This window comes from Brevibacillus sp. BD137 (genome assembly GCF_041644655.1).
Classification (GTDB): domain Bacteria; phylum Bacillota; class Bacilli; order Brevibacillales; family Brevibacillaceae; genus Brevibacillus; species Brevibacillus brevis_D.
Map to the genome: position 1 here is coordinate 57,672 of NZ_JAOTNO010000003.1, position 230,686 is coordinate 288,357.

At 46.4% G+C, this 230,686-nt stretch carries 209 protein-coding genes and 3 riboswitches (2 of these 212 only partly in view); of the genes, 27 read left to right on the forward strand and 182 right to left on the reverse strand.

Going from position 1 to position 230,686, the window contains the following annotated elements; all coding sequences use genetic code 11:
* Positions 1 to 495: the 3' end of a flagellin lysine-N-methylase gene (fliB, locus tag ODZ53_RS06975; RefSeq protein ID WP_372676453.1), read on the forward strand. Its footprint begins 747 nt before the window's first position; only the last 495 of its 1,242 coding nucleotides appear in the window; its start codon lies beyond the left edge, outside the window; it ends in the stop codon at positions 493 to 495.
* A gap of 154 nt (positions 496 to 649) precedes the next feature.
* Here fliB and ODZ53_RS06980 read toward each other — a convergent pair whose 3' ends face one another.
* The 43 genes from ODZ53_RS06980 to ODZ53_RS07190 all read right to left on the reverse strand — a co-directional run bounded on the left by ODZ53_RS06980 (position 650) and on the right by ODZ53_RS07190 (position 52,701).
* Positions 650 to 1,477 carry a flagellin N-terminal helical domain-containing protein gene (locus ODZ53_RS06980; protein ID WP_372676454.1) on the reverse strand — a complete coding sequence of 276 codons (828 nt, stop codon included), beginning with the start codon at positions 1,475 to 1,477 and terminating at the stop codon, positions 650 to 652.
* A gap of 72 nt (positions 1,478 to 1,549) precedes the next feature.
* The gene (locus ODZ53_RS06985; protein WP_372676455.1) at positions 1,550 to 2,368 is read right to left on the reverse strand and encodes a flagellin N-terminal helical domain-containing protein; all 819 of its coding nucleotides are present in this window, start codon (positions 2,366 to 2,368) and stop codon (positions 1,550 to 1,552) included.
* Between the two features lie 91 nt (positions 2,369 to 2,459).
* Positions 2,460 to 3,287 (reverse strand): flagellin N-terminal helical domain-containing protein, encoded by an 828-nt coding sequence (locus ODZ53_RS06990; protein ID WP_372676456.1) that lies wholly within the window; start codon positions 3,285 to 3,287, stop codon positions 2,460 to 2,462.
* A 173-nt stretch (positions 3,288 to 3,460) separates the two neighbouring features.
* Positions 3,461 to 3,709 (reverse strand): carbon storage regulator CsrA, encoded by a 249-nt coding sequence (gene csrA, locus ODZ53_RS06995; RefSeq protein WP_372676457.1) that lies wholly within the window; start codon positions 3,707 to 3,709, stop codon positions 3,461 to 3,463.
* An 11-nt stretch (positions 3,710 to 3,720) separates the two neighbouring features.
* A complete protein-coding gene (gene fliW / locus ODZ53_RS07000) occupies positions 3,721 to 4,137 on the reverse strand; it encodes a flagellar assembly protein FliW (RefSeq protein ID WP_372676458.1) in 417 nt (138 codons plus the stop codon).
* 14 nt (positions 4,138 to 4,151) lie between these two features.
* Positions 4,152 to 4,730: a DUF6470 family protein gene (locus tag ODZ53_RS07005; protein WP_372676459.1), complete on the reverse strand. Its 579-nt coding sequence runs from the start codon at positions 4,728 to 4,730 to the stop codon at positions 4,152 to 4,154.
* Positions 4,731 to 4,752: 22 nt separating this feature from the next.
* A complete protein-coding gene (gene flgL / locus ODZ53_RS07010) occupies positions 4,753 to 5,655 on the reverse strand; it encodes a flagellar hook-associated protein FlgL (RefSeq protein WP_372676460.1) in 903 nt (300 codons plus the stop codon).
* 16 nt (positions 5,656 to 5,671) lie between these two features.
* Positions 5,672 to 7,159 carry a flagellar hook-associated protein FlgK gene (gene flgK, locus ODZ53_RS07015; RefSeq protein ID WP_372676461.1) on the reverse strand — a complete coding sequence of 496 codons (1,488 nt, stop codon included), beginning with the start codon at positions 7,157 to 7,159 and terminating at the stop codon, positions 5,672 to 5,674.
* 12 nt (positions 7,160 to 7,171) lie between these two features.
* On the reverse strand, positions 7,172 to 7,663 hold the full coding sequence (locus ODZ53_RS07020; protein ID WP_087341954.1) for a flagellar protein FlgN: 492 nt from the start codon (positions 7,661 to 7,663) through the stop codon (positions 7,172 to 7,174).
* Positions 7,664 to 7,735: 72 nt separating this feature from the next.
* On the reverse strand, positions 7,736 to 8,011 hold the full coding sequence (gene flgM / locus ODZ53_RS07025) for a flagellar biosynthesis anti-sigma factor FlgM (protein ID WP_016742371.1): 276 nt from the start codon (positions 8,009 to 8,011) through the stop codon (positions 7,736 to 7,738).
* Between the two features lie 110 nt (positions 8,012 to 8,121).
* Positions 8,122 to 8,550: a TIGR03826 family flagellar region protein gene (locus ODZ53_RS07030; protein ID WP_015893569.1), complete on the reverse strand. Its 429-nt coding sequence runs from the start codon at positions 8,548 to 8,550 to the stop codon at positions 8,122 to 8,124.
* Positions 8,551 to 8,637: 87 nt separating this feature from the next.
* A complete protein-coding gene (locus tag ODZ53_RS07035; RefSeq protein ID WP_372676462.1) occupies positions 8,638 to 9,417 on the reverse strand; it encodes a ComF family protein in 780 nt (259 codons plus the stop codon).
* Entirely contained in the window at positions 9,414 to 11,396 is a 1,983-nt protein-coding gene (locus tag ODZ53_RS07040; RefSeq protein ID WP_372676463.1) for an ATP-dependent helicase ComFA, read from the reverse strand. The genes ODZ53_RS07035 and ODZ53_RS07040 overlap by 4 nt, the downstream gene beginning before the upstream one ends.
* A 149-nt stretch (positions 11,397 to 11,545) precedes the next feature.
* Positions 11,546 to 11,920 (reverse strand): glycosyltransferase family A protein, encoded by a 375-nt coding sequence (locus ODZ53_RS07045; RefSeq protein WP_372676464.1) that lies wholly within the window; start codon positions 11,918 to 11,920, stop codon positions 11,546 to 11,548.
* Between the two features lie 61 nt (positions 11,921 to 11,981).
* Complete coding sequence (locus ODZ53_RS07050; RefSeq protein WP_015893575.1) at positions 11,982 to 12,689, reverse strand: response regulator; 708 nt, start codon at positions 12,687 to 12,689, stop codon at positions 11,982 to 11,984.
* Positions 12,690 to 12,722: 33 nt separating this feature from the next.
* The gene (locus tag ODZ53_RS07055) at positions 12,723 to 13,865 is read right to left on the reverse strand and encodes a sensor histidine kinase (protein ID WP_015893576.1); all 1,143 of its coding nucleotides are present in this window, start codon (positions 13,863 to 13,865) and stop codon (positions 12,723 to 12,725) included.
* Positions 13,862 to 14,878 carry a polysaccharide deacetylase family protein gene (locus ODZ53_RS07060; protein WP_372676465.1) on the reverse strand — a complete coding sequence of 339 codons (1,017 nt, stop codon included), beginning with the start codon at positions 14,876 to 14,878 and terminating at the stop codon, positions 13,862 to 13,864. Before ODZ53_RS07060 ends, ODZ53_RS07055 begins: the two co-directional genes overlap by 4 nt.
* A 148-nt stretch (positions 14,879 to 15,026) precedes the next feature.
* A complete protein-coding gene (metK, locus tag ODZ53_RS07065) occupies positions 15,027 to 16,232 on the reverse strand; it encodes a methionine adenosyltransferase (protein ID WP_015893578.1) in 1,206 nt (401 codons plus the stop codon).
* A 133-nt stretch (positions 16,233 to 16,365) separates the two neighbouring features.
* Positions 16,366 to 16,467, reverse strand: a riboswitch (SAM riboswitch).
* Positions 16,468 to 16,528: 61 nt separating this feature from the next.
* Positions 16,529 to 19,105, reverse strand: a complete 2,577-nt coding sequence (locus ODZ53_RS07070; RefSeq protein ID WP_372676466.1) for a S8 family peptidase — start codon at positions 19,103 to 19,105, stop codon at positions 16,529 to 16,531.
* Between the two features lie 179 nt (positions 19,106 to 19,284).
* Entirely contained in the window at positions 19,285 to 20,280 is a 996-nt protein-coding gene (locus ODZ53_RS07075; protein ID WP_372676467.1) for an SLAP domain-containing protein, read from the reverse strand.
* Positions 20,281 to 20,320: 40 nt separating this feature from the next.
* Positions 20,321 to 21,268, reverse strand: a complete 948-nt coding sequence (locus ODZ53_RS07080; RefSeq protein ID WP_064200435.1) for an SLAP domain-containing protein — start codon at positions 21,266 to 21,268, stop codon at positions 20,321 to 20,323.
* 91 nt (positions 21,269 to 21,359) lie between these two features.
* Positions 21,360 to 22,307 (reverse strand): accessory Sec system S-layer assembly protein, encoded by a 948-nt coding sequence (locus ODZ53_RS07085; protein ID WP_372676468.1) that lies wholly within the window; start codon positions 22,305 to 22,307, stop codon positions 21,360 to 21,362.
* A gap of 726 nt (positions 22,308 to 23,033) precedes the next feature.
* Positions 23,034 to 23,735: an acylneuraminate cytidylyltransferase family protein gene (locus ODZ53_RS07090; RefSeq protein ID WP_372676469.1), complete on the reverse strand. Its 702-nt coding sequence runs from the start codon at positions 23,733 to 23,735 to the stop codon at positions 23,034 to 23,036.
* Entirely contained in the window at positions 23,732 to 24,781 is a 1,050-nt protein-coding gene (locus ODZ53_RS07095; RefSeq protein ID WP_372676470.1) for a nucleotidyltransferase family protein, read from the reverse strand. The genes ODZ53_RS07090 and ODZ53_RS07095 overlap by 4 nt, the downstream gene beginning before the upstream one ends.
* Before the next feature lie 35 nt (positions 24,782 to 24,816).
* Positions 24,817 to 25,482 (reverse strand): class I SAM-dependent methyltransferase, encoded by a 666-nt coding sequence (locus tag ODZ53_RS07100; protein WP_372676471.1) that lies wholly within the window; start codon positions 25,480 to 25,482, stop codon positions 24,817 to 24,819.
* A gap of 11 nt (positions 25,483 to 25,493) precedes the next feature.
* Positions 25,494 to 26,489: a GNAT family N-acetyltransferase gene (locus ODZ53_RS07105; protein ID WP_372676815.1), complete on the reverse strand. Its 996-nt coding sequence runs from the start codon at positions 26,487 to 26,489 to the stop codon at positions 25,494 to 25,496.
* Complete coding sequence (gene neuB / locus ODZ53_RS07110) at positions 26,473 to 27,564, reverse strand: N-acetylneuraminate synthase (RefSeq protein ID WP_372676472.1); 1,092 nt, start codon at positions 27,562 to 27,564, stop codon at positions 26,473 to 26,475. The genes ODZ53_RS07105 and neuB overlap by 17 nt, the downstream gene beginning before the upstream one ends.
* A 26-nt stretch (positions 27,565 to 27,590) precedes the next feature.
* Positions 27,591 to 28,778 (reverse strand): UDP-N-acetylglucosamine 2-epimerase, encoded by a 1,188-nt coding sequence (neuC, locus tag ODZ53_RS07115; RefSeq protein ID WP_372676473.1) that lies wholly within the window; start codon positions 28,776 to 28,778, stop codon positions 27,591 to 27,593.
* A gap of 372 nt (positions 28,779 to 29,150) precedes the next feature.
* Positions 29,151 to 31,043 carry a polysaccharide biosynthesis protein gene (locus ODZ53_RS07120; protein ID WP_372676474.1) on the reverse strand — a complete coding sequence of 631 codons (1,893 nt, stop codon included), beginning with the start codon at positions 31,041 to 31,043 and terminating at the stop codon, positions 29,151 to 29,153.
* A gap of 78 nt (positions 31,044 to 31,121) precedes the next feature.
* Positions 31,122 to 32,312 carry a UDP-N-acetylglucosamine 2-epimerase gene (locus ODZ53_RS07125; protein ID WP_372676475.1) on the reverse strand — a complete coding sequence of 397 codons (1,191 nt, stop codon included), beginning with the start codon at positions 32,310 to 32,312 and terminating at the stop codon, positions 31,122 to 31,124.
* 23 nt (positions 32,313 to 32,335) lie between these two features.
* Positions 32,336 to 34,102, reverse strand: a complete 1,767-nt coding sequence (gene asnB / locus ODZ53_RS07130) for an asparagine synthase (glutamine-hydrolyzing) (protein WP_372676476.1) — start codon at positions 34,100 to 34,102, stop codon at positions 32,336 to 32,338.
* Positions 34,103 to 34,105: 3 nt separating this feature from the next.
* Positions 34,106 to 34,660, reverse strand: coding sequence for a sugar transferase (locus ODZ53_RS07135; RefSeq protein WP_372676477.1), 555 nt, complete (start codon positions 34,658 to 34,660; stop codon positions 34,106 to 34,108).
* A complete protein-coding gene (locus ODZ53_RS07140) occupies positions 34,632 to 35,498 on the reverse strand; it encodes an aldolase/citrate lyase family protein (protein ID WP_372676478.1) in 867 nt (288 codons plus the stop codon). Before ODZ53_RS07140 ends, ODZ53_RS07135 begins: the two co-directional genes overlap by 29 nt.
* Positions 35,491 to 37,002 carry a murein biosynthesis integral membrane protein MurJ gene (gene murJ, locus ODZ53_RS07145; RefSeq protein ID WP_372676479.1) on the reverse strand — a complete coding sequence of 504 codons (1,512 nt, stop codon included), beginning with the start codon at positions 37,000 to 37,002 and terminating at the stop codon, positions 35,491 to 35,493. The genes ODZ53_RS07140 and murJ overlap by 8 nt, the downstream gene beginning before the upstream one ends.
* Positions 37,003 to 37,004: 2 nt before the next feature.
* The gene (locus tag ODZ53_RS07150) at positions 37,005 to 38,126 is read right to left on the reverse strand and encodes a hypothetical protein (RefSeq protein ID WP_372676480.1); all 1,122 of its coding nucleotides are present in this window, start codon (positions 38,124 to 38,126) and stop codon (positions 37,005 to 37,007) included.
* 317 nt (positions 38,127 to 38,443) lie between these two features.
* Entirely contained in the window at positions 38,444 to 39,628 is a 1,185-nt protein-coding gene (locus tag ODZ53_RS07155) for a LegC family aminotransferase (protein WP_372676481.1), read from the reverse strand.
* Between the two features lie 55 nt (positions 39,629 to 39,683).
* Complete coding sequence (locus ODZ53_RS07160; protein WP_372676482.1) at positions 39,684 to 40,694, reverse strand: NAD-dependent 4,6-dehydratase LegB; 1,011 nt, start codon at positions 40,692 to 40,694, stop codon at positions 39,684 to 39,686.
* A 46-nt stretch (positions 40,695 to 40,740) separates the two neighbouring features.
* Positions 40,741 to 42,051, reverse strand: coding sequence for a GumC family protein (locus ODZ53_RS07165; RefSeq protein WP_372676483.1), 1,311 nt, complete (start codon positions 42,049 to 42,051; stop codon positions 40,741 to 40,743).
* Positions 42,052 to 42,174: 123 nt separating this feature from the next.
* Positions 42,175 to 44,487 (reverse strand): O-antigen ligase family protein, encoded by a 2,313-nt coding sequence (locus ODZ53_RS07170; protein WP_372676484.1) that lies wholly within the window; start codon positions 44,485 to 44,487, stop codon positions 42,175 to 42,177.
* A 33-nt stretch (positions 44,488 to 44,520) separates the two neighbouring features.
* Entirely contained in the window at positions 44,521 to 45,234 is a 714-nt protein-coding gene (locus ODZ53_RS07175; protein ID WP_372676485.1) for a tetratricopeptide repeat protein, read from the reverse strand.
* A 179-nt stretch (positions 45,235 to 45,413) separates the two neighbouring features.
* Positions 45,414 to 47,753: a hypothetical protein gene (locus ODZ53_RS07180; RefSeq protein ID WP_372676486.1), complete on the reverse strand. Its 2,340-nt coding sequence runs from the start codon at positions 47,751 to 47,753 to the stop codon at positions 45,414 to 45,416.
* 118 nt (positions 47,754 to 47,871) lie between these two features.
* Positions 47,872 to 51,042, reverse strand: a complete 3,171-nt coding sequence (locus ODZ53_RS07185) for an S-layer homology domain-containing protein (RefSeq protein WP_372676816.1) — start codon at positions 51,040 to 51,042, stop codon at positions 47,872 to 47,874.
* A gap of 450 nt (positions 51,043 to 51,492) precedes the next feature.
* Positions 51,493 to 52,701 (reverse strand): TolC family protein, encoded by a 1,209-nt coding sequence (locus tag ODZ53_RS07190; RefSeq protein ID WP_372676487.1) that lies wholly within the window; start codon positions 52,699 to 52,701, stop codon positions 51,493 to 51,495.
* A gap of 272 nt (positions 52,702 to 52,973) precedes the next feature.
* Between ODZ53_RS07190 and ODZ53_RS07195 the strand changes: the two genes are divergently transcribed.
* Positions 52,974 to 53,633, forward strand: a complete 660-nt coding sequence (locus ODZ53_RS07195) for a YigZ family protein (RefSeq protein WP_106779554.1) — start codon at positions 52,974 to 52,976, stop codon at positions 53,631 to 53,633.
* 76 nt (positions 53,634 to 53,709) lie between these two features.
* Here the strand turns inward: ODZ53_RS07195 and ODZ53_RS07200 are convergent, their stop codons facing one another.
* The 53 genes from ODZ53_RS07200 to ODZ53_RS07460 form a co-directional block, all read right to left on the reverse strand.
* A complete protein-coding gene (locus ODZ53_RS07200) occupies positions 53,710 to 58,215 on the reverse strand; it encodes an S-layer homology domain-containing protein (protein ID WP_372676488.1) in 4,506 nt (1,501 codons plus the stop codon).
* Between the two features lie 173 nt (positions 58,216 to 58,388).
* Complete coding sequence (locus ODZ53_RS07205) at positions 58,389 to 59,489, reverse strand: glycosyltransferase family 4 protein (protein ID WP_064200423.1); 1,101 nt, start codon at positions 59,487 to 59,489, stop codon at positions 58,389 to 58,391.
* A 27-nt stretch (positions 59,490 to 59,516) separates the two neighbouring features.
* Positions 59,517 to 60,254, reverse strand: a complete 738-nt coding sequence (locus ODZ53_RS07210) for a WecB/TagA/CpsF family glycosyltransferase (RefSeq protein WP_372676489.1) — start codon at positions 60,252 to 60,254, stop codon at positions 59,517 to 59,519.
* 267 nt (positions 60,255 to 60,521) lie between these two features.
* Positions 60,522 to 60,980 (reverse strand): 3-hydroxyacyl-ACP dehydratase FabZ, encoded by a 459-nt coding sequence (fabZ, locus tag ODZ53_RS07215; protein WP_372676490.1) that lies wholly within the window; start codon positions 60,978 to 60,980, stop codon positions 60,522 to 60,524.
* 173 nt (positions 60,981 to 61,153) lie between these two features.
* Complete coding sequence (locus ODZ53_RS07220; RefSeq protein ID WP_015893596.1) at positions 61,154 to 61,675, reverse strand: CDP-alcohol phosphatidyltransferase family protein; 522 nt, start codon at positions 61,673 to 61,675, stop codon at positions 61,154 to 61,156.
* A gap of 133 nt (positions 61,676 to 61,808) precedes the next feature.
* Positions 61,809 to 62,063, reverse strand: coding sequence for a DNA-directed RNA polymerase subunit beta (locus tag ODZ53_RS07225; protein WP_173605650.1), 255 nt, complete (start codon positions 62,061 to 62,063; stop codon positions 61,809 to 61,811).
* Between the two features lie 35 nt (positions 62,064 to 62,098).
* Positions 62,099 to 62,932: a flagellar hook-basal body protein gene (locus ODZ53_RS07230; RefSeq protein ID WP_372676491.1), complete on the reverse strand. Its 834-nt coding sequence runs from the start codon at positions 62,930 to 62,932 to the stop codon at positions 62,099 to 62,101.
* A 15-nt stretch (positions 62,933 to 62,947) separates the two neighbouring features.
* Positions 62,948 to 63,937, reverse strand: a complete 990-nt coding sequence (locus ODZ53_RS07235) for a flagellar hook-basal body protein (RefSeq protein ID WP_372676492.1) — start codon at positions 63,935 to 63,937, stop codon at positions 62,948 to 62,950.
* A gap of 7 nt (positions 63,938 to 63,944) precedes the next feature.
* Positions 63,945 to 64,961: a rod shape-determining protein gene (gene mreB / locus ODZ53_RS07240; protein WP_069850976.1), complete on the reverse strand. Its 1,017-nt coding sequence runs from the start codon at positions 64,959 to 64,961 to the stop codon at positions 63,945 to 63,947.
* 81 nt (positions 64,962 to 65,042) lie between these two features.
* Positions 65,043 to 65,327, reverse strand: coding sequence for a sporulation transcriptional regulator SpoIIID (spoIIID, locus tag ODZ53_RS07245; protein WP_003388385.1), 285 nt, complete (start codon positions 65,325 to 65,327; stop codon positions 65,043 to 65,045).
* A 180-nt stretch (positions 65,328 to 65,507) separates the two neighbouring features.
* Positions 65,508 to 66,242 carry a peptidoglycan DD-metalloendopeptidase family protein gene (locus ODZ53_RS07250; RefSeq protein ID WP_372676493.1) on the reverse strand — a complete coding sequence of 245 codons (735 nt, stop codon included), beginning with the start codon at positions 66,240 to 66,242 and terminating at the stop codon, positions 65,508 to 65,510.
* Positions 66,243 to 66,329: 87 nt separating this feature from the next.
* On the reverse strand, positions 66,330 to 67,346 hold the full coding sequence (gene spoIID / locus ODZ53_RS07255; RefSeq protein ID WP_372676494.1) for a stage II sporulation protein D: 1,017 nt from the start codon (positions 67,344 to 67,346) through the stop codon (positions 66,330 to 66,332).
* A gap of 174 nt (positions 67,347 to 67,520) precedes the next feature.
* The gene (gene murA / locus ODZ53_RS07260) at positions 67,521 to 68,837 is read right to left on the reverse strand and encodes a UDP-N-acetylglucosamine 1-carboxyvinyltransferase (RefSeq protein WP_064200416.1); all 1,317 of its coding nucleotides are present in this window, start codon (positions 68,835 to 68,837) and stop codon (positions 67,521 to 67,523) included.
* Positions 68,838 to 68,855: 18 nt separating this feature from the next.
* Positions 68,856 to 69,599 (reverse strand): YwmB family TATA-box binding protein, encoded by a 744-nt coding sequence (locus tag ODZ53_RS07265; protein ID WP_372676495.1) that lies wholly within the window; start codon positions 69,597 to 69,599, stop codon positions 68,856 to 68,858.
* A gap of 96 nt (positions 69,600 to 69,695) precedes the next feature.
* Complete coding sequence (locus tag ODZ53_RS07270; protein WP_015893606.1) at positions 69,696 to 69,926, reverse strand: DUF1146 family protein; 231 nt, start codon at positions 69,924 to 69,926, stop codon at positions 69,696 to 69,698.
* A gap of 103 nt (positions 69,927 to 70,029) precedes the next feature.
* The gene (gene nuoN, locus ODZ53_RS07275) at positions 70,030 to 71,562 is read right to left on the reverse strand and encodes an NADH-quinone oxidoreductase subunit NuoN (protein WP_064200414.1); all 1,533 of its coding nucleotides are present in this window, start codon (positions 71,560 to 71,562) and stop codon (positions 70,030 to 70,032) included.
* Positions 71,563 to 71,565: 3 nt separating this feature from the next.
* Positions 71,566 to 73,098: a complex I subunit 4 family protein gene (locus ODZ53_RS07280; RefSeq protein WP_087341726.1), complete on the reverse strand. Its 1,533-nt coding sequence runs from the start codon at positions 73,096 to 73,098 to the stop codon at positions 71,566 to 71,568.
* The gene (gene nuoL, locus ODZ53_RS07285; RefSeq protein WP_372676496.1) at positions 73,091 to 75,004 is read right to left on the reverse strand and encodes an NADH-quinone oxidoreductase subunit L; all 1,914 of its coding nucleotides are present in this window, start codon (positions 75,002 to 75,004) and stop codon (positions 73,091 to 73,093) included. The genes ODZ53_RS07280 and nuoL overlap by 8 nt, the downstream gene beginning before the upstream one ends.
* A gap of 27 nt (positions 75,005 to 75,031) precedes the next feature.
* Positions 75,032 to 75,343 carry an NADH-quinone oxidoreductase subunit NuoK gene (gene nuoK / locus ODZ53_RS07290; RefSeq protein ID WP_372676497.1) on the reverse strand — a complete coding sequence of 104 codons (312 nt, stop codon included), beginning with the start codon at positions 75,341 to 75,343 and terminating at the stop codon, positions 75,032 to 75,034.
* A complete protein-coding gene (locus tag ODZ53_RS07295) occupies positions 75,340 to 75,849 on the reverse strand; it encodes an NADH-quinone oxidoreductase subunit J (protein WP_173619697.1) in 510 nt (169 codons plus the stop codon). The genes nuoK and ODZ53_RS07295 overlap by 4 nt, the downstream gene beginning before the upstream one ends.
* Position 75,850: 1 nt before the next feature.
* Complete coding sequence (gene nuoI, locus ODZ53_RS07300; RefSeq protein ID WP_007722093.1) at positions 75,851 to 76,264, reverse strand: NADH-quinone oxidoreductase subunit NuoI; 414 nt, start codon at positions 76,262 to 76,264, stop codon at positions 75,851 to 75,853.
* A 135-nt stretch (positions 76,265 to 76,399) separates the two neighbouring features.
* Positions 76,400 to 77,410 carry an NADH-quinone oxidoreductase subunit NuoH gene (nuoH, locus tag ODZ53_RS07305; RefSeq protein WP_172139159.1) on the reverse strand — a complete coding sequence of 337 codons (1,011 nt, stop codon included), beginning with the start codon at positions 77,408 to 77,410 and terminating at the stop codon, positions 76,400 to 76,402.
* A complete protein-coding gene (locus tag ODZ53_RS07310; protein ID WP_372676498.1) occupies positions 77,407 to 78,555 on the reverse strand; it encodes an NADH-quinone oxidoreductase subunit D in 1,149 nt (382 codons plus the stop codon). The genes nuoH and ODZ53_RS07310 overlap by 4 nt, the downstream gene beginning before the upstream one ends.
* 3 nt (positions 78,556 to 78,558) lie before the next feature.
* On the reverse strand, positions 78,559 to 79,839 hold the full coding sequence (locus tag ODZ53_RS07315; RefSeq protein WP_372676499.1) for an NADH-quinone oxidoreductase subunit C: 1,281 nt from the start codon (positions 79,837 to 79,839) through the stop codon (positions 78,559 to 78,561).
* Complete coding sequence (locus ODZ53_RS07320; RefSeq protein ID WP_007725455.1) at positions 79,836 to 80,354, reverse strand: NuoB/complex I 20 kDa subunit family protein; 519 nt, start codon at positions 80,352 to 80,354, stop codon at positions 79,836 to 79,838. The genes ODZ53_RS07315 and ODZ53_RS07320 overlap by 4 nt, the downstream gene beginning before the upstream one ends.
* On the reverse strand, positions 80,345 to 80,716 hold the full coding sequence (locus tag ODZ53_RS07325) for an NADH-quinone oxidoreductase subunit A (RefSeq protein WP_015893615.1): 372 nt from the start codon (positions 80,714 to 80,716) through the stop codon (positions 80,345 to 80,347). The genes ODZ53_RS07320 and ODZ53_RS07325 overlap by 10 nt, the downstream gene beginning before the upstream one ends.
* Positions 80,717 to 81,200: 484 nt before the next feature.
* Complete coding sequence (locus ODZ53_RS07330) at positions 81,201 to 81,941, reverse strand: DUF6042 family protein (protein WP_016740193.1); 741 nt, start codon at positions 81,939 to 81,941, stop codon at positions 81,201 to 81,203.
* Positions 81,942 to 82,162: 221 nt separating this feature from the next.
* Positions 82,163 to 82,561, reverse strand: a complete 399-nt coding sequence (locus tag ODZ53_RS07335) for a F0F1 ATP synthase subunit epsilon (protein ID WP_372676500.1) — start codon at positions 82,559 to 82,561, stop codon at positions 82,163 to 82,165.
* 27 nt (positions 82,562 to 82,588) lie between these two features.
* On the reverse strand, positions 82,589 to 83,998 hold the full coding sequence (atpD, locus tag ODZ53_RS07340) for a F0F1 ATP synthase subunit beta (protein WP_015893618.1): 1,410 nt from the start codon (positions 83,996 to 83,998) through the stop codon (positions 82,589 to 82,591).
* A gap of 48 nt (positions 83,999 to 84,046) precedes the next feature.
* Positions 84,047 to 84,910: an ATP synthase F1 subunit gamma gene (gene atpG, locus ODZ53_RS07345; protein WP_015893619.1), complete on the reverse strand. Its 864-nt coding sequence runs from the start codon at positions 84,908 to 84,910 to the stop codon at positions 84,047 to 84,049.
* Positions 84,911 to 84,984: 74 nt separating this feature from the next.
* Positions 84,985 to 86,496: a F0F1 ATP synthase subunit alpha gene (gene atpA, locus ODZ53_RS07350; protein ID WP_015893620.1), complete on the reverse strand. Its 1,512-nt coding sequence runs from the start codon at positions 86,494 to 86,496 to the stop codon at positions 84,985 to 84,987.
* Between the two features lie 43 nt (positions 86,497 to 86,539).
* Positions 86,540 to 87,067 (reverse strand): F0F1 ATP synthase subunit delta, encoded by a 528-nt coding sequence (locus ODZ53_RS07355; protein ID WP_015893621.1) that lies wholly within the window; start codon positions 87,065 to 87,067, stop codon positions 86,540 to 86,542.
* Positions 87,064 to 87,567 (reverse strand): F0F1 ATP synthase subunit B, encoded by a 504-nt coding sequence (gene atpF / locus ODZ53_RS07360; RefSeq protein ID WP_015893622.1) that lies wholly within the window; start codon positions 87,565 to 87,567, stop codon positions 87,064 to 87,066. Before atpF ends, ODZ53_RS07355 begins: the two co-directional genes overlap by 4 nt.
* 113 nt (positions 87,568 to 87,680) lie before the next feature.
* Positions 87,681 to 87,902, reverse strand: coding sequence for a F0F1 ATP synthase subunit C (gene atpE / locus ODZ53_RS07365; RefSeq protein ID WP_015893623.1), 222 nt, complete (start codon positions 87,900 to 87,902; stop codon positions 87,681 to 87,683).
* A 57-nt stretch (positions 87,903 to 87,959) separates the two neighbouring features.
* Positions 87,960 to 88,775 carry a F0F1 ATP synthase subunit A gene (gene atpB, locus ODZ53_RS07370; RefSeq protein ID WP_087341741.1) on the reverse strand — a complete coding sequence of 272 codons (816 nt, stop codon included), beginning with the start codon at positions 88,773 to 88,775 and terminating at the stop codon, positions 87,960 to 87,962.
* 68 nt (positions 88,776 to 88,843) lie between these two features.
* Entirely contained in the window at positions 88,844 to 89,212 is a 369-nt protein-coding gene (locus ODZ53_RS07375; protein WP_142497990.1) for an ATP synthase subunit I, read from the reverse strand.
* Positions 89,213 to 89,223: 11 nt separating this feature from the next.
* A complete protein-coding gene (locus tag ODZ53_RS07380) occupies positions 89,224 to 89,433 on the reverse strand; it encodes an AtpZ/AtpI family protein (protein ID WP_081437281.1) in 210 nt (69 codons plus the stop codon).
* A gap of 137 nt (positions 89,434 to 89,570) precedes the next feature.
* Entirely contained in the window at positions 89,571 to 90,761 is a 1,191-nt protein-coding gene (locus ODZ53_RS07385) for an acetyl-CoA C-acetyltransferase (protein ID WP_048035087.1), read from the reverse strand.
* A gap of 120 nt (positions 90,762 to 90,881) precedes the next feature.
* The gene (gene bioC, locus ODZ53_RS07390) at positions 90,882 to 91,694 is read right to left on the reverse strand and encodes a malonyl-ACP O-methyltransferase BioC (protein WP_372676501.1); all 813 of its coding nucleotides are present in this window, start codon (positions 91,692 to 91,694) and stop codon (positions 90,882 to 90,884) included.
* Complete coding sequence (locus ODZ53_RS07395; RefSeq protein ID WP_372676502.1) at positions 91,663 to 92,400, reverse strand: alpha/beta fold hydrolase; 738 nt, start codon at positions 92,398 to 92,400, stop codon at positions 91,663 to 91,665. The genes bioC and ODZ53_RS07395 overlap by 32 nt, the downstream gene beginning before the upstream one ends.
* The gene (gene bioF / locus ODZ53_RS07400; RefSeq protein ID WP_372676503.1) at positions 92,397 to 93,596 is read right to left on the reverse strand and encodes an 8-amino-7-oxononanoate synthase; all 1,200 of its coding nucleotides are present in this window, start codon (positions 93,594 to 93,596) and stop codon (positions 92,397 to 92,399) included. The genes ODZ53_RS07395 and bioF overlap by 4 nt, the downstream gene beginning before the upstream one ends.
* Before the next feature lie 7 nt (positions 93,597 to 93,603).
* The gene (bioB, locus tag ODZ53_RS07405) at positions 93,604 to 94,599 is read right to left on the reverse strand and encodes a biotin synthase BioB (protein ID WP_372676504.1); all 996 of its coding nucleotides are present in this window, start codon (positions 94,597 to 94,599) and stop codon (positions 93,604 to 93,606) included.
* A gap of 20 nt (positions 94,600 to 94,619) precedes the next feature.
* Positions 94,620 to 95,339 carry a dethiobiotin synthase gene (gene bioD / locus ODZ53_RS07410; RefSeq protein ID WP_372676505.1) on the reverse strand — a complete coding sequence of 240 codons (720 nt, stop codon included), beginning with the start codon at positions 95,337 to 95,339 and terminating at the stop codon, positions 94,620 to 94,622.
* A gap of 5 nt (positions 95,340 to 95,344) precedes the next feature.
* Positions 95,345 to 96,703: an adenosylmethionine--8-amino-7-oxononanoate transaminase gene (bioA, locus tag ODZ53_RS07415; RefSeq protein WP_372676506.1), complete on the reverse strand. Its 1,359-nt coding sequence runs from the start codon at positions 96,701 to 96,703 to the stop codon at positions 95,345 to 95,347.
* Between the two features lie 457 nt (positions 96,704 to 97,160).
* Positions 97,161 to 100,325 (reverse strand): phosphodiester glycosidase family protein, encoded by a 3,165-nt coding sequence (locus ODZ53_RS07420; protein ID WP_372676507.1) that lies wholly within the window; start codon positions 100,323 to 100,325, stop codon positions 97,161 to 97,163.
* Between the two features lie 223 nt (positions 100,326 to 100,548).
* On the reverse strand, positions 100,549 to 101,697 hold the full coding sequence (wecB, locus tag ODZ53_RS07425; protein WP_015893637.1) for a non-hydrolyzing UDP-N-acetylglucosamine 2-epimerase: 1,149 nt from the start codon (positions 101,695 to 101,697) through the stop codon (positions 100,549 to 100,551).
* 18 nt (positions 101,698 to 101,715) lie between these two features.
* Positions 101,716 to 102,345, reverse strand: coding sequence for a uracil phosphoribosyltransferase (upp, locus tag ODZ53_RS07430; protein WP_015893638.1), 630 nt, complete (start codon positions 102,343 to 102,345; stop codon positions 101,716 to 101,718).
* A gap of 181 nt (positions 102,346 to 102,526) precedes the next feature.
* Positions 102,527 to 103,777: a serine hydroxymethyltransferase gene (locus ODZ53_RS07435; protein WP_199928087.1), complete on the reverse strand. Its 1,251-nt coding sequence runs from the start codon at positions 103,775 to 103,777 to the stop codon at positions 102,527 to 102,529.
* Positions 103,778 to 103,796: 19 nt separating this feature from the next.
* Positions 103,797 to 104,366, reverse strand: a complete 570-nt coding sequence (locus tag ODZ53_RS07440) for a TIGR01440 family protein (protein ID WP_372676508.1) — start codon at positions 104,364 to 104,366, stop codon at positions 103,797 to 103,799.
* Positions 104,367 to 104,822: a ribose 5-phosphate isomerase B gene (gene rpiB / locus ODZ53_RS07445; RefSeq protein ID WP_007725502.1), complete on the reverse strand. Its 456-nt coding sequence runs from the start codon at positions 104,820 to 104,822 to the stop codon at positions 104,367 to 104,369.
* 140 nt (positions 104,823 to 104,962) lie between these two features.
* Positions 104,963 to 105,433, reverse strand: coding sequence for a low molecular weight protein arginine phosphatase (locus ODZ53_RS07450; protein WP_372676509.1), 471 nt, complete (start codon positions 105,431 to 105,433; stop codon positions 104,963 to 104,965).
* Positions 105,434 to 105,466: 33 nt separating this feature from the next.
* The gene (locus ODZ53_RS07455) at positions 105,467 to 106,027 is read right to left on the reverse strand and encodes a manganese efflux pump MntP (protein ID WP_016740175.1); all 561 of its coding nucleotides are present in this window, start codon (positions 106,025 to 106,027) and stop codon (positions 105,467 to 105,469) included.
* Between the two features lie 56 nt (positions 106,028 to 106,083).
* Positions 106,084 to 107,163 carry an L-threonylcarbamoyladenylate synthase gene (locus ODZ53_RS07460; RefSeq protein WP_173626244.1) on the reverse strand — a complete coding sequence of 360 codons (1,080 nt, stop codon included), beginning with the start codon at positions 107,161 to 107,163 and terminating at the stop codon, positions 106,084 to 106,086.
* Between the two features lie 230 nt (positions 107,164 to 107,393).
* Here ODZ53_RS07460 and ODZ53_RS07465 point away from each other — a divergent pair, with 230 nt between their 5' ends.
* Positions 107,394 to 108,191 carry a DUF3298 and DUF4163 domain-containing protein gene (locus ODZ53_RS07465; protein ID WP_372676510.1) on the forward strand — a complete coding sequence of 266 codons (798 nt, stop codon included), beginning with the start codon at positions 107,394 to 107,396 and terminating at the stop codon, positions 108,189 to 108,191.
* 58 nt (positions 108,192 to 108,249) lie between these two features.
* Here ODZ53_RS07465 and spoIIR read toward each other — a convergent pair whose 3' ends face one another.
* From spoIIR to ODZ53_RS07540, 15 genes are all read right to left on the reverse strand, one after another.
* Positions 108,250 to 109,008, reverse strand: a complete 759-nt coding sequence (spoIIR, locus tag ODZ53_RS07470; protein ID WP_372676511.1) for a stage II sporulation protein R — start codon at positions 109,006 to 109,008, stop codon at positions 108,250 to 108,252.
* A gap of 111 nt (positions 109,009 to 109,119) precedes the next feature.
* Entirely contained in the window at positions 109,120 to 110,010 is an 891-nt protein-coding gene (gene prmC, locus ODZ53_RS07475) for a peptide chain release factor N(5)-glutamine methyltransferase (protein WP_372676512.1), read from the reverse strand.
* A complete protein-coding gene (prfA, locus tag ODZ53_RS07480; protein ID WP_015893647.1) occupies positions 109,994 to 111,070 on the reverse strand; it encodes a peptide chain release factor 1 in 1,077 nt (358 codons plus the stop codon). Before prfA ends, prmC begins: the two co-directional genes overlap by 17 nt.
* A gap of 236 nt (positions 111,071 to 111,306) precedes the next feature.
* Positions 111,307 to 111,810: a hypothetical protein gene (locus ODZ53_RS07485; protein WP_064200385.1), complete on the reverse strand. Its 504-nt coding sequence runs from the start codon at positions 111,808 to 111,810 to the stop codon at positions 111,307 to 111,309.
* A 94-nt stretch (positions 111,811 to 111,904) separates the two neighbouring features.
* Complete coding sequence (locus ODZ53_RS07490) at positions 111,905 to 112,480, reverse strand: thymidine kinase (RefSeq protein ID WP_015893649.1); 576 nt, start codon at positions 112,478 to 112,480, stop codon at positions 111,905 to 111,907.
* A 28-nt stretch (positions 112,481 to 112,508) separates the two neighbouring features.
* A complete protein-coding gene (locus ODZ53_RS07495) occupies positions 112,509 to 113,951 on the reverse strand; it encodes a cryptochrome/photolyase family protein (protein ID WP_372676513.1) in 1,443 nt (480 codons plus the stop codon).
* A gap of 86 nt (positions 113,952 to 114,037) precedes the next feature.
* Entirely contained in the window at positions 114,038 to 114,235 is a 198-nt protein-coding gene (gene rpmE, locus ODZ53_RS07500; protein WP_015893651.1) for a 50S ribosomal protein L31, read from the reverse strand.
* Positions 114,236 to 114,341: 106 nt separating this feature from the next.
* Positions 114,342 to 115,607, reverse strand: coding sequence for a radical SAM family protein (locus ODZ53_RS07505; RefSeq protein WP_026043394.1), 1,266 nt, complete (start codon positions 115,605 to 115,607; stop codon positions 114,342 to 114,344).
* A 70-nt stretch (positions 115,608 to 115,677) separates the two neighbouring features.
* Positions 115,678 to 116,580, reverse strand: coding sequence for a M23 family metallopeptidase (locus ODZ53_RS07510; protein WP_087341772.1), 903 nt, complete (start codon positions 116,578 to 116,580; stop codon positions 115,678 to 115,680).
* Between the two features lie 75 nt (positions 116,581 to 116,655).
* A complete protein-coding gene (gene rho / locus ODZ53_RS07515; RefSeq protein ID WP_015893654.1) occupies positions 116,656 to 117,936 on the reverse strand; it encodes a transcription termination factor Rho in 1,281 nt (426 codons plus the stop codon).
* A 67-nt stretch (positions 117,937 to 118,003) separates the two neighbouring features.
* Positions 118,004 to 118,957: a class II fructose-bisphosphatase gene (gene glpX / locus ODZ53_RS07520; protein WP_142498006.1), complete on the reverse strand. Its 954-nt coding sequence runs from the start codon at positions 118,955 to 118,957 to the stop codon at positions 118,004 to 118,006.
* Positions 118,958 to 118,985: 28 nt separating this feature from the next.
* Positions 118,986 to 120,269 (reverse strand): UDP-N-acetylglucosamine 1-carboxyvinyltransferase, encoded by a 1,284-nt coding sequence (locus ODZ53_RS07525; RefSeq protein ID WP_142498007.1) that lies wholly within the window; start codon positions 120,267 to 120,269, stop codon positions 118,986 to 118,988.
* Between the two features lie 79 nt (positions 120,270 to 120,348).
* Positions 120,349 to 120,993 carry a fructose-6-phosphate aldolase gene (gene fsa, locus ODZ53_RS07530; protein WP_064200381.1) on the reverse strand — a complete coding sequence of 215 codons (645 nt, stop codon included), beginning with the start codon at positions 120,991 to 120,993 and terminating at the stop codon, positions 120,349 to 120,351.
* 14 nt (positions 120,994 to 121,007) lie between these two features.
* Positions 121,008 to 121,862 (reverse strand): class II fructose-1,6-bisphosphate aldolase, encoded by an 855-nt coding sequence (fba, locus tag ODZ53_RS07535; protein WP_016740164.1) that lies wholly within the window; start codon positions 121,860 to 121,862, stop codon positions 121,008 to 121,010.
* Positions 121,863 to 121,965: 103 nt separating this feature from the next.
* A complete protein-coding gene (locus ODZ53_RS07540) occupies positions 121,966 to 122,340 on the reverse strand; it encodes a response regulator (RefSeq protein ID WP_007725537.1) in 375 nt (124 codons plus the stop codon).
* A gap of 171 nt (positions 122,341 to 122,511) precedes the next feature.
* On the opposite strand from ODZ53_RS07540, the gene ODZ53_RS07545 reads away from it, so the two are divergent.
* Positions 122,512 to 123,306, forward strand: a complete 795-nt coding sequence (locus tag ODZ53_RS07545; RefSeq protein ID WP_372676514.1) for a lipid II flippase Amj family protein — start codon at positions 122,512 to 122,514, stop codon at positions 123,304 to 123,306.
* A 73-nt stretch (positions 123,307 to 123,379) separates the two neighbouring features.
* On the opposite strand, the gene ODZ53_RS07550 is transcribed toward ODZ53_RS07545, so the two are convergent.
* The 19 genes from ODZ53_RS07550 to speE all read right to left on the reverse strand — a co-directional run bounded on the left by ODZ53_RS07550 (position 123,380) and on the right by speE (position 146,667).
* Positions 123,380 to 124,975, reverse strand: a complete 1,596-nt coding sequence (locus ODZ53_RS07550; protein WP_015893660.1) for a CTP synthase — start codon at positions 124,973 to 124,975, stop codon at positions 123,380 to 123,382.
* A gap of 205 nt (positions 124,976 to 125,180) precedes the next feature.
* Entirely contained in the window at positions 125,181 to 125,741 is a 561-nt protein-coding gene (gene rpoE, locus ODZ53_RS07555; protein WP_173604520.1) for a DNA-directed RNA polymerase subunit delta, read from the reverse strand.
* A gap of 257 nt (positions 125,742 to 125,998) precedes the next feature.
* Positions 125,999 to 129,250, reverse strand: coding sequence for a fused isobutyryl-CoA mutase/GTPase IcmF (gene icmF, locus ODZ53_RS07560; protein WP_372676515.1), 3,252 nt, complete (start codon positions 129,248 to 129,250; stop codon positions 125,999 to 126,001).
* 121 nt (positions 129,251 to 129,371) lie between these two features.
* Positions 129,372 to 130,004 (reverse strand): TetR/AcrR family transcriptional regulator, encoded by a 633-nt coding sequence (locus tag ODZ53_RS07565; RefSeq protein ID WP_007725542.1) that lies wholly within the window; start codon positions 130,002 to 130,004, stop codon positions 129,372 to 129,374.
* A gap of 169 nt (positions 130,005 to 130,173) precedes the next feature.
* Positions 130,174 to 131,316: an acyl-CoA dehydrogenase gene (locus ODZ53_RS07570; protein ID WP_015893664.1), complete on the reverse strand. Its 1,143-nt coding sequence runs from the start codon at positions 131,314 to 131,316 to the stop codon at positions 130,174 to 130,176.
* A 35-nt stretch (positions 131,317 to 131,351) separates the two neighbouring features.
* Entirely contained in the window at positions 131,352 to 132,494 is a 1,143-nt protein-coding gene (locus tag ODZ53_RS07575) for an acyl-CoA dehydrogenase (RefSeq protein WP_173604523.1), read from the reverse strand.
* A gap of 30 nt (positions 132,495 to 132,524) precedes the next feature.
* Positions 132,525 to 133,376: a 3-hydroxybutyryl-CoA dehydrogenase gene (locus ODZ53_RS07580; protein ID WP_015893666.1), complete on the reverse strand. Its 852-nt coding sequence runs from the start codon at positions 133,374 to 133,376 to the stop codon at positions 132,525 to 132,527.
* Between the two features lie 15 nt (positions 133,377 to 133,391).
* Positions 133,392 to 134,570 carry an acetyl-CoA C-acetyltransferase gene (locus ODZ53_RS07585; protein ID WP_372676516.1) on the reverse strand — a complete coding sequence of 393 codons (1,179 nt, stop codon included), beginning with the start codon at positions 134,568 to 134,570 and terminating at the stop codon, positions 133,392 to 133,394.
* Between the two features lie 215 nt (positions 134,571 to 134,785).
* A complete protein-coding gene (locus ODZ53_RS07590) occupies positions 134,786 to 135,370 on the reverse strand; it encodes a hypothetical protein (RefSeq protein ID WP_372676517.1) in 585 nt (194 codons plus the stop codon).
* A gap of 55 nt (positions 135,371 to 135,425) precedes the next feature.
* The gene (locus ODZ53_RS07595; RefSeq protein ID WP_372676518.1) at positions 135,426 to 136,568 is read right to left on the reverse strand and encodes a DUF4864 domain-containing protein; all 1,143 of its coding nucleotides are present in this window, start codon (positions 136,566 to 136,568) and stop codon (positions 135,426 to 135,428) included.
* A complete protein-coding gene (locus ODZ53_RS07600; protein WP_372676519.1) occupies positions 136,565 to 137,104 on the reverse strand; it encodes a sigma-70 family RNA polymerase sigma factor in 540 nt (179 codons plus the stop codon). The genes ODZ53_RS07595 and ODZ53_RS07600 overlap by 4 nt, the downstream gene beginning before the upstream one ends.
* A 115-nt stretch (positions 137,105 to 137,219) precedes the next feature.
* Positions 137,220 to 139,295 (reverse strand): heterodisulfide reductase-related iron-sulfur binding cluster, encoded by a 2,076-nt coding sequence (locus ODZ53_RS07605; protein WP_372676520.1) that lies wholly within the window; start codon positions 139,293 to 139,295, stop codon positions 137,220 to 137,222.
* A 264-nt stretch (positions 139,296 to 139,559) separates the two neighbouring features.
* A complete protein-coding gene (gene kamA / locus ODZ53_RS07610; protein ID WP_015893670.1) occupies positions 139,560 to 140,924 on the reverse strand; it encodes a lysine 2,3-aminomutase in 1,365 nt (454 codons plus the stop codon).
* A 164-nt stretch (positions 140,925 to 141,088) separates the two neighbouring features.
* The gene (locus ODZ53_RS07615; RefSeq protein ID WP_234125826.1) at positions 141,089 to 142,507 is read right to left on the reverse strand and encodes a sigma-54 interaction domain-containing protein; all 1,419 of its coding nucleotides are present in this window, start codon (positions 142,505 to 142,507) and stop codon (positions 141,089 to 141,091) included.
* Between the two features lie 77 nt (positions 142,508 to 142,584).
* Positions 142,585 to 142,977 (reverse strand): hypothetical protein, encoded by a 393-nt coding sequence (locus tag ODZ53_RS07620; protein ID WP_015893672.1) that lies wholly within the window; start codon positions 142,975 to 142,977, stop codon positions 142,585 to 142,587.
* Between the two features lie 74 nt (positions 142,978 to 143,051).
* Positions 143,052 to 143,465 carry a YwiB family protein gene (locus ODZ53_RS07625; protein ID WP_372676521.1) on the reverse strand — a complete coding sequence of 138 codons (414 nt, stop codon included), beginning with the start codon at positions 143,463 to 143,465 and terminating at the stop codon, positions 143,052 to 143,054.
* 55 nt (positions 143,466 to 143,520) lie between these two features.
* Complete coding sequence (locus tag ODZ53_RS07630) at positions 143,521 to 144,765, reverse strand: MFS transporter (RefSeq protein WP_372676522.1); 1,245 nt, start codon at positions 144,763 to 144,765, stop codon at positions 143,521 to 143,523.
* 179 nt (positions 144,766 to 144,944) lie between these two features.
* Entirely contained in the window at positions 144,945 to 145,814 is an 870-nt protein-coding gene (gene speB / locus ODZ53_RS07635; protein WP_017252411.1) for an agmatinase, read from the reverse strand.
* A gap of 19 nt (positions 145,815 to 145,833) precedes the next feature.
* Entirely contained in the window at positions 145,834 to 146,667 is an 834-nt protein-coding gene (gene speE, locus ODZ53_RS07640; RefSeq protein ID WP_026134007.1) for a polyamine aminopropyltransferase, read from the reverse strand.
* A 196-nt stretch (positions 146,668 to 146,863) separates the two neighbouring features.
* On the opposite strand from speE, the gene ODZ53_RS07645 reads away from it, so the two are divergent.
* Positions 146,864 to 148,915 carry a transglycosylase domain-containing protein gene (locus ODZ53_RS07645; protein ID WP_372676523.1) on the forward strand — a complete coding sequence of 684 codons (2,052 nt, stop codon included), beginning with the start codon at positions 146,864 to 146,866 and terminating at the stop codon, positions 148,913 to 148,915.
* Between the two features lie 49 nt (positions 148,916 to 148,964).
* Here the strand turns inward: ODZ53_RS07645 and ODZ53_RS07650 are convergent, their stop codons facing one another.
* The 9 genes from ODZ53_RS07650 to ODZ53_RS07690 all read right to left on the reverse strand — a co-directional run bounded on the left by ODZ53_RS07650 (position 148,965) and on the right by ODZ53_RS07690 (position 160,578).
* Entirely contained in the window at positions 148,965 to 149,222 is a 258-nt protein-coding gene (locus ODZ53_RS07650; protein WP_064200364.1) for a hypothetical protein, read from the reverse strand.
* A gap of 239 nt (positions 149,223 to 149,461) precedes the next feature.
* The gene (locus ODZ53_RS07655; protein WP_015893679.1) at positions 149,462 to 149,959 is read right to left on the reverse strand and encodes a YwhD family protein; all 498 of its coding nucleotides are present in this window, start codon (positions 149,957 to 149,959) and stop codon (positions 149,462 to 149,464) included.
* Positions 149,960 to 150,042: 83 nt separating this feature from the next.
* Positions 150,043 to 150,375, reverse strand: a complete 333-nt coding sequence (locus ODZ53_RS07660; RefSeq protein ID WP_142498018.1) for a hypothetical protein — start codon at positions 150,373 to 150,375, stop codon at positions 150,043 to 150,045.
* 26 nt (positions 150,376 to 150,401) lie between these two features.
* On the reverse strand, positions 150,402 to 153,188 hold the full coding sequence (locus ODZ53_RS07665) for a lipase/acyltransferase domain-containing protein (protein WP_372676524.1): 2,787 nt from the start codon (positions 153,186 to 153,188) through the stop codon (positions 150,402 to 150,404).
* Positions 153,189 to 153,254: 66 nt separating this feature from the next.
* Positions 153,255 to 157,244 carry an ABC transporter permease gene (locus tag ODZ53_RS07670; RefSeq protein ID WP_372676525.1) on the reverse strand — a complete coding sequence of 1,330 codons (3,990 nt, stop codon included), beginning with the start codon at positions 157,242 to 157,244 and terminating at the stop codon, positions 153,255 to 153,257.
* Positions 157,244 to 158,143, reverse strand: coding sequence for an S-layer homology domain-containing protein (locus tag ODZ53_RS07675; RefSeq protein WP_372676526.1), 900 nt, complete (start codon positions 158,141 to 158,143; stop codon positions 157,244 to 157,246). Before ODZ53_RS07675 ends, ODZ53_RS07670 begins: the two co-directional genes overlap by 1 nt.
* Before the next feature lie 36 nt (positions 158,144 to 158,179).
* Complete coding sequence (locus ODZ53_RS07680; protein WP_372676527.1) at positions 158,180 to 158,575, reverse strand: thioredoxin family protein; 396 nt, start codon at positions 158,573 to 158,575, stop codon at positions 158,180 to 158,182.
* Between the two features lie 184 nt (positions 158,576 to 158,759).
* A complete protein-coding gene (locus ODZ53_RS07685; RefSeq protein WP_199928061.1) occupies positions 158,760 to 159,290 on the reverse strand; it encodes a YwgA family protein in 531 nt (176 codons plus the stop codon).
* Positions 159,283 to 160,578 carry an HD domain-containing protein gene (locus tag ODZ53_RS07690; protein ID WP_015893687.1) on the reverse strand — a complete coding sequence of 432 codons (1,296 nt, stop codon included), beginning with the start codon at positions 160,576 to 160,578 and terminating at the stop codon, positions 159,283 to 159,285. The genes ODZ53_RS07685 and ODZ53_RS07690 overlap by 8 nt, the downstream gene beginning before the upstream one ends.
* 200 nt (positions 160,579 to 160,778) lie before the next feature.
* On the opposite strand from ODZ53_RS07690, the gene ODZ53_RS07695 reads away from it, so the two are divergent.
* Positions 160,779 to 161,630: a CPBP family intramembrane glutamic endopeptidase gene (locus ODZ53_RS07695; protein ID WP_372676528.1), complete on the forward strand. Its 852-nt coding sequence runs from the start codon at positions 160,779 to 160,781 to the stop codon at positions 161,628 to 161,630.
* A gap of 58 nt (positions 161,631 to 161,688) precedes the next feature.
* Here ODZ53_RS07695 and ODZ53_RS07700 read toward each other — a convergent pair whose 3' ends face one another.
* The 7 genes from ODZ53_RS07700 to ODZ53_RS07730 form a co-directional block, all read right to left on the reverse strand.
* Complete coding sequence (locus ODZ53_RS07700) at positions 161,689 to 164,799, reverse strand: efflux RND transporter permease subunit (protein WP_372676529.1); 3,111 nt, start codon at positions 164,797 to 164,799, stop codon at positions 161,689 to 161,691.
* Positions 164,796 to 166,028, reverse strand: a complete 1,233-nt coding sequence (locus ODZ53_RS07705; protein WP_372676530.1) for an efflux RND transporter periplasmic adaptor subunit — start codon at positions 166,026 to 166,028, stop codon at positions 164,796 to 164,798. Before ODZ53_RS07705 ends, ODZ53_RS07700 begins: the two co-directional genes overlap by 4 nt.
* 31 nt (positions 166,029 to 166,059) lie before the next feature.
* The gene (locus ODZ53_RS07710; RefSeq protein WP_015893691.1) at positions 166,060 to 166,686 is read right to left on the reverse strand and encodes a TetR/AcrR family transcriptional regulator; all 627 of its coding nucleotides are present in this window, start codon (positions 166,684 to 166,686) and stop codon (positions 166,060 to 166,062) included.
* Between the two features lie 127 nt (positions 166,687 to 166,813).
* On the reverse strand, positions 166,814 to 167,542 hold the full coding sequence (locus ODZ53_RS07715; RefSeq protein WP_372676531.1) for a bactofilin family protein: 729 nt from the start codon (positions 167,540 to 167,542) through the stop codon (positions 166,814 to 166,816).
* 14 nt (positions 167,543 to 167,556) lie between these two features.
* Positions 167,557 to 168,180: a YhbD family protein gene (locus tag ODZ53_RS07720; RefSeq protein ID WP_372676532.1), complete on the reverse strand. Its 624-nt coding sequence runs from the start codon at positions 168,178 to 168,180 to the stop codon at positions 167,557 to 167,559.
* Between the two features lie 125 nt (positions 168,181 to 168,305).
* Entirely contained in the window at positions 168,306 to 169,238 is a 933-nt protein-coding gene (locus ODZ53_RS07725) for an RluA family pseudouridine synthase (protein ID WP_372676533.1), read from the reverse strand.
* A 538-nt stretch (positions 169,239 to 169,776) separates the two neighbouring features.
* A complete protein-coding gene (locus ODZ53_RS07730) occupies positions 169,777 to 170,889 on the reverse strand; it encodes an aminopeptidase (protein ID WP_372676534.1) in 1,113 nt (370 codons plus the stop codon).
* Between the two features lie 569 nt (positions 170,890 to 171,458).
* Here ODZ53_RS07730 and ODZ53_RS07735 point away from each other — a divergent pair.
* Together ODZ53_RS07735 and ODZ53_RS07740 are read left to right on the forward strand one after the other, a co-directional pair.
* The gene (locus ODZ53_RS07735; RefSeq protein WP_372676535.1) at positions 171,459 to 172,706 is read left to right on the forward strand and encodes an MDR family MFS transporter; all 1,248 of its coding nucleotides are present in this window, start codon (positions 171,459 to 171,461) and stop codon (positions 172,704 to 172,706) included.
* A 70-nt stretch (positions 172,707 to 172,776) separates the two neighbouring features.
* On the forward strand, positions 172,777 to 173,424 hold the full coding sequence (locus ODZ53_RS07740) for a hypothetical protein (RefSeq protein WP_372676536.1): 648 nt from the start codon (positions 172,777 to 172,779) through the stop codon (positions 173,422 to 173,424).
* Between the two features lie 54 nt (positions 173,425 to 173,478).
* Here ODZ53_RS07740 and ODZ53_RS07745 read toward each other — a convergent pair whose 3' ends face one another.
* Both ODZ53_RS07745 and ODZ53_RS07750 read right to left on the reverse strand, forming a co-directional pair.
* On the reverse strand, positions 173,479 to 176,130 hold the full coding sequence (locus ODZ53_RS07745; protein WP_372676537.1) for a DUF4855 domain-containing protein: 2,652 nt from the start codon (positions 176,128 to 176,130) through the stop codon (positions 173,479 to 173,481).
* A 36-nt stretch (positions 176,131 to 176,166) separates the two neighbouring features.
* Entirely contained in the window at positions 176,167 to 177,324 is a 1,158-nt protein-coding gene (locus ODZ53_RS07750; RefSeq protein WP_173626271.1) for a THUMP domain-containing class I SAM-dependent RNA methyltransferase, read from the reverse strand.
* 207 nt (positions 177,325 to 177,531) lie between these two features.
* Here ODZ53_RS07750 and ODZ53_RS07755 point away from each other — a divergent pair, with 207 nt between their 5' ends.
* Complete coding sequence (locus ODZ53_RS07755; protein ID WP_372676538.1) at positions 177,532 to 178,338, forward strand: Fpg/Nei family DNA glycosylase; 807 nt, start codon at positions 177,532 to 177,534, stop codon at positions 178,336 to 178,338.
* 12 nt (positions 178,339 to 178,350) lie between these two features.
* On the opposite strand, the gene ODZ53_RS07760 is transcribed toward ODZ53_RS07755, so the two are convergent.
* The gene (locus ODZ53_RS07760) at positions 178,351 to 179,259 is read right to left on the reverse strand and encodes a GNAT family N-acetyltransferase (RefSeq protein ID WP_372676539.1); all 909 of its coding nucleotides are present in this window, start codon (positions 179,257 to 179,259) and stop codon (positions 178,351 to 178,353) included.
* A 145-nt stretch (positions 179,260 to 179,404) separates the two neighbouring features.
* Here ODZ53_RS07760 and ODZ53_RS07765 point away from each other — a divergent pair, with 145 nt between their 5' ends.
* The 4 genes from ODZ53_RS07765 to ODZ53_RS07780 all read left to right on the forward strand — a co-directional run bounded on the left by ODZ53_RS07765 (position 179,405) and on the right by ODZ53_RS07780 (position 182,381).
* Positions 179,405 to 179,815, forward strand: a complete 411-nt coding sequence (locus tag ODZ53_RS07765; RefSeq protein WP_372676540.1) for a 2Fe-2S iron-sulfur cluster-binding protein — start codon at positions 179,405 to 179,407, stop codon at positions 179,813 to 179,815.
* A 34-nt stretch (positions 179,816 to 179,849) separates the two neighbouring features.
* A complete protein-coding gene (locus tag ODZ53_RS07770; protein ID WP_372676541.1) occupies positions 179,850 to 180,491 on the forward strand; it encodes a thiamine diphosphokinase in 642 nt (213 codons plus the stop codon).
* Between the two features lie 193 nt (positions 180,492 to 180,684).
* Positions 180,685 to 181,008, forward strand: coding sequence for an ArsR/SmtB family transcription factor (locus ODZ53_RS07775; protein WP_372676542.1), 324 nt, complete (start codon positions 180,685 to 180,687; stop codon positions 181,006 to 181,008).
* Between the two features lie 65 nt (positions 181,009 to 181,073).
* Complete coding sequence (locus tag ODZ53_RS07780) at positions 181,074 to 182,381, forward strand: MFS transporter (protein WP_372676543.1); 1,308 nt, start codon at positions 181,074 to 181,076, stop codon at positions 182,379 to 182,381.
* Positions 182,382 to 182,562: 181 nt separating this feature from the next.
* Here the strand turns inward: ODZ53_RS07780 and ODZ53_RS07785 are convergent, their stop codons facing one another.
* Positions 182,563 to 183,252: a uracil-DNA glycosylase gene (locus ODZ53_RS07785; RefSeq protein WP_188066335.1), complete on the reverse strand. Its 690-nt coding sequence runs from the start codon at positions 183,250 to 183,252 to the stop codon at positions 182,563 to 182,565.
* A 223-nt stretch (positions 183,253 to 183,475) separates the two neighbouring features.
* Here ODZ53_RS07785 and ODZ53_RS07790 point away from each other — a divergent pair, with 223 nt between their 5' ends.
* Both ODZ53_RS07790 and ODZ53_RS07795 read left to right on the forward strand, forming a co-directional pair.
* Entirely contained in the window at positions 183,476 to 183,991 is a 516-nt protein-coding gene (locus ODZ53_RS07790) for a stalk domain-containing protein (protein WP_173604552.1), read from the forward strand.
* A 203-nt stretch (positions 183,992 to 184,194) separates the two neighbouring features.
* Positions 184,195 to 185,064, forward strand: coding sequence for an arylamine N-acetyltransferase (locus ODZ53_RS07795; RefSeq protein WP_372676544.1), 870 nt, complete (start codon positions 184,195 to 184,197; stop codon positions 185,062 to 185,064).
* A 12-nt stretch (positions 185,065 to 185,076) separates the two neighbouring features.
* Here ODZ53_RS07795 and ODZ53_RS07800 read toward each other — a convergent pair whose 3' ends face one another.
* The gene (locus tag ODZ53_RS07800) at positions 185,077 to 185,445 is read right to left on the reverse strand and encodes a DUF6713 family protein (RefSeq protein WP_372676545.1); all 369 of its coding nucleotides are present in this window, start codon (positions 185,443 to 185,445) and stop codon (positions 185,077 to 185,079) included.
* Between the two features lie 243 nt (positions 185,446 to 185,688).
* On the opposite strand from ODZ53_RS07800, the gene ODZ53_RS07805 reads away from it, so the two are divergent.
* Positions 185,689 to 186,012 carry an antibiotic biosynthesis monooxygenase family protein gene (locus tag ODZ53_RS07805; RefSeq protein ID WP_015893708.1) on the forward strand — a complete coding sequence of 108 codons (324 nt, stop codon included), beginning with the start codon at positions 185,689 to 185,691 and terminating at the stop codon, positions 186,010 to 186,012.
* Between the two features lie 65 nt (positions 186,013 to 186,077).
* On the opposite strand, the gene ODZ53_RS07810 is transcribed toward ODZ53_RS07805, so the two are convergent.
* The 4 genes from ODZ53_RS07810 to ODZ53_RS07825 form a co-directional block, all read right to left on the reverse strand.
* Complete coding sequence (locus ODZ53_RS07810) at positions 186,078 to 187,532, reverse strand: sigma-54 interaction domain-containing protein (protein WP_372676546.1); 1,455 nt, start codon at positions 187,530 to 187,532, stop codon at positions 186,078 to 186,080.
* Positions 187,533 to 187,558: 26 nt separating this feature from the next.
* On the reverse strand, positions 187,559 to 188,767 hold the full coding sequence (locus tag ODZ53_RS07815; RefSeq protein WP_372676547.1) for a trans-sulfuration enzyme family protein: 1,209 nt from the start codon (positions 188,765 to 188,767) through the stop codon (positions 187,559 to 187,561).
* Between the two features lie 220 nt (positions 188,768 to 188,987).
* Positions 188,988 to 190,709: a GMC family oxidoreductase gene (locus ODZ53_RS07820; RefSeq protein WP_372676548.1), complete on the reverse strand. Its 1,722-nt coding sequence runs from the start codon at positions 190,707 to 190,709 to the stop codon at positions 188,988 to 188,990.
* A 15-nt stretch (positions 190,710 to 190,724) separates the two neighbouring features.
* A complete protein-coding gene (locus ODZ53_RS07825; protein ID WP_041749702.1) occupies positions 190,725 to 191,465 on the reverse strand; it encodes a gluconate 2-dehydrogenase subunit 3 family protein in 741 nt (246 codons plus the stop codon).
* 158 nt (positions 191,466 to 191,623) lie between these two features.
* Between ODZ53_RS07825 and ODZ53_RS07830 the strand changes: the two genes are divergently transcribed.
* Complete coding sequence (locus tag ODZ53_RS07830; RefSeq protein WP_015893713.1) at positions 191,624 to 192,319, forward strand: hypothetical protein; 696 nt, start codon at positions 191,624 to 191,626, stop codon at positions 192,317 to 192,319.
* A 39-nt stretch (positions 192,320 to 192,358) separates the two neighbouring features.
* On the opposite strand, the gene ODZ53_RS07835 is transcribed toward ODZ53_RS07830, so the two are convergent.
* On the reverse strand, positions 192,359 to 193,207 hold the full coding sequence (locus tag ODZ53_RS07835) for an alpha/beta fold hydrolase (protein WP_372676549.1): 849 nt from the start codon (positions 193,205 to 193,207) through the stop codon (positions 192,359 to 192,361).
* A gap of 485 nt (positions 193,208 to 193,692) precedes the next feature.
* Here ODZ53_RS07835 and ODZ53_RS07840 point away from each other — a divergent pair, with 485 nt between their 5' ends.
* Positions 193,693 to 194,121: a GNAT family N-acetyltransferase gene (locus ODZ53_RS07840; protein WP_372676550.1), complete on the forward strand. Its 429-nt coding sequence runs from the start codon at positions 193,693 to 193,695 to the stop codon at positions 194,119 to 194,121.
* A 69-nt stretch (positions 194,122 to 194,190) separates the two neighbouring features.
* Here the strand turns inward: ODZ53_RS07840 and ODZ53_RS07845 are convergent, their stop codons facing one another.
* The 3 genes from ODZ53_RS07845 to ODZ53_RS07855 form a co-directional block, all read right to left on the reverse strand.
* Positions 194,191 to 195,525, reverse strand: coding sequence for an APC family permease (locus ODZ53_RS07845; protein ID WP_372676551.1), 1,335 nt, complete (start codon positions 195,523 to 195,525; stop codon positions 194,191 to 194,193).
* A gap of 121 nt (positions 195,526 to 195,646) precedes the next feature.
* A complete protein-coding gene (locus ODZ53_RS07850) occupies positions 195,647 to 197,314 on the reverse strand; it encodes a glutamine--tRNA ligase/YqeY domain fusion protein (protein WP_372676552.1) in 1,668 nt (555 codons plus the stop codon).
* Positions 197,315 to 197,393: 79 nt separating this feature from the next.
* A complete protein-coding gene (locus ODZ53_RS07855) occupies positions 197,394 to 198,011 on the reverse strand; it encodes an SET domain-containing protein (RefSeq protein WP_015893718.1) in 618 nt (205 codons plus the stop codon).
* A 241-nt stretch (positions 198,012 to 198,252) separates the two neighbouring features.
* Positions 198,253 to 198,341: riboswitch (cyclic di-GMP riboswitch) on the forward strand.
* 181 nt (positions 198,342 to 198,522) lie between these two features.
* On the opposite strand from ODZ53_RS07855, the gene ggt reads away from it, so the two are divergent.
* Both ggt and ODZ53_RS07865 read left to right on the forward strand, forming a co-directional pair.
* Positions 198,523 to 200,241, forward strand: a complete 1,719-nt coding sequence (gene ggt, locus ODZ53_RS07860) for a gamma-glutamyltransferase (protein ID WP_372676553.1) — start codon at positions 198,523 to 198,525, stop codon at positions 200,239 to 200,241.
* 79 nt (positions 200,242 to 200,320) lie between these two features.
* Positions 200,321 to 202,309, forward strand: coding sequence for a methyl-accepting chemotaxis protein (locus ODZ53_RS07865; protein ID WP_372676554.1), 1,989 nt, complete (start codon positions 200,321 to 200,323; stop codon positions 202,307 to 202,309).
* A 60-nt stretch (positions 202,310 to 202,369) separates the two neighbouring features.
* Here the strand turns inward: ODZ53_RS07865 and ODZ53_RS07870 are convergent, their stop codons facing one another.
* The 9 genes from ODZ53_RS07870 to ODZ53_RS07910 all read right to left on the reverse strand — a co-directional run bounded on the left by ODZ53_RS07870 (position 202,370) and on the right by ODZ53_RS07910 (position 211,730).
* Positions 202,370 to 203,089 carry a glycerophosphodiester phosphodiesterase gene (locus ODZ53_RS07870; protein WP_015893722.1) on the reverse strand — a complete coding sequence of 240 codons (720 nt, stop codon included), beginning with the start codon at positions 203,087 to 203,089 and terminating at the stop codon, positions 202,370 to 202,372.
* A gap of 30 nt (positions 203,090 to 203,119) precedes the next feature.
* Positions 203,120 to 204,448, reverse strand: a complete 1,329-nt coding sequence (locus ODZ53_RS07875; RefSeq protein ID WP_199928036.1) for an ABC transporter substrate-binding protein — start codon at positions 204,446 to 204,448, stop codon at positions 203,120 to 203,122.
* Positions 204,449 to 204,480: 32 nt separating this feature from the next.
* Positions 204,481 to 205,308 (reverse strand): carbohydrate ABC transporter permease, encoded by an 828-nt coding sequence (locus ODZ53_RS07880; RefSeq protein ID WP_064200328.1) that lies wholly within the window; start codon positions 205,306 to 205,308, stop codon positions 204,481 to 204,483.
* Positions 205,309 to 205,334: 26 nt separating this feature from the next.
* Positions 205,335 to 206,291 (reverse strand): carbohydrate ABC transporter permease, encoded by a 957-nt coding sequence (locus ODZ53_RS07885; RefSeq protein ID WP_087341890.1) that lies wholly within the window; start codon positions 206,289 to 206,291, stop codon positions 205,335 to 205,337.
* On the reverse strand, positions 206,291 to 207,358 hold the full coding sequence (locus tag ODZ53_RS07890; protein ID WP_172139299.1) for an ABC transporter ATP-binding protein: 1,068 nt from the start codon (positions 207,356 to 207,358) through the stop codon (positions 206,291 to 206,293). The genes ODZ53_RS07885 and ODZ53_RS07890 overlap by 1 nt, the downstream gene beginning before the upstream one ends.
* A gap of 6 nt (positions 207,359 to 207,364) precedes the next feature.
* On the reverse strand, positions 207,365 to 208,027 hold the full coding sequence (locus ODZ53_RS07895; RefSeq protein WP_372676555.1) for an HAD family hydrolase: 663 nt from the start codon (positions 208,025 to 208,027) through the stop codon (positions 207,365 to 207,367).
* The gene (locus tag ODZ53_RS07900) at positions 208,005 to 208,604 is read right to left on the reverse strand and encodes a glycerol-3-phosphate responsive antiterminator (RefSeq protein WP_372676556.1); all 600 of its coding nucleotides are present in this window, start codon (positions 208,602 to 208,604) and stop codon (positions 208,005 to 208,007) included. Before ODZ53_RS07900 ends, ODZ53_RS07895 begins: the two co-directional genes overlap by 23 nt.
* Before the next feature lie 1,193 nt (positions 208,605 to 209,797).
* Positions 209,798 to 211,276 (reverse strand): Lsa family ABC-F type ribosomal protection protein, encoded by a 1,479-nt coding sequence (locus ODZ53_RS07905; protein WP_234125857.1) that lies wholly within the window; start codon positions 211,274 to 211,276, stop codon positions 209,798 to 209,800.
* Between the two features lie 265 nt (positions 211,277 to 211,541).
* Complete coding sequence (locus ODZ53_RS07910; RefSeq protein ID WP_372676817.1) at positions 211,542 to 211,730, reverse strand: tyrosine-type recombinase/integrase; 189 nt, start codon at positions 211,728 to 211,730, stop codon at positions 211,542 to 211,544.
* Between the two features lie 625 nt (positions 211,731 to 212,355).
* Between ODZ53_RS07910 and ODZ53_RS07915 the strand changes: the two genes are divergently transcribed.
* Together ODZ53_RS07915 and ODZ53_RS07920 are read left to right on the forward strand one after the other, a co-directional pair.
* Positions 212,356 to 212,556 (forward strand): cold-shock protein, encoded by a 201-nt coding sequence (locus tag ODZ53_RS07915; RefSeq protein ID WP_372676557.1) that lies wholly within the window; start codon positions 212,356 to 212,358, stop codon positions 212,554 to 212,556.
* Between the two features lie 262 nt (positions 212,557 to 212,818).
* Positions 212,819 to 213,031 (forward strand): hypothetical protein, encoded by a 213-nt coding sequence (locus ODZ53_RS07920; RefSeq protein WP_087341904.1) that lies wholly within the window; start codon positions 212,819 to 212,821, stop codon positions 213,029 to 213,031.
* A gap of 129 nt (positions 213,032 to 213,160) precedes the next feature.
* Here the strand turns inward: ODZ53_RS07920 and ODZ53_RS07925 are convergent, their stop codons facing one another.
* The 3 genes from ODZ53_RS07925 to ODZ53_RS07935 all read right to left on the reverse strand — a co-directional run bounded on the left by ODZ53_RS07925 (position 213,161) and on the right by ODZ53_RS07935 (position 215,925).
* Positions 213,161 to 213,433 carry an HU family DNA-binding protein gene (locus ODZ53_RS07925; protein ID WP_064200320.1) on the reverse strand — a complete coding sequence of 91 codons (273 nt, stop codon included), beginning with the start codon at positions 213,431 to 213,433 and terminating at the stop codon, positions 213,161 to 213,163.
* 227 nt (positions 213,434 to 213,660) lie between these two features.
* On the reverse strand, positions 213,661 to 214,386 hold the full coding sequence (locus ODZ53_RS07930; RefSeq protein WP_372676558.1) for a nucleotidyltransferase domain-containing protein: 726 nt from the start codon (positions 214,384 to 214,386) through the stop codon (positions 213,661 to 213,663).
* Positions 214,387 to 215,031: 645 nt separating this feature from the next.
* Entirely contained in the window at positions 215,032 to 215,925 is an 894-nt protein-coding gene (locus tag ODZ53_RS07935; protein ID WP_372676818.1) for a LysR family transcriptional regulator, read from the reverse strand.
* Positions 215,926 to 216,069: 144 nt separating this feature from the next.
* On the opposite strand from ODZ53_RS07935, the gene ODZ53_RS07940 reads away from it, so the two are divergent.
* On the forward strand, positions 216,070 to 217,089 hold the full coding sequence (locus tag ODZ53_RS07940; RefSeq protein WP_372676559.1) for an alpha/beta fold hydrolase: 1,020 nt from the start codon (positions 216,070 to 216,072) through the stop codon (positions 217,087 to 217,089).
* A gap of 551 nt (positions 217,090 to 217,640) precedes the next feature.
* Here ODZ53_RS07940 and ODZ53_RS07945 read toward each other — a convergent pair.
* Positions 217,641 to 217,874 (reverse strand): hypothetical protein, encoded by a 234-nt coding sequence (locus tag ODZ53_RS07945; protein ID WP_372676560.1) that lies wholly within the window; start codon positions 217,872 to 217,874, stop codon positions 217,641 to 217,643.
* A 321-nt stretch (positions 217,875 to 218,195) separates the two neighbouring features.
* On the opposite strand from ODZ53_RS07945, the gene ODZ53_RS07950 reads away from it, so the two are divergent.
* Together ODZ53_RS07950 and ODZ53_RS07955 are read left to right on the forward strand one after the other, a co-directional pair.
* Positions 218,196 to 218,549: an ASCH domain-containing protein gene (locus ODZ53_RS07950; protein WP_106779342.1), complete on the forward strand. Its 354-nt coding sequence runs from the start codon at positions 218,196 to 218,198 to the stop codon at positions 218,547 to 218,549.
* Positions 218,550 to 218,551: 2 nt separating this feature from the next.
* Positions 218,552 to 218,995 carry a DUF2269 family protein gene (locus tag ODZ53_RS07955; protein WP_372676561.1) on the forward strand — a complete coding sequence of 148 codons (444 nt, stop codon included), beginning with the start codon at positions 218,552 to 218,554 and terminating at the stop codon, positions 218,993 to 218,995.
* A gap of 60 nt (positions 218,996 to 219,055) precedes the next feature.
* Here ODZ53_RS07955 and ODZ53_RS07960 read toward each other — a convergent pair whose 3' ends face one another.
* The 7 genes from ODZ53_RS07960 to ODZ53_RS07990 form a co-directional block, all read right to left on the reverse strand.
* Positions 219,056 to 219,778 (reverse strand): nucleoside phosphorylase, encoded by a 723-nt coding sequence (locus ODZ53_RS07960; protein WP_372676562.1) that lies wholly within the window; start codon positions 219,776 to 219,778, stop codon positions 219,056 to 219,058.
* Between the two features lies 1 nt (position 219,779).
* Entirely contained in the window at positions 219,780 to 220,445 is a 666-nt protein-coding gene (locus ODZ53_RS07965; RefSeq protein ID WP_372676563.1) for a sulfite oxidase-like oxidoreductase, read from the reverse strand.
* Positions 220,446 to 220,486: 41 nt separating this feature from the next.
* The gene (locus ODZ53_RS07970; RefSeq protein WP_372676564.1) at positions 220,487 to 221,401 is read right to left on the reverse strand and encodes an ABC transporter permease; all 915 of its coding nucleotides are present in this window, start codon (positions 221,399 to 221,401) and stop codon (positions 220,487 to 220,489) included.
* A complete protein-coding gene (locus ODZ53_RS07975) occupies positions 221,388 to 222,458 on the reverse strand; it encodes an ABC transporter permease (protein ID WP_015893737.1) in 1,071 nt (356 codons plus the stop codon). Before ODZ53_RS07975 ends, ODZ53_RS07970 begins: the two co-directional genes overlap by 14 nt.
* Entirely contained in the window at positions 222,433 to 223,962 is a 1,530-nt protein-coding gene (locus ODZ53_RS07980; RefSeq protein WP_372676565.1) for an ABC transporter ATP-binding protein, read from the reverse strand. Before ODZ53_RS07980 ends, ODZ53_RS07975 begins: the two co-directional genes overlap by 26 nt.
* Positions 223,963 to 224,083: 121 nt before the next feature.
* Complete coding sequence (locus ODZ53_RS07985; RefSeq protein WP_087341943.1) at positions 224,084 to 225,112, reverse strand: BMP family lipoprotein; 1,029 nt, start codon at positions 225,110 to 225,112, stop codon at positions 224,084 to 224,086.
* A 200-nt stretch (positions 225,113 to 225,312) separates the two neighbouring features.
* Positions 225,313 to 225,435, reverse strand: a riboswitch (SAM riboswitch).
* Positions 225,436 to 225,586: 151 nt separating this feature from the next.
* Positions 225,587 to 227,062 (reverse strand): methyl-accepting chemotaxis protein, encoded by a 1,476-nt coding sequence (locus ODZ53_RS07990; RefSeq protein WP_087341945.1) that lies wholly within the window; start codon positions 227,060 to 227,062, stop codon positions 225,587 to 225,589.
* A 155-nt stretch (positions 227,063 to 227,217) separates the two neighbouring features.
* On the opposite strand from ODZ53_RS07990, the gene ODZ53_RS07995 reads away from it, so the two are divergent.
* Together ODZ53_RS07995 and ODZ53_RS08000 are read left to right on the forward strand one after the other, a co-directional pair.
* Positions 227,218 to 227,835 carry a DUF3298 and DUF4163 domain-containing protein gene (locus ODZ53_RS07995; RefSeq protein ID WP_015893741.1) on the forward strand — a complete coding sequence of 206 codons (618 nt, stop codon included), beginning with the start codon at positions 227,218 to 227,220 and terminating at the stop codon, positions 227,833 to 227,835.
* 206 nt (positions 227,836 to 228,041) lie between these two features.
* Positions 228,042 to 228,455, forward strand: coding sequence for a MarR family winged helix-turn-helix transcriptional regulator (locus tag ODZ53_RS08000; protein ID WP_188066356.1), 414 nt, complete (start codon positions 228,042 to 228,044; stop codon positions 228,453 to 228,455).
* A gap of 50 nt (positions 228,456 to 228,505) precedes the next feature.
* Here ODZ53_RS08000 and ODZ53_RS08005 read toward each other — a convergent pair whose 3' ends face one another.
* The 3 genes from ODZ53_RS08005 to ODZ53_RS08015 form a co-directional block, all read right to left on the reverse strand.
* Positions 228,506 to 228,781: a hypothetical protein gene (locus ODZ53_RS08005; protein WP_199928025.1), complete on the reverse strand. Its 276-nt coding sequence runs from the start codon at positions 228,779 to 228,781 to the stop codon at positions 228,506 to 228,508.
* Positions 228,756 to 229,088: a hypothetical protein gene (locus tag ODZ53_RS08010; RefSeq protein ID WP_372676566.1), complete on the reverse strand. Its 333-nt coding sequence runs from the start codon at positions 229,086 to 229,088 to the stop codon at positions 228,756 to 228,758. Before ODZ53_RS08010 ends, ODZ53_RS08005 begins: the two co-directional genes overlap by 26 nt.
* A gap of 180 nt (positions 229,089 to 229,268) precedes the next feature.
* A protein-coding gene (locus ODZ53_RS08015) for an NAD(P)/FAD-dependent oxidoreductase (RefSeq protein ID WP_372676567.1) crosses the window boundary here: on the reverse strand, positions 229,269 to 230,686 show its 3' portion. Its footprint extends 16 nt past the window's final position; only the last 1,418 of its 1,434 coding nucleotides appear in the window; the start codon falls outside the window, past its right edge; it ends in the stop codon at positions 229,269 to 229,271.

The following is a 230,686-nucleotide window of genomic DNA, read 5'->3' on the forward strand; positions in this document are numbered from 1 at the left end:
AAACTTGTTAAATATATGATGGACATGCGTGTGCTATTAGGAGTTAATAGCCAAGCCTATCTTGAGTGTGTTCAAGATACTTTAGATGGCCTTTCGTTTACTGAGGAAGATTCTAATTCTGAAGAGCTCATTCAAAAATATAAACATTCTTCCGAATCATACTACCTGCCATTCATTACGAAGCATGAATACTTACTGGAACATTATCTTGTAAACTATGTGTATAAAAATCTTTTTCCGTTCCAAACGACTAGCCAAAATTTATCTGATGAGTTCTCTCTGTTCGTGCTACATTTTTCAATGATCAAGCTTCATCTAATCGGTATGACGAGCCATTACAAAGAAAACTTCACTGTAGATCATGTCGTTAAATTAATCTATTCCTTTGCCAGAGCAATTGAACACACCCCTATCTACCTTTATAAAATATCTAAAAATTTGCGTGAGAAAGAACTAAGTTCTCTTGCACACCTTGCCATTCTAATAAAAAATTAGTCCTTACTTCCAATTAATAATAGCAAGCATTATGTCTCTCACTGACTGTACTATGTGATGAGACTTTTTTTTGTTCTTATTTGGTTTTTTCTAACATACAAAAAAAGCTGTCGAATGAATTCGACAGCTTTTTAATGAAAGTACTCTGAAGTTATTAACGGAGCAATTGCAGAACGCCTTGTGGCAGTTGGTTCGCTTGAGCAAGCATTGCTTGGGAAGCTTGCGTCAGGATGTTGTTCTTTGTGAACGCCATTTGCTCTTTCGCCATATCTACGTCACGGATACGGGATTCAGCAGCTGTCAGGTTTTCAGAAGTGATGTTCAGGTTGTTAATGGTGTTTTCCAAACGGTTTTGGTTTGCACCAAGGTAGGAACGTGCTGAGCTCACTGCGTTGATTTGGGCTTCAACTTCTCCCAAAGTAGTAGTTGCACCAGCTTGAGTCTCAACTTTCCAACCAGAAACTTTAGTATCTACTGCAGTAAGATCGAATTTAGTAGTATCCAAATCCAATACTTGTGTAGATTCTTGACCAATTTGCAGGGAAATTTTGCTATTAGCTGCAGAGTTATCGAGCAGACTAATTCCATTGAATTTTGTATTGCCTTTGATGTTTTTCACTTCTTTTGCCAGTTCATCCAATTCTTCTTGCATGCGCTTACGGTCGTTAGTGTCGTCATAAGTTCCGTTCGCAGATTGAGTAGCCAGTTCTTTTACACGAACAAGCATGTTATTTACTGTTTGCAGAGCGCCCTCCGCTACTTGGATCAAGGAGATACCGTCTTGGGAGTTGCGGGAAGCTTGCTCCATACCACGGATTTGTGCACGCATACGCTCGGAGATGGAGAGACCTGCTGCATCGTCAGCTGCACGGTTGATGCGGTAGCCGGAAGACAGTTTCTCAACGTTTTTCGCCAGGCTGCCTGTGTTTACACCTAGTTGGCGATGAGTATTCATTGCGGAAATATTGTGGTTGATAATCATGGTGTTTCCTCCTTGAGTTGTTGACAGCCACGTCCCTGTGGCTGATCAGGATTATGACAATATGTTAGCTACTTAGCGGAGCAATTGCAGAACGCCTTGTGGCAGTTGGTTCGCTTGAGCAAGCATTGCTTGGGAAGCTTGTGTCAAGATGTTGTTCTTTGTGAAAGCCATTTGCTCTTTCGCCATATCTACATCACGGATACGGGATTCAGCAGCTGTCAGGTTTTCAGAAGTGATGTTCAGGTTGTTAATGGTGTTTTCCAAACGGTTTTGGTTTGCACCAAGATAAGAACGTGCTGCACTGACTTTATTAATTTGATTTTCTACATCGGCCAACGTAGTCACTGCATCTGCTTGTTTGTTAACTTTATAGGCTTTAACTGCACCTTCTACATCAGTCAACTTGAAGCTGTCTACTTTCAAAGTCAGCTTTTGAGTACTTTCTTGACCGATCTGCAGGTCAATGTCTGTACCGCCTTTAAGCAAATCAATACCGTTGAATTTCGTATTGTCTTTAATGTTTAATACTTCTTTTGCCAGTTCATCCAATTCTTCTTGCATACGTGCACGGTCGTTAGTCTCGTCATAAGTACCGTTCGCAGATTGAGTAGCCAGTTCTTTTACACGAACAAGCATGTTGTTTACTGTTTGCAGAGCACCCTCAGCTACTTGAATCAAAGAGATACCGTCTTGAGAGTTGCGGGAAGCTTGATCCATACCACGGATTTGTGCACGCATACGCTCAGAGATAGAGAGACCTGCTGCATCGTCAGCTGCACGGTTGATGCGGTAGCCGGAAGACAGTTTCTCTACGTTTTTCGCCAGGCTGCCTGTGTTTACACCCAATTGGCGATGAGTATTCATTGCGGAAATATTGTGGTTGATAATCATGTTTTTTCCTCCTTGAGTTGTTGACAGCCACGTCCCTGTGACTGATCAGGAATTATGAAAATATGTTAGCTACTTAGCGAAGCAATGCTACTTAGCGAAGCAATTGCAGAACGCCTTGTGGCAGTTGGTTTGCTTGAGCAAGCATTGCTTGGGAAGCTTGTGTCAAGATGTTGTTCTTTGTGAAAGCCATTTGCTCTTTCGCCATATCTACGTCACGGATACGGGATTCAGCAGCTGTCAGGTTTTCAGACGTGATGTTCAGGTTGTTGATGGTGTTTTCCAAACGGTTTTGGTTTGCACCAAGGTAGGAACGTGCTGAGCTCACTGCGTTGATTTGGGCTTCAACTTCACCCAAAGTAGTAGTTGCACCAGCTTGAGTCTCAACTTTCCAACCAGAAACTTTAGTTTCTACTGCAGTAAGATCGAATTTATTAGTATCCAAATCCAATACTTGTGTAGATTCTTGTCCAATTTGCAGAGAAATTTTCTTACCTGTAGCACTATTGTCGAGAAGATTGATTCCATTGAATTTTGTATTGTCTTTGATGTTTTTCACTTCTTTTGACAGTTCATCTAATTCTTCTTGCATGCGCTTACGGTCGTTAGTGTCGTCATAAGTTCCGTTCGCAGATTGAGTAGCCAGTTCTTTTACACGAACAAGCATGTTATTTACTGTTTGGAGAGCACCCTCCGCTACTTGGATCAAGGAGATACCGTCTTGGGAGTTGCGGGAAGCTTGCTCCATACCACGGATTTGTGCACGCATACGCTCGGAGATGGAGAGACCTGCTGCATCGTCAGCTGCACGGTTGATGCGGTAGCCGGAAGACAGTTTCTCTACGTTTTTCGCCAAGCTGCCAGTGTTTACACCCAATTGACGGTGTGTATTCATTGCGGAAATATTGTGATTGATAATCATTGATTTTTCCTCCTTGATATGTCGATAGTCACGTCCCTGTGACTATTCATGAATTTGAGACTCATCACAATCGCGCGCTTGTAACTTTGTCCCTACATTACTATTATCGGATTGTAGCTTTCGAGATTTCAGCACTTTTTTTCTTTTTCTTCATAAAAAAGAAAAAAGATGATCTATTGACCATCTCCCGAATCCAGTTTCGTTTGAATTATGCTCTTTAAAGTGGACCAATCATTCTGACTCTTTGTAGCCAGACGATTCTCTTCCTGAATAGCATCAAATATTTCTTTCCGATAGACGTCCAAGTTTCGAGGCGCTTCAATTCCAATACGAACCTGATCGCCATCCACAGAAATAATTTTAATTTCGATGGTGTCACCGATCATGATTGATTCATTTTTCTTTCGAGAAAGGACCAACATGTAAACACCACCTACTTGTTTTCCGTAGCTGGTTGCTCGAACAACTGCTGACGGATAGAGTATGAATCTTCCTGTAAAATAACCTGCCTACCCATCCGATTCGATAGATTGACCACAATTGGAGCTTTTAAATTTACCGTCGTCTGGTTATTTTCTCGTATCGTTACGATGGAGAAAACCGCCACAGGAGACGATTCATTTATTCTTAAAGCCTCTTTTGTTACAGATGATAGCGAAAACTCATAGGAAGGAAAGAACACAAAAGGATCTACTACCCAAAACCCAACATCCTTATCTTCTGTAGACTGAATTAAAAAGAAGGGGCTCTCCTCTTCCTGCATCAACTGAAAAAACTGCAAATGAGAAAATCCAGGGATCCCATCTTCAAAAAATAACTTGCCCAGCTCCACTTTTTGACTCGTGTTCATATTCTCCCCCTCACTTACATTGTTCTATCCAGTTGACTACCCACCACGTCTATTTTGAGACTATTATATTGTATCATATACGGCTCCACTTTACCTGGTGTATAGGAAAGCTCAGGAGGACTCAACACCGGCTGCATACTCATGCCGTTACGTTTTACGTTGATTACTGCCGGTTTTGCCTGGATGCTTACGTCGACTCCCTCATCTAAAGATGCAGCTGGAGGGGTATACCCACCCTCCAATGCACGCAGCCCTTTTTCTCTTCCAATGTTAGCGATGGCATTTTCTTTTGTATGAATCCTCATCATACGGTCGCCTTCTTGACTTTTCTCCGCAATCGCCTGTAACCACTCTTGTCGCCCGTAAGATGCATTACTATCACTAAATTGCATGGGCGTCATGATCCCAATGTTGGCTCTAGCCTGACTAGAATCAATTTGTAACTCCGTTCTTCCCTGCTCAATCGAGATACTAGCCGCTTCTTGATGTAGGTTCATCTCTGCCTTTGGCTGCTTTATTTCCTGAATAGGTTTCTTGATATCTAGACCTATCCGGGCAAAGGTACTCTCCATCCGAATTTGCTGAATTTGCATTTAGCTTCCCCCTTTACAATTCCTAGCGAAGGAAGTCTAACAATGTTGGCTGAATAATGCGTGCTCCCGATCCTAGTGCCGCTGAATGAACACTTTCTTGCGTTTTTAAATCCGTCATTACTTCTGCCATGTTGGCATCTTCATTTCTTGACATTAAATCAGAAATACTTACTTCTTGCGTCTTCAATCTTTCGGCAATTAATTCAACCCGATTTACGTTTGCACCAAGCGATGCACGTTCCGCAAGAAGTTTATCAAATTGCTGGTCTGCTTTTTGCTGAAATTGTCCGGCGCTTCTTCCATTACTAAGTTCAGTAATGACATTATCCAACAACTTAAACATATTGTTTGCGTTATCAGGAAAATTAAATATGTTTTGTGCATTTACGTTTGAGGTCACAAAGACATTTTGACTTACCTCTAAATTTATTAGTGAACTGTTAGTATTAACAAAATCTCCTTTCCCACCATTTGCTGCTGCATCATAAGGAGCAATATTTGTATCAGTACCTGCAAAAATATACTTTCCATTTATTTGTTGGTTAGCAAGGGTTCCCAAGTGGTTCTTCAATTCCTGAACCTCTGAACCCATCGTTTTTAAATCCTCTGGCGATATAGCACCATCGGCAGAATAGATTAAAAGCTCTTTAATCCGCTTCATAACGTTCCCAACTTCGTCCATCGTACTATCGGTCATATCTAACCAAGATTTTGCCTCATCCACATTGCGTGTATATTGTTCATTCTCCATCAATGATGACCGATAAAACATACCACGTGCTGCTACAACAGGATCATCAGAAGGTTTTGCAATCTTCTTACCAGATGCTAATTGATCTTGTAGCCTATCCATGTTACGCATGGAATTGTGTAAATTCCGTAGCATATTACTATTCAGCATGTTCTGCGTTACACGTACCGCCATATCTATACCCTCCTAATTAGAGGCCAACCCGGCCCATGCCATTGATGACTTTATCCAAAACTTCGTCCATGCTTGTCATGACACGTGCAGATGCGCTGTATGCATGTTGATACTTCACCATTTCTGCCATCTCATCATCAATAGAAACACCGGATACAGATTGTCGTTGGTTGTCAACAGTGCCAACGAGCATTTCGGAGTTCAATTGATTACGCTTGGCTTCCTGGGCATCGACACCCAATTGGCTGATCGTATAACGGTAGTAGTTATCCAACGTAGAGCTTTCTGCCAAGTCATTCGGACCCGTACCCGCAGTCAATACCTTGAACTTGATCGAAGCAATAGCGAGAGCGCTCTTGTTATTCCCTACAGGGGTACGCCCTGCTTCTTCTTGTGCTGCTGCGATCGCATCCAAGCTCTTCATGATCTCTGGGTTAATAACGAGGCTGGACGCACCTTTCGGATAATCTTTTGTCGCTGGATTAGCAGCCAAAGAATTCGCATCTACAAAGAACGGCAGATCCTGTACAGTCCCATTGTTAATATCACTCAAGCTTCGTCCTGCCCGATGCAGATCATTAATTTCCTTCGTCAGATTCACCGCCAAAACATCCAAGCGTTTCAGCATGTTCGGCACGATCTGATCACGAGATTGGAGCGTTCCAGCCATATAGCCGGTTGTCGGCACAAACGCCGCTCCGCCCAGCGTCATGTCACTCATACCCGTAGCTGGATTTTGTACAGTAGCTACTGGCTGCGAAGTAATCCCCGTAACAAAATCTCGACCTTCAATCGTAACATTGACCATTCCCGCTGTCGATTGCGTCGCACGAATCTCCACCAACTTGGAGAGCTTGTCCAAAAGCACGTCACGCTGGTCATAGAGATCGTTTGGTTGATAGCCATGCGGTACAACGTTTGCAATCTGATTGTTCAAGTTAGCAATCTGTTGGCCCAAGGAGTTGATCTCCATTGATTTTACATTGACCACGTTATTGAGATCAGTTTGTACTTCCTTAATATGATTGGTCAGCGTATTAAATGTATCCGCTACTGCCTTGCTTCGTTCCCGAACAACTGCGCGAGCTGAAGTATCAGTAGGGTCCTTGGCAAGGTCCTGCCATGCTTGCCACATTTGGTCCATAACCTTTTGCAATCCAGTATCAGAAGGCTCATTCATGATGCCTTCCAATTTCTCCAACGTTTCCAAACGGCCATCCCAATAGCCTTGGCGTTTGTACTCATTCCGATACTGAATATCCAAAAACTCTTCCCGCAGACGCTGGATACTAGTAGCTTGAACCCCTGTTCCGAGCAACCCTGGCTCGATACTCGCTTGCATCCCTACATAAGGCAAGCCTGTCGTAGCCTGCATATTCACGCGCTGGCGGCTGTAGCCTTCCGTATTCGCATTGGAGATATTGTGTCCCGTTGTATTTAGCGCGGACTGTTGAGCGAACAAGCCGCGTTTGCTGACTTCAATTCCATGAAAAGTAGAGCGCATTTCGACACCTCTTTACGCTTTTTTGTTGAAAAAAGTTCGATTAGCCTGACGATACGTATCCGAGGTCGGCCTTCCGTAGATGAAGTCGTCCTCGGGCGTATCCGTGATCAGGTCGAGCGTCATGTTGACAAAAGAAAGGGATTGCTCCAGTAACTGCTGATTCAGGTCGTTAGCATCGCGCAGTTCAGTCACAATCCGGCTTAGCTCATTACGACAGGAGTTGAGTCGCATCTTCTCTTCCGCACTGGTCGTCAACTTGATCAATTCAGCCAGTGTGCCTTCTTGCAGCGCAAAGCCCTTCTGTGCTGTCAGTTCTTTTACGACTTGCTGGCGGGCTGCTTCAGCTTCTGTGACGCCCTTGATCAGTTTTTGCTCCTGGCGTGTAATGGCTATAAGTTCATCCACATTTCCTTTTACCAGCACTTCTTTCTTGTGCATAGCTAAGGTATACAAGGCTTTGTGCAACTGGATCAAGTTGTCGAGCAGATCGTAGAGTCTGTTCATTCCTTGCTTCTCCTCATCTTCCATCGAAAACTATTCAAAGAGGCTGTTCAAAAAGCCCTCTTTCGATCTGTGTTACAGCTTTTTCCAAAAGGACAGGAGCTTATCAGCGATCCGCTCACTTGAGACGTGATATTTTCCTTCCTCTACTTGCTTCTTCAACTGCTCCACCTTTTCCCGACGTTGCGGAGAGTTGACATCTTCTACTTGCTTTTGCATTTCCAGCGCTTCTGTGGAAATGTTTACTTCATCCTTGCCCATCGGGATTTTGCCGCTTTTGCCTACCTGGTTGTTGCCTGTCTTGTTGTAAGCATTGATCATCCCGACACGGTTAGGTTCATTAATCCGCATCTGATTACCATCCTCTCATACCAACGGTCTTTTCATAGAAAAAACCGATGACACCTCTTAGTAGTATCATCGGCAATTTCATCATGTACGATTAGTTTTTTTGCACAAAACTATTCGTCACTATTCTGCTTTCTTCGATAAGCTGCATTAGCCAGTTCGGCGCGTTGGAATTCGTCCAATCGTTGCTCTACCTCGAGTTGCTGCGTAATTTCATGCTTCAGGCCTTTTAGACATGATTCGCAAATATTGCCTGCTCGAATCAAAAAACCGCATCGCTCACATGGATAGCCAAGGTTGGGACTTCCGGCAACCGAAATGCGCCCTTCCTTGATAAACTTCGTGATTTGCTTCACGCTCACACCGGTGGCTTCGCTCACTTGATGAATATTCGATCCGCGATTTTCGCGCTTACGCAAATACTGGGCACATGCCTCATATTCTTGTTCCACTTCTTTATTGCATTTGGGGCAAATGTCACGGACTGCTTGTACAAATACAGCATCACACCGCGAGCAGTTTGCCAACTTGCCCATAGACATATCGGACAACCCCTTTTCCGTTCAGAAAGTTCATACGGTTCCATATCCGTTGTATGCCTACATCATAGCTTAATTTTTCCAAACTGGCTATCGGTATATTGTCAAGGAATACATATCACAGCTTGGCCCCAAATACTCTCTGATTGTCCTCGCGCACGAACGCAGCGTCGAGCCAGTCGTATAAATATCGTCAAGGAGCAGGATTTTAGCAGCAGAGGGTATGTCCTGACCATCCCACACAAAAGCTTCGCGCATACTCTCCTGACGTGCTGCCCGCCCTTTTTGCTTGCTTAGCTTTGGGGTGTCCTTCGCCCGGAGAAGCAACGGTTTGACAGGAATTTTGATTGCTGCTCCTAAATGACGAGCCAGCAAGTCAACCTGATTGAAGCCGCGTTCCCTCAAACGCTGTGGATGTAGGGGAACCGTCGTGATACAGGTAAACCCCATAGATCTGTAATAACGCTGAACTGTAATGGCGAGAAGCGTACCGTAAAATGAAGCTAGCCGTTCGTCACCGCGGTATTTAAACAATCCGAGCAAATCCCTCTCTCCCTTTTCATAGCGAAGTAAACTCCGATTTGCCACCAATATTTTACCATCTTCCCCATGAACACAATCCCTGCATAGCCCTTCATTGCCGATACTAGCCTGCAACTCCCTATCACGCCCGCACCGTTGGCAAATATCATGCCCAATCAACGGTAAAGCATCAAGGCAAGCTCCACACAACATAATCCCTTTTAACATGCGATAGGTGACCGGATACCCCGCCTGATCCGATAGCTGTCGCGCTTTTTCTCGAGCGATCGATTCCTTTTGAAATGCTAGGATACGCCCACCACAACGGACACACACCCCACTGGTCATGAATGCCCCCTTTGTTCGGCCAGCCTTTGAGCCAAGCTGTTCATCTGTGAAATCTGCCTGACAGCCCGCTTTGGAGAAGTAGAGCGTTCTGCTTGTAAAAACAGAACGCTACCTGTCGTATCATCGACTGACCGCCCAACTCGCCCTGCTATCTGCACCAATGACGCCTCGTCAAATACTGGCGCCTCCGCACCTACGACTACTACGTCACTCTTTGGTATGGTCACACCCCGCTCCAGAATCGTTGTCGTCACCATGACGGTATAACGTTTTTCCCGAAAGGCGAGTACCTTCTCCTCCCGCATAGGGTCTGCCGCATGAACTCCAGCCATCTCCCCCACATGAGCAGGAAGCCACTTGCGAAGGTATGATAGCACCCTATCAATTTCATCAACCCGCGGTACAAAAACAAAAACTTGTCGGTCTTTATTCAGAGATGTACGCACTGCATCAATAAATGGCGCCACGATTCGATTCGTCTGAACGCGCTTATGTAAGCCTTGTACCGTGAGAATCTTGGGGACAGGAAGCGCAGCACCATGATAGCGCCCAGGTAACAGAACATGTGTATCAGAGAAAAGCGGTATCGTCCCAGACGAGCCTAGGGTTAAGCGTCCTTTTCTAACGAGCCGCTTTTGCAAATATCCCGGAGGTGTCGCGCTTAAATAAAGCAGCTTGCCATTCTTTTTCACCGCTCTGGATAGAGCGCGATACAAAATGGGATCATTATGATATGGGAACGCGTCAGCTTCGTCGAGAATGACCAGTAAAAAACGCCGATGGAAGCGCATAACCTGATGCGTGGTCGCAATTGTGATGTCACTCTCTTCCCACTTTTCCGAGCTCGAACCGTGGACGGCAATCACTTTGGCCCATGGAAACACTCGCTGAATCCTCGGAGCCAGCTCCAACACGACGTCTTTTCGCGGTGTCGCAATCAAAACGCGACCACCAGCAGCAAGTGCCTCTGTAACCGAAGGGAATAACAGCTCTGTTTTGCCCGCTCCACAAACTGCCCAAATCAAATATTCCGACAGCCCTAGTCTCGGATTGGCTACAAAGCATCGTGCTCGCTCAGCTGCCCGTGATTGATCAGCCGAATACTTCCCCGCCCACTCCAATCTCGCCACGTTCTGCAAATGTTCTGCGCTACGAAAAAGGGATGAACCAACATCCATTAAAAAATACGGTGTGCAACACTTACTCCTGCCCATCCCTAAGCAAGCTGTGCAATAAGCGCAACCTTGCTCACACGTATGACAGTAAGTAAACTCCACCTTCGCTCCTGCACTTCCGCAGCGTTCACATACCAACTCCAGCCTATTGCGCCGCCATCCTTTTGTGACCGAAAAACGAATGCCTGGTCGCCACTCCGCTTTGTTTGCAAGCACGAATGAATGCAAAATGGCGGACAAATCATGCACCTCCACCCCTCGCTTTTTCAGCAAGGACTCCACTTCATCCCATAGGAGCGCACGACCATCCAAAATCTCGCTTAAAACAGCTTCTTGTGAATTCTCGTGCGATGAGCTCCTACGAAGAAGCTCGCGACCACTCGAATAGCTCAACCGAGCATCCGGCATTTCCCCCGATTCTTTGCCACCTTGATACGGGACTTCCACACTCTCCTCAACTGACTCCCAAGAAAACCACCCGTGCTTTCGGCGGTCCTGTACACTTATTACTTCCCGCGCATATAAGCTACTTGCTTCGCGCACACCACTTACCGCTATCGCCCTCAACTCTTTTACATTTCTATCAGTCAGCACCCGTTTATCTTGATCCATCAAATATCCGTTTACCTTCGCACGCAAGGAAAAAGCCAGCGCAAGCGAAGACGTCTTCCCAATGACATGCAGGACACATCCTTCTCTTTCCTGCCAAAAAGAACGATCTACAGAAAAGCTGGGCGTAACATAAGTCTGCACCTGTGGTATTGATCCGCCGCAAGCTTTGATATACAGCAAATACTCACGCATACGCTCACTCCTCCGCCTTCTTGTTCTTAGTGTGCAAAAAGACAGACTGGTCCAGCAAATAAATTTCGGAACTAGAATCAGGGCCTAGAAAAATAAAAAAGCTGCCGATCTATTGTCGACAGCTCGTAATATTTACGCTCACCAAATTTTTATGCTCCCTCTTTATTCTCCCGCAGATCAATGACGATGGTTCCAGCCACCATCTCCTCCTGTACGTCTCCCAAACAATAGCCGTACGGATAACGTTTCAAGACGGCTGTCATCTGTTTCGTATCATCGTCAGACCCATCATCTATCAAGGTAATTCGGATCGGTCTGCCACTCCAATACGAGCGAAACAGCAGACTCCTCACTACACGTTCCAGCACCTGTTCCGAATTGCGCACCAGCAACCGATAATGCTCATGCGGGAGCTCGCTCGCGGTATCCGTCCGATTGGTCCAGTGCTCCGCGATCATTACCAACAAAGAGGAGCAGCCAAATGCTGCCAAAAGCCATACAATCAGCTCTTCCATCACGGTCATACCTCCTCCTATACCAAGGTATGCCGCACAGCTTGAACAGAGTGCAAATCGGAAGCGCTTCCTACAATTTCACCCAGCCGTTTTTAATGGAGATGACAACAGCTTGTGTCCGGTCTTGAACATTGAGCTTTTGCAAAATGCTGCTGACGTGATTTTTAACCGTCTTTTCACTAATAAACAGGAATTCCCCAATGGCACGATTGCTTTTTCCTTCTGCCATCAGCTGCAATACTTCCCGCTCGCGACGGGTAAGTGATTCGATCACTTTTGGATCGATGGCTTGCGATTCATCTACTGAGAAGCTACGCTCTGCCGTCCCTTCCTGCTCGCTCAGACGACGGAATTCTTCAATCAGCTTTCCCGTCACCTTCGGATGTATGTATGCACCACCACTCGCCACTACACGCACAGCGTCAACGAGGTCTGACGTTCCCATTTCCTTCAGCAAGTAGCCAGACGCTCCAGCTCGGAGTGTACGATACACATATCCCTCATCATCATGAATCGAGAGCATAATCACACGAGTAGAAGGGCTTACCGAAATCACATTTTCTGCAGCAGAAACGCCATTTATGTTCGGCATGTTAATATCCATCAACAAGACATCCGGCTTGTGCTCTTCCGCCAATACTGTGGCTTCTCCTCCGTCCGCACCTTCCCCGACGACCTTGAAATCTTCTTCCATTTCCAATATTCGCTTTACGCCTTCGCGAAATAATTGATGGTCATCCACAATCACAATGCGGAGTTCTTGCTGTCTCTTATCCATGGTTCATCCCCCAGTACTTATTTACGTATCACGTCACAATTTTATCGGTATTTGGAATATAACCTTGGTTCCCTCTCCCGGAGCGGATTGCAGCTCGACACTGCCCTCTAAGAGCTGTACACGCTCACGCATTCCCAAGAGTCCAAAAGAGTTGCCATTCGCCATGCGTTTTTCCAGATCGAATCCGACCCCATCGTCTTTGACGACAAGGCTTAACGAATCTTGTACAAATTCCAGCTTCACTTGTACGGTCGTAGCGCCTGCGTGCTTCTCCACATTGTTCAGACATTCCTGAACCAACCGGAAGATCGCCGCCTTTACCGAACTGCGCAAAGGAGGCTCCACACCGAATACTACCAGATCGATGGAAGACTGAATTCGCTCTTCGCATGTTTGAATATATTTTTGCAAGGTAGGTACTAGCCCTAAGTCATCTAATGCCATCGGACGCAAATCAAAAATAATACGTCGAACATCCGCCAAGCTCAAGCGTACCATTTCCTTCAGCTCGTGGAGTTCCATTTGCGCTTCCAAAATGCGTTCGTTCTTCAGCATGCGTTCTACTATTTCCGAACGCAGCACGACATTCGCCATCGATTGAGCTGGCCCGTCGTGAATCTCGCGCGCGACACGCTTGCGCTCTTCTTCCTGAGCCTGGATTACCTTTAAGCCCATCAACTGATGCTGCTTAGCCGATTCCAGTGCCTCGCCTATCTTGCTTAAGTCACCCGTCAAGTAACCAAGCACGACGCCCATTTGAGAAACCAGCTTTTCTGCTCGGACGATCGTTTCTTCCAAAGTACGTAGTTGACGCTCCAAATCATTTCTTCTGCGCTTCAAATTGTTTTCCCGCTCGCGGTAAATGGACAGTTCTACCTGAATACGGCTCGCCTCTTCATACGCAACCCGAATGTCTTCCTCCGTGTACATATGAAAATTGCGACTGACCAAGACGAGCTTGTTGCGTGATTTGCGATATGCAAGTTCAAGCGCATCGACTTTTTGAATCACTTTGGAAATCTCTTGTCGAAGTTCATGTAATTCAAACTTCAATGAGTTGCCATGCTGTCTGGCGTTTTCAGCTATATCAAATATTTGGGTTTTACTCGTTTCTACGGTTTCAATCGTTCGTTTGATCACCCCGTCCAGCACGCTGATGTCTATCGCTTTGTTCATGATTGCTCTCCTTCAAACTCATTTTTAGCCTTCGTGAACAACTGTTGGAGGTGCTCTTCTTTTACGTCTCGCAGTCCCATGTCATTGCGTGGAATGGCAAATGGATCTGTTCCCTGTTTTACGAATCCACGATTAGATGTAAACACATAGCGGTAGCCAGCTTCACGAGCTGTCTCCAGTACGATTGGACTTGTGTATCCAAACGGCAACGAGATGACTTCGATCTCTTGCTTCATCCAATCGCTTAAGCTGACGCGAGATATACGAAAATCCACAAAGAGGCGGTCCCTGTACTCTTTTTCGTCCTCTAAACGATGCAAGTCCTTCAGAAAGACCGGAGCTGTTTCTGGGCCAAGATCGCCCCACTCATTTCTTTCTTCCTCTTCATGCAGACTGTACGTATGGGACCCGATTGTAACCAGTCCCGATTGAATCATTTCATTAACTTGTTGACGCGTAAGTGGTGGCGTCATATTCTCCCGTTTTCGATCAGCTACATCTCTTAAGCGCCCCGCAATCGCGAAGTTCACTGAAGGGTAGCCGTATGTACGTAAGATCGGAAATGCTTCTTTGTAGTAACTCTCATACCCATCGTCAAACGTAATCAAAACAGCATTCTCAGTCGGTAAGGTACCCGTCTCCATAAATCGCAGGAACTCCTCCAGCGAAATCGGATTCAGGTCATTATCATGCAAAAATTTCATGTGTTGGGCAAATTGATCAGGAGCTATGACATACCGCTGATTCGATTGATCCGTGACATGATGGTACGTCAAAACAACAACCTGATTGTTATACCACTTTTTCGTTTGAACCACTGCTTCTTCTGTTGGTGTGACGTTTGGCTCAGCATTTTTTGTCTCACTTATGCTTATAGACGTATCCACTTGGGGAAAAGGTTGCACTTCTTGTTTATTCTTTTTTTCCAGAAAAGATTCGCCTAAGAACCCAATAGCCACTATAAAAAACAAAAAAGTAAGAAACACGATCAGGAAGAGCCTTCTGTTCGGCAAAAAAACCCCTCCTCTACTTCCTCACTAGGAGATTCGACACAGTCATACAAATTCCTGTGCAACAATTGACCCAATAATTGGATGACTCTGCTCCTAAAAGAAAAAGAGCCCAGTAGCAACACCAGGCTCTTTTTATGTCTTTCGAATATTAGAGTTGAGCAGCCTCTTGCTTCAGAACTTCTGCTTTGTCTGTTTGCTCCCAAGGAACATTCAGGTCATTGCGTCCGAAGTGGCCATATGCAGCTGTTTGTTTGTAGATAGGGCGACGCAGGTCGAGCTGCTTGATGATACCAGCAGGACGCAGGTCGAAGTGTTTGCGAACCAATTTCACCAGAGCTTCTTCGGAAATGGTACCTGTGCCGAATGTATCTACTGCGATGGAAACTGGTTGTGCTACACCAATTGCGTAAGCAACTTGTACTTCGCATTTGTCTGCGAGGCCAGCAGCCACGATGTTTTTCGCTACATAACGAGCCGCGTAAGCACCGGAACGGTCAACTTTCGTCGGATCTTTACCGGAGAACGCACCACCGCCATGACGAGCATAACCGCCGTAAGTATCTACGATGATTTTGCGGCCAGTCAAGCCAGCATCCCCTTGTGGTCCACCAATTACGAAACGGCCAGTTGGGTTGATGAAGTATTTGGTTTCAGCGTCCAACAGTTCAGCTGGAACAACTGGTTTGATTACGTGTTCAACCAGATCTTGCTTGATTTGCTCCAAAGTTGTTTCAGGAGCATGTTGGGTAGAAATAACGATTGTATCGATACGAACTGGTTTGTCGCCATCGTACTCAACGGTTACTTGTGTTTTTCCGTCAGGACGGAGGTAAGCAAGTGTTCCGTTTTTACGTACTTCAGTCAGACGACGAGCCAATTGGTGAGACATGCTGATTGGAAGTGGCATCAGTTCAGGTGTTTCATTGCAAGCAAAACCAAACATCAAACCTTGGTCACCAGCACCAATTGCTTCGATCTCAGCATCAGTCATTTTGCCTTCGCGTGCTTCCAATGCTTGGTCTACACCAAGTGCAATGTCAGCGGACTGCTCGCCAATTGCAGTAATAACACCGCAAGTGTCAGCGTCAAAACCGAATTTCGCACGGTCATAGCCGATTTCACGAATGGTTTCACGAACGAGCTTTTGGATATCCACATAAGTGTTTGTAGTGATTTCACCTGCTACGAGAACCAAACCAGTAGTTACGGAAGTTTCGCAAGCTACGCGAGCGTTTGGATCTTTGGAGAGGATCGCATCCAAGATGGAGTCGGAAATTTGGTCACAAATTTTATCCGGATGTCCTTCAGTTACAGATTCGGATGTAAACAGACGACGACCTTTTTGCAAAGCCATGAGAAAATACCTCCTTTGACCTCATACAAATAGTGTGGTAGCCGAGTTAGGATTTTATCTACGTAAACGCAAATAAAAAACCTTTTCCAATTTTTAGGAGGAAAAGGTTTGAGCGTTTTTTGCTTCCTTCATCCTCTTATCGGCCAGAACAGATGTCCGTTCTGCTGGTTAGCACCGCTCTAGCTCGGTTGCCGGGCTTCATAGGGCCAGTCCCTCCGCCTGCTCTGGATAAGAGTATCCATTACGGATAATAGAATAATTGTTTTTTTCAGAGATGTCAATAGGAAAAATTTTACTTATAATTGATAGGCTTTTGAAAGTACCACCACTACCTCGGCGCGAGTTGCTCTTCCATTCGGTTTAAAGGAAGAACCGTACCCATTAACCCAATTTCTCGATGTCAAAGCCTCGATGGCAGGAGAAGCCCAGTGACTCGTTGGCACATCCCGATAATTCGAGGTACCGTGATTATACATCAACACATTACGTGCCCGGGCGATCATTACCGCCATCTCTGCACGCGATATCGGCTGATCCGGCTTCATTTCATTCTTCGGGTACCCTTTCAAAATTCCCAATTGATAAGCTACACCTAAGTTGTGATACGCCCAGTGCCGCTTTGGCATATCCCGGAAGGTCGCTTTTCCTGTGTAGGTAGTCGCTACCTTAGAACCGGTCGCACGCATCGATTTAAGCAGCATCGTCGCAAACTCTGCACGGGTCACTGCCTGATTCGGCTTGAATGACGCATCATTAAACCCATTTACAATATCGCGAGAGCTAAGTCTGACGATCTCCGAGCGCGCCCAGTGGTCCGAAATATCGCGATAACCCGCTATCAATTTCTGCTGCGTCACCGTGAGTCGGTACGATTCATATTTGAACGAAGTACCACTATTAAGGCGTACATAATATTTTCCTGGCTGCAAACGCAAACCGATAATATCGTTTCCTCGCTTAGACAGCTCCGCTACCTCATTCGTCGAAGCAAGCGCATAGTTCATATTTCGGTCGCTATAGAGCGCGAAACGAAAGCCGCTATCGACAGGAATGTACGGCGCTCGGAACGTGACATACGATTCACTATTCACAGTAAATTGGAACCAGTCGGAATCGGTAGCTGTCGGTATCGTGCCTGACATCACTGTCCCACCGCTTAACGGAGACGCTGTTTGATAGGTGTCATTCGGCTCATTAAAATCTTTTTTTACTGGCGTGTATCCCAGATCCAGCTGATATTCGCCATTCACCGCATTGCGATTGTACTCACTCACACGGATGTAATACTTCCCTGGTGACACTTCTTTTTGGACGCGCTCTGTCGGATTGTCTTTTGTTCCATTATCGTAGGTAGGGTCCCAGACAACCATCTTTTTACCGAGCTCTTGTTTACCAATACTCAGCAATAAATCGACACGCTTGTTATCAGGACTAACAGCGACATCCAAATGCCCGTATTCACGAACATAGTAGGAGAACCAATCCTGATCCCCTTCATCGTGAAAATTGCCTGTTACACTGATTTCGTTGCCTACGAGTGGCCTTGCCGTCTCTTGCGTATCATTCGGTTCGTTACGGTCCGGATTGATGGTAAACTTACTCGTCAGCACGTAGGTAAAAGCGTTGTTGACCCCTCCGTTACGCATTAACCGGATATTCATTTTCCCCGCTTTGACCGGGACAGTTATCGTATCCCCATTTCCGAAGTACTGTGTAATCGGCGCACGATTCTCTGGGTAAAAGGTAGCTGCCATCGCGGAAGAAATACCGGATGTCACTGACGCTGTAAAGCTGACCTTCCCATCGTAAGGGATGTCCATCTTCAGCCAGTCTATCGTATCTTTTGGTCCCAAATTTCCACGTATCTGAGACTCGATCGGGAACGCTTTTGCTGAGTACGTCTGATTATTCGGCTCTAAAAAGTCATAGGATAAGGACGTTCGAACTGCCTTGTCGACATTTAGCAACCCGTAGCCCGTTTTCCGGTCCCACCCCTTTTCCCCTAAATCCGTAGCCGTTTGATAAAGCAATTGTCTTACATCAAATGGACTTAGTTTGGGATGACGAGCTAGTATGAGAGCCGCTGCACCCGCTACTTGTGGTGCGGCTGCTGAAGTACCGCTAAAGGAACCGTATTTCCCCCCTAGCTTGGTCGTATAAACATTGAAACCGGGCGCTACCAGGTTAAGCTCAGGTCCCGTATTGCTTTGATACAGCACTTCATTGTTACTCCTTACAGCCCCTACCGCTACCACCGTGGGATAAGCTGCCGGATAAGCCACTCGGCTACTCTCATTGCCACTCGCTGCAATCAGAACGGCTCCGCTTCTTTCCGCTCGTTGCACAGCATTCGCCAGTTCTTTGGAGTAGGACATGCTGCTGAGAGACATCAGAATGACTTTGGCACCACGATCCAAGGCAGTATTGATACCCTTAGCAAGAGTCTGGACCGTAGTATCACCATTTTTGGCCAAAACTTTAATCGGCAAAATCTTGGCATTCCACAAGACACCAGATACACCAATGCTATTATTCCCGCTAGCAGCCAGTACACCAGTTACTTCTGTTCCATGTCCGTTATCGTCCTGGGCCGATCCCCCGGGATTGACCAGATTCACACCCGGCAAAAGGTTGTCCTTCAAATCAGGATGCCTATAATCCGCACCAGAGTCTAGCACCGCGATGATAATCTGTTCATTACTATTTACGACTGACCAGGCCTGTTGAGCTCTAATCTGACTCAAATGAAGCTGGTTACTTAAATAGTAGTCATTCGATGCTGGTGGTGCTGCAGCATAGATTGTTTGGTTGTTTGCCATCAATAGTGCGACACTTATCGCAGTCGCTACTGACATGTTCACTGATTTTTTCATGTAAAACAGTCCTTCCTTCTCTCCCCTGCAAAATCAGCAGTCTAAAAGGAATTCAGGTATTTATCTTCTCGTCCTAGCATAGCGGATGAAAAGGGAGACATGCAACCCTGATTAGCCAATATTTGGAACGTTAGAAAAGAACAAAACCCTTTTCACCATGGGCAAAAAGGGTTTTCTCCTTACTGTAACAAACCTTTATTGTCTTCCACTTCAGGTGCTACCTGAGCTTTTTCTTTTTTTCTTTGCTGAGCTTTTGGAATAAAAGCAGTCAGTTCCGCCAGATTTACCTCTTCCTTTTTAATGGAGGAGAACGGAATATCAAATGCCCATATACGATGGCTATTTGCTTCTACCTTCATGTTTTCCAGGGTAAAGTGTACACGTGCTACAGTATCGCCATCCTTATCATGAACGATAATCGGCACTTCGGTAAATTCAAGACGTTTTGCCAGACCGTTACGGAAAGCAACGATGACTTTCAAGCCGTTATCTTCACCTGGCTTGATGTCGAGGACTTGCAAATCTACTTTGCCCTCTACAATCGGAGCCTTTTCTGCTGCCTGCTGCATGTATTGCTTGGATTCATCTGCACTCAGACCCAGATTAAAGTTTTGATTCTCTTCGACTTCTTGCTGTTCCGGCTTGATAAAGGCCAGCTTCAATGGAACCTCTTGTTCAGGAATACGATCGAATTCATCCCAGCGGAACATGAATTCCATCGGACGGCTGGACATTTCCATCACTGGACCAGATGTAATCAGATCAAAAGTCTTTCTCGCGACTTCCTCTCCATCCTCCGTCACCAAAGACAACGGAAGCCTTTGCAGCAAAATGCTGCGGTCAGTCGCATTACGAACGTAGGTAAGAACCAAGAAACCATCATTGGTAACCTGTGTAAAGAAAGGAATGATACCTACTTCGTTACGAACAACCGGAGGCATTTCATCATGCGCGTATTGCAAGAGCTCATGCTCCGCTTCGTCCAATTGATCATCCCACGGACCGTTCAGCACCAAAAACAATTCCTTGGATTCCACACGGTTCGCAGATTGCTGCGGATTCTCTAATCCGGATACACCCAAATAAAACTCTCTATGAAGATTCTCATGAATATCTTCGCGTACTTGCTCCAAGCTCTCCTTGGAACCAAACCAATTTTCCAATAACCAACTCATAAGTCAACCTCCTCTTTCCCAACCTCAAAAGTATTGCGCCCTATTCTACCTCAAGCGTCCATCTTTTCAGGTCGGCATCAGGCTTTTTCACTAAATTTGGCGGGAATACAATCATCCATGGACGGCTGTAACCCGGCTTCACATTAATGCTGCTTGCGTCGAGTACACCTGTTGCTACCAGATCACCATTAGCATCAGCAATCGTCAGCTTGATTTCATCTGGACGGTAATCATGGGCCATCCCATTGCGGAAGAGCATCGCTGCTACCAAATGTCCTTCCTTTGTCATTCCGATATCGAATCCAGTAACCTGTACGGTATTAATCGGAATCATTGGCAAAGACTGCGTCAACGCTTCTAAACGATCCTTTTGGCGATCGGTCATGCGGCTTTCCATTTCAGGATCGAGCTCCAGATTACGCGGCCATACATGCGAATTTCTACCAGCCTTCATAACCACTTTCCAGCGGTTAAAGGTGAAGTTTTCATGCAGATAGCTCTCTTCCGGGAACAATACCTCCCACGGACGGCTGGTATGCGGTGGAATTGCGCCCATATCTGACAAATCCACCTTGATCCTTGCAAACGCATTATCATCAAGATAAATCGCTAACCCAACGTTTTTGATCCGAACTGGCTTATTTGTCGAGTTACGGAAGAACATCGCTACCGTCATGCCATTTGGCTGGGGAATCATACTGAATCCCGTTACGCTAATCATGCCTTTACGCATCTCTGGCAATTCTTCTTGCAAAAAGCGAAGCGTATACTTTTTCTCGGAATCCAGCTCGCTCTCCCAAATCGGGCTTAGGGACAATTCCGTACGAATTTTTTCAACTCCACCTACAGACTCTTCCTGTTGCTCGTTGCTTTCCATTTCGACCTCGGTGTTTTTTAATTCAGCGACATCGATAGCAGACTCTTCTTGAATATCTTTTTTCAGATCCTGTTGATCCTTACCTAAAAAATTCTTCATAAAGGAAAACATAGGCTACCTCCTCAAACGTCCGGACACGAACGAAGCTTCTCTTATCATGATAAACTTTTTTGACTAGCCCATGCAAATTTGCTCTCTTGCATTAGGCTCCTTGGGGAACGCTCACTTTCCAACGGGACAAGTCAAGCTCTTCCTTTTGAATGCTCTCAGGTGGGAAAATAAACAGCCACGGCTTGCTCGTATTTGCATTTACAATCAGGCTTCCTAGTTCAAACAGACCTTCTGCCACTTTATCCCCACTTGCGTCATAGAGCGCCAGCGGCAACTTCTCGATGGATAGTGATTGAGTAGAGCCATTGCGAATCAAAAGCATCGCATTCAGGGCACCATTTTCTGTTCGACGAATCTGCACGCTCTGTATATTTACTTCTCCCTCATTTAGAGCAGGGAGTTTCTTCGCTAGTTCAATTAAGGACGTTTTTTGCTCATCAGTCAGCGCCTTAATCCAGGATTCTTCCAGTTCCAGCTGCTGTGGAAGAACCATTTTCTTCTCCGCCATTTCAAAAGCGATCTTCCAATTCATCAAGAGAACATCTACCTGTAAAAAGTGTTCTCTAGCAAATACAAACACCCATGGCCTTGCAGAGCGCGGCGGAATTTCGCCGAGTTCGCTCAAATCAAAGGATTGACGTGTAAACAGCTCCTGATCACCAAACAGTACCACCAGTGTCATTTCATCCATACGAATCGGTTTGTCCGTGCTATTCCGGACAAATGCCGTCACTTCGATCCCGTCATCATGTGGGACGAGCGTAGTTCCGGCCAAAGAAATATTCCCTGGCTGTAACGGCTCCAGCTCCAGAGCCATGAAAGAGAGCGAATATTTTTCTTGCTCACTAAGCTGGCTCTCCCAAGATTCATGCAGAGAGAGTGTTGTTGTGACGCCAGTTGATTCAACCTGTTCTTGTTGTTCTTCCTGATGTGACTGTTCGGTATCAGCAGCGGAAAGGATCGATTCCTCCTGAACCTGCTCACGCACCTCATTCGTTGTCGGTTTATTCCCCATTAAATTCTTCAAGAAGGTTAACATATCGCCGCTCCCAACTTTTCTCTACATCTATATATAGTAACATTCGTCATCCACTATAGCATAGTGACATCCTTTTGCAACATAGAAAACTTGGCATTCCAAGCTGAAAACAAACGGTTTTTGCAACCTTTTCACAGTGCAATTCGTATTGTTAGTTATGTTAGGATACCCGTACGTAGCATGCGATGTCAAGGAATGGAAGGATGGATGGTGGGATAAAAAAGGAGAGCATGGTTTGTACCCCCTCATCCTTAGAGGACCGTTTCTTAGGAAGTCTATACCGCTCAGACAACTTTCATCGTTCATCAGGTCTCCTTCGCATATTAATGAAGAAAAAATTTTTCAGGCTATCGAAACGGCGAAATCCATGTATAACTTTTCCATAATGAGTTAAAGTTTACAACGTTGTTTATTATTGATAAAATGTAAGAGTCTAAACAAATAACTTGGGGAATTGCTTTTTGACCAACTGTCTTGTGCAGTTGGTTCTCTTTTTGTATTCAATATCTAACATTTTTGTATAGGCATTTTTTCCTGGATCAAAATAAAGAGCTTATCGTGTCTCTACGATAAGCTTCTGATTCTATGGTATTGGACATCTCATTGATAGGTTTGTCCTTTTTTCTACAATGCTAGGTAACATAGACACTATGAAAACGTTGATAGGACGAGAGATTGCCACAATGTTGTATCATCCAAATGTATAACAATTTGGTTTTTTTGTGGTTACCAATTAATCTTGTTTCTATTTTTTAAAACATGCTCCATTATAAAAAAGTCAATTTCCGAATCTATATCTAGTGACCTTTCTTTAGGCATTATATATGCGACAGTTTCATCGGATAGGAAGGATTGGTGGGACTTTAACCATCTACATTCAGCTACGTAGATAGCTCCATTTATTACATATGCGTTGGGAGCATCCTGACGCCTTGTAATCGTTTGTTCAGTTCGTAAAACTGGTTTCATACGACTGTTCCCATCTAGAAAATACATCCAATATGGAGTTTTATCCGATAAAGTCATTGCCACACACGATTTAGCATTAGATTGCAAGCACTTTTCAATACTTCCATCAATATCAGACACGTTTCGGAATGGAGAAGTCGGTTGAAGTAAAACAACATAGTCATAGGAATCAAATATTTCTAATACATGGAGAACTGGATCAATACCAGGTGTATGATCGTGTGCTAATTCTTTCGGACGCATAAACGGTACTTCACAACCGTAGGCTCTACCAACTGAGGCAATTTCATCATCTTCTGTAGAAAGAATCAACCTATCAATATAGACCGACTTTTGAGCTACTTCTACAGTCCATGCTATCAACGGCTTACCGCATACCTCTCGGATATTCTTGCGCGGCACCCCTTTGGACCCTCCTCGAGCTGGTATAATTGCGAGAACAGTCTTTCCATTAATCACCCGAATACCTCCGCGAATTCAACATTCGCCCGCTCAAAATCAGAAATTCTCCCAATGTCCAACCAATATTCCCGAATTGGGAAGGCAATGGTTTCTTCTTGCTGTTTCATTAATTTTTCAAAAAGACTAGGCATATCAAAAAAGTTATTTTCAGGTATCAATTCTATTACAGTAGGGTCCAGAACATATATACCGGCATTAACAAAGTAACGTTGAAGTGGTTTTTCCTCTATTCCAAGCAAACGATGTTTATCCAGATTAACCACTCCATAAGGAATCTGGTAATCATACTCTCGAACACACATTGTCCCCTTTGCTTGGTGAGTAATGTGAAAGTCCAGCATTTGTTCGAAATTTACTTTAGTGAGAAGATCGCCATTCATAACAAAAATAGGCTGTGCTGGTTTTTCGGGAAGAAGGCTAAGAGCCCCCGCAGTTCCTAGGCTTTGGTCTTCGTGTAAATAGCGAATTTCCACATTCCAACGTGATCCGTCTCCAAAGTAATCCTTTATCATCTCTGCTTTGTAATTAATCGAAATGAAAAAGCGATGAAACCCTTGATCGATAAAATTAAGCAAAATCGTTTCAAGCAATGGCTTATTACCAACCTCTAATAACGGTTTAGGACAGTCATAAGTGAGTGGGTGTAACCTTGTACCCAATCCCCCAGCCATTAATACCACCCAGTTATCTTTTAACTCGGGACGTAACAGATCGTTGAGCATTTCCACATGAATTACTCGCCCCTCCTCATCAACCACAGGAATTTGATATAGTTGACGTACTTTCATTAGGGCCAATATATTTTCTCGAGAATCATATGGAGATGCAACAGTCGGATAGGAGTTCATCACTAATGAAACCTTGTCATTAAGTAATCTCCCCTTTAACAACCCTCTACGAATATCACCATCCGTCACTGTCCCCAGTAATCGCCCATTCCCATCAACAACCAATGCTAATTGCTTTGCACCAGCATCAATAATTTCAATTACTTTTAAGATCGGGGCATCAGGGCTTACCATAATACTTCTCCATTTATCCATCGCGAGTTGCCACCTCTATTTTAACTTACTTCACCTCAACGCTTTTCGCCAATGATGATCCATTCCTTTACTTCTTTGGCCACATTCATATATTTACGTGTTAAGAGTTGTATCTCTTGGACGCAAAATCCTTTAACCATTTGCTCAATTTCTTCAAATCCAGTAAATCTACTATACCCTTTGCTGTGCAATGGGCCTTCTTCTACAATATATGCATTGTGACCGACTACTTCCCCAGTTTCATCTCCCCAACTACCTTTTGCAAAAGTCCGACTAAATAACTTTCCTCCTCGTTTGGTTACCCGAGCCAGTTCATTATAAATCGCTACAGAACTCTCAAAAGAGTTACAATAAATAGCTTCACAATCAATCACAGCATCAAAGTAATCATTAGAAAAAGGTAAATTGGCTATATCTCCGACTACTAGTTTTGCATGTCTATCTAATACTTCTTCTCTCAAACGATTTGAAGCCCTTAAAACAGCAGTTTCCGAACCATCAATTCCATAGACTGAAAAACCCTCGCGTGCCATAAACCATAGGTTAGCACCAGGCCCACATCCTACTTCCAAAATTTTCACTTGACTTCGAGATGGTACATGGTAAAAGTTTTTGGAAATAAAGCGAATCAAATCCTCACTGGGATATTTTCCCCATTCCTGTTTCTTAAAAACTTCTTCCCATACCGGATCCCATGTCATTTTTGATTCCCCTATCGATAGAATAGTATTCTGTCAGAAATAGAGCCGTTTTTACTCTTCCAAAAAGTCTTTAATTCTTCATAACAATCTGGTTTGTGTATCATTTTCCCAATTCTAAAAGACGCTCGTTCTTTCGAAAAACCAGATTTAAAGAATAATAAGGGGTTATTTTCAAGGCTATTGGTCCCACCACCAAGATGTAACTTGCGACACTGTAAATTTTTACCCAATTCTGCAGCCTCATGGAGAATCATGGTAGATGCTGCAAGTTGTCTTCCAACATCATTGGAGGCAGATAGATGGTATTCCATTATATTCTTATCGGAAAAGAAAATTGAGGCAGCTACTACCTCTCCATCCAAGACACAGAGAGCATAATGGGCCTGGTCCCACTCATACCAAGCATCATAGTACTCGTTTGAAAAAAAGTAGAATGGATTGGCCTGCAATGATTTCATTAAGCCTTCATACAGTTCCGGAAACCATTGGAAGAAAACTTCAGGCTCACACCATTCTACCTTTAAACCATGTTTCGTAGCCTTTCGAAGCATATTCCTAACACGGGATTGGTAACCTATAAATAAGTCTTCATTCGTAAGATCTACCCAAACTGTTTCTCGATCAAAAACTTTCTCTCCATTATGGTACCGCCAATTCTGTAAGATTGGATGAAATCTGACAAACTCAGCAAGAATGTTGTTTTCCTGACACCAGGACGTAAACGCTGACCATGCCCGATCTATAAATTGTTTATTATCTGTGGTTGAAATTGGTCCGCCATATCCATACGGTGATTGGATGTCACGAAATTTGGTATCAGGAACATCTGCTGCGAGAAAAGGATAATAGTATATTTCGCCATATTCTTCAAACACAAAAAATGTCGGCTCCATTCCTTTTTCGCGTTTCGAATCAATCTGAAGATACCTAGGGTGAAGCGATGGGCATTTACGCTCCTCTGCAATTTCCTTAAATAGTTTTTCTGCTTGATTATAATTTACTTGCATAGCTTCCAATAACCTCGTCCTCTTGGTAGTCCTTTTTTGCTACTTGACCGATCATCTCCCAATAATACATAGGGGAAATTCCATTTCCTGGACGTTTGCACATCAAATTTTCTTCTGTGAAAGTCTCACCACTTCTAATATTTCGAGCGGCCACAAGACTTTTTCTTGCAATCTCTTTATTTTTTATTTCTGAAGGAGCAGGTGTCTTTAGGGACGAACCAATGGCAACCTCAACTTGTCTGATTGATTTTACCATTGCCTTTAATTCCTCCGGTTCTAAAGAGGCCTTATGATCTGGGCCAGGAAGACGCTTATCAAGTGTAAAATGTTTCTCAATTACAATTGCTCCTCTTGCGACTGCAGCAATAGGTATAGCAATTCCTTCAGTATGGTCGGATAAACCCACAGGCAACCCGAAAGCATGAAACATGGTATTCATTGCATTTAAATTAACATCCTCGTAGGGTGAAGGATATTCTGTTGTACATTGCAGGAGTTGCACTTTTTCTTTCAATGCTTTTTGCCCTGCCTTACTCAAAAAAGCATTATGAAAAGCTTGAAGGGAAGGGGATTGATTAGTAACAGTATATCCAAATGCTAAAACGCTGAGAGCTTGTTCGATTTCCCCAAGTGTTGCCATCCCTGTTGAGAGGATAACAGGCAGCCCCGTTTGAGCGATTTTTAGTATTAATGGACCATTTGTAATCTCTCCCGAAGGGATTTTAAGTAATGTTACTTTCATCTTTTCAACTAATAAATCTACACTTTCCATGTCAAAAGGCGTTGAAAGAAACTGAATATTACATTGATCACAATACGCCATTAGTTCGTAATGTGCTTCTGCGCTTAATTCCAACTTTTTTACCATTTCTAGCTGGGATTCATCTGAACCAGTTGTACTTTTTTGATAGGAAGCCTTCTCAGCAAACTTGCTGATCACCTTTTCAGATTTGAATGTTTGAAACTTCACAGCGTCAGCTCCTGCATTTGCAGCAGCTAAAATTAACTGCTTAGCCATCTCCACAGACCCATTATGGTTTACTCCTGCCTCAGCAATAATGAATACATTACTCATGGTTTACCCTCCTTGTTAATGAACGCTTATTGTTCCGACGAATTTGCGCTGATTTCAAGATTATAAAACGATTTCATCAAGATTTCGTCTAATGTTACCTTTTTTAAAAAATCTTTAATCTGAATTGAAACATAATCTTCGCCATACGGGGATTGAAAATATGGGAGCCTTTGTGCAAAATCTGCAGACAGCGCTTTCTGAATAGCCAGTACAATAGACTCTTTGCTTTCATCACAATCAATAATTGATTCCGCCCTTAATCTCCCTTTTTGTCTATCACCAATATTGACAGTCGGTTTTCTAAAAGCAGGAACCTCAATTATTCCGCTTGATGAATTGCCGATCACCAAGTCCACATGCTGAATGGCACTAAGATACCTAAGCTGCCCCAATGAAGTATAGGAAATGCATTTATCTGGATTGATAGAAACGTACTCATCAATCATCTGAGAGATTATTCTCCCGTCAGTGTCAGAATTAGGCTTGGTAAAGATAATTCTTGCACCTGGAAATTCTTGCAGTGCTGATAATAGTTCGTTCATTGCCTTCTCAGAACCTGACTTGCTTAATGTAACAGGATGATAAGTGACTAAAAAATTTAGTTTTCCCATTTCAAAGTTAATTGATTTTTCAAAGTCTGTTCTATTAAGCAGCTTTAATTTTCTTATATTATCTAACCCAATAGCACCCACTCGTAACACCCTATCCGGATGTTCCCCAAGCTGTATGACACGATTTCGATACTCGTTTGTAGAAACAAAGTGTAAATGAGACATTTTTGTTATGGAGTGTCTGATAGCTTCATCAATTGCTCCCTCTGTTGTTTCTCCTCCATATAAATGAGCGATAGGAATTCTTCCAACCAGAGCAGCTTGTGCAGCAGCTAATATCTCATATCTATCGCCAAGAAGGACAACGATATCAGGCTTTAACCGATCGTAAGCCTTCGCGAAGCCAATTGTCGCAAGTCCAATTGAAGTGGTGACACCAACAGGAGTATCGCTTGACAATAGCATCTCTACCTTTTCGTCGATTTTAAAGCCATCATCCTCAATAACTCGATATGTTAATCCAAACTCGGGTGATAAATGCATACCTGTGACGATCACTTGTAATGTTAGATCCTTATCATTTTCAATTTCTTTCATTAACCAATAAAGCAAGCCATATTCCGCACGAGTACCAGTTACAACGCAGATCTTTCGCTTTGTCATTTATTTCCTCCATATTCGGAATGCATAGGAATATTATTGCTAATAAGTCCTAACTTTTCTGCAATCCGATTCTTCCTTCAAACAGTGTTGAAACACGATCACAGGGCCCCAGAAAAAATCACTTACCGGAGCACCAATATGTACCAACAAATCGCTTGCGGTTATAAATTTCCTATATTGTGCGCTTTGTTCCATTCTGTATGCCCATTTTAACAACCGTGTTTTATTAGGTCAATTTCACCCAAAAAGAGACCCGTTTTACACAGATTAGTGAGCTAAATGACAATTGACTTCATATCTTTTAAGATACATAACTCAACCAATTAAATAGAAAAACTACCGCTCTTTGTTAACCAAAGAAAAGTAATAGCTTCATCTAGATTGCGTTGTGACGGCTACTTCCAGTTCTCCTATGACGGGAACCTGTTGAGCAGGGTTAACTAGCGGTGAAACTATAATAAATAAAATCTCTCTCACTTGTTCTGGGGAAGTTACACCAATAATTTGCTCTTCAATTGTTTTTAAAATAGAAGATAGATATTCAATCGGGCAATTTATAGGCTTCCCGACAAATATTCGATTATGTTTAGTTGCAGTTGTGCCCTCTTCATCAGTAAGTAGCTCTTCAAAAAGTTTTTCACCTGGACGGATGCCACTATAAATAATTTTGATTTCTTTCTCGGGTTCAAATCCGGATAATCGTATAAGATCTCTTGCAAGGTCTGCAATACGAACAGGATTACCCATATCTAAAATAAATACTTCTCCACCTTTTGCTAAAGCACCGGCTTGAATAACAAGCTGAACAGCTTCTGGTATGGTCATAAAATATCGAACCATATCAGGATGGGTCACTGTTACTGGGCCGCCTTCTTCAATTTGCTGTTTAAATAGAGGAATTACGCTACCCCTACTACCCAATACATTCCCAAATCGAACTGCTGCAAATTTAGTTGAACTAATACTATCTAATGATTGTATTATTAGTTCTGCAATTCGCTTTGTTACTCCCATAACGCTAGTAGGATTTACAGCCTTATCTGTAGAAATAAGGACAAATTTTTCGGAACCATATAAATGAGCACATTCTGCAACATTTTTAGTTCCAAATATGTTATTTTTCACTGCTTCAATCGGATTCTTTTCCATCAATGGTACATGCTTATGAGCTGCTGCATGGAAAACAACTGACGGACGATATGTTTTAAAAATCTCTTCTATTCTATCACGATCCTGTATATCACATATTAATGTCTCATATTTTAGGTCCGGCTTTCTTCGCCTTAATTCTTGCTCAATAGTGTAAATACTATTCTCACCGTGTCCGAGCAAAAGCAATTTTTCAGGATGAAATGTGGTTATTTGACGACATAATTCCGAACCAATAGATCCACCAGCTCCCGTTACTAGAACCACCTTGTTGGTTACGTAGTTCGCAATTTCTTCAAGATCAACCGAGACCTCGTCTCGGCCTAGAAGATCCTCAACATTCACATCTCGAATTAATTTAATTGAGACTTTCCCATGAATCACATCACTGACACGTGGAAGTAATTTAACCTGTGCGCGAGTTTGAGTACATATATCAATAACCTTCGCGATCTCTTTTTTTTGAGCGGATGGAATTGCAATGATAATTGTATCAATATTGTATTGCTCCACCACTTCTAAAATATCTGATCGGTTCCCAATAACAGGTAGCCCCGCAACTTCCAAATTTAGTTTGCGGATATCATCATCAATAAATGCAATTGGGAATAAAGATGCGTCATTTGTACTCTTCAGTTCATGAGCCACTAGTGCCCCAGCTTTTCCTGCCCCAACTATTAAAGCCAACCTATGATGTGGTTGAACCTTTTCATATTCACGCGGAAAGACTCTCCATATGAAACGTGATCCAGCAATAGCAAACACTATTGTCATCCATGAAATTAAAAATATTGTTCGAGGAATTCCAATTGTTATTCCTAGGTTTTTTAACAAATAATATAAACCAACATCAAGTATAATAGAGATAGTGGTAACTTTAATAATTGATACAAGCTCAGATATTCCAGCATATTCCCAAACCCGCTTATAATGTTTGGTAAAGAAAAACAATCCGTAAGTGGTAATCCATATCAACAACATAGTATAAGGTATACTTATCCTGTTCTCATAAGGAATTTGTCCATCGAATCGTAAAATATAACTGGTAAAAACTGCTGAGAATATGAGGAAGCTGTCCACAATAGAGAAATAAATAATCCTTTTTTTGTAGCTCAATATTGTCTACCCCTTACAATAGCATGATCATTCCCAAAGACATGGAATGCCAGAATTTGAAACATTTCATTCTACTTCTCATTCCCCAGCGCTGAGTTGTTTGATTACATTGCTAACTCGTTCTGCAGCTTTTCCTAGCTCTGGCAACACAGCCTTCCTATAAAGGTTGTTCTCACCTGATAATGCAAGTAATATCCCTTTTTCAAGGTCATGTAAATGTGACACACCATATGAAAGGCCCATTTCGCTGTACGGGACACTAGCGATATAACTACCGATATCGACTGTAACCAAAGGTTTTCCAATTAACACAGACTCAAGTCCAACCGTAGATGTCATGGTCAGTACCATATCAACGGCTTTTATTAACACTGGGAGCTCATCATTTGTATCACTAATAGTTACCCTTTCAGGCAAATGATTGTATACTATTTGCTCACTAGGATGAGGGCGGAAGACAATATGCCAATCTTCATGTCCATTTAAAAGCTCCAATAATTCCGCTTCAATCATTCTTGGAAGTTGGGGTTGTTCAACATTAGGTTGAGAAGCCCACAAGATCGTTTTTTTGTTATCCCATTTTTTTTCATTACGAAAGATCCTTGCTTTTTGCGGGATAGTTTCATCTGCAAGTTTATCAAAAGCAGGGTTTCCGGTAACCACAATTTCCTCTTCAGTTCGACCAGCTGAAATTAATTTTTCCTTAACACGATTCGTGATTACACATATTCTATTTCCATATCCCTTTTGTGCTAATCTTGGAAACTCATCTACAGCAAAGAGATCAACAAGACAAACACAAGGAATGCTGAATTTTTTTGCGGTCATTACAGTTGCTTGTTCCGCTCGTGGAGAATTCGTAGTGACAATAACGTTTGGATTTACTTTTTTTATGAGCCTTTCCAAGATTGAAAGTGGCAAAAAAGCTTGCCTTCCCTGTTCTTTATACAGTTTACTAGCTTCTTGCTTTCCATGTCTTTTCTCGAGGTCTACGTAAGACAGGCCTAAGTAAGCAACAGACTCTTCATATGGTACCTTCGAATTATCACTTTCATTTGCTAAAAGACTACCTATCTCAAGTGCATAATTGTCTACAGTAGGTTCAATTAAATCTTTAAAACCTATGTAAGGGATTCCTTCCTTCTTTAAAACATTTCCTGCAGTTGTCAGACCTAATGTGGTTATTTCCCACTCAGTAGTCTGCTGTAGTTCTTTTATGACTGGGAAAATAGCGTTTACATGTCCGCCACCATATGTAACAAATAACACCCTCATACTCCTATTCCCCCGTCTTAATACATGAATTGTTCAAACCAAAACTCTAACGAAATCAGTGCACGAATTTCTCGAGTGTTGTTTTTAATTTCCATCTGATGAGCCTTTAGCAATTGGACAACACTGTCTTTTTGGATAATTCCCCTCGCAATTAATTGTCCATTTAGCAACTTTTGCTCAGTAAATTCAGCCAAGTCCTTTTTAAACCATTCCCCTATTGGCACAGTAAACATTTGTTTTTTTCGGTAAACAATTTCATCGCCTAGCAATGGAGATACAGCTTTTTTATATATATATTTTGTTTCACCGTTCTGTAGCTTTAGGCTTCCAGGCATCCTAAATGCCATTTCTATCATACGAACATCCAAAAATGGTGTTCTTGCTTCCAGTGAAACAGCCATGCCCATTCGATCTGGTTTTACTAGATTATTTCCTGGTAGTAAAAGCATGGTATCAAGATACAAAGCTTGATTAATCTGATCCATATGTTGAACACGTTCAAATAAAGGAGCAACAACGTCATAGGAATTTATATGCTTCAATTTGTTATGGAAGGACGACGTATATATAGACCTCTTATCTTCCTCAGTAAACAAACTAATGCTATTGAAATATAGTCGTTGGAAAGTTTCAATATCGCTAAGTAAATTGGAACTGAAGAAGCTTTTATATTTATCGTAGCCAGCGAATAATTCATCGCCACCATCACCAGTTAAAACCATCTTAACATGATTAGCTGCAAGCTCTGATACTCGATATGTTGGCATGAATGAAACATCTCCATGCGGTTGGTCGCAATAGAAAGTAGTTTTCGGCCAAAGATCTAACATGTTTGCTTCAAATTTTCGCATCGTATGTTTTGTTCTAAATTTATCAGCAACTTGTTGAGCATACATTGATTCGTCGAATCTAGGGTCTTCAAAACCAATAGAGAAGGTCTGAACTGGCTCATTTACATATTTGGACATCAAACCAACAACAGTACTTGAGTCAATTCCTCCTGATAAAAAAGCGCCAAACGGCACATCAGCTCTCAGACGTAAACGGACAGCATCATCTAAAATGGAATTAAATTGTTCAATCCACTCACCCTCAGAATGTTCCTCTACTCGCTGATTCGCTAAATCCCACCACTGAGTAGACTTAGTTCCCTCAGCTGAGATGTGAACATAGTGTCCTGGTAAAACATGACTTACATTTTTAAACATAGTGTAGGGAGGAGGTACGTAATTGAAAGAAAGGTAATGGTGAATTGACACTTCATCTACCTCTCTTGGGACCCCTGCTTCTAATATCGATTTGATTTCCGAAGCAAAAATAATTCTTTCACCATTGTCATAAATAAATAAAGGCTTCACACCCACTCGATCTCGTATTAAAAATAGCGATTTTAACCTATCATCGTATATAGCGATACTGAACATTCCATTTAATTTGCTAACAAAGTTAATTCCTTCTTGTTCATATAAACGAAGCAGCACTTCTGTATCTGATTGTGTTTTAAAAATATACCCGTTTCTTTTCAACTCATCTGCTAATTCAATATGGTTAAAGATTTCACCATTTTGGACAAGACTAATCCTTCCGTCTTCAGATGTAAACGGCTGGTTTCCTCCTTCAATATCGATTATAGATAGTCGTTGATTCCCAATGGCAACTCCGTCTATTGCAAAAATCCCCTGGTCATCAGGACCACGATGAAATATTTTTTGCCCCATTTTTTCTAATTTCTCTTTGTCTAAACTCTTTCCGTTCCGATCAAAATAACCAAATATCCCGCACATAAGCTAGTAGCCTCCTTTAAATAACACTTGCTTTATTGTCCAAAATATTATTTTTATATCCATTAAGAAAGTTCTACTTCTAACATACTCCAAATCGTATGCTTTTCTCTGCTCAACCGTAGCATTTGATCTTATTTTTGCCTGAGCGAGACCTGTAATGCCTGGTTGAACTAAATGACGTTCCTCCCACTCTTCTATCGTATAGTTCTCTACCTGTTCAAATACATCGGGACGTGGCCCAACTACGCTCATGTCACCAAGAAGCACATTGATGAACTGAGGCAGCTCGTCCAGACTAGTTTTCCTTAGTAACTTTCCAACTCTCGTTATTCTACTGTCATTTTTCGCTGTAAAATAAGGACCTTGCTTATCTGCATCGATTACCATTGTTCGAAATTTGAATATTTTAAATGACTTGCACCTTAGACCAACCCTTTCTTGTCGAAAAAACACCGGCCCCTTCGAATCAAACTTTATTAACAGGGCAATAATCAACAACAAAGGCATAAGAATGATTAGCCCAAGTGCACTAGCTATAAGGTCGAATAGTCGCTTCATCTGATTTTACTACCTTCCTCTTCCATAAATCTTTTGATATTGAGAGAATAATTTCCTTTACTTTCTGTTGGTCGTTCTTAATCATCTTATCAGATCTAAGTTGTAACTGACTTTCCATCTGCCGAAGCTTAAGTATCTCTGTTTTTATATCAATATTAGATTTCAATTCTTCGTAAGATTTGGCATTGCCATGAAACGATCTAGATAAAATAACTGAAGATGCACCTAATCTTACATGTTCGCCAAGAAGCAACTCTCCTGGAATTACACCCTCACCCATTCTTGCTATTCCACCAAATCCAAATGATAAGCCTGCCTCTTTTATAGTACTGACCATATAATCTATCAATCCGGTTGCCAATGGCTCGAACATAAAATCTATATCTAAAGAAAGGTGCAAGTCATTTAGACCAATGTACACTTCCTCAAGCCCATTCACTTTAACTATTTCAGCGATTCTTATCATAGCTGGGGGCGTCTCAATTAAGGGAATAACCTTGGCTCTCCCGTTTACCATTTGAACCAAAGTCTCTACTTCCTTCCAATGATAGAACATCGGAAGCATGATTATATCTGCACCAGCATTCATAACTTCGTTTACCTCATCCTGAGAGCCATCAAACAGAGGATTTATTCTTACCAACAACTCGGCGTAAGGAACCGCTTTACGTATCCTCTTAACGTCTTCAATAGAGTGACGGCTTATCACTGTATTCAAATGTCCCTGACGCTTTTCTTTACCGTTTATCTCCAAGTCAACAAATATGCGATTTACTCCAGAGTCAATAGCGGTTTTAGCCATGAATGGATCATTAGTTATCAACATCAATTTAATCATGTAATTTTCTCCTTCTTAAAAGTTGAAAAAGATACTCACGATACTCTTTTAATATGATTAAACTTGCCAGCAATGAGATAGTTCCTCCAACTAGAGCAAAAATTACTCCTACAAACCAATTGTGTGAAATTTTTACGGACAAGTAAGCAATGGGTACAAACGCGGCTGCGCTAGCACATAGTACTTTAAGCGAAGCCATGCCTAGAAAAATAGAGTATAAGTCTAAAGAATGTTTAATACGCAAAACGATCAGATGGGAAATAAGAACAGCCCAATTCACGATTACTAAGGCCACAATTACTCCTTCAATACTAAATCGTGGTTGTAACACACTAGCTAGTAATAAATATACTATCACTGCCCATAAGCTTATATAAAATGGCGACTTCATATCACTTTTGGAGTTAAAAATGACTTGAGTCATCGCCGACATTCCTTGAGCAGGCAAAGCTAGGAGCCCCAGAGAAGTAAGATATGCGATCTTCTTGATGCTCTCTCCCGGAATACTCCCCTGACCAAACAAAGCTTTAATAAAGTCCAAGCTAAACCAAGATAGGCTGATTGCCATCACAACAGATAATATAAATACTAACCGAAGCGACTCTCTCGCTATAGAAATACCTTGTTTTTCAGTTTCTTGATTTGAAAACAGCTGAGATAATTTGGGGAATAAAACGACAGGAAATACAGTTAATATTGCCCCGAGTGGTAATTCTATAAACTTATTGGAATAATTGATCATTGCTTGCGAACCAGTACCTTCATATGAACCTATAATTCTCGCTATAACAGGCAAAAGAAAGATAAGTCCTCCTGTTGCTAATGCCTGAAAATATTTTAATATAAGTTGCTTATGAACAAGCATACCATTCCAAACATTTGTTCTCTCGTACATACTAACTGAATTTATTACCTGCGAAACATAGCGGATAACCGCACCTAGTAAAATGCTATAAGAGAGTATGCTTAATTTATTTTCAGATGGAAATAGCAACGCTGTAATTATTGTCAGATTAAAAATCAGCGTTCCTAAAGCAGCAGTAAAAAACTTATTGTTTGCCTGTAAAAACGAAGTTGCAACCGCAGTCATGGCAGTGATAGGTATTGACCACGATACAATCACCAGCAAATGACTTGTTACCTGTATATCTTCTATACTAAATCCAGGAGCAAATATAGTAACAATGTAAGAAGCACTCATAATCAAAACAATCGATAAAAGGGAAAAGAAAGCACAGATAAGCACGCTTGATTGCAAAAAGAGGCGCCAGGCTTCCTTTTGACCAAGTTGCTTCATTTCTGGTATTAACGCTGCTCCCATCGCTCCACCGATTAGTATGTTTATTAACAAATCAGGCAACGTAAGTATTAGGACCGCAATATCTGCTTGATTAGTAATACCTAAGTTAGTAGCCAAAACCGATTCCCTAAAAAAACCGGATAGCCTCCCTAATAGAATCCCAAGAAAAACTAATGATCCTGCTTTAAATAACTTTCGTAACATTTTTATTCCTCTTCTGCAATTTCTTTATTCTTTAGAAAGGTAATGACGAAAATGATGCTATAACAGCTTAATATGATCATAGAAGGAACTATCATCAAAGCAGTGGAGAAGCCAAACATCCCCGATGAAAAACAGATAGGAATGGAAACAAGAATTGGCATCAACAAAACTTCATTTTTCAATACTTGTTTAAATAACTTTACATATATCCAAACAAATAAACAAACCATAAAAGTAAAAACAAGTACAATCCATTTATTTAAAAATAAAATAACTCCTATTCCATGATGAAACATATTGATCAAGCCAGCTAAACCACCACCAAAGAAATCCAAGTTTTTGTTTATCATAACAATTAAATACGTTCCAAAAGCACCTAAAAATAACCCTAAGTACAAAACCAAATACCTAACTTTTTTCTTTGTTATTTTTAATACCACAAAACTCCCCATAAATAATTGAACAAATGCAACTATCATTGTTCCACTACTTACAGTACTAATAAAACATCCAATAACCATTAATAAGTAATCAATTAATCTGATCCCGTTTTTTCTCCATATAGCTTTAATCTGTATGTATAAAATAATTGTTATTCCTAAGAAAGCTGCGATTAACCGTCCATTCATGATAAATGATAAAAAAACAAAGGAAAGAATAGACACTATTAAAAAGACCATTGCATACTTTGGCCTAACTATTTTACCAATATTAAGTAATAGAAACATCATTATTAAAAACAAACCAATATTGTAAATGGTAAAGGCAAAATCTAAATCTATATCGAGGATATTTGATAGCAAAATTGATGGATAAGATACCAAAAACCGTGGCGCCCACTTATCTCCGGCCGCCAGCATTTCAAATGGGTCAAGATGTATATAACCTCTTAATTGTGGAAGATATGTAAATTGAAAGGCGTCTAATGCTAGCAGCAATAAATAAATACTTGAAAAAACAAAAAAAGCTATTAAAGATAGCCCTTTGTTTCGTATGACAAGTAAGACAAAAATAGAAAAAACAAGTATAGAGAAAAATATTGAAAATGGATCTCCCAATGATATGAACCAGCTTAACATAGCTAGTGCAATAGGTATGCAATACTGTAAAAGACCAATTCTCACCCTCATGGTGCCTCCCATTTCAAATAAATGTATTATGCTTAACTTCTACAGAGAGTGATAAAAAGAGCACTGGTCAAAAACTTCTCTCGCCTCCAATCTGTAGATCCAAAGTAAATGATTTTTTCACATAATGCTCCAGGCCAATATTTAGTATAATCGGCATATTACCAATTTATCGCTGATAATTCCATTGATATTATTAATCATATAAGACAACAAGATAGCATTATTAAAATGTATGCTAGAACAGAAATTTTCAAAACGTAACTCGTTTACGGGTACATTTTTTCTGTTCTAGCTAATTACATTCCAATATGCTACCACATTTCTTTACTCTCAGAAAATGCTCTTATACCTACACTGCTTGGGATATTAATAATACGTTCTTCTAAGTTTATCGCACAAGACAAGTCCATACTTGGGCAATCTGAATACATTGGTAGTTTATTAAGTAGCGTCCAAGTTGGTCTTGTCATAATTCCGAGTTCATTAGTAATCTCTAGAATTTGATCCCGCATCCAAGAATTATTGTTATCAAGTAACAAGGTATTCAACCAGTAGTTGCTTCTTGCAAAATCAGGTTCTTGAAAACACTCCACTCCTTGTAAATTTGAAAAAACCCTAATATATTCATTGGCTAAGTTTCTTTTTGACTCCAAAAAAAGAGGGATTTGTTCCAATTGAGCACATCCCAAGGCTGCATTAATATTGGGCAATCGATAATTATATCCAACCATATCATGGTTAAAAGCCCATTTATGTTGTAATTTTGCGGTTGTTGTCAAATGCTTGGCAAGCTTCGCTAACTCAGTATCGTTAGTTAGAATTGCTCCGCCGCCTCCAGTTGTGATGACTTTATTACCATTAAAGCTTAAAGTAGAAACTTTTCCAAATGTGCCCGTATGCTTTCCCTTATAATATGAACCAAGAGATTCCGCCGCATCCTCTACTAATTCTAGCTTATATTCCCGACACAGTTCGATCAGAGGATCCAAATCCACTGGATGTCCAAAAGTGTGCATTGGAACAACTGCCTTAATGCGCCGGCCTGTTTTTTTATTAAAACAGCCTTCATCTCGAACTGTTGCAATGTCTCTGAGATACTGTTTTAGTTTAGATGGTGAGAGTCCAAGGGTATTTTCTTCACTGTCGACAAAATGTGGTATGGCTCCAGCATATTTTACTGCATTAGCAGTAGCAATAAAGGTAAGAGCTGGCATAATAACCTCATCATCTTGCTCTACACCTACAAGCTTAAGGCTTATATGAAGAGCAGCCGTTCCGTTAACCACAGCAACGGCATGCTTAGCACCTGTATACTCTGCCAAGAGTTCTTCAAATCGGTTCACAAATTTCCCTACTGAAGATACCCATCCAGTATCTATGCATTCCTTCACATACTCCCATTCGTTTCCTTGAAACTTTGGTTCATGTAAGGCAATGAATTCTTCTTTTTTTCCTAGAACCGTAGATAGGGTTTCGTATATTTTGTTAACCAGCATATAGAGATCTCCCGTCATATAGAAGATTTTATTAATAATTAATTAAGTAGATTCTTTATATGTTATAGATATTTGCTTTGTACTGCTTTAAATTCTCTGAATCGGTAAACCATTCTACGGTTTCCTTCAGACCTCTTTTCAAGCCTTCACGATCTCCATAAGCAGGGGCCCAATCAAGCAGAGTTTTTGCCTTACTGTTATCCGCCCACAGTCTTTCTACTTCGCTTTTTTCTGGTCTTAATCTAACCTCATCTGTTACAATTTCCACACTTTTTCCCATAACTTCCGAGATAATCTCGACTGTTTCTCCAATGGAGACTTCATAGTTACTTCCTATATTAATCACTTCACCAATAGAAGCATCAGAGGAGCCTACTGCAACAAAGCCATTAACCGTGTCTTTCACGTAATTAAAATCCCGTGTTGGATGGAGTGATCCCATTTTTATTTGCTTAGCGCCATTTGCTATTTGCGTAATAATCGTCGGAATCACAGCTCTTGCAGACTGGCGTGGCCCGTACGTATTAAAGGGACGAATGATGGAAACCGGCGTTCCAAATGATGAATAAAAGGACATGGCTATTTGATCTGCACCAATCTTTGAAGCTGAGTAAGGTGATTGTCCTTGTAGCGGATGTTCTTCTGTAATAGGCACAAATTTTGCTGTTCCGTATACTTCACTAGTAGAGGTATGTACAACTTTTTGAACTCCCAGTTCTCTTGCAGCCTGCACCACATTCAACGTGCCTTTAACATTCGTATCTACGTAAGTATCTGGAGAGTGGTATGAATATGGGATGGCAATAAGTGCAGCTAAGTGAAATACAATGTCACAATCTTTCATGGCCGTTTTTACACCATATGGATCTCTGATATCGCCCGAAAACACTTCAAGGTTATCTATTACACTTTTCGGAGAATGATCCAGCCATCCCCATGAATTAAAAGAGTTATACATGACAAATGCCCGTACATCAATTCCTTGTCTTACCAGTTCTTCAACTAAGTGAGAGCCAATAAAACCATCAGCTCCGGTTACTAAGATTTTTTTATTTTTGAAATCCACCTAAATTCCCCCTAGCTAAATTCTTCCTCTAAAGATAATAATCGCTCTAATTAATATCGCGTGACATAGTGGTGCTCTTTGGGTTCGCGTAATAGCTTAAGAAAATATAGAGCAAACTCAAAACCATACCAGCGACTCCCGCTATAATCATATTTCGAATAATGTTTGAACTAACAGGTTGTTCAGGTACAAATGCTGGTGACATAATACTTACGTTTGTTTCACTGATGCCAGCGGAGCTTGTTATCCGTGCTTCTTCATACTTATGGGCAAACTGATTATAAGTTTCTCGAGCGTTTTTCAATTTTTCTTCTAAAATACTGTATTTTGCTTCCTTTTCAGCATTTAAAACTTGTAATTCTTCAAGAACTTTATTGTTATCAGTTAACGATTTTTCTATGGCTTTTTTTTCAGCTGTCAACTGAGCGATCTCAATATTTATCTTCGCGATTTCTTTTTTCAGATCGGTATACACTGGATTTACTTCTTCGGATTTCATTTGAAGTGCACCTGTTTCCAAACTTCCCCGTTTGGTGTTTTGCTCTACTACAGAATGCAAAAATGGATCATCTGAAATTGTTTTATTAGTCACCAAGGTCTCAGAAGTCCGTTGAAGTAAAGAGTCTGCTTGCTTGCTTGCGGAAACTCGGCTCTGTATATCTACTTCCAGTTGATTTATTTTCGTCTTAAATTCAGTAATCTGCTCCATCCGTGATTCTATCTCGATCGTTAATTCTTTCGTTCCTTTTGGCTCTTTCAAGTACTCTTTTAATGCTTGTACAGCTTCCGTTACCTTTTTCTGCTCATTTTCCATTTGTTCCTGTAAATAGAAAGCTGATCTTCCTAATTGCTCTTTTGTTTTTGTCGCTACAAAAAGCACCAACTCTTGCGACCAAGTATTAATAATATTGCTGATCAATTCCGGATCTGCACCCGTTAGCTTTAATCGAATCAAGTTGGTATCGCCTATAACCTCAACATCTACATTCTCAATTAAGCTATCGATGGTGTACGATTTTTGCCCAAGCTGTAATTTATCAAAAACTCTCTTCACTAAGTAAGGATCTTTGACTTGCTCAACATATGTCTGCATAGTCAATTGAGGATAATTAGATAGAACAGCCAAGAGCGAGTCCACTGAACTATCCAGTTTCATTTCATTATTTTCAGGAGCAATGGTCATAACCATCAAGGTGCTACTAACTTCATATTTTGGTTTTTGAATAAAAAAACCATATACGACACTTACTAGCATTGCAAGAATCGTAACAATCGTGATAAAACGTTTTCGATTTGTGATGATTGTTATTATTTCTCTTAAACCAAGCTCTTCTTGTTTATACTCTATTTGATTCATCAACTTCCTGCCTCCTGAATGAAAAGACAAATGAGAAACTCAGAGAAATTTGTCATCTATATTTTATCTTAAAAGATATTGTAAAGCTATGAACCACAACTGTACTCGCCTGAAAAATTACTCTTATTTACGAAAGATTTCACGGAATTCCACAACTTTTTGAGGGAAAACTGGATAGCTCTTTGTCATCTCTACTACAATCTGTTTAGCCTTTGCCTTTTCTTCCATAGTTTCATATACATTTACTAGCAGTGCCACAGCGTCCGTATACATTGAAGAACTGCTATCCGAGCAAATAGGCAGAAGAAGCTCTAAAGCTTCGCTATACTCCTTATTTATTACGTATGATTGCGCCAAAAGAAACTTCGCATCTTGAGATAGCTCTAACGGTCTCTTATCATGTACACTTTCTGACCGGTACTTATCGAACACTGCCTTGTATTCCTTGTGCTCTTTAATTGCTTCATCGGCATAAAACGTTGCATCCTTTGCTTTATTCTTGACACCGTCCACTGCCAAATTAGACAAAAGTATCATGATTTGCTCTCGATATTTAACATGAAAACGGTCATAATTAACTGCCTTTTGATAATTTTGAAATGCTTTATCAATTGCACCCAATGATAGATATATGGTTCCAACTTGATGATAAAGACTAGCGTTCTGTGGCTCCAGTTCTAAAGCTCTCATACTATAATTAACCGCATTCGTTTTAGAAGATTCACTTTTATTAACTCTGTAGTCATAAACCTCCATATTTGCAAGGTCTAACCAAATTTCGCTTCTATAAGGATTATAGAGAGCCCCCTCTTCCAATTTCTTCTTCATCTCACTAACAGCTTCATTAGTTCCAATTCCTTGTGTTATTTGATCCGATACAAAAAATTTAATGGTATATACGAAAAAGATCATTATTGAAACCGTACAAAGCGCTAAAGCTACCTTCTTCCATTTAACGCTTATATTATTCCAAGCTACTTTCGGTTCAATTGGTACTGACATTCCTAAAATCCAAAATACTATAAACCAAACCGTTCCGAATGAGAAATCAAAGTCTATACACGCGTGAATAAAGAGCATGGATAATGCGCCTATGGAAGCAATAATTTGGGTTCTCTTTTCACTATGCACTTCGATTTTCAAATACGTTAACATTTGATAAAGAAAGAAACCCATAACGAACATAAATATAAGAAGACCAACCCACCCAACGCTTAATAGCATTTCTAAGTATCCATTGTGCACTTCATTGCTCCAGTAAGGGATTTGCTGGTATTGTGTAAATAGAAAACGCCAACCTTCCCCTCCCCATCCTATGAAAGGAGAATTTTTACTAAAACTAAACGCATCTTGCAAAAAGTTTGACCGCGCTATAAAGCTATTCGATTCAAAGTTGATAAGACTAATACGGTTTTGTAAGCCCTCAGGCAGTAACTTATAAACCAAGCCTTGTTTCAACAGATCAATTGCTATTAATCCGAGCAGTAAAAATAGTGCACCTGGAATAGCGTAATTTGCATATTTTTTAGACTCGATGAACCGAACGATTCGAAGATTACTTACTTTTCGATTCGTTCGGTTGACTAAAATATTTAGTACAGCAACTAATAGACTAAAAGCAATCAACGACGCAATAGTCAAGCTACTGTTATTTTTATCAATAATAGTGGTGTATAATTCAAACGATAAAACAGAAGCGACTAGCGACGTGAAGGTAAATAATGTATATTTTAATTGCTGGCGTGGCTTTAACAATAGTAATGAGAATAACCATGCGATTGGCAGAACTACCATCGCTCCTCTTGAATAAGTAAAGAAGAAGCAAAGCCCATAAACTACCAAGGGCAAACTTAAGATAAAAACTTCCTTATTGGATATATCCTCTTTAATCATCTTAAGCAGTGTGTAAATCCAATATGCTCCAACAACAGCAGCTAGCGTATTTGGATATTGAAAGAAACCTGCTAGACGATATCCAAGCGTTATGTCCTGAAAATCCGCTAATCCCCATAAGCCAAAAAGCGCATATAAGGCAATCCATATCCCTGAAAATTGAAAAATGCAGGATAAGCTCTTTTCCATGAAATGATTTAAGTTTTGCTTATTAAAATAATGCCTCGTCCAAATAATTATCATAAAAAATGCAGCATAACTGAACCACCGAAACGTATTATCTAGTGCTCCCTTTGGAGTTAACGCTACAGCCAATGAGATTACATGACTCAGCGGGAGAAGCATTACTACTAGATAAATCAGCGTATTATCCTGCTCATTCCTACGGATCAATATACTTGTTGCAAATATAAAAAACAATCCCATTATAATTAATTCTGTGATGTATATATCCGCATCAAAAAATAAACCCCGTAGATACGGAGTAAAAATGAAAACTATTGAGAGAGTGATATAACTAATCCAACTTATTACTTTTTCCATTGTGGCCTCCGGTCTCAATCTGTATAACCATTACTACTTTTCTAATTCTACAACAAGTTGTTTAACATTTTCCTTAAATGCAACACCGTCAGGAGCTTGTTCCAAATATAGCTTGAAATGTTTTAAAGCATTTTCCTTATCGCTTAAATTTATATAATTTAACCCTAAAAAGCGATTTGATTCAAAATAATGAGGGTCTTCTACCAAAGGTGTTAACAGCTTAATTGAATCACTATATTGCTTTTTAACGAATAAGATTTGAGCTTTTTTAAATTGTAAATCCTTGAAATCTGGTTGTTTACTCAACCCGTCATTCACAGTTTGCAGAGCTTGGTCATAATTTTGAGTGGCCATTAGAATAGCTGCACTATTATTATACGCCTCGATCAGGTCAGGTGACTTTTTAATCGCGTTTTGATAGTTAACAAGAGCATTTTGAAAGTCCTTCTTTTTACGCATGATGTTACCAATATAATATTCATATTGTCCACTCGCTGGATCTTGGGTCATGCATTCTTGAAATACATTAAATGCCTCATCCAGTTTCTCTTCATTATACAAACTTACTCCCAGCTCAAACTTTTTTGCAACTTCATTAGATACTGTTCCTTTTTGTCCACTTTGAGATGATGGCGCGGTATTAGATGCTCCTCCATCTGGAGCAACTTTGTCATTATCACTACATGCAGAACTAATGATCATTGAAGTAACCAGCAATAAAGAATATATCGTTCTTTTTATATGCATGTACTTTTCCTCCACTTACATAACTATGTATAAATTGTAACAGACTTTTTTATTCTATCATAATTCTCATCTAAATAATATGTAAATACAATGTGACTATAATTAATATACTTTCAAAAAGAGTACATTCATGACAAAGAAAAAAAGGCCCGAGGAATCGGGCCTTTTACTTCGTGTTATTACTTGCTTACAGGAACTACTACATCGCCTTTCAGAGCGTTCTTGATTGCAGAAGCATCTGTTGCGTTAGTAGTAGGAAGAACTTTGATTTGGATGTCTTTGTTCAAGTCATCAGGTGTGAAGTAAGTGGAACGAGTTACAGTGTAAGTAGTACCAGTACCGCTTACAGACAGAGTTCCAGCAGCTTTCACGCCACCAATCAACAGTTCAAAATCATTGTTGTCTGTCAGGGATGCAGCATCCATGTTTTCGCTGAAAGTGATGGAGAGAGTATCTACACCAGCAACAGCTGCAGACTTGATTGTAGGTGTTACAGTTTCAGTGAACGGTTGGATGAATGTTACAGTATCCATTACGTTTCCTGCTGCATCTGCTACGTTCTTCACTTGGAAGGAGTAGCTTGCAGTAGCTTTAATTGCCTCTGGTTTCAGAGTCAATTTCACAGTCTTCTTGTCGTTAACGAATACTGCCTTCTCAAATACTTGCTCGCCATCAACAGTGTAGTTAGCAACATTCAGAGCAGTTGCATCAGTTACTTCCTTGCTGAAAGCAACTGTGATTTCGTTTGGAGCACCAGCAACTTGAGCAGTCACTCCGCTAGCACCGTTGTTCGGGTTGTCGTCAGTATCTACTACTTTTGGCTTGCTGGAGCTAGTAGTAGGGTTGTAAGTGAAGGTCAGGGAACCAGTCGCGTTATCCACACCTGCCAGATCTTCAACTACACCAGCTGCAAGAGTAACAGTGTAAGCACCGGACTTAGAACCTGCTGGAAGAGCAATGCTCAGCATGTTGGACTTGCCATCGCCATCTGGATCGTAAAGGTTAGTAGAAGCACCAAATGCAGTAACAGCATACTCTACGTTCTCAGAGACAACTTTACCACCAGTGATAGCATTAGCTGGAACTGGAGAAGCTTTCTTGATTTCTTCATCGAAGGAAACGATGATGCTGTCAGCTCCACCCACTGTTTGTACAGTAGTGCCAGTTACTTTCGGAGCAGTAACGTCTGCAGCGAAGTTAACCAGTTTGCTGAACGCAGTTGTTTGCTTGTTCAAAGAAGCATCAACGAAATTGTTTACTGCTACAGTGTGAAGACCACCTGTCAACGGAGCAGACAGCTTAACTGTCAGTTCAGTACCAGTTTCATTCAAAGTCAGAGCAGCTACAGATCCGCCTTGAACCAGATCGAAAGCTGTTTGATTGTCGATGGATACTGTACCATAACGACCGCTGTTCGCAGCGTCTTTTACTACTTTCTCATTGAAAGTAATTTTGAAGGTATCCAAACCAGTTGCAGCGATTGTAGTTGCAAGAGGCTTAGTGATGTCAGTGGAAGTTTTTGTTACAGTAAAGGTCTTCGTACCAGCACCGATACCGGAAGCATCAACTGCACCGTACACTTTAACAGTGTATGCTTTGTTAGCAACAGCATTAGTCAGGTCGAGAGTGATAGTTTTGCCACCATTAGCAATAGCAAATCCGCTACCATCTACTACAGGTTCAAGACCAGCAGCTGTTACATCTGCACCAGTTTCATCGTAGATGCGAATAGAAGCGCCAGCCAGTTGAATCATTGGCTCAGAGAAGCTTACTTTTGCAGTGTTGATATCTTCATAAGTTACAGCGCCAAGTGTAGGTGCAGTAGTATCATTGAAAGAAATTGCTTGGTTAAATGCAGCTGCCAATGGTTTTTGGTCTACACCAATCACGCCAGATACAGACATCAGATAAGTACTGTTATTAGCAAGCTTGTTAGCAAACGGCAAAGTGATCAATACTGTTTTCTTGTCAGCTTGCAGTTCATATTTGGTAGCAGTTCCACCTGGAATAGCTGCGCCATTCAGCTTGTAGTTAGCTGGATCTTGTGCAGAATCAAGGCGAACTTCTTTGTTAAATTTAACTTGCAATGTAAGAGCGTCAACTGCACTTACAGTATCAACTTTCAGGTCGCCTGTAGGAGTTGGGTCAACTTTTGATTTTGCATCTTCTGTACCGTTAGTAGTACCGTTGAGAGTTACTACATCATACAGGTCGATGAAATCTTCTTTTACCAATTTTTCTTCATAAGCTTTTGCGCGACCTTCATCAAGAATCTCTTGAAGGAAAGCACCACGGCCTTGGTTGTCAACTTGTACAACCGCGTTCGGACCAGCAAGGCGAACATTTTCCAAGTAAGATTTTCTAGCTTCTTTGGTCATGTTCAATACTACATCAGTAGAATAGTATTTTTTGACGTTTCCGCCCATGTAAATACCAGCTTTAGGTGCTGCAAAAGCGGAAGCCGCCATGCTAGCTACTACTGCAGTCGAGAGAACTGAAAGGACTACTTTTTTATTCACGTACTACCCCTCCGTAAGTTTGATAGGAAGTTCTATTTTTATAGGGCATTTAGAACATAGAGGGGATATCCCCCCTCTATGCTCCCATTGCTATATTTCTTTGATAAAAGTGTTACTCTTAAGCTTCTTCGAATTTAACAGAAGCTGTATCGGTTTCACCTTTAGCGTTAGTAACTTTGACTTCGCCTTTAGTTACTTTAGAATCGTCTTGAACGTAGTATTGAACTTTCCAACCGTTACCGTCTTCGATCATCTCGTAAGTAGATTTGTCTACTTTTTTGCCTTCGATGTAGAGAGCGAAGTCTTTAACATCGGAACGAGTAACGCCTTTGTTCAGTTCAACAACTACTTGATACAGGCCAACGCTGCTTACTGCTTTACCAGTAAAGCTAGATGGAAGTGCATCCCATTTATCTTCACCTGGATCTGGCTTAACTGGTTCTTGTTTCAAGAATGCTTCTGCGTCATCTTCCAGTTTGTCTTTACGAACTGTCTTCGCGTCAGAAACGATCAGAACGAAGTCGTATTTAGTACCGGCGATGTCATTGCTGTCGATCATTACAACGTAGTCGCCTTCGTTAACGCCATCTGCTTCACCGAAGTCATCGAACAGATCGAAGTAAACTGTAGCAGATTTGATGCTAGCTTTGTTCTTGTTGTCGTCAGCATCTTTGTAAGTGATGGTGTCTTTGTTTACATCAGAAACCAAACCAACGACCATTTTGTCGATGTTTGCATCTTTCATGCCCTTTTCATCAGTAATTTCTGCGAGCATGTCTTTAGCGTTTTTGTTAACTACTTCAACTACATCGTCAACAACAACTTCGTCGTTGGAATCCAATGTGAATGCGATGAAGTCGTTACGACGGATGTCGTCATCTTTCAGATCGTCTTGATCGCCATCCAGTTTGTATTCTTTCTCAACGATTTTGTTGCTGTCTTTCTCTTTTTCCCATACTCTGATGGTGTCTTTACCGCCTTTGCGACCAAAGTCGATCACTTGACCGTAGTGAGCATCACCAGTCAAACCATCACCTTCAACAACGAAGATTGCTTCTACTTCGTCTTTATCGTTTACAGTGTAGATTACAGACAGGTCGTTTTCGTCAGCAACGTCTTTGAACTTCGCAGTTTTAGCGTTTTTCAGTTCTTTACGTTTGCTGCTCTCTTCCAATTTACCAGTCATGTTGAAGACAGCTGTTTTGTCAGTAACTTCGTAGTCGCCAACCATATCGTCGTCTTCATCAGCGAGGTCATCCCAAGCTTTACCGGATTCTTGTGCAACTTTTACAGGTTTCAGGAATTCAACTTTACCTGGTTTGCCATCTGCATCAAGAGTTACTTCTAAGAGCAGAGTGTCTTTGTCTTTGCTAGGTACCAGGATGTCTTCCAGATCTTCATCATTCTTGTTGTCTCTGGAGAAGTTTTTACCATCAAAGTCATAGATATTTTTAGGTTCGAGGGAAACAGTAATTTCCTTACCTTTTTGAGTCAACACACGGAAATCCCAAGTGTCTTTGCTGGAGTTGAAAACAGCAGAACGAGTAACGATTGCTTTTTGTTTGCGATCGTCGATAGCATCCTTAGTTTCGATGTGACGAACACGACCAGAAGCATCCAGGTACAGTTTTACTGTTTCGTCGTCCAAGCTGTCAACCAGATCCCAGTGGTCTTTGTCGATGTCTTGAACATCTTTGTTACCGTCATCGGAGAAAGTAGCACCTTCGTAAACGCGGTATGTTTTGTCGCCGATAGTCAGGCGGTAGTCGTTGTTGTTACGGCTAACAACTTTGTCTACTTTACCTTCTACTACTGTGTCAGTAGCGAATACCAGCAATTTGTCTTCGTCGCCATCAGCGTAGTATACGCTGTAAACCATGCCTTCTTTCAGATCGCTGAATTTAGCTGGTTTACCGTTGAGGAATACCAAGAAGTCTTTACCTTCTTCTTTGTCTTCCAGGTCGTTGAACTTGTCGTTATCACGGTTCGTGATTTTCTTTTTATCAGCATCGATTTTGGAGATAACTTCGGAACCGTATTTAACGCCTTCGTCTTCTTTGTTCATGGATTGGTCGTCAATAACGTGGATGTAAGCAATCTCGTTATTGTTGTCCAGAACAACTTTTGCACCGAAAGTGAATCCGCCATCAGCGTTGTCCTTGATGATTTCTTTCAAACCATCAACTGGATCGTTGAAGCGAGTGAAGTTGTAAGTTACTTTAGTGTTTTTGTTGAAGCGGTAGCTTTTTTCGCTAGCATCCAGCTCCAATTTCAGATCAGCCAGATCAGAGTTGCTCAGATCTTTTGGATCTTCGAAAGTTTTACCTTTCAGAGTGAACTCGCCAACGCGGTCCATGATAACTTCTTGATCTGTGGAACCTTCCATCCAAACGATTACGTCTTCACGGTCGTCTTTGATCCACACTTGTACGTGTTGACCATCGAAATCGTTAGCGTTGATACCGTCAGCTACTTTGTAAGTAGTGTTGCCGATACCAGCGTCTTTACCGTTCAAAGTAACTTCGTTAGCTTTGATTTTGCCCAGACCGATAGCTGGTACGTTAGTTACCAATGGCAGGTCTTCGCTGTCGTTGCCAGCTTCTTGAGCCCATTCCATGTCACGAACAGTAACTTTCAGGTATTTAGTCAGAAGAGTTTCTTTCGTGATTTCATGACGGATGTCAGTACCGAATTCAACTTGCTCCATCAGGTCAACGCGAAGAGCGTTGTCGAGCATTTTGAAGATGTCGCCACGAGTTGCTGCATTGTTAGGAGTAGTGATGCTTCTAGCAATGTTCAGCTCGGAAGCTTTGGAGATCATGCTGTTAGGCCATACACCCTTAACGGATGGCTCATAACCCAGTGCACGAACGATCATAGTTACAGCTTCAGCATAAGTAACTTGGTTTTGTGGTTTGAAAGATTTGTCCGGGAAACCTTTTACGATTTCTTCGCCGGAAGCTACGTTTACGAAACCAGCAAACCAATCAGTAGATTTCACATCTGTGTAAGTATTGCTGAATTGTGCCAATTTCGCACCTTGCTCCAGTCCGCGAGCGCGAACAACCAGAGTAGCGAACTCTGCACGAGTGATAGTTTTGTCTACACCGTATTCGCCGTTGCCATAACCTGCTACCAGGCCAAGAGCTTCCAGACGTTTTACGGTTTTTTCCATATCAGCGTCCATTTTTGGAGCTGTAGTAGTTGCTGCTTCTTCTGCTGCGAAAGCCATTGGAGCAACAGTAAGTGCGAGTGCACTAGCCAATACACTGTTAACGACCTTTTTCATAACCTTGTGTTCTCCTCCTCTAGTATAAACAAATTGTTCTTGGGGAATATTTGTTGTTAATCTATCTTTCTTTTTAAAGCCCGAATCCTGCAAGCGCGTGTCACCTCCTTTCGCAGGAAAGCCTCGCTTTTTGTGTTAAAAATCTCTAGTATATTCAGTATTGTGTAAAATGCAACAATCACTAGTGTAACACAACTGCTAGAATTCGTGAATCTTTTTTACACAATTCCCCGTTTTTCGTGTGACATCCTATTAAACGCCTGAGCGAATCAAAAGTTGCGGCGCCTTCGAAAAAAATTTAAAGTTTTTTTCGTGGTTCGTTATTCACCTGTCCATTATGTACGAAGTGACATCCGCCACAATCCGTATTATAGGGGACATATGGCGAGCTGTCACGACTGAACCTTTTTCCAATTTGGTTCAAAACCTCATAATCTTGCTTGAATTAGGTTAATTTCCTAATGCATTTTCAAAGTTTACGACAGCCAAGTTGTAAGACAGGATAGCTTTTTGGTACGCATTCTCACGAGTAGACAATGCTTCTTCCGATTGAATAACCTCTAAAGTCGTCGCAAGTCCATTTTCATAACGCAAATTTTTCAAGCGATAGCTCTCAGCTGCGGAATCTTTTGCTGCTTTTTGGAAGTCAATCGCCTCGCGAGCTGCGTTTAGGTTGAGGTATGCCTCTGCAACGTCCTTCGAAACGGTACGTTTTGCCTCATCAATGGCAAGCTTCGATTTCTCAACGTTGTTGCGAGCTTCTTGACCAGAAAGAGTTGAAGCCGCCGTATACTCTGCGATCAGCTTCACATTCAATTCTGCCAGCTTGAGCTCTTCTTCTGCTTTCGTAATCTCCAAGCGTTTAGAGAGGGCCTCCTTCTCGGCATCTTTCATGGTGATCGAGATTGGAGCCATTTTTTTATTGGCAGAGACGATTTTCCATTCTTTTTGAAGATCAACGCCGAGGAAATCATTCAGATTCATCACAGCAATTTCCAGGTTATTTTCCGCGTTCGTCAACTCAGCTTTTGCACCAGCTACGCCCATTTCCGCTTCAAGGACGTCTGTTTTCGCGTTCGTCCCAACATCAAATGCAGCCTTGGCTACTTTCAGTTGTGCTTCAGCACGGTCTAAGCTTTGTTTTTTTAGGTTCACGTCATCTTGAGCGAAAATCAGTTTGTAATAGACATCTTGTGCGCCTAACTTAATTTTTCCTTCTGTAGACTTAACAGCGAGGGCATTCAGCTTCTTGGTCATTTCACTTTGGGCGCTTCTCACATACTTTGCTTGCGCAGCATCTAAGGAATCCAGCATATCTGCCGTCATTTGTGCCGTGCTTCTATAGATGATCGAGTCGTTAATATCTGCATTTTTCGCATCCAAACGAGCATTTTGTAATGTGACGTTGCTTTTCAAGGCTTGTTCAATCGCTTTTTCCAGCGTCAACTCATCTGTTGCGGCAGTATCAGTCGTTGTCGTATTCGTTTTGCCTGCCTCAGCTGCTACTTTATCGGTAGACGCTTGTACAGTCGTAGGTGCCTTTGCTTGATCGGAGCCTGTATTCGCAGATGCTGTCAAAGTTCCTGCGCCAAGGGCTGTTGTTAATAATGCCGCCAAACTGATAGACATCCATTTCTTTTTCGAATATGGAAAATTCACTGACTTCCACTCCTTTATTTTATATTGAGCATAAAATTATTAACCACATTAAATATGTGGTTTGTCCCAAGATCACTATATCACAGAGTTATCCTTCTCACACGCAAAATTATGCCATACCAGCATTTTCATAAGGGAATCATAAGGAACTCCTCCCTTTCCTTTTTTATTCCACAAGCACCACATAGAGTACTACGATTATGTGTCAAAAACATTTCAGTGTTCGCCAACATTTCTTTGGCATGCTATCCTTTTCTTGAGGTGATTGTACGATGCTTACCCAATACAAAACCATCGCTGGCTACGGTGAGGACTATATCGTCATTGAGCGCTCCCGTTTTATCGGATATGCCCAGCGAGTTACCACGGAGGAAGAAGCGACAGCATTTATCGCGATGATCAAAAAGAAGCACTGGGACGCTACCCATAACTGTTCTGCTTTTGTCATCGGTGAAAACGATCAGATTCAGCGCTCAAGCGATGATGGGGAGCCTAGCGGTACGGCGGGCAAGCCGATCCTGGAATGCATCAAGAAAAACGGCGTGAAGGATACGGTCGTAGTCGTCACTCGCTATTTCGGCGGAATCAAGCTTGGGGCCGGTGGACTCGTTCGGGCTTATACAGCTGGAACCGTCACTGCATTGAAGGCTGCAAAGATCGTGGTGCACACGCTGCATCAGACGATCTCTGTCAGCGTGGACTATACGTGGTGGGGCAAGGTCGAGAACGAACTGCGTCTGGGCGAACATCGCGTGAGTGGTACGGATTTTACAGACAAGGTTACCGCGCATGTGCTGATCCCTGAGGGGGAACAGGATGAGTTCGTCGCAAGGATGGTTGATTTGACGAATGGACAAGCTCAGATCGTACTCGGGGAAAAGGAATATGTGGAGGTTCCTGTAGACGCGGTTGGCGATGTAGAAGAAGAGTAATTTTTCCATGAAAAAAGCTGAAGAGGCGATGACCTCTTCAGCTTTTCTTCTATTATATATGGCGAAATATCTCGGCTTACTGCTTAGGCAGTTTTTTGAGTTGGACCATGACACGAATAGTGATGACAGCCATCTCAGCACGAGTCAGGTTGTTTGTTGGTTTGAAGCTGTAGGTTGACTTTTTCTCACCTGGATTATTTATTTCGCCGTTCATCAGCTTCGCCTTGCTGACAGCAAGTACGGATGGAGCTGCATAGTAGCTAACGTCTTTGGCATCTGAGAACATTTTGTTCAAAGCCAGTTTGGAAGCATCGAGTGTGCCCAATTTGAGATTAAGCGCACGTGAGATCATAATTGCAGCTTCTTCGCGAGTAAGATTTTCATCTGGACGGAAGTAGCCAGGTTGTTTTCCACGAATAATCCCAGCACGAGCAGCTGTCTCAATATATTTGTACTCATAATCCCACGAATTGCGATTCGGACGAACATCGGTAAAGGTTGGTTCTAACGGATCACGCTCGTTGCTATCCCGATATGGTCCAGCGTTAATTGGCAGATCCATCGCTTTGACTAGCATCGTTGCAAATTCGCCACGAGTCATGTCACGGTTAGCGCCGAAGCTGCTTCCACTGTATGCTGGCATGATTCCTTTGGCGTACAGCGTCTCAATTGCATCACGAGCGAACTCATGTCCGATGACATCATCGTATGTTTCTCTCGTCTTCATGACCATATAATAACCAAAACCAGCAAACGGCACGGTAACAGTCTTTTTGCTTGTACTCACTACGCCACCAATATTTTTCCATTCATCCCCATTGTGGTAGAAAACGGTCAGGATGTTATTCGCTGCGTTTACAATGGATGGATCGTATTTGATGGTAATTGTACCGCGAAGGCTAGGAACCAGATTGTCTTGCCAACGACTCTTGAAGTCTTCCGCATCGCCTTCATCGAAGTATGGATCACGACCACCCGGGGCTTCTGTATCACCTGCATCTACATAGTACAGGGGACTTGCATAGTTGAAGTTTGCTTCCAGTACCAGTCGTTCTTCCAGATTATCCTCGTCGATGGATATTTGTCCTGTTGTCCGGTCTGCCATACCGAAGTATAGAGGTACATCGACAAAAATATCTCCGCTTGGATTCTTCACTTCTTGACCAGCACGGCTATCATCTGGCGACAGCAATACGGTACCTTTCGGGAACTTCAGCTCAAATTGCTTATCAAACACACTGAAAGCAGTTTTCTTTCCTAATACATCGCGATATTCTGCACCATTTACAGTTGAGCTCGCATTGTAGATCTTGATTTCGTCTTTATAGGTGCTATCGCCTACCACAACCGAGAATTTAATTGTGTTTAGACCTTTTTTAAGCGGAACAGTAGATGTAAACACATAATAAGTCTCTGGTATGGTCTTGCCCTGCTTGTCATCGTAATAGAAGTCAGGGTTGCTTGTATTGGTCACTTTTGCTTCTGTTTTTCCGAACAGTACTTTGTCTGCATTTTCCGCAAACACTTTCACAACTGCACTGTTACTATTTACAATCACGTATGGATCGCTTTCTTTTGCTTTTACTGGGGATAGAACTTCCCAGCTGGAATATTTCTGATCGATGTTGATGTCATAGCGAATGACAGTACCATTGTCATCTTCAGCTACGATGGTGTAGACCGTTGTTCCACCCTTTTTCAAAGTCAGAGGGAAAAGGGCCAGCTTCTGTTCCTGTGCCTTAGCATCAGTCACGGCATCTTGTACCTCTTCAACTAGATCACCATATTTCTTCGTGTTCATCTTCCCTTCAAATCGGGAACGGGACTGTGAATCAATGTTTGTCTCGTCAAACAAGTCTTCCAAATCATTATTCAACGATGCTTCCAGGCGCGCTTTTACGTATTCCTGGTTTGTCGTATCTTGGTCCCAATCTCCACTCTTGTAGCGGAAATCATTGATCCGTTTTCCGTTCTTTTCGATGTAGACATGTGTTGCATCATTTACTGTAAAGCTCAAGTTGGTTAAGAAGTTGGCGCCTGTTTTATAGGATGCATCTCCAGCTTTCTTGGTCAGCTCTTCAGTATCACCATTGGAGATGATCTCCAGCTTTACATCCTCTACAGATGGCGTCTTGGATGAGTTGTAGGAAACGTTATAGGTGAATACTGTTTTTGGATCATCTTTCAAGGTGATTTTCAGGACGTTATTGCCTTTTTTATAAGCGAGCTGATCTTTAGCGATAAGAAAGGTACCTTTGTTTGTATCGATATCAGAAATAGTGATATTCGCACCATTTAAGGTTGCCTCAATATTACTTGACGTACCGCCCTTCAAAACATAGTTATACACTTTCCCGTCGAGATTACGGATGTCATTCTCGCTCTTTACTTGATATCCATCTTCAAAGCTGCGTACCTGTCCAGTTGCATCTACATAGGTGATTTGAGCAAATGGGGTAATGCGAATATCCAGGGTGTAAGTAGCAGAGCCTGTTCCACCAGGATATCCAATTACTAATTTCCCCTGACCCTGTGGCAACTTTTTCAAGGTAAGTGTAAATCCATCAGTAGCTGACGCAATCACATAGTCAACTCCAGAAGTCAACGTCTGCCCGTTATACGTAATGGTTGAATTTGCAGGAGTCGGAATATTTTGCGTGACTGCCTTCAACTCCAACGGTGAAGTAACAATGATATTCGTAGCCGTCGGAGACAATGCTTGTGCATTTGCCAAATTTATCACTTGTGAAATGTTTGGCTTGGAGTTATCCAAGTATTTGAATTCGTACTCGTAGTTTGCGACATTAATAAAGCCCGATGGAGACGTTATTGTATTATCCGATGCCTTTGTCAGATATTGGTAACTCAAAGATACTTTGTACGTTTTTCCATCTTGGAATACTCCAGCAGGTACCGCCAAAGAAACCGCATATTCGGTAAAGCCGCTTTGCGGATTACCGATCGGCGTAAAGGTTACTCCGTTTCCACTCTTGTATTCAGTCTTACTTCCGCCTTCAGAAATCGTGACCTTGAATTCCTGGAACTGTTGCGTACCAGCAATATCTACGAATTTCAAAAGTGCCGCACCATTCAAAGTCATCGCTGGAGAATACGTTGAACCTGTTACCGTAGATAGCTGGTTAGGCTGCAGCGCCACTCCACCCAACGTTACTTTGTAATACTGATCAGAGCTTCCAGATGATGTAGTGGTGACCAACAGCTTGCGGACGAATGTTCCCACTTCTTTATTTTGGTTAAATACTCTGATTTCCAAGGTATTTTCTCCAAGCTGCGATGGTACACTCAACCCAAAAGATCCAGTGCGGTTCACCTGCGATTTGACCACATCACCTGTACGCAAGTTTTTCACTTCAACGGTATCCGCATTGAGCGCTTTCCCGTCCACATTCAAATTCAGACGGTTAACCGATGGAACCGTGATATAGGTCGGATTTGTGTTGACATTCGGATCGTTCAGCGGTGTATCATTTACTTTCAAATCACTGACAAGTGGTGTGTTATTGTATTGCACAAAGAACTGGTAATGCTCTTTCGTTACATTTCCTACCTTTTCGTAGAAAGCGATCTGGTTCAGACCAGGCTTCAAGCCGATGTTGCTAAATGTAAAGGTGCTACCATTAATTGCTGGCGCTGTATTGGCCAAGTCTTGAACGGTGGTGCCGTTGTTCGTGATCAACTTCAGTCTCAAGCTACTTCCTGTTACTCCACTACCATACGTACCAACCAATGTAATCGTAGAGTCTCCATAAATCACTGGGGTATAAGCTGTCGTTCCTCCAGAGAAGTTGGTAATGGAAATTGGGCTATTTTGCGAGTTGTACTCGTAATAGATAATGTCACGTTCGCCTGTATTTGGCGCATACAACTGAACAGCATTCAAACCTGGGGATAAATCAATATCTGGCAAAGTGCCTCCAGGGCCGTTTACTGTTCGAACAGTGACTCCATTTACTTGAACTTCTACAGCCTGAGTCTTATCCACTGCAACTGTAACATCATACTGGTATTTCAAATTAGATACTGTTCGGTTTGTTACTTTAATAGGGTCACTTTGATGCTCACCTTGCCCTGAGTTCAAAAATGTTAGCTTTCCTAATCCAGGAGCAGAAGGGTTTGGTGTGTACTGAAAGAAAATATCTGCTGTATCGTTCGTTGGATCAAGTGTTACTTTTGGCCTCACAGTTACTTTTGTAACTGCTCCACTGCTATTCAATTGAAAATCTGGCAGTGTAATTTTGTCGTTTGCGAATAATTGATTGTTCACAAGTGGAACATTATCAACTAGTACATCAACGCCTTGACCGTTTTTGGAGATATCCTTGTAAGTAAGCACGACTCCATGTACCAATTTGGAAATGGTCTTGATCGGCGTGCTATAGATTTTACCATCCCCACTTCCTGACGCAAGATAGCCAGAAGGCGTCTGAATACCTGTCGTATTGTTCCAGTTGGAACCTAGAGCCGCAGAAGCTGGCGCTGCTGGCAACATACCTGTAACAATTAACATCATCGTCAGGCACATGACCAGCCAACGACGGAATTGTTGATAGGACTTATTCATATTTTCACCTCTCCGTTTGTTTTTGAAGCCTCTTATGTGTCCCACACTTGTAATGGGACAATGTAATTCTCCCTATCTTTATCGGACAATTCCCTTCTGCACTTAAGTGTTTCCCCCTAAATATTGGCGAAAAAAAGCCCTAGCACCATTAGATGCTAGGGTTCTGTTGATTTTTAGTTCGTCCGACGCTGTTGCTCGGTCTGTTTAATTTTGATCCGTCGATACGCATTAATCAGTGGACGGTGACGGCGGCTAACAAGTCCAACGATCTCCGTTCCGAGATGAATGACAATCAGCAGCGCGACCATGACAATAATCGTAGTCCACTTTGTCGTCTTCGTCAGCAGGATCGCCATCGTCCCGAAGAAAATGCTGATCGAGTAAATCGTGAGTACAGTCGAGCGGTGCGACAGACCCATGTTCAGCAAACAGTGATGCAAATGCCCTTTGTCTGGGCTCGAAATCGGCTTTTTGTTCACGATCCTGCGCACGATGGCGAAGAACGTATCCCAGAGCGGTACACCCAGCACGACGATTGGAATGATAAAAGAAACGAACAACGCTTCTTTAAATCCCATGATGGATAGTGCAGCTAGGTTGAACCCCAAGAAAAGCGAACCGGTGTCGCCCATGAACAGACGAGCCGGATGAAAGTTAAAGTAGAGAAAGCCCAGGATCGCTCCAAGGAGCACGAAACAGTAGGCCGATACCTTGTAATCATCCATCAACAAGGCCATGACACCCATAGTCCCTGCAGCAATTGCTGACACACCTGCCGACAAACCATCGAGACCGTCAATCAGGTTCACTGCATTGGTTACACCGACAATCCAAAACATCGTGATCGGAATCGCGAGCCAGACAAGCCAGCCACTGCTAAAATCAATGCTTCCGCTATACGGCAGATTCACGACGCCGATCTTCAAGCCAAAAGGTATGACGACAATCGCTGTTGCGACTAGCTGTCCGAGCAGCTTCCATTTTGGCGAGAGCTGGTATTTGTCATCGAGCATGCCGACGACCATAACAATCGTACTTCCGATGAAAATTCCCAGCATTTCCGACATGCTTGTATGCGGGACAAATAGGAAGAACGCAACCAGATAGCCGATATAAATTGCCAAGCCACCCATACGTGGCATGATTCGCGTGTGTACCTTGCGCTGGTTCGGAGCATCCACTGCTCCAACTTTTACAGCCAGGTTTTTTACATATGGTGTTGCAATAAACGATATGATCAGCGAAGTCAGAAATCCGAGGATTAGTGTAGACATCGACTGTTCTCCTCTCTACGGATGCATCTAGGAACGGCTACTCCATTTTTCTTTCAGTACGGTTAGAACAAACCGAGGAATAGCCAGTTGACGCTTCCAGCGGGAAGGCTCAGAAGCAAGTCGATAAAACCATTCCAAATGCAGTTTTTGCCAAATCTCGGGAGCGCGCTTCACTTTCCCGGAAATGACGTCAAAGCTTCCGCCTACCCCCATCATCAGGGAGGCATTTAACTGATCGCGATACTTCGCCATCCATTCGTCTTGTCTGGGTGCACCCAGCGCGACGAACAGGAGCTGCGGTTTCGCTTCGGCAATTTCCTGTACAATTTGAGCTTCTTCCTCTGGGCGAAAATAGCCATCCCGACATCCGACGATTCGGGCGTTCGGGTAACGAGCACTCAGTTTGTCTTTTGCCAAATGAATGACATCTGGCTTGGCGCCGAGTAAATAAACGCCCCACTGATGCTGATCGGCTTTCGCCATGAGCGCTTCCAGAAGCTCCACACCGGTAACGCGCTCATAAATCGGCTGATTAGTCCATTTAGCAGCGTACACGATTCCGATTCCGTCTGGAACGACATAGGCTTGTTCTACAATAGAACGAAAAGCGCGATTCTCTCTCGCTACCATGACGATTTCCGGATTGGCTGTCACCACGTGGGTCTTTTGACCGCCTTGTATGCGCTCCGTTATATGATCGACAGTCTCACGAAAACCGCGAGTCGTAAATGGCACATCTAATATGGTTGCGACCTGTTTGGTCATTTCTTCACCTTCAAGTGCTTGTTTTTAAAACAATGTTTAAAAAGTCGTCTTTTCAGCACCGAGAAAATGGCGAGAACCTGAAGAAGGAGGAGCGGAGTGTAGGGGACCTACATGAGCACCGGACTTCGATGGTGAACGCCAGTTTCGATGTCGAATAAGCATTCATAACTTACTTCGTGATCAAAAGATGACTTTTTAAACTACCTTCTCATGCATGGAGTTGCCCATTAGCCATTCTACCCGAAAAGAAAGGCACATTCAAGATGATCATGAATGTGCCTTATTTCCTGCCGTCAGGGCAAACATTAATCCACCCTCTGCTACTACTTTCCCATTTACCAGTGCTTTTCCATGCCCTTTGCCGACCGTACCACGTACACGAGTAAGCTCAACCTCTAGTACCAGTGTATCTCCCGGCTTCACCTGATCTTTGAAACGGAATTCATCAATGCCTGCAAACAGTCCGATTTTTCCTTGATGTTCCTCCATGCTGAGCATCGCTACTGCTCCAACCTGTGCCAACGCTTCCACAATAAGGACGCCAGGCATGACTGGATAACCAGGAAAATGGCCTTGGAAATACGGTTCATTTACCGTTACATTTTTAATTCCAACTGCTCTTTTTCCTAACTCCAGCTCTTCAATTTTGTCTATCAACAAAAACGGGTAACGGTGCGGGATGATTTCCTGAATTTGCATAATATCCAAAGGCGCTTTGATTTCCATTATGTATCGCTCCATTTCCATACTTAACTAGACTTGTCTATGCATGAATACCCTTTAACTGACGAAACAATATACATAACTCCCGCCCCAGTTAAACGGACAAGCGGGATTAAGATAAAAGGGGCACTTCCTCCCAAAAAGCGGAAGTGCTCTTTTTCAACGTGCAGGAACACTTACACGCGGTTCAATAGTCGAGCCTTTGCCAGATAAATCGCACTCGCAATAAATGAGAACGCTATAACCGACCAAAGTATCGCTTCACTGTACTCATAACGGTACATCACGAGCGGAATGACCAGATACAAAAGAACGGTGGTCAGCTTGCCATAGGCATTTGCTGGGACAGTTTTTTTGCCACGGAAATGATAAACAGCTCCTGTTACTATCATGGCCAGATCGCGCACAAAGAAAAACAGGGCGGCCCATACACTGATTCGATCCGTCAAAAATAATGAGGCGATGACCGCCAGCATCATTAATTTATCTGCCAGAGGATCTAACATCATTCCGATGGTGGTCACAAGCTTATGCTTCCGCGCGATGTACCCGTCCGCAACATCGGTCACTCCCGCCAAAATCAAAATGCCTAAAGCGATTTCAACATGATACGGAAACTCCGAAAAAAAGACATACAGGTACAAAGGGATGAGCACGATGCGAAAGATCGTAAGCAAATTAGGAAGATTCACGGACATCATCCCTCCGTATTCAAATCGTCACTTCCTTTTTCAACCACTCGACCTATTATACTCTGTGGACAAACACCACAACAAGTCCTCGAAAAAATAGGAGCCCCAACCATAGGTTCGGGCTTGTCCAGCTTCGTTTTTACGTATCTTCAAACATTAAATCCCACATATGTTTGTAGGTACCTGGATCGAATACATCAGACATCGGCTTCTTGCCAACCCCTCCGTATCCGATCATCAGACCAATGACCAGTGAGAAAAACAGCAGGAGTGGGACCAGCACCATCTTGGCAACTCTCAGCCGCCAATTTTTGCCGCTCCGTTCCCGCTCTCTTACTTTTGACTTAACCTCTTCGGTCTGACGCGGGAAACGTTTGCTCTTCCCTTGTTCCATGCTCCTCTCCTCCGTCATGTTGAAATGATATGGGTTTATCTGCTTCTCAGTTGGTTGGCAATGCCCATCATTTGATCACTGATGCCGATTGCACGTGAGTTCAATTGATACGCACGTTGAATGTTCACCAGTTGGGACATTTCCTCTGTCATGCTGACGTTAGATGATTCGAGAGCACCTTGACGCAATGTTACACCATTATCATAGGCACTGGTATATTTACTTTGCGGTCCTGCCCGGAAAGCCAATTCGGCATCAAACAGATTCTCACCGACTTGCTTTAACTGATCAGGGTTCTCTACATCCCATACACCAATTTTTACAGGTGCTGGCATTCCGTCCGCACTGAAAGTACCATCAGGAGAAATCGAGATGTTTTTTACTGGCTCCGGGAATACGATATTCGTGCCACTATCATCTGTCAGAATATGGCCAGAAGATGTGTGCAATACGTACCCATTCTCATCATTATCAAAACTCAGCTTAAAGGAACCATCACGCGTAAAGCGACTTTCTTCATCCACGGTGATGTTATTCGCATCTTTGATTTTACGAGTGACCAAAAAATAGCCATCTCCTTCAATCAAAACATCTGTTGGCACATCTGTCTGCTTGAGACTACCTTGTCCGAGATCCAGCTTGGTCATGCCGAGACGCGCTCCACTACCGATTCTTATCCCCATTGGTGTATTACGATTTTGGTTGTCCGCTGCCGGCTGCTCATTCATTGAGTCTGTGAGAAGCTCGGAAAACGATGCGACCCTGCGCTTGTACCCAATCGTATCAATGTTCGACAGGTTGTTGGCTGTATTGTCCAACGCTTGCTGAATACCGCGCATAGCTGATGTAGAAATATTAAGCGACTGCATCCTTCCTACCTCCTATTATCCATTAACCCGACCAATTTCATTAGCAGCCTTTTCCAGCGTACCGTCAATCGTGGTAATCACCCGTTGGTTCGCTTCATAGGCGCGAAGCACACTCATCATACTCGTCATGGTTTGGGCTGGGTCTACATTCGATCGTTCACGCCAGCCCTGTTGTGTACCGAAACGTCCTACGACCATAGGGGTATTGTACGTACCTGCTGTTATAGCAGCCTGATCGTTGGCTTCTGCCAAATCAATCCCTTCTACCGCTATGTCGCCTTCAAATCGGAAAACATTCGTTCCTTCCCGTACAAGCTTCTGCGGATCGGTTACCACTGCAAGTCCCAATCTAGCATGAGTAGGAAGCGCCGTATACTGTTCTGCTTTTGTGATTGGATCAATGGTAACTTGCATCAATTCGCCACGCTCGGAAATTTTCAGGTTTTGACCGACATTGGTACCGAGTGTGGGATCGTGGTTGATTCGAATCGCCTGATTAGAGCTATCCAGCACATAATATCCTTCCGCTGTCACCAGGTACCCGTCCGAATTCACGCTCCAGTTACCATTTCTCGTATAGCGGATATCCTCTTGCTGTGCTGGCTGTGCCAAATTTGCTTGTTCAATCCGCGCCACACTGTAAAACAACCGCCGCTCATTGCCATTCTGATCTGGCTGGATATTGTCCATCAACGCAAGATCATACGGATTGCGTGTCTCTTCAATATCCCCCTGCGCAAAATTCGGTAGCGCCTCCGACATGTATACCCCTGTGTTTAAACGCCCGATAATGGCAGGCTGTCCAGGCATAGTAGGGATGCCCGGAACATCCAGTCCTTCCTTATCATTCATGCGGGAGAGCAATTGCTCCGGAAATGCACGCATGACACCCACGTCCTGTTTGAACCCGGGTGTATTGATATTTGCTAAATTGTTCGCCAGCGATTCTTGCCTGTTTTGCAAAGCCAGCATGCCAGATGCAGACGTATACAAGCCTCTGATCACGTAAATCTTACCCCCTGAATAATCGCTTATTCGAGTGAGCCGGCATCTTGTCCAAATAGTCCAGCATCATTCCTGTTCCTTTTGCAACGCACATCATTGGCTCGTCCGCTACCAGCACAGGAACCTTCAGCTCCTCTGCCAGAATCTCGTCAATACCGTGCAATAATGCGCCGCCACCGGTCAGGAAAACACCCTTATCAATTATATCGGCAGAAAGCTCCGGAGGTGTTCGTTCTAAAACAGATTTTGAAGCTTGTACAATCGCACTCACCGACTCAGCCAGGGCTTCCTGGACTTCAGTGGAGCGAATGGTAATCGTTTGCGGCAAGCCGCTTACCATGTCTCGACCCCGAATGTCCATTTCGTCCTGGCGTCCGCCGGATACGGTTCCAATCTGAACCTTGATATCTTCAGCCGTACGCTCTCCAATTAGCAATTTGTATTTATTTTTTATGTAACGCATAATAGCCACATCGAATGTATCGCCTGCTATTTTAATGGAGGAAGACGTAACAATATCGCCCATCGACAATACCGCTACATCGGTCGTTCCCCCACCGATATCCACTACCATATTACCGGACGGCTGAAAAATGTCCATACCTGCCCCAACTGCGGCAACTTTCGGTTCTTCTTCGATAAATACTTCTCTTGCTCCACCGCTGCGCTCAGCCGCTTCACGAATTGCCTTTTGCTCAACCGAGGTGATGTTGGTCGGGCAGCAAATCAAAATACGCGGACGGGCAAACATGCTCTTTCCACCAATTTTGTTTAAGAAGTGCTTCAGCATGGCCTCTGTGATTTCAAAATCCGCGATAACCCCTTCTCGCAAAGGTCGGATCGCTACGATATTTCCCGGGGTGCGGCCTACCATGCGATAGGCTTCATTTCCTACGGCCAAAACTTTTCTGGTTTTACTATCTATTGCCACGACAGATGGTTCGTCTAGGACAATTCCCTTGCCTTTTACAAAAACCAAGACATTGGCCGTGCCCAAGTCGATTCCGATATCTTTGCCAAACATGAAAGGTCCTCCCTGATTACCAGTTACATTTCTACCTAATATCATAGGCTCTTCTACGTGAGAGGACAAGGAAATTCTTTCTTACACACTCTCCTCCTGTTCTACTCGTACTTTTTTACTACGTCGTTTGTACTTAATTTTGGTCGCTTCGCCCCCCCGAAGATGTCTGATGGCTTTGTGATATTCCAAAATTTCCTTAACCTGGTTCGCCAACTCTGGATTTATCTCAGGTAGCCGCTCAGTCAAGTCCTTGTGCACAGTACTTTTCGAAACACCGAACTCTTTGGCGATCATCCGAACCGTATTTCTTGTCTCTACAATATATCGGCCGATTTTGATGGTCCGCTCTTTGATGTAGTCGTGCACATTACTCGCCTCCTCGTATCTACATTGTCTGATACAATATATGGGTGCGTAGGGACACATATTCTACGTTTCCAAGCCTGACAAGCCAGCACGGCCGCATCTTTTTTCAACAGTTTGTACTACATGCAAAAAAACACCTGCAATTGTTGTTGTTTGCAGGTGTTTTTCTACATTCATTGGTTATTGATTTTTTACTTCCGTATCAGCCTGAATCAAGTATTGCTCTGGATTGACAGGCTTGTTATCGATGCGAACTTCAAAGTGAAGATGTGCGCCAGCGTCTTTTTCAAGGGTGTTGCGTCCAGCAGACCCGATTACTTGACCTTCTGTCACTTCATCGCCTGGTTTGACTGTAACGCTTTCCATACTTTGATATACCGTAATCATTTTGCCTGCGTGCTCAATCTCAATCTCGTTGCCGACAAGTGGATCGTTCACCACTTTTACTACTTTACCTGCAAGAGCTGCGATGACATCAAAGCCCTTTCCATCCGTGGATACGAGGTCAATACCTGTGTGCGGATAAAAGGTGTTGTCGAAGCTCACCAATGCTTTTTGCTGATTTTCCTTGGAGGCTTTCTCATCGTAGTAGTTCATGCCCACATTGTACTGTACGCCTTTTCCTACTGGCCAAGCGAGTGGTTGTACGCCACTTGTAGCAGGTACCGCTTCTTCGTTTTGCGGTGTAGTCGTCTCAGGAGCTGTAGGAGTTGTCACTGCCACGCCATCTGTGCCATTCGTCATTTTGGATACCGTGTCCATGACATTGCCCTGATACCACATCACAAAAGCGAGAATGATTGCTGCGGTGCCGATGTAGATTGCAGGAAACGCCCATTTCTTGCCCAAAAATTTTTTCCAAGAACTTGCCTTCTTGAATGGAATCGGTTGATTTTGATTTTTTTGATCTTCCATTTTATTCATCACCTCATCCCTCAGTATCGCCAGAATTTTGGCGTATAAACCTGAGAGAGTAGGGAAAAGTAAAAATTTGCTTTTCTTTTAGGCTGGGATTACTCTTTTATACTCTTGTAGACTAATTCCTTGATAGAAGTGTTTGACGATTTGCTCCGCACTTTTGCCGCTTTTGGCCATTCCATTTGCTCCCCACTGGCTCATCCCGACACCATGACCGTACCCTTTGGTCGTAATGAAGACCTGATTGCCACGCAAGTCCAACGTAAAGGAGGAAGAATTCAAATTCAGCTTTTCACGAAACTCTCGTCCAGTAAATTCCTTGCCGCCAATGCTGATGGTTCCTACGCGGTTTCCGGTTGTACGCGACTCGATCCGATACCAGGAACCACTGGTAGAAGCCTCCTGTGTGAGCTTGACGCCCAAATTCTTTTCTAGCTCCACTGTGGACAGGACGACCGTTTCCTCATAACGAGGGGACTGAATATCCCAAGGACTCGCAACGCTCTTCAAATAAGGAATGGGCTTTTCCCAATATTCATCCGAGTTCTCTGTAAAACCATTACTGGTGGAAAAAAACGTCGCGTCAATGGGCTCGTTCTGGTAGGTCAAGATCACCCCTGCTGTCGCCATAACTGCTTGCTGGATGCGTTTGTTTTTCCATTCATACTGGTCTCCCCAACGTTCACGCCGTTGCTTTTCATCCATATAGACTTGATGCTGCACCGTATCCAAGACCTGACCGCCTGATGGCACATCATCAAACTTGCCCTCTTTTAAACGGCGCACGATATAGGTCCTGGCCGCTAACGCCTGTGCTTTTAAAGCCTCCAGCTCAAACTCGGCTGGCATTTCCGCCGCTACGACTCCCGTAATATACGTTTCTAGCGGTAATGTTTCCACGGCCTTCTTTTCTGTACGGTACACCTTAACCGGAAGAGTGGAAGCGGACTCCTTCATCGCAGGTATGGCAGGCTCCGGGACGGCCACAGTAGGCTGACTGACAGGGCTTATTTCTGGTGAAAACCAAAAGACCAGAGCAGCAGGCATCAGGACGAGCAAGATCGGCAAAGCGATAAACCACATGAGTAGATAGCGTTTCATGCAAGAGATCCTCCCCGTTACGTACTAGACACGAAAAGTCTTAAATAACCTACTAAAGTCTATGTCCTGCAACAGAGCGGTAGAACGAGAGAATGAGAGAGTCGAGAGAACGAAAAAAAGACCCCCTGCATACGCAGAGAATCTTTCGTTTTTGCCATATGGTTGACGCATTTATCAAGCAAAATTAGGAGAGAAGCTTACTTTGATGGTTTCGGAAACTGCTTTTTCACGAGCTGGAACCACGCGTTCTACATCTGCTCCCAAAGCCAGCAGCTTTTCCGTAAAGTTCACGTAGCCACGGTCAATATGGTGCAGGGCAGAAACCTCAGTCTCTCCCTCAGATACAAGCCCAGCCAGTACAAGTGCTGCACCCGCACGCAAGTCAGTTGCTGCTACCTTGCTGCCTGTCAGCTTAGAACCGCCTTCGACGATGGCACTGCGGCCTTCGATCTTGATGTTAGCATTCATGCGACGGAACTCTTCCACGTGCATGAAGCGGTTCTCAAATACTGTTTCGGTCACAATGCTCGTTCCTTCTGAAACAAGCAAAAGCGCCATCATTTGCGACTGCATATCCGTCGGGAAGCCTGGGTATGGCAGCGTTTTGAGGTCAACTGCTTTCAGTGGGCCTGTGCGGCGTACACGAATGCCGTTTTCTTGCTCCTCAATGTCCACGCCCATTTCACGAAGCTTGGCGGTCACGGATTTGAGATGATCGCAAATCGCACCTTCCACAAAGACATCCCCACCGGTAATCGCTGCAGCCACCATGAAAGTACCTGCTTCAATGCGGTCAGGAATGACACAATGTGTGCAGCCCTTCATCTTTTCCACGCCTTCGATGCGGATCGAACCTGTACCCGCACCGCGGATTTTTGCTCCCATTCTGTTCAGGAAGTTCGCCAAATCAACGATCTCCGGCTCTTCTGCCGCATTTTCGATCAATGTGGTTCCCTCTGCCAAAGCAGCGGCCATCATAATATTTTCTGTTGCACCAACGCTAGCGATATCCAGGTAGATTTTCGCACCCTTCAATCGTCCTTCTACCGTCGCTTCAATAAACCCTTGTCCAATTTCGATTTTGGCTCCCATAGCCTCAAACCCTTTTAGGTGCTGGTCGATCGGGCGTGTACCAATAGCACATCCACCCGGAAGAGCGACACGAGCTTGTCCTTTTCTGGCTAAAAGCGGCCCCATCACGAGAAAAGATGCGCGCATTTTGCGGACCAGTTCATAGGACGCTTCTACACTCGTAAGCTTGGAAGCATCGATCGTCAGCACTTCATGATCATATGTAAGGGAGATTCCCATCGATTTCAAAAGGTCGCATATCGTCCGGACATCGTCGAGGCCTGGTACGTCTGAGATGACGCAAGTCCCTTCTTCTGCCAAGATAGATGCTGCAATAATAGGGAGTACGGCATTTTTGGCGCCAGATACTTTTACATTTCCAGCCAATGCCTTACCACCACGGACAATAATTTTATCCAATGTGTACCCCTCCGCGTGCTAATATTCCACAGTGATGATTGGTGTACCTACCGTAATCCATGTTCCAGAATGGCTGTCACGATGAGTAGCCACCTGTAGATTCATCTTTTGACCGTTTAACGCGATGAATGATTCCCACATAGGGGTATACCCTGAAATGCTGACAACCGTCTCATCTTGCAAACGTTCTAATTCTGTTGCCTGGAGAGTACCAAAAATCGACAATATTTTACCCTCCTGTTGGTCAACACCCATCTTAACATTGTACAATCCGCGAATACAAGTGCTAATTTGCGGAATAAAGTCGGCGCTTTGCAGGGCATTCATGAAGGTTTCCTGTACTTGTCCAATATATAGTAGCGAATCACGGTTTCCAGATAACTGAAGTACTAGATATACAGAAAATGCTCCATTTTTAGGCACTCCTGTCACCTCGTAGCTCAGATCCACGCCGTTTTGTGTGTATGTAGTCCTATATGCGAGTATGTTGTGTTTACGCGATTGTTCGCTTGGGGAAAACGGAATCTCAAGTTGTTGTGCCCATTTCGTCGCCAACTCTTTTACTTGTTCAGGAAGCAGGCCTTCTCCCATCGCCGTACGCATACGTACCTGAACCGATACACCCGTTGCGCCCGACTCTTCTAGTACTTCCATCATTTCTGTCACAACCGGCTTTTCTTCCTTTGCTTCTGCAGGCATCCAATACACGGCCCCCATCACGAGCAATAGAGCCAGCACGCACCAACCAGACCATTTCCCCATTGATATCCTCTCCTATGCTTACATGTATCTCTTTGTACTTCTCATTTTGTACATGTAGCTGGGTGGATATACCAGCGAATCGTCGTCTTTGGGTATTTAGTTGAACAAATTCCCAAATGTCAGGGACCAGCCCAAGTAATCAAGGAAAAAGCGGGACAGTTCATATCCAATCACAATGGAAAGAATAATTTGCAACAGCTTCGCTTGAGCACCATTTGGTTTTTTCAAAATCTTATCAAAGCGAAAGGATTGCAACGCCCACCAAGCGAGCCCAATAAACGCAATCGATAAAATGATGCTCAACAAGCCATATACTTCTTGTGACATGCTCGTTACCTCCTCATTGCCCAACCGAGAATCATAGAAAAAGGACGGCCCGATCACGAGCCATCCCTTCTATTGTACCTGAAGTGCTATTCAGTTACGAGTATCACTGAGAGCTGGGAGAGAGCATGTTCCCAAAATCAAAGGACGGATTGAAATGAATCTGGATATAGTCGGTGACCAGACCAGGGAAAGCACCGAAGAATACGGTAGCGATTGCCATGATGAGAATAAACGTCCAAATGCCTTTTGGCACAACCATCGGTGCTTCAGTCGTCCCAGGACGCATGTACATTTGACGAATAATCCCAAAGTAGTAGTAGTAGGAAATGACGCTGGTGATGATCATAATTGCCGCCAGCCAGTAGTTTTCTACCACTAATGTACCCATGAACAGATAGAACTTCCCGAAGAAGCCAACCGTAATCGGGATACCCGCCAGGGACAAGAGGAAGATGCTCATCGCAATGGCCATCACTGGTGATCGATGATACAATCCGGCGAATCCTTTCAAATCCTCTGTCTCTTGCTCACGAGATACAACCATAATCACAGCGAAAGCCCCAAAGCTGACCAGCAAATAACCGAACAGATAGAAGATTACCTCGCTGAAAAAGAGAGAGGTCGGCGGTACAAACGGCACGAGCAAATAGCCCGCTTGCGCAATACCTGAATAAGCCATCATACGCTTGACGTTTGTCTGCCTGAGCGCCATCGTGTTCCCGATAATCATCGAGGCGGCTGCCATCAGCCCCAGATAGAGGCTTCCCTCTTCGAAAAAGAACCGTCCTGATCCCGTTCCATCGGAAACGTTGAAAAACGAGATCATCATCACGCGAAAGATCAGCGCGAAACCTGCTGCTTTTGACACAACTGCTAGGAAAGCAGTGACTGGGGTAGGAGCACCCTGATAAACATCTGGCGCCCACATGTGGTTAGGCGCTGCAGATATTTTGAATGCAAGACCTACTGCGAGAAACGCAAACGCCGTATAGACGAGGAACTGATAGCCCGCCATTCCCGCTTCTGCCAACCGGAATGAGATTTCATAAATATGTGTGGTTCCCGCGAGTCCGTATACGTACGACATCCCGAACAGGAGCACAGCCGTGGCAATACTTCCCGAAACGACGTATTTGAACGCCGACTCGTTGGAAAGCCGCGATTTTTTTCGCAATCCGACCAGTACATAGGACGAGAGAGACAATAGCTCCAGTCCAACGAACAAGGTAATTAAGTCAGCCGACGAAGCCATGACCATAGCCCCGAGAAGCCCGGTCAGCAGCAAATAGTAGTACTCGCCTCTGTGCTGGACTTCTCCTGCTTTCAGATAGGACAGCGAGATGAGAATGGCGAAAGCTGTCCCTGCCAGGAAAATCAGCTTGAACGCATTACCGTAATCATCGATTCGGATCATGTCGATCATGTAGCTGTATGGCTTATCGAGAGCATTCATATTGATAATCACAAAGATCGCCGCTATGACCGTTCCCAGGAAGGATAGCCAACCAATGACCTGCTTGCCAAGGCGCTTGCCCGCAAAAAGATCCAGCAGTGATAAAAAGGTAGCAAAGCCAAGAATGATAAACTCGGGCAGAAGGTAGCTCCAGTCATATGAGAAAATATCTTTAACCTCCATGGATTACCCTCCTATTCCCGTTACGATAGGTACGATCGTTTTCAGCGCCTGCTGCATCGGATTCCCCAGAACTGCCGGATAAACCCCAATGAGAATAATACATCCCAATAGGACTACCATCGGAATGACCTCCATCGGCTGTGCATCAGCAAGTCCTGTACATCTACCCGGAGTAGGGCCAAAAGTCGTTTTCAAGATCGCTCTGAGTAAATAAACCGCGGTGAGGACAATCCCGATCGCTCCCACTGCTGCCATTACTGGCAAACGACCAAACAGACCGAGGAAGGCAAAGAACTCACTAATGAATCCGGACATGCCCGGAAGTCCGAGTGAAGCCATCCCGCCTGCCAATAGCACGCCGCTGACAAACGGCATGGATTTGGCTAAACCGCCCAAATCGTCGAGCATCGATGTCTGCGTCCGATCCCAAATGACACCGATCAAGAAGAAGAGCAATGCTGAGATAAAGCCGTGCGATACCACCTGGAACATCGCGCCCTGAAATCCGATCGTGTTCATCGATGCGAAACCGAGCAAGACGATACCCATATGGCTGATACTGGAGTAAGCCAGCACCATTTTTAAATCCTTTTGTACGAAGGCCAACACAGCCCCATACAAAATGTTGATAATCCCCAAAACGGCTATCCACGTAGAGAAGTCATAGGCCTGCTCTGGGAAAAAACCGATTCCCATCCGCAAAAGACCGTACGCCCCCATCTTCAGCAAAATACCGGAGTGAATCATGACGATAGAAGGTGGAGCCTGTACGTGAACGCGTAGCATCCACGTATGGAACGGAAATACTGGCAGCTTGATCGCAAAAGCGATAAATAGCACTAGGAAGATGCCAAAACGCATTTCCGGCGTAAGGATTTCGGTTATCGGATGCCCTGGTGTCGTCAGGATCGCCGTGATTTCATCGATATTGAGCGTCCGCATGATGACAAAGATCACAATAAAAGCCAGTAGCATGATCCCTGAACCGATTCCGTTATACAACAGGAATTTGTTCGCTGCTTGTTCGCGCTCTCCATATCCCCAAATCCCGATGAGGAAGTACATCGGTACGAGTGTCAGCTCAAAGAAAATGAAGAACAGAAACAGATTGTCTGCAGCAAAGACTCCCAACATACCAATCAACAGCAGGTGAAACAGGATAAAATACTCCTTCTGCCTCTTCTTGATCTGCCACGAAGCAATTGCTGCGAGGGTACCGATAATCGCCGTCAGCAAAATCAATGGCATCGAAATACCATCTATACCGAGTTCATAGTTGATCTCAAAAGCAAAGACTGTTCCAGCCTGAGCCATTCCAATCGGAATCGAAATCCAACTGTGCTTTTCTACGAACTGCAGATTGGCTGTCTCGTAATTAAACATGCCGAACATCCAACCTGCCAAAATAAGTGCCGGCAACGTTCCATAAATCCCGACCTGCTTGATCACACCTGCATGTCGACTGGGGATAAAAGCCATGACGATAATCGCCAGCAGCGGAGAGAACACCAGTGATGACAAAAGGATATTACCCAAAGAGTCCACCTCCCTTGGCCGTCAAACTGATGGCGATGATCAATAGTAACAAACCGAATATGACCATTGCCCCATAGGACTGAATCTGCCCACTTTGTACTCTTGCGTGCAAGGATCCGATTCCTTGGGTAATTTTTGCTGTTAATCCAACCAAACCATCCACAATGTACTTATCAAATACATCCAGGACGAATCCAATCCAGCCAAGTGGACGAACAATGACGTTGTGATACAGCTCATCGATGTAGTACTTCTTGTATGAGAGCTGATAGAGCCACGGCATTGTTTCTGGAATCGTGTCCGAGGAGATGGATTTCTTGCCGTACATCAGGTAAGCCAACACGACTCCGAGAATAGAGATCAACAGTGCCACAATCTGCAACCAAGCTGCTGCGTGCTCACTGCCTTCCCCAAATATGCTCGTGATCGCCGTCCCCGTGTTCGTTGACAGCAACCAATCCGAGAGTAATGGCGCGTACGGTGTATTCACAAAGCCTGCAACAACCGCAAGCAATGCGAGGATCAAGAGTGGACCTGTCATGACTCCTGGAGATTCGTGCGCTTCGTGCTTGCCACGTGCCTTCCCTGCAAATGTCAGGAAGAACAGACGGAACATATAGAATGCGGTAAAGAATGCTGCTAAGAGCGCGATGAACAGCAAATCGTAGCGATGCGCTCCGTAGACAGCCCCCAGAATCGCTTCTTTCGACCAGAAACCAGCGAACGGAAAGATCCCCGCAATCGCCAAGCAACCGATCAAGAAAGTCAAAGCGGTAATCGGCATCTTTTTCCACAAGCCACCCATTTCGAATACATTCTGCGTATGTACGGCATGGATGACACTACCTGCTCCAAGGAAGAGCAATGCTTTGAAAAACGCGTGCGTCATCAAATGGAAGGAACCTGCTACATAACCAGCAGCACCAGCTACACCCAATGCCAGCATCATGTATCCGAGCTGACTGACTGTGGAATAAGCCAAGACACGCTTTATATCCCGTTGGGTCAGGCCGATCGAAGCTGCAAATATGGCGGTGAATCCTCCTACATACGCCACAACTGTCAAAGCCGTATCGGATGCGATAAACAGCGGATAGGTAGTAGCGACCAAATAAACACCAGCCGCGACCATCGTTGCCGCGTGAATTAATGCAGACACAGGTGTTGGACCTTCCATGGCATCAGGCAACCACGTATGAAGTGGAAATTGACCTGATTTCCCCATGGCCCCAACGAAAATGAGGATCGCCGCGAGCGTAATCATCCATGGTTCCAATCGTCCGAGTGCGATACTCTCAAAAATCGCCCCGTACTCGAAGCTTCCGGTCCACCAGAACAATAGACATATCCCGATGAACAGACCCAGATCCCCGATGCGTGTAACGATAAAAGCCTTTTTGGCAGCCGCTTTTGCCTCATTCTTGAAGTAGTAGTAGCCAACGAGCAGGAAGGAGCATACCCCGACCAGCTCCCAGAAAATATATACTTGCAACAAATTTGGCGAGATGACTAATCCCAGCATAGAGAACGTGAACAGCGCCAGGTATTGATAAAACACTGGAAAGCGTTCATCCCCATGCATGTAGCCTTTGGAATAGATTTGGACCAACAGACTGACCAATGTCACAATGACGAGCATCATGGCATTCAGCGGATTCACTTCGAATCCCATGTTGATCACGATATCGCCGATATGCAGCCAATCAATCACATAATTGTAATCAGTTCCCCCACCCTGGAATCTCTCCCAGAAGATGAGCACTGCGATTCCAAAAGAAACAGCCGTTAGGGTAATGCCCACTATGGCCGCTCCTTCTTTCAATTGGCGACCAAATGAGACGATCACGATGAAAGCAAGAAGCGGAAACAGAGGGATCAGCCAGGCATAGTGCATTAGAGTATCCATCTTTGTCCTCCTTTTCAGGTTTCCCTCTTATCGTTTCATTTGGTCCATTTCGTCTACATTCACAGTCTCCTTGTTGCGGTACAGCGCAATCAGAATCGCTAGCCCTACGGCAACCTCGGCAGCTGCAACCGTCATCGTAAACAAGGTAAAGATTTGTCCCGTCACAGATGGATACAGTCCGAACTTGGAAAAGGCAACCAGGTTAATATTTACAGCATTCAGCATCAGCTCGATTGATAACAAGACGACGACTGCATTTCGCTTCGTCAATGCGCCGTACAGGCCTACACAAAAGAGAATCAGAGCGACCATTAAGTAGGAGGAAACGCTTACTGTCATTCGTTATCCCCCTCCTTTTTCGCCATGATGATCGCACCAACCAACGCGACCAACAGCAGAACAGACAATAGCTCAAATGGTATGACGAATTTGGTGAATACTTCGATACCGATTTCTTTTGCATTATCTACAGGAGCCTCTGCAGGTGGCGGTGGCGCAGGCCACGGTGTATTTTGCACACCCCAGAACAATAATCCGAACAGAACGATTACGAAGAGCAGGATAAAACGGTTTTTCCATGTCCGGCCTGTTCCCTCATCGTTCGCATCGTGCTTGGTCAGCATAATTCCAAAGAGCATCAAAATGGAGATAGCCCCTGAATAAACCAGAATTTGTGCGACCCCGACGAACTCCGCTCCCAGCAAAACAAACAGACCTGCAATGCTGATAAACGTAACACCCAATGAGATGACCATGTGAACGACGCGCGTAAAGCTGATCATAAACACCGCGCCACCGATCGTCAGAAGGGACAGGATAAAAAAGGCAACGAATTCGCCTGTCATACTAATTCTCCTCCCTGACGTTCGTATTGTTGTCGTCCAGCCACTTCAAGTTCTTGTACAATTCGTCCCGGCTATAGGCAGCCAGTTCGAAGTTGTTTGTCATCACAATCGCTTCGGTGGGACAAACCTCTGTACACAGATCACATAAAATGCACAACTCAAAATTGATATCATACGTATCGATAATCTTTCCCTTTTTCTCCGGATCAGGATGGGGCTTCCCTGTCAGTTGAATGCACTCCGTCGGACAAATACGTGCGCATTGGTTACAGACAATGCATTTTTCAGGAGAAAAGTGCTGAATACCGCGAAAACGAGGCGGCATTGGAAAGGGCACATCCGGATAGAAATGGGTTACTTTTTTCTCCGTGAGCTTTTTAAATGTATACCCCAGGCCTTTGGCCAGTCCTAGCATGTGTGTCACCCCTCAGAATTTGAGAACTTGGCTGCACCACGTTTTTGACGAAAGCTAGCTTTTGACGAAGCAAGCCTATGGCGAAGCCTGCGCTATGAAAACAGTGGGACGTAGTCGTTTTCGATCAAGTCGCTACTAGAACATGCCATTTTGGTAAGAAACCACTACAGCTGTAAGCAGGATGTTGAACAATGCCACGGGCAACAGCACTTTCCAAGCAAACGACATCAGTTGATCGACACGTAAGCGCGGCATCGTGGCGCGAATCCAAAACTGGAGGAAGACGTAAACAGAAAATTTAAGGATAAACCAAACGATTCCCGGAATGAAATCCAGCGATGGATGAATCGGCAACCATCCACCAAAAAAGAGAATCGTAATCAAGGCACCCATCCCGAACATATATACATACTCCGCCAGCATGAACATCGCAAAACGGAAACCGGAGTACTCGACGTGATAACCGCCAACGAGCTCCGACTCTGCTTCCGGCAAGTCAAACGGCGTACGATTCAGCTCGGCCTGGGCAGCAATGATAAATACAACAAATCCGATAAACTGCGGAACAATATTCCAGACATCCTGCTGCGCGTTGACAATATCTTTGAGATTCATGCTGCCCGTCAATAGAACGACACCCACCACGGACATGACCAGCGGAACTTCATAGCTGATCATCTGCGCAGCGGAGCGGAGACCCCCGATCAGCGAGTACTTGTTATTCGAGGCCCAACCAGCCGTGATCACACCTAATACGGTGATCCCAGACAAGGCGATGTAGTACAACAGCCCTATTCCCAGATCAGCGAACCGAATGCTGTCCGTAAAAGGCATGACCGCCAATACGGCAAAAGCAGGGGCATAGGCCAATATTGGTGCTAGAGTGAACAACGCTTTGTCAGCGTGTTGTGGACGAATATCTTCCTTTAATAGCAGCTTGGCAACATCCGCAACCGTCTGGAGAAGTCCCAATGGTCCTACTCGATTCGGCCCGATGCGCAGCTGCATCCACCCAATCACTTTACGCTCGAAGTAAATAGCGTACGTAACGAATCCCAACACGACGGCAAGCAGTAATACTGCCGCTATGATAAACCAAAGTGTGGTCCCCCATGAGGGTGCTTGCTGCAAGAGAGTATTCATCAGCAGTCAACCTCCCCGAGCACGATGTCGATACTGCCCAGGATGGCAACCATGTCCGAGAGGTTTTCCCCCTGCAACAGCTTAGGCAGAATTTGCAGATTGGTAAACGAAGGCCGTCTAAACTTCAATCTCCACGGTTTATCCTTACCTTGACTGGCAATGTAACAACCAATTTCTCCCCTCGGTGACTCGATGCGCACATATGTCTCCCCGGCAGGCGGGCGAATCACACGTGGTACTTTGCCCATGACTTCGCCTTCACTCGGGAATTGTTCCAATGCCTGCTCTAGAATTCGCAGAGATTGTTCAATTTCAGCCATGCGCAGATGATAGCGCGCCATGCAATCTCCCTCAGTTGCTGTTGGCACATCAAATTCAAAACGATCGTAAATGCAATACGGTTCGTCCTTGCGCAGATCCCACTTGACACCTGTCGAGCGGAGCATGACACCTGATAGCGAGTAATCCAACGCCGTTTTTGTATCGAACTTGCCGATTCCATTGAGACGGTTAATAAAAATCTCGTTACCCGTCACCAGCTGATGGTAGTTATTCAATTCCTTCTTCATATATTGGACAAATTCTTTGGCTTTGTCTGTCCAGCCTGGAGGTGCATCCCATTTCACTCCGCCTACGCGCATGTAGTTAAAGGTCATCCGCGCTCCGCACAGTTCATTAAACAAATCCAGGATCGTCTCCCGATCACGGAATGCATATAGGAAGGGCCCCATCGCACCAATATCCAAAAGAAACGTTCCCCACCAAACCAAATGGCTAGCCACCCGGTTCAACTCCATTGCGATCAATCGCAAAAACTGAGCTCGTTCTGGAATCTCCAACCCCATCATCGTTTCTACTGCGTGACAGAGAACGTAGTTGTTGGTCATGGCGGACACGTAGTCCATACGGTCTGTATAAGGGATAATTTGCGTATAGGTCAAGTTTTCTGCCAGTTTCTCTGTACCTCGATGCAGGTAGCCCATCACCGGAATCGCTTCTTTAATGGTCTCCCCATCGATTTTTACTACCAAACGAAATACTCCATGTGTACTCGGATGCTGTGGACCTACGTTTAATAACATCTCTTCCGTACGAAGTCCTGTTTCAGAAGAGGTATCAACATGAGTCGTGAGGATGTTATGGTTCATCTGCTAAACCTCCTCGTCGTATTGCACATAATCTTTGCGCAGCGGATACCCTACCCAATCATCCGGCAACAGGATTCGACGTAAATCCTTATGTCCCGGGAAATGAATACCCAAAAGGTCAAAAGTCTCTCTTTCATTCCAATTTGCGCCATGCCAGAGGTCCATTACAGAAGCAACTTTTGACTCTTCTCTGCTCGTTTTGACCTTTACTGCCAAGCTTTGACGATTTTTGTAGGAATAAAAGTGGTAGTATACCTCCAGGCGATCCTCGTAATCGACACCGTGAAGATCGGACAGGTACTCAAAACTCAATTGCTCATCATCTCTTAAAAATTGGGCAACTTGATGCCAACGTTCATTTTGAATGGTGAGAGTTGGAACTTCCTTACCTAGCTCGTTAATATACGAAGCCTCGATGACTTCCTGTCCAAATGCTTCGGAAATTCGTGAAACGTATTTATCAAGATAGGGCTGGTTTTTGGAAGGCGCTTTCGGCGCTTCCTCTGCCGGGGTCTCATCCCCAGTTGCTTGCGTTGCTTTTGCCTTCGCTGCTGCTGCGGCGGCGGCTTTGGCTTTTGCGGCGGCGGCGGCCTTCGCCTTGGCATCGTCATCACCGGATTCATGGCCGCCTGCTTCACGAGCGGCTTTTGCCTTAGCAGCTGCTGCGGCGGCAGCCTTGGCTTTTGCGGCAGCGGCGGCCTTCGCCTTGGCATCCGCATCTGGAGAGGAATCAGCTGTATCTGCTCCATTTTCCGCGGCTTCTTTTGCTTCCTTCGCTGCTTTTGCCTTGGCTAGTGCTTCTGCGGCAGCCGCTTTCTTGGCTGCGGCTTTTTCTTCCGGCGTCATTTCCGACACTGGCTTTGCTGGCGATGGAGTAGCTTCCGCCTGTTCCTTCGCTGCTTTTGCCTTGGCAATCGCTTCAGCCGCTGCTGCTTTCTTGGCTGCAGCTTTTTCTTCCGGCGTCATTTCCGACACGGACTTTGCTGGCGATGGAGTAGCTTCCGCCTGTTCCTTCGCCGCTTTTGCCTTGGCAATCGCTTCAGCCGCTGCTGCTTTCTTGGCTGCGGCTTTTTCCTCAGGCGTCATTTCCGACACTGGTTTTGGTTTCGGTTCCGGAGCAGAGACTTCCTCTTGTGGCTCTTGCGATGCCTCCACTGGGCTCGCCTCTTGGGAAGCCTGCGCTTCCTGTTCTCTTAATTTTCGCAAAGCTTCCGCCTTGGCACGGGCTTCAGCGGCTGCCGCTGCCTTTTCCTCCGGCGTCGGCTTGCGTTTCTCGTCGCTCATAGATTGGTCACCTGCTTCCCAGTCTTCGCTTCGTAACGGATTTTTTCTTGGAGCTTATTGATTCCGTAGATCAAAGCGGCAGGGTTAGGCGGACAACCCGGAATATATACGTCGACAGGCACAATCTGGTCTACACCTTTTACAACGCTGTACGAGCGCACGTACGGACCTCCCGCTGTCGCACAGGAGCCCATGGCAATCACCCACTTTGGTTCAGGCATTTGATCATACAGCCTGCGTAGTAGTGGTGCCATCTTTTTCGTGACGGTTCCGGCTACGATCATGACATCAGATTGTCTTGGGGATGCTCGAAAAATAACGCCAAACCGGTCGAGGTCATAACGCGCCCCACCCGTTCCCATCATCTCGATTGCACAACAGGCCAAGCCAAAAGTTAATGGCCACAACGAGTTACTGCGAACCCATCCCTTCACTGTTTCCAATGTCGTGAACATGACGTTGCGATTCAATTCCTCTTGCAATTCAGGCGCAATGCTTGTCAGATCTAGTTCCATTCCAGCACCTTCTTTCTCCACGCGTAAATCAATCCTACGACGAGCAAGGATATAAAGATGACCATCTCAACTAAGGCAAAGAGCCCCAGTTCTTTGTAAGCGACGGCCCACGGATACAGAAAGAGTGTTTCTACATCAAAGATGACAAACATGAGGGCAAAGATGTAATACTTCACGTTGAAACGCACCCAACTGTCACCAACAGGAATGTTACCGCTTTCATAAGTAGTTTGCTTCTCCCGTGTCGGTTTCTTTGGACGAAGTAATGGACCAACAAAACTGACTGTAGCCACGGGCAACAGCACACCGAGAATCAAAAAGATCGCGACAATCACATAATTGTTGGTATAGATGTCACTCACCCACGTTCCCTCCGCTCTTGAGAAAGGTATGAATCGTCTTGCGCTGTCCTCCAGAAGAAGTCGAGACTCCCTCAAAAGGGTACTGCTCGCAGCATCAAAGGTGTAGGTATGAACGCTGTCGCTAAATGATACTGCTAGGGGTTGTTCAAAAGTCGGCTTTTGATCACGAAGTAGTCCTGAAAGCTGATTCGACATCGAAACTGGCGCTCACTTTCGAAGTCCGGTGCTCATGTAGGTCCCCTACACTCCGCTCCTCCATCTTCAGGTTCTCGCCACTTTCTCGATGCTGAAAAGACGTCTTTTGAACCAGTGTTGCTAGAAAAAAATACCTTTATCATTATAGCAAATTGCCAATAGGGTGTCTAACGAAAGCCTTCCTTTTGTGCCATATAAAGGGAAAAAACTCAGAGATTTCTCCCTGAGTTTTTCCAGCATAGTATGATGACCAAACGAATATGCTCGTCTGGCCCTGCTATTCTCTTAATTATTGAACATTGTTAGAAAATTGCTGTCCGAGGAAATCCTCGTAAATGCGCTCCCATACAATCGTGAAGTTCATCTTCTCGTCTTCTGGGATTTCCAGCATATTTTCAATCGCTTCTTCCATATATGGAGTCAGCTTGATCAGAACCTCTGCTAGCATTTGATCATTGGTGTTCAGCAATTGCTTCATTTCTGCTTTGGACATGCTGAACGTATTTTCTTCTTGCTCGTGCAGCTTCATCACGAGGCGGCTAAACATCGGATGAACCAATGCTTCCAGTTTAATATGAGCCAATGCAAGAGATTCTGCTTCACTCAGCTTGAACAACTCAGATGCATCTGGGAATGGATAAACCGGTACATCCCAAGCATCTCCATTATCGATCACCAGACCCCACTTCACGAAAAGCTCAATCGCTTCGTCAAGAGATGTCGGATATGCATATTCGGAACGACTCATGAATGCTTTGAATCTGTTCAAGAGGTTTACATAGCCTTTAAAATCCTCTTCAGACTTAAAGCCTTCTTGAACAGGCTCGGTGAATGTGCCTTTCAATGCATCGAACTCGTCCAGAGCTTTTCTCATCTCTTCTTTAGACTCATGCTTCGTTACCACATAGCACATTGCTTGGAAAAGAACATTCATTTCATGAGATAGCACGCTTGTCCAGCCATTAGCCGCAAAGCTGCTAGGAATCACTACGCCATCTTGATTGTGGCGGATATCGCGAACGGTTTGCATCAATTACACTCTCCTTTAATCCCAATAGCCAATGCCGCTTTTTCCCGCTGTTTATCATGATAACGTAGCTCGTCGGCAGGGCATTAGGTCTATTATACACAGAAACATTAGGCAATTACCAACTGGAAATATCATGCCCGATTTCCATGGCTCGTCATTCATTACCCTATAACCGAAAAATCCCCGCAGCCACATGGGCGCGGGGATATCAAGCTTACGCTTTACTTCGATACGTCGAGACGTGCCATCGCACGTTGCAGCGCGCGTTCTGCACGCTTGACGTCGAGCTCGGCATATTTCTCAGTCAAACGCTTTTCAGCACGCTCTCTCGCTGCCTTCGCGCGTTCAACATCGATGTCTCCCGGCAATTCAGCCGTTTCAGCAAGGATGGTCACTTTATCGCCGCGCACTTCCATGAAGCCTCCGCTTACAGCCATCCTTACTTCTTTATCGCCTTCTGTCTTAATCCGAACTGGCGCTGTTTTCAGCGGGGTTACCAACGGCATGTGGTTCGGCATAATACCAATTTCCCCTTGCAAACCGCGAGCAATCACCATTTCAGCCTGACCGCTGTAGACAACCCGTTCAGGAGTTACGACTTCAACTGTCATCTTACTCACTTACTCGTCTCCCCTTTCCAGGGTGTCTTACGCCATTTTCTTCGCTTTTTCTACCGCTTCTTCAATTGTACCTACGTACAAGAACGCGCCCTCTGGCAGGTGGTCATGCTTACCTTCGAGGATTTCCTTGAAGCTGCGAACAGTTTCCTTCAATGGCACGTATTGGCCTGGGTTACCAGTGAACTGCTCGGCAACGTGGAAGGACTGGGACAAGAAACGTTGAATGCGGCGTGCACGTCCAACTACTTGCTTGTCGTCGTCGCTCAACTCGTCCATACCGAGAATCGCGATGATATCTTGCAGTTCTTTGTAACGTTGCAGGATTTTTTGAACGCTACGAGCCACATCATAGTGTTCTTGTCCTACAATATCAGGAGCCAGAGCACGGGAAGTGGATGCGAGTGGGTCTACCGCAGGGAAGATACCCAGCTCAGCGATGGAACGCTCCAAGTTCGTTGTAGCGTCCAAGTGAGCAAACGTAGTAGCAGGAGCCGGGTCAGTGTAGTCATCCGCTGGTACGTAGATCGCTTGAATGGACGTTACGGAACCTTTTTTCGTAGAAGTAATACGCTCTTGCAGCTGACCCATTTCGGTAGCCAATGTTGGTTGGTAACCTACCGCAGATGGCATACGGCCCAAGAGAGCAGAAACTTCGGAACCCGCTTGTGTAAAGCGGAAGATGTTATCAACAAAGAGAAGAACGTCGCGGCCTTCTTCATCACGGAAGTATTCCGCCATAGTCAGACCAGTCAACGCTACACGAAGACGTGCACCAGGCGGTTCGTTCATCTGACCGAATACCATCGCGGTTTTCGGCAGTACGCCTGCGTCTTTCATTTCGTGGTACAGGTCGTTACCTTCACGGGTACGCTCACCTACACCAGCGAATACGGAAATACCACCGTGCTCTTGCGCGATGTTGTTGATCAGCTCTTGAATAGTAACGGTTTTACCTACACCCGCACCACCAAACAGACCGATCTTACCACCCTTGATGTACGGAGCCAAGAGGTCAATAACTTTGATACCTGTTTCCAGGATCTCAACAGTCGTTGCTTGGTCTACGAACTCAGGAGCTTTACGGTGAATTGGGTCACGACGATCTACTTGACCGAGTTCTTGCAGGTCGATCGGCTCACCCAATACGTTAAATACGCGTCCGAGGGTAATTGCACCCACTGGAACGGAGATAGCTGCACCGGTATCAACTGCTTCCATACCACGAACCAAACCGTCAGTGGAAGACATTGCAACGGTACGAACCAAGTTATCGCCCAAATGAGTAGCAACCTCAACAGTCAAGTCGATGTCGCGCTCACCGGCACTTTGTGCTTTATGTTGAATCTTGATCGCATTGTAAATGGCAGGCAGGTGTCCGCGGTCGAACTCGACGTCAACAACCGGACCCATTACCTGAACCACACGTCCATTCGCCATCTTACTTCTTCCCTCCTGTAAAGCTAAATTGGGAGCTATTCGCTGCCACTAAGCCTGTGCGTTTGCACCTGCAACGATCTCGGAAATCTCTTGTGTAATGGCTGCCTGACGAGCACGGTTGTAGCTCAACGTTAAACGGTTGATCATATCCGTAGCATTGTCTGTCGCGTTGCCCATTGCAGTCATACGGGAACCTTCTTCAGAAGCTTTTGCTTCGAGAAGTGCACTGTAAACCAGTGTTTCCGCATATTTCGGCAACAGGTCCGCCAATACTTCTTCCGAGGACGGCTCATACTCGTAATTGATTGCGCGCGCATTGTTGCTCTCGGGAGCTTCCAATGGCAGCAATTGTTTTACGGTAGGTATTTGCGAAATTGCACTTTGGAACTTGTTGTAGCACAGGTACAGTTCGTCAATCTGCTCGTTCTCGAACATTTGGACTGCTGCACCGGCAATTTTCTTGATATCAGCAAAGGCTGGGCTGGTTGGCAGACCTGTCACTTCATCCAAAAGCGGGTAGTTCCGTTTGCTGAAGAAGTCACGACCTTTGCGGCCAATCACAAAAATACCGTATTCATCCTTGGACTTGTGCTTCTCGTTAATGGTATTTACCACTTTACGGAGAATGTTGGCATTGTAACCCCCAGCAAGTCCACGGTCGGAAGTGATGACAATATAACCAGTCTTTTTCACAGGACGATTTTGCAACATTGGATGTTTGGAACCAGAAGTCCCACTCGCGATGCTTGCGATCACTTCTTGGATCTTGTCAGCATACGGGCGTGCCGCCTCAGCTTTATCCTGGTTACGGCGAAGCTTTGCAGCCGCCACCATTTTCATCGCTTTCGTGATTTGGCGCATATCTTTCTTACTTTTGATACTGCGTCGAATCTCACGTATTCCTTTAGCCACTCGTTTTCACCACCTTGAGGACGCATGCACGGGCAAATCGCCCGGCATGCATCTGATGTCTATCAGGTTAACGATTAGCGAGTTACCGAAAAGCCTTTTTTGAACTCTTCGATCGCTGCGTTGAATTCTTTTTCATCTGGAAGGTCTTTCGTTGTGCGGATGTGCTCCAACAGTTGCGGTTTGTTGGAATCCAAGAAAGACAACATCTCTTTCTCAAAACGGCGCACTTCTGCTACTGGAATGTCATCCAGGAAACCTCTTGTAGCGCTATAGATAGAAGCAACTTGCTTCTCAACAGGCATTGGATCGAATTGACCTTGTTTCATGATTTCCATCAAGCGCTCACCACGGGTCAAACGAGCTTGGGTCGCTTTGTCCAGATCGGAACCGAACTGAGCAAACGCAGCCAACTCACGGTATTGAGCCAACTCGAGCTTGAGTGGACCTGCTACCTTTTTCATCGCCTTGATTTGCGCGGAACCACCTACACGGGATACGGAAAGACCGGTGTTAACCGCTGGACGTTGACCTGCGTTGAACAAGTCTGTCTCCAGGAAGATCTGACCGTCCGTGATGGAGATCACGTTCGTTGGAATGTATGCGGAAATGTCACCCGCTTGGGTTTCGATGAATGGCAGAGCCGTAATGGAACCAGCGCCCAGATCATCAGACAGTTTCGCAGCGCGCTCCAGCAAGCGGGAGTGCAAGTAGAATACGTCACCAGGATATGCTTCGCGACCTGGAGGACGACGGAGCAAGAGGGACATTTCGCGGTATGCAGCAGCCTGTTTGGACAGGTCATCGTATACGCACAGAACGTGTCCGCCTTTGTACATGAAGTACTCAGCCATTGTTACACCTGTATATGGAGCCAGGTACAACATTGGAGCTGGGTCAGACGCAGTAGCAGAAACGATGATTGTGTATTCCAGAGCCCCTGCTTTACGCAGAGTTTCTACGATGTTTGCAACGGTAGATTGCTTTTGACCAATTGCAACGTAGATACAAATCATGTCTTTACCTTTTTGGTTGATGATCGTGTCGAGCGCCACTGCTGTTTTACCAGTTTGGCGGTCACCAATGATCAACTCACGCTGTCCACGACCAACTGGGATCATCGCGTCAATCGCTTTGATACCTGTTTGGAGTGGTTCGTGTACGGATTTACGTGCCATAACACCAGGAGCTGGGCTCTCGATTGGACGGAAACCGTTATTTGCAATAGGGCCTTGACCATCGATTGGTTGGCCCAATGGGTTTACAACGCGGCCGAGCAGCGCTTCCCCTACTGGAACTTCCATAACGCGGCCGGTACGTTTTACAGTATCGCCTTCCTTAATGTCGCGGAAAGGTCCCATAATAACGACACCCACGTTATCTTCTTCCAAGTTGAGTACCATACCCATTACGCCATTTTGGAACTCGAGAAGCTCCCCTTGCATGGCCTTTTCCAAACCGTGAACACGAGCAATACCGTCACCTACTTGGATGACTGTGCCAACATCCACAACTTCGATTTCAGATTTAAAGTTAGCGATCCGCTCTTTAATGAGGGAGCTAATCTCTTCTGGTCTGATTGCACTCACTTAATTCACCCCATTCATCCAACTTCTTAAAAGCCATCGAACTTTACGCTTTTTGCGCAAAGGTTTCCAACTTCGTTTTCAAGCTGCCATCGTACAGACGGTCGCCAATTTTGATAATAACGCCACCGAGAATCGCTGGATCTACGACTGCTGTCATACGCAGCTTTTTATTCAGCGTTTGTCCGAACTTCTCAGCCAGCTCATTTTGCTCTTCAGTAGAAAGCGGCTTTGCACTTGTCACAATCGCATCTGCAAATCCACGAGCTTCGTTCGCCAATTGTACAAAAGAACGGTAGATATCAACCAGATCAACTTCGCGTCCGTTCTCAATCAGGACGTTTAGAAAATTAAAGGCTTCTTCCCCTACATGGCTTTTGAACAATTCGTCAGCGAGCGTAGCTTTCGCATCTGCTGCGATGTGAGGGTGCAGCATGATCTTTTTCAGATCTTCATTTCCTTCAACCGCTTCCACGATTGCACCCAGGTCTGCTTCTACCTGATCAATCTTGCTACGTTCACTCGCTACTTCAAAGAGCGCACGAGCATAACGTTTTCCTACTGCGCTACTCATAGGCGATCTCCCACTTGTGCGAGAAATTTATCAACAGTAGACTTTTGAGCTGCTTCGTCCAGTTCCTTCTCGATGATCTTGGAAGCCAAGAGCACGGACAGGCTGGTCATTTGCTCACGCAGTTCGAGTTTTGCTTTTTCCACTTCACGTGCCAGTTCAGCGCTTGCTTCCGCTTTCATACGCTCGGATGCAGCTTGTGCTTCTGTCACGATTTTGGTTGCTTCATCAGACGCTTGCTTTGCAGCGCGGTCAATGATTGCTTTTGATTCTGCACGCGCTTCATCCAGCACGCGACGTTGCTCAGCTAGAAGAGCTTCCGCTTCAGTGCGGTTCTTCTCAGCCGAGGAGATTTGACTTTCGATATGCTGACGACGTTTTTCCATGATCCCTACGATCGGGCCCATAGCCAATTTACGAACAAGCAGCAACAACAACAAGAACACAATTGCCTGGGTTAACAGCGTTCCCCATTCCAGGGATACCGCTCCAAAGTCGAGCATTCGTTTCACTCCTTCCTGCGAAAAGAAAGATGTATATCAAGGTTATTAATTGTCTTTGTCAAAAATATAGGCGGGTATCAAGTGCCCGCCTATTGTTACTAAATGCTCGCTGATTACAGGCGACCGAAGAGAATGAAACCGATCGCTACAGCGATGATCGGAACTGCCTCTACCAGACCAAGACCCAGGAACATGAGACCCATCAGGCTACCACGTGCTTCTGGTTGACGAGCTACACCTTCAATTGTACGAGAGATTACCAAAGAGTTACCAATCGCTGCGCCAAGAGCAGCCAGACCAAATACGATACCAATTGCAAGAGCCAAACCTTCCATTGTTTAAAAACCTCCTTAGTGTTTAAAAAGCGAAGATAAAATCGGGTAAGCGCTAAATTAGTGATCTTCATTCACTTGCTGTGACAGGTAAACCATCGCCAGCGTTGTGAAAATGAATGCCTGTACGGAACCGACGAACACTGAGTAGCCCAGCCACAGGAACAGCGGAATGCTTCCGAAGATCCCTACACCCAGCAGGAAGGCGATCAAAACCTCACCCGCAAAGATGTTACCGAATAGACGCAAAGGCAGCGTCAACGGCTTGATGATGAACTCCTCAAGAATGTGAATCGGGTTCAGGAATGTATGTTTCAACCATCCGCTGAAGCTCTTCTTGATGCCCAGATAGTGAGCGTAGAGAAGAACGATGAACGCCAGAGCGAAAGTTACGCTAGGAGTCGCTGTTGGTGATTTCCACCACCCAATGACAACGCCATGCGAGGACGGATCGGTAGAGTTCAGCTCTTCTTCGAGCTTGGCCACCTTTTGTTGCTTCATTTGTTCATTCGTGGAAGCCGTCAACATGTCTTTAACCTTTTCACTTACTTGATGGTCAGGACCGTTGTGGTGAGCCGTGTTTACGTTAAATACGAGACCCAGTTGGTTTCCAAGGAAAATGTAAAGGAACAAAGTGAGTGCCAGCGAGACAAAGCCCGCAGCCTTCTTCGGTGTGATGTAGCTTTTTGTAATGCCGGTAACGAAGTCCACAATCCATTCCATCACGTTTTGCGCGCCGCTTGGAGTTGCGGAGGTCAGGTTGCGGGTCATCCCGATACACAGCAAAAGCACCACCAGAGAGGTAACCAAAATCATAAGAATAGTGGAGATGTCAAATACCATGCCCAACCATTCAAACCGCAGAGAATAATGCATGTATTTCACCCCTTTCTTCCGCGCGAATCTATTGCTTACGTACGTTGTAAAGAAAAAATATCTACTATCTATTTAAAGGAGCGATACACAAAAAGGAAACTGAGAATCTGAAAGAGGAATAAACCTATCAATACGCCAGCGATTCCAAATAAATGGGGAAAACGCATTGTCAAAAAGACTGCAAAGCCTGCCACAGCCAGTCGCTGCAGCATACCAGTCCCTTTTGGCCGGACGTTTGGATCAACAGCCATCTGACCAATGCGCCAGGTTTTGCTGAAGAGAACCGTGCCATTTACCAAGCTGCAAACCATCCCAAGCAGTAGACTTTGCAAAAAGAAACGATACGATGGCAACACCGCCCAGAGTATCGAGGCAATTGCCATACAGAAAAAGGCATAGCGAAAAGTGGATCGCATTGCCGAAGAAAACGTTTGCATGTTCCATCTCCCTAGAGGTAACCGCGAACGATGCGGTAGACGCTATACACGCCTATTCCTAATCCCGCGAGCAGCCCAACCATCAAAAAAAGCGGATTGGTAGAGAAAAGACTATCCAAGTATTTTCCCAGAAGGACTCCCGAAATCACGCAAACGGCCATATCGACACCGATCAGTGTGACCAATGTGATCGCTCGCCACGGATTATCCAATTTCGACACAGAGTAACATTCTCCTTTCATACATAAGGAGAGGGCTGGTGTCAAGTGCCCCTTTGCCCTCATTCATATTAACGAAGAATTATTCCCTTTGTCAACGTTAGGCTCAGTCTGTACACAAAGCGTTCACAATTTGAAATTTAAATTTTCTCGACAATTGTAGAGACGCCTTGTCCACCGCCGATGCAAAGTGTTGCTAACCCATATTTTGCCCCTTCGCGTTTTTGCAATTCATGCACTAGCGTGACCAATATTCTCGCTCCACTCGCACCAATTGGATGTCCCAAGGCGATGGCTCCGCCGTTGACATTCAGCTTCTCGCGATCAAAGCCTAGTGCTTTGCCAACAGACAGCGATTGAACAGCAAAAGCTTCATTTGCTTCGATCAAGTCAATGTCAGCAATCGACAGACCCGCTTTTTCCAGTACGCGTTTGGTCGCAGGAACTGGACCGTACCCCATGATGCTCGGATCAACACCTGCACTCGCATTGGCTACGATACGGGCAAGAGGCTTCACACCCAGCTCTTCTGCCTTCTCGCGTGTCATAATCAAGAGAGCTGCTGCTCCATCGTTGATACCAGATGCATTCCCGGCAGTCACAGTTCCATCCTTTTTAAATGCAGGCTTTAGTTTGCCTAGGGCTTCGGCTGTCACGCCAGCACGCGGGAATTCGTCTACGGCAAACAGCACCGGGTCACCCTTGCGCTGCGGGATGGGAACCGGCACGATTTCTTCTTGAAAACGACCACTAGTGAGCGCTTGCTGAGCCTTTTCCTGGCTCCACGCTGAAAATTCATCCTGCTCTTCGCGTCCGATTTCGTATTTGGTGCAAAGGTTCTCTGCTGTAATGCCCATGTGGTAGTCGTTGAAAGCACACCACAGCCCGTCGCGAATCATGGAGTCTACCACTTTCTGATCTCCCATGCGGTAGCCTGAACGCGCACCTTCCATTAAGTATGGTGCTTGACTCATATTTTCCATCCCACCAGCCAAGACAACCTCTGCCTCACCAGCTAGGATGGACTGAACGGCCAGATGAACGGCTTTTAGACCTGAACCACAAACTTTGTTAATTGTCAGGGAGGGAACTTCATGAGCAAGGCCCGCGTGAATAGAAGCCTGACGCGCCGGGTTTTGACCCAAGCCTGCTGACAGTACGTTCCCCATAATCACTTCATCGACCGCATCCTTGGAAACACCTGCACGCTCTAGCGCTGCTTCCAGTACAATTCCGCCCAGCTTTGTCGCGCTGACACCTGCAAGCGTTCCTTGAAAGCTACCTATAGCAGTGCGCACAGCACTCGCAATGACGATTTCTCTTTGACTCATCTTCCACACACCCCTCAAATACACAGGATAGGCAACCTTCTTAAGATTCCATCTTTTTATGATAATTCCTGCTAGGAAATCGCTTTCTTTTCCAGTTTATATAAAAAACGTCACGGCTCTTTATGAAACAGCACGAACGTAAATAACTTCGTAGGTGACAGGGATGCCCGTTTCTCTTTTATACGTCTGCTCATAATAACGAATCATTTCTGCAAGGAGTTTTCTGCGTCCAAGACCGCTCCCTTGCTCCATACTTGCGCTGGCGCCCACGGCTTTCACAGCATGCAGGAAATCCCGTACACCCGGGTAAGTTAGCCGTTCATATTTCCTACTGATCTCTATATCCGTAAACCCTGCCTGCTCCAATTGCTCATTCCAATCACGTGCAGAGAGAAACTCCAGGCCATGGCGTACTCCCTTTTCTCCCAAAATCGCATGAGCATTCGTAAACGAATCATGCAGCTCCCAAAAAGTATCAGGTCCAAATGTCGAAAAAACCAAAGGTGCTCCCGGCTTCAGGATTCTTGCCAATCCTCTTAGCGTATGCGCTGGCCTGGCAAACCACTGAAAACACGCTCCTGAAACGATCAAATCCTTTGACTTCGCCTGTTGTTCCCAAACCCATTCTTCGGCATCAGCTTGAGAAAATGAACAAATCAGGCCGTGCTGCTCCAGATTGTTCTTCGCCTGCTCTAACATGCCTGGCGCAATCTCTACCGCCTCGTAGTGGGCAGCAGAAAAATAGCTGCGAATGACGCGGGTTAACCCTCCTGTTCCACAGCCAATCTCTAGGATGTTTCGTACATCATTCTCGTTCGTTATCTCTGTAACCATTTGACTCAAATGATCGGCCATCTTCTTTTGCACAAGTGCGTATTTTTCATATGAGACAGCCTTCTCACTAAATCGGCTGCTGATTGCCCTCTTCTGCAAGCTGCTCCACCATCCTCTTTAGCGAATCTCCTACAACCTCCGGAACAAATACATGCGGGGCATGACCACAGTCAGGAATTTGAACGAAATTGGCACCTGAAAGGCTACTCACCAGTTCTTCTCCTGCTGCGAGCGAACAGATAGCATCCTCCGTTCCATGAATGACGAGAGTGGGAGTAGTCAGCGAAGACAAGAACGGGCGGCAATCCTCTTCTTCTAAGTAGGTCAAGCCCGCAATCAACGCCGCCGTACTCCACTTCTGGCTGTCCAGTCTCACATGCAGACCTGTTTGTTCACGCTCACCCGGTGTGAGCATCTGTTCGACAAATGCGTCCATCACCCGCTCGCGTGCTACAGAAAGCTGCCTTTTCATCCTTTGTAAAACAACAGGATGCCACCCAGCGCGAAGGTCATGCCGTTCGCAGGTAAAGCGAGCTGTGGTGCCGATCAAAACAAGTCCTGAGACCGGGTACTGGGCAGCGAGGCGTATTCCGAGCATCCCTCCCATAGACCACCCCACTACAATCAGCTCCTGCGCTGCTAGAGGGCGGACTTCTTCTACTACTCTCTCGTAAAATTGCGAGGAATCCGTGACGTCCGAATAAGTAGGAATGATGTGCTGATAGGAAGGGAACTGTGAGCGAACCGCATCCCAGCTGAAATCTGGCATTCCCCACCCGGTTAGCCACAGCATCACTTTTCTCACGATATCGTTCCTCCTTTCTGAAGCTCGTCCCTGATTACGCTCACTTGCTCGCAAGCCCACTTCAGCTCTTCGCGCGTATGAGCAGCCATCACGGTAAAACGGATACGTGCGGTTCCTGCTGGCACAGTAGGAGGTCGAATCGCCACTGCTGCAATCCCTCGCTGCCTAAGCCTTTTGCTGAACTGCAAAGTCCACTCATTCTCGCCTAACGTGAGCGGGATGATTGGCGTATCTTCTTCGTCTACGGTAAACCCGCGTGAGCGAAGCAACTGGCGAAACATGAGCGCATTCTGCCTCACTGCTTTTCTGCGCCAAGAGTCTGTTTGTACCAAAGACAACGCCGCCAAATTCGAGCCAATTACAGCAGGAGGCAGAGCTGTGGAATAAACCAGCGAGCGCGCTTTTGTCATCAAATAACGAATGATGATCTCATCTGCGCATACGTATGCCCCATAAACACCAAATGCCTTGCTGAAGGTTCCCATCAACACATCGACTTTTCCGGCGATGCCCAGCTCGTGGCACAAGCCCTGCCCTTCTTCACCACGCACTCCCCCTGCATGGGCTTCGTCAACCATCAGCATGGTATCGTAACGATCTCGTAGTTGTACCAATTCATGCAGAGGAGCTTTGTCACCATCCATGGAGAATATGCTGTCGGTGACGATCCACTTCCGTCTTGCATCCTGGTGCTTTTTCAGTAAAAACTCCAGATGCTCCATGTCGTTATGTCTGTACCGAAAATGCTCCGCCCGACTGAGCACGATCCCATCTACAATGCTGGCGTGATTCAATCGATCACTAAAAACAGCATCGCCTCTTCCAGCAAGCGCTGCAATTACCCCAGTATTTGCCTGATAGCCGTTTGCAAAAACAAGCGCCGCTTCTCTCTCTTTCCACGCCGCCAATTGTTGTTCCAGCTCGTCGTATAACGCGTAGTTGCCATGGACGAGACGAGAGGCAGTTCCTCCTGCCCCCCACTCCTCTGCCGCCATCTTGCCAGCTTCCACGATTCGTTGATCATGGGCCAAGCCCAAATAGTTGTTCGATGACAGATTTAATAATGGTTTCCCTTCGACTTGAATCCACGTGCCTGCACGATCATTGGCTGACTCTACGGTGTTCCACTCTCTTGCCAACGATTGTTTCTGTAATGAATCGTATTCTTCTTCCAGCCATGTGTAGCGTTTATTCATAACTGACCTACAGCGCACACAGCTCGATTTCAAACCCGAGGTCTTCAATCATCTGATGGTCTGTCGTGATTTCTTGCCCAGGCGTCGTCAAATAATCGCCCACAAACAACGAGTTAGCCGCATACAAGGAAAGGGGCTGCAAGGTGCGCAAATTCACTTCGCGACCACCCGCAACACGAATTTCTTTATCCGGGCAAATAAATCGGAACAAAGCGAGAACACGCAGAGCCTTCATTGCCGGGGTGCGTCCTTTATCCTCCAACGGGGTTCCTGGAATCGCATTTAAAAAATTGATCGGAATGGAATCTGCATCGAGATTGCGCAGGGAAAATGCCATTTCGACGATCTCCTCATCGCTCTCCCCCATGCCAATGATCACGCCTGCGCAGGGCGACATCCCTGCTCTTTTCACGGTATCGACTGTCTGTATACGCTGGTCGTACGTGTGCGTTGTCGTAATCGCTTCGTAATGGTTGCGACTCGTGTTGAGATTATGGTTGTAACGGTGAACACCTGAATCTTTTAGACGCGTTGCTTGTTCGTCGCTTAGAATCCCTAAACACGCGCAAATTTTAAGCGGCATCGTCTCACGGATTTCTTTGACGGCCTCGATGACTTGGCCCAGCTCTTTTTCCGTGGGACCGCGTCCTGAGGCGACAATACAGTATGTACCTGCTTTTCGATTCATGGCTTCTCGGGCACCTGCGAGCAATGTCTCCTTGTCCAGCATCGTGTACTTGGATACGGGAGCATTCGAAACAATCGACTGCGAGCAGTAACCGCAATCCTCTGGGCATAATCCGCTCTTGGCGTTGATGATCATGTTCAGTTTGACCTTTTTTCCGAAAAAATGCTTTCTGACGCGAAACGCTTCGTTCATGACCAGCAGCAGCTCATCATCCGGTGCTTGCAATACCTTCATTGCCTCTTCGTGCGTAAGCACTTCCTTGCTAATTGCTTTACGAGAGTATCCCTTCCAATCCAAACAGATGCTTTGCTCCATTTTCTCGTCTCCCCCTCTTATTATCTATGGCTCCACTGACACAGCTGTCCGATGTCTACACATTCTTGGATCAGTTGCGTCAAGTGCTGGCGCTCTAACGGTTGGTCTATCCATGGGAGCACGCCCCATACGGGAACTCCCCCATAGCTCTCAATCATGCTCGCGTTTGTTTTGACACTCTCATCGATGACACCAGCTGAGTTGTTTTGATTCAGGATGACACCTGCAACCTCGATCCCGAGTTCCCGTGCATACCAAACGGACAAGAGCGTATGGTTAATTGTGCCGAGCCCAGCCCGAGCCACGATGAGCATGGGCAGGTTCAGCCGAGCAGCAAGATCCGCCATCGTTTCGGTTGGAGTCAATGGAACAATCAGACCACCCGCTCCTTCGACAAGAAGTGCTGGATAACGTTCCATCAAGGGTCGCCCGCAAGCGATTACTTCCTCCATAGTCAAGCTCTTCCCCTCTGCTTCCGCAGCCAGATAAGGGGTAAGCGGTGCCTCAAAACAAAGTGGGGCTATCTCCTCACACGCGTCAGGCACTCCGCTCCACGATCTCAAGTGCATAGCGTCACTGCCCTTATCATGTGCTCGTGCTCCTGACTGGACTGGCTTCCAAACTCCGATGTCCACTCCTGTCTCACGCAACACGGATGCGATTCCGGCAGTCACAATCGTTTTGCCTACCCCAGTATCTGTTCCTGTGATGAACAATCCGGAAAAGGGGCGATCAGCCATATCAATCACTCCTCTACTTCACCTGTCGTTACATCCTGAATCGATTCCGCCAAAATCCGAACCATGTCCGCCAATTCTTCGGTTGTAGATACAAGCGGTGGGATAAAAACGATGACGTTGCCCAACGGTCGTGTCAAAAGCCCTTTTTCTCTCGCTACCTGACAGACACGCACACCGATCCGCTCATTCCAGTGATAAGGCTCCTTGGTCTCTTTATCCCGAACCAGCTCGATTCCCGCCATCAAGCCTTTTTGCCGGATATCTCCTACATGAGGTAGGTTGTACAGCGGCCCTAGCAATTGCTCCAAAACGATTGCCTTTTGTGCTACTTGTTGAACAACTCCGCGCTCCTCCATCAGCCGCAGGTTGGCGAGAGCAACTGCACAGCCGAGTGGATTTCCTGTAAACGAATGTCCGTGGAAAAAGGTTTTCTGTTCCGCATAGTCAGCGAAAAAGGCATCATAAATCTGCTCGGTTACTAAGGTAGCCGCTACAGGCAAATACCCTCCCGTAAGCCCTTTTGCAACTGCCATGATGTCTGGCACGACCCCATCATGCTCACAAGCGAACATTTTGCCCGTACGTCCAAATCCTGTCGCTACTTCGTCTGCGATCAGCAATACATCATGGGCGCGCAACAGCTCCGCGATTTTTTTCAAGCAACCATCCGGCATGATAATCATTCCGCTTGCTCCCTGCACGACAGGCTCTACGATCATCGCTGCAATCTCATGAGCTCTATCCCTAAGCAAACTTTCCAGGCTGCTCAATGTTGCCTGAACGGCTGCTTCTTCACCGCCTTGCCTGTACGGATAAGGGTATGGAATGACATGTGGAGAAAAGAGCAGCGGTTTGTAGACCTGATGGTAGAGAGGAATGGCTCCCACACTGGTGGCTCCAATCGTATCCCCGTGATAGGCATTGTTCATCGTGATAAACGAATGCTTTCCGGTCTGTCCGCGATTTTGCCAGTATTGGAACGCCATTTTCAGTGAGATTTCGACCGCAGTTGCCCCGTTGTCAGAGTAAAAAACTTTACTCAATCCTTTTGGAGCAAGGTTGATCAGCTTTTCCGCTAATAAAATGGATGGGACGTTTGCCATGCCGAGCAAAGTAGAATGGGCAATCTGGTCGAGCTGCTCCGTGATCGCCTGATTCAGCTCGGGAACGTTGTGGCCATGGACGTTCAACCATACAGAGGAAAAACCGTCGTAGTAAGCTTTGCCGTTCACATCGAATAGCTTGATCCCTTCTCCTCTCGCAATAATGAGTGGCTCCTGTGCGACGTAGTCTTTCATTTGAGTGAAGGGATGCCAAACGTATTGCTTGTTTTTGGCAGAGAGCTCTCTATAGTTATTTAACAACTAAATCACAACCTTGGTTAACATATATTTGTTAACCGTTATTTTAATTTGGTTAACCTATTTTGGCAAAGCTTTTTTCTCGACTTTGAAAAATCAGTAACATCTAAGAAGGTCCTTTTAGTTTGAGTCAACATAGTGGAGGAGAAGAAAAAGCGCAGTTCTCTTCGACTCTGACACGCCCGCGTGGGGGGATTCACTGGCCGTCTCCACTTCCAAAAGGGGACCGTCGAGCCAAAGCCACCCTACGGGCGGAGGCTTCTCAAGGAAGAAGTGTTCGACAAGCGTGGTCCCCTTTTGGAAGTTCCGACTGGGTTGGCGTTGTCAAGGTCTACGAGCCCTGCGCTTTTTCTTCTCACCAGCTTTGTCCGTTCATCGATACCTTCTAAAACTCAGGAAGGCGACAAAAAAAGTCAAGCTCCTCTTCGTTAGAGAAGCTTGACCTTTTTATATTCGGATTCTATTTAGCTTGATGCAGAATGCGATACAGTGCAACGACACACACTGCTCTCGTCGTCGGTTTATTTGGCTGATAATTTCCTCCAACTGGATCAATCAGACCAAGTCCAACCATGTTGTTGATGGATGTCGATGCCCAGGAAGGCCAGGTTCCTTTATCGGAGACCTTTTTCGTCGCTCCCTTTTTATTCACAAGACGATCGAGAATGACTGCGGCCTCTGCGCGAGTCACTGGCTGATCCGGACGGAAGGTATTATCGTTATACCCTTTCACCAGACCTTTGGAAACGGCAACCTGTACGGCACCTTGCGCATAGGAAGGCACCTTATCCTTGAATTTCAGTTTTGGTGAGGAAGGGAGCTCCCATTCAAAAGAGCGCGCGAGCAGGGTGACGAACTGTGCTCTTGTCAGGGAAACCTCTGGGCCAAACGTCGTCTCCGTCAAACCCTTCACGTAACCCTTTTCCGCCATGTAGGTGATTTCTGCCTTGGCTGGATGCTTCGTGATATCTGTAAATCCAACGCTGCTCGTGCCTGCATTGTCCAGGTAGTACGGAATGTACTTGCCGTAGCTATTGACTTCATATACCCACTGACCTTGAGCATTCATGGTTCCAAGAAGCGGATCCAACGTATTGTTTACTTGGTTTACGTACAAGAGTCCAACGCCTTTTCCTGCGAGCCATTGCTTCGGTGCCAAGGTCAACTGAATCGACGAGGTTGAAATTGCGTCCTCTTGTCCTGCTTTTAGTTCGCCCGGCTTAATCGTAAACGAGTAATCAGCAGGTACATATCCTGGCATCGGCTGGGTCACGATCGACTCCACATCAATCAGTGCACTATCCAGATAAGATGCGGTATTTTCTAAGGAGTAATGGAGATCAAGCTCCGCTCCGAGTGACATGCTGCCTGGCAGTTCAGGGACAACGGCCACATCGCTCGGTTGACCTGTCTTGTTGCCCAAGAGGAGCGAGAATTCGTCGAAGTACAGTGTTCCTTTATCGTGTGTAATGCCATCGTTGGCTTGGTCAACTACATACACACTCTTCAGATGCAATGGATAGGCAACATTGCTCGGGAAGTAGCCTTTCACTTGCTTCCAGCCTGTCCAATTGATCTCTTTTGCCAGATCGACGTAGACCGACTTGCCGTTTGCATCAATTGCTTCTGCACGGAGCCAATGTCCGCTGTTGTCCCCATTGACCCATAAGCCCAATCCGAGCGGCTTGCCAGGAATCGTCACAGGGTTTGCCCCCAGCATACCGTACGAAATTCGCATGTTGTTCGCTGGTGCTCCAGAGAAGTTGTACACTAGCTTCGCTGCTTTTTTCGTGCGGAACGTCTGATCGGAGACGAGCGCGAACGAACCAGCCGAACTGATGCTAGACGGATTTGCCGCATGGTACATGCCTGCCTGATTATCGAAGGTGAGCCATGGCTGCTCGAATTGTCCAACGGCAAATGGTACGGTTGTTGCCACGCCATCATACGTAATCGTCAGGTTTCCGTTGCCCGGCTCATTGCCTGCTACCAATTGCAGATTGTCGTTAATCGTCGCTACAGAAGAATCGACACTCGCTTTTACGCTAAGTGGCGTCGCTTGTACGGTAGAGCCCTTTTTCGTTTTGATTTTGACATCAAGATTAATGGATTGTCCCGGTGCAATCGTAATCGGATTCGGGGAAACGATGATTTGCTGCACATCGATGCCGGAAATGACTTGAATGTCTTTATTTTGCGTCACATTGCCCAATCTCGCAGTCAATGTGATTTTGCCGGAGCGAGCTGGTGTGAATTGCTTACCATTTACGGTTCCTGCTTCAGACTGACTAGCATCCCAGCTCACATCGCCTGCATTGATCGTATACGGTTGGAAATGCACATCATAACCTTTGGATGCGCTGAGCGGGATAGATTGTCCGATAAGCACATCTGCCGGTACATCGATTTGGAAGCCTCTCAATTCTCCAGCAGGTGCCGTATTGTATACGGCCAATCCAGTAGGCACTCGACGCTCAGCACCGCCGCTTGGCTTATTCGCCAGATTCGCATGTGTCTCACCCAGCATGCGGGCTGCCATAGTCGTAGAGCCACCACCGTCAAAGTTTACAGCCCGATAAGAACCGAGCTCCGCCATGATTTTTGCCAGCTCGTCCAAATAAACGCCTTGGCTCGCATCGATCGTGACCATGTACAAGGTCTTCCCGTCCTGGGAAACTCCGACCGATGTGCGTGCCGTCTTGTTGATGATAGACTTGTCCGCTTGAAAGGAAGTGAGCGCTTTCCCTTGATCAACCAAAATCACATTGCCGCCTACCGCTTGCTTTAGGTTGAGTGTCTGTGGTGTCGTTTGGTACTCAACCGCTGCAGTAGCGCCGACAGGGAAGTTTTGTTTGAGGAATGCTCCTGCTGCTCCATGTCCCCAAAGGACATAGCCGTTGTAAGGTATGTATACGCCTGGTTGATTCACACGAACTTCTTTGGCTACATTGTCTACAAACAAAATCTCGACGACATCTTTGTAGCCCGGTATCGTCCCCAAGCTGGTTTTGCCAAAGGAAGGGGTATAGACGTTCAGTTGGTTCTGGTGACTTTTTCGTGAATCACTCGGGTTGTACTCTTCCTTGTTGACACCCTGAATCGAATAGGTAGCGCCATTAGGAGCAGTAACCTTGCCACCAAACCCAAACTTGTCGACGATGGCCATCTTGTCTCCGGTCAAGCCCAGTGCGTACCAGTAGGAGACCAAACCCATGGAAGAAATCAGTTCATCGTCTTTCATGACAATACCAAATGGCGCTCCCCGCTTGGACATGTTAAAAAAGTCGGCATTGATCGCTGCTACAGCTCCGGTTTCCCGCGCCATTTGGGTAACCGTCTGCCTGTCTGTCAGCTTGCCTTTCGTTCCGTATACCGGTTTGACCTCAACATAAGGATTGTTCAAATCAACCTTGGTTACCATGATCGTGACTACTTGATTGGCAAATGATTTCGTATATTTCTGCAAAGTGGTCCCCTCACCAATTGGGGTTTGCCACATCATATTCAATGCACTTGTCTCCGCTCTGGCGTGTGCGACATTGGTCGCAAACGGCACAAACGGAACAAAAGCTCCCCAGGCCATGGTCGTAGCCGTGAGCAGCGTCACTATCCTTTGCGCTCTCATGTTGATAACTCCTCTCCGAATTCCAAACTCTGTCTTTCTACCATCTAAGCTAAGCAACTAAATATTAGACGCAAAAGGTCATGGATAGTTTCGCCAATTCTCTCGATTCTCTATTAGAAAAACATACCAAATCGTCAGTCATAGAAAACAAAAATATCCCTCTACAACAAGAAACCCGCCCAGTTTTGATGAACGGAACCTGGCGGGTTTTACTAGCTGTATGTTACTGACCTGGTTGAAACGGCTCTGGTTGTTCAGCCCGCAAACCAAAATGATAGAGGATTGCTTCTACAATACGGCGGGAAGCCTCGCCATCCCCATATGGGTTGACAGCATGCGCCATTGCATCGTAAGCCGCTTGGTTGGTCAGCAATTCTTTTGCCATTGCATACACTTGCTCTTCGTCGGTTCCCACGAGCTTCAACGTGCCTGCTTCAATCCCCTCAGGACGTTCTGTCGTATCGCGCAGAACCAGGACTGGTACGCCAAGAGACGGCGCTTCCTCCTGTACCCCGCCGGAATCGGTTAGGATGAGATGGGAACGACGAGCGAAGTTGTGGAAATCAAGGGCATCCAATGGTTCGATCAATGAAATGCGATCATGGTTTCCGAGAATCTCCTGCGCCACTTCTTGTACAGCAGGATTCAAGTGAACCGGATACACAACAGAAATCTCGGGATGCTCATCCACCAGTCTTCGAACTGCACGGAAAATACGGCGCATTGGCTCGCCCAAATTTTCGCGGCGGTGTGCCGTCATCAGCACCAGCTTCTGACCAGCTACGCGATCAAGCACCGGATGCGTGTAATCCTCGCGAACCGTTGTTTTCAACGCGTCAATCGCTGTGTTTCCTGTCACGTAGATGCTCTTTTCCGGCTTTGCTTCGCGACGAAGATTGTCAGCCGATCCATTGGTCGGAGAGAAATGAAGGTCAGCCATTACACCTGTCAACTGACGGTTCATCTCTTCCGGGAACGGCGAGTACTTGTCCCATGTGCGCAAGCCCGCTTCCACGTGGCCAATCGCAACTTGATTATAAAAAGCAGCCAGACTCGCCACAAAAGTGGTTGTCGTATCCCCGTGTACGAGGACGATGTCCGGTTTTACTTCCTTCATTGTTTCATCCAGGCTCTCCAATGCGCGAGTGGTCACGCCCACCAGAGTTTGGCGATCCTTCATAATGTTCAAATCAATGTCTGGTTGAATATCAAAAATGTCCAAAACCTGATCGAGCATTTGACGATGTTGGGCCGTCACGCAAACGACAGATTCGATTTGCTCGCTGTACTTGTTCAATTCATGGACAAGCGGTGCCATTTTGATCGCTTCTGGACGTGTGCCGAATACCGTCATTACTTTTACAGTTTTCATCCGTTTTTCCCTCTCCGACTACTTCGTGCCGTACAAGCGGTCACCCGCATCGCCCAAGCCTGGCACGATGTATCCATGGTCGTTTAAATATTCATCAACAGCCGCTACGTAAATATCTACATCAGGATGCTCGTCCTGAACTAGCTTGATACCTTCTGGAGCAGCGATGAGGCACATCAGTTTCAAGTTTTTCGCTCCACGTTTTTTCAAAGCAGTAAGAGCGGCAACAGCAGAGCCACCAGTCGCCAGCATCGGGTCAGTTACGATCAACTCACGCTCAGCAACATCGGATGGCAGCTTCACATAATACTCAATAGGCTGTAAGGTTTCCGGATCACGGTAAAGACCTACGTGTCCTACTTTGGCAGCAGGGATCAGCCTCATCAGGCCATCCACCATACCAAGACCAGCACGCAGAATCGGTACCAACCCTACTTTTTTACCAGCGATTACATTCGACTGACAGGTAGCCACTGGCGTTTCGATAGTGATTTCCTCCAAAGGCATATCACGGGTAATTTCATAGCCCATCAGAGTAGTCACTTCATCTACCAGCTCGCGAAATTCCTTGGTCCCTGTATTCTTGTCACGAATATACGTAACTTTATGCTGAATCAGCGGATGGTCAAACACATATACACGGCTCATGTCATTTCCTCCGTTTCCCTATCAATACATCCTTTCTATAATAGCTGGTGAGAGTGGCTCAGTCAATTTGCCTAATCTTCGTACTTTTTCTCATGCTCGATCCCTAACTACAGCCGCGAAGTAAAAAAAAGCAGACCCGTATAGAAAATTTTCCACCGGGTCTGCTTCACGTAGCCTTACCTTAGATATTCAAGCCTTCATACATCGGGAAACGTTGGCACAAAGCTGCCACACGTTGGCGTGCTTCCTCGTGTTTCGCAGCATCCTCTGGATTTTTCAATGTCAGAGCGATAATCGCTGCTACTTCTTTCATTGCTTCCTCATCAAAACCGCGGCTTGTCACTGCTGGCGTACCCATGCGCACACCGCTTGTAACAAACGGGCTTTGTGTATCGTAAGGAATCGTATTTTTGTTCGTAGTAATGCTTACTTCGTCCAACAGATGCTCAGCTACTTTACCTGTCAGTCCGATTTTGCTTACATCAACCAATACGAGGTGGTTATCCGTTCCGCCGGAAACAAGCGTCAAACCTTCAGCAGTCAGTGCCTCAGCAAACGCACGTGCATTCTTGATGATGCGAGTTGCATAATCCTTGAATTCTGGTTGCAGGTTTTCGCCGAAGGCAACCGCTTTTGCTGCGATGACGTGCATCAACGGACCACCTTGAACACCTGGGAACACGGATTTGTCGATGCCTTTCGCGAACTCTTCCTTGCACAAAATCAAACCGCCACGTGGTCCACGCAGAGTCTTGTGCGTCGTAGAAGTAACGAAATGCGCGTGCGGTACTGGGTTTGGATGCAGACCTGCCGCAACCAGACCAGCGATGTGCGCCATGTCCACCATGAAGTACGCGCCCACTTCATCCGCAATCTCACGGAACTTAGCAAAATCAATCGTACGCGGATAGGCACTCGCACCAGCAACGATCAGCTTTGGCTTGTGCTCCAATGCTTTTGCACGAACATCTTCATAGTTGATCAGGTGAGTATCTTCGTCTACACCGTAGTCAACGAAATTGTACAGAGTACCGGAGAAGTTTACTGCACTACCATGCGTCAAGTGACCACCGTGGGACAGGTTCATTCCCAGTACGGTGTCGCCAGGCTGAAGAATCGTGAAGTATACAGCCATGTTCGCCTGCGCACCAGAGTGTGGTTGTACGTTTGCATGCTCAGCGCCAAAAATTTCTTTTACGCGGTCACGAGCGATGTTTTCCACGATATCCACATACTCGCAACCACCGTAATAGCGGCGACCTGGGTATCCTTCTGCGTATTTGTTTGTCAAAACGGTGCCCATTGCTTCCATAACTGCGCGGCTTACGAAGTTTTCAGAAGCAATCAGCTCAATCTTGTCGCGCTGTCTTCCGAGCTCCAGTTGAACGGCTTCCATTACTTGCGGGTCTTGTTTACGCAAAAAATCTAGCATAGTAGTTTCTCCTCCTCTTTTACGTGCAGCTTTCATTTGGTGGTGTCTTCTCATACACGGCACGCGGTCCGCCAATCAGCTTGGGACGTGTGCGCGCTGCCGTAACATGTGCTTGTCCAACGAGACGCTGTGTCGGACGCACCGGTACTGCCACATGCTTCAGATGCATGCCAATAAGCGTATGGCCGATATCTATGCCTGCATGCGCCCGAATTTGCTCTACAACAGCTGCATCCGTGAACTGTGTAAACGCATGCGCAGCCATAGAACCTCCAGCGGTCGGAACGGGAACAACCGAGACCTCTTCCAGTCCGTATCGCAATGCAACCTCGCGCTCGACGACCAAAGCCCTGTTCAAATGTTCACAACATTGAAAGGCAACTGCAAAGCCGCGCTTCCCTACAACAGATTGAATCCCACGATATAGAGCTTTCGCTACATCTTGGCTGCCAGCCTTTCCAATATGCTCCCCGAGCACCTCGCTGGTACTGCACCCAATCACCATAAGTTGTCCGGCTGCAAGCTCTGCCATATCAGCTACTTCTTCGACAATGCCACTGATTTGTTTTTCGATAGCGGATAAATCCACTTACTTCACTCCCGCATGCTTCGCTTCGATTTGGGAAATCTTTTCCACGCGGCGCTCGTGGCGACCACCTTGAAACTCTGTTTCCAACCAAATTTTCACGATATCAAGCGCAAGACCCGGTCCAATGACCCGCTCACCCATCGCCAACACGTTGGTGTTGTTATGCTCACGAGTAGCGCGTGCGGAAAACGTATCATGCACAAGTGCACAACGGATACCCGGAACCTTGTTGGCCGCGATCGACATACCGATACCTGTTCCGCAAACGAGAATGCCTCGATCAAACTCCCCCGCTGCTACCTTTTCCGCCACTGGCAAAGCATAATCGGGATAATCAACCGATTCCTCGCAGGTGCAGCCGAAATCTTCCGTCTGGATGTTCATGGAGGCCAGCAGAGTCTTGATCTCCTCTTTTAGCTTGTATCCACCGTGATCAGCAGCAAGTGCTACTTTCATCTGTCATCCCTCGCTTGTCTCATAATCTTCGTCTAGTATACATCAAAACACAATAAGTAAAAAGTGAACATTTTTATCAGGCAATTAAAAAATTGTTCGTACTCTCATAAAAAACAAGGTCCTGGCTATACACCAGCACCCTATTCATCCACTGATTTACGAAGACCTGGGTCCTTAAGCATCAATGAGAGCCTTTCCAGTGACTCTTCGATTTCTTCGGCACACCTGCGATAATCCATCAGTGATCCCCCATACGGATCAGCAATATCACTAAAGCCTTCTATCCCAACGAACTCTTGTAGGGTATGCACCTTTTCAGTGGCTGAGGGGAAATACGTCAAGATCGAGCGCTTGTGACCATGCGTCATCGTCAAAATGACATCAGACCATTCGATCAACCCTTCGTCTACCTTGCTGGCCTTATGATCGTGAGCAATTCCTCGCTCTTCTAATACTTGTTTAGCGTGCAAGGAAGCATCCTGACCAGCAGATGCCGCCACGCCAGCTGAGCGTATTTCAAGCCCCTGTCCGTCTGACTTCGCACGGAAAATCGCTTCTGCCATGGGGCTTCGGCACGTATTTCCCGTACAGACGAAAAGTATCCGTTTCACGTATGGTTCCTCCTCACCTATTAATTAGTCCGGTTATATCATAAATTTTAACCCAAAACCAAACAAAATAAGTCCACCTATTAATTCGCTATAATCCCCAAGCCACCCTCCCACACTCCTGCCTAACAATAAACCGAAGTAGGACATCGTGGCACCCATTACTCCAAAAAGGGAGATGGCCAAAATTCTATTGACCTCGATCAAGCCGAACGAGAAGCCGACGGTGAAAGCATCCAGGCTGACACTAAATGCGAAAAGAAGGAGTCCGAACCCTTTTGTCTTCCATACACTTTTTTGTTCCCCTTGAACGAAGCCATTCCATAGCATATGCAAGCCGATGATCATCAGGACCCCGCCACCAATAAACACGGCAATATCTCCAACCAAATCGGACAAGTACGCTCCAACGACAATCCCGATGATCGGCATCATAATATGAAACAGTCCGATGGTAATACTCACCTTGATAATCTCTCGTAACCGAATCCCAACCATTCCTACGCCAATTCCTAACGAAAAGGCATCCATACTTAAGGCGAAAGCAATAATGAGCAAGGTCAAAAATTGCCCCCATTGGAATAACACCTGATCCAAGCAGCTCCCCTCCCGTCTCTTCACCTTATGCGGACGAGGGGGAGTTTAGGACAGGTTTACACGGACAAGACACGGCCTCCAGCAGCCTTTTCCAAGCGATTCATCACGGCCATACCCAACCCGTTTCGCGGGAAAGTCTCACCGACAATATACTGCACTTCTTGATCGTCGAATTCTCGCAGCACTGCATACAACTGTTGGGCAACCCCTTCCAGATCCGCTTGTGATCCAACCACGAGAACAACATCTACCGATGCGTGGCTTTGCCAAAAGGGAGCTGTTTCTTCCGTTGCCAGCACGCCCGTTTTTTGACCGTGCTGCTTCGCCTGTTGCAGCATGTCTTCCATTTTTGCCCGTACTTTTTCACACTCACCTGATACTAGCCACATTTCCCCTTCAGGAGCGTAATGCGTATATTTCATCCCTGGTGAACGCGGTGCCTCGGCTGCTCCCACTTGAAAGGAAGGGTCCAGCTCCACATAGCCAATTACTGGTTCCATTTGCTCCCGTGTGATGCCACCTGGACGCAAAATCATGGGCGGGTCCTGTGTCACATCAATAACAGTAGACTCTACCCCAACACCTGTTGCCCCTCCATCAACCACACCCGCTACACGTCCATCCAGGTCAGCCAATACATGCGCCGCAGTCGTTGGACTCGGACGTCCTGAGCGATTGGCACTCGGAGCCGCAATCGGTACCCCCGCTTCTTTGATCAAAGCCAAGGCAATCGGATGATCAGGCATGCGAACGCCGACTGAATCCAACCCTGCCGTTACTAGCGACGCTACCTGATCTGTTTTTGGCAAAATCACCGTCAAGGGTCCAGGCCAAAACGCCTCCATCAGTTTTTTCCCTTTCTCCGGAACCTCACTTGCTACTGTGGATAACTGGTCCCACGCTCCAATATGTACAATCAGCGGATTATCGCTGGGTCTGCCTTTTGCTGTAAATATCTTTTCCACTGCTTCATTCGATAATGCATTCGCTCCCAAGCCGTAAACCGTCTCCGTGGGAAACGCGACAACTGCCCCTTCTCGAAGAAAACGGGCTGCATCCACAATCTGTGCACAACTAGGCTGATTTTCCACATCGTTATCCACAGACCAGACTTTTGTCACACCATTCATTTCCATCGTTAAAAAACCCTTTCTCTAGCTCGTTTCTTTGTAAGGAGTGCCTTAAGTATAGATGTGCACCAAAAAGTTTTCAACAGGCTGTGGGTAACTTGTGAATAACTTTTCAGAACAGCGTGGAAAAGAGAACATTGTTACCTTTTTTTAACTTCCTGCGTCTTCCCCTTGTAGTAGAATGAACACGAAAACAAAACAATAACTTTCCCTTTATCGAAAGGACCGTGAATGAAATGTCATCTTTTAAATCCTTAGCTTCCAGCCTGCTTGGCACAGCTGTATTGTTAACAGCCGTCGCTGCTCCAGTATTTGCAGCACCTGCTTCACCTGCAACCTCCACAAAGCCTGCTGTACAAGCGCCAAAGCCACAAGCTAACGGTGTCGTGTTCACACCAAAAACCATTACGGTCGATACGAAAGAATTTCAAGGTAAAGTATCCATCCCAGTGATTAGCGGGATGAAGGATAAAGCTTTTGAAGCAAAACTAAACGCTACTCTGCTGAAAGAAGCACAAACAGGCCTGGCAGAAGGACAAAAAGCCGGCAAAGAAGATGCGGCAGACGCAAAAAAGAACGGCTGGGAGCTACGCCCTCATGCACTCGACATCTCCTATGAGGTACACAATGCCGGCAAGCTCGTTTCTTTCTCCGTACAGACATACATTTATACAGGCGGAGCACATGGCATGACAGATGTTACGTATTACACCATCGATAATCAGGCCAAGGCAAAACAACTGAAGCTGGCTGACCTGTTCCATCCTGGCTATGACTACCGTACCATTCTCAATCAAATCATTGCACAGCAAATCAAAGCAGAGACTGAGGCTGATGGCTTTAACCCTTACGATGCATTCGAGGGCATCAGAGATGATCAAGGCTTCTCCTTTAAAGACGGCAACCTGATGATCCATTTTGGTCAATACGAAATTGCCGCTTATGCAGCAGGAATGCCTGAATTTGCGATCCCTGCTCATCGCTACCAAAGTCTGTTGAAGCCTGAGATTCGTGAGGCTTTGCTCAAAAAGTAATGGTGGCAATTCAAAACGACACCTGCACATGCTGCGGGTGTCGTTTTTTATGTCCGGCTTAGGAGAGCCAGCCCTCGATTTTTTCCCATAAGTAAAATCGCACTTCTACTTCCGGAGCAGAGGCAGTTACTTTTTCTGCTTCTTCTGCTTTTTCTACCTCTGCGGACTCTTCTTCCTCTGCTTTTGTTTGCTCAACGTCCACTCTTTTTGTTTCGGAATGATTCCCTACTTCATTCTCTTCCAGGGGTAAGACTGCTACTTCCTCGGATGCAGCTTCTGCCGTTGGCTCAGATTCTTCCGGCTTTGGAGTTGGCTCGGCTTTTACAGCGTCGCCATTGGACATGTCAATAAAGCAGAGCGGCGGGAACAGGACACACCACCAGTTTTGACCTTTTGCCTCTCCAATTTGTACACGGACTGCTCGGTAATTACCCGCAGGATACACATAGGAGCCGTACAGCTTCGTTGGAAAAGGAACTTCACCGAAATCGACTACTGCTTTGTATGAAAAACCGCGTTCCTTGACCGTCTTGTCCACGACTTGTTGAAGGACAGGCAATTGTGTTTGAATCATTTGCTCTGCTTCCTCCAAAGTTTCGATATCGTCCGCCCACGTATTCATTTGAGCGACAATCGCATCTCTGACTTCGCGCTTTAACCATTGATCTTGGACAGAATCGCTGTTCGCAATAATGCGCAAGCGAACGGATTCCTGAGGGATCGGCCCATTATCCAACACATTGGCCGAAGTAAGCTGCCCCTCCCAGCTCATCATAAGCATAAACAGACTAAATGCCATTAACAACATCCGTTTCATCGTTATCCGTCTCCCTCTATACTGATCTTCTCTCTTTAGCAATCAGTATGGACGGATTCACACGATTTCAAACATTCATTCCCTATGTAAAAAAGGCGAGACGAGCTCTTGCTATCGTCTCACTCCGATAACAACCCGCTCGATCCCCGCCAAATCTGGAACAATCTCAACCTCATCCATGACACCGGATGCCCTCATCAATGCCGCTACATCCCCAGCCTGATAAATGCCTACTTCAAACGCTACGACCGCTCTTTCTTTCAATAGATTCGGCAGCGCCTCACACAGGAGACGATAGCAATTCAGACCATCTTCGCCGCCATCCAGAGCCAAGCGAGGTTCATGTACGCGCACCTCATCGTCCAGCTCCTCGACATCACGACTCGGGATATACGGTGGATTCGATACGAGGACGTCTACCTTTTCGCCTGCTTCCAAAAGTGGCTGCACCAAATCCCCTTGTAGAAAGCGGACATCTGCCCCAAGACGACTTGCATTTTCCCGTGCAATTGCCGTTGCCTCAGGAGACAGGTCCACCGTAGTCACCCGCCATTGCTGTTTTTCTAGCGCGAGCGTAATGCAGATGGCTCCGCTCCCTGTGCCGATATCCACCACCGCTAGCTCTTCGCTCTCAGGCCAAAGCTTTGTAGCGGCAGCCATCACTTGCTCTACCAGTATTTCCGTTTCCGGTCTTGGGATCAGCACGCCTGGTCGCACCGTAAAAGGACGCCCGTAAAACTCCTGTTCGCCAAACATGTATTGCAATGGCTCGTTATTCGCCCTGCGCACGCACAGTCCGTCCAGCTTCACCAATGTTTCTGCATCGATTGAATCCGTCATCGCCATTAAGAAGCGCGTCCGATCCCAGTCGAGACAATGACGAATCATTAGCTCCGCTTCGAACAAAGGATCCTTTGTCCCTTTTTCCCGCAAAAAGGAAGAAGCCCGTAATAGGGCTTCTCGAATCGTCGTGACATCAGACCAATCAAGCTGAGTGTGCATGGCTTTTCAAAAGCTCCGTTTGTTCATGCATGATCAGGTTGTCGATCACTTCATCCATTTCGCCTTCCAATACCGATTCCAGTCGGTGCAGGGTCAGACCGATGCGGTGGTCAGTCACGCGGCTTTGTGGATAGTTGTACGTGCGGATGCGCTCGCTTCGGTCACCAGTACCCACCAAGCTTTTGCGCGTAGCATCTGCTTCCGCATTTTGTTGTTGCATGTAGAAATCATACAGACGAGCACGCAATACACGCAACGCTTTGTCTTTGTTGGAATGCTGGGATTTCTCGTCCTGACAAGAAACCATGATCCCTGTAGGAATATGCGTTACGCGAACCGCAGACTTGGTCGTGTTAACGCTCTGACCGCCCGCACCACTGGAGCAGAACGTGTCGATGCGGATATCTTTTTCGTGTACTTCCACTTCCACGTCTTCTGCTTCTGGCAGAACCAGTACAGTCGCAGTAGAAGTATGGATGCGTCCACCGGACTCAGTAGCCGGGATACGTTGCACACGATGCGCACCGCTTTCGAATTTCATTTTGCTGTAAGCACCGCGACCAGACAGCGAGAAGACAATTTCCTTGTATCCGCCGATATCGGTTGGGCTTGCCTCCAGCACTTCAATTTTAAAAGCGTTACGCTCCGCAAAACGTGTGTACATACGGAAAAGCACGGCTGCAAACAGTGCAGCTTCATCGCCACCCGCAGCACCGCGGATTTCCACAATCACGTTTTTCTCATCGTTCGGGTCTTTTGGAAGCAACAGGATCTTCAAGCGATCTTCTAGTTGTTCCTTGCGTGCTGACAATTCATTGAGCTCGAGCTTGACCATTTCACGCATCTCGTCATCCAGCTTCTCTTCCAGCATCGCTTTGGCGTCATCGATTTGACTCACCACTGATTTATATTCACGGTATGTCGTTACCGTCTCTTCCAACGAAGATTGTTCCTTAGACAGTTCTCGCAAGCGTTTTGTATCACTAATGACGTCGGGGTCACATAGGAGGTTGGTTACTTCTTCAAAACGCTCTTCGACTGCAGATAAGCGTGTAAACATTTTTATTTCACCCCATCGCAAAGAATAATTGCCTTTTGGCGCAGGCGAAGCCTTGGTAGCATGTATGTTAGATATGAATTGCGATAAATATGCTATCTACCATAAAAACGGTTATAACAGATAAATTATAGGAGGAAAGGCGCAAGAAGTCAAAGTGCATTATAACTGGAAATGTTTTACCGATGCCAAACAGGCCCGGCAATGCCGAGCCTTGCTACATACGTCCTGCTCACCTGTCAGCGATGGTAACCGTCATGCGAGGTTAAGTGAAAATCGTAACGCGGGAGTCTTTCCTGAAGAAGCGAAATCACCTGCTGCTCGATGGTTCGCGCCTGATTCGCAGTGATGTTATGCACAAGGTCAAGAGTAACATATGCATTGGCATCGCTGAGTGTGATGCGAGCGTTTTCCACACCTTTTACCGACATGGCCATTCTTTCCATATTAGTCACGTCGACTGGGGTATTACGTGAGTTCCAATGGCCGATAATCATGTTCGGATTTTGGTTGCGTCCCATTAACGAGTCACGATCCGCAGCAACAGGCGCACGGCCTTGAAGTGTATGGCCGCTTTGATCCCCTCTGATCTTCATATTGTGCTGCGTATTCCTCACATCCGTACTATAGCTCTGTTGCTTAGCCGTATTTCCCCCGCATCCGACAGTTAGGACAGTTGTAAGTACAACCAAGCCCAGAACGACACGTGAGCTGCTCAAAAGCCAATTAGGCTGTGTCCGCATGAAAAAGCCACCTCCTGTTTTGCTTAGTCTGTGCATCGCCTCTAGGGCTCATGCACGGGACAAACAGGGGGTGGCTTATGCTTGCTTTCTTTATTTATTCGACAACTGGAGGGGTGTAGTAATGCTTGCGACAGACGCTGCTGTATGTATCATTTCCAGCAATTTCAATCGTCTCCCCAGAGTAGACGGGCTGTCCATTTTTGAACTTGAGAATATGCGTCGCCTTTTTATTGCAATACACACAAACTGTTTTAATTTCTTCTACTTTATCAGCCTCGCACAAAAGGGCGGCGCTGCCAGGGAAGAGCTCATTCTTGAAGTTTTTCAACAAGCCATAGACGATGACGGGGATTCCCAGCTTGTCCACGATCCTGACGAGCTGATCCACATGATGGCGGCTGATGAACTGAGCCTCGTCAACCAACACGCAATGCGGCTTGACTGATTCTGCCTCTACGATTTGGTACAAATCGGTCTCTTCGCTAATCGGAATCGCTTCTCGGCTAATCCCCACACGTGAAGCAACTTTTCCCACGCCATAGCGATCATCAACTGCTGGAGTAAACACTACTACTTTTTTCCCCGATTGCTCGTAGTTGTGGGCAACGGTCAATAACTGAATGGATTTGGAAGCATTCATCGCTCCATACCGAAAATATAGTTGTGCCACGTCTCTATCTCCCTTTGCCTAAAAGTTGTTACTCAGTCTTTGCATGGCGATCTTTTGCCTCCTGGAACAAGACCATGGCCCGCTTTCTTCTTTGTGCATGGTCCACACAAGGAAGCGGGTAGTCGAAGCCAATCTTGCAGCCAGCTTGCTCTTGGATATGCTCCGGCATGTCCCATGGTTTATGAATATATTGTAGAGGTACTTCACGCAGTACGGGAAGATATTTTTTGACGAAAACACCGTCTCGATCAAACTTTTCCCCTTGTGTGACAGGATTAAAAATCCGGAAATACGGTTGCGCATCGGTACCAGTGGAAGCACTCCACTGCCAGCCCCCGATGTTTGCCGCTTCATCGAAATCAATCAACTGCTGTGCAAAATAGGCCATTCCCCAACGCCAATCCACAAGCAAATCCTTTGTCAAAAAAGAAGCAGTAATCATCCGCAGCCGATTGTGCATCCATCCTGTCTCATTCAACTGCTTCATAGCAGCATCCACAATCGGATAGCCCGTCTCCCCTTGACACCAACGGACAAACAAATCCTTCTTGTTTTCCCAAGCGACCTCTTCAAATTGTGGCAGGTAGGCATGGTTAGTCGTGTGCGGATGGAAATAAAGCACCTGCTGATAAAATTCTCTCCAAATGAGCTCTGTAAGAAAAGCTTCGATCGAGGTAACCTGCTCACCCCGCGCAGAAGCAAGCACTTCCTGTACGCGATGATACACCGTTCGTATAGACAGCGTACCTATGTTTAAGGCAAAAGATAATCGGGATGTCGCATTCACCCCTGGAATGTCGCGTTTTTCTTTGTACGTATAAATGTCTCTATCTAAAAATTGCTGCAATCGTTTCTCCCCGAACTGCTCGATTTCCCACTCGGTGCCCATCGGTCGGTCCCTTCCAAACTCTTCCACAGTAGGAACTGGCTCACTCGGCAACTCCTTCAACCGATCAAATAGAATCCATCTTGTCGGCTGAGGGAATGGCCGATCTTTGGGGAGCGTCTGCCAAACGCGGCGATACGGGGTAAAAACCGCATACGGCGTTCGCTGCTTCGTCATAATTTCCCCAGGCTCATGCAAAACCAAATCCTTACATGCATGGACAAACACGCCGTGCCTGCTCAACACTTCTGATACGAGCTCGTCTCGCTTGCGAGCGTCTGGCGTATAATCCCGATTGAAAAACAGCTTTTCTGCACCCGTCTCTTGCGCTAATTGACAGAGCACTTGCTGTGGTTCGCCGCGGCGAATCAATAGACGACCTCCCAGTTGAACCAAAGCGTCGTCGAGTGCAGCTATTGCGGAAAAATGCGCATGGAGTCGCTTATCTCCTACAGCCGCAGAAAGACAAAGCGAATCCTCCACTATATAAACAGGAATAATCGGATCACCTGTGAGCATGGCTGCGTGCAGAGCAGCATGGTCGTGCAAGCGCAGATCCCGACGGAACCAGACTATGGCAGTCATCGTTTGTCCTCCCGAAAAAATCAGTGCCAGAAAAAGACAAAACCAGGCAGATTGCTCTACCTGGTTGCTCCCATACATTCTGCTTATTACAGATTGTATTTGCGTTTGAAACGGTCTACACGGCCGCCTGCATCAACGAATTTTTGTTTTCCTGTGAAGAAAGGATGGCAGTTGGAGCAGATCTCCACTTTCAACGCTTGTTTCACGGAACCCGATTCAAATTCGTTACCGCATGCGCAGCTAACTGTTACTACGTTGTACTTAGGATGAATGTCTTGTTTCATCTCTTCTACACCTCTTTCCGCCCTGAATCGTTTGCCGAAACAGAGTTATATAAACACATATCAGATAGTAGCATGAAACACTGTCGAAATGCAACTGGTTGGCCGATTACGCCATGTTTTTCCTACGCTGGAGTTGATCTGGTGGAATATGTGTAAACGAACCGATCACGACATCTGGCAGTTCCTGCTGATAAATTTCGATAGCTTGCTTCATGCCGAATACTTCGCCTTGTGCTTTTGGAATCATCGCCAAGTAGCTCTCTGGATCGATATTCAGATTTCGCAGCTGAATCAGCTTAATGCCTGTTCTGCGGATGAACTCGATCATCGCTTCCATTTCCTCTTCGCGGTCAAACACGCCAGGGAAGCACAAGTAGTTAATGGACGTATACACACCTTTGGATGCAGCGTACTCAGCAGAACGCGCTACATTTTCCAACGTGTAGTTGCGTGGGCGGTAGTAAGCATTATAGTGTTCGTCAATCGCACTGATAATACTCACGCGCATCAGATCAAGTCCGGCATCGACAATGCCCTTGATATGATCCGTCAAGCCAGCATTCGTATTGATGTTGATAAAGCCCATATCTGTCGTTTCCCTTACTCGACGCATAGCAGGAACAATGATGGAAGCCATCGTAGAAGGCTCACCCTCACATCCCTGTCCGAAGCTGATGATGCTCTCCGGTGTCTTCAGGTGGTGCAGCATGACTTCCACCAGCTCGTCCTCTGTGGGCTTGAAGTTCATCCGCGTCTGTGGAGAAGGGAATCCACTGTCATCTGGTTGCTCGGAAATACAGCCGTAGCAACCGGCGTTACAGGTATAGGAAACAGGTAAGCTGCCTTCCCAGCGGTTGAAAAAGTTATTGGAGGCCGTCAAGCATTCGTACTCCAACGCACAGTGGGACAAGTGGTTCAAAATGCGGTTTTGCGGAAACGTCTCCAACGTCTTTGCCACTCGCTGGCGCAGCTCATCCATCGGGAAGTTCAACGGGTCCCATTTGTAAATATCGTCACTCGCACGTCCCGTTACCCAGAAACGGTTATCCTTCCAGACGACTGCGGAGTAACCAAACAAAGGCAGCTTGCTTTCCTTGTTCGTTTTCACGTAGCCTGGCAGCAAGAGCCTTGTAATTCCTTGTGGCACAAGTGCACCTACTGCTGTACAACCATCCAACTTGACCATTTCACCTGTGTCAGGGTCCATTCCGATCGGCTCGGTGTCCGGCAAACTGACCAACGTCGATCCTTCCGGGAGCGGGATCAGTTCTTCTTCCAGAATTTCTGTCAATATATCTCCGTTACGAGCCACTGCAAAAAGACCTGGGTGGTCGTATACATTGCCTTTTTCATCTGCGTAAACTAAATACATGGGAAAATCGCCTCGCTTCTTTGCTTTGCCCATTGTATCGCATTGAAAAAGCAATGTAAATTGTATAGGGTTACCTGCCAAGATAGGGAAGTGGATTGATTGGCACATCATCCTGTCGTACTTCAAAGTGCAAATGGTAGCCCGTAGAGTTCCCAGTTTGCCCCATGTATCCCAATACCTCACCCGCTTCTACGGTTTGACCTGGTGACACCAGCAGCAGACGCATATGCGCATAAAAGGTTTGCAAGCCATCTCCGTGATCTATCACAACCATCCGCCCGTAGCCTGACCGATTGGCGCCAGCCTCCACAACAACTCCTGCCCTCGCTGCCAAAATCGGGGTCTTTGATTCCTGTTCATTCCACAAATCTACACCCTTATGTGTTTTTCCCCAACGCGCTCCAAATCCACTTGTAATCGTAGCTTCTCTGACAGGCCAACTTAGACCGCCGCGAATCCTCGTGATGACTTGCCGACTTGCAGCTTGAACGGCACTTCGCTTCTGCTCCGGATCATTGCCCAACATCGGATTGCCTTTAGCGATAGGAACATACACGACCTGTCCTACATACAGGTTGTCCGACAGCCATTTTAGCAGCGGATTTCGTTCGATTAACGATTCCCGACTCACACCGTACCGCCTTGCTATGTAATCCAGCGTTTCTCCCTGTTTCACCATATGTCCGACTTCATCACGCTTGATGATTAGCTTCATGCCTACGCTTAACAGATGGGGATTCGTAATGCTATTCGCTTCTACCAGATTTTTCAGAGAAAGACCGTAGCGCTGGGCGATACTGGATAGCGTATCTCCTTGCCGAACAGCGTACACCACTGAATTTCCTTTCGTTGCTGGTGCAGGTGAAGCCAGACTGGCATAGGGATTAAACGCTTGAAATAGCGCTTGCTCCACGACCGCTTGTTTCGCTTCCATCTGTGACTCCACCGGAGCGCTAACTTGCACGTACTCCATGAAGCATCTCCTCCTTCTTTTCCAGCTCCCTTCCTAACGGTATGCCAACGCCACAAAAAAAATGACGGTGAGTCATCATGAACTCACCGTCGTGCTAGCTGCTTTCCCTCTGCCTTGTTGCTTAGACTCTAGGGTTTGCAAAAATTCTTCGTTTGTTTTTGTATCTGCCAACTTTTTAATAAAGGAGTCTACAAACTCATTTGTTTCATTCATGTTTTTCCGGATCATCCACAGCTTATCCAGCTCTTCTTTGGTGAGCAGTAGCTCTTCGCGGCGCGTACCCGAACGGCGGATATCGATCGCTGGGAAAATTCTGCGCTCCGCCAGCTTGCGATCCAAATGAAGCTCCATGTTTCCGGTTCCTTTGAATTCTTCATAGATCACATCGTCCATACGGGAGCCGGTCTCAACCAAAGCAGTCGCCAAAATGGTCAAGCTACCGCCTTCCTCAATATTGCGCGCTGAACCAAAAAAGCGCTTCGGACGATGGAAGGCTGCCGGATCAATACCACCGGACAACGTTCGACCACTTGGAGGAATAACCAAGTTGTAAGCACGAGCGAGACGTGTAATGGAATCCAGCAGGATCACCACGTCTTTTTTGTGCTCAACCAATCGCTTTGCACGCTCCAAGACAAGCTCAGCAACTTTGATGTGATTCTCAGGCAACTCGTCAAAAGTCGAGGCAACTACCTCTCCTTTGACAGATCGCTGCATATCCGTTACCTCTTCCGGGCGTTCATCAATGAGCAAGACAAACAAGTGGATATCCGGGCGGCTTTCGGTAATGCTGTTGGCAATTTCTTTGATCAGCATGGTTTTCCCCGCTTTTGGCGGAGCCACAATCAATCCGCGCTGACCCAGTCCAACAGGAGAGAGAAGATCCATCAGGCGAGTGGAAACACGTTCAGGGGCTGTCTCCAGTACGAGCTTGGTTTGAGGATACAACGGTGTCAATGCGGGGAAATGAAGACGCTCTGCGGCTGTCTCAGGGTCTTCTCCGTTCACTGCCTCTACTTGAAGGAGTCCAAAATAACGTTCATTCTCCTTCGGTGGTCTTGCTTTTCCTGATACCACATCCCCCATCCGCAGATCAAAACGGCGAATCTGCGACTGGGAAATGTAGATATCTTCTGAGCTGGGTAGATAGTTAATGGGGCGGAGGAAGCCGTATCCCTCCGGCAATATTTCGAGAACCCCCTCCATAAACATAAGACCATCCCGCTCCGCTCTTGCCCGAAGAATCGCGAAAATCAATTCCTTCTTCTTCAGCTGGGAGTAGTACGGAATATGGTATTCCTTAGCCAGCTTATAGAGGTCGGTCAGCTTCTTTTCTTCTAGTTCAGAAAGTAACATACATCCACCACTCTTTATTTACTCTTGAAAAAACCTAGCTCAACTAATACATGCAAAAATGATTTTCTTACAAACCGTTGCGTTCTAAGCGGTGGTTCCCTTCAATGAAACGTACCGTTCCGGTTTTCGCACGCATAACAACGGAATTGGTTGTCGCACGAGTTCCTTGGAAGCGAACCCCTTTTAGCAATTCACCATCCGTTACACCTGTCGCTGCAAAAATGGCGTCATCACCTTTTACCAAATCATCCATGAACAGTACTTGATGAGGGTTCGTCAATCCCATTTTGACACAGCGTTTAATCTCATCTTCATTTTGTGGCAAGAGCTTGCCCTGAATTTCTCCCCCGAGACATTTCAAGGCAACAGCAGCAAGAACACCTTCAGGAGCTCCTCCAGAACCGAACAAAATGTCTACACCTGTATCAGGGAAAGCGGTATTGATCGCAGCGGCTACGTCTCCGTCAGAGATGAGTCGAATACGCGCACCTGCCTCACGAATTTCGTGGATCACCCTAGAGTGACGATCACGGTCAAGTACAATAGCAACCAAATCGCTGATATCTTTCCCTTGTGCCTGCGCTACCGCCTTCAGGTTATCGCGAATCGGTGCGTTGATATCGACCTTGCCGACTGCTTTAGGCCCTACTGCCATTTTCTCCATATACATGTCTGGAGCATGCAACAAATTTCCCCGGTCTGCGATTGCAATGACCGAAATCGCTCCCCACGTACCTTTCGCGAGGATATTTGTTCCCTCCAAAGGGTCTACAGCCACATCGACTGCCGGAGCCACTCCCTGGCCCAGACGTTCACCGATGTACAGCATTGGTGCTTCGTCCATTTCGCCCTCACCAATTACTACGACGCCATCCATCGGCACTTTCATAAATTCATTGCGCATTGCGGTCGTTGCCGCATCGTCAGCCTCATCTTTTTTTCCGAGACCCATCCAACTGGCAGAAGCCAAAGCAGCAGCTTCAGTCACACGTACCAGTTCAAGTGTTAAACTGCGTTCCATTCTGGAAGACTCCTCTCCTGGTGATTGGTTAACGCTGGTGGTTTTCCATGCTCTGCAGGCCTACCCGAGTAATATCGGCTCCCAAGGCTTGCAGCTTGCCCACCAAGTTTTCGTAGCCACGATCTATATGTTCGAGTCCTTCTAATTCTGTCGTGCCGTTCGTTGCCAAGCCGGCAATGAACAAAGCTGCTCCCGCACGCAAATCTGAAGCTATCACCTTGGCACCATTCAGTTTGCTGCCGCCTTCGATGACAGCGGATCTTCCTTCAATCTTCAAGGAAGCTCCCATGCGGCGCAGTTCATCTACATGTCGAAAACGCGAGCTGTAAATATTGTCCGTCACGATGCTTGAGCCTTTGGCAAGAGTCAGCAAGGTCGTGATCGGCTGCTGGAGATCCGTTGGAAAACCCGGATACGGACTCGTTTTCACATCGATTGATCGATAAGAATCATGTCCGATGACTTGAATACTGTCATCCTGCTCTACCACTTGCGCACCGATTTCGCGCAGCTTGGCCGTTACAGACTCCAAATGTTTCGGAATAACATTCTCCACCATCACGTTGCCGTTTGTAGCCGCTGCCGCAATCATGTACGTCCCCGCTTCGATCCGATCAGGGATAATCGTATGACGGCATCCGCGCAAACGTTCTACGCCTTGAATGCGGATCATGTCCGTTCCGGCACCTTTGATGTTTGCTCCCATATTGTTGAGCAAGGTTGCTACATCGACGATCTCAGGCTCACGTGCAGCGTTTTCAATAATGGTCACACCGTCTGCTTTGGCAGCAGCCAGCATGATGTTAATGGTCGCACCCACACTGACCAGATCGAGATAAATTCGTGCACCCTGCAAACGCCCATTTTGGGCACGGATAGTCATGACGCCGTTTTTGTTCTCCACTTCGGCGCCCATCGCTTCAAAGCCTTTGATATGCAAATCTACTGGACGCGGGCCCAAATCACAGCCACCTGGCAAGCCAACCTGGGCTTCACCGAACTTGGCGAGCAAGGCTCCCCACAAATAGTACGAAGCACGAAGCTTTTTGATGCGACCATTTGGCATGAGCATCAGCCTCATACTGCGTCCGTCTACTTCCATCCAGTCTTCTTCGAACAGCACGTCAGCTCCCATTTCCTGCAAGAGCTCGTGATAAATACCTACATCCTGAATACGGGGGAGATTCTCAATAACAACGGGTCCATCTGCCAGCAACGCTGCTGGTATGAGTGCGACTGCGCTGTTTTTTGCTCCGCTGATGGTCACCGTCCCCGCGAGCGGTTTTCCACCGTTGATGATCAGCTTATCCATGCTTTGCTCTCCTCAGGCGTAATCGGGAAAGAAGCACCTTCCCCAATGGAAAAGGTGCTTGGACTTTCAACACGTGTCCTTATTTTTGCATGCTTGCCCAGTCAGCTAGGAATTTCTCCAAGCCACTGTCTGTCAGTGGATGGGCAATGAGTTGTTTGAAAACTTTCACTGGAATGGTAGCGAAATGAGAACCACGGCGGGCTGCCTCCGTTACGTGAACAGGGTGGCGCACAGATGCCGCAATGATTTCGGTATCGATACCGTGAACTGAAAAGATTTCTGCAATATCTTCGATCAATTGCATACCATCTTGACCAATATCATCCAAGCGTCCCAAGAACGGAGACACGAAGCTCGCACCTGCGCGCGCAGCCAAAAGTGCCTGGTTCGCGGAGAACACCAACGTTACGTTTGTTCTGATTTTGCGTTTGGCAAAATACTTGGTTGCCTTCAAACCTTCTGCGGTCATTGGCAGCTTGATGACGATGTTTTTCGAGAGAGCAGCGAGCTTCTCTCCCTCTTCGATCATGCCTTTTGCATCTGTACTGATGACTTCGGCACTAATCGGACCGTCAACAATATCGAGAATTTCTTTTAGGGTTTCTACAAAATCGCGTCCTTCTTTGGCAACCAGAGACGGATTTGTCGTTACGCCCGCCAGAACTCCCCATTCGTGAATTTCGCGGATTTCTTCAACGTTTGCTGTATCAATCAAAAAACGCATGATTATCCTCCCAGTTACGCGCGGTTGCTGCTTCCGAACAAGCGCATTTTTCCTTTGACTACTTCCTTGATCGCATCGCGAGCAGGGCCCAGGTATTTGCGTGGGTCGATCTCATTCGGCTTGGCAGCCAGCACTTTGCGAACTGTTTCCGTGCATGCGACTTGGCTTTCTGTATTTACATTGATTTTTCCTACGCCCAAACGGATGGATTCGATAATCGCTTCGTCTGGTACGCCGGAACCACCATGAAGAACGATCGGCGCTCCAATGTTGCTCGCTACTTTTTCGATAATGTCGTAGCGGATTTTTGGAACCCCTTTGTACATACCGTGTGCTGTACCTACAGCAATCGCTACGTAGTCTACTTTTGTTTCTTCCCAGAAGCGGATTGCTTCCTCAGGATTTGCCAGAGTGGCATCTTCCTCGTCAACAGACAAGTCGTCTTCCACCCCGCCGATGGTACCGAGTTCACCTTCTACCGATACGCCAACAGCGTGAGCAGCCTCTACAACCTGTTTGGTCAGGCGAAGGTTATCTTCAAACGAATGATGGGAACCATCGAACATAACAGAAGAGAACCCTGCACGAATACACTTCATAACCATGTCGAAATTGCTACCATGGTCAAGATGCAAAGCAACAGGAACTCCTGCGCGTTCAGCAGCCACTTTTGCAATCGCTACTGTATAATCGATCCCCATGTATTTCAATGCACCCTCAGAAACACCAAAGATCACAGGCGATTTTTCTTCCATCGCAGCTTCCGTAATCGCTTGAGTAAACTCCAGATTGTTCAGGTTAAATTGTCCGACGGCGTATTTATGCTTTTTGACGTCTTCGGTAAAAGCGGTCATAGGTACCAGTGGCATTTTGTAAATCCTCCTCTAGCAGACTTCAGTCATGTGGCTTATTATACCACAGACAAGCATTTGTTAACAGGGACGCTTGTACCCTGACCTTTGCAGTCTGTTCCTAACAAGCTAATTGCTGATGTACTGCCATTCGTAGTTCATCAATATCAAACGGCTTTGTAAAATGAGTCAATGCTCCCAGTTGTGTTGCTTCTTTGATCATGTCCAGCTCTCCGTAAGCTGTCATCATGATGACTTTGATTTCTTGATTGATCTTCTTGATGTGTTTCAAGATCTCAATACCATCCATCCCAGGGATCTTCATGTCGAGGATAACCAAATCTGGTGATTCTTTTTCCACGATTTCCAATGCCATTTTCCCGTTTGCTGCCTGAAAGGTCTTGTACCCTTCTTTTCCCAGCACCTCATACAGTAAAATGCGAATCCCATACTGGTCATCCACAACCAGTACCTTTTTATCTTGTTTGTCGAACATTCTGATTCCCCCCTGACGAATGCGTTTTCTTAATTATTATGGGTTCGCCTAAAATCAGGAAACTCCTTCACGTTTTTTGCTGAACGTCAACTTAAAATTTCCTATGGGCTTCATTTCGAGTATAATGGGAAAAACTAATTTCCCCTACACACAAGGAGCCAGATACTCACTATGGATGCTCTGTGGCTGATTTGCTTGTTAACTTTTATTATCCATACGACAGAGACACTTACCTTCGGAATCCGTTTTGCAGGGGTACAAACGGGCAGGATCGCTGTAGCGTTGTCTCTGGTCGGGATTGTATTGCTCCTCTCCCGTACCTCCAACCTGATTCAAGGACCCTTCACTGGGGGATTTATGGACCAAGCTGCAATCCAACACTTTGATCCTAGCATGTATTTGCACGTGATTATTGCAGCGTCCTCGCTCGGAACCTTAGCAGCTATCGTACTGTTTCCCACTTTTGTCCAAATATCGAAACGAATGATCTCGCACTTGGAGACAGCGGGCTCGATTCCGCAAATGATTCGGACGGCAGTTACTGTAGAAACTATCCGACGCGTCCACCATCATGTCCGGATTCCTAGCTGGCAAGCCATCTCACGCTTTCGAATCAAAGGCGTTCCCAAACGATTGCTGTTATTAAATGCATTGGGGACAGCGATCTACACAAGCAGTGTACTATCTGTGTTGTACGCGACATTGCTAGCCCCAGATTACAAAGCAACCGTTCTGATGTCTTCCGGATTAATCAACGGCTTTGCCACGATTTTCATGACGATTTTGGTAGACCCGCAAATTGCCCTTTTGACAGAAAAAGCGATGCAAGGGAAAACCACGCAGCAATCGATTCGCGACATGTACCTGTGGCTGATGATCTCGCGTTTTATCGGAACGATCTTGGCTCAATTCCTGCTCATTCCCTCCGCCTACTGGGTTGCTTGGCTATCTCCCTTGTTCCATTGATCTGCTTTAAAAAAACACAAGACGCACCTGCGACCATACATCGCGGGTGCGTCTTTCTATTTATCGACCTATGTTATTTGTTCAGGGAAGCCTTCACGAAGTCACGGAACAGTGGCTGCGGACGGTTCGGACGGGATGTGAACTCTGGATGGAACTGTGTCGCTACATACCATGGATGTTCTGGAACTTCCACGATTTCAACCAGACGACCATCTGGCGTTGTACCCGCAAAACGCAAGCCCATTTGCGCCAATTGATCACGATATTCGTTGTTCACTTCATAGCGATGACGATGACGTTCATAAACCAAGGTGCTTCCGTATGCAGCCTCAGTCAGCGTGCCTTCTTCCACTTTGGTTGGACCGAGACCCAGACGCATGGTACCGCCCTTGTCCTCGATATCTTTTTGCTCTGGCAAGAGGTCAATCACCGGATACGCTGTATTCGGGTTGATCTCGGAGCTGTTTGCGCCATCCATACCCGCTACGTGGCGAGCGAACTCGATCACAGCGATTTGCATACCCAGGCAAATTCCGAGGAATGGTACTTTATTTTCACGAGCATAGCGCGTAGCGATGATTTTACCTTCGATACCACGATCGCCAAAGCCGCCTGGTACGAGGATACCATTTACATCACCGAGCAGTTCGCCAACATTCTCTGGCGTAACTTCTTCCGCGTGCACCCATTTGATTTCTACTTTGGAGTCGTTCGCATAGCCACCATGGTACAGCGCTTCTGCTACGGACAAGTAAGCATCATGCAATTCTACATATTTACCAACGATTGCAATGGTAGTCGTTTTGGACAGGTTTTTGATTTTCGTTACGAGTGATTTCCACTCTGTCATATCCGCATCCTGGCAAGTCAGACCCAAGTGGCGGCATACGTAATCGTCCAAACCTTGTGCTTGCAATTGCAGTGGTACATCGTAAAGGCTATCAGCATCTACACATTCCACTACCGCGTTTTTATCGATATCACAGAACAGAGCCAGCTTGTCTTTCATTTCTTGCGTCATCGGTTGCTCGGTACGTGTCACGATCACATTTGGTTGAATACCCAAGCTGCGCAGTTCTTTCACGCTGTGTTGCGTAGGCTTGGTTTTCATTTCACCTGCTGCCTTGATGTATGGTACCAGGGTTACGTGAATGTACATGACGTTTTCACGACCGATGTCACTTTTGATCTGGCGGATGGATTCAAGGAATGGCAAGCTCTCGATATCCCCAACAGTTCCACCGATCTCGGTAATCACTACATCTGCCCCGGTTTCGCGACCTGCACGGAAAATGCGATCTTTGATTTCGTTCGTGATGTGTGGAATAACTTGAACGGTTCCTCCCAAATAGTCGCCACGGCGTTCTTTGGCGATGACAGTCGAGTAAATTCTACCAGTTGTCATATTGGAGTTAGCGCTCAGGTTGATATCGATAAAGCGCTCATAGTGGCCCAAGTCCAGGTCTGTTTCCGCACCATCATCCGTTACGAAAACTTCCCCGTGTTGATACGGACTCATCGTTCCCGGGTCAACGTTGATGTACGGGTCACACTTCTGGATGGTTACCTTCAGACCCCTATTTTTTAAGAGTCGGCCCAGAGAAGCCGCTGTAATTCCTTTTCCCAACGAGGATACAACCCCGCCTGTCACAAAAATATACTTCGTCATCGTTAACGTCCCCTCTTTCCCTCACCCTTAAGTTGTTATAAAAATCGAATGAAGACGGCTCCAAAAAAAAGAAAAACAAAAGCGAGTCCTATCCCGTAAAGAAATGGGGTAGGGGCACTTTTGTTTTATAGTTTCCCATATTTGATCCTTCTTCATGTGAAGCCCAAGGAGTATTTTATCTGTCCCTCAAGCGGAAGTCAAGGATCTATTTCTCGTCTTCGTCGTCGGGCTCTTCGTCGGATTCCTCTTCCTCAAGCTCTTCGTCCTCTTCGAACATCTCATCCTCTTCGTCTTCGAGTTCTTCCTCGTCGATTTCTCCATCGATTTCTTCTTCTTCGATTTCAGAATCTTCGTCGACGAATTCCTCTTCGTCCTCAAAGATGACAACATCGTCTTCTTCGTATTCTTCGACACCTTCGTCTTCGGTATCGTAATCGTCGAAGTCGTCTTCCGTGACGATTTTCTTCTTCTTCGTTCCGCCACCCTCTTGAGTTTCCTCCACGGTGTCGGTTGGGTACCAACGCTTCAATCCCCATACATTGTCACCGAGGCACACGAAACGGCCATCAATGTTAATTTCTGTGTATACTTGCGCGATGATTGCCATGAGTTGTTCATCAGTCAGCTTGCGCACTGCAACCAGTTCATTCATCAGCTCGCGGAAGTTGTAAGTGCGGTTAGTTTGACGCAAAATTTCATACGCAATGTCAACTAACGCCATCTCACTCAGTTTCTCGGAATCAATATGAGCAAACAATTGACTCACTCAGGGCACGTCCTTTCCATATGAAAACGATTGATTTGAATACTGACCCGGTGCCCTGTTCGGGGGACGCAGGCTTGTATAAGTCATTCATAAATGATATCGATTTCTTTGATTGTACATCGTACAACATAAGAAGGCTATCATACAGTATTCCTTATTTTAGACGAAAATGCAAGGCTTTCAAACGGGGGCCGCCTAATTCTTGTCGACATCAAAACCAAAGACATCCCTCGGCAATCGCTACCGAGGGATTTGTCTTACATATTTCTGCGGTATTGGCCGCCCACTTCATACAGGGCAGCACTGATTTGTCCAAGCGATGCTACTTTTACCGTCTCCATCAGCTCGGCAAAGATGTTCTCTCCCGCCATAGCCACTTCCTGCAAGCGCCGCAATGCAGCCGCAGACATATCCTTGTGGCGCTCCTGGAATGCACGGAGATTTATGATTTGCTGTTCTTTTTCCTCTTCGGTCGCACGAGCCAGTTCAATCTCGTAATCGTCCTCGGATGCATTCGGGTTGATAAAGGTGTTTACCCCAATAATTGGAAGCTCACCCGTATGCTTTTTCATCTCGTAATACATGGACTCGTCTTGAATTTTGCCGCGCTGGTATTGAGTCTCCATCGCCCCCAGCACGCCTCCGCGAGAACTGATCCGCTCAAACTCTTGCATAACTGCCTCTTCTACCAGATCAGTCAACTCGTCGATGATGAATGCCCCTTGAAGCGGGTTCTCATTTTTTGCGAGGCCCATTTCCTTGTTTATGATCATCTGAATTGCCATCGCACGCCGCACAGAGTTCTCTGTTGGGGTCGTAATCGCTTCGTCGTATGCATTCGTATGGAGAGAATTACAGTTGTCGTAAATAGCAATCAAGGCCTGCAGGGTCGTTCTGATGTCGTTGAAATCCATCTCCTGCGCGTGCAAGGAACGTCCAGATGTCTGGATGTGGTACTTCAGCTTTTGGCTGCGGTCATTTGCACCATAACGATTTTTCATCACCGTTGCCCAAATACGGCGAGCCACACGTCCAATCACGGTGTATTCCGGATCGAGACCATTGGAGAAGAAGAAGGACAGGTTCGGCGCAAAGTCATCGATGTTCATACCGCGGCTCAAATAGTACTCGACATAGGTAAATCCGTTAGACAGCGTAAACGCAAGCTGCGTAATCGGATTCGCCCCCGCTTCCGCAATATGGTAGCCAGAAATGGACACGGAGTAGTAGTTCCGCACTTTCTGGTCGATAAAATACTGCTGGATATCCCCCATCATCCGCAAGGCAAATTCTGTCGAGAAGATGCACGTGTTTTGCCCCTGATCTTCTTTCAAAATATCTGCCTGAACGGTTCCACGAACAGTCGACAGCGTGTACGCTCTGATCTGCTTCGCTTCGTCCTCGGTAGGCTGACGCCCTTCTTTTTGGACAAAAGCATCCAGCTGCTGCTCAATCGCCGTATTCATGAACATGGCCAAAATCATGGGCGCAGGACCGTTGATCGTCATGGACACAGAGGTGCTAGGTGCACAAAGGTCAAAGCCGGCGTACAGCTTTTTCATGTCATCCAAGGTGCAAATGCTGACCCCACTCGTACCGATTTTTCCGTAAATATCCGGGCGATAGTCAGGGTCCTCACCATACAGCGTTACCGAGTCAAAAGCCGTACTGAGTCGCTTCGCTTCATCATTTTGAGACAGGAAGTGAAAGCGTCTGTTCGTCCGCTCTGGAGTACCTTCGCCCGCAAATTGTCGCTTGGGATCTTCTCCCTCGCGTTTAAACGGAAATACTCCTGCGGTATACGGGAACTCCCCTGGGACATTTTCTTTTAACGACCACTTTAAAATTTCGCCCCAATCCTCGTAATCAGGGACAGCTACTTTTGAAATGCGTGTACCGGACAAAGATACGCTGAACAGCTGGGTAACCAATTCCTTGTCGCGAATTTTCGTGACGAATTGATCCTTCCGATACGCTTCCTTAAGCTTGGGCCAATTCTCCAGAATACGTCGGCACTCTGGATGCAGCTTTTCTTCAAAGAGAACGATTTGTTTATCGAGTACCGCCACCAGCTCGGCAGCTGCAGAATCTCCAGAGGCAAGTACGGTCTCCTTTGCACCCTGCAATTGGAACAGCTTGCGGGCAATCAACGACTGCTCTTCGGCATAGGCACGGTATTGGCGGACGGTGTTGGCAATGTCCTGCAAATAATTGATTCTCTCTGTCGGAATCAACGAAGTTTTATGAATCTTTACAGGAGTCGTATCCAAATGCTCTACAGACCAGTCAACGCCAGTCTTTTCTACAATTCGATGCATCAGGGCAGCAAACAACACATTCGTTCCCGGATCGTTGAATTGGCTCGCAATCGTACCATACACAGGAACCTTCTCATCCGGTAGCTCAAAAAGCTGATGATTGCGTCGATATTGCTTGCGAACCTCGCGGAGAGCGTCCTCTGAGCCTTTGCGCTCAAATTTGTTGATCGCGATCACATCAGCGAAGTCGAGCATATCAATCTTTTCCAGCTGAGATGGTGCCCCGAATTCACTGGTCATGACGTACATGGAGACGTCGCACACTTCTGTGACCTGCGCATCCCCCTGACCAATCCCGCTGGTTTCCACAATAATCAGATCAAAATGGGCAGAACGCGTTACTTGAATTGCGTCTTGTAATGCAGCAGACAGCTCCATGCCTGATTTGCGGGTAGCGAGACTGCGCATGTAAACACGCGGTGTCGAATTGGCATTCATACGGATGCGGTCGCCAAGTAACGCTCCACCTGATTTTTGCTTGGATGGATCGACGGACAAGATCGCAACCGTCTTCTCGGGATAAACGCGAATAAATCGACGAACAAGCTCATCAGTTAATGAGCTTTTTCCTGCACCACCCGTACCTGTAATCCCTAATACCGGTATGGTTGAATCAGCTTCCACTAAGCTTTCTCGGAGAGGTTCTGTCCATACAGGCTGGTCCACTGCATACTCCGCAACGGAAATAAGCCGGGCAATCGCCTGATGGTTTTGCTCGCGCAAGCCTGCTACTTCTTCCTCCAGCTGCTTAACGGTTGGGAAGTCGCTACGTCTGATCATGTCGTTGATCATGCCCTGTAAGCCCAATCGTCTGCCGTCATCTGGCGAGTAAATTTTACAGACTCCGTACTCTTCCAATTCCCTTATCTCGCGTGGAACGATAACGCCGCCACCGCCACCAAAAACACGGATATGCTCTGCTCCCCGCTCGCGTAATAGATCAATTACGTATTTGAAATACTCCACATGACCGCCTTGGTAGGAACTAATGGCAATCCCTTGCACATCCTCCTGGACAGCGGCTGTTACAATATCGTCAACAGAGCGGTTGTGTCCGAGATGGATAACCTCTACTCCCGACGATTGTAAAATACGGCGCATGATATTAATCGAGGCATCGTGACCATCATACAGACTGGCTGCGGTCACAAAGCGTACCTTGTTTTGCGGACGATACACTTCCGTTTCCATCGTTCCACTCTCCTTTTTATACGTTTAAAAAGGAGGAAAAACAGGGCCAAGCAGATCAAGGCGCAGTAGACGCGAAGTATGCTTGGCACCCTATGTTTTCCAGACTTTTCAAACTCTCTTCTTAATCGGAGACACTGATTTCGCGAAGCAACAGGGCAATTTGCTTCTCTGTGTACTCCTCAATGGTATAGTGCTTTTTCAATGCCCAGCGGCGGAAGACCCACATTTCACCCAGCACCATGATGTTGTCTGCCATCAGCTTGACGTTCTTTTCGTCAATGCGCAACGAACCATCGGCAATCCCTTTTTCCAGGATTTCGACGAAAATATGCGAAATGGCTTCTTCACGCCCTAATACGTAGCGGAGTGTTTCTTTTGGCAATGATTTGGCTTCCTGATAAATAAGCAAAACGCGGTCGCTCATCTGATCCATTACGCGGATCAAACTTTTTAGTGCTACCTTTAATGTTTTCAAGCCTGTTCCGTTGAAGTTGATAGCTTCACGCAAGCGCGTCTCCATCTCCGCATGAATGGCATCGCAAACAAGATAGAGAACGTCTTCTTTTGACTCGATATACTCGTACAACGTACCAATACTAAATCCAGACGCCCGGGCAATCTCCCTTGTCGTCGTTTTATGAAAACCTTTATTAATGAAGAGATGAACGGCTGCCTCAATAATCTGCTCTCGTCTTCTTTCGATCAGTTTTGGGTCCTTTACCAGGGACGGTATCGTTTTTCTCTTGTCAGACACTCCAAATCCACCTTTCCAACCGACTGAGCGTTTGGTCAGACGCCTCATAGAAAAGAAGGCGCAAACACTCTACTTTTGTATCATCGCAGATCATTATACGCGAGTAAGAGCACAAAGCCAAACTTTTCTTTTCTATGTGTGTCATCGTGTTGGAAGACGGGACAGCTTCCTACTCTTTTAGCAGGAAATTGCTGATCACGACACGTTGGATTTCATTTGTTCCTTCATAGATTTGTGTAATTTTGGCATCACGCATAAAGCGCTCCACAGGATATTCCCGGGTGTAGCCGTAACCTCCGAAAACTTGAACAGCCTCGGTTGTCACTTCCATTGCTGTATCTCCTGCAAATACTTTGGACATCGCAGATGCTTTGCCATATGGTAGACCTTGATCCTCCAGCCACGCTGCTTGGTAAGTGAGCAAACGGGATGCCTCGATTTTCGTTGCCATGTCTGCCAGCTTGAACTGGATTGCCTGCAAGGAAGCGATTGGTTTGCCGAACTGACTGCGTTCTTTGGCATAATTCCGTGCATGCTCGTACGCCCCTTGTGCAATTCCCAATGCTTGAGCGGCGATACCGTTTCTTCCACCGTCCAACGTCATCATCGCAATCTTGAACCCTTGGCCTTCTTCGCCCAGTCTATTTTCTACCGGCACGCGCACATCTTCAAAGTTAACCGCAAGTGTTGGCGAGGAACGGATACCCAGCTTTTTCTCCTTTTTCCCCATCGTGAAGCCATCCATGCCTTTTTCAACGATAAAAGCCGTGATGCCCTTATGATTCAATTCTGGTTGAGTGACCGCAAATACGATGTAGATTTCTGCTTCACCTGCATTGGTAATGAAGATTTTGGTGCCATTTAAAATGTAGTGATCGCCATCGCGTACGGCTGTCGTGCGCATTCCAGCAGAATCAGAGCCAGACCCCGCTTCGGTCAAACAGTACGCGCCCATCTTCTTGCCTTCTGCTAATGGACGCAAAAACGTTTGCTTTTGCTCCTCTGTCCCGAATTTGTAAATCGGCCAGCTCGCCAAGGAAACATGTGCAGACAGTGTTACACCGATGGAGGCATCCACACGGGAGAGTTCTTCCACTGCAATGACGTAGCTCAGGTAATCTGCACCTGCTCCGCCGTATTGCTCCGGCCAAGGAATCCCTGTCAGTCCAAGCTCAGCCATTTGCTCAAAAATGGAACGATCAAAGCACTCTTCTTCATCGCGCTCGGCTGCTGTCGGAGCTACTTGATTCTCTGCAAAGTCGCGAATCATTTTGCGCATCATGTCATGTTCTTCCGTCAGTTGGAAATTCATATGGCTCACTCCCCCACGTGCTTTTCATTTTTCTATTAATCAGCAAGCAAATGCTTGGCGATAACGATTCGCTGAATTTCGTTGGTGCCCTCATAAATTTGCGTTACTTTCGCATCCCGGAATAGACGCTCAACCGGATATTCTCTGGTGTAGCCGTAGCCGCCAAAGATTTGTACGGCTTCTGTGGCGAGCTCCATCGCGGAGTCAGTGGCAAAGCGTTTTGCCATCGAGGCTTCCATTCCACAAGCAATTCCTTGACTGCGCAACCACGCCGCTCGGTATACCAGCAATCGGGCTACTTCTGCTTTCGTCGCCATGTCAGCCAGCTTGAAAGCGATGGCTTGCTGCTTGGCAATCGATTGTCCGAACTGCTTGCGTTCCTGCGCGTACTCTGTCGCGTATTGGACTGCAGCTTCGCAAATACCAAGCGCTTGTGCAGCAATCCCGATACGACCGGAATCCAGATTCGCCATTGCGATACAGAAGCCTTCCCCTTCCTGTCCAAGCAGGTTGGCAGCCGGTACACGGGCATTGTCGAATACAAGCTCTGTTGTATAGGAACCGTGAAGTCCCATCTTCTTTTCCTTTTTCCCAACCGTGAAGCCCGGTGTATCCTTGTCTACGATAAAGGCCGATATTCCCTTGGGTCCTTTTGTCGAGTCAGTAACGGCAAAGGTGATATAGGTATCAGCCTCCCCGCCGTTCGTAATGAACACCTTGTTTCCGTTCAGGATGTATTCATCGCCTTTTTTCACGGCTGTGGTTCGGATACTGCTCGCATCAGAACCTGCATGCGGCTCAGTCAAGGCAAAAGCTCCGAGGTATTCCCCACTCGCAAGCTTGGTCACGTATTTGCGTTTTTGCTCCTCGGTACCGAAGTAGAGAATCGGGTTCGTCCCGACAGAGGTATGCACGGACAAAATGACACCTACTGTCGCACTCACTTTGGAAATCTCGTGAATGGCCAAAATGTAGGAAATAAAGTCCGCTCCCGCTCCTCCCCACTCTTCGGCAATCGGAATGCCCATGAGCCCCATTTCGCCCATCTTTTTGAGGATCTGACGTGGGAACTGGTCCGTCTCCTCCATCACCGGAACGAATGGTGCGATCTCTTTCTGGGCAAAGTCTCGTACCATGCGGCGCATCATCTCTTGCTCTTCGTTCAATCGGAAATCCATGTCCGTCCTACCTTTCTGCGAAATCTTCGGTTAGCTGTACACGTAGAAACCACGACCGGATTTTTTGCCTAGCCATCCTGCTTTTACGTACTTGCGCAGCAATGGGCATGGGCGGTATTTCGAATCACCGAACCCTTCGTGCAGTACTTCCATAATGTAGAGGCAAGTATCCAGCCCGATGAAATCAGCCAGTTGAAGCGGCCCCATCGGATGGTTCATGCCCAGCTTCATCACTTCATCGATCGCTTCCGGTGTTGCAACTCCTTCGTACACGCAATAAATCGCTTCATTCAACATTGGCATCAGTACCCGATTGGACACAAAACCTGGGAAATCGTTGACGCTCACGGGTACCTTGCTCATTTGTTTGGACAAATCTTCTGTCAGCTGATAGACCTCATCGGATGTTTGCAGCCCGCGGATGATCTCAACCAGCTTCATCACTGGAACGGGGTTCATGAAATGCATCCCGATTACTTTTTCCGGCCGCTTTGTAACTGCCGCAATCTCAGTAATCGGCAGCGAGGATGTATTGCTCGCGAGCACCGTATGCGGCGGACATACTTCATCCAGCTTGGAAAAGATTTGCGTTTTGACCGCCATGTTTTCTGTCACCGCTTCTACCACAAAATCTGCTTCAGACGCATCTGCCAGATCAGTAGACAGTGTTAAACGGCCGAGAATCGCTTCCTTTTCTGCTTCGCTGAGCTTGCCTTTTTCCACGTTGCGCGACAAGTTTTTCGTAATCGTGGCCAGACCGCGCTCTACAAATGCTTGCTGGACGTCGTTCAGAAAAACGCGAAAGCCAGCCTGCGCCGCTACTTGGGCAATCCCGCTGCCCATTTGTCCTGCCCCGATGACCATAATCGTTTGTACGTTCATGCAAAAAGGCCTCCCTTAGTCTACTTTAATCAAGATGGCGTCACCCTGTGCGGCACCGCTGCAAATTGCCGCGATCCCTAAGCCGCCGCCTCGTCTTTTCAATTCATAGGCGAGGTGCATAATGATCCGAGCGCCACTCGCGCCAATCGGGTGTCCGAACGCAATCGCTCCCCCGTTTACATTCACTTTCTCTGCGTCCCAGCCAACGATTTTGCCACTGGTCAAAATTACCGCGGCAAATGCTTCGTTTACCTCAAATAGATCGATCTCCGAAAGCGAGACACCTGTCTTTTCCAAGAGCTTGTTGATCGCAAGCCCCGGAGTTGTCGCGATATAAGGAGCCTCTGCGCCGACCGCGGCGTGTCCCAGTATCGTCGCAAGCGGTTTGATGCCCAGCTGTTGTGCTTTCGTTTCTGACATCAGCACCATTGCTGCCGCTCCGTCGTTGATTCCCGGTGCATTACCTGCCGTAATTGTTCCGTCCTTTTTGTACACGGGTGGCAGCTTCGCCAATCCTTCCTCGGTGGTATCCGGACGTGGTCCTTCATCGACGGTTACTTGCAGCGGCTCCCCTTTTCTTTGCGGAATGGAAACCGAGACAAGCTCGTCGGCAAAAAGTCCTTTTTCCATCGCTTGTGCGGCTCTCTGCTGGCTGCGCAGCGCCCAAGCATCCTGCTCTTCTCGCGTAATCCCGTTCTCTTCCGCCACATTGCTGCCGTGAACAGCCATAGCCACTTGATGAAACGGGCAAGTGAGGCCGTCGTACATCATGAGATCACGTACGGTCGAATCTCCCATCCGCATTCCGTTACGTGCATCTGGCAGTGCATACGGTGCGTTGCTCATGCTTTCCATGCCGCCAGCGACGATGATTTCTCCGTCCCCGGCCCGAATGATTTGGTCCCCCATCGTCACTGCACGCATCCCGGACGCGCATACTTTGTTGATCGTCTCACTCGCTACATTCCACGGCAAACCAGCTTTGCGAGCTGCCTGGCGTGAGGGCACCTGACCCGCACCTGCCTGCAAGACCATACCCATGATCACTTCGTCCACCTGATCGCCGGAAATACCAGCGCGCTCTACCGCTTCCTTGATTACGATGGAGCCGAGCTCTACTGCCGATAGCGCTTTCAAAGACCCACCAAACTTACCAAAAGGGGTACGCGCTGCCCCTACAATGACCGTTTTCATCGAATGCCCTCCATTCGGATGATGTTTCACATCAATAAAAACTAAATTGATCGAGCGTTCGTTCATTTTGCATACTTTTATTTTGCCGTCTTCCGTACGAATAGTCAATCTATAATGAAAAAAAGAAGGCGTCCAAAAAGTCGAGTTTTGATTGACTTCCTGGAGCCCATTTATTCAACTATCGTTGGCAAGCTTGCTTACTGGCTTTTTTACGTTTACTCTGGAGGTGCTTCATCGTACATTTTTTTGTTGATGATTAAGATTCTGTCTGCATTTCTGACTTTTCCTGCAGGAAGCTTCTCGTCCGCTGCATGAATATAGACGAGGTTATCTGCCGCTTCATAATAAATAACATACTCCTCCCTGAGATCGCTCCACCCTTGCTCTGAAGGTTTGCCCACTTTCTTGATGATCGATCCCAGATTTATTTCGCTCAGATGTTGCGCAGCTAACTCGATCCCGTATACACGATCCTTTCCGTCAAAAAGAACAGATCCGCCTTTCAGCTTTTCAAAATCGTGATAGATCCCACCATTCCAAAAGTCTTCTTTGGTCACTTTTCCATAAAGGGAAATGACCTCTTCTTTTTTCATGCCGATTGCGATGGGAAAGCCGTTTATTTCGTTCTTTTCAAGAGACTTCAGAAATTTTTCATCGAGAATGACTTTAGGCTCTGCTTCCGCTTGTTTTTGCTCTATAGCTGGCAGCTGTGTAGGCTCGGTAGCTGCACTCGAGGAGTAGCAACCTCCGACGATTAAGCCTGTTGCAACCGCAAAGGTGATCCCTGTGATTCGTTTCAACAGTATTCCACTCCTATTGTCCTTTTAAGTGACTTCACAACACATCTAGCCTCTATTATTGCAAAGCTCTCCAACCGACTTTCCAGATTCCCTTTTTGTTTTTCTCCATGCGATAGCCGAACCTCTCACTGTTGTCCTTTAACGAAATCCAGACAACCGCTTCCTTGTCAGAGATGTTCTCAACCGACATGTTGCTTCCATGTTCAAGCAGTTTGGCTAAATGTCTCGCACGATTTCTTGCTCCAACCGGATCTTTCTTCACCTCTTCCAAATACTGCTCAAGTGTAGGCTTTTCGGCTCTAACATCGTCGTTATGCAAAGCGTACATGATTTCAAGCTCATCATCTCTCTGTGCTTGCACGTAAAGCTTCAAAATATCAATCGGAGACAGCCCACGCCATAACTCATCCGTTTTCTCTTCCATTTCCATATAAGCAAAATAACGCTGCTCCTTTTCATCGTCTTTTAAATCGAATATGGTCGAGGGGTCCGGTGTATCGTTGTACTCTTCATTGGAATTTGAGGTCCCTTTCGAGATGCTTTCAGAATAGGTCCCGGATCTGTTTAAGCCAAAGCTATGAATCTCTTTACCTTGAACATAGCTCAAGCCATAGCCATTGACCTTTTTATCCCTCCAAAAAATCAACAGTTCCAACCCCAAGTCCCTATTCAGCAACCCTTCTGTCTCTTCCAATACCCAGTTCTCTTTTCTCTGGTATCCTTCTTTTGCGAAAATATTGTACCCCCAGTATTCATTCGAGTAATCGTCCCCGCTTCCACCATAATCGTCAATAACGATATGAGGAAACCGCAACTTTTCTCTGACCTGATCTTGTGTCATGCCAACATGCAAGATTCCGAAAATCTCCTCTGCTGTTTCCTTAATCTTCTGATCGTCTAAAGCACGAGCATCTGAATTGGGAGCGGGGTTTTGATTCATACTTGGCCGGACAGGCGTTTCCTTCACAGGGACTGCACTCGTACTTTCCTTTTGCAACCAGTAAGGGGTAGCGCCAATTACAAGTATAGCTGCAACAACCGCAGCACCGAGCGGGTAGGTGAATTGAAACCTTTTTTTGCGTTTATCCTTGATACTTATCCGAATCTGCTCCTCCAGCTTTGACGTATCATTTATTTCACGCAGAAGAGTCTGATCTGCCGTTTCCTTGAACTCCGCCAGAAATTTGTCCAGGTTCATTCGATCCCCTCCGTTTCCATCAGCGCTTTGAGCTTTTGACGAGCACGGTGCATTTTTGTGTAGACCGCTCCTGTAGTCATTTCCAAAATGACCGCAATCTCCTCTACGGACAACTCCTCGTAGTAGTGGAGAACAATCAGCTGGCGATAGCTGTTCGGCAGCTCCATGACCAGACGGGCAAAACGGGCGCGAAGATCATTTTGCAAAACAGCCGACTCTGCCCCCTCGACTACCTCTATGTCTACTTCCGATTTGAAAAACAAGTGGCGGAACGACCACGAGCGTAGATGCTTTTTCGCTTCGTTGACGGCGATTCGGTACACCCATGTTTGCATCGAGCTCTCTTGGCGGAATTTGCCCAAATTTTTGTAAGCTAACAGGAACACTTCCTGGGTAATATCCTCAGCAAGACTGCGGTCCTTGACCATCAAATACACGAGGCGCAGCACCTTTTTCAAGTAGTGCCGGATCAATTCATCAAATAATGCTTCCTTTGTTTTGGTTAAGCTTTTCTCTGTAAGCTCCAGCTTCCTCACTCCCTTCCCACTCTTTTTGATTCAGCTGGCTCCATTATCTTACAGTTTTTTTGCAAAAAAATAATGCGCAAGCCTCGTCGCTTGATTAGCACCGAGACTTGCGCATGGTATGAACCTAGATGGCGTCTGCGAGAATTTCCGCGACGTCGCGTGTTTTGACGTGATCTTCCTGCTCTTTGGTCTTGATTCCATCGTTCATCATCGTCAGGCAGTATGGGCATGCACTGGCGATTTCCGTCGGGTTGACCTCCAGAGCTTGCTCCGTACGTGTGACGTTGACACGAGAGCCCTCATGTTCCTCCATCCACATCAAGCCGCCGCCTGCGCCGCAGCACATACTGTCGCAGCCGCTGCGCTTCATTTCGACCACCTCTACGCCAGGGATGGCTTCGAGGATCACGCGTGGCTTGTCGTAAATTTCGTTGTAGCGGCCCAAGTAGCAGGAATCGTGGTAGGTGATGCGTTCCTTGACTTCCTTGGTTGGCTTCAATTTGCCTTCCTTCACCCACTCCGCCAACAGCTCAGAGTGGTGGTACACCTCTGCCTTCAACCCGAATTCTGGATATTCGTTCTTAAACGTATTGAATGCATGCGGGTCGCAGGTGACGATTTTTTTGACTTCATACGCTTCAAACAGGGCGATATTTTCTTGAGCGAGCTGCTGGAACAAGAATTCGTTACCAATACGGCGAGCCGTATCCCCAGAGTTCTTTTCCTCGTTACCCAAAATGGCGAACTTCACACCTGCTTCGTGCATGAGCTTCACGAATGCCTGCGAAATTTTTTGGCTGCGCAAGTCAAACGATCCCATCGAGCCTACCCAGAACAAGTACTCGAATTCCTCGACCTGCTTCACAGTTGGCACCTCGTACTCACCGTTCAGACCTTCAATCCATTTCGTCCGGTCTTTGCGGTTGATTCCCCACGGGTTGCCCTGACGCTCGATATTGTTCAAGGCGCGCTGCGCTTCTGCTGGCATGCTGCCTTCCGTCATAACCAAATAGCGGCGCATATCGATGATTTTATCGACATGCTCATTCATTACCGGGCATTGGTCTTCGCAGTTGCGACAGGTCGTACAAGCCCACAGCTCCTGCTCGGTAATGACATCGCCGATCAAGCTTTTCTCATAGACCGCAGTTGCACCTTCCGCCGTCGCCGCTACTTCAGATGCTTGGAACGCAATCTGGTTGGCCGTCGTCTGCGAAAAAGCGAAGCTCGGCATCCATGGCGTACGCGATGTCACCGACGCGCCTTTTTCAGTCAAATGGTCGCGCATTTTCGTAATCAGATCCATCGGGGAGAGCATTTTTCCCGTTCCAGAGGCCGGGCACATATTTGTGCAGCGACCGCACTCCACACAAGCATACAGGTCGATGAGCTGCGTTTGTGTAAAATCCTCGATTTTGCCGACACCGAATTCTTCCTGCGTCTCGTCCTCGAAGTTAATGCTGGTCAGCTTGCCTGGCGGGTCCAGCTTTTTGAACCACACGTTGACAGGCGCAAACAGCAAATGCGCGTGCTTGGACTGCGGTACATACACCGCGAAGCCGAGCAAGATGATCAGATGCAGCCACCAGAAAACGTAAAAGCCTACCACTGCACCCGTTGTCCCTACTCCAATGGCAGATAAAACGATCGCAAAAACAGAAGAGATCGGAGCGAACGCCGATGGCTCATGTCTGAGCCAAATTTGTTCAAAAGCGAGCGAGAGCAAGACAGTCGCCATCAGAGAGGAAATCAGCAAAAGAACAATCCCTGACTTGAAGCCGCGCTTCAGACGCTTGAGCTTTTCGATATAGCGGCGGTAAAAAGCGTAGCCGACCGCAGCCAAAATGAGAAACGTGGTGATCTCCTGCATGACAGAGAAGTATTTGTGAGCGCTGCCAAAAGGAAGCTCGTAGCCTTTCGAAAGCCCTTTGATAATCAGCTCGATGGCTCCGAATTGCAGGGTGATAAAACCGTAAAACATCACGACGTGCATCACACCGCTCTTCTTGTCCTTCAGCAGCTTCTTGTGGAAAATGACGTTGTCCAGCATCAGATTGATGCGTGCCCCAAAGTCATTTTTCACATCCGGCTTTTTCCCCAGCTTGATAAACAAGTATCTGCTGTACACGACATGTCCGGCTAAATAAAGCCCGTAAGCGAGAACCAGGAAAAAGGCGATCAAATTAATAAGTGCCAGCATGTTTTCTACTCCCCTCTATTGCGAGTTTGTCTTTGGACGTGGAAATCGTTTTTTCTATCTTATCAGAATCATGGAAATAAATGAATGAGTATTCAGTCAGTCTGTTTATTTTTTTCGAAAAATGAAACGATACTGAGCGACCGCTCATAATGGGTACAACTCGATCTTAACACACAAGTTGCGAATCATCCATCCTCTTCGAAGAGTTGGAAATATTCTTACGAAAAAAACAGCTACCTTTATACGGGTAGCTGTTGATCCTGCTTATTTTCCTGAAGCTTCCTTGGTCTCGGCAGTGGTGTGCTCTTTCTTGGACTTTTGCTCCGAGCGTACGTCCGCGAGTGATTTGACCTTGGTTGCTTTGATACGCTTGTTGCGCGGCAGATCAGTCGGCTCCAGATTGTCTACCTCATCTTGCATGAGTGCTGCGATACCAACTGCTTTGCCTTTTGCAGCCTTACAGTATTCGCAGTTTTCTTCATCATGCTCGTGGTATTGCTTCGGCTCCGGATAGGACGTGATAACGCCTTCAAAATTACGCAGGACGACTTTATCGGACGCTTGCGAAATGATGTAATTCGGGCTGACAGGAATTTTCCCGCCGCCGTGTGGAGCGTCTACTACAAAGGTCGGAACTGCATAGCCGGAAGTATGGCCGCGCAGGTGCTCAATGATTTCGATACCTTTGCTGACAGGTGCGCGGAAGTGTCCGATTCCCTCTGACAGGTCGCATTGATAGATGTAATACGGGCGAACGCGAATTTTCACCAGGTCCTGCACCAGCTTTTTCATTGTATTCGCGCAATCGTTGATACCGGCCAAAATAACTGCCTGGTTGCCGAGCGGAACACCAGCATTGGCGAGCATCTCGCAAGCCAGCTTTGCTTCCGGTGTAATTTCTTTTGGATGGTTGAAGTGTGTATTAAGCCAAACCGGATGGTATTTTTTCAGGATATTGCACAGGTTTTCGGTAATGCGTTGCGGGAATACAACAGGTGCACGCGTTCCGATCCGAATAATTTCAACATGCGGGATATCGCGAAGGCTGCTGATGATGTACTCCAGTACGCGGTCATTGATCAACAGACCGTCTCCACCGGAGAGCAGTACATCGCGGACTTCTGGTCTTGAGCGAATATAATCGATACAGGCATCCAACTGTTTCTTTGGCACGCCCATGCCGATCTGGCCGGAAAAGCGACGACGCGTACAGTAACGGCAATACATGGAGCATTGGTTCGTCACCAGGAAAAGCACGCGATCTGGATAACGATGCGTCAGACCAGGTACAGGAGAATCGGTATCCTCGTGGAGTGGGTCTTCCATGTCGTATTTGGTACGAACCATCTCAGAGGACAAAGGTACAGACTGCATGCGAACCGGATCGCTTGGATCGTCTGGATCCATCAGATGAGCATAGTACGGTGTAATGTTGAGTGGAATCGTTTGCGTAGAAATACGTACGCCCTCTTCCTCTTCTGGTGTCAGGTTGATTACCTGCTTCAAATCATCGACCGTCTTAATGGTGTGCGTAAGCTGCCACATCCAGTCATTCCATTGCTCGTCCGTGACATCCTTCCAAAGTTCTATCGAACGCCAATCGCGTTTTGTCGCTACTGTCATGTGCATCCCGTCTCCTCTCGTCTTATGGTGAACCTCTTCGCTTCACTCAATCAACAAGAGATGCAAGTGCCATGCCAACAAATCAAAAGATTTAGAAAATAAGGAATAGAGCGTTTTGTGAGCGCTTCTTATCCATTTGATCCTTCGCGAGTCTGCCGAATTTTCGGCACTCAACAGGGAGGGATCATCCGCTGCGAGAGCTTGTATTGCAGCGTCTGTCTTGGGATGCCCAGGAGCTTGGCGGCGCGAAGTACATTGCCGTCCGTTTGCTGCATCGCCTCTTTGATCACCTTTTCCTCTACCTCACGCAAAATTTCAGGCAGCGTACAGCCTTCCTTGGGTAGAAGTTGAGCCGAGATTGGCGCTTCCTTTTTCTCAGACTGCGAGCGTTCCAGCAAATGAGCCGGAAGATGATCCAACAAAATCATGTCCGACTCCACCATATTCATGGCTGCTTCTATGACATGCTCCAGTTCACGGACATTCCCCGGCCACTCATACGCAGCAAACAAACTAGCCACTTCACTGCTGATTCCACGCACATTCATACCGAAGATCTGGTTGAACTTTTCCAAGAAATGATCGATCAGCATATCCACATCTTCTCTGCGCTCTCGCAATGGAGGCAGTTCAAAAGAGACGACGTTGATCCGATAGTATAGGTCGGTTCGCATGACCCCTCGTTCCACGAGTGACTGCGGTGCTTCGTTGACTGCGGCGATTACCCGTACGTCCACTTTGGTCGAATGGCTCCCACCGATCCGTCTGATCTGACCGTCCTGGAGGACTCGTAGCAGCTTTGCTTGCAAATCGAGCGGCATACTGTTTAGTTCATCCAGAAATAGCGTACCACCGTCCGCCAGCTCGAATAACCCTGGGCGATCATCGGCTCCCGTGAAGCTTCCTTTTGTCGTGCCAAACAGCAAGCTTTCGAGCAGTGCGGCCGGAAGCGCGGCACAGTTTTGCGCGATGAATGGCTTACTACTGCGGACAGATGCGTGGTGAATAGATTGGACAAACAGTTCTTTTCCCGTCCCGGTTTCGCCGTATATCAACACAGGAGAACTTGTCCGGGCAGCTTTTCGAGCGCGTTCTTTGAGGCGTTTCATTTTTTCACTCATCGTCAAAATATCTTCGAAATGGAAAGTCGTTTCATCTACCGTGCGTTTTGTCCGTTTCGGCTTGCTAATTTTGGCCTGAAGATCAACCAAGCGCTCCGACAGTTCTTTTAGCTTGCCGATATCCTTCGCCACCTCGACTGCACCGACTAACCGTTTGCCTACTCTCACCGGAAGTGTCGTGTTGATTGTTTCTACACGCATTCCCTTCCAATTCTTATATGTCTGTGTCTGGTTGTAGATTGATTCGCCACTATCGATAACACGAAGCAGAGTACTCGACTGTCGATCAAGTGAAGGAAAAACCTCCAACAATGGCTTTCCCAACACCTCTTCTGAGGTCAACCCATCGAGCTTGGCTGCGACATGATTGTAGAAAATCGTAATGCCATTTGCGTCCACAACGTGAATTCCTTCATCGATAGCACCCAAGATCGCCTGCAACATTTCTACCGTATCTGACAACGGCATCCTGGCTTTCACTCCTTCCTTCCATCCATGCTGCCAAAAAATCATCACTTCGCCGAATATTCGGCACTTTTACGCTATTATCGATTACGCCCTACCTGAATGGCAAGCATAGCGGTATACAGTAAATGTCCCAATATCCAAATGAGGAACGCTGTCATACTGATCGGGGATTTACTTAACACACTAAATGGGAAAAACGCGACAGAAAAACCGAGCATCCAATACAGCAAGTATCGTACCGATCGGGCCTTTCGTTCCCACGGGTAAAAGTGCATGAGAAAAAAGGCGACGATCACACTAATCAGCAGATGAATCAATAGTTCTACAATAGAGGGCAGGTTTTCCATGCCCGGTACATAGCTGACATCAATTAAAACGGGAAAGGTATTGGTATCAAACAAACCATCCCCGAGCGCCAAAAAAGCAGCAAGACCCAGACCGGCTATTAGTCCATTTGTGAGTACAAACATGCTGTATCCCCCTCTCACTTCAGCCGCAAGTACTCCTATTGTACGTGCAAAAAACCGCCCTTGCAAAGGGCGGCTTATTTTCCTAGCTCTATTTTCAGCTCATGCTCACCAGCGTACTGCTCATTCATCCATAGCTGGTACGCGATTTCTACCTGTACAGGAACCTCTGCCTCGTAGCGAATTCGCAGCTTGTTCGTATGCGTCTCCATTGCGAACGGGCCATAGGGACTTTGATAGGTAGAATGGGTGCTGGCTCCTTTTTCGAATTGCTGCCTGGTTGAAACACCACCCTGACGGACCAGCGTAATAGACGTATCTGTCAGCTTCAGTGTCGTGCTTACTTCGCCAACGTCTTCCATCTGCTCTTTGTAGGTCAGGTACCACGCGGATGCTTTTTGTACGCGCTTGCCTTCATAGCTGTAGGTCGTTTCTTCCCAGTTGCCTTCGACATGATGCCGTGCCGTCAATTTCACTTGTATGTCTTGCATGCTACTTCCACACTCCACTTTCTTTCGCTTCCCTTTTATCCCTACATTCTACCCTTCATCGCTCTTCTGTGGCAACCGCCGCCTCCGCTTTGGCATCCGCCAGCAGGAATCTCATGGTAGCAGCAATCCCGATCGCCGCAAGCAACAGCAGACCCGCCAACACCAAGTATCCGACTCCTGCCCCCGTGTAATCGATCATCACCGTAAACAAACCGATCAGGACCAGACGCATCATCATACCGATGGAGTTAAAAAAGCTCATCACCCGCCCCATCTGATGCTTCGGCACAACTGTCATATAGAGCGATTGCCGAATCAATCGCACAGAAGCGTTACTCCACCCGTAAAACGTGTACGTCGCAATCAGCGCCCAGCCATACGGCAAAGCAATCATGGCGACAATGGCAATCGCGAATAGCAACGTATTGCCGATCATGGCTGCCAGCTGCCCCATCTTGCGTACGACGATCGCAACGAGTAAACCTGCCGCCACAGCACCTAGTGCATACGTGACCTCTCCTAGCGAATAAACCGAGACACCCGCCTGCAACGTTTGGCTTATGTAAACCGGCTTCAATAAGTTCGTCGCCATAACAGCAATGAAGGGCATAAGTGCGGATATACCAAACAGAAGAAATCCTTTCTTTTGCCGAATGTACCGCCAGCTTTCCATCAGCTGCACCGTCCACGCGACACCCTGGTTTTGCTTCGCTTCTTTTTCCAGTGTGAAGGTATACGTCATGGTAGACAGCAAGGTAAAGGCGAACAAGTACGTAATCGCATTGAAAATAATCACCACATGCAGCCCGTAGGAGCTCAGCAAAATCCCCGCAAACGCGCCAGCAAGAACGGATGCTGTCTGTCCTTCGATCTCGAGCAGACTATTGATGCTATTGTAGTGCTTGGGCTCAAATGTCTCCTGAACCAACGCGGACTGCGTCGGGTAATGAATTTGGTACATAAAGGTCGTCGTCAAATAGATAACAATCAGCATCCACTCGGTGTACTCTCCGAAAAAGCCCCAGATCGCGAGCAGGCCAAGTACGCCAAATCCAATCAAGTTTTCGATTAGAAGCATTTTCTTGCGGGAGTAACGATCGATGAGCGTCCCGATATACGGCCCAATAAAAAACATCAGTACCGCAGAAGTAAACATCGTGGAGCCCAAAAGTTGAGCAGAGCCTGTCGTTTCCACGAGGAACCAGGCAATCCCGATCATCGTCATGCCTTGCCCAAAACCGGAGAACAAATTGGAAAAGAACAGCTTTCGAAATGGTGCGTAGGCAAATACCTCTCTCATGCAGACAACTCCTTTGTAAGAAAACCTCCGTCGACTTTTCAATCATCTCACTATTATGATTGTACTGACTATTTTATACTTTGTAAACTAAAATGTTTATTAATTTGATTCAACCTCTCTCACCAATAGAAAAAGCCCCCGGTTCTTTTTCAAAACCGGAGGCTTTTTACGCAGATATCTTATTTTACAAAGCTCAAGAGCAGCTCGCGAACGATTTTGGACGCCGCGATTTGCGTCATTTCACTGTGGTCATACACAGGAGCAACCTCCACCAGGTCACAACCGATGACATTCGCACCGTTGTTTGCCATGAAGTGAATGGTATCGAGCAGCTCACGAGACGTGATGCCACCTGCTTCTGTTGTGCCTGTTCCTGGAGCGTGCGCAGGGTCCAATACATCGATGTCGATCGACAGGTAGATCGGACGGTTGCCGATGGTAGGCAGCACTTGCTTCACTGGCTCCAGTACATCGTATTTGTACAGGTGCATGTTTTCTTTTGCCCACTCAAACTCGTCCTTCATCCCGCTGCGGATTCCGAAAGAGTATACATTTTTACCACCGATCAGGTTGCATACCTTTTTGATCGGGGTGGAGTGGGAGTATTCGTATCCCTCGTAGTTGTCACGCAGGTCTGTATGCGCGTCAAAGTGGAATACGACCATGTCCTTGTACTTTTCATAAACCGCTTGGAATACTGGCCAGGAAACCAAGTGCTCTCCACCAAGACCCAATGGGAATTTGCCATCTGCCAATACTTTTGCCACGAATGTACGGATCGCGTCCAGACTACCTTCCACGTTTCCAAAAGGAAGTGGAATATCGCCAGCATCAAAGTATTTGATGTCTTCCAACAGCCTGTCCAAGTACGGGCTGTACTCTTCCAGTCCGATAGAAACCTCACGAATACGGGCAGGGCCAAAACGAGATCCCGGACGGAAGCTCACTGTCCAGTCCATCGGCATACCGTAAATAACCGCTTGGCTTTCTTCGTAATTCCCGTGACTACGGATAAAGACATTTCCAGAGTATGCTTCGTCAAAACGCATAGGTGTAGTTCTCCCCCGATTAGTCGCGGGTCAGCTCAGCCACAAAGTTAGGCAGTTTGAAAGCAGCGTGGTGAACTTCCGCATTGTAGTATTTGGTGCCCAGATCTTTGATTTTCGCTGGGTCTACTTCCAACGGATCATGTTGCTTGGAAGCGATGGTGAAGCTCCACAGTCCGGATGGATAAGTAGGGATGCTGCAAGTGTAGAGACGAGTAACCGGGAAGATCGATTTCAAGTCTTTGAACACACGCTTGATCAGTTCACGGTTGAACCAAGGAGATTCCGTTTGAGCAACCATAATACCGTCTGGTTTCAAAGCATCGTGGATGCCTTGGTAGAAACCTTTTTCGAACAGCCCTACAGCAGGGCCAACAGGCTCTGTAGAGTCGACCATGATCACATCGTACTCACCTTTGTGGTCATGAATATGTTTAATACCATCGATGACTTGTACATCTACACGCGGATTACCTGTCAATGCACTCGCAATCTCAGGGAAATATTTTTTGCAAGACTCAATGACGCCACCGTCGATTTCAGCCAGAACTGCTTTTTCTACAGACGCGTGCTTTACGATTTCACGAATAGCACCGCCATCGCCGCCGCCTACAACCAGAACCTTTTTCGGGTTTGGATGCGTATTCAGCGCGATATGAGAAATCATTTCATGGTAGACAAACTCATCGACATCGGTAGTCATAACCATGCCGTCGAGCACTAACATGCGACCAAACTGCTTCGTATGAATTACGTCGATTTGTTGAAACTCGGATTTCTCACTGTATAGGGTCTCTGTAATTTTCGTTGTTATCCCGTGATTTTCCGTCTGTTTTTCGGTGTACCACAATTCCATGTTCATGGCTATGTAACCTCCTTCAATTAACCGCATGAAAATACAATATAACAAGAAAATTATAGTAGCTGTCTTCCAAATTGCAAGATATTTTTCTAGCAAGGAAAGTTTAACCAGCTTGCAAGCGACACATACTACTAGTAACGTAGTATGTCCTATTTTATTTATTCAACCGCAGAAAGGAGGAGAGGCACACATGGAAGTCATTCGCGAAGCCCCATTGCTGCGCTATTTGCGTTGGGCTAAGAAATTCGTAAAATTTACCATTCTCAGCCTATTATGTTTCTCTTTTGCCATCTTGTTGCTCATTTTGTACTTACGCTCACAACCACTCCCGGAAACATTTGTAAAGCAAACCACGACGATTTACGCTTCCAATGGAGAGGTTTTGGATACGATGCACCGTGGCGAGAACCGGATTTCTGTGCCGCTTGCAGAGATTTCACCAGCATTGCTTGATGCGACCATTGCTATCGAGGATCGTTCGTTCCGCGAGCATTTCGGTTTTGATTGGAAACGATTAGCCATGGCTGCTTATGTCGATGTCGTTAACATGGACATGCGTCAAGGTGCCAGTACCATCACTCAACAATTGGCGAGAAATCTGTACCTCAGCTTGGACAAGACATGGGAGCGAAAAATCAAGGAAGCCCTGCTTGCGATTCAGCTTGAACTGAATTACAGCAAGGATGAAATATTAGAAATGTACGTGAATCAGATTTATTACGGTCATTCAGCCTATGGCGTACAAGCTGCTGCCCAAACCTATTTCGGCAAGGACGCCAAAGATTTGACGGTTGCAGAGAGCGCCATGCTCGCAGGCATCCCTAAGGGTCCTACTTATTATTCACCATTTGTCGATTTGGAACGCGCCAAAGCCAGACAAAAGCTCATTTTGGATGCGATGGAGCGCGACAATCTACTGACATCGAAGGAAGCAGAGCAAGCCTACGCGGAACCAATCAAGCTGAAACAGCGAGCAAACGATAAGGTAACAGAGCCGGCTCCTTATTTCCGCGATTACATCGCTACTTTGGTAAAAAACAAATATGGCATTGACGAAGAAAAATTTATTCATGGCGGTCTCAAAATCCACACGACCCTTGATCCAGTTGTACAAAAAAAGGCCGAGGATATTGTTGCCTCCGTCTTACCGAAGAATAATCCGAATTTGCAGGTAGCCCTCGTCGCCATGGATCCTGCTACCGGCTATATCAAAGCAATGGTAGGTGGACGTGACTACAAGGTGAGTCAGTTCAATCGCGTGCTTGGCAAGCGCCAGCCTGGTTCCTCCTTCAAGCCGATCATGTATTTGTCAGCCTTGCAAAACGGATATACACCGCTCACGTTGATGAAAAGCGAACCGACCGTTTTTACCTACGACAACAATAAGCAGTACATTCCCGGCAATTTTGGTGGAAAATACCCAAACGCACTGATCAACATGCGTGAAGCAATCAAAACCTCCGACAATATTTATGCCGTCAAGACCATTGATTTTCTCGGGCCGCAAAAAGTGGTTGATCAGGCAAAGCAATTAGGTATTACCAGCTCATTGCAAGCAGTTCCCTCTCTCGCATTAGGAACTTCACCTGTCTCTCCCTTAGAGTTAAACGCAGCTTATGCAGCAATCGTCAACAAGGGACAAGCAGTGAAGCCCATTGCGATCACTTCCATCGAAGACAGCGAGGGCAACCTTTTGGTTGAAGAAAAACCAGAGAAAACGCAGGTAGCCGATCCTGTCGCATCTGCTCTCTTAGTCAATATGATGCAGAGTGTATTTGAACAAGGCGGTACCGGATATCGCGTAGCTGGTGAGATGAACCGACCGGTAGCAGGGAAAACAGGATCAACGGATTATGACGCTTGGCTGAGTGGATTCACTCCGCAGCTGGTTTCGACCGTATGGGTAGGTTACGACAAAAATCAAAAAGTCGATGACGTAAAGGAAGGCTATCTGTCCAAAAAAATCTGGGCCCAGTTCATGGAAAGTGCGCTCAAAGGTCAGCCCCCTGCCCTCTTTGACATGCCTGCTGGTGTTGTTTCTGTCTATATCGATCCCGCTTCTGGAAAACTGGCGACCGAGCATTGTCCGAATCCACAGCTCTTTTATTTCGCCAGCGGAACAGAGCCTCAAGATTATTGCATGAATCACATCCCCAAAAATGAGACACCAACACCTTTAAAGCCGCCAGATTCTTCGACCTTTTGGCAGCGCATGGGCAGTTGGTGGAAACCAGATCACTAAAGAAAAAAGGACGTTTCTCTTAATCGAGTACGTCCTTTTTGTATGCCTATTAACCTAGCGTGTTCTGATTGTCCCCGCCGCCCACGACTCCATCTCCATCGGCGAATACATGGTCGTTGACGATCGTAATCAGACCGGCATGATCAAGCTGTTCCAGCACTTCAAACAAGCTGTCCCTTTTTCCAGCAGGGAGCTTGCGCACAAAATTGTTTATCTCGGTCGGAGTCACATGTGTGCGGAAATGGACGCCACCGTGCCTCACAAAATGATCATGCGATTGTTCATTACCACGGAGATCTTCTTCCAATGGGTACCGCCCCTTCCGTCAAACAGTTTGGTTCAATCCCCATTAGTGTTCCGCGATTTCCCAAAAACTATGATGAACGCTGACAATTATATAAGACAAACAGGGAAAGAGTGACGGCTCTCTCCCTGTTTGTTGACCAAGTGTACATGTAACACAATATGGAAATAAGTTTACCTGACTTCAATTGTGTGAACAATTGATTTCACGATTTGTTCACAGACCGTTCACGATTTCCAACTTTAGGACAAATTTTGCTTTAATTCCTCGGTAGAATTCTCATACATAGCCTCGTTATTTTCAATCAAAAGCTTTTTCAGAGCGGCTTTTTCCTTCTCGGATAGATCAGTCAGCATAATACGTCTCTTCATGGAGTAATCCATGCGATTCACGTGATCCGCCAAAATTTTGTAGCCCCTACGCGCTTCCCGATCGATTTCCATGTAGCACGCAGTCGCCCCTGCATAGTAAGGACCGGCTTCATTGCGATCGACTGTTACCCAAACGAGCCAATAAGGCTTTCCATTTGGTACTTCTTCTTTATTTGTCGTCCATTTGATGCCCTTTTCTACAGAACTTTTGGCATGTAAGGCACCCATGTCAATGTACGCTTCGTCCCCATCAATAATAACTGAGGACACAGCATTCAGGTCGAGTACACCTTGACCAAAACCGCCATGTACATCGGTTTTTCCACTCATGATGGTAAAGCCGCCTTTTTTATTATCAAAAATATCCATTTGAATAACCTCCAGACAATCATTCTCCTTCCTTTTATTCTACTCGAAAAACGTACGATGACGCAATTTGCCTATGTGCCCAGTTATTTATCCATGGGCTTTTGGGTGTTTCGTTTTTTGTTTATGAGCTGGATGATTTTTTCGATACCCCACATGATCAGGATCGTTACGATCGCTGTATGGACGGCCATGGCAACCTTCATGACTAACAGTTCGCCTAGCATCGTGTCAGAGGGAACAATAAACAGGTAGTACACAAAGCTGATACAAAGAACACTTAGAAAGATCAACCAGCCTCGAAAGCCTAACGTGAAGCGAATGAAAGCACCGATGAGCAAACCAATCAAAGGCCCCGCAAACATCAATGAGAATACGAAAGGACCGAGTATGAACCAGACAATCCAATTATCATCCATTGTCTTACACCCTTTGCTTTTGATGATTACACATCATTGGAATCCGTAGTTTCTTCTACCTCAGCCAGTCCACGCTCATCAAGCACGTAACGTCTACCTGTTTCTTTGTAACGCTCCGAATCATCTGATGAGAAGCGTTTGATCAGAAAGCGCGCTGGCTCCGCTCCCTCTACAGCTACAGGCGGCTGGAATTCCAAGTCTTCACCATCTCGAACATGGATAACAACGATGCGATCGTGATATTCAATAGACAGGTCTTCCCGTACTTCTTTTTTATTGGCGTCAAGCGTAAAGGTCTGTCCGGACTTGTGTATCGTCACTTCAGGAAAGCTTTTGTCATCTTGTGCAATGATGTAATACAGGTAGTCCGCATTTTGATCCGGAGCATTGCGTAACCCTGGTTGTAATTCATCATCTCCCTGTAGCAATCGCATTACTTGGTCGATGACCTCTGGGATGGTCGGCAGCTTGGCGTGTTCGCCTTTCACGTAGTATCGTTTTTTCATATCCTTCTGGGCGTAATTGGCACTCATATACGGAACGGTACCGTCCCCAACGCCAGGATCGAGAATCGGGGACCATTCGTTATAAAAAGAATCATAAAAGTAACCGAGCAGTGTTACTTGGCCGGTACCCACGATGGAATACTGTGGAACATTGATTGTTTTGTTATCCCATTTTTCATGCATCTGGCCGCCATGTCTGACGAGCGGTGCATAGTCGAGGCGAATATTTTTGTCCTTTAAAAAATCGTCATAGGTGTAGTACTGAATGTTACTCCTTTTGAGGAAGCCAACCGATTCAAAGTATTTTTTAGAGGGTAGCAGCTCGTAAACAGCAGGTGCATAGGAGGAAATCAATTTCCCTGTTTCCTCATCCAGCCAAGGGATCGAAAAATTGTATCCGTGCTTAAGAGCCTGATATGCCCGTGGAGAGCCAAGGAAGGGTGTGCCCATGTATACGACACGATTCACTTTGCGCTGGTAGGACACATTGGATAGAAGTGTTTCTTTTACCAAGAGCCCACCCATGCTATGTGCCACCAAATGCACCTGGTTTGCCCCACTTGCCTTCAGTGCTGCATCGATTTTCTCTTTTAGAAGCTTGGCATTTTTGGTGCTGCTGTACCGCCAATCGTACGGTAGTGCAAATAAGGTTCGGTGCTTTTTGTATCCCGCCTTTTCCAGTTCCTTTACCATGCTGTAATACTGTTCAGTAAGTTCTTTTAAAAACGGTGCATAGGAAAGATATTCGATGGCGTAAAAATCATCTTTTTCCGGGTGGATCGTCGCATCACGGGCGACTGGCTGTACATCTATACTATTTGGCTTGATCGGCTCCAAGGAGAGTAGCCGGCGGTGTTTAGGATCATTAATACCAATGAGACTATCGCCAAGTCCCAACCATATTTCCGATCTCTTTCCATTCTGCTCTACTTCGAGTCGGGATCCACCCACTCCCGGGATTAAAATAACCGGAATCGTTCTGTCTCCTATATAAAGACTGTACGAGTTAGCGGTAAAACCCGAGCGTTTGCTGGCCATGACCTTGACTTTGTAGGTGCCAGGATAGGCATTGAAGATAATATGTTCATCCGAATTTTTCGCTTTCTCGGAACTAGCGACGACTTTCCCAGCCTCGTCGAGCAGAAATACGTCCATATCCATTCCAGTAGGGATATCCTTGAGAGAGACCTCTACAGTAGAGGAGAGCTTAATGGATAAGCTGTAAAAGTCCACATCCGTCTTTGAATGAAGATTTCCTACGATATTTCGTTTATATGCATCCAGCTCGTAAGCCTCTTCCATTGTGTCGTTCGGCTCGTATTCATCTGCCTTGCCCCCTCCATGATCCGTGGAAAAATCAGCTCGCAAGCGGTAGTAGTAATCTTTCGAAAACGAGCCCTGCTTTCCAACGACCTTGATGTAGTACCATTTGTCTTTTTCCAGTGCCAGTCCCTCGATTAGTTCAGGCTCATTTCCATGATGCTCTGAACGAGCAAGCTCCCGTTCTGCTTCATCATACACATACAAATCGTAGTCTTCGTTTGCCGGAATATCTGCGAGGGAAATATTCATTTGTCCATTTGTTGTTCCTCTGATTTTCCAAAAATCCACATCATCTTTGCTGCTAATCTTTCCATGGCTGTCCTTTCCATCAAATAGCCAATCCGATTTGCTGCCCAAAGTATCATTCGGTTCTACCTCAAAGCGCACTTCTCTATTCCGCAGTTCCGCTTCTCCTGGCTTATTCTCGCTTGAAAAATGCGCATAAAATTCCTCTGCTAGCCGCGAAAGCTCTTTATCGGAGGCATCCTGCTCCTGTTTTTGTTCTGCCTCTTCTGCCGGAGCCTCGTTTTTGTATTCGCTCTCTCGTTCGACCAACGTTAACGGCTCTTCCTGATCGGCAGCCATTTCATCCCAAGGCGCCTTTTTGATTTTTATTTTTTCTACGGTCGGCTCTATGTGTTCAGGCAACGATAACTCCCAACTACGTAACGGCCCCTCTGCATCATCTATGAACATCGTTATCTTGATAGGGCTATCATCCATTGGCATTATAGCGAGGGAAATCTGTGACTCCTCGTGAAAAGAACGGATTTTACTAACGCTGCCCTGACTGACAGAAAGCTCGACGTTATCCGGAGCACCTGATAATTGTGCCTGAAAACGCACCTCTCCCTCGTCGATCCATGCCCACGCCTCCTCTACGAATATTTCCCGTTCTTTTGCCCAGCCCTGTTCCACTGTATTTCCCAAGCATAAAGCGAATAGGAGAAGCACACAAAGCAAGCGCCGCGTGATTATTCTCACAAAAATCCCCCTCATCCTTTTTCTAGCTTTACAGTAGAAAAAGACAGAGAGGGGGTGCAAATATTTTTACTGCGTCGTATGGTTGCGGATTCCTTGTCGTTCCCATGCATTTGCAATGATACGGAAGGGTAGCGCATAATCTTTTATTTCGTGCCCTTGCCCAGAAGCTTTATTTTGATAGGGGAAGCCCTTGTTCACGTCAAAACGAAAGGAAACAGAGTAATAGACTACGTAGCTCGCATCCTTTTGGAAGCCATGCTGTTTATCCCCCATCAAAGGCGTATCTACACCCACTTCACGAGCTCCTAGCTTGGAAGCGGAATAGGAAGGGCCTCTCCATAGCTGAGGACTCGATTGTTGCAGGGTTAACAACGACTGTAACGGCGTTTGGCGTAAGCCTGTTTCTGAAATCCATGCCCGCGCAGCTGTCACGACAGGAAACTGATTACTCACGGGATGGCGGTGTCGATCCTGTAGCTCCACTTGTGTCAAGATGCGCTCACCCGCGTAGTAATCATTTGGTTGGCTGTTTGGGTACCGGTCTCTAGCATGATACGCTGCCCATTCGGCTGTATGGCGAATCGAACCTGTTGCATTCGGCTCAAAGACTTCAAAGGAGCGCTCTCCCCCTTTTACCGTAATAGTATAGCGTCCTGCCATCGTTTTGGAGAGGTTCCGAGGCTCACACACCTCTTCATCTTCGTCGTTCATAGCGCAACTCTCGTAGGATAGTTCAAAATCGACCTGATAATCCATCACGATGACAAAGCCGTTGATTTCAGCCTTGTACTTTTGCGATTGGAGTACTTGGCGCCAAGTCGTCTGGGTTGGGACCGTGGTCCCTGTATACACGACCTCTGAGCCTGTAGATGCACTGCTTACCTGCCATTGCATCGACGATCCGGGGCCTGTCAGCTTCAGATCAAGCTGTGGTGGCGTATAAACCGCCATACTCTTGGCATCTGAAATCCACCCCGGATTCGCAGTGACAGTTATGTTTTTGATCGTGTCCCCGCTAACTGAACTCTCCAATTGCGCTTTAAATTGCGTGATTTTCTGATTGATCTCCTGTTCTGTTTTTTGGAAGCCTTCGTTTATTTTCGACTGATCAATGACCACGCGAATCGTCGCAGGCTCACGTTCCCACACGCCATCTACATGTAGCGGCAGTTTTTGTAGCTGTCGACGATCACTGTCATAAATCTCTAAACCAATTTCACCGCCATCAAAATCGCCTCCACCACCAGGCGACTCCGGAACTTCTCCACCGACAATCTTCACTGGCCAAGCCGCACGATTATCCGTCCAGATCGTCTCGTTTTCCGGCATGGATTTCCCAGGGTTGATATGGGCGATAAAATCCTCGGATTTTTGCGGATACTTCGTCGGAACTGTGATCTTACGCACCTCACCCGGCTTGAATTCATTCACGTCCAAGCGAGTTTCCTTTTCTGAGCTCGCCCAGCGAACAGCCAATTTCGTATCATGCGTTAATTTCCCGGCATTCTTCACGTTGAAGGTAATCGTCGCATCCGTTCCTGCGGCTTGAGGGCTCTTCGGATCAATTTGAAAGCTCGATTTCACAATGAGTAAATTCTCTCCATCCGGTTTTGGAACGCCTTTGCCGATTTGCACAAAAAAATGACCGTCGCAGCCGTCACTCTGGGTTGAATAAAATTGCACCTTGTACAGTCCTTCTAAAAGAAGAGCATTTTCGTCTCTCGGGAAATACACCCAGTGGCTATTTGTGGAGGTGTTTGAGCTATCGAGTGCCTTTCCGTTTCGCTTTCTTTCCCAGGAGCCAGACGCAGGATCAAACCATCTCATCGAAAAGTGACTATCATCCGACAAAAACATCCGAAACCGATACTTGTCTGGAATCTCATCTGCCGCTATTTCAATGGTTTCACCACGTTGAATATCCTTGCTCCACTTTTGGTTGTTTCGATCGATTTCTACTGACGCGAGAATGTCCCAGCATTTTTGGTCGGATTCAATGGTGAATCGCACCTCACCCGTACAGCCCGTCTCGGACTCGAACAGCAGTACGATTTCATCGCCAACATCTACGCTTGCCGGCAACATGAGCCTGAATAGCTCGTCCGCTGCAAGCTTGTCGGTTAACGCTGTTTTTCCTTCAGGGCTCTTCCAATACCAAGTACCAGATACCTTTGAGGAAAACGATAGATTGGTATCGTATTGATCTCCAGCCTTCGTAAAGTACTTGATGTATACGGGGTCTTTCAATGTAAATCCTGAGCTGACCGATCCATTCATGCCTTCACCCTCAGGAGAAAATGGCAGAGGTGGCTCGCTATGTACTAAAAATGAAACCTTTTTTTGATCAGCGATCGAGCAGGAAGCATCTTTTACCACAATCGTTATTTCCCAATTGCATTCAGGTCGCTCCCCCCACTTTGTCCCATCGAGGTTTAGCTTTAGTTTGTACGTTTTTCCTCGCTCGAATGGAAAATAGTACGGGTTATAAACATTTCCGAACGGAAGCTTTAAACTGGAGGAATCATAGGGTCCCCATCTGCCATTGTCATTTTCCTTGACTGGCAAGGTATAGGTTTTTCCGTTTGGAAGGGATACATCCCACTTGAGCGATGCCTCCGAGCTATCTCCGTATTTGGTTGTGTATTTAGCCCGGAACGTAAGCGTATCAAACGGCATAATCTCAATGGTTTGAGCGTTTCTTACTGCAGATGCCGACAGCGTAACGATGGGGCATGAGTCTTCACCATCTGGCGACTCCACTCTAAAATATTTCTCCCAGCATTCTGTTCCATCATCACTGGTGTAGACGACTTTTACCCGTCCAGAGCTACCGATGCTTCCTGTCCCGACTTTCCTGTTGCCATTCGCTCCAGGCTTCATATCGTAACCATTCATCGTGTATTTTCCTGGTTTATTGGCAGAGAGAGTGATATCGGCATTTTTTTCGATAGCAATATCCGAGCCGCCGCTGGCAACAGCATTGTGGTCTTTAATATCCTTGTCGCCAACGACTTGAATGTTCAGTTTGGTTTTTGTTGATCCGATTGTACATGCTGGACCTGGATCAGGCTTTTCGGGATCAGGTTTTTCCGGTGGGGTTACATCACCCACTGTGAATTGTGCTGTGTAAGGTGTCGAAACGCTTATGCTGCTTGATCCTTGGCGGCTTCTTTGATGCAGGTCAGTGATGGTTAGCGATACTTCATACAGGCCTGGCTCAGTAGGCTTATAGTCGGTATTTTTAAAGGTCCACTTGTAGCCTGGGGGACTGCTTGTCTCGTTTACCTTGGGAACGACCGTGCTTGGATCGTTGAATTTTTGATTCGACAAGATGCTCTTGTATCCACGTCCTGTTGTCTTGTTGATCACGCTTAAAGACCATACAAAAATGCCGCGGTCATAGTAAGAAAAGTCCGTGGCATTTGCATGGATCTCAACTGTTTCGTTGAGGTTGTATTTTGTTTTGTTGGTGGTTATGCTGCCGCTGGGTTGTGGGGTGGTTCGGAAGTGGCCTACTGAGACGTATCCGCCTTTGCCGTCTGGGACGAGGTTGTCTCCTTTGGTGTAGCCTGCGCCGCCTGAGGCGGAGGCTAGTTCTGCGAGGTTGTAGGCTTGGTACTCTTTGAAATCTCTTATAGTACTACTAGAAACAGTTTTACTATAAACATTAGCAGTTCCCCCCAAGATATAATTGGGATTTCCACTAAACCGTTTGATCCAGTAGTTTGTTTCATTTTCGTCTACGAAGTACCATCCTCTGTCTGCTTTTTTGTTGATATCAGCGAATCCTAGTACTCTATTTCCATCAATGACCCTATCTACTTCAATTTGTGATACTGTTGCACCGAGTTCTCCATCTATTCCTGAGATCGCAAGAATGTCAAACTGATTTTTCGGTGCAAGCTCTTTTTGTGAATCTACAGTAGCAACACCAATGCCGTGGTAGTTTGGTGTTGCACCTGCAAAATTTGAATAAATAGTAAGTAGCCCGCTTAAGAGACAAAAGGAGAGTACAGAAAAAATTAATTTCCTGTGCTTCTTTATAAGTTTTATCATTATTTTGTACCCTTCACTTTATAAAATTTCCGCGTGTTATCAACTCTCTCAAAAGTAGGTAATTTGGGATACATAAAAGCACCAGCATCCGTTGAATCGTTATTATTTATTATTACTAAAGACATATAGTCTGCACCGTTTATTGAAATACTGAAGGATTCATTATTTAAAAAACCTTCTTTAACATTTTGTTTTGAGACAAACATCGCCCTTATCATAAAATCACCATCACCCTTAGGCACCTTCCCACTAATCTTCCCATTCACAACCTTCAAGCTCTTATGAAACTCGTCCGCATACTTCGCCCCTTGCTCAAGTTGCCATTTATCCTTCCACAAATAACGCAAAATCTCAGCCGCTTCCCCTCGCGTCACAGGCAAATCCTCACGAAATTTGGGCTGACCACTTGGCGCTGGCTTCATCCATCCCCACGTGATAAGGGCCCCAGTATTGGTTAAATTCGGATTCTTTTCACCCCGAATCGGCTTCCATGCAGCATACACCAGCGCTGCCGTTTCTTCCTTCGTCAACAATCTGTTCGGCTCTACCTTCACCCCCGCCAAAATCCCCGCCTTCTGCGCCTGCTCATAGCTCACCTTCGCCCAATGCCCTGCTGGGAGCTCCGGAACAGGGGCTACCTCCTTCAATCCGCGAATCGCTACTAAACTCGCAATAAACTGCCCTTGCGTGATTTGGTTATTCGGATAAAAGTTCCCCTTGCTATCCAGCCATAAGTATTTCTTCTGTACACCGAAATCAATGGCTTCCCTTGCTGTATGTGAAGCGTAATCCTTCGCTGACGCAGCAGCCTGTACGGTTTGACTATCTGCTACTCCAGTAAGCCCTGCCACTGCGAGAACAGCTGCTAGTAGGTATGACATGATTGCACGTTTGTTCATGGAATGACCCCCTCTTTATCGGATATTTTACCTATATTATCCATTTTTAGAAAGAGGCTGATTTAGGTTCCTTTGCAAAAAGCTCCGCAACGTATTCTCGGGCACCGCCCCTTCCAGCTTGTCGATCACCTTACCTTGTTTGACGACAAAAACAGTGGGGGTTGCCTCTGCCCCGAGGCGCGACGCTTCATCCAGCTCTTTCTGCTCATGGATATCCAGTCGTTGGATCATTTCAGGTGGATACTCCTTCACGACTTTCTCAAATGTCGGGCCGAACTCCGTACAATATCCGCAGCTATCACTATAGACGTACACCACTCTTACTTCTTCTTGTGCACTGGCTGTACCCCACCACGCACTTATACCGACGGCAAGCATAACAACACCGAGCACGATCCACAGCCACCATTGCTTGCTTCTACTCACGTCCATCTCCCTTTCGCGAATTAAAATGTTTCGTAACCTATGCACTTGTCAAAGAACGATGCCCGTATTATGCAGCTCCGAGCTGAGACAAAAAAAGCCAGCCCCATTGGACTGGCTCACATGTATAAAAAAAAGACGTACCACAACTCTTGCAAGTTCGTACGCCGTGCTTTTCCTCGTATGATGTTTCCTATTGCCTAAGTGAACTGCCGCCGTCTTCCTTCATCAGCGCACGCAGTTCTTCAATAAACGCCTGCCCTTTTTGAATCTCTTCCTCGGTGTAGCGCTGCTTGCTCTTAAACGTAAAAATTTTGCCCTTCATTTCCTCATAGGGCAGGTGGTTGAAATACAGAATCGTAGAAACCAGCTCGAGGAAACGGGAATTCTCCTCGTTCATACGCAAAATCGCACGTTCTCCACTACCGAAGTCAACCTCATGAAACTTGAGAAAATCATGACCGGTTTCGTTCAAAGAGTAACGATACATATGAATGGCACCTTTACTCTCCATTTGCTCATCCAGAAGCCCCATGTTGCACAGCTCATCTACTCTGAGCGTCAGCTCTTCCGAATATGGACCGTACATGTGAAACTCGTAGCGCTCATCGAAATCCATCTCCAGATGTTTTCCTATGTACACCATCTTTTGTAATTTTTTTCGCCCGCTCACTTCGCCGACTATCTCAATCAGGCGTATGATCTTGGCGTGACGATTAAGCATCCTCCATCACTCCCAGACGTTCTCGAATCTTACGGGAGAGATCCCCCGGCAAAGCCATGACTTTATCCAATGGAAAGTACAGCTTGTAATCAAAACGCCGCTTTCCGCTAATGGCCTGTACAATTTCTGACTTCTGTGACAGCTCGACAAGTTCGCCTGAAGGCATTTGGAGCATAATCGGAATGCGCTCCTCTTCTTCTCCGGCACGGTAAAAATCATACGGAAGATCGGAGGTCGTGTCTACCTCCAAATAATACATCGGATCAATTCCGGCAGATTGAAATAGTTCTTTCAACTCAGACAGCAAGCGAAAATCCCTCGGATTATATTCGACGTATTTAAAGAGATTCCTGTCCAAAAAACGGGCGCACAAATCTTTCAACACAGGGTCTTGCTCTCTGCGCCAGAGCTGCATATAGAAAAGAATGATCGACTCATCAAGCGCCAAATAGTCAGCCAGCTCTACTTTTTCCTGCAAGAAAGGCAGCAGCATAACAGGCTCCTGCATGAACGGATAGCCTTGGGAGAACAAGAGCTTCGCCCGTTGAAAAATTTTGCACAAGATGACTTCGGCACTTCGCGTCACGGGATGGAAATAGACCTGCCAGTACATTTGATAGCGAGACATGATGTAGTCTTCGACAGCATGCATCCCGCTGAATTTAAAGACAATGCCATCCTCCTGCGGCCGCATGACACGCAAGATTCGCTCAATCTCGAAATTGCCGTAATTGACGCCCGTATAGTAGGCATCACGCAGCAAGTAATCCATCCGATCGGCATCGAGCTGACTGGAGATGAGACTTACGATCAGTTTATTGTCATATGTCTTATTAATCACTTCTGCCAATTTCTTCGGGAAGCTATCATCAAACCGACGAAGAATTCGGTTGATTTGCGTATCTCCAAGCAAAATGGCGCGCGTCCAATCCTCGTGGTGATACTTGAACACCTTTTCAAACGAATGGGAAAACGGACCGTGGCCCACATCGTGGAGCAAAGCCGCACATAGACACAGCAGCTTTTCCTCGTAGGTCAACTGAATACGGCCTTCGAACGTCTCCAAAATTCTGCGCATCAGTTCATACACGCCAAGCGAGTGGTTAAAGCGGCTATGCTCTCCACCGTGAAACGTAAAAAAGCTGGTGCCCAGTTGCCTGACTCTGCGCAAACGTTGGAATTCTGCCGAGTTGATCAAATCCCAAATGAATTTGTCCCGCACGTGGACGTAGCGGTGGACAGGGTCTTTGAATACCTTTTCTTCATGAAGAAGCTGGGGCTGTTGCATCCTGGACACTCCCTTCCTGTACTGCTTTTTCTATCTATTACTGACAGTGAATTTTGATTCTATCATATCATACGTCTGATACCATTTCTTGCTTAAACAAACTCTTACAAAAATCTGAAGAATGCCATTTCCATCTAGACCGAGTAAAAGGCATGTAGGATTATATAGGAAAAAATGGTTGGAATGAGAGGTTTATTCAAATGTGGACAATTACATTTCGATATATAACCAAAAACCCACTTTTACTCCTTCTCTTGATAATTATGCTCTTTCTGCCCCTGCTCGCCTCCTGGGGGCAATTTCTCTCCTCAGGTTTTTTCGGACAAACTGTTTCCGTTTCTGTACTCTTCTGGCCGAAAACCGACTGGAAGGTCGCTGTCCCACTTCCTGGCTGGCTTATTTTTGGTGTGATCTCGCTGATTTACGCTGGCGGCATCTTATGGCTTGTACGGGGGAAAAGGTTGGGGCAAGCATTTCTGTTCATCCTTGTCGGGCTCTTATTGGCAAAAGCGGCTGGAGCTGCCTTTCAGGTGATTAGCGGTTGGTCTACCACGCAGCCAATTGGTGCTCAGTCACTCGCTGGCAAAGCAAATCTGCTTGTGTTTGCCACTTGGCATAATCCTTTGTGGGAGGAGCTTGTCTTTCGCGGCATCCCGTTTCTTTTGCTAACACTCATCTATCGAAGGAGCACAGACCTGCCCACTGGTGCGAGGTGGATGTATCTACTCATTCCTTCCATGATTTTCGCCTACTATCACGTACCTGGGCATGGTCTAGGAACTCTTTTTGAATCGTTTCTCATTGGTATTTTGTGGGCATGGGCAGCACTTCGCTGGGGATTGCTAGCTCCGACCATCCTGCACATTTATGCGGACGCGATGATCATCCCTTCTCTCCCCAAAATGAAAAACATGCCTCTGGAGGAGATTCCCTGGCTGGTCAACCAAAGCATGCTGCTACAGTCAATCTGGGCTTTATGTGTACTCGGTTTTCTCATACTGGTTCTTGCTCTGTTGATAATCGGCTGGCGAAAAGCAAGAAAAGCTTACTAAAAAACAGCGACAAACTCCCGAAAGAAATGAATCGGAAAGTTTGCCGCTGTTGCATGTATTATAGAGTCTCTGCCTCAGGCCCATACAAATCCGGGCGCTTCGCGGCTTTTTTCGCCAACTTTTTGATCTTGTGCTGCGTTAGAACGGTATAGAAAGACGGCACAACGATCAAGGTCAAAAGTGTCGAGAATGCCAAGCCGAAAATAATGGTGACCGCAAGTGGTTTGAACAAAACGTCACCTGAAATAGCTAACGGCATCATACCAGCAATCGCTGTAAGCGAGGTCAAAAGAATTGGCCGTAGTCGTGCCTCACATGCAGAAATAACTGCCTGCTTCAGCTCCATGCCTGTATGACGTGCTTCCTCGATGAACTCGATCAACACGATCCCGTTACGCACCACGATGCCCGCCAACGCAATAATCCCCATCATTGTCATAAAGCCAAGTGGTGTCTGGGTCACGAACAAGCCGATCAAGCTCCCTGATACAGCGAGATAAATCGTACTTGTAACCAGTACAGGGATCGTCAAGGAATAGAATTGCATCGCGATCAAAATCAAGATCAGGAAAACAACAAGAATCGAGAGTTTGCCCATGTCGATAAAAATATCAGTCTGTTCGGAAGTCTCGCCGCCAATCTCATAGCGGTATCCTTCTGGCAAGGACATACTATCGAGCATCGGCTTGATCTCTGCCATTACGTCTGTCGCCGTTCTCCCTTTCAGATCACTGGTAACTGTCACGCTCCGCGACAAATCGCGATGCGGAATCGTCTGTGTACTGAAAGTCGGTTTTACCTCCGCCAGCTGTGATAACGGGATCAGCTCTCCACGTGCATTGGCGATGCTGAGCCGCTGGAACAGCAATGCAGGGTCTTCCTCGCCTTTTTGCAAGAACAGCTTCATATCGATCAGGTCTGAGCCTGTATCAAACTCGCTGACGGTGATGCCTTCGCTCACCAGACGCAATGTCGTGGACAAGTCCGTATAGTTGACGAGCTTTTGCTCCATCAGCTCTTTATTGACGACAAATTCCAAGGTGTAGCGTTCTACCCCGAAATCGTCTTGCACATTGTACGTGCCCTCTAATCCGGCAACCTTTTCTTTTGCTTGTGCAGAAAGAGAGCGCAGCGTCTCAATATCCTCTCCGTATAAACGAATCACGACTGGTTTTCCAACCGGAGGACCTGCCTCCAGCTGCTTCGTCAAGATACTCGCTTCCGGATACAGCTTTTTGAATTCTTCCGTCCACGGCTCCAGCATGTTCTCGAGATGGGTCTCTTTTTCATTATAACGAACCACTAGCTGTCCGACGGTAATGCCGCTTCCAGCAGCTGTATCTCCACCGAACATTTTCGGTGCACTGCCTCCCGCGTATGCAGATACCGCCTCGATGCCAGGCTGCTTCAACACCCAATCTGCCGTCCCACGCACCACCCGGTCTGTTTCTTCCAGACTGTTGCCCACGGGGAGACGGATATCGATGAGAAACTGCGGGCGATCATCGTTCGGGAACAATTCCACCGGAGTGAGCGGTATCAATCCATATGCTGCCGTTCCGATCAATACGCCAATCATTCCCGCCAAAAGCGGTCGCTTCAAAATTTTCGGCATGACCTTGCTCGCATACCACTTGGTCAGCTGCAACAATTGTTTTCCCAAAAGTCCAGCGGGCTTGCGATACCCTTCTACGCCAGCCTTTCTACGTTGCTCATACCATTGGCGAAAGATCGGGATGATCGTCAGTGACATGACCATTGACGCCAGCATCGTCATCGAAATAATGACGGGAACCGGACGAATGAACTGCCCGACGTTTCCGCTAAGAAACATCAAAGGAGCAAATGACGCAATCGTAGCCAGCGTAGCGGTCGTGATCGAAATCGATACTTCCTTGGCGCCATTAACCGCCGCAGCCATCGGTTTTTCACCCAGGACAGACAGTCTCCGCTCGATATTGTCATTGACCACCACGGCGTCATCGACCAAGATCCCGAGCACAATGATCAAGGAAACGATCGAGATCATATTAAGTGAAATACCCATAGATGGCAGGAACATTAGCCCCACAGCCAAGGAAATCGGAATCGCCATCGCTACTACCAACGATGTGATCAGGTTTAATCCGAGCGCACACACCACCAAAACTGCGACAATGGCAATCATCATTTCCCGAGTCAGGTCGCTAAAAAGTTCATCCACGCGCTCATTCTGACTATAAATCGAGTGTCTCTCGGCCCCTGCCGGAAGTGTTTTATCCAGAGTCACCATCATCTCGTCTACACGCTTCTGCAAGGACGGTACATCGCTTCCCGTCTCTGCATTTACGCTGATCGTGATCGAAGGCTTCCCATTGAAATACGAAGTTGTTTTCACCGTCTCCGTCGACATTTTGACCGATCCGATGTCCTTTAGATAGATCGGGAAGCCCTCTTTTGAACGGGAGATAATGACTTTGTTCAGTTCTTCGACATCTGTATTTTCTGCAAGCTTGAGCTGATAGGTCCGTTTTTCTGTGGTCAGGTCGCCAAGCGGGATTTTTTCATTTTCCTTTTTGACAGCCATCATCACCTGACTCCACGTGATCCCGTATTGGCTCAGCTTTTGCGTATCAACCTCGATGTGGACTTCCTGCTCCGGTAGACCTTCCACCAGTACATCCGCTACGTTTGGAATGGTGCGCAGCTGTTCCTTCCACGATTTCAGCATGGTACGCATGCTGTACAATTCCTCGCGCGAGTCAGCGGTGACCGCAAACGATTGGACAAACGTACGGTTCAAATCATCATTGATGATCGGTTGTTTCGCATCTGCTGGCAAATCAGCCTCTGCGTCCTTTACCTTCTTCCGCAATTCATCCCATTTTTGCTTCGGGTCTACGTCACTCTTTGCTTCCACCATGATAAAAGAGACGCCGAGGGAAGATGAGGATGATATATAGTTAAGTCCTTGCAATTCGTTGATTTTTTCTTCCAGCTTTTTCGTAACAGCCTGCTCGACCTTTTCCGGCGAAGCTCCCGGGTAAACCGTCGTGATCGTAGCCATGTTTACGATAATATCCGGCATCTCTTGCTTGGGCAGTTGAAAAAAGCTGAGGGAGCCTACAAGTACAATCATGCTGAAAAACAGGAGCGTGATTTTGCGCTTTTGTACGATGTACTTGATCACGGTTGTGTACCTCCTGCCGCCTCGATTGGGTCACCATCAAACAAACGGTCCACCCCTTTGACGATCAGTTGGTCTCCTTCTTTTAATCCGTTCTTGATCTCGAGCTTGTCACTTACAATCTGCCCGATGGCTACGCTTGTTTTGACAGCCTTGCCGCCTGCATTGACGAAGACATGCGCGTCATCTTTGCCTCTACTGATGACTGCTTCTACCGGTACGTAGACACCTTCCTGCCCCGTTACCGTTTTGGTCGCTTTCACCACCTGACCAGCAAACCAGTCACGAGCTTGGTTGGCGATTTGAACCTCTACGCCAATCGTTCCGGTATTTTGGTTCGTGGCGGGAAATATTTTGGTCACTTTGCCATCCCGTTTTTGACCATACAGGTCTAAGGAGATCGCCTCGCCTACTTTCCATGCAGAAATCTCACGGTCAGGAACGGGCAATACGACTTTTAATGTATCGATGTTGCCGACTTGATAGACAGGGGTACCTGAACCGACCAAGTTGCCCGCAGACGAGAGCTTAGCGATGATCGTCCCGTTAATCGGCGAACGAAGCTGCGTTTTGGCAAGTGTATTGGCTGCCACTTCTTTGGCGATAACCGTCTGATTGTAGACAGCCTGTGTCAACTGTTTGTCTTCCGAACGAGCTCCTTGCGTAATCAGGGAATAAGACTGCTGTGCGTTTTGCAAATCCTTTTGCGCAATCGTCAGTCCATTTTGTGCACTTTCATACTCGCTTTTGGAAATGGCGTTTTGCTGGTAGAGATTTTCAATCCGATTGAAATCATCCTGCATTTTTTGCAGTCCTACTGTTGCCTTCTCCACAAGCAAACGCGCCTGCGTCACTTCTTGCTCTCTCGCGCCATTGTTTACCTTGCTAAGATTTGCTGCACTCTGCTGCACGGCAGCGCTGGACGAAGCAACCTGGAGCGAGTAATCTGTGGCATTCACTCGGGCAAGCACATCGCCCGCTTTGACCGTGTCTCCTTCTTTTCGGTCCATCTCCACAATACGACCGCCTACTTCAAAAGAAACGAGTGCTTCCTCCAAAGGAGCCAGCGTACCAGACAACTCCGTGACGGTAACAGCCTGCTCCTTCTTTACTGGTGCAACGACGACAGGCTTCAACTCCTTCTGAGGTGCCGAAGCAGGCTGTTGCTCGCTGCAAGCCGTCGTTGCCAATAGTCCGATCATCATTACAGATACAAGCCATCTTCTCTTCATGACTTCCTCCGCCCCTATGTAGCTATGCTGTTTATTTGAGTCCCCTGATGCCTTGTAGCAAGATTTCAGAAGCATTTTCAAAAAGCTCTTCTTCTACCATTTCGAGATCGAGATTAACCCGATACTTCGCCATGAAGGCATAGAAGAAAGTGGAGACGAACATAAGAGCTGCCGTGAACGGAACTGCCTTTGGCAAATGCCCTTGCTCCTGAAACACTAGGAGCTTGTTAGACAGTACCTCGACTGCGGTCATCGGCAGGCTGCTGAACATCTGCACGACTTCTGGGTGATTATCCGCTTCAATCATGCAGATCATGAATATTTCTTTGCGCTCGACTAATAAGCCGTAATACGTACGTGCGTAGCTAACCAGCATTTCCTTGAGATCAGCAAACTCGCCTTGCAACCCTTGCTCCAGCTGCTCTCGGACATCCATGATTTCTTTCAGGAGTTCAGTCAGGATGCCTACCTTGTTCTTGAAGTGACGAAATACCGTCACCTCATTCACCCCAGCAAGCTCAGAAATCTTGCGTGTAGTCGCTCCCTTGTATCCCTTTTGTGCCATTAGCTGACGTGCGGCTGATAAAATTCGCTCTCGGGTTTCCTGTTCCTCTTCGCCTCTCCCCCCCAGCTTCTGTTCTATATCTGGGTGATCCATAAAGCACCTCCGTACCAAGCAAGTAATTACTTGCATTTTCATTTTTTTCCAAACTCATTATATAAAGAGACTGCATGCATGTAAATACTTGCATGCAGTTTGAAATGTTAATTTTTCCTTGTCACCCTTATCGTTGTGTCAGCGTCTTAATCTGGGAGCTTTGGTCTTGCTTGCATTCTGAGCTGTATTCAACCAGGTCAATTTCGCAGTCTGGACCAATCTCGACCTTGTTGCCGCGAACGACCTTGGCCTTTGTGTTTTCCAGGTAGATTTCGTCTCCTTCAATCGTCTCTACAGTCAAGGTATTATTGAGAAAATGCTTCAACAGCTTGCCCAAAGTGCTATTGCCTGTTCGGCGCACCTCAATATACTCTCCGCCTATTTCTTTTGCCTCGCAGCTGCCATGCAGAATGACCTCGATTCGCCCCGCGTTCAGCAGTCCTCCGATACTAAACGCACCGTTTGCCCGGAACACTTCCGCTTCACAATCCCCTGCGGTTTTCAATGATCCGTGAACCTTTACATCCTCCCCTGCCATATTGCCCTGTACCTTAACATTGCCACCGACTTTTAGACTCGTAAAATTCAAATCGTCAGCAACATCAAGTTGACCGTATACAGACAATGTATCCATCTTCACTTTGCCTTTAATCGACGCGTTGCCTTCTACTCTTGCCGAAGAGCCAATGAGATCTCCTGTGATACTGACATGTCCCGCACAATGAAGCGACTCGCACTCTACGTCGCCATTAATCTTGCCGTAACCTTGCACATCTACTTTGTTGTATACGCCACCCGTAGCATTCACTGCCCCATGAAAGATCAGATCTAGCTTGTTCTTATTCTCGTTCTGCATGGTATGGTCTCCCCCTATAAATATTTTCCTTTTAATTCCTCGATGCAATTGGCTAGATCGAGCCGCTTCACTACCTTTACACCGTTATCAAAATACATTTCGGTAGAGCTAGACACCAACACGAACGTGGAAATCCCCATCTTGCGCATAAAGATCAGCTCACAAGGCTTCCCTTCGAATTTGGGATAGTGGCTAGCCAGTACCTGCAACAATCCGCCGCCTTCATCTACACTCAAGTCTCCTGCGGCCAAAAGCTTTTCTAACACATAGGCGTATAATGCCTGCTGGAAGGTAAAGGTCCGTAAGCTCCCGAGAAAAACGTTAAACACTTCTAAAGAAGTAGTCGAAACAATGTTTCGTGTTAATAATTCCTCTGCTGTCAACGAGGTTCCACTCATACTTGGTGAAAACATGTCCGCCAATTCATCCAGCGACAGGTCGTCTTTCATGTTCAGGATCTTGTCGATTCGAGCCAAAATCTGTTCCCGCGGGAAAAAGGTTTCTTGCCCTGTAAAAGTGGCTCGGCGAATGAACCACTCCTCTGGAATCAAGTTCTTTCGTTTCCAACGGTACAATTGTCCGTACGAAATGCCGGTAAGCTCCAGCAGGTCCTTCTTCGAAATTACATTTGCGTCCAAGTGAAGCACCTCCGAAAACAATGTAACATAACACTGTTACGTTATTCAACTGCAGATTGTTTGACACTCGGAGAACTTTTGCACATAAAAAAGGACTTCTGTCATCGAAGTCCTTCTTTCTGTTCTTATTTAAACTCTGCTTGCATCAAGCGTTTCATATCCGATGGTATCGGTGCCTCGACTACAATCTCTTTTTCGAGAAGCGGATGTAAAAAGGATAGCTTCGAAGCATGCAGAGCCTGTCGGCGTAACAAACCTCTCGCTCCCCCGTACATCGTATCGCCAGCAAGCGGGTGTCCAATGTGGGCAAAGTGAACGCGAATTTGATGGGTACGACCCGTTTCCAGCCAGACGCGAGCGAGCGTCATTCCCTCAGAGGTCTGTTGTACCTCGTAATGCGTGATGGCAGGATCGCCACTCTCCACGACACGGCGTTTCGTCGGATGACGCGCATCTCGGCCGATTGGCGCATCGATCGTTCCCGCTCCCTCTGACAACACACCACTGGCAACCGCAAGATACTCGCGATGAATGCCTCCTTCACGCAGCAGCCTGTCAGCCAATTGATGACCATAGCTGCTTTTGGCTACGAGAATCGCTCCTGATGTATCTTTATCTAGCCGATGCACAGGATGTACGCTCGTCTGCTCACCACGTGCCACCAGTACGGCAGCAAGAGCATGTACCAATGTGTCGGTCTCCTGTTTAATCGGGTGCACCATCATGCCTGCCGGCTTGTTCGCAATCAAGAGATGATCGTCTTCGTACAAAATGTCGATGGACGGCATTGGTGTGTTCGGCCCCTCGGGCTTCGTATCATGCTGGGGCTGCCTAGGCACTTGCTCTTGTCTCTCAATGACACGAACAGCGATTGTATCTCCTGCTTTTACTTGTCTTTGCAGGAAGGGCTGCTTGCGATTGAGCAAAATTCCCTTGCTTCTCGTCAGCCGCTGCATCATACGACCCGACACGTTGAGCTTTTGCCGGACGATTTGTTCCACGTTCATTCCCGTGTCTTGTTCACTGACGGTGTATTCGATCCAATCTTTGCGACTCACGTCTAATCCCTCTGTTCCATGCTTTTTTCTTATTGTAGCAAAAGGATGCCAGAGATGCTCGTTTGTACTACTCAAAGACGGTTGTCCTCCAACCGTTGTGGTCGGGGAAGCCCTGCCACATGTCTTCCAGTCGCCTGTATCCTCTCTTCGTTCGGGCGGTCTCCTTCCAGACATGTGACAGTGCTTGCGTACAGCTTGTGATTACTGTGTGCTTTTAGAGCGTTTTGATTGTTATTCAGAGCAGTATGTAGGTGACCAAAAGCAACGTAGGAAGAAGCGCATTTCCAGTCCAAGCGCCTCTGGAGCCCAACTCAGCGTAGGAATAAATGGCGGGGAATTTCAGCTTCATTTATGAAACCCTTCCCCGAAACTTCTACGTTTGAAGCGCTCCCGCTATTTATTCCGGAGCGAACAGTCAATCCCCCCTTGCGGGGCGTAGGCCGAAGCGTAGACTGGAAATGCGCTTCTTCCTTCACCAATAGCTACGTAACAAACAAAAAAAACCACCATGCTCAGCATGATGGCTCCGTTGTACCAATTACCCTTTTAGGTTTTCCGGATTGAGTCCTTGCAGCTCTGGCAATACGAACAAACCGTCTTTGCGAATCAGCACATCATCAAACCAGATTTCTCCGCCGCCGTACTCAGGACGCTGGATATTTACCATATCCCAGTGGATTTGGCTACGGTTGCCGTTATCTGCGTTGTCGTATGCACGGCCTGGTGTGAAGTGGAAGCTGCCGGCAATTTTCTCATCGAACAAGATATCGTTCATTGGATGCAGGATGTACGGATGTACGCCAATTGCGAATTCCCCAATGAAGCGCGCTCCTTCGTCTGTATCGAAAATTTCGTTGAGTCTCTTGGTATTGTTAGAAGTCGCCTCGACAATTTTTCCGTCCACAAACTTCAGACACACGTTTTCAAATTTCGTGCCCATGTAGCTTGTTGCTGTGTTGTACGTAATGGTTCCATTCACGGAATCACGCACAGGAGCTGTAAAAATCTCACCGTCTGGAATATTGCGCAGCCCGGAGCAGATGACACTCGGAATGTCCTTGATCGAGAATTGAAGATCCGTCCCTGGTCCCACGAGACGCACTTTGTCTGTACGATCCATCAATTGCTGCAAAGGCAAAAAGGCTTCGTGCATCTTTTTATAGTCAACAGAGCATACGTCAAAATAGAAGTCTTCAAAAGCAACGGTAGACATGTTGGCATTTTGCGCCAAGCCCGTAGTCGGGTAGTTGAGCAGTGTCCAGCGTACATTGTTGGTCAGGTAGTCATGCAATTCTTGCATCACACTCTGATGCGCACGACGACGCTCTACGGGAACATCGGCCATCTCACTGTCGTTGGACGGACCATTAATGACGATATATGTATCCAAATTTTTGTACATTGGCTCTTCCCATTTCGCCAAATGAGTCGCACGCTCTGCACTTGCACCGAGCATCAGCTCACGTTGGATAGACGGGTCAATAATCCGTACGAACGGATAGGCTCCCAAGTCGTATGCCTGCTTAACCAATTCCTTCGCCAAGGCGTGACCCTCGCCACGAACTTCAATCAACAAGCTTTCTTTTTCCTTCAGGCGTACAGAATGGCTCAGCAAATTTGTAGCCAACTTGACGATGCGTGTATCCAGCATGCGATATCCCCCACATTCCTAGCATGATTTGATTAGTGTTAAAAAATATTTTACCGAAAGGAAGCCCCTTTTTCAATTATCGATGTTCTTGGTACTATTCGAAAAAAACCAAAAAATTATCTTGCATAAATTCGACTCTTTCGAGTATTCTAATCAACAAGAGTTTACCTATGTAAAAAATTTGAAAGACGGGAGTGCTGAGTTCATGGTGTGTTCTGTGGTTATCTTCGCTTAGGTGGGGCCTCTCTTAAGGGGCACTGCCTCTTACAACCCTATCAAAAGCTAGAAGCTGCAGGATGCCTGAACCGCTTCCGTCTTTTTCCCGATATGAATTGCGGGCCATGTTCTTGGGTGAACAGTCGGTTTACTGTACCTAAAATTAAAGGTATATAACCGTCTCTCTTTTGTCCCCCTTTGAACTGGTTATTTCCCGCCACCCTTGTATCGTTTGATAAAGCGCAAGCGGAAGAGCATTGTCTCTACCCCGTTTGTGCTTTTTTACGTGGAATTTTTCCAAGAAGAGAATCGAGGTCAAGGCACCTGTCGAAATGAATGGAGGAATTCGTGTCATGATTTGGCGTTCATGGGATCTTAACTTGAAGGTACGTCTCTTTGGTGAATTGATTACGCACACCTTCTTTTGGATGTACTTTCCGTTTATGGCGATTTATTTTAGTGATACGTTTGGAAAGGATGTAGCGGGTCTTCTCTTGATGGTACCACCGCTGCTCGGTATGCTGTCCAACCTGTTTGGCGGATATTTGGCTGACCGGGTAGGGCGCAGATTCACCATGCTGCTCTCGCTCTGTACATCGACGGTGATGTTCGCGCTGTTTGCGTTCTCTCCGTCTCCCTGGATCGACTACATTGCCTTCATCGGGATCGGGATTGCTGGGGCTCTCTACTGGCCTGCCAGCTCAGCTATGGTGGCTGATTTGACCACAGAGGACGATCGCAGAATAGTATTTGCCACCTTTTACACAGCGATGAACATCGGGGTGGTCGCAGGTCCCGTATTGGGTTCTGTCTTTTTTGTCCATTATCGCCCGCAGCTGTTGATGTTCTGTACCTTCGTTGAACTGCTTTTTGCGATTACAGTCTTCTTCCTGATCAAAGAAACGCTGCCTGAACACGTCCGTCAGGAGAAGGCAAAGGAACGTTTTTCCCTGATTCAGCAATTCCAGAGTTACGCTATTATTTTCCGAGACAAAGCTTTTGCCCTCTACATTGGCGCAGGGATTTTGATCGCCATTGGATTCATGCAATTGGATATTTACATGGCGTTGTATGTGAAAGAGCATGTCGTGCAACAAGCATTATTTTCTTGGGGCAATTGGACTTATTCTGTCGGGGGAACCAGCGCATTCGGCTGGCTCATGGCTTTAAATGGTTTTTTGGTGGTTCTGTTTACACTGCCAGTCACACGCTGGTTCGAAAACTGGAGTGATCGCAACAGCCTCGTCATCTCCTCCATCTTATTCGGTGTCGGTCTTTTCTTGATGGCCTTTACGACGAATATCTGGCTCCTGTTCGGCTGTATGGCGATTTTGACATTCGGCGAGCTGATGCGTACACCAGTCGCCCAGAGCTTTATCAGTAAATACTCGCCTGAGGATGCACGCGGTCAGTACATGGGAGCTTCTTCGCTCCAGTTCTCGATTGGGCGCTTCATCGCTCCCCTTACGATCGGTCTATCTCAATGGCTCGCTCCTGTTGGCGTATTCGGTGTCGTCCTGGGCTTATCCCTAGTCAGTGCTTATCTGTATATTATTTTGTTCCGCATGATCGGTGCCGAAGAAGTTAACAAGAGTAGCTAGAGTAGAGCATGTCCGTTCTACCAAATCCCCTCCTCTCATATAAATGGAGCATAAACCAGGAGGGGATCGTATGAACCAGCCGAATGCCTTTGCTACCTTTAAAGAACACCGAGGAGTCGTCTACCGAACTTCTACCTATCTTCAATGGGGACCGAATTCAGAGGGTCATCATTCTCTTGGGAACTGTCTCTTACTGAATCCTGGTAGTGCCAAGCTTTTTCGTGAAAGACCTGCATCCGGCCATAGTATCATGGGTCAAACCACACTCGATCCCACCATGCGACAATTGATCCGACTGGTGGAGGCGATTTACGGAAAACGGGCATTGGTAGACAGATTCCATATTTACAACCTGTTTTCCGTACAAAATGCTGCTGCCGTAAGTGCTATCTCTCATTTTGAACAACTCATTGATGAGAAAGAGACAACGCTTGCGGCTCAGCTCGTATCTACGCAAGAACTGCAAAAGCATCCGTGGCTCCTGCTCGGTTGGGGCCTTTCCCATCACCATTCGTGGCAGCATCTTTCTTCCCTCAAGAAACAGTGGAAACAACGGATCGCAGCAGCAGGGATACCGACTTTTGGCAAGCCCTGCCCGAAAGGAATGGATTACTACCATCCGAATCCCCCTCTACATGCGACGAAGGAAAAGATCGTGGAGGAACTGGTGGAGATCTATCGGAAAACGATTGGGCGAAAGTCTGCCCATCCGCTTTAGACAAAAAAAGAGTCTGTCTTCCCTCAAAACGGGAAACAGACTCTTTTCCATTCACTACGGCATCTCGCTACCTTCGAAAAATTCTGTTCTGTCAAAACGGCCGCGCATCCATTTGTACGTATCATCATAGATGGCGCGCTTGACAGGGTCCGTGCTCTTGACAGACTCTAGCAATGTCTTGGAGCCGAAGTAGTAAGCGTGCACGTTGTTTTTATCCATCCCCAGCTTGTGGGTGGCAACTAGCTGATTGTAGTAGGTCTGATAGAACTTCGGATCATTGTACATCTTCCAGTCGCCTTCGATCTCGATGTCCATGTTGTACTTGTTGACGACCTCCAGTACCCCTTGAATACGGTCAATTCCTACCGGCTTGTCGCTGTAATAGCTCGGCTGCAGGAACGCCTTATCGAAATAAAGAGATTTCCACTCGGACACTCCCGGTGAACCGAAATACGGAATCCAATAGTAGCGCAACGCCTCGTCATGCACCATACTACCCATGTCACGAATCAACTGACGCTCTTTTGGTGCGCTATCCTCTACCAGCTCATGGAACCAATAGATTCCTTCCAGTTTCAAATAGGCGTACCCTTCCCTGTTCCAGCGCTTCATGAGCTCCTGGAAGTACCACTCCATCGCAGCTTTGCGATTCAAATACGCTTGCTCTTCTCCAATTCCCGCAGCGTTAAAGGAAAGGGATGGTTTCTTTTCATCAAGTTGACCAAAATTGGTCTGATTGGCATTCGGATACGGCAGTGCCAGCACGACATTTTCCTGTGTCGGTGTCGAATACAGCGTTCCGCGCAGGCGGTTGTACTCCCGCATAGCCTGGTTGAGAGCATCAAGCTGCTTGTTTGAGCCGAACAAATCATTCATGTACTTTGTCCAGCTTTCTTTCGTCGCAGGAATGGTCTGATACGGCAGGAACAGAATCGTGTCAAACATCTGGTCACGCATATAGCCATCTACGGTGCGGTAGCCAACCATCGGGAGGAAATCTTCTTTGGTCCATGTCCCGAGTTCGTCATGCTCCCCGGTATAAGCGAGTAGCATATTTTCCACACGACGACCAGCTTGTTTGGCTTCTTCCAGCTTCGCCGGGTTTGGTGGCGGCAGCAAGACAGCTCCATTGTTCCACTCGCTATCCGGTTTTGCCCATACCTCCAGCTGGCGAGCGAACGTAAATACTTTCACCGGGAAGGATACCCGAATATACCGGGTGTTGACGTCAGGCAAGGTCACGCTCAATGTGCGTGTAACCAGCTTGTCCTCTTTGGCGGAAACATCGTGAACAGCTCTTCCCGCATACGACCAAACTTTCCCGTCGCGAGATACCTCGACTTCCATGTATTCTGGCATCGTAATACCCGAAGTCTTCTGCTGCTTAAACGTCAGCGCAACTCTCTCCAACGGCTTCGCCTCGTCGAGCTCAACAGTCACCTTGCGCCCAAACTGACGGTGATATCCCGTCCAATCTTCTGTAGGCGTTACAAGTCCACCTACAGGACCCGGATACTGCTTCTCCAGCTCTTGGAAATACGAGTCTGGCGTTCCAAAAGTAGTAACCGATGTATAACTGCCCGGTGCGATATTGACCAGTTCGTCCTTCTCCGCTGGCACCTTCGCCTCTTCTTCTACTACCTTCTTGCTTTCATCGACTTTCGTTGCCGAGTCATTGGAGGAAGTCACCGGAGCAGTCTTTGGAGTGTCCTCTGCCTTTTCGACAGCTGGCTCACTTGCGTTCTTGATCTCAACCGGAATTGTCGTCGTGTTGTAGCCGACTGTCACCGTGAGATTTCCTTTTCCCGCCGTAGGACCAGCAACAAAGGTTCCGTCAGCCGAGATGGTTCCCAGCTCAGGACGATCAAAAGCGAAAATAGGTGCAAAAGGCAGCTCATCTCCCCCGATGCTGCTTACCTTCAAGCGTTGGCTCGTGCCAGCAGCCAAACTCAGCCGCTCTACATCTACTTTGTATTTCACCTGTTCTGCTTGCTGGTAGCGTGCATCCAGGACGCGCTCAGCAATCACAGCCGCCTCCGCACGTGTGACGGTTCCTGTCGGATTAAACTTGCCGTTTGCACCTTGCATCCAGCGCTGATTCGTCACTTCTTCCACAGCCGTTTTGGCGTAGTCGGCGATTTCTTCTTCATCGTTGTATGTAACAGGAGTCTGACCTGCCACTTTGGTCACAGATCCCTCTTTCATCAAACGAGACAGCATGACAGCCAGCTCTTGTCTTGTAAGCGGGTCTAGAGCACCCATCGTATGCTCACTTCTGCCGTTCATCACTCCCAACTCGGAGAGTCCATAAACGTACGGTGCATAAGGATTTTCCAAAGGAACATCTTCAAAAGCGGCTTTTTCAATTTCTGTTGGTTGAAGACCGATTACTTTTGTCAAAAGTACCGCAATATCTTGTCGAGAAATCGTGTTTTGCGGGTTGAAACGGTTTTCTCCCTGACCACTGATCATATGAAGGGCTGCGAGTCTGTTTACGGCTTTTCTAGCGTAACTGTTGCCCAAATCCTTAAACTCCGTTTGTGCTTCTTCTTGCTTTTTGAACTGATCTTCCAGCTTCTTGGTGTCTACTGCCGGTTTCTGTGGCTCTGTCGCAGCAGCATGAGTCAACGGCGTACTTTGGACCAGTAATGTAGTCGCTGCCAATAAAGCAAACAACATTCTGCTCCCGAATCGTTTCTTGCTCATTACATTTTCTCCTCCAATTATGCCCCTTCTTTATGTTTATTCGGTCGGGGTAACCATTGGTCCGCGCGGCGGTCTAGGTCCGAAAAACTGATAGTAATCTACCTTGATGTTTCCGTTGTAGAGCTTGCGCTTCTTGCTTGCTGTACGACCAAAATGCTCCTCAAACTGCTCGTCTGACGTAATAACGTAGAATGACCAGGTATCCATGGCAGCAAAGGTTTTCCCCATTTCGCCATACATCTTGGCAACCTGCTTCCATTCTCCCAAGCGCTCTCCATAAGGTGGATTGCAAATCAAGTAGCCGTACTTGCGCTTGGTTCGCACATCCCGTACATCCATTCGCTGGAAATGAATCAGGTCATCTACACCAGCCTCCGTCGCGTTGTAGCGGGCAATTTTCAGGATCTCGTCATCCATATCTGTCCCGATAATCTCCAGCTTTTGATCATAGCGCGCCAAATCATGCGTTTCTGCACGGGCTTCACGCCAAGCTGTTTTCGGAATGATAGGCCACGTCTCGGAAACGAATTCCCGGTTCATCCCCGGAGCGATGTTTTGTCCGATCAACGCCGCCTCAATCGGAATTGTACCCGATCCACAGAATGGGTCCATGAATACCCGATCAGGCTTCCAGCGAGACAGCATAATCATCGCCGCAGCCATGGTTTCTTTTAATGGCGCTTGTCCGATCAATTCCCGGTAGCCGCGCTTGTGCAGGCCCGGTCCTGATGTATCAATCGTGAGCGTCGCCACATCCTTGAGAAGTGCCACCTCGATCTTGTACAGCGGCCCTTGCTCATCGAACCACTCGCGCTTGTAGGTCTTTTTCAGACTTTCTACGACTGCTTTTTTCACGATGGCTTGGCAATCCGGCACACTGAACAAGGTAGATTTGACCGATTTCCCTTCCACAGGAAATGTCCCATCCTCTGTGATCCAATCGGCCCACGGCAGTGCTTTTGTCTTTTCAAACAGCTCGTCAAACGTAGTTGCTTTGAACTCCCCTATCTTTAGACGCACGCGGTCGGCAGTTCGTAACCACAAATTTGTGCGGGGAATCGCAGAAATATCTGCGGTGAACGTTACCTTGCCGTTCTCCACCTGTACGGGTCCGTATCCGAGCGCCTTCACCTCTTCTGCTACTACTGATTCCAAACCAAAAGTCGCCGTAGCGATCAATTCTACTTTTTGCATATGTAATCTCCTGTCCGTCCAATAATCCTTCGGGCCATGCCCTCATCCTACTACCTTACATATTATATTACCCCATTTCCGAATAGCGTTGGTAAACTTGTCTAAATTCAAAAGACCCATCACTGAAAAAACAGTGACGGGTACGGCATGTCGATCATTCATATGGGAAATCCTACGAAAAACTTGTTGTAACGGGAGGGAGTCAGCGTGCCAGAATTACCTGAGATGGAGAACTATCGCCGACTGCTACAGGAGAAAATCGGTGGCGGAACGATTACGACCACACACGTTCAGCGGGAAAAAACGATTAATTTGCCTTCTGCGGAATTTGCTCGTCTTTTGCAAGACAATCGCCTGACGCTCGTCGACCGCCGTGGCAAGCATCTTCTCTTCCATCTGGAAAGTGGTCATGCCCTGCTGCTTCACTTGATGCTCGGCGGCTTTCTATACCTGGGCTCTGCGGAAGATAAGCTAAAGAGAACCGCTCAAGTGACTCTTTCCTTTGGAGAACGCCTTTTATATTTTCACGGCCTCCGTTTAGGCTACCTGCATTTACTCACCAACGTTCAAATCGACGAAAGACTGGCTCCTCTTGGGCCCGAGCCATTGGACCCACTGTTTACCTTTACCCGATTTACGGAGCTGCTCGCTGACAAACGCAGTGTCCTCAAAACAGCGCTAGTCAATCAGCATTGGCTCGCGGGCATCGGCAACTGCTATGCGGACGAAATCTGCTATCATGCCGCCATCCTGCCTACCCGGACGATCCCGACACTTTCTCTCGAGGAACAAAAACGACTATATCATTCCATGCAAACCGTGCTTACAGAAGCGATTCGATTCGGCGGTTACATGCAGCCGCTTTTTCAAGGCGATTCCCTGACAGGTGGCTTCGATGAGCGCTGCCAGGTGTACGATCGCGGTGGTGAGCCTTGCCCTCGCTGTGGACAACCTATCGAAAAGAGTGTGCTCTCCTCCCGCAAAGTATTTGCCTGCACGAACTGCCAGCATTGACAGCTTCACTCCCTAGACGACAGGGGTCTGTGCAGCTTCCATCTGCTTGATCATAAACACCTGCTCTGTCTCGGAAGGGCTGAATCCTGCCTCTTGTAGTATTTCAACAAGCAAGGTATCAGCCGCACGCAAATTAAACGTAGACCGGCGGCATTCGTGTGCAAGCGGCCCATACACATGCCCGAGTGCGGTTTTCAATATGTCTGGTGCATCAGGATGCTCTGGCTGCGCTACACATTGACGAAGCACGATCCCGCTGACTTTGCCTTCCTCGTTTACCACACACTTGTACATCGCATAGCCGACCGCCTGACCCTCTCTGTCTTCTACGAGCACGGCCTGCGAATCTCGCAAGTTCAGCCAATAATTTTGCCAAGGGACATCTGTCACGTAAAACGGCAGCATGGAGGCTTCCTGGGCCAAAATGCGCCGAACCCGATAATCAGCCTGTTCATTTGTCTGAAAGGCCTTCTCTGCCAGCGGTCCACTCTGCTGCAAAAACAACAGACGATCCACGACGTCATAGCCTTTTTGCTCATACAAAGCAATTGCTTTGGTATTTTGGCTCAATGCCTCCAAGGTAGCTACTTCCACCCCAGCTTCTCTGTATAAATCCAATGTTGCCTCAATTAGCTGCTTCCCTACTCCCTGTCGACGATATTCCGTGGCGACACCCGTACCACCATTCCAGGCGACTTTTTTCCCTGCAACAGTCCTCATCCCACTGGCCACTAAGCCAATCGGCTCTGTGCCGTCAAAAGCAACCACAGACAGGGACAGCACGTATCCCTCGCCCCCCAGTCGCTGGACAAGCATTTCTTCTGTCATCGTAAACTCGATAAAATAGCCTTCGAATCCTCTGTTCCACGCTTTCGTCACTTCTGCAAAGGTACAGTCGCTCATCCGTTTGATGGTAATCATGGTATCACCTTCCTGGTTTTTGATAAAATTATTTTAATTGATAAAATCTAAAAATTCAATTATCTATAGGAATACTTTCTCCAGCTTTGTCACCCATACGCCTGACATGGTAATATGAAAAAAATCACTTACTCGGGAGGTTCCTATGCGCAAACAGCTTACGGTCGGCTCGCTCATCCCTGGACGATCTGACGTACTGATGTCGAGTCCAGCTCCCGTTCCCGTGCAACCACAAACGTCGGTGAAAAAAACAGAAATGAGCCCGGCTCGCCCCCAATTAGAACAGAAGCTCGTACAGGTGAAGCAACGCTCACAAACGATGCCAGTCCGGTACACTCCCTCTCAGACATTATTACAAGCTGCGCTCACGCAAGCTCAACCCATCGCTTACAAATGCCAACAAGGGCATTGCGGCAAGTGCAGTGTACAGATCGTAGCTGGTGCATCCTTACTCGACACCCCAACCGGACAGGAGAAAGCAAAGCTGGGAGAAAAGCTCGCTACAGGCTATCGCCTCGCTTGCCAAAGCACATTTCGCTCTTCGATTCCTACATAAAGGATATTTTTAATAGAAAAAAGGTGGCCGTAGCATGAATCCTACACGCATCCTACTATTCGCTGGTGGCAATCTGGGCAACTGGGCGATCCAAGAGATACGCGAAAATGATTGGCTCGTCGGTGTTGACAGAGGTGCCTTGTTCCTCGTTCACAACGGTCTCGTACCAAAATTGTCGATCGGTGACTTTGATTCTGTCAGCTCCGAGGAAATGGCAGAAATTGAACGCCACAGTATGCACGTCTCCTCCTGCGATCCCGTTATGAAAGATCTGACCGATACAGAGATGGCCCTTACTTGGGCAATCGAGCAACAGCCCGAAGAAATTGTGCTGCTCGGTGTGCTCGGCTCTCGTTTTGATCATATGCTGGCAAACGTACACTTGCTGAACAAAGCTTTGCAGACGGGCTCCAACTGCCGCATCCTCGATGAAACTAATGAAATCCGGCTGATTGACCGCCAGAGTACGATAGAGCAGGATCATTTCGATCATATCTCTCTACTGCCCTTTACACCAGAAGTCACAGGGATTACCTTAACCGGATTCCTCTATCCGTTGAAGGACGCAACCCTGCGGATCGGCGACACGCTTGGTATTAGCAATCTGCTAACGGAACAGACAGGAACAATCACGATACAAACGGGCAAGCTGCTCGTTGTCAAAAGCAAAGACTAATCACTAGAAAAAGAAAGGATCTCCTTTGCATGGTGCAAAACAATGGAGATCCTTTTCCTTTTCCCTGCACTTGCGCCTGTCTTGGCCCCATTAAACTCGGTCCGCGACAATCCCATACTCATCGTAGCAAGTCCGCCTTCTTTGCCGTTTGTGTCTTGACCCGGGAGGAGGTGCCGGATAAGTGCAACAATAGTTGACCAATTTCGTTGATCAATTATATAATAGTTTTATGACTTTAGAACAAACGAATGACCTTCAAAGAGTTAAAATATTTCATGCATTAGCAGATGAAAAGAGAATAAATATTATTCGTATCTTATCTCAAGAAGAACATTGCCCGCGATGTACAGATATTGGAAGGAGTTTAGGGATTAGTAAATCAAATGGTTCTTATCATTTGAAAATATTATCTGATGCAAAGCTGGTAACAATTAAACAAGAAGGTGTAACGAAATACGTTTCTTTGAATACCGAGATGTTTAAACAATACCTTCCTGGATTTTTGGCTACATTATAAAGTAGCTTTTTTTTTACTAATTAGTTTTAAAGTTCTATGACTATTTGATTAAAGAGGAGTTATTTATGAAAAACAGGACGAATTATCTCATTGTAACGTTATGTTTCATTGTTCTATCTGGTGTCATTAATGCTATTTTATTTAACGTGGCTCTTGAGGATATGACAAAAGATTTGAGTGTTACGAGCTCTGCAATCAGTTGGATTGTTATTTCTTATACATTGGTTATTACTTTTGGTTCAATCACATATAGCAAATTATCTTCCTACATTCAGATAAAAAAATTATTAATGATTGGTGTCCTTTTATTCACTTTAGGTTCAGTAATAGGCTACTTATCTAATGGATATATTGGAGTTCTGATAGGCCGTATTATTCAAGCTATGGGGGGCAGTTCTTTTATTGCTTTATCCATGATCACAGCAAATCAATATCTTCCTTTAGCTAAGCGAAATGTCACTCTTACATTAATAGGAGGATGTTTGTCTCTAGGTTCTGGATTTGGTTTTTTGATGGGAGGAATACTAACTCATGCCTGGGGATGGCCATCCTTATTCTTAATCATGAGCCTGACTTTACTCACAGTTTTTGGCCTATACTACTTTGTCCCATCTGGATATGCCGGTAAAGAGAAAGTGACTAAACCCTTTGATTTTTCCGGGTTATTTTATTTATTTCTCTTTGTTATTTCTTTTATCTTAGGAGTAAAATTAAATGGATATTTGCTTATTTTAAGCGTCCTTTCTATCCTCTTATTGGGCTTGCATAGTAAAAAACAAGGAGTCTTGTTATTTATTGATTTTTCCGTATTCCGTTCTTTTTCTTTTAACAGATTAATCTTAGTTAGCTTTATTAATAACGCAGCCATGGTAGCTATTTTGTTTCTTTTTCCTTTACAGGCTATTCGAACATTTCATGTATCAACTATCCTGATTGGTCTGATCTTATGTTGTATCTCAATAGTAAGCTTTTTGATTAGTCTACTTGTGAGGAAAGCTGTTCATTTTATAAGTAACAAGAAATTAATGGTTATATCTATTGGCGTACAATTAATAGGTTTTAGCATTCTAATCTTTCTTGGTCTTCATTCTATGGTTATGATCACACTAGGAGTATTATTTATCTATATAAGTTTTAGTGCTCTAACTGTAATTATTAATATTGAAATTCCTCATACAATAGAGAAAGAGAAAATGTCGATGGGGATAGGCGTATACAATCTCTTCAACTTTTTAGGGATGTCTTTTGGTCCTTCCATATCCAGCCGTTTATTAGAGATGTCTTCAAGTCTTCATTTTTCCTTCTTCTTCTTTGTCGTGCTATTAATCCTTTCTTTTGTGTTATCTATAGTAGAACGAAAGAGTACGGAGTAATATGAGATTTACAGCAAACTACTGGTTCTAGGATTAAAACAAAAAAGAAGCGAACTCCTTGGTACTAAAGGGATTCGCTTCTTTGTTTGGCTTCACACTTATTTCATCGTTTATACGTAATTTTATACATCGTTGATTTATCAAGGTTTTTGGCTTCTGAAGAATCCGGAAAATTACATAGCTACTCTTCCTCAACCTGCATCGGCAACTGCCAGTCAATCTCTTGAAGCCCGCGTGAACGCAAAAACTCATTCGTCCGCGAAAAAGGACGGCTGCCAAAAAAGCCGCGATTCGCCGAAAATGGGCTCGGATGCGGGGAGGCGATGACGAAATGCTTGTTTCGATCAATGAATGCCGCCTTCTCCTGCGCATGCTTTCCCCACAGGATGAAAACGAGAGGGGTCTCCCGGTCGTTCAACAAATGAATAATTCGATCTGTAAACGTCTCCCACCCAATATCCTTGTGCGAATTCGGAGTGCCGCGACGAACCGTCAGAACGGTGTTCAGCATCATGACGCCTTGCTTCGCCCAATGATTCAGGTAACCATGCTGAGGGATTTCAAAGCCGACATCACTTTTCAGCTCTTTATAGATGTTGACCAGAGACGGTGGCGGCTTGATTCCCGGCTTGACCGAAAAGCTCAATCCATGTGCTTGTCCTGGTCCGTGATACGGGTCTTGCCCCAAAATCACAACCTTTGCATTCTGATAGTCAGTCAGGTGCAGCGCTGTGAATATATGATACATATCTGGGTAGATTGTCTGCGTCTGATACTCTTCCTTCAACGTCTGACGAAGCTTTACATAATAGGGCTTCTCGAATTCATCGGCCAATACGGGGGCCCAGTCATTTTGCAATATGGTAGTCATGTTCCTCACCTTGTCCGCTGTTTTTTTCTACCTTACCACAAACCTAGCCATCACTGAACCATTGATTCGAGAACTAGGACTATTCTGATTTAGTCCTATCTTTCCCATGATTCCTAGTCTTTGTTTCCTAGTACCCTCGTTTGATAGCTTTTCTCCTATGATCTTTGACATAATGATTGCTGGGAAGATTTAGAGAAAAGAGAAAGGGAGAGGGTTTCACATCATGAAATGGGACATCAAGTCATTTTTGGGGGGCATTGCTGTAGGTTCGGTGCTCTTTTCCGGAATTGCCATTGCAGCACCCGCTTTTCCAGACGCGGAAGAAGGAATGAAAACACCGTTCACCTACTACTTTGACGGGTTGCCGAAATCACCAAACAGCGACGTACAAGGCATCATGTACAAAAACTCCGTCTATGTGCCAATCCGCTTCGTAGCTGAGAACCTGAACAAGCCGGTCATTTACGATGCGAGAACCAAATCGATTTTCATCGGTAAAATTCCATCCGCAAAAATGTACTCCAAAATGGAAGCGATCGAGCTGGTGAAAAAGAAATTCGCTGGCAAACTCTCGCCGACACATGTAGTCGAGTACGCTCACGATGACGAAAAAGGTCACTATGTCATTCAAGTGTACCAAACGGTCGTAAACAACTTCCAATCTGGCGACAGCTACACCAGTACGTATGGCTGGTTCGTAGTGAACCCGAACACCGGGGAAATTAAGTCGTTGTTATAATTTCTTCTGCACTTATCTATTCGTACGAAAAAGACAGCGGACTAGGGACCCGCTAGCACCGGAGGCTATCCTTCCGGTGCCTTTTTTGTCTATTGGAAAAATTTAGATTGATTACCACTTGTCCCATGTGATACGATCTCTCTACCAACACTTAACATACATTTTTATTTACTATTTATTTTATATAAGGAGTGAACTTGTTTATGTCTACCTTCCCGAACTGGGCGAGTTTATACCTTCAACGTCTACAGCTAGACCGCAAGCCGCCTAGCCTCTCTTATCTCAGTGAGCTCTGTCGCGGGCATCTGCAGACCTTCCCTTATGAAAATGTAAGCAAGCTGCTCTTCTTCCGTGACGGGAAACATGAGATACCGACCCCTGAGGAATATGTGCACAATGCGATCCACCATCATTTTGGCGGCACATGCTATACCAACAATCACAGCTTTCTCTCTCTGCTTCGAGCTCTCGGATTCTACGGTCAGCTCGTCTTGCCAGGCGGCGGGCATGCTGCCATCCTGATCGATGGTCCGAATACAGGAGAGACACCCGTCTATGTGGATGCGGGGGCTACCGCTCCTATCTTTGAGCCGATTCATTTTCTCGAAGAAGGGAACCATGTAAGGCCTTTTGGCACTGCCTCGATGGATTTGACCAAAAGTCCCGATCATCCTGAACACTATCGCTTTACGCGGTATGAAAACGGAAAAGTGGCAATTCCTCCGTGGGATTTTCATCCGAATGAACGAAAAGAACTGCCTGACTTGTCGGAAGCCATCCGCTCCTCTTTTTTACCAGACGCCTTCTTTTTGAATCGACTTCACATCCATCGTTTTCAGTTGGAGCAAGATCGCTTCGTACTCCTCAAAAACAACGCTCTCCACATCGGTTATTCAGATGGCACAAACCAGATAACACCTCTCCACACTATCGCTGATATAGAAGCTGCTGTCGCCGATGAAATGCAACTGCCACTTCTCCCTGTTCGCGAGGCAGTAGAAAGCCTGCTCGAACGTGGTATTGATATTTTCACTGCTCCCAAAAAAGAAGAAGTCCCCCTAGAAAGCCTTTGATATTATTGGTACTCAGTTATTAAATAGTAATACGAAATGAACAGCCGCAAGGACTCCCATTGGATAAATAATTGTTCTTGAAAATGTATTTTTAAATCCATTACGGGGGTGCTTTTCAAAAAGTAGGTGCAGAACTGTATGTATGATAAAAAATACATCTAAGACCCAAAAAGTAACTGTCTGATATTTACTAAAAAGTAAATAGAGTATCATTGTGTAAAGAGGAAGATGAATAAATGTGAATACTTTATAAGCTTTAGAGTCTTCCATATCCTTAAGCACGATAAACAATCTCCACTCCGAACGCCTTATCGCATCCATTTCGTGCAAGAGAAATAAAGATAAGGTTATCAAAAATAACACAAGCAAGAGATCAGGCATTCAAAAACCCCCTACGATTTTATTACTTTATGTTACAACACCCAAATAAATAAAGGGGTCAAAATACAAATCGAACACAACATTATCACAATTTGGAAAACCATGTCCTGATTATTTGAAATCCTATATTTACAGTCTACATCTCGATCGTCCTACCATTTGTTAATATCTGGTTGACAATGATAATATTTCTCACTAATATGGAAAAGTAGGTTAAATGGTAGATAAGGAGTGTCGCACTTCATGATGATGGAGATAAAAACATACGTCGTCCAGGAAGGTCATTCTGACAAAATCGTACAAGGCTTTAGCGAGCCTGGTGCTGTTGAGAAGGCTCCTGGCTTTGTAGATTTGAGCGTGCTGGTACAGAAGCCACACAAAGGTGAAGAAGAAGTGGTCGTTATGATCCGTTGGGAATCAAAAGAGGCGTGGAAGCAGTGGGAGCTGAGTGATGTTCATCTGGCAGGTCACCGCCAAGCACGTGAAGAAGAAACTCCTGAGTGGTACATTAGCGGCAAAACTGGCCATTACGAGCTGAAAGCGAAAAAAGAACCGAACCCTTCGTAAATACAAACAAACCAGCCCGACCTCGGAAAAACTCCGATCAAACCAGGCTGGTTTTTTATTTTCTTCTATCCTTTTTCCAATCCGTACTTCTCCATCTTCCGGTACAAGGTCGACAAGCTGATCCGTAGCTCATTGGCAATCGCGGCTTTGTCCTGCCCATACTTGCCTGCGTTCAAATAGCGCTGGAGAATGGAGCGTTCATATTCTGTCACCAGCTTTTCCAGCCCCAAATCGCTGCCTACTGTCGTCGGCTCATCCTCAAACAGCAGATACTCAGGAAGCTCTTCGTTGCCGATGACATGCCCCTCCGCCATGTTGACCATATACTCGACGGCATTTTCCAGCTGACGAATATTCCCTGGCCATTCGTATGCTTGTAGTCGTTGGACGAGTTGGGCTTCGAGCTCCAGTCTGCCTTTTTGCAGCAACGTCCCGTACCGATACAGGAAGTGTTGCAAGTAAAGCGCGATATCCTCCGTACGTTCACGCAACGGCTTTAACCGCAAAGGAATGACGTTGAGTCGATAATACAAATCCTCGCGAAACGTTCCTTCCCTGACCATGCTCTCCAAATCCCGGTGTGTAGCAGCAATCACACGCACATCGACGCCCAACGTTTTAACGCCGCCTACCCGATCTACTGTTTTCTCCTGAAGGACGCGCAGCAGCTTGGGCTGGAGGGACAACGGAATATCGCCTACTTCATCCAGGAAAATCGTGCCTTTGTGGGCCAATTCAAATTTCCCCGGCTTCCCTTCGCGTCTGGAGCCTGTGAATGCGCCGCCTTCGTACCCGAACAATTCGCTTTCCAGCAAGGCCTCGGGAATCGCCGCGCAATTGACTGCTACAAATGGCTGTCTACTGCGCCCACTCTCGCAATGAATGGCTTTGGCCAACAGCTCCTTGCCCGTTCCGCTCTCTCCCCGGATCAGAACCGTGGAAATGCTGCTCGTCACTTTTTTCGCTTTGGCAATCACATCTCGCAAGCCTGTTTCTGCCCCAATCAGCTGGGCGAAATACACCGGATGAACCGTGGCCTGCGGCATTTCCTCTTGGATGTTGCAGCTCTTCTCCCGCTCCGCATCCAGCTCTAGCAGCTTGTGCGCTATCAAAGAACTCGTATGCTGCAAAAACGGCATCCATTTTTCCGAGTGGTGCAGCATTTTTTCCTTTTGTTCAGGGGAAAAGCCGATAATTCCGATGACTCCTACCGTCTTCTCCCGTTTGTGCACCGGAAATCCAATCGTCGCCAGCTCCCGGCATTGCTGCAAGAACTTGCAATTGCCACACTGCGACTCATTCTTTTTCATGTCAAAAATCATTCCCGGCTGTCCGGTTTGCAGGATCATACGGAAAAAAGATCCCTCGGGCGCAGGCAATCCAATCAGCTCCTGATAGTAGCCGGTTCCGCTCACACGTATCCCTTGTTCATCCAGGATGGTGACATCGAGTCCCAGTACCTTGGAAATATTGTCGGCGTACGATTGAATGAATTCCTCGATCCGGGAAAACTCTGTCATGCCCCATCCTCCAGTTTCACGTTCCTTTATCCCCTGGACGCTGCCGCCATAGGCAAGCTAGCTAGCGCCTGCTCCAAATCTGCGATGATATCCTCCACGTCCTCCAAACCAGTCGATAAGCGAATCAGACCGTCTGTAATGTTGAACTTGATCCGCTCGGAAGCAGGGATCGAGGAATGCGTCATCGAGGCAGGATGCTGTACCAGTGTCTCGGGATCTCCTAAACTAAACGATATCATAGCCAAGTGCAGAGCGTTAATGAAAGATTTCGCTGCCTCGTAACCGCCCTTTACTTCAAAAGAAACGATCCCGCCCATTCCAGCCATTTGCCGTTTAGCCAGCTCATGCTGTGGATGCGAAGGCAGACCAGGGTAGTAAACGTGCGAGATGGCAGGATGCTTCGCCAAAAACTCTGCGACTGCCTGAGCGTTTTGTCCATGCTGTCTGACACGCAAACCGAGTGTCTTCAGCCCACGCAGGATTAAGAAAGCATCCCAGGCATTCAAATTTTGTCCCAAGTCACCCATGACGTTTTTGCGCATGAATTGGATATGCTCCTGCTTCCCAACGATGAAGCCCGCAATCACATCGCCATGTCCGTTCAAATATTTGGTGGCGCTATGCACGACGACATCCGCCCCTAGCTCAAGCGGTCGCTGCAAATACGGCGTTAAGAAGGTGTTGTCGACGATTACCACAACGCCATGAGCGTGTGCCAATCGGGACAGCGCCGAGATATCTAAAACAGTCAGGCACGGGTTCGAGGGTGTTTCGATGTACAGGACTTTTGTGTTCGGCAAAAAGGCACTCTCGACTGCCTGCAAATCGGTGCAATCGACAAAGTCCGTCACAATGCCATAACGCGGAGCCATGGTCGTAAGAAACTTGTAGCTGCCTCCGTACACATCTCGCGTACACACGACATGATCACCCTGTTTCAAAAAGGCGAGCAAAGCCCCAGAAATAGCAGCCATCCCACTGCTTACACCCAAGGCGGCTTCGCCATTTTCTAATGCGGCGATTTTTTGCTCTAAAGTGGTGATGGTAGGGTTGCCATATCTTCCGTAGTACGTTCCTTCTCGCTCGCCAGCCACGCACGCCGCTGCGGAGTCTGCATCTGGAAACGCATAGGCCACAGCAGGCACCACTGCGGATACCACTGCTCCTGTTTTTTGGCAAGGCGTTTGTGCGGTATGAATAATGGAGGTGTCCATCTTCCACTTATTTGTCGTCATTGATTGTCTCTCCCTTTGGTTTGTGCTGTTACCAAATGGTATAGCAAGGTTCATGCCAAGGTGAGAAACCGCATCATTCCAAGGCTTTGCGCTTTTTTCTGCCATCCACATTCGCAATTATGCAAATCAATTTTCTCAGGTGCACGCGGAAAAAGCCGTTAGTTGCCCCAACGACTTTTCGCATAGTTGCAATTTTGTTTTGCATGATTAGAAAAACAGCTTATACGAGCATACCGCCCCCGCTTTTCCTGTACTTCAAAATGCCCTCTGCTGCTCGATAGGAAAGAGCGCCCATCGTTCCCGTCGGATTGTAGCCACTATTATGCGCAAAGGAGGAAGCCCCAACGACAAATACGTTTTCCGCATCCCACATCTGCAAATAGTTGTTGACTGCCGAATTGTCTGGTGAAGCCCCCATGATGACGCCACCTGTATTATGCGTCGATTGGTATGGCGTGATATCGTAGGGTCCGAGCTTGCGGTTGATTTCGAGCTTTTCGTTCGCCCCCATTTCTTTGACAATTTCCGCGCATTTATCTGCACAAAATGCCGCTAGCTCCCTGTCCTGGTCGACGAAATCATACGTAATGCGGATCAACGGATCTCCAAAAGCGTCCTTGTACGTCGGGTCCAGATCAAGGAAATGCTGTTGAAATGGCATGGAAGCTCCTTGAGCACCTACGGATATGAATCGATTCGTGTATTTGATCGAGGCAGCCTTGAAATCCTTACCCCAGCTAGGCATTCCCGGTGGTACCTTGTTCGTGCCAATTGGGCGAAAGCCGGTTTGTGTGACAGAGATATTCGCGCCATGGATAAATTTCAAATTGGAGTGATCGAAGTTATCACCGTTGTAGTCATCCAAACACATTCCCAACGATCCTGCGCCTGCATAATTGTTAAATTCCTTGTCGTCGAAGAAGCCCACCGCGCCTCCTCTTAAGACTTGATAGGCGTAGTTTTTACCGATCACGCCTTTTCCGGTTGTTGGATCATATGGTTTTCCCAGCTTGGACATGAGCAGGATGCGCGTGTTGTTGAATACATAGCTGGTCATCACCACAATATCAGCGGGCTGTTCGAATTCCTCCCCTGTCGTGACGTCCGTATACAAAACACCTGTCGCCTTGTTCCCTGTATGTAAAATTCTGCGGACATGGGAATGCGTGCGAATTTCAAACTTCCCTGTCTTCTTGGCTACCGGGATCACGGTCACCACTGGATCGGCTTTTGCTCCGTATTCACAGCCAAACCTTTCACAGAAGCCGCAGTACTGACACGCAGCCCGTGCCACCCCGTCTGGATTGGTATACGCTTGCGAGAGATTGGCTGATGGAAGGATGTATGGATGCAGGTTTTTCTTTTTCGCCGCATCCGCAAACATTTTCATACTCGGTGTAGTACGCATCGGAGGCGTCGGATAAGGACTGGAGCGTTTCCCCCCCAACGGATTCTCCTCACCAGCGATTCCCGCCATCTTTTCAAACTTATCGAAGTACGGCTCCAGTTGATCGTAAGTAATGCCCCAATCCTGGATCGTCATTCCCTCTGGAATTTTCTTTGCGCCATACCTTTCAATCGTCTTGGAGCGGATTTCGAAATCATACGGTAGGAAGCGGAAGGTCTGTCCGTTCCAGTGGACACCAGATCCCCCGAGTCCTGTCCCAAGCAAAAAGGAACCATATGACCGCATGGGAAGCGCACGAACGTTCATTCTACTGCGGAACGTGATCGTTTCCTTGGACAAATCTTGCATCAGCTCGTAACGGAGGGCATAACGCAATTCATCGTGTACCATGAAGTAGTCTTCGGTTTTGCGCTCCTTGCCTCGCTCTAGCCCCACTACTGTCAGACCTTGCTTGGTTAGCTCAGAAGCAATAATGCCTCCACCCCAGCCCACCCCCACGATCACGACGTCAACCTTAGGTAACTTTTTGGCCATATGTTACAGTCCTCCCTAATGTTGATGATCCCGCAAGCTTAAGGGAGCCATCTTCACAAACTCAGGCTTATCAATCAGCTGTGTATACGCCATCTGATTACCTGGGAAATTCTTCATTTTCCAGCCGTCCATATTTTTATTGCCTCCGTATAGAGGGTCTGCATAAACACCTTCGATCGTACTGGCCCGCAGCATATTGAAAAAAGTGCTCGCCGAGATGGTCGTCAATTTTACTTCATCGGATTCAAAAGCCTTTAAAACAGCGTCCTGCTGTTCTGGTGGGAGTTCGTAAAACCGCTTTCCGTGGGTACTGTTGCTATAGTTGTTCATCTCTTGAAGGCCGATATCGAATATTTCCCTGCGTTTTAGCCTGCCTTGATAGCCCTGTGTAATTTCACCCGGATAAAAGGGCGCTTGCATGTAATCCCGAGCATTAAAGCCCCAATCACCCGCTAGCTGGTGGTCAATGAAATAAGCTGCACCAAGTGCCTTCGCCCCCGGACCTAGCTCATCCTCAGGAAAAATGCGCTCGCAAGCGGCATCCGCCACCTTGAATTGCTCAGGCGTAAAAAACATGAGCGCCTGATTGTAATCGGCCGTAGGGGGCGGTGCTGCTGGCTGGGCTTGAGGTTCAGGTTTTCGGAGCAAGCTACCTGCCACGCCACCCACGACCAAGCTACCGAGCACCAAGCCAGAGTTTTTCAAGAAGTTCCTTCGGGATACTGGCTGCTCCTTCACGTTGTTTGAATCTGCCAAATCTACCACCTCCAGTGATTTCCTTCCTTTGGTTTGTGCATTTTTTCCTCAAGATAATCGTGGTCACAGAAATTTTTCCAACAAGCTCCACTCATAACTTCATGCAGCGAACAAAAGATAACTTTTACATAGGTAGGAGATGACTTGGAGGGATTTTGATGAAGCACTTCCACAAATGGGTTGGTACCGCAGGTTTAGGGACTGTACTTCTACTGACAGCTTGTATGAATCAAGCCGCTCCGCCTACGAAGCCACATACGCCAGCACGCACACAGTCCACAACGCAAGCTCCAAAAGGCGCAACGGTTATTCCAAGCGTGGATCGCGATAAGAAATTCACGACAAACGCACACGGCCATACGTATAGCGGAATGGGCAATGCTCTCTACAGCTCCATGGGCAGCTCACACCTGCACACAGGTGGTCCTTCCACAAAGCTGGAAGCCCAACTGAAGGCAGCGGGCGTACACGGCGTCCAGGCGTTGATTGTGAACGACGCCGTCTACTTGGCTCCTTCTACTGCCAATACACAATCGATCAATCAAATGGATCCGATGCAGTCCCATCTCATCAGCAATTACTCCGGAAGCTCCAGTCGCGGGCATGATGCTGCCCGTACAAAATCAGGGAGCGGAACCCCAGGGACATTGGGTACGAGCGATCATCAGAGCACTTTCGCACAAGCACGCGCCCAAATCGAGCGTATCTATGGGACGGATACACCCGTGAAGGTCGTGAGCTCAAAAAAAGGCATCAAAGCGCTAGAAACGGTGAAAAAACAAATGAAGGATCAGAAGAATCAACAAGCCATGGCTGAACAGTTGAATGTGCTCATTCGTGAAGCGAAGCGGTAAACAAAGAAAAAGGGACAAGCAATTTCGCTTGTCCCTTCCTTATTTCGATAAAAAATGATGGATTTCGTTCACGGTCTCTTGCGGATGCGTCACCATTAGCAAATGCTGTGCCTCCGGTATCATTTTCACCTTGGCCTGCTTCACCATTCCTTGATAGGTGGCAACTGCCTGTCGATGAAACTGCTGCTCTTCTTTTGACAATAAGCTGTCGTCAGCCAGCAGTAATAGCACGGGGCATATTAGCTGTTGGAACAATTCCGGTTGGCTATGAATGCTGTACTCTTGGAAATAGGCGGAAAACGCCTCCCTCGGCAAACGGTATCCGTAGCTTCCGTCTTCCTTTTTCACAAGCTCCTCTCGCATCCACCCCTCTGGCATCACGCTCGTACCATACCGCTCAGAGAACTGCCTTTCTGCCTCCTCTACGGAAGAAAAACGCGTGGTAGCCAGCCGTTCGACAACCTTCTCCTGATCGAATCCGGGGACTTCTCCCAATGAATAATAGCCTCCATCCAATAAAACGAGCGAAGCGACGCGCTTGGTTTCGCGAATCGCAAGCATCTGGGCAGGCACAGCTGAAAAGGACGCTGCGACAATCGTTACTTGTTCGAGCTGTTCTTTCTCCAAGAGTTGAATCAAATCCGTTACGATCCGCTCAAATGAAAAGGAACCATGGCTCACAGAATTCCCGTGACCACGGATATCTACCGCAATTACCCTATATCGCTCTGCCAATGCTGGCAAGATGGGCGCAAACAGTAGCTTGGTGTTGCGAATGCCATGCAAAAGCAACAGGGCAGGTGCTTGTGGTTTTCCTGTTACGCCGTACTCTAGTGTGCCCCCTTCTACCTGCAAACGATTGACTTGCGCGAACAATGCTACGTTCATTTTGCCTGCCTCCTTACTAAATACGTTTGGGAATAAGCACGCCAATATGATGCATGCGAAAGCCTTTGCCAAGTTTACTCTCTCTTTACTTAATCGTCTAGAAGAGGGTTGGTAAATACCTCTTTGTTCTGGCTGTCGTGGTGGGGAGGAAACAGGAGAAAGCGCTCAGCTTCTAGGGCCACCCCCTGGGGGATTGACTGCCCGACTCCATGCAAAAAGCGAAACCGCGTCCAAAGTAGTCGGTTCAGGATGTGTTTCAGAGGTGGACGCTTAAGGGCGTGTTTCGCCTTTTGCATTGCGTCTCGGTCGGTGTCCCTAAGATCTTCGCTGTTTTCTCCTGTTTCCTCTGCGAGCTGCTTGTTTTTCTCCTACCAAAGCCACGTGATACGGTGTCTTCCATACACCCGTGATATACTAGTAGTCAAACATCGAACTGGGAGTTTCGTTTAATCAAATATTCAAGATAACGAAATAAAGGAGTTATCATGGGACAATATTTAGTCAGAGCAAGCACAAAAGATGACGCAGGTTTTATTGAGCAAAGAATAGTTGAATACAATGAATCGAATGTTCCGTTTGAACTGACCGTTCCTTTTTCAAAAATCAATAAACACGTTCGTGATGAAGATGGCAATATCATTGCTGGAATAAACTGTGTGTACTATGCTTGGAGATGTTTGTACATTGATGCTTTATGGGTCAGAGATGATATGAGAAAGAACGGATTGGGAAGCAAGCTTCTTCTTGAAATTGAAAACACAGCTAGAGAGTATGGAATTCATTTGATTCATTTAGATACTTTTGATTTTCAAGCAAAGGACTTTTATGTAAAACATGGGTACGAGATACATGGTGTACTCGATGATTGCCCTCTTTCCCATCAAAGATTTTACCTACAAAAGAGAATCGATTAGCAGTCAATCATCCGTAAAAAGGTAGCCCTACATCCAATAATGGGTGTAGGGCTCTTTGTGTTCCACATGTTACTCCTCAAATTTCATCATTTTCAAATTGGTTTTCTTGACCTTCACCAAATACAACAAATAGATCAGGCCGACAGAGCTCCATAGCAAGCCCAGCATCATGGACGTTGCTTCTAGGTTGACCCACAAAAAGGCGATGAACGTTGTCCCGATGAGTGGTGACAACACGAAGCCCCACCAATCCTTGATAGACTTGTTCTTTTGTTTGCGGAAATAATACGCCATTACGCTGATGTTCACAAAACTAAAGGCGATCAGTGCGCCAAAGTTAATAAAGGACGTGGCGGTTAGCAAATCCATGTACAAAGCAAACAGCATCAACGCTCCTACCAACAAAACGTTAAGTACGGGCGTTCTCAGCTTCGGATGTACATAACCGAACCAGCGCTTCGGCAAAAATCCGTCTCTGCCCATTGCGTACAACAAACGCGTGACACTCGTAACGGATACAAGCCCGGATGCGAGCGTTGAGGACAAGGCGGCGGCCAAAAACACCAATTGAAAAATGGTTCCGCCGATGAATAACGCAATCTCCGCTGAAGCAGCTTCTGGATCAGATAATACCGAAACATCAGGAAATAATGATTGCATGAAATAAGAGGCTGTAATAAACAACGCTCCCCCTGCGAGTGCTACAAGCATAATCCCGCGAGGAATCGTCTTTTTCGCATCGACGGTTTCCTCCGTGAGCGTTGTCACGGCATCAAAGCCAAGGAAGGAAAAACAAAGAATCGATGCACCGGAAAGCAGTGCAATGACAGACATATCCGGTGACAAAAATGGTCGCAGGTTGAATACTTGCCCAAGCCCGTCACCTTGCATAAGACCACGGATTGCCAATCCCGCAAACAGCACGACGACCACGACTTGAAACAACACCAAAATCGAGTTGACGGATGCGGTTACTGTTACGCGAAATACGTTTAACCCCGTCACCAGTACAATGAATCCTATAATCCACCATACAGTCGATACATCAGGAAACACGGATGATAGGTAAACCCCTGTCAACAAGGCGTTAATCATCGGTAAAAACAAATAATCTAGCAAGGACGCCCAACCTACCAGAAATCCGGCATACGGATGGATCGTTTGCTGCGTATATGTATACGCGGTCCCTGCTGAAGGGAATAGCCGTACCATCTTTCCGTAGCTTGCTGCCGTAAACAGGATTGCAAGTAGTGTGACTGCATAAGCAGCAGGAACGTGCCCCCCCGTTTCTCCAGAAACAATGCCAAAGGTGTCAAAAACGGCCATCGGGGCCATGTAGCCCAGTCCAATTACGACAATATGCCGCAACTTCAAACTACGTGTTAGTTCTGCTCTCCCGTTCACTGCCTGTCCTCCTTTTTGTAACAGAATAATTATACACGCCAATTTATAATCACGAAAGAAAAAAGCACCGCTGCACACGGGTTCTCCATGCACAGCAGCGCTTGATTTATATGAGTATTTCCTATGCTTTTGGCAGTTCAAAGGAACTCTTCAATGATACAATCCGGTTGAATACGAGCTTAACATCTGTCGTATGCTTCGGATCGACATTGAAATAGCCATGACGGAAAAATTGATACTTGTCTTGAGGCTTGGTTTCTTTCATATTTGGCTCCACATAGCCTTGCAGTACTTCCAACGAATTCGGGTTAACGTTGTCGAGGAAAGTACCCTCTGCGTCTTCATCATCCATAATCAATGGCTCGTACAAACGGAATTCAGCAGGAACTGCTTGGGTCGCGTCCACCCAGTGAATCGTACCTTTTACCTTGCGACCTGTAAAACCGCTGCCGCTCTTCGTCTCAGCGTCATACGTGCAATGGATCTCGATCACGTTGCCGTCTGCATCCTTCACGACGTCATTGCATTTAATGAAATACGCGTGCTTCAGACGTACTTCATTTCCCGGGAACAGGCGGAAATATTTGCTCGGCGGGTTTTCCATGAAATCGTCCTGCTCGATGTAGATTTCGCGGGAGAACGGAATTTGACGATTGCCCATCTCTGGGTTCTCTGGATTGATCTCCGCTTCGAGCATCTCAACCTGTCCTTCCGGATAGTTCGTGATGACGACCTTCAATGGATTCAATACAGCCATCGTACGTGGTGCCTTCAGCTTCAGGTCCTCACGGATGAAATACTCCAGCATTTTCTCGTCAACGGTGCTGTTCGCGCGTGCTACTCCTACTTCACGAGCGAATGTACGAATCGCTTCCGGTGTATAGCCGCGACGACGGAAGCCTGCGATGGTTGGCATGCGCGGGTCATCCCAGCCGTCTACCACATTCTCATCGACTAGCTGTTTCAGCTTGCGTTTACTCATAACGGTGTTTGTCAGGTTCAAGCGAGCAAATTCGTACTGGTGTGGTACCTTCTCCATTTCGCACTCGCGGACTACCCAGTCGTACAACGGGCGATGATCTTCGAATTCCAGCGAGCACAGGGAGTGTGTCACGCCCTCAATAGCATCCTCCAACGGATGAGCGAAGTCGTACATCGGATAAATACACCATTTGTCGCCCGTGTTGTGATGCGTTGCATGGGAGATTCGATACAGAACCGGATCACGCATGTTGAAGTTCTGCGAAGCCATATCGATTTTCGCACGCAGCACCTTTTCCCCGTCCTTGAATTCCCCTTGGCGCATACGTGCAAACAGGTCCAGGTTTTCCTCCACAGACCGGCTGCGGAACGGACTATCTGTGCCCGGCTCTGTCCATGTTCCACGCATTTTACGCATGTCTTCAGGAGACAGATCGTCTACGTAAGCCAGACCTTTTTTAATCAACAGCACCGCTCGGTTGTACATCTCTTCAAAGTAATCAGATGCAAAAAACAACCCGTCCCATTCGAAGCCAAGCCATTGAACGTCCCTTTTGATAGCTTCTACGTATTCGATGTCTTCCTTCACCGGGTTGGTATCGTCAAAACGCAGGTTGGCCTTGCCGGAGAATTCTCGTGCCAACTCAAAGTTTAGGCAGATTGCTTTTGCATGTCCAATATGGAGATACCCGTTCGGTTCTGGGGGAAAGCGGGTAATGATTTCCTTTACTTTGCCCTCTTGCAAGTCATCAATCATGATATTGCGGATAAAATTGGATGCCGCTACCTTGTTTTCCAATGAAATCAACCTTTCACTTCACCTTTACATTCCATAATACTGATTCTCTTCCCAGAGTTCAACAAAATCGGGTCGTTGACCGACCCGCTCACGTCTCCCATTGCTGCCCCGTTTGCCATTGTGACCTGCAATACAGGTGAATAACAGAATCAATGGCTAAGCGCTGCTCCGTGATCCCACGAATCGTTTCGAGATGCTTCGAGGGAATCAGATGCAGCAAAGGCTGTTCAACATGATTGAACCGTTGGAATGCTTCCGCTGCAATCCGATCCCACTGCGGGTAATACCGAAGCAAATCATCGGGCATTACACGGGAGCGGTCCGTGTCGGACTCGGGCAAACACTCAAAAGGTTCATCCAAATTTAACGTTCCATAATCATCAGTCAGCTCTTCGCCCGGAAAAATATCCCGTGCAGCCAATTCCATATCATACATGGTCGGCACACAATTCGCATGAAAGCTGTGGTTCACGTACCTTGCCTTATCCCAACAAAGAATGTACTTTCCGAACTGGTTCTTAAATGAATATTTTTGTACGTCCTGTTTTCGTAATGAGTCAAGTCTTTCCACAAATGCAGGGTCCAATACTTGGTCCAAATCATCCTGTGCCCATACAATCGTTCCTTTTGGGATAAACCTCGTCGCAAACACACCGTACCCGATCTCATCGTTGATATAGCGCAATTCTGTATCGGGATGCATCATGGCCTTTTTTTCACTCCTTGGCAGATGTGCCTTTTTATCATCATAAGCAGCTTTGCCCGAAGAGGTGTGTGAATATCTTTCGAAAAATACATAGCATTCCTGACTATTTTTACGGATTAAAATATTTTTCTTATTTACCACAAATGGTAAATAGTCTATATTATTGGCAAACGGAGTTTTTAGGAACATTTTCCCACAACGATCGAATCAGTATATGTGTCATTTTATGCTTCACCCATTGATATCGAAACGGCATACCCGGGGAAATCCGGCGACGCAAAGCTACAGGGGCTACCTCCGCAACAGCGGACACGCTTGCCAGCTACCGAAGTATTGATGTAGGACGCGACCAATGATCCTATATCATTGGTCTTTTTTTGCGCTCATAATGTCTATTTTTGTCTACTTTTGTATGTTTGTGTATTTTTAACTTTTAAAGGAGGTGAGGCAACAGCGGATAGCCGGTTTAATAAATCATTATTCTTTTCATCATGAAGGAGGTTTCATAGGAATGTCATTCTGGAAGAAACTCTCGACCGTCGCGCTGACTGCTGTCATCGGGGTATCAACATTCTCTGGAGCACAGGCTGCTAACCGTCCAACATCGATGTCACCGAACGCAATGGTGACGACTCCTCACTATCTGGCTACGGCTGCGGCCCTGAAAACACTGGAAGACGGCGGAAATGCAGTAGATGCTGCTATTACGGCCGCTTCCACCTTAGCTGTTGTCTATCCTCATTACACAACCATTGGCGGAGATAACTTCTGGCTCATCTACAATGCCAAAACAAAAGAGCTGAAAGCGCTGAACGGCAGTGGTCGCGCAGGCGAAAAGGCAACCATCGACTATTACAAAGGCAAAGGCTACGAAAAAATCCCGTCCCGCGGTTATGAATCAGCAAACACTGTCCCTGGTGTCGTCTCCGGCTGGTGGGAGGCGTACAACTACGCCCATAAAAGCATGGGCAACAATAAGCTTCAATGGAACAGACTGCTGGAGCCTGCCATTGGATACGCCGAGAACGGATATCCCGTCTCCCCCAACCAAGTATATTGGACAAAATACGCGACAGATCCAACTGACAATGACTTGAAGAATCTTCAACGTTTTGATGGATTCCGCAAAACATTCCTGAAGCCCAACGGCGAACCTTATGCAGCGGGCGAAATTCTCAAACAAAAGGATCTTGCCAATACTTTGCGAATCATTGCGAAAAAAGGCGCTGACGGTTTTTATAAAGGAGAAGTTGCGAAAAAAATCGTAGCAGACATGAAAGCCAACGGCGGATTGCTCACGTTGAAAGATTTTGAGAAGCATACCTCTACGTGGGCAGATCCCATTACGGTAGACTACCGCGGTTACAAAGCGTATAACGTTCCGCCTAACTCCCAAGGCATGGCATCACTCTCTATTCTTAATGTTTTGAATAACTTTGACCTCAAGAGCATGGGTGAAGGAACACCCGATTACTACCACACGATTGTGGAAGCTACCAAACAGGCTTTTGCTGACCGCGACAAATGGCTGACTGACCCTGCCTTTGCGGATATCCCTGTGGATGAGCTGTTGTCCAAGCAGCACGGGAAAGATTTAGCTGCGCGCATTGATTTGAAGCAAGCAGCCAAATCCGTAGAACCGCTTGATCCTAAAGGCGATACAACCTGGTTCGGGATCGTCGACAAAGATGGAAATGCCGTGTCCATCATTCAGAGTCACTACTTTGACTGGGGTTCCGGCATCGTAGCGAAAGATACGGGTGTCCTTTTGCAAAACCGCGGAAGCTATTTCTCCTTGGATTCCAAACACATCAATCACTTGGAACCAGGAAAACGCACCTTCCACACCATTAACCCAGCTATGCTCTTTAAAGGGGACAAGCCTTATCTTCTTTACGGAACACAAGGGGGAGAAGGACAGCCGCAAACGCAAGCTGCACTCGTCACACGCATCGTCGACTTTGGTTTCAGCGTGCAAGACGCAATCGAAGCGCCAAGATGGCTGCATGGACGCAACTGGGGATCTGCTTCCAACAATCTCAAGGTGGAAAGCCGCATCCCTCAAGAAGTCCTGGACGAGCTCATTAAACGTGGACATCCAGTCGAAAAGCTGGAAGCAGCCTATACCGATGCGATGGGACAGTCCGGCGCAATCCTGATTGACCCGCAAACCAATGTAAAATTTGGCGGTGCTGACCCTCGCGGTGAAGGCGCAGCAATGGGCTATTAATATTTTGTCAGACTGCTGAGCTCATCTCAGCAGTCTGACTGTTCTATTTCGCATTCACGGATTAGGAGTGGACAAACCTATGTTTTTGTTCAACAAACTCAGGAACAAAATGATTCTTTGGTTTCTCGTCGTGGCCGTCATTCCACTTACTGCCGTTTCGTTGTTTATCACGAGCAGCTTTTCATCCATTCTCATTGATAAACAAAAATCATCCTATGTTGACCTTACTTCCAGTACAGCCATCGCTATGGATCAATATCTGGACCGGCGTATGACAGAAATTCAAGTTTTAGCCCGCACCTCGGATATTCAATCCGATGATGCAGTGGCAAAAAATGAATTTATTCGCAAGTTTACCGAGGAAATGAAACTGTATGACGGAAATACGTTTATCGCAAGCGATGGAAAAGTAACGGCTGATACGTTCCCCAAAAGCGTTGGAATCAATCTTGGCGAGCGCCAATTCTTCAAAGACGGTATGCAGGACAAGCCCAGCTTCTCCGATGTTCTTGTTGCGAAGACAACCGGCAATCGCTCTATCATCGTCGCTTCCCCTGTAAAAGGGAAAAACAACGAGAAGCTTGGTGTCTTAACCGGACTAGTCAATGTAGATGACTTCACAGCTACCTTTCTCAAAGATTTGAAAGTAGGCAACGATGGTTATCCGATTCTCGTTGATAACAAGGATCAAATTCAATACCATCCTACCCAGGATCTAATCGGCAAACCGCTTACGGAATCCGCTCTGCCGCAACCATTAATGGAAATCCTTAAATCAGGAAAAACGGAAAAGGGCTCATACAGCTACTCGGACAATGACAAGGAATACGTTGTCACCTACTCCCCCATTCCCAAGACCAACTTTGGTTTGTATCTGCACATCCCTGTCGAATCTATAACATCTGCTGTTTCATCCGTTACCACCATGGTTAGGATCATTGTCATCATTGTTGTTGCTGTCGTGATCGCAATCGCCTACGCTGTTTCCCGGCAAATCTCGCGCCCTATTGCGGCAGTTGCCTCCGTGGCTAACCGCATTTCCGAGGGTGAACTGACTGTACAACCCTTGCAAATTCGAACAAAGGATGAGGTTGGACAGTTATCCCAATCAGTAAACACAATGGTGCTCAACCTGCGAACGATTATTCAACAAGTAAATGATACAGCTTCAGATCTTGCTTCTTCTGCAGAGGAATTGTCGGTCAACGCCGACCATACAAGCAAGGCTACCGAGCAAATCGCCATAACGATTCAGGAAGTAGCTTACGGTGCGGAAAAACAAGTGAAGAGTGTAGAGGAAAGTGTCACCGCAATTCAAGGCGTATCGACAGGGGCTCAGCAGGTTGCCACGAATGCACAGCAAGCTGCCGAATCGGCTTTGGGCGCTTCCCAAATTGCAGTGGAAGGCAATCAGGCCCTTCAGGTCGTTATCAGCCAGATGCAATCGATCGAGAACACTGTTGGCAACATTGCCGATATCGTCAAACGATTAGGAAACAGCTCGCAGGAAATCGGACAAATCGTTCAAGTCATCACCGCCATAGCTGAACAAACAAATCTGTTAGCGCTTAATGCAGCGATTGAAGCGGCGAGAGCTGGTGAACAGGGGCGCGGTTTCGCCGTTGTGGCAGACGAAGTGCGCAAATTGGCTGAGCAGTCCGCACAATCCGCGCAACAGATCAAACTGTTGATTACGACGATTCAGCTCGAGTCAAACCAGGCTGTCCTATCGATGGAACAAGGCACCAAAGAGGTCGCCACTGGACTTACGGTTGTTAACAATGCAGGCAAGTCCTTCGAACAGATCCAAGATGCTGTCACGCAGGTCGCAAGCCAAATTCAAGAAGTAAAGGCTTATTCTGAGCAAATGTCTTTTGGCACCAAACAGGTGGTAGAGTTGGTTAGTGTCATTGAAGAAGTAGCGGAGAATTCTGCTGACGGAACACAAAGCGTATCGGCCGCCACAGAAGAACAGCTGGCAGCTATGGAAGAAGTCAGTTCATCATCTACTTCTTTGGCAAGAATAGCCGAAGAACTGCAATCTCATGTAAGCAAATTCAAAATTTAGTCCAACAACAAAAAGGAAAGCCGCCTTGCAAATTGCTCGGCGGCTCTTTCCTGCTTGTGCTTATACAAACTCCCACATCCGGTCAGGATGATTCGTGCAAATTTGAACCTGAGGATGCCACGAAATAACTTCGCGGATATGTTTCGGATCATCCAGCGTCCACGCGATGACTTTGAAGCCTTTTTCAATCGCGGCTACTGTTAGCTCACGATTCAGAAACGGATATCCCATGGAGAGGATCGTAGCACCTGCTGCCTCCATCTGTTCCAGCATGAGTACAGGGCGACCATATACAATCAGACCTGTCTGCACTTCTTGATCGAGCGTGCGAACGTGACGAATCAGATCATGATCAAATGAAGTCAGGTACACCTCTTGCTTCATTCCGTGCTTTTCTACAAGCGCGAGCACCTTTTCAGCGATATCCGGGTACATATCACTTGTTGCTTTCAACTCGATATTTAGTGTGCAGCGACCTTTTACTGCGATCAGCGCTTCCTCCAGTGTAGGGATTCGCTCGCCCGCAAACTTGTCGCCAAACCAGCTCCCTGCATCCAGCTCACGCAGCTCTGCCAAGGTACGATCCATGACCAGACCGCGGCCATTGGTCGTGCGCTCCAGCGTAAAGTCATGAATCAGCACCGGAACACCGTCACGCGTCAGCTGTACATCAATTTCCATTGCTTTGATAGCTGGCTCTGCCAAAGCCAGTCGAATCGCTGTCATTGTATTCTCCGGGGCTTTGCCTGACCACCCGCGATGTGCCATACAAATGTTCATTTCGCCAGCTCCTCTATCATTTCGTTTCTATTATTTTTTCAAAAGCTTGCTGCCTTTTTCCGTTGCCGTCTGCATCGCTTCATCTACTGTCGCTTGGCCAAGCATCGCACGCTGCAGTTCTTTTTGAATCACATCCTGCAATTCTTTGTAGCCTGGAGCCATTGGACGAGGATAGCCATATTGCAGCTGATCTACCGCGACCTTGAAGTTTGGATCTTTTTCATAGAATGCCTTCATTTCAGCCGAATCAATTGCTTCTGTCGTAACAGGCATATAACCGGAAGCGATCGACCACGGAACCGTTTGCTCGGTATCGGTCATCCACTTCATGAATTCCCACGCCGCTTTTTTCTCTGCATCAGTCGACTTCGCCAGCATCACGAGATTCGCGCCGCCCGTTGGCGTACCAAAGTTTTTATTGGCCGGAAGGAATGCTGCGCCCATGTCAAATTTGGCATTTTTCTTCAATTCCGTCAAGGAGCCTGTCGATGTAAAAATCATGCCTACTTTCTGATTCAAGAAGTCTTGCTCCGCTACATCCCACGCATTGTAGTTTTCTCCTGGAGGGTTTTTCATGATGCCTTCCTTCACCATTTTGGACCAGAGCTCAAGTGGTGCTTTTCCTGCCTCGTTGTTGATCGTCAGCTCTTTGCCGTTCTCACTCAGAATGTTGCCCCCGCCTTGGAAAACAAGCGCTTCGTAGAACCAGATATCAACTGGTGTCGAGAAGCCGTACCGGGTAATTTTGTCTCCCTCTTTTTTGCTCAGCTTTTGAGAAAAGCTGACCAGCTCATCCCATGTTTTCGGACCATTCGAATCAAGCCCTGCTTCTTTTAACATATCGCGGTTGATGTACAGCAGTGGAGTGGAGCGGTTAAATGGCACGGCGTACAGTTTGTCATTCCAATAAGAGTTTTTCATGAGACCTGGAATGTACTTCTTTTCATCCCCTTGGGAGTAAGGTGTCAAATCTTCCAAAACCTTTGCATCCGCAAATGCCGCGATCGAAGCGATCTCGACCATCGTGACATCTGGATTATTGTTCGCTGCTACAGATGCCAATACTTTGGAATGGTTCTCTTGATACGCCCCTTGGTAGGCTGGTTTGACGATAATATCTTTATGTGTTTCATTGAATTTTTTGACCATATCCTCGATGGTTTTCCCACGAACGCCACCCAACGCATACCAGAAATCAATTTGGACAGGGCCACTGGATGCTGTAGACGCTGCAGGCTGAGAAGTGCTACCTGTACTAGCAGACTGTTCTTTGCTAGATGATCCGCATCCAGCCAATACTCCTGACAAACCGATAGTCAATGCACATAGAATCGTTCCAGTTCTTTTCAATGAAAACATGGTTTGATTTCCTCCCTAAGAGTTCTCTTTTATTATTTGGATTGATAGATGAACGCTTTGATAATATGCCGTTGTGCCACGAAGAAAATCACGAGAATCGGTAGAATGAGGATCATGTTGCCTGCCATCATGACGTTCCACAAGGTTCCGCCGTCGGACATGTGCAAGCTCGATATTCCGATCGGCAAGGTGCGTACCTCGTCGCTATTGGTCATAATCAGCGGCCAGAAATAGTCGTTCCAGTGATAAATAAAGCTAAATAGTCCAAAAGTGACCAGCACCGGCTTCGCCATCGGCACCATGATCGTCCACATGATCTTCCATTCGGACGCGTTATCCAGACGTGCTGCCTCGATCACTTCATCGGGCACCTGCATGAATGCTTGCCTGAGCAGAAAGATTCCGAAAGCACTGGCTGCGTACGGCAGGATGAGCGACCACAGCGTGTTGACGAGTCCCCAACCGCTCAATTGCACGTAGATCGGCAAGAAGATGACTTGTCCGGGAATCATCAGGACAATCAAGACCAGACCAAACAACAGATTGCGACCAGGAAACTTGTAGCGTGCAAAAGCGTAAGCCGCAGGTACCGCCGTTAAAAATTGCAGGATCAATATCCCTACCGCAACCAGAATGCTGTTCCACGTATACATAAGGAACGGACCAGATTCCCAGGCTTGGGCGAAGTTGCTCCACTCCCACGTCTCAGGCAAAAGCGTCGGGGGAAATTGCAGGACCTCTGGCATCGTTTTGAAAGCCGTCGATGCCATCCACAGAAACGGGAACACAAACAGGAAAGCGACGAGCAAAAGTCCAATCCATTCTACGGTCTTGCGTGAAGCCAAAACCACTCGATACATGCTGCTCCTCCTTTCTCACGAGTTCATCAACGATAATGCACGCGCTTGGACATCACCAGGAAATGTACAGCTGTTAAAATCCCTACCAGTATCAGCAAAATGACAGAGGCAGCCGAAGCAATCCCGCCATTGTAGAAGTCCATGCCCTGCTCGTAAATGTAGTAGACAAGCATGTTTGTACTATTGATTGGACCACCCTGCGTCATAATGGCAATCGTGTCAAATGCTTGGAAGGATGAGATCGTATTGATAATGAGCAAAAAGAAAATGGTCGGCGACAGCATCGGTATCGTAATCCGTCTCAGCGTCCGCCACCATGGCGATTGATCGAGCGCTGCTGCCTCGTATATATCGCCCGGAATGCTTTGTAATCCTGCAATGAAAATGAGCGTGTTATAGCCGACACCTTTCCAAATGCTGACGATAATCAGTGACAGCAAGGAGCTTTTCGGATCAGTCAGCCACGTATACGCAGGCAATCCAACCGCTTCCAGTCCTGCGTTCAACAGGCCAAACTGCGGGTCCATCAGCCACATCCACAGCATCGAGACAGATACCAGCGAAATGATGTGAGGACTGAAAACAGTCGCCTGAATAATGCCGTACACCTTTGCCTTTTTGTTCAGCCATAGGGCGAGCAGGAAGGATAGCGTCAAGCCGATCCCCACTGTCGCAATGGTAAAGACCGCGGTATTCCCCAATACTTGATGAAAATCTGCGTCTACCATCAAGTCCTGATAGTTTTGCAAGCCTACCCATTCCATTTGCTCCAAATTGATCAATGACCAGTCCTGAAAGCTCAAATAAATGATCGAGCCAATCGGGTAAAAGAAGAACAGGGCAAAGCAAATCAATGCGGGTGCCAGATACAAGTACGGACGCAGCCGGGATGCGAGGTCAGACCATGCAAATGCCTGTGAACTCACTTCTTTTTTTGACTGGCTTACACCCGGCAACTCCTGTACAGTTGCCGCTTTTCGCATCAGTTATCCCCTCCTGCGCGTGTCGATACAGGCACTCGTCCACTCATGCGACCCACTCGTTTTCCGCTCCCTTTTTCGAACACATAGATGTACTCCCACGGTACAGTGACCGTGACTGAGGAGCCGACCTGCATCGCTACCTCCGAGTCCGCTTTGACGATGACCCTGCCTTTTTCCGTCTCCACGTGAAGGAGCGTGTCTGAGCCGAGAATTTCCCTGGATACGACTTGACCTCGTGCGTTCCACACCTCTTCGCTCGTGATGGCAGAGACAGCAGCAGGCAACAACACTGCTTTTTCCGGGCGGAATCCCCATACGTGCTCACTCTTGCCCTCCGCAGAAACAATGTTCATCGGCGGAGAACCGATAAATTGGGCAACAAACAGATTTTCCGGCTCCTGATACAAATCCATCGGGGTCGCTACTTGCATAATGTGTCCGTCATTCATGACGACGATCTGATCGCCCATGGTCATCGCTTCTACCTGATCATGCGTCACGTAGATGAAGGTGCTGCCGAGCTGCTTGTGCAGGCTCGTCAATTCCACACGCATCTGATTTCGCAGCTTCGCATCGAGATTGGAGAGCGGTTCGTCCATCAGGAAGACCTTTGGCTTTTTCACCATGGCCCGCGCGAGTGCAACACGTTGCCTTTGACCACCGGAGAGCTGAGAAGGCTTGCGCTTGAGATAATCGGTTAGCCCGACGATTTCCGCGATCTCCTCTACTAGCACCTGACATTCCTTTTTCGACGTTCCACGGTTTCTCAAGCCATAGGCGATATTGTCGTACACGTTCATTGTTGGGTAGAGAGCGTAATTTTGAAAAACCATCGCAATATCACGCTTGCCTGGCGGCAATTGGTTCACCGTTTGATCACCGATTATGATTTTGCCGTCCGTCACTGTTTCCAAGCCAGCAATCATCCTGAGTGTGGTTGATTTCCCACAGCCGGACGGACCTACCAGAACCGTAAAAGAGCCGTCTGGAATGACCAAATCTAATCCTTTGACCACACTTTGATTCTGAAAGGCTTTCGTTACCTTCTCCAACACCACACGTGCCATCTGCTTTTATTTCCCTCCTTGTGCCTTTGCGGCCAGCATCTCCGTAACAAATGTCTCGAAATCGGCGTAGCGGTAATCCGGAGAAGCGTAGGGCCATTTCTCTTGTCCGTACCACTCCAGCACGACAGATTGCACACCCGCTCCTACCGCAGCCAGTACATCATAGCGACTGTCACCGATCATCATGGCTTGCTCGGGGCGTTTGCCTAGTGCTCCCAGCGCTTTTTGCACAGGCTCAGCCGACGGCTTGCCTCGTGATACATCATCGACCGTGACGATTGCCTCAAACAGATGTTCAATCCCCGCCATCTCTAGACCAGCCAATGTAAACTCCCGTTGCTTGTTCGTGACGATCGCCATCACAAAGCCCGCCGCCTTAAGCTTTTCCAACCCTTCGCGGACAAACGGAAACAGTTTGACGTGTTCTTCATGATGCTCCCGTACATAGGCGAAGTATCTCTGAAGCACTTCCTTTTTGTCAGGAACACCTGCTGCTGTAGCAACTGCCGCCAAAAAATCATCAAACGATTCTCCAAAACGGGCGAGAAGCTCTTCTCTGCTAAAATGTCCCGGTGCGTACTGCTCAGCAGTAAAAGCAACGGCATCCACGACCGCATCCCGACTGTCCAGCAAGGTCCCGTCCAAATCAAATAACAACGCTTGAATCAAGGTTCTTACACTCCTTCCACAGCAGGGGACTTCCGACTGAAACAGCTGTCGCTCCATGCTTTAATACTTCCTCCATCTGTTCCCGCTTGCGAATTAGCCCGCCAGAAATGATCGGGGTATCGATCACACTTCGAAATTCTTCGATAAACTCCGGCAGCAAACCAGGCATCAGCTCAACAGCGTCAGGCTGTGTATCTTGCAGGGAGGTTAGGCCAGATTTAATCGAGTCGCTATCGACCAAAAACAAACGTTGAATCGTCAGCAGGCCTTGCTTTTTCGCCAGCTTGACCAGTGTGTTCCGCGTAGTGACTATCCCGTCTGGCTTGACGTAATGCCCCAGAAATGCGATGCCTTCCCGGTCATGACTGATTCCGCCAATCCGCTCCAAATGAAGAAATACAGGGATATTTTTCGCCTTAAAATAATCCACGTAGCCTTTAATCACACCAATGTTGCCAATCGAGAGTACCGTAGCACTCAAATTTGCCTCTGCCGCTTTTTCCAGGTGCTTCGCTTCTTTTACGGAAGCGATTAGCTTGTACTGTGCCAGTCTTGCACGAAACTGTTCCCGATTCACTCGTTACGCCTCCTTATGCCCAAGACAAAAAACCCTGCGACATGACAATGCCAAAGAACTCTCGATGAAAGTGCTTGGAAAGGCTGTCGGGGGTTTCTCCATGGCTCCAACCGAAGGGATGTGTTCACTTGTTACTTTGAATGGTACTGTACGAGCGTTAAGGAAGCTTAAAGGGAATGTTAATTATCAGAAAAGATGTGGTTTACAATTGTTGATCGGACTTTAGTGGAGGAGAGGAAAGCGTACCATTCACTTTTATAGTGGTGAGCAAGCTGTAATTAAAACGATGCCCACTAGAATACGACGGCTTCGTCATTTCCTAAATGATCTCGAGAAGAAATCAACTTGCGCCTTTAAACCTGGTATTCTGCAATTGATAATTCTCTTTTATTGTTCAGCGATAATAAAGTTATAGACCGGAACCCCTTACAGTACAAGGAGTCCCGGTCTTCTAAATCACCATGTAATTGAAAATTAGTTATAGTCTATACGTCAGAATGAAGTAGTCTATGGATCTAAACTGAATAATAAAGTCTTAGACTGCTAATCACCGCCGATTCGGATTCAATCGAGTGCGCATATCTAACCTGTTGTTTTCATAATCGCCTTCGTAATATCATATTTACTATTGAACTCGGATGCAGTGGAATTAACATTCTGTTACTTACTGTTGACAGGATAAGAGCATTTTAAAGTAGTACCAAGGGTGTGTTCCATAAGATACAAAAAGGAGCATATTCTAATACCCGTCCGCCACGAAGTTTTGCGTCTGCCACTAACTCGTCGTGAAAAGCCAGTATTGTGATTCCAATAACTCTCGATTTCATTTTCCTCCTCTCCTCTTCCGACCATTACCTAACGATTTTCTCTTTAATTAACGATTCAGCATTGGGCTGAGTTACATTAAACTGCCCGTTAGCATAATAATCATCTATTCCAGAGAATCCATACGAGCTATTCGTCGAAATGATCAATCGATCCTGCCCGTTTATCCCGTCCTCATGTCTGCTAATGTTCGGGAAACTCGCAAGGGCAGAAATATTCAAGTGAACGGCATATAGGCTTCTTTCATAACTCATCCATTTCCACGTGTAATCCATTAGGAAATATTAAAAAACCCGCTCCAGAGCAATGGAATGCGGGTTTACTTTTCAGTATCTTAATGATTATAAAATGCAATGCTCCAAGTATATCTATAAGGCTACCGTTTTCGTAGCCACTTTTTCTTGAAATGCCTGATCATGCTCAACAAAAACCATTGTTGGATTAAAGCTTTGAATAAGCTCTTCAATTTGCATACGTGAATAAACATCAATGAAATTTAGTGGCTCATCCCAAATATATAAATGTGCTTTTTCACATAAACTTTTAGCTATAAGCAACTTTTTCTTTTGTCCACCTGAATAGTGGGATATATCTTTTTCAAACTGGATACGGTCAAAATCCATTTTTCGTAGAATAGATTTAAATAACTGTTCATCAATCTGATTTTCTTCAATAAAGTCAGATAACTTTCCCTTTAAATGAGAAGTATCTTGTTGTACATAAGAAATGACAAGGCTTGAACCAACGTTCAAAGCACCTGTATGCTGGAGTGGCTTCCCTAGGATTAGTTTTAAGATACTACTTTTTCCACTACCATTTTTTCCATCAAGAACAACTCGGTCTCCTGGTTCAACATGAAAACTTATTGGCGTATTAACTAATTCACCATCATACATAACAGACACATCCGTTAACTGAAGTAGTTCTTTAGATTTGTATTCCAATGGCTCTAACAGTAATGACTCCGTTTTTTCCACATTTTTTAGCAACTTTGACTTTTCTTCAATAGCTTTCTGTTGCCTTGACTCCAGGTTCTTTGCACGTTTCATCATTTTCGCAGCTTTATGTCCTACATAGCCCTTGTCCAATTTAGAACCGGAATTTGTTGTACCATTTTTGGAAGCTTCTACTTGATCAGACCAATTGGCTGAACGCTTTGAAGATTGTTGCAGCCTCCCAATATCTTTTTGCAAACGCTCATTTGTTGCTTCCTCATGTTCCTGCTGTCTATCAAAATTCAGTTTCCAAGAAGAATAATTACCACTTTGAACTTCTATATTGGCTCTGTTTATTGACAAGATATGATCAACACAGCCATCCAAAAAATTTCTATCATGTGATATTAAAATGAATCCTTTTTTTCTTTTTAAATAATTTGAAACCATCTTTCGTGCATGAGTATCTAGGTGATTGGTCGGCTCATCAATTAATAAAAATTGCCCTTCATTCAAAAACATTGCAGCAAGTAGAACCTTCGTTTGTTCCCCATTCGATAATGTTTCAAATGGCCGGTACATCACTTCAGCATCGACATCTAAATAAGATAATTCACGAAGAAACTCCCAATCTTCTGCCTGGGGACATATCTCTTCTAATATTTCATGTGTGAATCTGCTTTTATCCGAGACTGGATATGGAAAATGATTAAATTCTATCGAAGAAATAATTTTTCCGCTGTATTCATATTTTCCCAACAAAAGATTAAAAAAAGTTGTCTTGCCTCGTCCGTTTCGACCAATAAATCCAAGCTTCCAATCCGTATCTATTTGAAAGCTAACATCTTCAAAAATATTATCAAAGCTGCTTGGATAAGAAAAAGTCAGGTTTTGTACTTGAATCATTGACATGTGAAGTTCCTCCTTTTTATAACACAATGCTTCTTTATAAAAAGTCGGTACATATCCATCTATTCTCATTTAACTCCGTATAAGTTTAATGGATATCAACGACTTATACGGAGTAAGTCATGTGTAACAACCGTGTCTGTGCTCATGTTATCCCTCCATCATCAAATTATATATTTTACTTATTATGTCCGTATAGTTGACCTCACATATTTTAATATAAATAGTTGAAGATAACTGCCCTTTAGTTCAGCGGGAGCCACATGTCTTAAAAGTACCGCCTATATAATTCCCGTCGTCGTTCACCGCGTAATTGCGCGTAGATCTGTGTTGTTGAAGTCTTCTCGTGACCCAGCATACCCTGAATAAAATCTAACGGGGCACCATTATCAAGTAAGTGACAAGCATACGTATGACGAAAACGATGAGGATAAACGTTTACTGCAACCTCTCCCAGTTGATGTCTTTACGATGTCCCATGCTGCTCGGCTTTAACCGTTCCGACTGCTTTGCTAAGTATTCTTTCAGCAAGTCCAATGTCACTTCTCCGATAGCTTCACTATGTTTGGAGGGGTTAATACGTATTTCGAAATAATTTGTTGAACTAGGGTAATCGTTAGCTTAATGAGTCTCATCTAAATTCAAGAGTTAAACCCACTCCAACCTCCAATACATTGCCACATCTGCTAATGCAATTTTCGATTTTAATTCTCCAGGGTTTAGCAGATGAAATCCTCCGATTATATCGAGAATCCTATCGTCTCCACAAACTTTTTTGGCATACTCAATGGTATTGCAGATTCCTGAGTGTAAACATGCAACAATGATGACAAGTCCGTTTTCAGCTTTATAAACCAGTGCAGAATCATCCAGCAGGTAGTCCTCTGAGATCTCGCCATCTCTTTAATTCCGTTGGACAAACAACTCAAATAAATTGCTATCCGTTCAATTTCCTGTTATTCTAATATAGAATTATTTTTGTTCGGAGTGAAGGATAGCATTGGTAAAAACTTTTCGTCTTGATGATCCTGAGAGCAAGGATAGTAATACACGTGTGGTTATCACACTAGGAGGCAATAACAATGGAACAAGGTACAGTAAAATGGTTTAACGCAGATAAAGGTTTTGGATTTATCGAACGTGAAGGCGGAGAAGATGTATTCGTTCATTTCTCAGCTATTCAAGGCGATGGCTTCAAATCTCTTGACGAAGGTCAAAGAGTTACTTTTGACGTAGAAAAAGGTCAACGCGGCCCCCAAGCTACTAACGTTCAAAAAGTTTAAAAATGACAACAAATAAAAACAGACTCTTTTTTAAGAGTCTGTTTTTTATTTTCCGGAAAAACAAATTTAAAACCCTACCCAAGCAAATGAGTAGGGAAGTGGTACAGGAACAGTAAATGGTAGAGTCAGTATAGCATAGTACACTTGGAATCCCCAAAATTTTATAATTTCAAAAACAAAGGATAGATCGATGTCATATGTAATGATTAGATGGATAACTCAACATATCGACAGTTTGCAGACCACACTGGAGATGGCTAGAATGATCGAAGAGTCACGTATTGATGATTTTGCACTTATCGTCACTTGGTTCGAACCGGAGAGAACAGTGGGTAAAGAGGTACTTGGAAGTGAAGAAACAGCCTGGGGTTGGGTCCAGCAGATCGACATGACCCGGAAACAAATCAAGCTGGTCAATGACGATGGCTTTTGGTGGATTTACTTCAATAGGCTAATGCGGATTGAGCGGGTTTAAGTAGGGGTACCGCCAGCAAGAAGCGGTTATCTCAACTAGTCATTATGTGTTATTGTAGCAAGATTGACCGCTATTGCCTTTAATAAGCAAAACGCCCCGATTATTCGAGGCGTTTTTTGTATGTATAGATTATTTTACTGAATCCTTTAGTTCTTTACCTGCTTTAAACGCAGGCATCTTACTTGCAGCGATTTCAATCTCTTCTCCAGTTTGAGGGTTACGACCCTTTCGAGCAGCTCGCTCCCGGACTTCAAAATTGCCGAATCCAATAAGTGATACTTTGTCCCCTGCTTTTAGCGTATCTGCAATAGCATCTAATATAGCATCTACCGCTTTTGTAGCATCTTTCTTAGTTAATTCTGCGGTTTCAGCGACTCTTGTAACCAGTTCAGTCTTATTCATGAAAACACCTCTTTCCTCAAGATATTCTTATTTTACTAGGAAAATAGGGGGAAAGAAAGTGATTAGGATTCGTTTGTGGCACCCAAGGTAGGAAGCCCGCAAAAACGATATGCCTGAGTGTATAGAAGAGATAGCAGACCCGTCCCTCTTTTAATTGGAGACGGGTTTTCTTCATTATTAGTAGCTGGTGTTCTAAAAAAAATAAATTTGAAGACTGTACTATTGAATTAAAGTTTTTCTTTCCCTAAAGAAAACCCTTCAAATAGTCTCCCGCCATATGGCTCTAATACCTTTTCAGTTAGTAGAATAACCTTGCTTTTATCACCGGTTTTATAAAATGCGTCAAAGGCTTCTACAAATTCTTCAGTAAATTTTACATCGTAATGCTTCAAAGCACGAATAATCCATTTTGAAGAACCTATCCAACATCCATTCGTTCTTAAAACAAATTCGTGAATAAGCTCTGCTAATGAATTGGCTATAAATAATTCTTCAGCTCGATTGCTGCAACCTGTAAAATCATCAAGTGCATCAGTAATAAAATAAAGTTTTGTCCTAATCATTTCGTCGGTCCATCTTTCAGGACCATTTTCCAACATCTCTTTAGCTTCTTTCTTTATTAAATCTACGATTCCTTCGTCTCTTAATGGAATTCCCTCTAGTACCATTCTCTGCAAAGAAGGCTTTGCATCTTGAAAATCCATTTGGAAATATGATTGATAGGTGGTTAAATTATGAACAAAAGTCTCAATTGCCCAGCCTAAATCTATAAATGATTCTCTATAAGCTGATGCTATGTTTTTATCAAAAATGACAATGTCAAGGTCAGACGTATTCGTTGCTTCACCTCTAACAACGCTACCAGCTAATACAGCCCCTTGACAGTTAGGGAAGTGCTTATTAACAAACAGTTTGGCTGCTTCTATTGGCTCTAACTTCTTTGTAGCCCCCATCTGCTCCACCTCAATCTATTTGATATCTAATGTAATTTTAGCAGTATCTTACTTCCTGGTAATTTATTCCGGATTCTACTACTTTATTTTGCAGTCTACAACTTATTTCCTGTCCATGTAATCTGATTCGCCAGGACCAGCTCCACAATGAACGCCCCCGCACTACCTAAGACCTGTTTCGCTTGGCTCTACCGTTGAAGATCGGATTCCGAAAGTCGAGGTTATCGGCGACTTTGATCAGGTTCCCGTACATCGTCCTCGAACGCGTCGATGTCACCCGAGGCAGCTCTCAAAGTCGGCAAACCTATCCCAGTACAAGAACGGACAGACGCTTGCTGGCCATACAGTGGATTTGAATGACGCGCTTGGTGGAGAGGGCTGGTGGGACACTAATCCACAGCAGGTGGAAAAACCTGTTAATAACTGTCAAACGGGATTGAAGCTTGATGAATGGGAGCGAGATGTCTCCGGAAAATAAAGTCCTAGACTGCTGTTTTATTGAACCGACGTACCAGTTAGCCATGCATGCAAGACGAAATCAGAGTTGCCCCACAGAGGATGAAGATAGGTGCAGTTGGCCGTATCCAGGTATGCGAACAGGACCAGCTCGGGCATTCTTCTATAAAAAGGCTAAACCGTTTTATTCTACTCCTGTAAAGCAAGAACTTCCCTTGATGCTGCTATGAAAGATAACATGATTGGTGAAAGCCACTTGTCTTTATGCCACAACATCTGTGTATATACGTGCAAGTCCGGAATTTGCCATGGAAGGGCAACAAGTTCTCCGCGTTCAACTTCTGCTTCCGCTACAATTTCAGGAAGAAAGGCAATACCGATTCCCGAAATTGCACATTGTTTAATGGCTTCGGCACTTTGAAACTCTAAATACGTAATGCTATCAATGCCCTCTTTCTCAAATGACCGGTCAAACATAGTACGATAGGGACAACCCTTTTCATTCGTCAGGAACACTTCTCCGTGAAAATCTTCCAGCTGTAGCACCGTTTGTTTTGCGAGCGGGTGGTCAGTAGCAGCGAACAAACGGAAAGTTTCCTCCTGCAATGGTTCCACGGCAAGTCCGCTCGAGCGAATAGGTTCGTCCAACATATAGACGACATCCGCGGTTCCCTCAAAGAGTGTTTGCTTGAGATCTTGATTTGGAACGGAGCGGAAGATCAGACGAACTCCCGGATGCTGCGAACGAAACCGTTGAAAGACAGCTGGAAGTCGATAGGCGCAAATAACCTCATTGGCACTTATCGTTAGGGTGCCGCTTAGATTTTCATTGTCATGAACGTCGCTGCGAGCTTCGTCCAATTTGTCAAGAACGCCTTGGATATGAGTTAAAAAGCGTTTACCCGCAGTTGTGAGAACAAGCTGCTTGCCCAAACGATCAAAGAGACGAACACCAAGCTCATCCTCCAATGCTTTCATTTGCATAGTGACGTTGGAGGGGACGTAGTTCAGCACTTCCGCAGCCCGAGTGAAATTTAATGTTGATGCAACCGTGCGGAACGTATTCAGTTGGCGCAACTCCATCATACGATCCCCCTTTTACTTTCAATATTATTGAATACTATTATGAATTTAATTCACTTTTATTGAGAGTATCACAGCTCTATACTAAGCACAAGAAATCACAAGCTGAACGTGTGGTTTCATATTGAAGGGAGCGATCATACGATGGATTATGAGATTTTTAATTTGGGTGATGTCACCTTGCAATCAGGTGTGACGTTACCAAGCGCTTTTCTTGCTTATAAGACTTATGGAAAATTAAATGAACAGAAAGATAATGTCATTGTCTATCCAACTGCTTTTGGTGACCAACATGTTCAGAATGAATGGCTGATTGGCAGCGGGATGGCACTGGACCCTGAGAAATATTTTATTATCGTTCCAAATCTGCTGGGCAACGGATTATCTTCGTCTCCCAGTAACACGCCTCCTCCATTCGATCGGGCTCATTTTCCGCAGGTAACCATTTATGACAACGTTAGATTACAGCATCGGCTGGTGACCGAAAAATTCAGCATTCAAAAGATTGCTCTCATAGTTGGGTGGTCCATGGGAGGCATTCAGGCATTTCAATGGGGTGCAAGTTATCCAGAAATGGTGGAACGAATTGCACCTTTTGCGGGAATTGCCAAGCCTTGGCCCCATACATTTGTGGTCCTGGACGGTATAAAAGCTTCGCTGCTGGCTGCAGTTGGCTTCGATTCAAGTAAACTAGACCAGTTGACTTCTGCAGACATGCGCGCCGTTGGTCGTGTCTATGCGGGATGGGGATTATCGCATGCTTTTTATAGAGAGGAGCTTTATCGTGAGCTGGGATTTGAATCCTTGGAGGATTTTGTAGCCGGCGTTTGGGAAGTTAGCTTTATGAATATGGATCCGCATAATGTCCTGACCATGTTGTGGACAGGCCAACATGCAGATATTAGTGCAAACCCCTCTTATAACGGAGATTTCGATAAGGCGCTTGAGAGCATTAAAGCTCTTGCCTGCATCATGCCGGGGAGCACGGATCTCTTCTGCACGGCTGACGATAATGAATACGAAGCTAAGCTCATACCTAATGCTGTCTTTAACCCAATCCAGTCGATCTGGGGCCATTTTGCCGGTCGCGGAATCAACAGTGCCGATAATCATTTTATTGATGATAACCTAAAACGCTTATTGGCACTTAGCGCAAAAGGATAGATCTCATTTGCATTGGATGTTCTGTCAGGCATAGCAAGATTCGCAATCCTTAGCCCAGTTATTTCTCTCATGAAAATAACCTAACCGATCGTACTTGAGGTCACCAGAACTTACTAGTCCGACCTCCTTTTTTGTGGTCGAACTTGCTTTAACGAAAGTCGCTGTCTAACACTTTATTTTCTCAGTCTACAACTTGATTTTCCTAGTCTAGCGATTGACAGCCTTGCCGCTAAAGGGCTGCTAAATGAGCCTGAGAAATGGAAACAGAGGCTAATAGACGAACCGAAAGGCGTTCTGGAGGAATTGCCATGGTTAGTCTTTACGCTGCTTGACCGTGCAACAGATAAAATACTGCAGAAATAGTGAAGACCTCCTCGGACAAAAAAATCCGGAGGAGGGCTATTTTTATTTGAACAGCTGCGCGAGGATTGAACTAACGATCCCGTTAGTTGAACGAAACTCAACGAACAGATGTTCATTGATAATAGAGTTTAGACTGACTCATTGAACTATCGAACCCGATAACCTAAATAATATGGCTGGATGATGTTTTACTGTTGCACAGGTTCGATGTTAACAATCATATCGCGATACGTTGCAGCCCTTTGCTCCTTTTTCGTATCTTTTATCATTGATACTTTTTTGCTGCTTACGATCAGGGACTTTATCTTTTTTTCTACACTTTCTTCTGCTGAAACTTTACTTATTGTTCCAAGCAATCCGGCTGTCTGTGCACCAAACATAAAAATAGATACTGCTACGATAATGGCTAAAAACCGTTTCATCTTAACTCTCCCAAGTTGTAATGGCTCGGAATTTACGTAAAATAATTCTATTAAAGTGGACTTTCTTAAACAAGAAGTTTAAACAGCCTTAAACTAGTGCCTGTTGGATGGAGGATCTATGTCTACTGAAGAACTCCTCTAATCAAGGGTGACGTAAAACTACCCGTTAGTTTAACGGCCCCAGTCTAAAACTTTGTTATCTCTGTACAATCGTGACCGTTAAAGACTGACCCACCCGTCCAACTATACAGTCGTGTGCTTGTGCATTCATGGCTCGACTTATGATAAAGTGGTTTTGAAGAAAAAAGGAGGATGACATGTATGCAAAATCAAATGGGTTCTGACGCTTTGCCGCCAAAAACCTGTACAATCGATCGTTTAATTACCGTGAAGCCGGATATCGAGAAAGTATTGTCGGGACAAAAAACCGCGACCCGGCGCAATGGACGCTACGCAGATGTTGGTGAAATCATGACCCTCGAAGGCCACGAATTTGTAATCGACAAGGTTTATTCACAGTCGCTCGGGGAATTAACCGATGAAAATGCCAAGCAAGAGGGATATTCGAATGTAGAGGAATATAAGCAATCCATTCTATCCTCTCATCCTGGGATGCCTTGGCTGCCGCAAATGCGAGTGTGGGTCCATGAATTTAGCCCGGGCAAGAAAAAATAACGGTGGGCATTTTATTATATAAGGCGATTCTTTATCTACATATTCTCAGTGCCATGATGTCCATTGGACCGTTTTTCGTTCTGCTACCCATGATGAAAAGATTGCGAGAGGCTGACCTCACCAAACAACAAGCCTATCTGGATACTTTCAGGTCTACAACACGCTTGGCGAAGCATGCCGGTCATGTTTTGGTCATATCCGGGGTATTGCTAGTCATGGGTGGGAATTGGTCATGGAAGTCGTCCTGGATCGTGATGACCGTATTGATCCTGGTAAGCTCCTTGTATTTCCTGGCACGCGCATTTTCGCCGAAGATACGGAAGTTTAATGAAACTGACCAGGACAAGGATAAATTGGTGCAGTCGCTTACTCGCTCGATCTGGATCTATTTGATTCTTTTGCTGGCCATGTTATGGTTCATGGTGGTGAAGCCTGAGGTATGGTAGAGATGATAAAAACAAAACACCCAGAACTACAATTAGTTCCGGGTGTTCCTTTCAATGAATTTACGAAACCGCGATAACCGCATCTAATGCGATCAACGCTTCTGCTTCAATGGCTTTTGCCATCACATCGGTGTGCGGGTTATACGATTCGAGCAAGTCTGCATCGGCATACCCGTCGATCGCCAAAATCGAGCCTGCCTTCATTCCGCGAAGCGCCGCAATCACGAACAGGGCAGTGTTTTCCATTTCGACTGCCAAAACGCCAGCTTTTTGGTATAGCTTGTGCGGAAATTCCAACACCCCACTGTAAAAGACATCGAGTGTCAGTGTGATTCCTTCGAATACCTTCAAGTCTGATGCATTTGCTCCCGATGCTTGTACGAGCGCGTCCACGACATGGCGATTGGCAACAGCCGGGAAGCCCGCCGGAACCAACTGATTGGTCAAGCCGTCTTGGCGAACTGCCGCAGAGCTGATGACGAGGCTACCTGTTTCGATTTCCTTTTGGTATGACCCGGCAGTTCCTACGCGAATGATGACCTGAACGCCGCCCTTCGCCAGCTCCTCGAAGCATACGGCTGCTCCCGGTGCGCCTACCCCATGGCTCACTACCGCTATCTCTACGCCTTTCCACGTACCCGCATAGCTGTGATACTCGCGGTTTTCCCCGATTTGACGCTGATCATCGAGTTTTGATGCAATCAAGGCTGCACGTTTTGGATCACCGCACACGATGACGCGCTTGGGTAGTTGTTCTGGATCTACCTTTAGATTCGTCAACATCTCAATCGAACTCCTTTTTCTCCCACTCATCCTCTGGAATCGGCAATGCTTCACCGGAGAACCGCTCTTCGCGGAACGGGTCTGCGATCAAGTGAAAACCATTTTGCTCCCAGAAGCCGGGCTTGTTTTCCGTCATAAATTCAATTCCTCTGATCCACTTCACGCTTTTCCAGAAATACAGATGTGGAACAACCAGGCGAAGCGGCCAGCCGTGCTTGTCCGTCAGTCGCTCTCCGTCAAAGGAGTGAGCCAGCAACACATCATCACGCTCCAGATCAACGAGCGGCACATTGGCGGTATAGTCGTGATCACCGTGCAGCATGACGAAGCTCGCCTGCGGAGTCACGCCAATCGCCTGTAGAAAATCACAAAAACGCACGCCTGTAAACGCATTGTCAAAACGGGACCAGCGCGTCACGCAGTGAATGTCGCTCGTCACTGTCACCTGCGGCATCGTCATGATCTCTTCGTAGGAGAGCGTCACTTCCCGGTCTACTTCCCCGAAAACACGCAGCGTCCATTCGTTCATGTCATACACCGGCACGTCTCCCTCATGCAAAATGGGAAAACGCTCTGTCAGGATTTGTCCCGGCGGAAGTCGTCTGGCGAGTCCCGGTTCCACTGGGGCGGGTACTTTCATTTTTTTGATCCGATCTGCCTTGTTCATATCGCATTTCCCCCTGTCTCCGCTGTCTATATGGTCTATGTTTAACGGGTGCTCTGCTGATTGTCGCTGCCGATCTGACTCTTGTTCTTCAAGAAGAACATTGCCGCAATCGTCAGCACGTATGGCAGCATAGCCGTAAATTGCGTCGGAAGCGAAAAGCCCTGCAAACGAATACTAAGGGCATCCATCAACCCGAACAAAAGGCTCGAAGCCAAAATACCGAGTGGATGCGACTGCCCCATCATCATCGCTACCAATGCGATAAAGCCCCGGCCAGCCGTCATCCCTTCTGTAAACATCGTGACTTGCCCCAGTGAAAGCTGCGCTCCTGCAATCCCGCACAAGGCGCCACTCATCACAATCGCCAGCACCTGAAGCCCCGTCACTTTCAGACCGAGACTACGTGCCGCAACGGGGTTCAGACCAACTGCGAGGACGCGGAAGCCCGTAACCGTCCGATAAAAGAACACATACAACAGAATCGCAGCCAAAAATGCAAAGTACACGAGTGGCGAATGGCCGGAGACAACGCCTCCGATGACCGGAATATCGTGAATGAAAGGAATCTCGACGGTTGGCAAGCCAGCCATATCCTTATCGTAAAACGCCCCTTTGACACCGAAGATCGCCCGCAGTGCAAATGTCGTCAATCCTAGCGCGAGAAAGTTAATCGCCACACCAACGACGATTTCATTCGCCCTAAGCTTGATCGTCATGTACGCGAATAAGAGCGAAAAGACGATGCTGACCAGAGCTGCAATCAAAACGGCCAGAAAGAGATTCCCGGTAAAATGATTGCCGACAATCGCGGAAAAGGCACCGACCAGTACCAATCCCTCCAAGCCAACATTAAAAATTCCAACACGTGCGCAGAGCGCTCCACCCAAAGCTGCCAACAAGATCGGCGTGACCATCCGAATGGTAGAACTGAGGAGGGACCAATCAAAGAGCTCCATGCGATTCCCCTCCTTTTGCCTTCCGCTTTTTCCACCAGTCGTAGCTGAACTTGGCGGAGATGAATAATATCAATACGGCTTGTATAACACTTGCCAGCTCCAGCGGTACATCCGTATTGCGCTCTACACCCATGGCTCCTGTTTGAAAAGCAGCAAGCAGGATCGAAGTCACAATAATGCCAAGCGGGTGCGAGTTCGCAAGCAAGGCTGCCATCAGGCCCGTCCAGGCGAAGCCTGGTACAGTCAGCGCCCCGTCCACGAAGCGATAGTGCGCCCCCATTACCTCGACGGTTCCCGCCAAGCCAGCCAAGCCACCACTGGCAAACATCCCGGTCAGCATCACCCGAATTCGATTAATTCCTCCGTATTGAGCAAACAGCGAGTTTTGACCCAGCATCTTCACTTCATAGCCAAAAGGCGTAAAACGAAGGACCCAGAACAACAAGAGCGCTGCAACGATCGCAAACAAAAACCCTGCATGCACGCTCATTCCCGCAAACAGCTTTGGAAGCCAAGCGCTTTTCTCCAGCATGACGGTCTGTGCCAGTGCCGCAGAGCCTGAGCGATCCCGGAATGGCTCTGTCACGAGATAGCTCGCAAACAATACCGCAATATAGTTAAAGAGCAACGTAGAGATGAGCAACGGAATGCGAAAGCGTGCTTCCATAAAGCCCGGCAACAACGCCCAGAACCCGCCAACCGCCATTCCCGCGAAAATACCCGCCACAATTTTGATCATTCCCGGCGCTGGCAAATAGATCGCGACTAACGCAGCACTGACGGCACCAAGCACCATTTGCCCTTCCGCTCCCAGGTTGAATACCCCTGCCCGAAATGCGAGGGAAAGACCCAAGGCAATCAGCATGATAGGTGTGGCTCTCGCTAAGGTAGACGTTAAGAAATAAAAACTGCCAAAGGCCCCTTTCCACATTTCCTGGTAGGTTCCCAAGATCGATTCGCCAACGGCAGCAATAACCAGTGCCCCGGTCAACAAACCGATGACGACAGCCAAGAACGGCTGAACCAATGACTTAGATAGCTCTTTGATTGCTGCCATGAATGCTTCCTCCCGCCATGATCACGCTGATTTTTTCTTCGGTTGCCTCCAGGCGTGACAGCTCTCCTGCGATTCTCCCTTTATACATGACCAAAATTCTGTCAGACAAGGCGAGAATTTCGGACAACTCGGAGGAGACGAGCAGGATCCCGTCTCCCTGATTGCGCTTTTCGATCAGCGCCTGATGGATGTACTCCATGGCACCGATATCCACGCCTCGCGTAGGCTCAGCTGCAATCAAAAACGGAGTTTCATGTCCCAACTCCCTTGCTACGATCAGCTTTTGCAAATTTCCACCTGACAGATTCCCTGCCAGCTCCTGCAATTGTCGGGAACCTGTTTTGATGGCAAACTGATCAACCCAGCCTTTTACGACTTGGCGGAATTTCTCCCGCAAAACGACGCCACGGCGGTTATAAGCAGGCTTTCGCTGATAGCCCATCAACGCATTTTCCTCGACGCTTGAGAGTTTGGCCGTTCCCCACAGGTAGCGATCCTCCGGAATATGTGCCAAGCCGGCATCTCGAATGGTGGCTACTGATTTGTTCGTCACATCCTTGCCACCTAACCGCACCGTACCCTCCTGTGCCGCTCGCAAACCACTGATCGCTTGTAGCAGCTCGGATTGTCCATTCCCGGAAACACCTGCGATTCCTACGATTTCCCCGTGGTGTACGGTAAAGCTGACTTGATCGAGCAGGGTCTGCTTTTCTCGAACCGCAAGATTCTCCACCTGCAACAAGGGGCCTTTTTCCAGAGGGACTCGTTCAGCTAGCTCCTGCAATTCTCGTCCGACCATCAATCTTGCCAAATCATCCGCATTTGTCTCATTCCGCGAAACCGTTCCCGTCACTTTGCCCCCGCGCAGTACCGTAATACGATCGGCTACCTCCATGACTTCCTGCAACTTGTGTGTAATCAAAATGACGCTCTTGCCGCTCTTTGCCAAGTTTCGAATCGTTTGCAGCAGGTCGCGTACCTCCAGCGGGGTAAGGACAGCAGTCGGCTCGTCCAACACGATAATATCCGCTCCCTGATACAGGACCTTCAGAATTTCGACCCGTTGCTGTTCCCCGATCGAGCAATTTGCTACCATAGCCTGCGGATGAATCGGAATGCGATACTGCTCACTCAGCGCCCGCACCTTTTCCTCTGCGTCCTTTCTGTTGAAAAAGCCTGCTTGCTTCGGCTCATATCCGATCACGATATTTTCAGTCACACTGAATTCTCCGAAGAGCATAAAGTGCTGGTGAACCATCCCGATTCCATTTCGAATCGCGTCCTCTGGTCCGCGAAAAACAACTGGCTTGCCGTTTAACACGATCTCTCCCGACGTCGGCTGCTCCATCCCGTACAGCATCCGCATCAGTGTCGTTTTGCCCGCTCCATTTTCCCCGACAATCGCATGGACCTCTCCTGCTGCCAGTGAGAACGACACCTTGTCGTTAGCGGTAAAATCTCCGTACTTCTTGGTCATGGCCCTCATTTCCAAGCGATCGGTCATTCCCACTCCCTCATTTCTGTACGTCCTTTTATGAAAATGGAAGACCGACTACACAGCCGTAGTCGGTCACATCCATCACTGTGCACAAGCTATAAATAAACGTTCAGTACCGAGAACCTTTTTAAAACTGGTCTGGTACTTTGCGGCTACCCGCTACAATCTCATCGCTGATCGCTTTCACTTTATCCACCACTTCTTGTCCAATAAAAGCGTTCAGCGGCGTCTTGCTTTCGTGCGTGACATAGGTTACACCAACACCTTTTTCCTTCAAGCCGTATGCCACAACACCTGGTTTGAACGTTCCTTCTACAAAGGTCTTCACGGTTTCATAAGCTGCCGCGTCAGTTCCTTTCAATTGGGACAGAACAATATGCTCTGGATCAATCGTCGTACGGTCAACGTCCTGACCTGCTGTGAAGAAACCTTTTTCCTTCGCCGCTTCGAAAACGCCGAGGTCGCCTACTGCTGCTGCACCGTTAATGAAATCAGCGCCTTTGGAAGCTTGGAGCAAAGCCAATTCCTTCGCTTTTGCCGGGTCAGTGAAGCTTCCTACATAGTTGACCATGAGCTCTGCTTTTGGATTTGTCGCTTTCAAGCCCTCTCCGAAGCCAACCGTCCATTTTTTCAACTGCGGAATATCAAGAGCGACAACCATACCCACTTTGTTCGTTTTCGTTGCCAAGCCTGCTGCTGCTCCCACCAGGTAAGCCGCTTCCTGCTCGCGGAAGGTAACACTGCGAACGTTTGGCAAATCCACTACCGTATCAATAATCGCAAAATTACGGTCAGGATTTTCGGTAGCTACTTTTTTCAATGCATCCTCTGATGTAAAGGAAGAAGTGATGATCAAATCATAATTTTCTGCAACAGCCACACGCAGATTTTCTTCAATCGCTCCATGGTCTGTAGATTCGATCGTTTTTACTTCTGCCCCCAGCTCTTGTGCAGCTTTCTTGGCACCCTCGTCCATTTGTTGGAAGAATGGATTGACACCGATTTTCTCAGGCAAAATCAAGGCAATTCGCTTTTTGGCCGCGCCCTCTTGTCCTGCTGCTTGTCCTCCTGGCTGATCTGCCGGTGCGCTTGTGCCAGTCGAGCACCCTGTTGCCAATACTGCGAATGTCGTTAATGCCAGCAATAACTTCTTCATGATGTATCTCTCCCTATCCGAACTTTACGTTTTTCTTTATCCTATTAGGTAATGTACGGCTTTTTACCTATTTTTTCAATACCATTTACGAATATTCTCTTATAAAATTAATTTATCGTTCGTTTATTCCTCCTCTTCTTTTACAAATACAACAAAAAAACTCTCCCCGGAGGAAGAGTTTGCGTACGAAGCCGTTCTCTTCCTCATCTGTCAAAACCATGGTACAGGTTTTGCAGGAATTGGCACCTTTCTGTTCATGCATAGACATGATCAGTGGTTGCCGGGCATCATCGGGCCAGTCCCTCCGCCGCTCTTGATAAGGTGGGTGAATATATTTAGTTACAATGGAATTCATTCTAGCAGAACGGTTCGAAAATGCAATTCTTTTTTCTCAATTCCAAACACTTCTACAAGTAAATAAAAGTTTAAAAAGTCATCTTTTCAGCACCGAGAAATTGGCGAGAAGCGCAACCTCTAATTTACGTGAAAGGTTTGCTGGAGGCGATGCGACAACGTATTCAGCTCGCCCAGCTCTTCCGTAATCTCACGCACTTTTTGATGCTGGTTTTCTGCTGTCGCAAACAGCTCTTCTAAGTTGGCTACGGATTCCTCGGTTACGGCTGTAATGGTCGACATCTCGATGGCAACCTCGCCGGAACGCACTTTTACCCGGTCCATGCTGGAGCTTACTTGATCAGCTGCTTCTAGGAAGGCCATCATACCAGCACGCACTGCTTCAATGGAGGCCACTGTTTTTACGGCCAGCTCTTGGCCTTTTGCAACAGACACTTCCCCACTGCTCATATGTTGCACCGCATTCTCACTTTCCTGGTGGAGTGACTTGAGAATGTCGGTAATTTCCTGTGTGGCTGTCGCGCTTTGTTCTGCCAGCTTGCGTACCTCATCCGCTACCACAGCAAATCCCCGTCCATGCTCGCCTGCACGCGCCGATTCAATCGCCGCATTCAGTGCCAAGAGATTCGTTTGTGTCGCGATCTGATTAATAGCGCCGACAATTTCCTCTACGCGATTCGCCTGCCGATTGAGCTGGTGAATCGTAGAGGCTGCTACATTGACTGCTTGCACAATTTGCTCCATCTGTGAGGACAGATCGTTCATCATCTGAACGCTTTCTGTCAGACGACGGTTGTTTTGTTGCGATTCTGTTTTCATTGCGTTGGTCTGCGATGTGACTGCCTCGATTTCCTGATCGATGGATTGAACCTCTTCTTCGATCTTCACCGTAGAATTCGCCTGTGATTCCATGCCGACGGCGACTTCCTTGAAGGCTACCATCATTTCATCTGTATTGCGCTTCGTACCTTCCGCATGCTCATGCACATGATCGCTTGTACGATCTAGCTGCTCCGTCATTTCCTGGATGTTCAAAAGCATTTCTCCCAGACGGCGCTCCTTCTCTTCCGCTTCCTGCCTTGCGTCGTGCGCTTTTTGCAGAGAGGCTTGTCCGGCGAGACAGAGATACGTTACGGCTCCCATCATCATGAGAATCGTGACAATACGCATAAGCAAATTGAGCTCCGAAAAATCGCCATCGAAGATCTGGTAGGTTCCTGTGTAGAACCCAATAACCGTGACAATGATTTGGGTAATTCCCGCTGTTACGACCAGCTTCCAATCCAAATACGCTGCTAAAAAGCCCATGACGATAAAAGCGAGGAAGGTGATCTCCTGGTAATCGGTAAAGTGATCGAATGAAATCGCATAAAACATGAGTCCAATTGCCACCAGGTAACGAATTACAAGACTATCCTTGCGAATGAAATAATACGGCGAAACAATTAAAGTGACCAGCAATCCCAAGGACGTCACTTTCCAGAAATTCACATCCACTTGGTAGGCAATGAGCCCCGCCATCCACAAATGATTCCATAGGATAAAAATCATAAAGCCTTCTTTGTCAGTTAAGGTATTGCGAATCAATTGAATCATAATTGCCCCCCTTTTCCTTTTTACTTATGTATCGGATTCTTTCCCCATTATATAGCCAAACCTTTGGCAAATTTGTGAAAAAAGTGAGAACAGCCAAAAACAATTTCGAATAGGCTATTACACAACTCTCGCGTACAGGAGGTAAACGGAGAAAAGTGGAACTTAATCAATTGCCAGCTACCGTGCTGACACGGACGATTAGCCGTCCGAACACCACGATTTACTATCCGCAATTGGCGGGATTAGCCAACCAGCAAGCGGAAAAAGATATCAACCGGGCGATTTATCAAACGGTTCAAGGCTTAATTCACGAGCAACAACGGGTCCAGGTACCGGGAAATACAGAAATGCAAGGAAGCTACGAAATCAAGACAAACGAACGCGGCATTTTCAGTGTTGTGTTGAGCAACTACGCCTATACACCGCAAATGGCTCACGGCATGACCTTCCTCGGTTCGATCACCGCTGATATCCAAACAGGCAAGCTGTATACGCTGCGGGAATTATTCAAGCCAGGAAGCGATTACGTCAAGGTGATTTCCGAAAACATCAAGCGTCAAATCAAAGAAAGAAACATCCCCACACTTAATGGCTTTACTTCGATTAAGCCCGATCAAGATTATTACATCGCCGACAAAGCACTGGTCATCTACTTCCAGTTGTACGAAATTACGCCCTACTACGTCGGTTTCCCCATGTTCCCCATTTCGGTCTATGAACTGGAGCCAATCATCAATGAAAAAGGTCCACTGAGCATCTTGTCCGCAGATTAAATGCACTGTACCGCCGTATTTTTCACCCAGGTGAGTGTCTTCTTTCATGACACTCGCCTGATTCTATTTGTGTCAGAAAATCCATAATTTCGCCATCGAATAAACGTTTACTTATATGTCCAGAACTGCTAGTATGTTATTGTACATATTTACTTAAGCAATAAGTGTACGATATATCGGACCAGCTTTCCTGGAGGTATATACTCATGCAATATTATGGTCATCGAATTAGCCAAACCGCAAGAATATTCAGCAAATCACTAAATGGGTCTATGGCTCCCATGGGATTATACAGCTCGCAATGGGGTATTATTCTTTGCTTGCATTATCGTGAATCGCTTACTCAGGTTCAATTGAGCAACTACCTGAATGTTGAAGCCCCGACGATTACCCGGACACTCACCCGTTTGGAAGAGATGGGCTGGATCATTCGCTCAGAGGGTGATGACAAGCGTGAGCGCTATGTGTCCTTGTCTCCGCAAGCAATCGAACGGTTCCCGGAATGGTTGGAGGCTGCAAAAGTGCAAGAAGAGCTGGCACTCCGCGGCGTTGACGAAGCAGAGCTCGCTATCTTTAACCGCGTTTTGAAGAAAATGAACGATAATTTACAGCCGTTGTAACAAATAAAAAATGACTTCGCCCAAAAGCAGTTTGGTGAAGTCATTTTTTGTTAGCCATTTTTCCGTGTGCTATGGATGAGGGTGTTAAGCTCTTGTTCCAATTGAATCAGTTCAAGCTGTATCTGTTGCTTTTGCAATTGTTTTTTCTGTTGCAGTACTTGTTTCTTCAAATCATTTGATTCTTTGTCATTCGCTTGTTTGTCTGTAGAAGCAGGCTGCTCCGGTTCCACCTGTCCAGTCGAACCTATGGCAGCTAAGAAAGTGCCAATCACTGCGATCCACCCCCCTACCGCTACCAACTCATTCGCTAGATTTTTTTCGATCATCCTTTTTCCCTCCGTTTTTGGGTTGATTCTCCTGTAAATTCTTTTTTATATCTTGAACACTATCTCGCAATTGAGCAATTTGCTGTTCAATTCGTTTGAACTGCATATCGTCATCATTGTCATTGCCATTTTTGTTTTTCCCATTGATTTGCTTGTTTAATTGAATGAGGGGCTGTATCAACTTGTCATTGTTGCAGGCAGGCTTTTGACTTAATTTGGTTGTTTTATCAATGGCAAGGATGACAAAGCCAAGCGAAATAATCCAAAGTGCTATTACAGCGGTATCGTCATCATCACAAAAAAACATAGATACCTCCATGCCAATAAAGGTCGTGGTTTGATTATTGGCCCTTCTACACAATACGCTTCTGCCTAATTCCTCGTGACACGGAACCACCACTTCCCTGATGTTGTTCTGTCATGAAAAAAGGCTCCCCACCAAGCACAAGGTGCCCAGCAAGAAGCCTATTGGTTATGAGCGTATTCGTTAGTGCATGCGTTTCGTAATATTGCGAGCCATCCAAACCCCAGCAGCTCCGGCCTGTGCCAGACCACGCGTAATTCCGGCACCATCCCCGCCACAGAATAATCCCTTGATTTCTGTTTCGAATTCCTCAGTCAGTTTCGGACGAGCCGAGTAAAATTTCGCTTCCACTCCATAGAACAACGTGTGCTCAGAAGCGATTCCCGGTGTTACCTTGTCCAGTGCTTCCACCATCTCGATCAAGCTTTTCATCGTGTTGTAAGGCAACACGAGTCCCAAGTCACCCGGTACTGCTTCCTTCAGAGTAGGCTCCAGGAAGCCTTCCTTAATACGCGACTCTGTGGAACGGCGACCGCGCAAAATATCGCCGTACTTTTGCACGATGACTCCACCGTTTGACAGATCATTTGCCCGCTTGCAAATTTCCCTCGCATACTCATTCGGCTTGTCAAACGGCTCTGTAAACGTATGAGATACCAAGAGCGCAAAGTTCGTATTCATCGAGCCCAGCGCTGGGTCTTTGTAAGAGTGCCCGTTTGCCGCCATAACGCCACTGTGGTTTTCCACAACCACGTGACCGGATGGATTGCTGCAGAATGTCCGTACACGCGTTCCGACAGATGTGTTGAAAATGAATTTTCCTTCGTACAAGTGCTCATTGATTTCGCGCATGACGACATCGGATGTCTCCACACGTACGCCTACGTCGACTTGATTGTTGTACATTTTCAGACGGCGCTTCTTCAGGATATCCGTCAACCATGCCGAGCCATCGCGTCCTGGTCCGATTACCACGTAATCAGCTTCATACTCTTGTCCGTTTTTCAAAATTACACCCTTTACCTGATGTCCGTCTGCTTCCTTCACTGTGATGATGTCCGCAACCTCTGTCTTGAACATCATGTCGATATGCTTCTTCAAATGCTCGAAGATCGACTGGAGAATCTCCAGGTTTTGCTCCGTTCCCAAGTGACGCACCTGTGCTCGCAACAGCTTGAGGCCTGCTGCATAGCCGCGCTGCTCGATGCTCTTGATCGTCTCTGTGGTCGGGTCCGTAATCGATTGGGTAGCCCCGTGCTCCAAATTGATTTCATCTACGTATTTGATCAGTCCAAGTACAGTGGAAGGACTGAGATAGTCTGTCATCCAACCGCCAAATTCGGTGGTGATGTTAAATTTGCCATCGCTATAGGCGCCTGCTCCACCAAAACCACTGGTAATCGAACAGGCCGGCAAACAGCCTGCGAAATCTTTTTTTCCTGCTGGCGGCGGGCAGAGCTTGATCTTTTCTTCCAAGATCGGACAGCGTCTGCTATAGATGTCATGCCCTTTATCAATCAACAGCACCTTGGCATTCGGTGCTTTTCGCATTATCTCGTAGCACGTAAAAATCCCTGCTGGTCCTGCTCCTACAACGATCA

Coding starts and splice junctions, on each gene's coding strand:
- ODZ53_RS07045 (WP_372676464.1), bottom strand. CDS start 11,920: ATGACCGTGATGGAAGAGCTGATTGTATGGCTTTTGGCAGCATTTGGC.
- ODZ53_RS07195 (WP_106779554.1), top strand. CDS start 52,974: ATGCTTACCCAATACAAAACCATCGCTGGCTACGGTGAGGACTATATC.
- ODZ53_RS07935 (WP_372676818.1), bottom strand. CDS start 215,925: ATGGAGTTGCGCCAACTGAATACGTTCCGCACGGTTGCATCAACATTA.
- ODZ53_RS07095 (WP_372676470.1), bottom strand. CDS start 24,781: ATGGATAAATGGAGAAGTATTATGGTAAGCCCTGATGCCCCGATCTTA.
- ODZ53_RS07460 (WP_173626244.1), bottom strand. CDS start 107,163: ATGGAAATGAATGGTGTGACAAAAGTCTGGTCTGTGGATAACGATGTG.
- ODZ53_RS07780 (WP_372676543.1), top strand. CDS start 181,074: ATGAAAAACAGGACGAATTATCTCATTGTAACGTTATGTTTCATTGTT.
- ODZ53_RS07920 (WP_087341904.1), top strand. CDS start 212,819: ATGATCGAAGAGTCACGTATTGATGATTTTGCACTTATCGTCACTTGG.
- atpB (WP_087341741.1), bottom strand. CDS start 88,775: ATGCATTATTCTCTGCGGTTTGAATGGTTGGGCATGGTATTTGACATC.
- ODZ53_RS07155 (WP_372676481.1), bottom strand. CDS start 39,628: ATGCTGGTTAACAAAATATACGAAACCCTATCTACGGTTCTAGGAAAA.
- ODZ53_RS07230 (WP_372676491.1), bottom strand. CDS start 62,932: ATGCAGTCGCTTAATATTTCTACATCAGCTATGCGCGGTATTCAGCAA.
- ODZ53_RS06980 (WP_372676454.1), bottom strand. CDS start 1,477: ATGATTATCAACCACAATATTTCCGCAATGAATACTCATCGCCAACTA.
- nuoN (WP_064200414.1), bottom strand. CDS start 71,562: ATGGAGGTTAAAGATATTTTCTCATATGACTGGAGCTACCTTCTGCCC.
- ODZ53_RS07205 (WP_064200423.1), bottom strand. CDS start 59,489: ATGTCTACACTAATCCTCGGATTTCTGACTTCGCTGATCATATCGTTT.
- ODZ53_RS07735 (WP_372676535.1), top strand. CDS start 171,459: ATGATTTGGCGTTCATGGGATCTTAACTTGAAGGTACGTCTCTTTGGT.
- ODZ53_RS07945 (WP_372676560.1), bottom strand. CDS start 217,874: ATGAAACGGTTTTTAGCCATTATCGTAGCAGTATCTATTTTTATGTTT.
- ODZ53_RS07525 (WP_142498007.1), bottom strand. CDS start 120,269: ATGGATAAGCTGATCATCAACGGTGGAAAACCGCTCGCGGGGACGGTG.
- ODZ53_RS07840 (WP_372676550.1), top strand. CDS start 193,693: ATGGGACAATATTTAGTCAGAGCAAGCACAAAAGATGACGCAGGTTTT.
- spoIID (WP_372676494.1), bottom strand. CDS start 67,346: ATGAAACGCTATCTACTCATGTGGTTTATCGCTTTGCCGATCTTGCTC.
- ODZ53_RS07330 (WP_016740193.1), bottom strand. CDS start 81,941: ATGCAAACCGTTCGCGATATCCGCCACAATCAAGATGGCGTAGTGATT.
- ODZ53_RS07745 (WP_372676537.1), bottom strand. CDS start 176,130: ATGAGCAAGAAACGATTCGGGAGCAGAATGTTGTTTGCTTTATTGGCA.
- atpF (WP_015893622.1), bottom strand. CDS start 87,567: ATGCTCGACTTTGGAGCGGTATCCCTGGAATGGGGAACGCTGTTAACC.
- ODZ53_RS08000 (WP_188066356.1), top strand. CDS start 228,042: ATGCAATATTATGGTCATCGAATTAGCCAAACCGCAAGAATATTCAGC.
- ODZ53_RS07625 (WP_372676521.1), bottom strand. CDS start 143,465: ATGCAAGACATACAAGTGAAATTGACGGCACGGCATCATGTCGAAGGC.
- ODZ53_RS07100 (WP_372676471.1), bottom strand. CDS start 25,482: ATGACATGGGATCCGGTATGGGAAGAAGTTTTTAAGAAACAGGAATGG.
- fsa (WP_064200381.1), bottom strand. CDS start 120,993: ATGCGTTTTTTGATTGATACAGCAAACGTTGAAGAAATCCGCGAAATT.
- ODZ53_RS07985 (WP_087341943.1), bottom strand. CDS start 225,112: ATGAAGAAGTTATTGCTGGCATTAACGACATTCGCAGTATTGGCAACA.
- ODZ53_RS07915 (WP_372676557.1), top strand. CDS start 212,356: ATGGAACAAGGTACAGTAAAATGGTTTAACGCAGATAAAGGTTTTGGA.
- ODZ53_RS07965 (WP_372676563.1), bottom strand. CDS start 220,445: ATGAACAAGGCAGATCGGATCAAAAAAATGAAAGTACCCGCCCCAGTG.
- bioD (WP_372676505.1), bottom strand. CDS start 95,339: ATGGCTGATCGCCCCTTTTCCGGATTGTTCATCACAGGAACAGATACT.
- ODZ53_RS07265 (WP_372676495.1), bottom strand. CDS start 69,599: ATGGGGAAATGGTCTGGTTGGTGCGTGCTGGCTCTATTGCTCGTGATG.
- ODZ53_RS07140 (WP_372676478.1), bottom strand. CDS start 35,498: ATGATTAAATTGATGTTGATAACTAATGATCCATTCATGGCTAAAACC.
- ODZ53_RS07620 (WP_015893672.1), bottom strand. CDS start 142,977: ATGTTTGTACTCACAAATGGACTAATAGCCGGTCTGGGTCTTGCTGCT.
- ODZ53_RS08010 (WP_372676566.1), bottom strand. CDS start 229,088: ATGTTTTTTTGTGATGATGACGATACCGCTGTAATAGCACTTTGGATT.
- ODZ53_RS07510 (WP_087341772.1), bottom strand. CDS start 116,580: ATGGAGTACGTGCAAGTTAGCGCTCCGGTGGAGTCACAGATGGAAGCG.
- neuC (WP_372676473.1), bottom strand. CDS start 28,778: ATGACAAAGCGAAAGATCTGCGTTGTAACTGGTACTCGTGCGGAATAT.
- ODZ53_RS07785 (WP_188066335.1), bottom strand. CDS start 183,252: ATGACTACCATATTGCAAAATGACTGGGCCCCCGTATTGGCCGATGAA.
- ODZ53_RS07605 (WP_372676520.1), bottom strand. CDS start 139,295: ATGCTGGCACTTATTAATTTGATCGCCTTTTTCCTGGTTCTCGCTTAC.
- ODZ53_RS07880 (WP_064200328.1), bottom strand. CDS start 205,308: ATGTATCGAGTGGTTTTGGCTTCACGCAAGACCGTAGAATGGATTGGA.
- ODZ53_RS07885 (WP_087341890.1), bottom strand. CDS start 206,291: ATGCGAAAAGCGGCAACTGTACAGGAGTTGCCGGGTGTAAGCCAGTCA.
- ODZ53_RS08005 (WP_199928025.1), bottom strand. CDS start 228,781: ATGATCGAAAAAAATCTAGCGAATGAGTTGGTAGCGGTAGGGGGGTGG.
- ODZ53_RS07175 (WP_372676485.1), bottom strand. CDS start 45,234: ATGCATATAAAAAGAACGATATATTCTTTATTGCTGGTTACTTCAATG.
- ODZ53_RS07310 (WP_372676498.1), bottom strand. CDS start 78,555: ATGAACCATAACATCCTCACGACTCATGTTGATACCTCTTCTGAAACA.
- ODZ53_RS07050 (WP_015893575.1), bottom strand. CDS start 12,689: ATGGATAAGAGACAGCAAGAACTCCGCATTGTGATTGTGGATGACCAT.
- ODZ53_RS07320 (WP_007725455.1), bottom strand. CDS start 80,354: ATGGAACTAGATCTGACAAGCATTGCGCCTGAATTGCAAGAGGAATTG.
- ODZ53_RS07435 (WP_199928087.1), bottom strand. CDS start 103,777: ATGCTAGATTTTTTGCGTAAACAAGACCCGCAAGTAATGGAAGCCGTT.
- ODZ53_RS07295 (WP_173619697.1), bottom strand. CDS start 75,849: ATGACAGGCGAATTCGTTGCCTTTTTTATCCTGTCCCTTCTGACGATC.
- atpD (WP_015893618.1), bottom strand. CDS start 83,998: ATGGCGAATGGACGTGTGGTTCAGGTAATGGGTCCGGTTGTTGACGTC.
- ODZ53_RS07085 (WP_372676468.1), bottom strand. CDS start 22,307: ATGTTAACCTTCTTGAAGAATTTAATGGGGAATAAACCGACAACGAAT.
- ODZ53_RS07185 (WP_372676816.1), bottom strand. CDS start 51,042: ATGAAAAAGGTCGTTAACAGTGTATTGGCTAGTGCACTCGCACTTACT.
- ODZ53_RS07930 (WP_372676558.1), bottom strand. CDS start 214,386: ATGGGGGCTACAAAGAAGTTAGAGCCAATAGAAGCAGCCAAACTGTTT.
- ODZ53_RS07645 (WP_372676523.1), top strand. CDS start 146,864: ATGGAAGTCATTCGCGAAGCCCCATTGCTGCGCTATTTGCGTTGGGCT.
- ODZ53_RS07020 (WP_087341954.1), bottom strand. CDS start 7,663: ATGAACAGACTCTACGATCTGCTCGACAACTTGATCCAGTTGCACAAA.
- ODZ53_RS07385 (WP_048035087.1), bottom strand. CDS start 90,761: ATGAGTCAAAGAGAAATCGTCATTGCGAGTGCTGTGCGCACTGCTATA.
- ODZ53_RS07805 (WP_015893708.1), top strand. CDS start 185,689: ATGATGATGGAGATAAAAACATACGTCGTCCAGGAAGGTCATTCTGAC.
- ODZ53_RS07210 (WP_372676489.1), bottom strand. CDS start 60,254: ATGACCAAACAGGTCGCAACCATATTAGATGTGCCATTTACGACTCGC.
- ODZ53_RS07905 (WP_234125857.1), bottom strand. CDS start 211,276: ATGTCAATGATTCAAGTACAAAACCTGACTTTTTCTTATCCAAGCAGC.
- rho (WP_015893654.1), bottom strand. CDS start 117,936: ATGTTACTTTCTGAACTAGAAGAAAAGAAGCTGACCGACCTCTATAAG.
- ODZ53_RS07690 (WP_015893687.1), bottom strand. CDS start 160,578: ATGCAACAGCCCCAGCTTCTTCATGAAGAAAAGGTATTCAAAGACCCT.
- ODZ53_RS07740 (WP_372676536.1), top strand. CDS start 172,777: ATGAACCAGCCGAATGCCTTTGCTACCTTTAAAGAACACCGAGGAGTC.
- ODZ53_RS07595 (WP_372676518.1), bottom strand. CDS start 136,568: ATGAACCTGGACAAATTTCTGGCGGAGTTCAAGGAAACGGCAGATCAG.
- ODZ53_RS07670 (WP_372676525.1), bottom strand. CDS start 157,244: ATGATAAAACTTATAAAGAAGCACAGGAAATTAATTTTTTCTGTACTC.
- fabZ (WP_372676490.1), bottom strand. CDS start 60,980: ATGGAAATCAAAGCGCCTTTGGATATTATGCAAATTCAGGAAATCATC.
- nuoI (WP_007722093.1), bottom strand. CDS start 76,264: ATGCTAGGACTGGCCAAAGGCCTGGGGTATACATTTAAAAAGCTCACG.
- ODZ53_RS06985 (WP_372676455.1), bottom strand. CDS start 2,368: ATGATTATCAACCACAATATTTCCGCAATGAATACTCATCGCCAATTG.
- ODZ53_RS07545 (WP_372676514.1), top strand. CDS start 122,512: ATGGATGCTCTGTGGCTGATTTGCTTGTTAACTTTTATTATCCATACG.
- ODZ53_RS07550 (WP_015893660.1), bottom strand. CDS start 124,975: ATGACGAAGTATATTTTTGTGACAGGCGGGGTTGTATCCTCGTTGGGA.
- ODZ53_RS07575 (WP_173604523.1), bottom strand. CDS start 132,494: ATGGATTTCCGATTGAACGAAGAGCAAGAGATGATGCGCCGCATGGTA.
- ODZ53_RS07075 (WP_372676467.1), bottom strand. CDS start 20,280: ATGAGTTGGTTATTGGAAAATTGGTTTGGTTCCAAGGAGAGCTTGGAG.
- ODZ53_RS07710 (WP_015893691.1), bottom strand. CDS start 166,686: ATGGATCACCCAGATATAGAACAGAAGCTGGGGGGGAGAGGCGAAGAG.
- ODZ53_RS07055 (WP_015893576.1), bottom strand. CDS start 13,865: ATGAACAAAGCGATAGACATCAGCGTGCTGGACGGGGTGATCAAACGA.
- ODZ53_RS07485 (WP_064200385.1), bottom strand. CDS start 111,810: ATGCGGACACAGCCTAATTGGCTTTTGAGCAGCTCACGTGTCGTTCTG.
- upp (WP_015893638.1), bottom strand. CDS start 102,345: ATGAGCCGTGTATATGTGTTTGACCATCCGCTGATTCAGCATAAAGTT.
- ODZ53_RS07760 (WP_372676539.1), bottom strand. CDS start 179,259: ATGATTACCATCAAACGGATGAGCGACTGTACCTTTGCAGAAGTGACG.
- ODZ53_RS07250 (WP_372676493.1), bottom strand. CDS start 66,242: ATGGAAGATCAAAAAAATCAAAATCAACCGATTCCATTCAAGAAGGCA.
- ODZ53_RS07890 (WP_172139299.1), bottom strand. CDS start 207,358: ATGGCACGTGTGGTGTTGGAGAAGGTAACGAAAGCCTTTCAGAATCAA.
- ODZ53_RS07170 (WP_372676484.1), bottom strand. CDS start 44,487: ATGGAAAAAGTAATAAGTTGGATTAGTTATATCACTCTCTCAATAGTT.
- ODZ53_RS07220 (WP_015893596.1), bottom strand. CDS start 61,675: ATGTCCGTGAATCTTCCTAATTTGCTTACGATCTTTCGCATCGTGCTC.
- ODZ53_RS07355 (WP_015893621.1), bottom strand. CDS start 87,067: ATGAGTAGCGCAGTAGGAAAACGTTATGCTCGTGCGCTCTTTGAAGTA.
- csrA (WP_372676457.1), bottom strand. CDS start 3,709: ATGTTGGTCCTTTCTCGAAAGAAAAATGAATCAATCATGATCGGTGAC.
- kamA (WP_015893670.1), bottom strand. CDS start 140,924: ATGCACATGACAGTAGCGACAAAACGCGATTGGCGTTCGATAGAACTT.
- icmF (WP_372676515.1), bottom strand. CDS start 129,250: ATGGAAACGGAAGTGTATCGTCCGCAAAACAAGGTACGCTTTGTGACC.
- ODZ53_RS07835 (WP_372676549.1), bottom strand. CDS start 193,207: ATGAACGTAGCATTGTTCGCGCAAGTCAATCGTTTGCAGGTAGAAGGG.
- ODZ53_RS07950 (WP_106779342.1), top strand. CDS start 218,196: ATGCAAAATCAAATGGGTTCTGACGCTTTGCCGCCAAAAACCTGTACA.
- ODZ53_RS07870 (WP_015893722.1), bottom strand. CDS start 203,089: ATGAACATTTGTATGGCACATCGCGGGTGGTCAGGCAAAGCCCCGGAG.
- ODZ53_RS07680 (WP_372676527.1), bottom strand. CDS start 158,575: ATGGACGTGAGTAGAAGCAAGCAATGGTGGCTGTGGATCGTGCTCGGT.
- ODZ53_RS07070 (WP_372676466.1), bottom strand. CDS start 19,105: ATGAAAAAATCAGTGAACATGTCAGTAGCGACTGCGATAAGTGTCGCA.
- ODZ53_RS07790 (WP_173604552.1), top strand. CDS start 183,476: ATGAAATGGGACATCAAGTCATTTTTGGGGGGCATTGCTGTAGGTTCG.
- ODZ53_RS07660 (WP_142498018.1), bottom strand. CDS start 150,375: ATGGATGATAATTGGATTGTCTGGTTCATACTCGGTCCTTTCGTATTC.
- ODZ53_RS07685 (WP_199928061.1), bottom strand. CDS start 159,290: ATGCTTAATCGTCACGCCAAGATCATACGCCTGATTGAGATAGTCGGC.
- ODZ53_RS07980 (WP_372676565.1), bottom strand. CDS start 223,962: ATGACCGATCGCTTGGAAATGAGGGCCATGACCAAGAAGTACGGAGAT.
- ODZ53_RS07165 (WP_372676483.1), bottom strand. CDS start 42,051: ATGAATCAAATAGAGTATAAACAAGAAGAGCTTGGTTTAAGAGAAATA.
- ODZ53_RS07925 (WP_064200320.1), bottom strand. CDS start 213,433: ATGAATAAGACTGAACTGGTTACAAGAGTCGCTGAAACCGCAGAATTA.
- ODZ53_RS07495 (WP_372676513.1), bottom strand. CDS start 113,951: ATGACTGCCATAGTCTGGTTCCGTCGGGATCTGCGCTTGCACGACCAT.
- flgK (WP_372676461.1), bottom strand. CDS start 7,159: ATGCGCTCTACTTTTCATGGAATTGAAGTCAGCAAACGCGGCTTGTTC.
- ODZ53_RS07695 (WP_372676528.1), top strand. CDS start 160,779: ATGTGGACAATTACATTTCGATATATAACCAAAAACCCACTTTTACTC.
- ODZ53_RS07035 (WP_372676462.1), bottom strand. CDS start 9,417: ATGACCAGTGGGGTGTGTGTCCGTTGTGGTGGGCGTATCCTAGCATTT.
- asnB (WP_372676476.1), bottom strand. CDS start 34,102: ATGTGCGGGATATTTGGTTATTTTGATCGGAACGGAAAGAGTTTAGAC.
- ODZ53_RS07135 (WP_372676477.1), bottom strand. CDS start 34,660: ATGAAGCGACTATTCGACCTTATAGCTAGTGCACTTGGGCTAATCATT.
- ODZ53_RS07655 (WP_015893679.1), bottom strand. CDS start 149,959: ATGGATATTTTTGATAATAAAAAAGGCGGCTTTACCATCATGAGTGGA.
- glpX (WP_142498006.1), bottom strand. CDS start 118,957: ATGGAACGCAGTTTAACACTTGAACTGGTACGTGTGACTGAAGCTGCT.
- bioF (WP_372676503.1), bottom strand. CDS start 93,596: ATGAATAAACGCTACACATGGCTGGAAGAAGAATACGATTCATTACAG.
- speB (WP_017252411.1), bottom strand. CDS start 145,814: ATGCGTTTTGACGAAGCATACTCTGGAAATGTCTTTATCCGTAGTCAC.
- ODZ53_RS07810 (WP_372676546.1), bottom strand. CDS start 187,532: ATGACAGAGTTTTCCCGGATCGAGGAATTCATTCAATCGTACGCCGAC.
- ODZ53_RS07570 (WP_015893664.1), bottom strand. CDS start 131,316: ATGAATTTCCAACTGACGGAAGAACATGACATGATGCGCAAAATGATT.
- ODZ53_RS07705 (WP_372676530.1), bottom strand. CDS start 166,028: ATGAAGAGAAGATGGCTTGTATCTGTAATGATGATCGGACTATTGGCA.
- ODZ53_RS07465 (WP_372676510.1), top strand. CDS start 107,394: ATGTCATCTTTTAAATCCTTAGCTTCCAGCCTGCTTGGCACAGCTGTA.
- prfA (WP_015893647.1), bottom strand. CDS start 111,070: ATGTTTACACGCTTATCTGCAGTCGAAGAGCGTTTTGAAGAAGTAACC.
- ODZ53_RS07815 (WP_372676547.1), bottom strand. CDS start 188,767: ATGACGACAAATAAGTGGAAGATGGACACCTCCATTATTCATACCGCA.
- nuoL (WP_372676496.1), bottom strand. CDS start 75,004: ATGGATACTCTAATGCACTATGCCTGGCTGATCCCTCTGTTTCCGCTT.
- rpiB (WP_007725502.1), bottom strand. CDS start 104,822: ATGAAAGTAGCACTTGCTGCTGATCACGGTGGATACAAGCTAAAAGAG.
- ODZ53_RS07800 (WP_372676545.1), bottom strand. CDS start 185,445: ATGCCTGATCTCTTGCTTGTGTTATTTTTGATAACCTTATCTTTATTT.
- ODZ53_RS07765 (WP_372676540.1), top strand. CDS start 179,405: ATGCGCAAACAGCTTACGGTCGGCTCGCTCATCCCTGGACGATCTGAC.
- ODZ53_RS07675 (WP_372676526.1), bottom strand. CDS start 158,143: ATGAACAAACGTGCAATCATGTCATACCTACTAGCAGCTGTTCTCGCA.
- nuoK (WP_372676497.1), bottom strand. CDS start 75,343: ATGACAGTAAGCGTTTCCTCCTACTTAATGGTCGCTCTGATTCTCTTT.
- mreB (WP_069850976.1), bottom strand. CDS start 64,961: ATGTTTGGCAAAGATATCGGAATCGACTTGGGCACGGCCAATGTCTTG.
- ODZ53_RS07715 (WP_372676531.1), bottom strand. CDS start 167,542: ATGCAGAACGAGAATAAGAACAAGCTAGATCTGATCTTTCATGGGGCA.
- ODZ53_RS07865 (WP_372676554.1), top strand. CDS start 200,321: ATGTTTTTGTTCAACAAACTCAGGAACAAAATGATTCTTTGGTTTCTC.
- neuB (WP_372676472.1), bottom strand. CDS start 27,564: ATGAGTAATGTATTCATTATTGCTGAGGCAGGAGTAAACCATAATGGG.
- ODZ53_RS07225 (WP_173605650.1), bottom strand. CDS start 62,063: ATGGAACAAGGGAAGAGCAAACGTTTCCCGCGTCAGACCGAAGAGGTT.
- ODZ53_RS07585 (WP_372676516.1), bottom strand. CDS start 134,570: ATGAAAACGGTCATTGTAGGGGCAGCGCGTACCCCTTTTGGTAAGTTT.
- ODZ53_RS07270 (WP_015893606.1), bottom strand. CDS start 69,926: ATGTCACAAGAAGTATATGGCTTGTTGAGCATCATTTTATCGATTGCG.
- prmC (WP_372676512.1), bottom strand. CDS start 110,010: ATGCACACTCAGCTTGATTGGTCTGATGTCACGACGATTCGAGAAGCC.
- ODZ53_RS07875 (WP_199928036.1), bottom strand. CDS start 204,448: ATGTTTTCATTGAAAAGAACTGGAACGATTCTATGTGCATTGACTATC.
- atpE (WP_015893623.1), bottom strand. CDS start 87,902: ATGGAAGGTTTGGCTCTTGCAATTGGTATCGTATTTGGTCTGGCTGCT.
- speE (WP_026134007.1), bottom strand. CDS start 146,667: ATGGAATTGTGGTACACCGAAAAACAGACGGAAAATCACGGGATAACA.
- flgM (WP_016742371.1), bottom strand. CDS start 8,011: ATGCGGATTAATGAACCTAACCGTGTCGGGATGATCAATGCTTACAAC.
- ODZ53_RS07975 (WP_015893737.1), bottom strand. CDS start 222,458: ATGGCAGCAATCAAAGAGCTATCTAAGTCATTGGTTCAGCCGTTCTTG.
- murJ (WP_372676479.1), bottom strand. CDS start 37,002: ATGTTACGAAAGTTATTTAAAGCAGGATCATTAGTTTTTCTTGGGATT.
- ODZ53_RS07630 (WP_372676522.1), bottom strand. CDS start 144,765: ATGAGAGAGGTATTTGCCTACGCACCATTTCGAAAGCTGTTCTTTTCC.
- ODZ53_RS07830 (WP_015893713.1), top strand. CDS start 191,624: ATGAAGCACTTCCACAAATGGGTTGGTACCGCAGGTTTAGGGACTGTA.
- ODZ53_RS07960 (WP_372676562.1), bottom strand. CDS start 219,778: ATGTTGACGAATCTAAAGGTAGATCCAGAACAACTACCCAAGCGCGTC.
- ggt (WP_372676553.1), top strand. CDS start 198,523: ATGTCATTCTGGAAGAAACTCTCGACCGTCGCGCTGACTGCTGTCATC.
- flgL (WP_372676460.1), bottom strand. CDS start 5,655: ATGGCGGTACGTGTAACGCAGAACATGCTGAATAGTAATATGCTACGG.
- ODZ53_RS07580 (WP_015893666.1), bottom strand. CDS start 133,376: ATGAACGTACAAACGATTATGGTCATCGGGGCAGGACAAATGGGCAGC.
- ODZ53_RS07005 (WP_372676459.1), bottom strand. CDS start 4,730: ATGCAAATTCAGCAAATTCGGATGGAGAGTACCTTTGCCCGGATAGGT.
- ODZ53_RS07795 (WP_372676544.1), top strand. CDS start 184,195: ATGTCTACCTTCCCGAACTGGGCGAGTTTATACCTTCAACGTCTACAG.
- ODZ53_RS07970 (WP_372676564.1), bottom strand. CDS start 221,401: ATGGAGCTCTTTGATTGGTCCCTCCTCAGTTCTACCATTCGGATGGTC.
- spoIIR (WP_372676511.1), bottom strand. CDS start 109,008: ATGAAACGGATGTTGTTAATGGCATTTAGTCTGTTTATGCTTATGATG.
- ODZ53_RS07105 (WP_372676815.1), bottom strand. CDS start 26,489: ATGCAAGTAAATTATAATCAAGCAGAAAAACTATTTAAGGAAATTGCA.
- ODZ53_RS07375 (WP_142497990.1), bottom strand. CDS start 89,212: ATGCAAACGTTTTCTTCGGCAATGCGATCCACTTTTCGCTATGCCTTT.
- fliW (WP_372676458.1), bottom strand. CDS start 4,137: ATGAACACGAGTCAAAAAGTGGAGCTGGGCAAGTTATTTTTTGAAGAT.
- fba (WP_016740164.1), bottom strand. CDS start 121,862: ATGCCACTGGTACCTATGACCGCTTTTACCGAAGACGTCAAAAAGCAT.
- wecB (WP_015893637.1), bottom strand. CDS start 101,697: ATGAAAACTGTAAAAGTAATGACGGTATTCGGCACACGTCCAGAAGCG.
- ODZ53_RS07505 (WP_026043394.1), bottom strand. CDS start 115,607: ATGTATTTAGTTTACGCAGATGAAAAAGGCAATGTATACGACCACCCA.
- ODZ53_RS07040 (WP_372676463.1), bottom strand. CDS start 11,396: ATGCGTGAGTATTTGCTGTATATCAAAGCTTGCGGCGGATCAATACCA.
- ODZ53_RS07420 (WP_372676507.1), bottom strand. CDS start 100,325: ATGAGAGCGCAAAGGATAGTGACGCTGCTCACGGCTACGACCATGGCC.
- ODZ53_RS07200 (WP_372676488.1), bottom strand. CDS start 58,215: ATGAATAAGTCCTATCAACAATTCCGTCGTTGGCTGGTCATGTGCCTG.
- ODZ53_RS07615 (WP_234125826.1), bottom strand. CDS start 142,507: ATGCCGTTGTCAGATACGGTAGAAATGTTGCAGGCGATCTTGGGTGCT.
- ODZ53_RS07730 (WP_372676534.1), bottom strand. CDS start 170,889: ATGCTGGATACACGCATCGTCAAGTTGGCTACAAATTTGCTGAGCCAT.
- ODZ53_RS07540 (WP_007725537.1), bottom strand. CDS start 122,340: ATGTTCGACAAACAAGATAAAAAGGTACTGGTTGTGGATGACCAGTAT.
- bioB (WP_372676504.1), bottom strand. CDS start 94,599: ATGGAGCAAAGCATCTGTTTGGATTGGAAGGGATACTCTCGTAAAGCA.
- ODZ53_RS06990 (WP_372676456.1), bottom strand. CDS start 3,287: ATGATTATCAATCACAATATTTCCGCAATGAATACACACCGTCAATTG.
- ODZ53_RS07080 (WP_064200435.1), bottom strand. CDS start 21,268: ATGTTTTCCTTTATGAAGAATTTTTTAGGTAAGGATCAACAGGATCTG.
- ODZ53_RS07990 (WP_087341945.1), bottom strand. CDS start 227,062: ATGATTCAATTGATTCGCAATACCTTAACTGACAAAGAAGGCTTTATG.
- ODZ53_RS07940 (WP_372676559.1), top strand. CDS start 216,070: ATGGATTATGAGATTTTTAATTTGGGTGATGTCACCTTGCAATCAGGT.
- metK (WP_015893578.1), bottom strand. CDS start 16,232: ATGGCTTTGCAAAAAGGTCGTCGTCTGTTTACATCCGAATCTGTAACT.
- ODZ53_RS07770 (WP_372676541.1), top strand. CDS start 179,850: ATGAATCCTACACGCATCCTACTATTCGCTGGTGGCAATCTGGGCAAC.
- ODZ53_RS07315 (WP_372676499.1), bottom strand. CDS start 79,839: ATGAGCGACGAGAAACGCAAGCCGACGCCGGAGGAAAAGGCAGCGGCA.
- ODZ53_RS07855 (WP_015893718.1), bottom strand. CDS start 198,011: ATGATGCATCCCGATACAGAATTGCGCTATATCAACGATGAGATCGGG.
- ODZ53_RS07820 (WP_372676548.1), bottom strand. CDS start 190,709: ATGGCCAAAAAGTTACCTAAGGTTGACGTCGTGATCGTGGGGGTGGGC.
- ODZ53_RS07030 (WP_015893569.1), bottom strand. CDS start 8,550: ATGTCTATGGGCAAGTTGGCAAACTGCTCGCGGTGTGATGCTGTATTT.
- ODZ53_RS07750 (WP_173626271.1), bottom strand. CDS start 177,324: ATGCAAAAAGTAGAATTGATCGCTACGGCGACTTTTGGTTTGGAATCA.
- rpmE (WP_015893651.1), bottom strand. CDS start 114,235: ATGAAACAAGACATTCATCCTAAGTACAACGTAGTAACAGTTAGCTGC.